At 31.6% G+C, this 230,686-nt stretch carries 233 protein-coding genes, 1 tRNA gene and 8 pseudogenes (2 of these 242 only partly in view); 128 read left to right on the plus strand and 114 right to left on the minus strand.

Annotated features, from left to right (window positions below):
• Positions 1 to 363 carry the 3' end of an MBL fold metallo-hydrolase gene (locus ACAM25_RS00270; protein WP_369610359.1) on the plus strand. 426 nt of this gene lie to the left of the window's left edge, so the window shows 363 of its 789 coding nt (coding positions 427–789); the start codon falls outside the window, past its left edge; it ends in the stop codon at positions 361 to 363.
• Positions 364 to 365: 2 nt separating this feature from the next.
• Here ACAM25_RS00270 and ACAM25_RS00275 read toward each other — a convergent pair whose 3' ends face one another.
• A complete protein-coding gene (locus ACAM25_RS00275) occupies positions 366 to 725 on the minus strand; it encodes a DUF1059 domain-containing protein (RefSeq protein ID WP_369610360.1) in 360 nt (119 codons plus the stop codon).
• An 85-nt stretch (positions 726 to 810) separates the two neighbouring features.
• Here ACAM25_RS00275 and ACAM25_RS00280 point away from each other — a divergent pair, with 85 nt between their 5' ends.
• The 5 genes from ACAM25_RS00280 (at position 811) to ACAM25_RS00300 (ending at position 4,416) form a co-directional block, all read left to right on the plus strand.
• Positions 811 to 1,014, plus strand: coding sequence for a DUF1059 domain-containing protein (locus ACAM25_RS00280; RefSeq protein ID WP_369610361.1), 204 nt, complete (start codon positions 811 to 813; stop codon positions 1,012 to 1,014).
• A 2-nt stretch (positions 1,015 to 1,016) separates the two neighbouring features.
• Complete coding sequence (locus ACAM25_RS00285; protein WP_369610362.1) at positions 1,017 to 1,787, plus strand: winged helix-turn-helix transcriptional regulator; 771 nt, start codon at positions 1,017 to 1,019, stop codon at positions 1,785 to 1,787.
• Positions 1,788 to 1,871: 84 nt separating this feature from the next.
• A complete protein-coding gene (locus ACAM25_RS00290; protein ID WP_369610363.1) occupies positions 1,872 to 2,393 on the plus strand; it encodes a hypothetical protein in 522 nt (173 codons plus the stop codon).
• A gap of 90 nt (positions 2,394 to 2,483) precedes the next feature.
• Positions 2,484 to 3,056 (plus strand): hypothetical protein, encoded by a 573-nt coding sequence (locus ACAM25_RS00295; protein WP_369610364.1) that lies wholly within the window; start codon positions 2,484 to 2,486, stop codon positions 3,054 to 3,056.
• 43 nt (positions 3,057 to 3,099) lie between these two features.
• Complete coding sequence (locus ACAM25_RS00300; RefSeq protein WP_369610365.1) at positions 3,100 to 4,416, plus strand: hypothetical protein; 1,317 nt, start codon at positions 3,100 to 3,102, stop codon at positions 4,414 to 4,416.
• A gap of 420 nt (positions 4,417 to 4,836) precedes the next feature.
• On the opposite strand, the gene pyk is transcribed toward ACAM25_RS00300, so the two are convergent.
• Both pyk and ACAM25_RS00310 read right to left on the minus strand, forming a co-directional pair.
• A complete protein-coding gene (gene pyk, locus ACAM25_RS00305) occupies positions 4,837 to 6,153 on the minus strand; it encodes a pyruvate kinase (RefSeq protein ID WP_369610366.1) in 1,317 nt (438 codons plus the stop codon).
• Positions 6,146 to 6,619: a DUF2299 domain-containing protein gene (locus tag ACAM25_RS00310; RefSeq protein ID WP_369610367.1), complete on the minus strand. Its 474-nt coding sequence runs from the start codon at positions 6,617 to 6,619 to the stop codon at positions 6,146 to 6,148. Before ACAM25_RS00310 ends, pyk begins: the two co-directional genes overlap by 8 nt.
• A gap of 470 nt (positions 6,620 to 7,089) precedes the next feature.
• Here ACAM25_RS00310 and ACAM25_RS00315 point away from each other — a divergent pair, with 470 nt between their 5' ends.
• From ACAM25_RS00315 to ACAM25_RS00325, 3 genes are read left to right on the plus strand one after another with little or no spacing between them, the layout of a single operon-like run.
• The gene (locus tag ACAM25_RS00315; protein WP_369610368.1) at positions 7,090 to 7,734 is read left to right on the plus strand and encodes a hypothetical protein; all 645 of its coding nucleotides are present in this window, start codon (positions 7,090 to 7,092) and stop codon (positions 7,732 to 7,734) included.
• Positions 7,735 to 7,767: 33 nt separating this feature from the next.
• On the plus strand, positions 7,768 to 7,965 hold the full coding sequence (locus ACAM25_RS00320; RefSeq protein WP_369610369.1) for a hypothetical protein: 198 nt from the start codon (positions 7,768 to 7,770) through the stop codon (positions 7,963 to 7,965).
• On the plus strand, positions 7,926 to 8,498 hold the full coding sequence (locus ACAM25_RS00325; RefSeq protein ID WP_369610370.1) for a hypothetical protein: 573 nt from the start codon (positions 7,926 to 7,928) through the stop codon (positions 8,496 to 8,498). The genes ACAM25_RS00320 and ACAM25_RS00325 overlap by 40 nt, the downstream gene beginning before the upstream one ends.
• Here the strand turns inward: ACAM25_RS00325 and ACAM25_RS00330 are convergent.
• Positions 8,482 to 9,084 carry a class I SAM-dependent methyltransferase gene (locus ACAM25_RS00330; protein ID WP_369610371.1) on the minus strand — a complete coding sequence of 201 codons (603 nt, stop codon included), beginning with the start codon at positions 9,082 to 9,084 and terminating at the stop codon, positions 8,482 to 8,484. The two genes, ACAM25_RS00325 and ACAM25_RS00330, sit on opposite strands and share 17 nt — an antisense overlap.
• A gap of 31 nt (positions 9,085 to 9,115) precedes the next feature.
• Here ACAM25_RS00330 and ACAM25_RS00335 point away from each other — a divergent pair, with 31 nt between their 5' ends.
• Genes ACAM25_RS00335 through ACAM25_RS00355 form a run of 5 tightly spaced genes read left to right on the plus strand, consistent with a single transcriptional unit; the run spans position 9,116 to position 12,696 of the window.
• Positions 9,116 to 10,144 carry an AIR synthase family protein gene (locus ACAM25_RS00335; protein ID WP_369610372.1) on the plus strand — a complete coding sequence of 343 codons (1,029 nt, stop codon included), beginning with the start codon at positions 9,116 to 9,118 and terminating at the stop codon, positions 10,142 to 10,144.
• A gap of 24 nt (positions 10,145 to 10,168) precedes the next feature.
• Positions 10,169 to 10,375 carry a MoaD/ThiS family protein gene (locus ACAM25_RS00340; RefSeq protein WP_369610373.1) on the plus strand — a complete coding sequence of 69 codons (207 nt, stop codon included), beginning with the start codon at positions 10,169 to 10,171 and terminating at the stop codon, positions 10,373 to 10,375.
• A gap of 2 nt (positions 10,376 to 10,377) precedes the next feature.
• Positions 10,378 to 11,043, plus strand: a complete 666-nt coding sequence (locus ACAM25_RS00345; protein ID WP_369610374.1) for a hypothetical protein — start codon at positions 10,378 to 10,380, stop codon at positions 11,041 to 11,043.
• Entirely contained in the window at positions 11,040 to 12,158 is a 1,119-nt protein-coding gene (locus ACAM25_RS00350; protein ID WP_369610375.1) for an FAD-dependent oxidoreductase, read from the plus strand. Before ACAM25_RS00345 ends, ACAM25_RS00350 begins: the two co-directional genes overlap by 4 nt.
• Positions 12,159 to 12,174: 16 nt before the next feature.
• Positions 12,175 to 12,696 carry a DUF1955 domain-containing protein gene (locus ACAM25_RS00355; RefSeq protein WP_369610376.1) on the plus strand — a complete coding sequence of 174 codons (522 nt, stop codon included), beginning with the start codon at positions 12,175 to 12,177 and terminating at the stop codon, positions 12,694 to 12,696.
• On the opposite strand, the gene ACAM25_RS00360 is transcribed toward ACAM25_RS00355, so the two are convergent.
• From ACAM25_RS00360 to ACAM25_RS00370, 3 genes are read right to left on the minus strand one after another with little or no spacing between them, the layout of a single operon-like run.
• On the minus strand, positions 12,689 to 13,042 hold the full coding sequence (locus ACAM25_RS00360) for a hypothetical protein (protein ID WP_369610377.1): 354 nt from the start codon (positions 13,040 to 13,042) through the stop codon (positions 12,689 to 12,691). The genes ACAM25_RS00355 and ACAM25_RS00360 overlap by 8 nt on opposite strands.
• On the minus strand, positions 13,039 to 13,305 hold the full coding sequence (locus tag ACAM25_RS00365) for a hypothetical protein (RefSeq protein ID WP_369610378.1): 267 nt from the start codon (positions 13,303 to 13,305) through the stop codon (positions 13,039 to 13,041). Before ACAM25_RS00365 ends, ACAM25_RS00360 begins: the two co-directional genes overlap by 4 nt.
• 3 nt (positions 13,306 to 13,308) lie before the next feature.
• Positions 13,309 to 14,754, minus strand: a complete 1,446-nt coding sequence (locus tag ACAM25_RS00370) for a DUF790 family protein (protein ID WP_369610379.1) — start codon at positions 14,752 to 14,754, stop codon at positions 13,309 to 13,311.
• A gap of 31 nt (positions 14,755 to 14,785) precedes the next feature.
• On the opposite strand from ACAM25_RS00370, the gene ACAM25_RS00375 reads away from it, so the two are divergent.
• The gene (locus ACAM25_RS00375) at positions 14,786 to 16,105 is read left to right on the plus strand and encodes a DEAD/DEAH box helicase (RefSeq protein ID WP_369610380.1); all 1,320 of its coding nucleotides are present in this window, start codon (positions 14,786 to 14,788) and stop codon (positions 16,103 to 16,105) included.
• A 41-nt stretch (positions 16,106 to 16,146) separates the two neighbouring features.
• Positions 16,147 to 16,335 carry a hypothetical protein gene (locus ACAM25_RS00380; RefSeq protein ID WP_369610381.1) on the plus strand — a complete coding sequence of 63 codons (189 nt, stop codon included), beginning with the start codon at positions 16,147 to 16,149 and terminating at the stop codon, positions 16,333 to 16,335.
• On the opposite strand, the gene ACAM25_RS00385 is transcribed toward ACAM25_RS00380, so the two are convergent.
• Positions 16,315 to 17,577 carry a hypothetical protein gene (locus tag ACAM25_RS00385; RefSeq protein ID WP_369610382.1) on the minus strand — a complete coding sequence of 421 codons (1,263 nt, stop codon included), beginning with the start codon at positions 17,575 to 17,577 and terminating at the stop codon, positions 16,315 to 16,317. The genes ACAM25_RS00380 and ACAM25_RS00385 overlap by 21 nt on opposite strands.
• Before the next feature lie 59 nt (positions 17,578 to 17,636).
• Here ACAM25_RS00385 and ACAM25_RS00390 point away from each other — a divergent pair, with 59 nt between their 5' ends.
• Positions 17,637 to 18,473, plus strand: a complete 837-nt coding sequence (locus ACAM25_RS00390) for a winged helix-turn-helix transcriptional regulator (RefSeq protein ID WP_369610383.1) — start codon at positions 17,637 to 17,639, stop codon at positions 18,471 to 18,473.
• Here the strand turns inward: ACAM25_RS00390 and ACAM25_RS00395 are convergent.
• Together ACAM25_RS00395 and ACAM25_RS00400 are read right to left on the minus strand one after the other, a co-directional pair.
• Entirely contained in the window at positions 18,470 to 18,991 is a 522-nt protein-coding gene (locus ACAM25_RS00395; protein WP_369610384.1) for a hypothetical protein, read from the minus strand. The genes ACAM25_RS00390 and ACAM25_RS00395 overlap by 4 nt on opposite strands.
• Positions 18,988 to 19,386 (minus strand): hypothetical protein, encoded by a 399-nt coding sequence (locus ACAM25_RS00400; RefSeq protein ID WP_369610385.1) that lies wholly within the window; start codon positions 19,384 to 19,386, stop codon positions 18,988 to 18,990. The genes ACAM25_RS00395 and ACAM25_RS00400 overlap by 4 nt, the downstream gene beginning before the upstream one ends.
• A gap of 39 nt (positions 19,387 to 19,425) precedes the next feature.
• On the opposite strand from ACAM25_RS00400, the gene ACAM25_RS00405 reads away from it, so the two are divergent.
• Positions 19,426 to 20,238 carry a DMT family transporter gene (locus ACAM25_RS00405; RefSeq protein ID WP_369610386.1) on the plus strand — a complete coding sequence of 271 codons (813 nt, stop codon included), beginning with the start codon at positions 19,426 to 19,428 and terminating at the stop codon, positions 20,236 to 20,238.
• Between the two features lie 28 nt (positions 20,239 to 20,266).
• Here ACAM25_RS00405 and ACAM25_RS00410 read toward each other — a convergent pair whose 3' ends face one another.
• Entirely contained in the window at positions 20,267 to 21,424 is a 1,158-nt protein-coding gene (locus tag ACAM25_RS00410) for an MFS transporter (protein ID WP_369610387.1), read from the minus strand.
• A 159-nt stretch (positions 21,425 to 21,583) separates the two neighbouring features.
• Here ACAM25_RS00410 and ACAM25_RS00415 point away from each other — a divergent pair, with 159 nt between their 5' ends.
• Positions 21,584 to 22,126: a hypothetical protein gene (locus ACAM25_RS00415; RefSeq protein WP_369610388.1), complete on the plus strand. Its 543-nt coding sequence runs from the start codon at positions 21,584 to 21,586 to the stop codon at positions 22,124 to 22,126.
• Positions 22,123 to 22,494 (plus strand): hypothetical protein, encoded by a 372-nt coding sequence (locus ACAM25_RS00420; RefSeq protein WP_369610389.1) that lies wholly within the window; start codon positions 22,123 to 22,125, stop codon positions 22,492 to 22,494. The genes ACAM25_RS00415 and ACAM25_RS00420 overlap by 4 nt, the downstream gene beginning before the upstream one ends.
• Here the strand turns inward: ACAM25_RS00420 and ACAM25_RS00425 are convergent.
• From ACAM25_RS00425 to ACAM25_RS00445, 5 genes are all read right to left on the minus strand, one after another.
• Entirely contained in the window at positions 22,474 to 23,271 is a 798-nt protein-coding gene (locus ACAM25_RS00425) for a hypothetical protein (protein WP_369610390.1), read from the minus strand. The two genes, ACAM25_RS00420 and ACAM25_RS00425, sit on opposite strands and share 21 nt — an antisense overlap.
• Positions 23,250 to 24,089, minus strand: a complete 840-nt coding sequence (locus ACAM25_RS00430; protein ID WP_369610391.1) for an ATP-binding cassette domain-containing protein — start codon at positions 24,087 to 24,089, stop codon at positions 23,250 to 23,252. Before ACAM25_RS00430 ends, ACAM25_RS00425 begins: the two co-directional genes overlap by 22 nt.
• Entirely contained in the window at positions 24,090 to 24,857 is a 768-nt protein-coding gene (locus ACAM25_RS00435) for a peptide ABC transporter permease (protein ID WP_369610392.1), read from the minus strand.
• Positions 24,857 to 26,089 (minus strand): ABC transporter permease subunit, encoded by a 1,233-nt coding sequence (locus ACAM25_RS00440; RefSeq protein WP_369610393.1) that lies wholly within the window; start codon positions 26,087 to 26,089, stop codon positions 24,857 to 24,859. Before ACAM25_RS00440 ends, ACAM25_RS00435 begins: the two co-directional genes overlap by 1 nt.
• 107 nt (positions 26,090 to 26,196) lie before the next feature.
• Positions 26,197 to 27,669: a carboxypeptidase M32 gene (locus ACAM25_RS00445; protein WP_369610394.1), complete on the minus strand. Its 1,473-nt coding sequence runs from the start codon at positions 27,667 to 27,669 to the stop codon at positions 26,197 to 26,199.
• A 66-nt stretch (positions 27,670 to 27,735) separates the two neighbouring features.
• Between ACAM25_RS00445 and ACAM25_RS00450 the strand changes: the two genes are divergently transcribed.
• The gene (locus ACAM25_RS00450) at positions 27,736 to 31,149 is read left to right on the plus strand and encodes an MMPL family transporter (protein ID WP_369610395.1); all 3,414 of its coding nucleotides are present in this window, start codon (positions 27,736 to 27,738) and stop codon (positions 31,147 to 31,149) included.
• A gap of 17 nt (positions 31,150 to 31,166) precedes the next feature.
• Positions 31,167 to 32,636, plus strand: coding sequence for an ABC1 kinase family protein (locus tag ACAM25_RS00455; protein WP_369610396.1), 1,470 nt, complete (start codon positions 31,167 to 31,169; stop codon positions 32,634 to 32,636).
• Positions 32,637 to 32,646: 10 nt separating this feature from the next.
• On the opposite strand, the gene hsp14 is transcribed toward ACAM25_RS00455, so the two are convergent.
• On the minus strand, positions 32,647 to 33,027 hold the full coding sequence (gene hsp14, locus ACAM25_RS00460) for an archaeal heat shock protein Hsp14 (protein WP_369610397.1): 381 nt from the start codon (positions 33,025 to 33,027) through the stop codon (positions 32,647 to 32,649).
• A 165-nt stretch (positions 33,028 to 33,192) separates the two neighbouring features.
• On the opposite strand from hsp14, the gene ACAM25_RS00465 reads away from it, so the two are divergent.
• From ACAM25_RS00465 to ACAM25_RS00480, 4 genes are all read left to right on the plus strand, one after another.
• Positions 33,193 to 33,579, plus strand: a complete 387-nt coding sequence (locus ACAM25_RS00465; protein WP_369610398.1) for a hypothetical protein — start codon at positions 33,193 to 33,195, stop codon at positions 33,577 to 33,579.
• A 371-nt stretch (positions 33,580 to 33,950) separates the two neighbouring features.
• Positions 33,951 to 34,814: a heterodisulfide reductase-related iron-sulfur binding cluster gene (locus ACAM25_RS00470; protein WP_369610399.1), complete on the plus strand. Its 864-nt coding sequence runs from the start codon at positions 33,951 to 33,953 to the stop codon at positions 34,812 to 34,814.
• Complete coding sequence (locus ACAM25_RS00475) at positions 34,811 to 35,956, plus strand: LUD domain-containing protein (protein ID WP_369610400.1); 1,146 nt, start codon at positions 34,811 to 34,813, stop codon at positions 35,954 to 35,956. Before ACAM25_RS00470 ends, ACAM25_RS00475 begins: the two co-directional genes overlap by 4 nt.
• A 34-nt stretch (positions 35,957 to 35,990) precedes the next feature.
• Positions 35,991 to 38,462, plus strand: a complete 2,472-nt coding sequence (locus ACAM25_RS00480) for a hypothetical protein (protein WP_369610401.1) — start codon at positions 35,991 to 35,993, stop codon at positions 38,460 to 38,462.
• 4 nt (positions 38,463 to 38,466) lie between these two features.
• Here ACAM25_RS00480 and ACAM25_RS00485 read toward each other — a convergent pair whose 3' ends face one another.
• Genes ACAM25_RS00485 through ACAM25_RS00495 form a run of 3 tightly spaced genes read right to left on the minus strand, consistent with a single transcriptional unit; the run spans position 38,467 to position 40,649 of the window.
• A complete protein-coding gene (locus tag ACAM25_RS00485; RefSeq protein ID WP_369610402.1) occupies positions 38,467 to 39,753 on the minus strand; it encodes a DUF973 family protein in 1,287 nt (428 codons plus the stop codon).
• Positions 39,754 to 39,789: 36 nt separating this feature from the next.
• Positions 39,790 to 40,512: a DUF973 family protein gene (locus ACAM25_RS00490; RefSeq protein ID WP_369610403.1), complete on the minus strand. Its 723-nt coding sequence runs from the start codon at positions 40,510 to 40,512 to the stop codon at positions 39,790 to 39,792.
• 14 nt (positions 40,513 to 40,526) lie between these two features.
• Entirely contained in the window at positions 40,527 to 40,649 is a 123-nt protein-coding gene (locus ACAM25_RS00495; RefSeq protein ID WP_369610404.1) for a hypothetical protein, read from the minus strand.
• Between the two features lie 524 nt (positions 40,650 to 41,173).
• On the opposite strand from ACAM25_RS00495, the gene ACAM25_RS00500 reads away from it, so the two are divergent.
• Complete coding sequence (locus tag ACAM25_RS00500; RefSeq protein WP_369610405.1) at positions 41,174 to 42,685, plus strand: 4-hydroxyphenylacetate 3-hydroxylase family protein; 1,512 nt, start codon at positions 41,174 to 41,176, stop codon at positions 42,683 to 42,685.
• Positions 42,686 to 42,729: 44 nt separating this feature from the next.
• A complete protein-coding gene (locus tag ACAM25_RS00505; protein WP_369610406.1) occupies positions 42,730 to 44,169 on the plus strand; it encodes a hypothetical protein in 1,440 nt (479 codons plus the stop codon).
• Here ACAM25_RS00505 and ACAM25_RS00510 read toward each other — a convergent pair.
• From ACAM25_RS00510 to ACAM25_RS00520, 3 genes are read right to left on the minus strand one after another with little or no spacing between them, the layout of a single operon-like run.
• Positions 44,147 to 44,635 carry a hypothetical protein gene (locus tag ACAM25_RS00510; protein ID WP_369610407.1) on the minus strand — a complete coding sequence of 163 codons (489 nt, stop codon included), beginning with the start codon at positions 44,633 to 44,635 and terminating at the stop codon, positions 44,147 to 44,149. The genes ACAM25_RS00505 and ACAM25_RS00510 overlap by 23 nt on opposite strands.
• A gap of 5 nt (positions 44,636 to 44,640) precedes the next feature.
• On the minus strand, positions 44,641 to 45,042 hold the full coding sequence (locus ACAM25_RS00515) for a hypothetical protein (RefSeq protein WP_369610408.1): 402 nt from the start codon (positions 45,040 to 45,042) through the stop codon (positions 44,641 to 44,643).
• On the minus strand, positions 45,020 to 45,598 hold the full coding sequence (locus ACAM25_RS00520) for a hypothetical protein (RefSeq protein ID WP_369610409.1): 579 nt from the start codon (positions 45,596 to 45,598) through the stop codon (positions 45,020 to 45,022). The genes ACAM25_RS00515 and ACAM25_RS00520 overlap by 23 nt, the downstream gene beginning before the upstream one ends.
• A 191-nt stretch (positions 45,599 to 45,789) precedes the next feature.
• Here ACAM25_RS00520 and cbsA point away from each other — a divergent pair, with 191 nt between their 5' ends.
• The 10 genes from cbsA (at position 45,790) to ACAM25_RS00570 (ending at position 55,827) form a co-directional block, all read left to right on the plus strand.
• Complete coding sequence (gene cbsA, locus ACAM25_RS00525; protein ID WP_369611702.1) at positions 45,790 to 47,187, plus strand: cytochrome b558/566 subunit A; 1,398 nt, start codon at positions 45,790 to 45,792, stop codon at positions 47,185 to 47,187.
• Positions 47,184 to 48,122, plus strand: a complete 939-nt coding sequence (gene cbsB / locus ACAM25_RS00530; protein WP_369610410.1) for a cytochrome b558/566 subunit B — start codon at positions 47,184 to 47,186, stop codon at positions 48,120 to 48,122. Before cbsA ends, cbsB begins: the two co-directional genes overlap by 4 nt.
• Positions 48,123 to 48,212: 90 nt before the next feature.
• Positions 48,213 to 49,193 (plus strand): Rieske iron-sulfur protein SoxL2, encoded by a 981-nt coding sequence (gene soxL2, locus ACAM25_RS00535; protein ID WP_369610411.1) that lies wholly within the window; start codon positions 48,213 to 48,215, stop codon positions 49,191 to 49,193.
• 133 nt (positions 49,194 to 49,326) lie between these two features.
• Positions 49,327 to 50,814, plus strand: coding sequence for a proton pump complex cytochrome B SoxC (gene soxC, locus ACAM25_RS00540; RefSeq protein WP_369610412.1), 1,488 nt, complete (start codon positions 49,327 to 49,329; stop codon positions 50,812 to 50,814).
• Entirely contained in the window at positions 50,811 to 51,101 is a 291-nt protein-coding gene (locus tag ACAM25_RS00545; protein ID WP_369610413.1) for an antibiotic biosynthesis monooxygenase, read from the plus strand. The genes soxC and ACAM25_RS00545 overlap by 4 nt, the downstream gene beginning before the upstream one ends.
• A gap of 75 nt (positions 51,102 to 51,176) precedes the next feature.
• Positions 51,177 to 51,620, plus strand: coding sequence for a hypothetical protein (locus ACAM25_RS00550; protein WP_369610414.1), 444 nt, complete (start codon positions 51,177 to 51,179; stop codon positions 51,618 to 51,620).
• Between the two features lie 30 nt (positions 51,621 to 51,650).
• Positions 51,651 to 52,709: a hypothetical protein gene (locus ACAM25_RS00555; RefSeq protein WP_369610415.1), complete on the plus strand. Its 1,059-nt coding sequence runs from the start codon at positions 51,651 to 51,653 to the stop codon at positions 52,707 to 52,709.
• 126 nt (positions 52,710 to 52,835) lie between these two features.
• Positions 52,836 to 54,248 carry an MFS transporter gene (locus tag ACAM25_RS00560; RefSeq protein WP_369610416.1) on the plus strand — a complete coding sequence of 471 codons (1,413 nt, stop codon included), beginning with the start codon at positions 52,836 to 52,838 and terminating at the stop codon, positions 54,246 to 54,248.
• Positions 54,249 to 54,288: 40 nt separating this feature from the next.
• Entirely contained in the window at positions 54,289 to 55,197 is a 909-nt protein-coding gene (locus ACAM25_RS00565; RefSeq protein WP_369610417.1) for an ABC transporter ATP-binding protein, read from the plus strand.
• Positions 55,198 to 55,227: 30 nt separating this feature from the next.
• Entirely contained in the window at positions 55,228 to 55,827 is a 600-nt protein-coding gene (locus ACAM25_RS00570; RefSeq protein WP_369610418.1) for a hypothetical protein, read from the plus strand.
• Here ACAM25_RS00570 and ACAM25_RS00575 read toward each other — a convergent pair.
• Positions 55,819 to 56,139, minus strand: a complete 321-nt coding sequence (locus ACAM25_RS00575) for a hypothetical protein (RefSeq protein WP_369610419.1) — start codon at positions 56,137 to 56,139, stop codon at positions 55,819 to 55,821. The two genes, ACAM25_RS00570 and ACAM25_RS00575, sit on opposite strands and share 9 nt — an antisense overlap.
• Positions 56,140 to 56,176: 37 nt before the next feature.
• Here ACAM25_RS00575 and ACAM25_RS00580 point away from each other — a divergent pair, with 37 nt between their 5' ends.
• Positions 56,177 to 56,557 (plus strand): hypothetical protein, encoded by a 381-nt coding sequence (locus ACAM25_RS00580; RefSeq protein ID WP_369610420.1) that lies wholly within the window; start codon positions 56,177 to 56,179, stop codon positions 56,555 to 56,557.
• Positions 56,554 to 57,267 (plus strand): zinc-ribbon domain-containing protein, encoded by a 714-nt coding sequence (locus ACAM25_RS00585; RefSeq protein ID WP_369610421.1) that lies wholly within the window; start codon positions 56,554 to 56,556, stop codon positions 57,265 to 57,267. Before ACAM25_RS00580 ends, ACAM25_RS00585 begins: the two co-directional genes overlap by 4 nt.
• On the opposite strand, the gene ACAM25_RS00590 is transcribed toward ACAM25_RS00585, so the two are convergent.
• Both ACAM25_RS00590 and ACAM25_RS00595 read right to left on the minus strand, forming a co-directional pair.
• The gene (locus ACAM25_RS00590) at positions 57,253 to 58,890 is read right to left on the minus strand and encodes a hypothetical protein (protein WP_369610422.1); all 1,638 of its coding nucleotides are present in this window, start codon (positions 58,888 to 58,890) and stop codon (positions 57,253 to 57,255) included. The two genes, ACAM25_RS00585 and ACAM25_RS00590, sit on opposite strands and share 15 nt — an antisense overlap.
• Positions 58,891 to 58,962: 72 nt before the next feature.
• On the minus strand, positions 58,963 to 61,485 hold the full coding sequence (locus ACAM25_RS00595) for an MMPL family transporter (RefSeq protein ID WP_369610423.1): 2,523 nt from the start codon (positions 61,483 to 61,485) through the stop codon (positions 58,963 to 58,965).
• A 538-nt stretch (positions 61,486 to 62,023) separates the two neighbouring features.
• Here ACAM25_RS00595 and ACAM25_RS00600 point away from each other — a divergent pair.
• Positions 62,024 to 62,099 (plus strand) — tRNA-Gly (locus tag ACAM25_RS00600).
• Here ACAM25_RS00600 and ACAM25_RS00605 read toward each other — a convergent pair.
• Complete coding sequence (locus ACAM25_RS00605) at positions 62,081 to 62,290, minus strand: putative integrase (RefSeq protein WP_369610424.1); 210 nt, start codon at positions 62,288 to 62,290, stop codon at positions 62,081 to 62,083. The genes ACAM25_RS00600 and ACAM25_RS00605 overlap by 19 nt on opposite strands.
• A 269-nt stretch (positions 62,291 to 62,559) precedes the next feature.
• Between ACAM25_RS00605 and ACAM25_RS00610 the strand changes: the two genes are divergently transcribed.
• Together ACAM25_RS00610 and ACAM25_RS00615 are read left to right on the plus strand one after the other, a co-directional pair.
• Positions 62,560 to 62,796, plus strand: coding sequence for a hypothetical protein (locus ACAM25_RS00610; protein ID WP_369610425.1), 237 nt, complete (start codon positions 62,560 to 62,562; stop codon positions 62,794 to 62,796).
• 102 nt (positions 62,797 to 62,898) lie between these two features.
• Positions 62,899 to 64,686, plus strand: a complete 1,788-nt coding sequence (locus ACAM25_RS00615) for a hypothetical protein (RefSeq protein ID WP_369610426.1) — start codon at positions 62,899 to 62,901, stop codon at positions 64,684 to 64,686.
• 412 nt (positions 64,687 to 65,098) lie between these two features.
• Here the strand turns inward: ACAM25_RS00615 and ACAM25_RS00620 are convergent, their stop codons facing one another.
• From ACAM25_RS00620 to ACAM25_RS00650, 7 genes are all read right to left on the minus strand, one after another.
• The gene (locus tag ACAM25_RS00620; protein ID WP_369610427.1) at positions 65,099 to 66,142 is read right to left on the minus strand and encodes a glycosyltransferase family 4 protein; all 1,044 of its coding nucleotides are present in this window, start codon (positions 66,140 to 66,142) and stop codon (positions 65,099 to 65,101) included.
• Positions 66,143 to 66,368: 226 nt separating this feature from the next.
• A complete protein-coding gene (locus ACAM25_RS00625; RefSeq protein ID WP_369610428.1) occupies positions 66,369 to 68,402 on the minus strand; it encodes a hypothetical protein in 2,034 nt (677 codons plus the stop codon).
• Positions 68,356 to 70,605, minus strand: a complete 2,250-nt coding sequence (locus tag ACAM25_RS00630; RefSeq protein ID WP_369610429.1) for a hypothetical protein — start codon at positions 70,603 to 70,605, stop codon at positions 68,356 to 68,358. The genes ACAM25_RS00625 and ACAM25_RS00630 overlap by 47 nt, the downstream gene beginning before the upstream one ends.
• Positions 70,606 to 70,769: 164 nt before the next feature.
• A complete protein-coding gene (locus ACAM25_RS00635) occupies positions 70,770 to 71,960 on the minus strand; it encodes an ATP-binding protein (protein WP_369610430.1) in 1,191 nt (396 codons plus the stop codon).
• A 393-nt stretch (positions 71,961 to 72,353) separates the two neighbouring features.
• The gene (locus ACAM25_RS00640; protein ID WP_369610431.1) at positions 72,354 to 72,494 is read right to left on the minus strand and encodes a hypothetical protein; all 141 of its coding nucleotides are present in this window, start codon (positions 72,492 to 72,494) and stop codon (positions 72,354 to 72,356) included.
• Positions 72,491 to 73,174, minus strand: a complete 684-nt coding sequence (locus ACAM25_RS00645) for a hypothetical protein (RefSeq protein ID WP_369610432.1) — start codon at positions 73,172 to 73,174, stop codon at positions 72,491 to 72,493. Before ACAM25_RS00645 ends, ACAM25_RS00640 begins: the two co-directional genes overlap by 4 nt.
• Before the next feature lie 132 nt (positions 73,175 to 73,306).
• A complete protein-coding gene (locus ACAM25_RS00650; protein ID WP_369610433.1) occupies positions 73,307 to 73,567 on the minus strand; it encodes a DUF6364 family protein in 261 nt (86 codons plus the stop codon).
• 114 nt (positions 73,568 to 73,681) lie between these two features.
• On the opposite strand from ACAM25_RS00650, the gene ACAM25_RS00655 reads away from it, so the two are divergent.
• From ACAM25_RS00655 to ACAM25_RS00670, 4 genes are all read left to right on the plus strand, one after another.
• Positions 73,682 to 74,056: a hypothetical protein gene (locus tag ACAM25_RS00655; RefSeq protein WP_369610434.1), complete on the plus strand. Its 375-nt coding sequence runs from the start codon at positions 73,682 to 73,684 to the stop codon at positions 74,054 to 74,056.
• Between the two features lie 1,167 nt (positions 74,057 to 75,223).
• The gene (locus tag ACAM25_RS00660) at positions 75,224 to 76,132 is read left to right on the plus strand and encodes an ATP/GTP-binding protein (RefSeq protein WP_369610435.1); all 909 of its coding nucleotides are present in this window, start codon (positions 75,224 to 75,226) and stop codon (positions 76,130 to 76,132) included.
• A gap of 226 nt (positions 76,133 to 76,358) precedes the next feature.
• Positions 76,359 to 77,078: an FkbM family methyltransferase gene (locus tag ACAM25_RS00665; RefSeq protein WP_369610436.1), complete on the plus strand. Its 720-nt coding sequence runs from the start codon at positions 76,359 to 76,361 to the stop codon at positions 77,076 to 77,078.
• Positions 77,079 to 77,253: 175 nt separating this feature from the next.
• Entirely contained in the window at positions 77,254 to 78,003 is a 750-nt protein-coding gene (locus tag ACAM25_RS00670; protein WP_369610437.1) for a glycosyltransferase family 2 protein, read from the plus strand.
• On the opposite strand, the gene ACAM25_RS00675 is transcribed toward ACAM25_RS00670, so the two are convergent.
• From ACAM25_RS00675 to ACAM25_RS00690, 4 genes and pseudogenes are all read right to left on the minus strand, one after another.
• Positions 78,000 to 79,610: a carbamoyltransferase C-terminal domain-containing protein gene (locus ACAM25_RS00675; RefSeq protein WP_369611703.1), complete on the minus strand. Its 1,611-nt coding sequence runs from the start codon at positions 79,608 to 79,610 to the stop codon at positions 78,000 to 78,002. The genes ACAM25_RS00670 and ACAM25_RS00675 overlap by 4 nt on opposite strands.
• Before the next feature lie 10 nt (positions 79,611 to 79,620).
• A complete protein-coding gene (locus ACAM25_RS00680; protein ID WP_369610438.1) occupies positions 79,621 to 79,785 on the minus strand; it encodes a carbamoyltransferase N-terminal domain-containing protein in 165 nt (54 codons plus the stop codon).
• A 71-nt stretch (positions 79,786 to 79,856) separates the two neighbouring features.
• Positions 79,857 to 80,054: pseudogene (locus ACAM25_RS00685) on the minus strand (IS1 family transposase); the annotation flags it as partial.
• Between the two features lie 131 nt (positions 80,055 to 80,185).
• Positions 80,186 to 81,171: pseudogene (locus ACAM25_RS00690) on the minus strand (ISNCY family transposase).
• 126 nt (positions 81,172 to 81,297) lie between these two features.
• Here ACAM25_RS00690 and ACAM25_RS00695 point away from each other — a divergent pair.
• Positions 81,298 to 82,356, plus strand: coding sequence for a glycosyltransferase family 4 protein (locus ACAM25_RS00695; protein ID WP_369610439.1), 1,059 nt, complete (start codon positions 81,298 to 81,300; stop codon positions 82,354 to 82,356).
• Here ACAM25_RS00695 and ACAM25_RS00700 read toward each other — a convergent pair.
• The 5 genes from ACAM25_RS00700 to ACAM25_RS00720 all read right to left on the minus strand — a co-directional run bounded on the left by ACAM25_RS00700 (position 82,328) and on the right by ACAM25_RS00720 (position 88,771).
• Positions 82,328 to 84,793 carry a hypothetical protein gene (locus ACAM25_RS00700; RefSeq protein ID WP_369610440.1) on the minus strand — a complete coding sequence of 822 codons (2,466 nt, stop codon included), beginning with the start codon at positions 84,791 to 84,793 and terminating at the stop codon, positions 82,328 to 82,330. The two genes, ACAM25_RS00695 and ACAM25_RS00700, sit on opposite strands and share 29 nt — an antisense overlap.
• Before the next feature lie 421 nt (positions 84,794 to 85,214).
• Positions 85,215 to 85,607, minus strand: a complete 393-nt coding sequence (locus ACAM25_RS00705; RefSeq protein WP_369610441.1) for a hypothetical protein — start codon at positions 85,605 to 85,607, stop codon at positions 85,215 to 85,217.
• Between the two features lie 217 nt (positions 85,608 to 85,824).
• Complete coding sequence (locus ACAM25_RS00710; protein ID WP_369610442.1) at positions 85,825 to 86,172, minus strand: glycosyltransferase; 348 nt, start codon at positions 86,170 to 86,172, stop codon at positions 85,825 to 85,827.
• 366 nt (positions 86,173 to 86,538) lie between these two features.
• The gene (locus tag ACAM25_RS00715; RefSeq protein ID WP_369610443.1) at positions 86,539 to 87,735 is read right to left on the minus strand and encodes a glycosyltransferase; all 1,197 of its coding nucleotides are present in this window, start codon (positions 87,733 to 87,735) and stop codon (positions 86,539 to 86,541) included.
• Between the two features lie 100 nt (positions 87,736 to 87,835).
• Positions 87,836 to 88,771 carry a glycosyltransferase family 4 protein gene (locus ACAM25_RS00720; protein ID WP_369610444.1) on the minus strand — a complete coding sequence of 312 codons (936 nt, stop codon included), beginning with the start codon at positions 88,769 to 88,771 and terminating at the stop codon, positions 87,836 to 87,838.
• 55 nt (positions 88,772 to 88,826) lie between these two features.
• On the opposite strand from ACAM25_RS00720, the gene ACAM25_RS00725 reads away from it, so the two are divergent.
• Together ACAM25_RS00725 and ACAM25_RS00730 are read left to right on the plus strand one after the other, a co-directional pair.
• A complete protein-coding gene (locus ACAM25_RS00725; RefSeq protein WP_369610445.1) occupies positions 88,827 to 90,236 on the plus strand; it encodes an oligosaccharide flippase family protein in 1,410 nt (469 codons plus the stop codon).
• Positions 90,237 to 90,394: 158 nt separating this feature from the next.
• Positions 90,395 to 91,441, plus strand: coding sequence for a glycosyltransferase family 2 protein (locus ACAM25_RS00730; RefSeq protein WP_369610446.1), 1,047 nt, complete (start codon positions 90,395 to 90,397; stop codon positions 91,439 to 91,441).
• Between the two features lie 172 nt (positions 91,442 to 91,613).
• Here ACAM25_RS00730 and ACAM25_RS00735 read toward each other — a convergent pair whose 3' ends face one another.
• Complete coding sequence (locus ACAM25_RS00735; RefSeq protein ID WP_369610447.1) at positions 91,614 to 92,246, minus strand: hypothetical protein; 633 nt, start codon at positions 92,244 to 92,246, stop codon at positions 91,614 to 91,616.
• Positions 92,247 to 92,269: 23 nt separating this feature from the next.
• A complete protein-coding gene (locus ACAM25_RS00740; RefSeq protein WP_369610448.1) occupies positions 92,270 to 92,443 on the minus strand; it encodes a hypothetical protein in 174 nt (57 codons plus the stop codon).
• Positions 92,444 to 93,054: 611 nt separating this feature from the next.
• Between ACAM25_RS00740 and ACAM25_RS00745 the strand changes: the two genes are divergently transcribed.
• Both ACAM25_RS00745 and ACAM25_RS00750 read left to right on the plus strand, forming a co-directional pair.
• The gene (locus ACAM25_RS00745) at positions 93,055 to 93,780 is read left to right on the plus strand and encodes a class I SAM-dependent methyltransferase (RefSeq protein WP_369610449.1); all 726 of its coding nucleotides are present in this window, start codon (positions 93,055 to 93,057) and stop codon (positions 93,778 to 93,780) included.
• Between the two features lie 76 nt (positions 93,781 to 93,856).
• Positions 93,857 to 94,411 (plus strand): annotated as a pseudogene (locus tag ACAM25_RS00750) (glycosyltransferase); the annotation flags it as partial.
• On the opposite strand, the pseudogene ACAM25_RS00755 reads toward ACAM25_RS00750, so the two are convergent.
• From ACAM25_RS00755 to ACAM25_RS00795, 9 genes and pseudogenes are all read right to left on the minus strand, one after another.
• A pseudogene (locus tag ACAM25_RS00755) lies at positions 94,408 to 95,086 on the minus strand (IS6 family transposase). The pseudogenes ACAM25_RS00750 and ACAM25_RS00755 overlap by 4 nt on opposite strands.
• A gap of 398 nt (positions 95,087 to 95,484) precedes the next feature.
• Positions 95,485 to 96,069, minus strand: coding sequence for a hypothetical protein (locus ACAM25_RS00760; protein ID WP_369610450.1), 585 nt, complete (start codon positions 96,067 to 96,069; stop codon positions 95,485 to 95,487).
• A gap of 23 nt (positions 96,070 to 96,092) precedes the next feature.
• The gene (locus ACAM25_RS00765) at positions 96,093 to 96,422 is read right to left on the minus strand and encodes a hypothetical protein (protein ID WP_369610451.1); all 330 of its coding nucleotides are present in this window, start codon (positions 96,420 to 96,422) and stop codon (positions 96,093 to 96,095) included.
• Between the two features lie 931 nt (positions 96,423 to 97,353).
• Positions 97,354 to 98,793, minus strand: coding sequence for a hypothetical protein (locus ACAM25_RS00770; RefSeq protein WP_369610452.1), 1,440 nt, complete (start codon positions 98,791 to 98,793; stop codon positions 97,354 to 97,356).
• Between the two features lie 542 nt (positions 98,794 to 99,335).
• Positions 99,336 to 99,608: a hypothetical protein gene (locus ACAM25_RS00775; RefSeq protein WP_369610453.1), complete on the minus strand. Its 273-nt coding sequence runs from the start codon at positions 99,606 to 99,608 to the stop codon at positions 99,336 to 99,338.
• Between the two features lie 2,052 nt (positions 99,609 to 101,660).
• The gene (locus ACAM25_RS00780) at positions 101,661 to 101,831 is read right to left on the minus strand and encodes a hypothetical protein (RefSeq protein ID WP_369610454.1); all 171 of its coding nucleotides are present in this window, start codon (positions 101,829 to 101,831) and stop codon (positions 101,661 to 101,663) included.
• Between the two features lie 73 nt (positions 101,832 to 101,904).
• The gene (locus tag ACAM25_RS00785; RefSeq protein ID WP_369610455.1) at positions 101,905 to 102,174 is read right to left on the minus strand and encodes a hypothetical protein; all 270 of its coding nucleotides are present in this window, start codon (positions 102,172 to 102,174) and stop codon (positions 101,905 to 101,907) included.
• A 481-nt stretch (positions 102,175 to 102,655) separates the two neighbouring features.
• Positions 102,656 to 104,152: a hypothetical protein gene (locus tag ACAM25_RS00790; RefSeq protein ID WP_369610456.1), complete on the minus strand. Its 1,497-nt coding sequence runs from the start codon at positions 104,150 to 104,152 to the stop codon at positions 102,656 to 102,658.
• A gap of 707 nt (positions 104,153 to 104,859) precedes the next feature.
• Positions 104,860 to 105,258 carry a hypothetical protein gene (locus ACAM25_RS00795; RefSeq protein ID WP_369610457.1) on the minus strand — a complete coding sequence of 133 codons (399 nt, stop codon included), beginning with the start codon at positions 105,256 to 105,258 and terminating at the stop codon, positions 104,860 to 104,862.
• A 239-nt stretch (positions 105,259 to 105,497) separates the two neighbouring features.
• Here ACAM25_RS00795 and ACAM25_RS00800 point away from each other — a divergent pair, with 239 nt between their 5' ends.
• The gene (locus tag ACAM25_RS00800) at positions 105,498 to 106,445 is read left to right on the plus strand and encodes an alpha/beta hydrolase-fold protein (protein ID WP_369610458.1); all 948 of its coding nucleotides are present in this window, start codon (positions 105,498 to 105,500) and stop codon (positions 106,443 to 106,445) included.
• 63 nt (positions 106,446 to 106,508) lie between these two features.
• Here ACAM25_RS00800 and ACAM25_RS00805 read toward each other — a convergent pair whose 3' ends face one another.
• Both ACAM25_RS00805 and ACAM25_RS00810 read right to left on the minus strand, forming a co-directional pair.
• A complete protein-coding gene (locus tag ACAM25_RS00805; protein ID WP_369610459.1) occupies positions 106,509 to 107,669 on the minus strand; it encodes an MFS transporter in 1,161 nt (386 codons plus the stop codon).
• Between the two features lie 864 nt (positions 107,670 to 108,533).
• Positions 108,534 to 109,544: an AAA family ATPase gene (locus ACAM25_RS00810; protein ID WP_369610460.1), complete on the minus strand. Its 1,011-nt coding sequence runs from the start codon at positions 109,542 to 109,544 to the stop codon at positions 108,534 to 108,536.
• 196 nt (positions 109,545 to 109,740) lie between these two features.
• On the opposite strand from ACAM25_RS00810, the gene ACAM25_RS00815 reads away from it, so the two are divergent.
• The 6 genes and pseudogenes from ACAM25_RS00815 (at position 109,741) to ACAM25_RS00840 (ending at position 112,864) form a co-directional block, all read left to right on the plus strand.
• Complete coding sequence (locus ACAM25_RS00815) at positions 109,741 to 110,175, plus strand: hypothetical protein (RefSeq protein WP_369610461.1); 435 nt, start codon at positions 109,741 to 109,743, stop codon at positions 110,173 to 110,175.
• A 283-nt stretch (positions 110,176 to 110,458) separates the two neighbouring features.
• Positions 110,459 to 110,899 (plus strand): hypothetical protein, encoded by a 441-nt coding sequence (locus ACAM25_RS00820; protein WP_369610462.1) that lies wholly within the window; start codon positions 110,459 to 110,461, stop codon positions 110,897 to 110,899.
• A 21-nt stretch (positions 110,900 to 110,920) separates the two neighbouring features.
• Complete coding sequence (locus ACAM25_RS00825) at positions 110,921 to 111,127, plus strand: hypothetical protein (protein WP_369610463.1); 207 nt, start codon at positions 110,921 to 110,923, stop codon at positions 111,125 to 111,127.
• A 7-nt stretch (positions 111,128 to 111,134) separates the two neighbouring features.
• Positions 111,135 to 111,296: a hypothetical protein gene (locus ACAM25_RS00830; protein WP_369610464.1), complete on the plus strand. Its 162-nt coding sequence runs from the start codon at positions 111,135 to 111,137 to the stop codon at positions 111,294 to 111,296.
• Positions 111,297 to 111,607: 311 nt separating this feature from the next.
• A pseudogene (locus tag ACAM25_RS00835) lies at positions 111,608 to 112,084 on the plus strand (AAA family ATPase); the annotation flags it as partial.
• A 255-nt stretch (positions 112,085 to 112,339) separates the two neighbouring features.
• Positions 112,340 to 112,864 carry a DUF4143 domain-containing protein gene (locus ACAM25_RS00840; protein WP_369611704.1) on the plus strand — a complete coding sequence of 175 codons (525 nt, stop codon included), beginning with the start codon at positions 112,340 to 112,342 and terminating at the stop codon, positions 112,862 to 112,864.
• A gap of 286 nt (positions 112,865 to 113,150) precedes the next feature.
• Here ACAM25_RS00840 and ACAM25_RS00845 read toward each other — a convergent pair whose 3' ends face one another.
• Complete coding sequence (locus ACAM25_RS00845; protein WP_369610465.1) at positions 113,151 to 113,855, minus strand: STK_08120 family protein; 705 nt, start codon at positions 113,853 to 113,855, stop codon at positions 113,151 to 113,153.
• 213 nt (positions 113,856 to 114,068) lie between these two features.
• On the opposite strand from ACAM25_RS00845, the gene ACAM25_RS00850 reads away from it, so the two are divergent.
• Positions 114,069 to 115,571 carry a cation:proton antiporter gene (locus ACAM25_RS00850; RefSeq protein WP_369610466.1) on the plus strand — a complete coding sequence of 501 codons (1,503 nt, stop codon included), beginning with the start codon at positions 114,069 to 114,071 and terminating at the stop codon, positions 115,569 to 115,571.
• Here ACAM25_RS00850 and ACAM25_RS00855 read toward each other — a convergent pair.
• From ACAM25_RS00855 to ACAM25_RS00890, 8 genes are all read right to left on the minus strand, one after another.
• Entirely contained in the window at positions 115,545 to 116,321 is a 777-nt protein-coding gene (locus ACAM25_RS00855) for a hypothetical protein (protein WP_369610467.1), read from the minus strand. The genes ACAM25_RS00850 and ACAM25_RS00855 overlap by 27 nt on opposite strands.
• On the minus strand, positions 116,308 to 118,200 hold the full coding sequence (locus ACAM25_RS00860; protein ID WP_369610468.1) for a 4Fe-4S binding protein: 1,893 nt from the start codon (positions 118,198 to 118,200) through the stop codon (positions 116,308 to 116,310). Before ACAM25_RS00860 ends, ACAM25_RS00855 begins: the two co-directional genes overlap by 14 nt.
• A 31-nt stretch (positions 118,201 to 118,231) precedes the next feature.
• Positions 118,232 to 119,824, minus strand: a complete 1,593-nt coding sequence (locus ACAM25_RS00865; protein WP_369610469.1) for an APC family permease — start codon at positions 119,822 to 119,824, stop codon at positions 118,232 to 118,234.
• Between the two features lie 178 nt (positions 119,825 to 120,002).
• The gene (locus ACAM25_RS00870; RefSeq protein ID WP_369610470.1) at positions 120,003 to 121,397 is read right to left on the minus strand and encodes a hypothetical protein; all 1,395 of its coding nucleotides are present in this window, start codon (positions 121,395 to 121,397) and stop codon (positions 120,003 to 120,005) included.
• A 36-nt stretch (positions 121,398 to 121,433) separates the two neighbouring features.
• Positions 121,434 to 121,940 (minus strand): thiosulfate:quinone oxidoreductase small subunit, encoded by a 507-nt coding sequence (doxA, locus tag ACAM25_RS00875; RefSeq protein WP_369610471.1) that lies wholly within the window; start codon positions 121,938 to 121,940, stop codon positions 121,434 to 121,436.
• A gap of 5 nt (positions 121,941 to 121,945) precedes the next feature.
• Positions 121,946 to 122,488, minus strand: a complete 543-nt coding sequence (doxD, locus tag ACAM25_RS00880) for a thiosulfate:quinone oxidoreductase large subunit (protein ID WP_369610472.1) — start codon at positions 122,486 to 122,488, stop codon at positions 121,946 to 121,948.
• 119 nt (positions 122,489 to 122,607) lie between these two features.
• Positions 122,608 to 123,141: a hypothetical protein gene (locus ACAM25_RS00885; RefSeq protein WP_369610473.1), complete on the minus strand. Its 534-nt coding sequence runs from the start codon at positions 123,139 to 123,141 to the stop codon at positions 122,608 to 122,610.
• Between the two features lie 16 nt (positions 123,142 to 123,157).
• Complete coding sequence (locus ACAM25_RS00890) at positions 123,158 to 123,286, minus strand: hypothetical protein (protein WP_369610474.1); 129 nt, start codon at positions 123,284 to 123,286, stop codon at positions 123,158 to 123,160.
• Between the two features lie 48 nt (positions 123,287 to 123,334).
• Here ACAM25_RS00890 and ACAM25_RS00895 point away from each other — a divergent pair, with 48 nt between their 5' ends.
• The 5 genes and pseudogenes from ACAM25_RS00895 to ACAM25_RS00915 form a co-directional block, all read left to right on the plus strand.
• The gene (locus tag ACAM25_RS00895) at positions 123,335 to 124,429 is read left to right on the plus strand and encodes an MFS transporter (RefSeq protein WP_369610475.1); all 1,095 of its coding nucleotides are present in this window, start codon (positions 123,335 to 123,337) and stop codon (positions 124,427 to 124,429) included.
• A 27-nt stretch (positions 124,430 to 124,456) separates the two neighbouring features.
• The gene (locus tag ACAM25_RS00900) at positions 124,457 to 125,026 is read left to right on the plus strand and encodes an IS607 family transposase (protein WP_369610476.1); all 570 of its coding nucleotides are present in this window, start codon (positions 124,457 to 124,459) and stop codon (positions 125,024 to 125,026) included.
• Between the two features lie 182 nt (positions 125,027 to 125,208).
• On the plus strand, positions 125,209 to 125,361 hold the full coding sequence (locus tag ACAM25_RS00905) for a hypothetical protein (RefSeq protein ID WP_369610477.1): 153 nt from the start codon (positions 125,209 to 125,211) through the stop codon (positions 125,359 to 125,361).
• Between the two features lie 37 nt (positions 125,362 to 125,398).
• Positions 125,399 to 126,367, plus strand: a complete 969-nt coding sequence (locus ACAM25_RS00910) for an RNA-guided endonuclease TnpB family protein (RefSeq protein ID WP_369610478.1) — start codon at positions 125,399 to 125,401, stop codon at positions 126,365 to 126,367.
• 35 nt (positions 126,368 to 126,402) lie between these two features.
• Positions 126,403 to 127,545: pseudogene (locus tag ACAM25_RS00915) on the plus strand (RNA-guided endonuclease InsQ/TnpB family protein); the annotation flags it as partial.
• Between the two features lie 95 nt (positions 127,546 to 127,640).
• On the opposite strand, the gene ACAM25_RS00920 reads toward ACAM25_RS00915, so the two are convergent.
• Positions 127,641 to 128,798: an MFS transporter gene (locus ACAM25_RS00920; RefSeq protein WP_369610479.1), complete on the minus strand. Its 1,158-nt coding sequence runs from the start codon at positions 128,796 to 128,798 to the stop codon at positions 127,641 to 127,643.
• Between the two features lie 90 nt (positions 128,799 to 128,888).
• On the opposite strand from ACAM25_RS00920, the gene ACAM25_RS00925 reads away from it, so the two are divergent.
• Both ACAM25_RS00925 and ACAM25_RS00930 read left to right on the plus strand, forming a co-directional pair.
• Entirely contained in the window at positions 128,889 to 129,566 is a 678-nt protein-coding gene (locus tag ACAM25_RS00925; RefSeq protein ID WP_369610480.1) for a DUF3834 domain-containing protein, read from the plus strand.
• 33 nt (positions 129,567 to 129,599) lie between these two features.
• Positions 129,600 to 130,130, plus strand: coding sequence for a DUF1286 domain-containing protein (locus ACAM25_RS00930; RefSeq protein WP_369610481.1), 531 nt, complete (start codon positions 129,600 to 129,602; stop codon positions 130,128 to 130,130).
• Between the two features lie 134 nt (positions 130,131 to 130,264).
• Here the strand turns inward: ACAM25_RS00930 and ACAM25_RS00935 are convergent, their stop codons facing one another.
• Together ACAM25_RS00935 and ACAM25_RS00940 are read right to left on the minus strand one after the other, a co-directional pair.
• A complete protein-coding gene (locus ACAM25_RS00935) occupies positions 130,265 to 132,412 on the minus strand; it encodes a hypothetical protein (RefSeq protein WP_369610482.1) in 2,148 nt (715 codons plus the stop codon).
• Entirely contained in the window at positions 132,409 to 132,963 is a 555-nt protein-coding gene (locus ACAM25_RS00940) for a hypothetical protein (protein WP_369610483.1), read from the minus strand. The genes ACAM25_RS00935 and ACAM25_RS00940 overlap by 4 nt, the downstream gene beginning before the upstream one ends.
• Before the next feature lie 447 nt (positions 132,964 to 133,410).
• On the opposite strand from ACAM25_RS00940, the gene ACAM25_RS00945 reads away from it, so the two are divergent.
• Positions 133,411 to 133,653 (plus strand): hypothetical protein, encoded by a 243-nt coding sequence (locus tag ACAM25_RS00945; RefSeq protein ID WP_369610484.1) that lies wholly within the window; start codon positions 133,411 to 133,413, stop codon positions 133,651 to 133,653.
• A 13-nt stretch (positions 133,654 to 133,666) separates the two neighbouring features.
• Here the strand turns inward: ACAM25_RS00945 and ACAM25_RS00950 are convergent, their stop codons facing one another.
• The 4 genes from ACAM25_RS00950 to ACAM25_RS00965 all read right to left on the minus strand — a co-directional run bounded on the left by ACAM25_RS00950 (position 133,667) and on the right by ACAM25_RS00965 (position 136,265).
• On the minus strand, positions 133,667 to 134,140 hold the full coding sequence (locus ACAM25_RS00950) for a PaREP1 family protein (RefSeq protein ID WP_369610485.1): 474 nt from the start codon (positions 134,138 to 134,140) through the stop codon (positions 133,667 to 133,669).
• 57 nt (positions 134,141 to 134,197) lie between these two features.
• Positions 134,198 to 135,289, minus strand: a complete 1,092-nt coding sequence (locus ACAM25_RS00955; protein ID WP_369610486.1) for an MFS transporter — start codon at positions 135,287 to 135,289, stop codon at positions 134,198 to 134,200.
• Positions 135,290 to 135,552: 263 nt separating this feature from the next.
• Complete coding sequence (locus ACAM25_RS00960) at positions 135,553 to 135,903, minus strand: nucleotidyltransferase domain-containing protein (protein ID WP_369610487.1); 351 nt, start codon at positions 135,901 to 135,903, stop codon at positions 135,553 to 135,555.
• Positions 135,888 to 136,265 (minus strand): HEPN domain-containing protein, encoded by a 378-nt coding sequence (locus ACAM25_RS00965; protein ID WP_369610488.1) that lies wholly within the window; start codon positions 136,263 to 136,265, stop codon positions 135,888 to 135,890. Before ACAM25_RS00965 ends, ACAM25_RS00960 begins: the two co-directional genes overlap by 16 nt.
• Before the next feature lie 135 nt (positions 136,266 to 136,400).
• Here ACAM25_RS00965 and ACAM25_RS00970 point away from each other — a divergent pair, with 135 nt between their 5' ends.
• Positions 136,401 to 136,643, plus strand: coding sequence for a hypothetical protein (locus ACAM25_RS00970; RefSeq protein WP_369610489.1), 243 nt, complete (start codon positions 136,401 to 136,403; stop codon positions 136,641 to 136,643).
• 817 nt (positions 136,644 to 137,460) lie between these two features.
• On the opposite strand, the gene ACAM25_RS00975 is transcribed toward ACAM25_RS00970, so the two are convergent.
• Positions 137,461 to 138,162, minus strand: a complete 702-nt coding sequence (locus ACAM25_RS00975) for a class II glutamine amidotransferase (protein ID WP_369610490.1) — start codon at positions 138,160 to 138,162, stop codon at positions 137,461 to 137,463.
• A 154-nt stretch (positions 138,163 to 138,316) separates the two neighbouring features.
• Here ACAM25_RS00975 and ACAM25_RS00980 point away from each other — a divergent pair, with 154 nt between their 5' ends.
• Positions 138,317 to 138,844, plus strand: a complete 528-nt coding sequence (locus tag ACAM25_RS00980; RefSeq protein ID WP_369610491.1) for an LOG family protein — start codon at positions 138,317 to 138,319, stop codon at positions 138,842 to 138,844.
• A 13-nt stretch (positions 138,845 to 138,857) separates the two neighbouring features.
• On the opposite strand, the gene ACAM25_RS00985 is transcribed toward ACAM25_RS00980, so the two are convergent.
• Together ACAM25_RS00985 and ACAM25_RS00990 are read right to left on the minus strand one after the other, a co-directional pair.
• Positions 138,858 to 139,673, minus strand: coding sequence for an SMP-30/gluconolactonase/LRE family protein (locus ACAM25_RS00985; RefSeq protein WP_369610492.1), 816 nt, complete (start codon positions 139,671 to 139,673; stop codon positions 138,858 to 138,860).
• Complete coding sequence (locus ACAM25_RS00990) at positions 139,670 to 139,960, minus strand: hypothetical protein (RefSeq protein WP_369610493.1); 291 nt, start codon at positions 139,958 to 139,960, stop codon at positions 139,670 to 139,672. The genes ACAM25_RS00985 and ACAM25_RS00990 overlap by 4 nt, the downstream gene beginning before the upstream one ends.
• A gap of 260 nt (positions 139,961 to 140,220) precedes the next feature.
• On the opposite strand from ACAM25_RS00990, the gene ACAM25_RS00995 reads away from it, so the two are divergent.
• The gene (locus tag ACAM25_RS00995; RefSeq protein ID WP_369610494.1) at positions 140,221 to 140,565 is read left to right on the plus strand and encodes a DUF2173 family protein; all 345 of its coding nucleotides are present in this window, start codon (positions 140,221 to 140,223) and stop codon (positions 140,563 to 140,565) included.
• A gap of 16 nt (positions 140,566 to 140,581) precedes the next feature.
• Here the strand turns inward: ACAM25_RS00995 and ACAM25_RS01000 are convergent, their stop codons facing one another.
• Together ACAM25_RS01000 and nrfD are read right to left on the minus strand one after the other, a co-directional pair.
• Positions 140,582 to 141,175: a MarR family transcriptional regulator gene (locus ACAM25_RS01000; protein ID WP_369610495.1), complete on the minus strand. Its 594-nt coding sequence runs from the start codon at positions 141,173 to 141,175 to the stop codon at positions 140,582 to 140,584.
• Positions 141,176 to 141,444: 269 nt separating this feature from the next.
• Positions 141,445 to 142,524 (minus strand): NrfD/PsrC family molybdoenzyme membrane anchor subunit, encoded by a 1,080-nt coding sequence (gene nrfD / locus ACAM25_RS01005; RefSeq protein WP_369610496.1) that lies wholly within the window; start codon positions 142,522 to 142,524, stop codon positions 141,445 to 141,447.
• A gap of 117 nt (positions 142,525 to 142,641) precedes the next feature.
• On the opposite strand from nrfD, the gene ACAM25_RS01010 reads away from it, so the two are divergent.
• The 7 genes from ACAM25_RS01010 (at position 142,642) to ACAM25_RS01040 (ending at position 151,914) form a co-directional block, all read left to right on the plus strand.
• Positions 142,642 to 143,532: a tetratricopeptide repeat protein gene (locus tag ACAM25_RS01010; protein ID WP_369610497.1), complete on the plus strand. Its 891-nt coding sequence runs from the start codon at positions 142,642 to 142,644 to the stop codon at positions 143,530 to 143,532.
• Between the two features lie 81 nt (positions 143,533 to 143,613).
• The gene (locus ACAM25_RS01015; RefSeq protein ID WP_369610498.1) at positions 143,614 to 147,924 is read left to right on the plus strand and encodes an oxidoreductase; all 4,311 of its coding nucleotides are present in this window, start codon (positions 143,614 to 143,616) and stop codon (positions 147,922 to 147,924) included.
• Between the two features lie 33 nt (positions 147,925 to 147,957).
• A complete protein-coding gene (locus ACAM25_RS01020; RefSeq protein ID WP_369610499.1) occupies positions 147,958 to 148,776 on the plus strand; it encodes a 4Fe-4S dicluster domain-containing protein in 819 nt (272 codons plus the stop codon).
• A gap of 10 nt (positions 148,777 to 148,786) precedes the next feature.
• Positions 148,787 to 149,437, plus strand: coding sequence for a molecular chaperone (locus ACAM25_RS01025; protein ID WP_369610500.1), 651 nt, complete (start codon positions 148,787 to 148,789; stop codon positions 149,435 to 149,437).
• A complete protein-coding gene (locus ACAM25_RS01030; RefSeq protein ID WP_369610501.1) occupies positions 149,434 to 150,900 on the plus strand; it encodes a 4Fe-4S ferredoxin in 1,467 nt (488 codons plus the stop codon). The genes ACAM25_RS01025 and ACAM25_RS01030 overlap by 4 nt, the downstream gene beginning before the upstream one ends.
• A gap of 1 nt (position 150,901) precedes the next feature.
• On the plus strand, positions 150,902 to 151,501 hold the full coding sequence (locus ACAM25_RS01035; RefSeq protein WP_369610502.1) for an HAD family hydrolase: 600 nt from the start codon (positions 150,902 to 150,904) through the stop codon (positions 151,499 to 151,501).
• Positions 151,501 to 151,914, plus strand: a complete 414-nt coding sequence (locus ACAM25_RS01040) for a DUF2299 domain-containing protein (RefSeq protein ID WP_369610503.1) — start codon at positions 151,501 to 151,503, stop codon at positions 151,912 to 151,914. Before ACAM25_RS01035 ends, ACAM25_RS01040 begins: the two co-directional genes overlap by 1 nt.
• On the opposite strand, the gene ACAM25_RS01045 is transcribed toward ACAM25_RS01040, so the two are convergent.
• A complete protein-coding gene (locus tag ACAM25_RS01045) occupies positions 151,903 to 152,244 on the minus strand; it encodes a DsrE family protein (RefSeq protein ID WP_369610504.1) in 342 nt (113 codons plus the stop codon). The genes ACAM25_RS01040 and ACAM25_RS01045 overlap by 12 nt on opposite strands.
• Before the next feature lie 124 nt (positions 152,245 to 152,368).
• Between ACAM25_RS01045 and ACAM25_RS01050 the strand changes: the two genes are divergently transcribed.
• Both ACAM25_RS01050 and ACAM25_RS01055 read left to right on the plus strand, forming a co-directional pair.
• Complete coding sequence (locus ACAM25_RS01050) at positions 152,369 to 152,896, plus strand: hypothetical protein (RefSeq protein WP_369610505.1); 528 nt, start codon at positions 152,369 to 152,371, stop codon at positions 152,894 to 152,896.
• A 42-nt stretch (positions 152,897 to 152,938) separates the two neighbouring features.
• Positions 152,939 to 154,276 (plus strand): APC family permease, encoded by a 1,338-nt coding sequence (locus ACAM25_RS01055; RefSeq protein WP_369610506.1) that lies wholly within the window; start codon positions 152,939 to 152,941, stop codon positions 154,274 to 154,276.
• A gap of 7 nt (positions 154,277 to 154,283) precedes the next feature.
• On the opposite strand, the gene ACAM25_RS01060 is transcribed toward ACAM25_RS01055, so the two are convergent.
• Positions 154,284 to 155,150 (minus strand): KaiC domain-containing protein, encoded by an 867-nt coding sequence (locus ACAM25_RS01060; RefSeq protein WP_369610507.1) that lies wholly within the window; start codon positions 155,148 to 155,150, stop codon positions 154,284 to 154,286.
• A gap of 37 nt (positions 155,151 to 155,187) precedes the next feature.
• On the opposite strand from ACAM25_RS01060, the gene ACAM25_RS01065 reads away from it, so the two are divergent.
• Complete coding sequence (locus ACAM25_RS01065; protein WP_369610508.1) at positions 155,188 to 156,420, plus strand: glycosyltransferase; 1,233 nt, start codon at positions 155,188 to 155,190, stop codon at positions 156,418 to 156,420.
• Here the strand turns inward: ACAM25_RS01065 and ACAM25_RS01070 are convergent.
• Entirely contained in the window at positions 156,417 to 156,980 is a 564-nt protein-coding gene (locus ACAM25_RS01070; protein WP_369610509.1) for a hypothetical protein, read from the minus strand. The two genes, ACAM25_RS01065 and ACAM25_RS01070, sit on opposite strands and share 4 nt — an antisense overlap.
• Before the next feature lie 84 nt (positions 156,981 to 157,064).
• On the opposite strand from ACAM25_RS01070, the gene ACAM25_RS01075 reads away from it, so the two are divergent.
• The 10 genes and pseudogenes from ACAM25_RS01075 to cobM form a co-directional block, all read left to right on the plus strand.
• Positions 157,065 to 158,267: an MFS transporter gene (locus ACAM25_RS01075; protein WP_369610510.1), complete on the plus strand. Its 1,203-nt coding sequence runs from the start codon at positions 157,065 to 157,067 to the stop codon at positions 158,265 to 158,267.
• Positions 158,268 to 158,297: 30 nt separating this feature from the next.
• Positions 158,298 to 159,116, plus strand: coding sequence for an isoaspartyl peptidase/L-asparaginase (locus ACAM25_RS01080; protein WP_369610511.1), 819 nt, complete (start codon positions 158,298 to 158,300; stop codon positions 159,114 to 159,116).
• A gap of 46 nt (positions 159,117 to 159,162) precedes the next feature.
• The gene (gene cbiG, locus ACAM25_RS01085; RefSeq protein ID WP_369610512.1) at positions 159,163 to 160,122 is read left to right on the plus strand and encodes a cobalt-precorrin 5A hydrolase; all 960 of its coding nucleotides are present in this window, start codon (positions 159,163 to 159,165) and stop codon (positions 160,120 to 160,122) included.
• Complete coding sequence (locus tag ACAM25_RS01090) at positions 160,122 to 160,784, plus strand: cobalt-precorrin-7 (C(5))-methyltransferase (RefSeq protein WP_369610513.1); 663 nt, start codon at positions 160,122 to 160,124, stop codon at positions 160,782 to 160,784. The genes cbiG and ACAM25_RS01090 overlap by 1 nt, the downstream gene beginning before the upstream one ends.
• A 35-nt stretch (positions 160,785 to 160,819) precedes the next feature.
• Positions 160,820 to 161,821 (plus strand): precorrin-8X methylmutase, encoded by a 1,002-nt coding sequence (locus tag ACAM25_RS01095; protein ID WP_369610514.1) that lies wholly within the window; start codon positions 160,820 to 160,822, stop codon positions 161,819 to 161,821.
• On the plus strand, positions 161,811 to 162,572 hold the full coding sequence (locus ACAM25_RS01100; RefSeq protein WP_369610515.1) for a precorrin-3B C(17)-methyltransferase: 762 nt from the start codon (positions 161,811 to 161,813) through the stop codon (positions 162,570 to 162,572). The genes ACAM25_RS01095 and ACAM25_RS01100 overlap by 11 nt, the downstream gene beginning before the upstream one ends.
• On the plus strand, positions 162,544 to 163,605 hold the full coding sequence (cbiD, locus tag ACAM25_RS01105; protein WP_369610516.1) for a cobalt-precorrin-5B (C(1))-methyltransferase CbiD: 1,062 nt from the start codon (positions 162,544 to 162,546) through the stop codon (positions 163,603 to 163,605). The genes ACAM25_RS01100 and cbiD overlap by 29 nt, the downstream gene beginning before the upstream one ends.
• Positions 163,602 to 164,180, plus strand: a complete 579-nt coding sequence (gene cbiT, locus ACAM25_RS01110; RefSeq protein WP_369610517.1) for a precorrin-6Y C5,15-methyltransferase (decarboxylating) subunit CbiT — start codon at positions 163,602 to 163,604, stop codon at positions 164,178 to 164,180. Before cbiD ends, cbiT begins: the two co-directional genes overlap by 4 nt.
• Positions 164,177 to 164,848 carry a cobalt-factor II C(20)-methyltransferase gene (locus ACAM25_RS01115; protein ID WP_369610518.1) on the plus strand — a complete coding sequence of 224 codons (672 nt, stop codon included), beginning with the start codon at positions 164,177 to 164,179 and terminating at the stop codon, positions 164,846 to 164,848. Before cbiT ends, ACAM25_RS01115 begins: the two co-directional genes overlap by 4 nt.
• Positions 164,838 to 165,605, plus strand: a pseudogene (gene cobM, locus ACAM25_RS01120) (precorrin-4 C(11)-methyltransferase); the annotation flags it as partial. The gene ACAM25_RS01115 and the pseudogene cobM, both read left to right, overlap by 11 nt.
• Before the next feature lie 193 nt (positions 165,606 to 165,798).
• On the opposite strand, the gene ACAM25_RS01125 reads toward cobM, so the two are convergent.
• Entirely contained in the window at positions 165,799 to 165,933 is a 135-nt protein-coding gene (locus tag ACAM25_RS01125; protein ID WP_369610519.1) for a hypothetical protein, read from the minus strand.
• Between the two features lie 109 nt (positions 165,934 to 166,042).
• Between ACAM25_RS01125 and ACAM25_RS01130 the strand changes: the two genes are divergently transcribed.
• On the plus strand, positions 166,043 to 166,420 hold the full coding sequence (locus tag ACAM25_RS01130; RefSeq protein WP_369610520.1) for a DUF302 domain-containing protein: 378 nt from the start codon (positions 166,043 to 166,045) through the stop codon (positions 166,418 to 166,420).
• On the opposite strand, the gene ACAM25_RS01135 is transcribed toward ACAM25_RS01130, so the two are convergent.
• The 4 genes from ACAM25_RS01135 to ACAM25_RS01150 all read right to left on the minus strand — a co-directional run bounded on the left by ACAM25_RS01135 (position 166,395) and on the right by ACAM25_RS01150 (position 168,958).
• The gene (locus ACAM25_RS01135; protein ID WP_369610521.1) at positions 166,395 to 167,192 is read right to left on the minus strand and encodes an undecaprenyl-diphosphate phosphatase; all 798 of its coding nucleotides are present in this window, start codon (positions 167,190 to 167,192) and stop codon (positions 166,395 to 166,397) included. The two genes, ACAM25_RS01130 and ACAM25_RS01135, sit on opposite strands and share 26 nt — an antisense overlap.
• 5 nt (positions 167,193 to 167,197) lie before the next feature.
• Positions 167,198 to 167,413, minus strand: coding sequence for a hypothetical protein (locus ACAM25_RS01140; RefSeq protein WP_369610522.1), 216 nt, complete (start codon positions 167,411 to 167,413; stop codon positions 167,198 to 167,200).
• 76 nt (positions 167,414 to 167,489) lie between these two features.
• Complete coding sequence (locus tag ACAM25_RS01145) at positions 167,490 to 167,999, minus strand: hypothetical protein (RefSeq protein ID WP_369610523.1); 510 nt, start codon at positions 167,997 to 167,999, stop codon at positions 167,490 to 167,492.
• Between the two features lie 32 nt (positions 168,000 to 168,031).
• Positions 168,032 to 168,958, minus strand: coding sequence for a lactate/malate dehydrogenase family protein (locus ACAM25_RS01150; protein ID WP_369611705.1), 927 nt, complete (start codon positions 168,956 to 168,958; stop codon positions 168,032 to 168,034).
• Between the two features lie 82 nt (positions 168,959 to 169,040).
• Here ACAM25_RS01150 and ACAM25_RS01155 point away from each other — a divergent pair, with 82 nt between their 5' ends.
• The 4 genes from ACAM25_RS01155 to gltA are packed head-to-tail and all read left to right on the plus strand — an operon-like array spanning position 169,041 to position 172,744.
• The gene (locus tag ACAM25_RS01155) at positions 169,041 to 170,336 is read left to right on the plus strand and encodes an MmgE/PrpD family protein (protein WP_369610524.1); all 1,296 of its coding nucleotides are present in this window, start codon (positions 169,041 to 169,043) and stop codon (positions 170,334 to 170,336) included.
• Positions 170,311 to 171,153 carry a methylisocitrate lyase gene (gene prpB / locus ACAM25_RS01160; RefSeq protein ID WP_369610525.1) on the plus strand — a complete coding sequence of 281 codons (843 nt, stop codon included), beginning with the start codon at positions 170,311 to 170,313 and terminating at the stop codon, positions 171,151 to 171,153. Before ACAM25_RS01155 ends, prpB begins: the two co-directional genes overlap by 26 nt.
• Before the next feature lie 23 nt (positions 171,154 to 171,176).
• Entirely contained in the window at positions 171,177 to 171,608 is a 432-nt protein-coding gene (locus ACAM25_RS01165) for a CBS domain-containing protein (RefSeq protein WP_369610526.1), read from the plus strand.
• Entirely contained in the window at positions 171,608 to 172,744 is a 1,137-nt protein-coding gene (gene gltA, locus ACAM25_RS01170) for a citrate synthase (protein WP_369610527.1), read from the plus strand. The genes ACAM25_RS01165 and gltA overlap by 1 nt, the downstream gene beginning before the upstream one ends.
• On the opposite strand, the gene ACAM25_RS01175 is transcribed toward gltA, so the two are convergent.
• Together ACAM25_RS01175 and ACAM25_RS01180 are read right to left on the minus strand one after the other, a co-directional pair.
• Positions 172,736 to 173,545, minus strand: a complete 810-nt coding sequence (locus ACAM25_RS01175; protein WP_369610528.1) for an amidohydrolase family protein — start codon at positions 173,543 to 173,545, stop codon at positions 172,736 to 172,738. The two genes, gltA and ACAM25_RS01175, sit on opposite strands and share 9 nt — an antisense overlap.
• On the minus strand, positions 173,542 to 175,410 hold the full coding sequence (locus tag ACAM25_RS01180) for an AMP-binding protein (protein WP_369610529.1): 1,869 nt from the start codon (positions 175,408 to 175,410) through the stop codon (positions 173,542 to 173,544). Before ACAM25_RS01180 ends, ACAM25_RS01175 begins: the two co-directional genes overlap by 4 nt.
• Before the next feature lie 72 nt (positions 175,411 to 175,482).
• Here ACAM25_RS01180 and ACAM25_RS01185 point away from each other — a divergent pair, with 72 nt between their 5' ends.
• Positions 175,483 to 176,607, plus strand: a complete 1,125-nt coding sequence (locus ACAM25_RS01185) for an acyl-CoA dehydrogenase family protein (protein WP_369610530.1) — start codon at positions 175,483 to 175,485, stop codon at positions 176,605 to 176,607.
• Here ACAM25_RS01185 and ACAM25_RS01190 read toward each other — a convergent pair.
• Both ACAM25_RS01190 and ACAM25_RS01195 read right to left on the minus strand, forming a co-directional pair.
• Positions 176,596 to 176,955: a PaREP1 family protein gene (locus tag ACAM25_RS01190; protein ID WP_369610531.1), complete on the minus strand. Its 360-nt coding sequence runs from the start codon at positions 176,953 to 176,955 to the stop codon at positions 176,596 to 176,598. The genes ACAM25_RS01185 and ACAM25_RS01190 overlap by 12 nt on opposite strands.
• Entirely contained in the window at positions 176,909 to 177,292 is a 384-nt protein-coding gene (locus ACAM25_RS01195; RefSeq protein ID WP_369610532.1) for a PaREP1 family protein, read from the minus strand. The genes ACAM25_RS01190 and ACAM25_RS01195 overlap by 47 nt, the downstream gene beginning before the upstream one ends.
• A gap of 148 nt (positions 177,293 to 177,440) precedes the next feature.
• Here ACAM25_RS01195 and ACAM25_RS01200 point away from each other — a divergent pair, with 148 nt between their 5' ends.
• Genes ACAM25_RS01200 through ACAM25_RS01220 form a run of 5 tightly spaced genes read left to right on the plus strand, consistent with a single transcriptional unit; the run spans position 177,441 to position 182,490 of the window.
• On the plus strand, positions 177,441 to 178,556 hold the full coding sequence (locus tag ACAM25_RS01200) for a thiolase domain-containing protein (RefSeq protein ID WP_369610533.1): 1,116 nt from the start codon (positions 177,441 to 177,443) through the stop codon (positions 178,554 to 178,556).
• On the plus strand, positions 178,556 to 179,731 hold the full coding sequence (locus ACAM25_RS01205; protein WP_369610534.1) for a thiolase domain-containing protein: 1,176 nt from the start codon (positions 178,556 to 178,558) through the stop codon (positions 179,729 to 179,731). Before ACAM25_RS01200 ends, ACAM25_RS01205 begins: the two co-directional genes overlap by 1 nt.
• A gap of 10 nt (positions 179,732 to 179,741) precedes the next feature.
• Positions 179,742 to 180,239 carry a Zn-ribbon domain-containing OB-fold protein gene (locus ACAM25_RS01210; RefSeq protein WP_369610535.1) on the plus strand — a complete coding sequence of 166 codons (498 nt, stop codon included), beginning with the start codon at positions 179,742 to 179,744 and terminating at the stop codon, positions 180,237 to 180,239.
• The gene (locus ACAM25_RS01215; RefSeq protein ID WP_369610536.1) at positions 180,236 to 180,664 is read left to right on the plus strand and encodes a Zn-ribbon domain-containing OB-fold protein; all 429 of its coding nucleotides are present in this window, start codon (positions 180,236 to 180,238) and stop codon (positions 180,662 to 180,664) included. Before ACAM25_RS01210 ends, ACAM25_RS01215 begins: the two co-directional genes overlap by 4 nt.
• The gene (locus ACAM25_RS01220; protein ID WP_369610537.1) at positions 180,661 to 182,490 is read left to right on the plus strand and encodes an AMP-binding protein; all 1,830 of its coding nucleotides are present in this window, start codon (positions 180,661 to 180,663) and stop codon (positions 182,488 to 182,490) included. Before ACAM25_RS01215 ends, ACAM25_RS01220 begins: the two co-directional genes overlap by 4 nt.
• Positions 182,491 to 182,507: 17 nt before the next feature.
• Here the strand turns inward: ACAM25_RS01220 and ACAM25_RS01225 are convergent.
• From ACAM25_RS01225 to ACAM25_RS01255, 7 genes and pseudogenes are all read right to left on the minus strand, one after another.
• Positions 182,508 to 182,894 (minus strand): annotated as a pseudogene (locus tag ACAM25_RS01225) (PIN domain-containing protein).
• Positions 182,895 to 182,912: 18 nt separating this feature from the next.
• Positions 182,913 to 183,128, minus strand: a complete 216-nt coding sequence (locus tag ACAM25_RS01230; protein ID WP_369610538.1) for a VapB-type antitoxin — start codon at positions 183,126 to 183,128, stop codon at positions 182,913 to 182,915.
• A gap of 249 nt (positions 183,129 to 183,377) precedes the next feature.
• On the minus strand, positions 183,378 to 183,905 hold the full coding sequence (locus ACAM25_RS01235) for a hypothetical protein (RefSeq protein ID WP_369610539.1): 528 nt from the start codon (positions 183,903 to 183,905) through the stop codon (positions 183,378 to 183,380).
• Positions 183,906 to 183,997: 92 nt separating this feature from the next.
• The gene (locus ACAM25_RS01240) at positions 183,998 to 184,267 is read right to left on the minus strand and encodes a ferredoxin family protein (protein ID WP_369610540.1); all 270 of its coding nucleotides are present in this window, start codon (positions 184,265 to 184,267) and stop codon (positions 183,998 to 184,000) included.
• Complete coding sequence (locus ACAM25_RS01245) at positions 184,264 to 185,487, minus strand: FAD-dependent oxidoreductase (protein WP_369610541.1); 1,224 nt, start codon at positions 185,485 to 185,487, stop codon at positions 184,264 to 184,266. Before ACAM25_RS01245 ends, ACAM25_RS01240 begins: the two co-directional genes overlap by 4 nt.
• On the minus strand, positions 185,484 to 186,329 hold the full coding sequence (locus ACAM25_RS01250; RefSeq protein ID WP_369610542.1) for an electron transfer flavoprotein subunit alpha/FixB family protein: 846 nt from the start codon (positions 186,327 to 186,329) through the stop codon (positions 185,484 to 185,486). Before ACAM25_RS01250 ends, ACAM25_RS01245 begins: the two co-directional genes overlap by 4 nt.
• Positions 186,326 to 187,051 (minus strand): electron transfer flavoprotein subunit alpha, encoded by a 726-nt coding sequence (locus ACAM25_RS01255; protein WP_369610543.1) that lies wholly within the window; start codon positions 187,049 to 187,051, stop codon positions 186,326 to 186,328. Before ACAM25_RS01255 ends, ACAM25_RS01250 begins: the two co-directional genes overlap by 4 nt.
• A gap of 74 nt (positions 187,052 to 187,125) precedes the next feature.
• Here ACAM25_RS01255 and ACAM25_RS01260 point away from each other — a divergent pair, with 74 nt between their 5' ends.
• A complete protein-coding gene (locus tag ACAM25_RS01260; RefSeq protein WP_369610544.1) occupies positions 187,126 to 188,325 on the plus strand; it encodes an acyl-CoA dehydrogenase family protein in 1,200 nt (399 codons plus the stop codon).
• Positions 188,322 to 188,723, plus strand: coding sequence for a PaaI family thioesterase (locus tag ACAM25_RS01265; RefSeq protein WP_369610545.1), 402 nt, complete (start codon positions 188,322 to 188,324; stop codon positions 188,721 to 188,723). The genes ACAM25_RS01260 and ACAM25_RS01265 overlap by 4 nt, the downstream gene beginning before the upstream one ends.
• Here the strand turns inward: ACAM25_RS01265 and ACAM25_RS01270 are convergent.
• On the minus strand, positions 188,709 to 188,951 hold the full coding sequence (locus ACAM25_RS01270; protein WP_369610546.1) for a hypothetical protein: 243 nt from the start codon (positions 188,949 to 188,951) through the stop codon (positions 188,709 to 188,711). The two genes, ACAM25_RS01265 and ACAM25_RS01270, sit on opposite strands and share 15 nt — an antisense overlap.
• Positions 188,952 to 189,061: 110 nt before the next feature.
• Here ACAM25_RS01270 and ACAM25_RS01275 point away from each other — a divergent pair, with 110 nt between their 5' ends.
• The 5 genes from ACAM25_RS01275 to porB all read left to right on the plus strand — a co-directional run bounded on the left by ACAM25_RS01275 (position 189,062) and on the right by porB (position 193,175).
• Positions 189,062 to 190,246, plus strand: coding sequence for a DmsC/YnfH family molybdoenzyme membrane anchor subunit (locus tag ACAM25_RS01275; RefSeq protein ID WP_369610547.1), 1,185 nt, complete (start codon positions 189,062 to 189,064; stop codon positions 190,244 to 190,246).
• A gap of 63 nt (positions 190,247 to 190,309) precedes the next feature.
• Positions 190,310 to 190,864 carry a 2-oxoacid:acceptor oxidoreductase family protein gene (locus ACAM25_RS01280; RefSeq protein WP_369610548.1) on the plus strand — a complete coding sequence of 185 codons (555 nt, stop codon included), beginning with the start codon at positions 190,310 to 190,312 and terminating at the stop codon, positions 190,862 to 190,864.
• Complete coding sequence (locus ACAM25_RS01285) at positions 190,854 to 191,114, plus strand: 4Fe-4S binding protein (protein ID WP_369610549.1); 261 nt, start codon at positions 190,854 to 190,856, stop codon at positions 191,112 to 191,114. The genes ACAM25_RS01280 and ACAM25_RS01285 overlap by 11 nt, the downstream gene beginning before the upstream one ends.
• Positions 191,111 to 192,301 carry a transketolase C-terminal domain-containing protein gene (locus ACAM25_RS01290; protein ID WP_369610550.1) on the plus strand — a complete coding sequence of 397 codons (1,191 nt, stop codon included), beginning with the start codon at positions 191,111 to 191,113 and terminating at the stop codon, positions 192,299 to 192,301. Before ACAM25_RS01285 ends, ACAM25_RS01290 begins: the two co-directional genes overlap by 4 nt.
• On the plus strand, positions 192,270 to 193,175 hold the full coding sequence (gene porB / locus ACAM25_RS01295; protein ID WP_369610551.1) for a pyruvate synthase subunit PorB: 906 nt from the start codon (positions 192,270 to 192,272) through the stop codon (positions 193,173 to 193,175). Before ACAM25_RS01290 ends, porB begins: the two co-directional genes overlap by 32 nt.
• On the opposite strand, the gene ACAM25_RS01300 is transcribed toward porB, so the two are convergent.
• Positions 193,170 to 193,979, minus strand: a complete 810-nt coding sequence (locus tag ACAM25_RS01300) for a CoA ester lyase (protein ID WP_369610552.1) — start codon at positions 193,977 to 193,979, stop codon at positions 193,170 to 193,172. The genes porB and ACAM25_RS01300 overlap by 6 nt on opposite strands.
• Before the next feature lie 10 nt (positions 193,980 to 193,989).
• Positions 193,990 to 194,457 carry a peroxiredoxin gene (locus tag ACAM25_RS01305; RefSeq protein ID WP_369611706.1) on the minus strand — a complete coding sequence of 156 codons (468 nt, stop codon included), beginning with the start codon at positions 194,455 to 194,457 and terminating at the stop codon, positions 193,990 to 193,992.
• 104 nt (positions 194,458 to 194,561) lie between these two features.
• Here ACAM25_RS01305 and ACAM25_RS01310 point away from each other — a divergent pair, with 104 nt between their 5' ends.
• The 12 genes from ACAM25_RS01310 to ACAM25_RS01365 all read left to right on the plus strand — a co-directional run bounded on the left by ACAM25_RS01310 (position 194,562) and on the right by ACAM25_RS01365 (position 207,530).
• Positions 194,562 to 195,362 carry a sulfurtransferase gene (locus ACAM25_RS01310; RefSeq protein ID WP_369610553.1) on the plus strand — a complete coding sequence of 267 codons (801 nt, stop codon included), beginning with the start codon at positions 194,562 to 194,564 and terminating at the stop codon, positions 195,360 to 195,362.
• A gap of 211 nt (positions 195,363 to 195,573) precedes the next feature.
• Positions 195,574 to 196,425 (plus strand): glyceraldehyde dehydrogenase subunit beta, encoded by an 852-nt coding sequence (gene cutB, locus ACAM25_RS01315; RefSeq protein ID WP_369610554.1) that lies wholly within the window; start codon positions 195,574 to 195,576, stop codon positions 196,423 to 196,425.
• Positions 196,412 to 196,903 (plus strand): glyceraldehyde dehydrogenase subunit gamma, encoded by a 492-nt coding sequence (gene cutC, locus ACAM25_RS01320; protein ID WP_369610555.1) that lies wholly within the window; start codon positions 196,412 to 196,414, stop codon positions 196,901 to 196,903. The genes cutB and cutC overlap by 14 nt, the downstream gene beginning before the upstream one ends.
• Positions 196,900 to 199,134, plus strand: coding sequence for a glyceraldehyde dehydrogenase subunit alpha (cutA, locus tag ACAM25_RS01325; RefSeq protein ID WP_369610556.1), 2,235 nt, complete (start codon positions 196,900 to 196,902; stop codon positions 199,132 to 199,134). Before cutC ends, cutA begins: the two co-directional genes overlap by 4 nt.
• Before the next feature lie 283 nt (positions 199,135 to 199,417).
• Positions 199,418 to 201,223: an FAD-binding protein gene (locus tag ACAM25_RS01330; protein ID WP_369610557.1), complete on the plus strand. Its 1,806-nt coding sequence runs from the start codon at positions 199,418 to 199,420 to the stop codon at positions 201,221 to 201,223.
• The gene (locus tag ACAM25_RS01335) at positions 201,220 to 202,380 is read left to right on the plus strand and encodes an FAD-dependent oxidoreductase (protein WP_369610558.1); all 1,161 of its coding nucleotides are present in this window, start codon (positions 201,220 to 201,222) and stop codon (positions 202,378 to 202,380) included. The genes ACAM25_RS01330 and ACAM25_RS01335 overlap by 4 nt, the downstream gene beginning before the upstream one ends.
• Positions 202,377 to 202,658, plus strand: coding sequence for a ferredoxin family protein (locus ACAM25_RS01340; protein ID WP_369610559.1), 282 nt, complete (start codon positions 202,377 to 202,379; stop codon positions 202,656 to 202,658). The genes ACAM25_RS01335 and ACAM25_RS01340 overlap by 4 nt, the downstream gene beginning before the upstream one ends.
• A gap of 87 nt (positions 202,659 to 202,745) precedes the next feature.
• Entirely contained in the window at positions 202,746 to 203,135 is a 390-nt protein-coding gene (locus tag ACAM25_RS01345; protein ID WP_369610560.1) for a CBS domain-containing protein, read from the plus strand.
• Between the two features lie 134 nt (positions 203,136 to 203,269).
• On the plus strand, positions 203,270 to 203,677 hold the full coding sequence (locus ACAM25_RS01350; RefSeq protein ID WP_369610561.1) for a PadR family transcriptional regulator: 408 nt from the start codon (positions 203,270 to 203,272) through the stop codon (positions 203,675 to 203,677).
• Positions 203,670 to 204,668: an ATP-binding cassette domain-containing protein gene (locus ACAM25_RS01355; protein WP_369610562.1), complete on the plus strand. Its 999-nt coding sequence runs from the start codon at positions 203,670 to 203,672 to the stop codon at positions 204,666 to 204,668. Before ACAM25_RS01350 ends, ACAM25_RS01355 begins: the two co-directional genes overlap by 8 nt.
• Complete coding sequence (locus ACAM25_RS01360; RefSeq protein WP_369610563.1) at positions 204,665 to 205,537, plus strand: ABC transporter permease; 873 nt, start codon at positions 204,665 to 204,667, stop codon at positions 205,535 to 205,537. Before ACAM25_RS01355 ends, ACAM25_RS01360 begins: the two co-directional genes overlap by 4 nt.
• Positions 205,538 to 205,919: 382 nt before the next feature.
• On the plus strand, positions 205,920 to 207,530 hold the full coding sequence (locus ACAM25_RS01365) for an alpha/beta fold hydrolase (protein ID WP_369610564.1): 1,611 nt from the start codon (positions 205,920 to 205,922) through the stop codon (positions 207,528 to 207,530).
• Positions 207,531 to 207,575: 45 nt separating this feature from the next.
• Here the strand turns inward: ACAM25_RS01365 and ACAM25_RS01370 are convergent, their stop codons facing one another.
• From ACAM25_RS01370 to ACAM25_RS01385, 4 genes are all read right to left on the minus strand, one after another.
• Positions 207,576 to 208,598: a metallopeptidase TldD-related protein gene (locus tag ACAM25_RS01370; RefSeq protein WP_369610565.1), complete on the minus strand. Its 1,023-nt coding sequence runs from the start codon at positions 208,596 to 208,598 to the stop codon at positions 207,576 to 207,578.
• Between the two features lie 25 nt (positions 208,599 to 208,623).
• Positions 208,624 to 208,761 (minus strand): hypothetical protein, encoded by a 138-nt coding sequence (locus ACAM25_RS01375; protein ID WP_369610566.1) that lies wholly within the window; start codon positions 208,759 to 208,761, stop codon positions 208,624 to 208,626.
• A gap of 73 nt (positions 208,762 to 208,834) precedes the next feature.
• Positions 208,835 to 209,812 (minus strand): hypothetical protein, encoded by a 978-nt coding sequence (locus ACAM25_RS01380; RefSeq protein ID WP_369610567.1) that lies wholly within the window; start codon positions 209,810 to 209,812, stop codon positions 208,835 to 208,837.
• Between the two features lie 8 nt (positions 209,813 to 209,820).
• A complete protein-coding gene (locus ACAM25_RS01385; RefSeq protein WP_369610568.1) occupies positions 209,821 to 210,705 on the minus strand; it encodes a hypothetical protein in 885 nt (294 codons plus the stop codon).
• A gap of 55 nt (positions 210,706 to 210,760) precedes the next feature.
• Here ACAM25_RS01385 and ACAM25_RS01390 point away from each other — a divergent pair, with 55 nt between their 5' ends.
• Together ACAM25_RS01390 and ACAM25_RS01395 are read left to right on the plus strand one after the other, a co-directional pair.
• Positions 210,761 to 211,309, plus strand: a complete 549-nt coding sequence (locus tag ACAM25_RS01390; protein WP_369610569.1) for a DUF5591 domain-containing protein — start codon at positions 210,761 to 210,763, stop codon at positions 211,307 to 211,309.
• Between the two features lie 97 nt (positions 211,310 to 211,406).
• Positions 211,407 to 211,703, plus strand: a complete 297-nt coding sequence (locus ACAM25_RS01395) for a hypothetical protein (RefSeq protein ID WP_369610570.1) — start codon at positions 211,407 to 211,409, stop codon at positions 211,701 to 211,703.
• Here the strand turns inward: ACAM25_RS01395 and ACAM25_RS01400 are convergent.
• Positions 211,692 to 213,206: a hydantoinase B/oxoprolinase family protein gene (locus ACAM25_RS01400; RefSeq protein ID WP_369610571.1), complete on the minus strand. Its 1,515-nt coding sequence runs from the start codon at positions 213,204 to 213,206 to the stop codon at positions 211,692 to 211,694. The two genes, ACAM25_RS01395 and ACAM25_RS01400, sit on opposite strands and share 12 nt — an antisense overlap.
• Position 213,207: 1 nt before the next feature.
• Entirely contained in the window at positions 213,208 to 215,133 is a 1,926-nt protein-coding gene (locus tag ACAM25_RS01405; RefSeq protein WP_369610572.1) for a hydantoinase/oxoprolinase family protein, read from the minus strand.
• A 146-nt stretch (positions 215,134 to 215,279) separates the two neighbouring features.
• Here ACAM25_RS01405 and ACAM25_RS01410 point away from each other — a divergent pair, with 146 nt between their 5' ends.
• Positions 215,280 to 215,801, plus strand: coding sequence for a hypothetical protein (locus ACAM25_RS01410; protein ID WP_369610573.1), 522 nt, complete (start codon positions 215,280 to 215,282; stop codon positions 215,799 to 215,801).
• Here the strand turns inward: ACAM25_RS01410 and ACAM25_RS01415 are convergent.
• Both ACAM25_RS01415 and ACAM25_RS01420 read right to left on the minus strand, forming a co-directional pair.
• Positions 215,767 to 219,297: a protease pro-enzyme activation domain-containing protein gene (locus ACAM25_RS01415; protein WP_369610574.1), complete on the minus strand. Its 3,531-nt coding sequence runs from the start codon at positions 219,295 to 219,297 to the stop codon at positions 215,767 to 215,769. The two genes, ACAM25_RS01410 and ACAM25_RS01415, sit on opposite strands and share 35 nt — an antisense overlap.
• Before the next feature lie 38 nt (positions 219,298 to 219,335).
• Positions 219,336 to 219,767, minus strand: a complete 432-nt coding sequence (locus ACAM25_RS01420) for a phosphate-starvation-inducible PsiE family protein (protein WP_369610575.1) — start codon at positions 219,765 to 219,767, stop codon at positions 219,336 to 219,338.
• A 928-nt stretch (positions 219,768 to 220,695) separates the two neighbouring features.
• Here ACAM25_RS01420 and ACAM25_RS01425 point away from each other — a divergent pair.
• Positions 220,696 to 221,223: a class I SAM-dependent methyltransferase gene (locus ACAM25_RS01425; protein ID WP_369610576.1), complete on the plus strand. Its 528-nt coding sequence runs from the start codon at positions 220,696 to 220,698 to the stop codon at positions 221,221 to 221,223.
• Here the strand turns inward: ACAM25_RS01425 and ACAM25_RS01430 are convergent.
• The 3 genes from ACAM25_RS01430 to ACAM25_RS01440 all read right to left on the minus strand — a co-directional run bounded on the left by ACAM25_RS01430 (position 221,218) and on the right by ACAM25_RS01440 (position 222,678).
• The gene (locus ACAM25_RS01430) at positions 221,218 to 221,688 is read right to left on the minus strand and encodes a hypothetical protein (protein ID WP_369610577.1); all 471 of its coding nucleotides are present in this window, start codon (positions 221,686 to 221,688) and stop codon (positions 221,218 to 221,220) included. The genes ACAM25_RS01425 and ACAM25_RS01430 overlap by 6 nt on opposite strands.
• On the minus strand, positions 221,675 to 222,001 hold the full coding sequence (locus ACAM25_RS01435; protein WP_369610578.1) for a hypothetical protein: 327 nt from the start codon (positions 221,999 to 222,001) through the stop codon (positions 221,675 to 221,677). The genes ACAM25_RS01430 and ACAM25_RS01435 overlap by 14 nt, the downstream gene beginning before the upstream one ends.
• Positions 222,002 to 222,069: 68 nt before the next feature.
• The gene (locus ACAM25_RS01440; RefSeq protein ID WP_369610579.1) at positions 222,070 to 222,678 is read right to left on the minus strand and encodes a hypothetical protein; all 609 of its coding nucleotides are present in this window, start codon (positions 222,676 to 222,678) and stop codon (positions 222,070 to 222,072) included.
• 233 nt (positions 222,679 to 222,911) lie between these two features.
• Between ACAM25_RS01440 and ACAM25_RS01445 the strand changes: the two genes are divergently transcribed.
• On the plus strand, positions 222,912 to 223,817 hold the full coding sequence (locus ACAM25_RS01445) for a DUF929 domain-containing protein (RefSeq protein WP_369610580.1): 906 nt from the start codon (positions 222,912 to 222,914) through the stop codon (positions 223,815 to 223,817).
• Positions 223,818 to 223,826: 9 nt separating this feature from the next.
• On the opposite strand, the gene ACAM25_RS01450 is transcribed toward ACAM25_RS01445, so the two are convergent.
• The 3 genes from ACAM25_RS01450 to ACAM25_RS01460 all read right to left on the minus strand — a co-directional run bounded on the left by ACAM25_RS01450 (position 223,827) and on the right by ACAM25_RS01460 (position 227,656).
• Positions 223,827 to 225,767, minus strand: a complete 1,941-nt coding sequence (locus tag ACAM25_RS01450) for a 4Fe-4S binding protein (RefSeq protein WP_369610581.1) — start codon at positions 225,765 to 225,767, stop codon at positions 223,827 to 223,829.
• 79 nt (positions 225,768 to 225,846) lie between these two features.
• The gene (locus tag ACAM25_RS01455) at positions 225,847 to 227,064 is read right to left on the minus strand and encodes a hypothetical protein (RefSeq protein WP_369610582.1); all 1,218 of its coding nucleotides are present in this window, start codon (positions 227,062 to 227,064) and stop codon (positions 225,847 to 225,849) included.
• Between the two features lie 34 nt (positions 227,065 to 227,098).
• On the minus strand, positions 227,099 to 227,656 hold the full coding sequence (locus tag ACAM25_RS01460) for a DUF1404 domain-containing protein (protein WP_369610583.1): 558 nt from the start codon (positions 227,654 to 227,656) through the stop codon (positions 227,099 to 227,101).
• A gap of 59 nt (positions 227,657 to 227,715) precedes the next feature.
• Here ACAM25_RS01460 and ACAM25_RS01465 point away from each other — a divergent pair, with 59 nt between their 5' ends.
• On the plus strand, positions 227,716 to 228,798 hold the full coding sequence (locus ACAM25_RS01465) for a glucose 1-dehydrogenase (protein WP_369610584.1): 1,083 nt from the start codon (positions 227,716 to 227,718) through the stop codon (positions 228,796 to 228,798).
• Positions 228,799 to 228,811: 13 nt separating this feature from the next.
• Here ACAM25_RS01465 and ACAM25_RS01470 read toward each other — a convergent pair whose 3' ends face one another.
• Positions 228,812 to 229,660 (minus strand): fumarylacetoacetate hydrolase family protein, encoded by an 849-nt coding sequence (locus tag ACAM25_RS01470; RefSeq protein ID WP_369610585.1) that lies wholly within the window; start codon positions 229,658 to 229,660, stop codon positions 228,812 to 228,814.
• Positions 229,661 to 229,681: 21 nt separating this feature from the next.
• On the opposite strand from ACAM25_RS01470, the gene ACAM25_RS01475 reads away from it, so the two are divergent.
• Positions 229,682 to 230,686 carry the 5' portion of an ATP-binding cassette domain-containing protein gene (locus tag ACAM25_RS01475; protein ID WP_369610586.1) on the plus strand. Its footprint extends 96 nt past the window's final position, so 1,005 of the gene's 1,101 nt are visible here — the first part of the coding sequence; it begins with the start codon at positions 229,682 to 229,684; its stop codon lies beyond the right edge, outside the window.

Genomic DNA, 230,686 nt, shown 5'->3' on the forward strand with positions numbered 1-230,686 from the left:
TATACTCCTGGTCATGCAAAGCATCATGTATCTGTTCTAGTTGACGATTTCTTATTTACCGGTGATAGTGCTGGTGCATACTTTAACGGATCAGTAATTCCAACTACTCCTCCAGTTATTAACTATGAAGAGTACATAAAAAGTTTGAAGATGCAAATTTCATTAAAGCCACGCATTGTAGGTTTAGCTCACGGAGGTTTGGTTTCACCAAGTGTAATGGAAGATCACTTAAAGCAAATGCTAAGTGGAGAAGTTAATATTAACATTGATTTAGGTGGAATAGCCGGAGAAATACTTAAAAAGCAAGTTGAGGTTAACTTGAGAGGTTTAATGGAAGCTATTAAAAATAAGGATAAAAAATAGCTTTACGTTACTTTTATATTTTGCTTTATTTTATTTAATGTATCTTGAGGTATAGATGTAAGATTATGAGACATTTTCGCATGAACCATTAACTCATTTAATAATTCTTCTTCAGAAGAAGCGTTAGTTATTTCAAATCCACAATTCATGCCAACACTAGCGCAACTGAATGAATATTTTCCAGACATTTTTATATTACTTTTTATTTTATTTAACAAATCTGGTGGAATTGAGGTTATTCCATGACTATTTTTAGCATGAATCTTTAACATCTCTAATAATTCTTCCTCACTACCAGCATTCTTTATTTCAAACCCACAATCCATTCCTACACTTGCACAACTAAATGTATACTTAGGCATATGTTGTAATTGTCTGTCACCTATTTAAGGAAGCGTTAAAAGATTTTTAACTAATTCATAAATATCATATTTTTTTCTTATTCCTATGGTATTCGGATTAGGAAAGAAGAAAAAGTTCGAATTTAGTTGTTCTAGTTTAGGGATGGACTGCGGATTTATGGTTAAAAACGCCACGTCAGAGGAAGAATTACTGGAAATTCTAAAAATCCATGCAGAAAAGGCTCATGGAATAAAAGAAATTTCGACAAGTTTATTAGAAAATATTAAGAAAAATATTAAGAGAGTGTGAAAATGGATCTTATTGATAAGAGAATTCTTTTTTATTTTTTAAAAGATGGGAGAATTTCACAACGGAGAATTGCATCAAATTTAAATCTAACTCCGGCGAGCTTAAATTATAGATTTAAAAAACTTATTGATGACAGCATACTAAAAGGGTTTAAGCTTTATGTGAACCCAAACTTTTTCAGTAAGCAACAGATTTTTATTGCATTTAAGAATTATAATGATATAGATTCTGATTGGATATCCTTTAAATTAAAGTGCGTAGAATGGTTAAACGTATATGGTATTCAAGTGAAAGATACAACAGAACTTAAAGATAGAATAGATTACATGACTAAACAATTAGGCGAGCCGGTACTTACTTATTATCCCGTTCAGTCCTTACTTAAACCATCGAATTTAGACCAAAAAATAGTTGAAATATTAAAGCAAGACCCTAGAGCACCTCCTTCTGAAATATCTAAGAAACTAGGAATAAATAGTAAGACTATAGAGAAACATATAAAATATTTGAAACACAGAGGACTTATATTAGTAGTTCCAGTTATAGATTTAGGAAAAACTGACATTGTAATTTTTTCAATATTTTCAAAGAATATTGAGGATATATCCGTAGTCTTACAAGATTGTAAAATATGGCAATTTACTGATGGTTATGCAGGAATTACTGTATGCTATGCTGATAATATGGAAAGAGCAAGAAAATTTATTCAAGCTGCCAGAGAAGTAGATAAGAATGCGGATGTTATGATAATATATGACTATATTTTCAAATAATTTTTTATTCCAGAGATTAATTGTTATCATCTTGTTAAAAAATTTTTAACTAAATGATTTAATTGAAGTGATAAACATGGACTTATGGTTTATGAATGCTGTGATCAAAAGTTTGAAAGTGAAAAGGAATTTAAAAAACACATAAAAAGTAAATGTTGGCATAGAATTTCGTATTCAATCACTTTAAAAGTAAATGTTAATAGAGATGAATTATTTAACATCATAAAAAATCCTAAGTTAATTTTTGGATTATGCAATATAATTACACCAATTGGAGATAATGCAATACTTTATTTGCCTCTCAAAAAAATAAAATATGGTACTACGCTTAAAAGAAGTATTATTGGAAAAATAGAGGGACCGAAGTTAAATGTAGATATGTTAGAATACAAATTTATATCAAATAAGCTGATTTATGATTTTTCATTCAGAATTAAAAGAATAAATGAAAATCAAAGCGAATTAACAATACTATCAAGTATGAGTATCAATATAGGACTACTAGGTAGACTTTTACCTAGCGAAGTTATAAAAGCTCTAAAAAATATAGTTACACCTCAAATTATATTAAATGATTATATTACAAATAATTTAAAATCTTTATAGGTATTTTAGAAATCGAATTTTTATTAAAGAGTAATATTCCTAATCTGTTATTTGGGAAAAGTTTATAATTTTTTAATGATATACCATTTTATGAAATCACTAAGTATTCTGTTTCTATTAATTGGAATTTTAGGAATAGTAGCGTTTAGTCAAACTTATTCAATTTCTGCCAAACCTCTTTATCTCTCTTTGTATTCCACTTTTACAGTTTTCAACGTAGTAAATACCACCTATGTAGGGATTAAAGGTTATATTAATTATACAATAGATTATGTTGTTGCAAATACATGGATAGAGATAGAAATAGTGAATTTCACAACGCATAATCAAATAGCTTCTTTAACTGCTTACTTTACATCTTCTGATAGTAATTATATTTATTACGATCCATCATTAAATTCCGTTATATTCTTTATAAACATTAGTTCAGACAAACCAGTTACAATCCCAATATCTACTCTTAGGATACCCGGACCGCTCTATAACGTTAATGGTGAGCCAGTTTCTAATGTCACAATTATACCATTAGGTTATTTAGTCAATGTTGACGGAACTCCTATTAATGAGACACAAGTATTTCAACAATATCTTAACGGGACAAGTATAATAAAATCTATGATTAATGGTCTAGCTGGATATTACGTATTATATTTTTATGGATAAGTTTCAGTAAAGTCACTCCCTCATTTTTTAATTTTTTGTTATTATGAAAGGAATCTCGAGTATACTGGGAGCCTTAATATTTCTTCAAATATTATTAGTATCTCTCCTACTCGTTATACATATTCAAAATAGCGAAACTAATACAACAATTAAGACAATCCAAAAGCTTCAACAACTCTCCGAAGATTCACCTGTTGTAGAAATTGATCAAAATAATGTAACATATATTTATTCTATGACACCACAGATGATAACTCATATAATTTACCCTAATGAAGAAGTTCAAAATGTTTCAATAACTTTAGGTAAAATACCCGTTAGTAAAATCCTTGGAAATTATCCTTGGGCAATTATAGTAACTTCGAGTGGAAATTGGTATAATGTATCCTATATTTCATATTTTGATTCTAATGCCATACTATTCCCTAACTATCATAATTATGGAACACCGGATGGAGGAATAGTAGAAAATATTAGTAAAGATCCTAATTGGAATTATTTGGGTGGAGTTTATGGCCCTAGCGCTTATTCTTTAGTCCCACTGAATGTAACAGTAGGAAATACAACTTTCACCTATGGTGTAACTGGGGCTGAAGTAGTGGTTTATCCGGTCTCCTCGGATGGCTGGATAAATATTACCTACTATTCACCTCTAATATGGCAATATTATTTTGTTACTCCGCCTGGCCCTCCATCCCCTATATCTCCCGTGCTGTGGCAAGGTTATAAGCCATCCGATACTGCAAGTATTGGAGTTTATATGCCAATAAATGTATCATATTCTGGTTGCTCTGTAGCAACTAATCTAAAGTGGATAAATGGAATATCTTATGAATACATATACATGTACGTTGGTACATCAAATTCCTACGAAGTTTATAGTATTAATAGTAGCCACGGCATTTACTTAAGTAAATGCATTGAATACCACGTAACACTGGGCACTTTCACGGTAGAACATATAGGTAATATTGAGATTCCGTTATGGAACCTATTTCTATCTTATCCTATATATGGACTTAATATGACTATACCATTAGCATGGTTACCTAACTATGTTTACCCTGATTATGGACTTAATGGTACTGGCACTCTACCACCAACAAATCCACCTACAGCTATAAGCGTATATCAAATAGATATTAATATTCATAAGGGAGAATGGTTAACTTATGGGTATTTAACAAACAAGTGGATATTATTATATAATTATACTTACGATTATAATAAATACGAAGGATCTAATACTCCAAACGAACAATGGCATGTTAAAATATTCAACCTTCAATATTTAACTCAATATCCTTTGTATATAGTAGTACCAGAAGGTGTATATTTATTGGAAGTAAGTCTAAGTTAATTATTTTTTACTCATATTTGTGGAAACATTAGTAGGTACGATAAGTTTTTAATCCATTCCTACATTGGCAGATAACAAAAGTTAGACAAGCCTTTTTAAGGGGTGAAGTTTTTAAATCGTAATGAAGTCTTTATAAACTCCGGAAAGTCTATGTACAATAGGATCAATGTGAATAACAATATCTTTAATATAACATTGGTCTAAACTCTTTCCGGAATTACTAGCGTGTCCTCCTAGAAAGAGAGGAAACTAAAAACGTATATTCCAAGGGGATAGGGATAATGGGCTGAAGACCTAGCCCGTAATAAACCACTAGATGAAATAGAGCGGAGTTCATTCCCTAAGGTGGTAAACCACAAACTTATGAACTGCCTTGATGAACCCTCGACCTTTAGGGTAAGGTCTGTACTGGTAACTAATTTAAATCTCTTCAACTTTTAAAAACCTGGTAGTTCCTTCTGCTGGACCTCCAGCTGTAACAATTATTGTTCCTTTTAAGCTAAGTTGTTTACTTATTTTTTTACTTTCCTCAACTATTTCATCTAAACTACTTAGCTCGTTCGATTTAAAAGAATATACTCCATAGCATAACTTTAACCTTTCATAAGCTTCATTATTTGGTGTTAAAGTAATTATAGGTACTAATGGCCTTAGCCTAGATATTCTTATTGCTGTAGCTCCAGTTCTAGTATAAACTATTATTGCTGAAGCAGAGGCCAAATTTGATGCTGAAACAGCAGAATATGCTATAGCATCATCAACGTTCTTTAAAGGTGGAGAAGGCTTAGACTTAAAGGTTTTTTCAACATTAATTATAAGGTCGCGTAGAGTCTTTACAGCTTCAATAGGATATTGTCCCATAGCAGTTTCATCACTTAACATTATTGCATCCACCCCTTGTATTATTGAATTTGCGACATCAATAACTTCTGCTCTCGTAGGAATTGGAGAGGTGACCATAGATTCTAAAACTTGAGTAGCTAAAATAACTGGTTTACCATATACTCTAGCAAGCCTAACTATTTTCCTTTGAGTTTGAGGTAAATTAGCTAATCCAACTTCAACTCCTAAATCTCCTCTAGCAACCATAACGGCATCAGACTCCTTGATTATCCCTTTCAAATTCTTTAAAGCAGCTTTCTTTTCTATTTTAGCTATTAACCATGCTTTGTCTTTTACTATTTCCTTGACTTTCTTTACTTCATCTGGAGATGTAACAAATGATAATCCAATAAATGTTGCTCCCAGTTTTAAGGCTTCTTGAAGCAGTTGATAATCTCTGTTTGTTAATCCAACTGGAATGTCAGCATCAGGAATGTTTATTCCCTTCCTTGAAGTTAATATTCCCCCTTCTTCAACAATCCCTTTTGCAAAATTGTCTTTTAATTCAGTTATTTTTACTCTAATCCTTCCATCAGCAATTAAAACTTCAGAACCTTGTTTTACAAGTTTAAAAAATAAAGGATCTTCAACTGGAATTGAAGTTCCAAACTCTATTATATCTCCTCTTTTTAATACGATCTTATCCGTTCCTATATCCCCAATTCTTAACTTAGGTCCAGGAAGATCTACTAGAATTGGAACTTTATCCTTGACAAGATTAAAGTATTTTTCATGCTGTTGTTCATCTCCATGGGCAAAGTTAAGTCTAACTATATCAGCGTACTTTACTATTTCATCTACATAAGGTTCACTACTAGGACCTAACGTTGCAACTATTTTTGTTTTTCTAAACATATGCCGATGAACCTCTCTTTTGAACGCTTCCAAACTTCCTGTTAATCCTATTTATAACTAGAATACCAGCGTTTCTTACCATATAATAAGCGTTAAGGAATTCGTTTGGAGTTAAACCTTCAGAGTAAACTATTTTAGATATTTGTACTACTTCTGGGACATCAGAGTTAGGAGGAAGAACTGCAATATCTACACCCATTTTTAGTAACTCTTCAACTAAGTCAGCTAAAAAATCTCTCCTTTCTTCTTCCTTCATATTGCTTATTGCTGATTTATGTGAAGGATGAATAAGTATTCCCATAGTAATAAGGTAAAAGGGAGAATCTTTATTTATCCTAACTATATCAACAACTGGAAAACCTTGAGGAGAAGAAGTTGAAATATGGTAATACTCCTTAGCCTCCGGTGGTTTCCTAATAATTAATCCTAGATCCTTAACAATTTTTTCTATCTCTTCATCTTCCATAAAGTAAAATAAACCTTCGAGTAAAAAATGTTTTTGCTAAAAGAACGTATGAATGACGTGAACAAATATAAAATTAAAATAAAGGAGCAAGGCTAAAAGAAAACCGAGAGACAAAGTAAAAGAGTCAGACCAACTTAATGAAATTGTTATTCTATATATTAGAATAGAAATTAAAATCGATAATAGTAAAGACGGAAAAGGAGCTCCAATAGAATATAAGAAAAGGTAGAAAAAGAAGATATTAAACAATGATGCAACGAAAATTCTAGTCATATAAAACGAGTTAGATATTAATCTAGTTATAATTGAAGTCACGACAGATAAAAATAAAAATAAAAGAATGAAATGTATTAAGATAAATACTGCTATATCCACATTATGTTATTGAGTAACAAATTTTAATTATTAACTACTGCTTTTTAAACTTTTTTAAGATAAAGTTAATTAAGTTAATCTCTTTAACAAAAAATATGGATAAAAATTGGTTCTCCACACCTCAAGAAATTAGAGAAGGCATAAAGTATCTCTCAGCACATTTTTATCCAGTTAATTTAATGGAAAGATGGAAGATTCTGAAAAAGTTCTCATTTGAAAAAGCAAAAATAATAACAAATTACTCTCTTCAACAAGTTATTGAGGAAATAGAACATTTTGATTTCTTTAAAGAATATTTTAAGGAAGATCCTTTAACTACTGTTAGGCTTCCCGATTCATATATAAAGCTATTTGATGGATTAGTTGAAGATTTCCAAAATGAGAAATGGAAAGATAACGTTGCTACTAGATTTCATATGATAACTGAAGGAGTATTAGCAACTGTAGGTTTAAAAATACTCAATGAGACTTCAAAGAAATATAACTTAATTGAATTTAATGAAGGAATAAAAAGGATAATTGAAGATGAAGCAAGGCATGTTAACTTTGGTTTTTCGCTTATAGAAGACAAAGAATATGCTGTGAGAAGAATAGAGGAACTTTTCCCATTAGCTATTCAGATAATTAAGGATGGCAAAGATAAAATTGAGTTACTAGGTTATAAGATAGACGATTTAATATCATTAATGAATGAACTAAAAAACGCAAGAATAAACAAAATACTTAGTAGAACTAACTAAATCTTTTTTATTTCTATTACTAAAAAATTTATTGTGGAATCAGTTTTAATAAAACTCTTGGAAGAGAGACCAAAAAGTAGAGGTAGTAAAATAAGTGATAATGACTTAAAAAGATTAGCGAAGTTAGCTGAGGAAAACATAAAAATTATGGAAATCGTAGGTTGCTTTAACATTAAAGGGGAAGAAGTATATTGGAAGACCAACTGTATGGGTGGATCATATCAAAGTTAGATGAATTGAAAGGAAGCGAGACTGATAGATTTTTAAAATTTCTAGCTATTTTGAATACTTTTATGGAAGAAAAGAATCAAGGTAGAATTATAATAGTAGGTGGTTTTGCTGCAGAAATTTACTCTGGAAGAGGTTATAGGACTGGTGATGTAGACATAATAGTTGAAGGTAATGTTGAATTAATAAAGAAAGTACTTTCCAAAATTTCTGATGTAGGATTAAGGATAATGCTACCTAAAATAAGAGAAATATCTGAAAAAGGAATTGATATAGTTTCTAATGTGTATAACAGAAAGAAAAGTCCATTAAAACTTATAATAGATGAAAGATATTGGATCTACATTATCCCCCCAGAAGAAGTAGTACTAACTTACTTAGAATCATGGAAGTTTTGGAATAGCACCGAAGATAAAATTAAAGCTGTCTTAGTTTATTGTGCACAAAAAGATAAGTTAGATATAAAATACCTAGTAGAAGAATCAAAAAGTAAAAATGTTTATGATTACTTTCTTAAACTTAATGATTATTGTTAACTTCTTTTATTCCATAATAAAGAGCATTATTAGGCAAAAATGAATTTACAGAATATAAAAAATATTTTTGAGTTTTAAATCCACTAAATTCCATAAACTTTTTCAATTCCCACGGAAGATAGAGTCTGTAGTTTCTCCTAACTATTTTATTATTAATTTTGCTTTCTAATTTCACAAATCTTCTAAAGAAATATTTCGGTTGAACTAACCAAACAGTAACTAAAATATCTCCTCCTTGCTTTAAGCATCTATAACTTTCCTTAATTGCATTTAAAGGATCTTTTAGATGATGAATTGAGGCAATGTAAAGTAAAGACTCAAAAGAATTGTCTCTAAAGGGCATAAATTCCATGTCAGCTTGAACTAGATCTTCACAACCTTTCTTTCTTGCTTCGATAAGTTGTCTCAATGCAATATCTAGGCATACTGTAAATAATTTCCTATTCTTTAATGTCAAACAGTTCTGACCAGATCCACAACCAATGTCTCCAACAATTTTACCTTTAACGAAATTTAAATAAAGAAGAGGCTTTCTTCTATGAACAATATACTCATAAGCCTCTTTAGTCTCCTCTTTCTCATTCACACTTTTAACTTTGTATTAAATCCTTAAATTCATGAGGCTAGGAAAAATTGATGAAAAAATCTTCACTGAAATTATTTATCCTAATTTAGGCAAAAAACATAAAGAAGTAATCATTGAACCACAAAATGGAGTGGACACTGGTGCTATTGATTTAGGGGATGGGAGAGTTTTAGTTGTAAAATCTGATCCAGTATTTATAGTTCCTCAGTTTGGATTTAGAAAAGCAGCCTGGTTCGCTGTACACATTTTAGCTAGTGATGTTATGACATCGGGAATACCCCCTAGGTACGCTCTAATTGATTTAAACTTACCTCCAAAAATAACTGATGAAGATTTCAAGGAGATGTGGTTAGGCATTCATCAAGCTTTAGAAGAAATAAACGTTATGGTGGTTGGTGGTCATACTGGAGTTTATGAAGGAACTGATTATCCTATGGTTGGAGGATTTGCAATGATGGGTATTGGTGAAAAAGAAAAACTTGGAATGCCATCAAGAGTTAAAGTTGGGGATTATATAATTATGACCAAAGGACCAGCAATAGAAGCTACAGGCTTATTAACTAATCTTTATCCAGACTACTTTAAACAAAGACTTTCGCCAGAAGTATTTAAAGAAGCTTATGAAATGTATTGGAAGATGAGCTGTTGGAAGGATGGGTTAATTGCGTCAAATATAGGAATTCACTTAATGCATGATGCAACGGAGGGAGGAGTATGGAATGCCTTAGCAGAAATTGCTAGAGTTACTAAAAAAGAATTAAGAATTTATGAGGATAAACTTTTTATAAATAGAGCTGTTAAAGAAGTAACTTCGTTAGTTAATATAGATCCTTGGATATCGATAAGTGAGGGAACAATGATAATAATTAGTGATAAGGGAGAAGAAATAGTTAAGGCATTAAATAGAGAAGGAATTGAAGCTGGTATAATTGGAGAAGTTAAAGAAGGAGAAGGAGTAACTTTAGTTAAAAAAGATGGAAGTAAAAGTAAAATTGAACAGCCTAAAGAAGATCCATTCTGGAGAGCTTTCTTCGATTTAGCAAAAAAAGCTCAAAGTTAAATTTTTTGCCACTATTTATATACTGTGAAAGTTACTGTACAATTAGTTAGAGAAGGAAAAGAGATGATTGTTGAGTTACCAGATAAGGCTACAGTTAAAGATTTGTTAAAGAAGATAGGTTATAGAGTCCAAGGAAGTGTGGTAGTTAAAGATGGTTTACCAGTAGTGGAGAATGAGAGACTAAATGATGGTGATACACTACAAGTCTTCTTAGCTGCTTCTGGTGGATAATAATGGAAAAAATTGAAGATTTGTTAAAGAGAAAAAATGAAATACTTAGAAATCTTAAAAGCCCTAATAAGGCTATAAGGGAAGAGGCTTGGAAACAAATAAGTTATATTGTTGATACTGGAAATGGAAATTATCTTTCAAACTCACTAGGTTATTTAAGGTCTTTACTTTGGAATAGACTTCAAGGGGTAAGAGATGATGCTTGGGCCCATTTACCAGTTTATAAGGCTCTTTTGGTTCAAGGGATAGAAAGAGCATTGACAGCAAATTCAGATAGAATAAAATGGTCTGCTTGGTCACATGTTTTAGACTTAATCCAGTTGGGAATTGTTGATAAGGCAAAGGTTATTGAAGAAAGAAATTCTTATTGGAGATTGTTAAGGAGTAGATGGGTAACAATAAGGAAAAAAGCTTGGCATTTATTTGTAGAATTAGTTAAGAATGGAATATTTTTGCATAAAGACAAGGAAAGATTTATGGATTTTCTTAAGCATAGGAAAGCTAGCGTTAGAATCTATGCATGGGAAGTAATACCACAACTGTTAGAAATAGGCTTCATAACTAAAGATGAAGTACTTCAGAATATACAATTTCTACAAGAATTAACACAAAAAGAAAGTAATGTTAAAAAACGAGCATTGAAAGTAATTAAAAGGTTAGGAATTTGAAAGTTGCGATAGTTGGAGGAGGAATTGTAGGCTTATTTACTGCATATTATCTTTTGAGAGAAGGTGCAGAAGTAACAGTATTTGAAAAGGACTTTTTAGGAAGTGGTTCAATTCATGCTGCTGGGCTAATAGAACCATATAGGTTTGATAAAATTAACACTACTGGAATGATAATAAAGATGTTAAAATATATGACTAAGAGAGTTACAGTAGTTAAAAGCTTAAACAAAGCTTGGGTAATAGAACTACTAAAGAATATTAATAAAGAACCACCAGAAGAAGCTTGGAATATAATGAGAGAAATGGCTCAATTCTCTTTGAAGGAATACAAGAGACTTGCAGAAGAGAAAAATGACTTTGATTATGAAGAGTCTGGTTTACTTGAGATTTATTCTGACAAAAACGAATTAGAAAAAGCATTAGTAGAAGAAAGACGAAGTCCTTTTAAGCCAAAAATTGAAGTTGCAGAAATTGAAGGCTTTGCTGGGGCTATATATTTCCCAGAGCTTTCAAAAGTTGATACTCATAAATTTATAGATAGGATGAGTAAAGAAATTGAAAAGGCAAAAGTAGTTAATGCTGAAGTAACAAAAGTAACTAAAGACGGAAAAGTGTTTTATTCTTCTAATGAAGAGAAATTTGACAAGGTAGTTTTATCAGCTGGGATTTGGTTAAAAGAAATTGGCTTACCAATTACTGCATTTAAAGGTTATGGATATAGAGTAAAGGGGGAAGTAAAAGTAAAATATCCATCAGTTTTAGCTGAATTAGGAGTTGCAATTGTGAAAAATTCTGATTTCATAAAAATTACTGGAGGATTTGATGGTGATTTTTCAAACGACTCTTCAAGGGCTGAACTTTTCCTTTCTTTCTCTAAGTCCATTGTAAACATTAATTACGTTTATGATCTTTACATGGGTTATAGACCATGCTCTCCAGATGGTTTTCCAGTAATTGGTAAAGTAGAAAACGTTGTTATTTCTACCGGAGCTTGTAGATTAGGTTGGAGTTATGGTCCAGCAATGGGTAAAACTACTTCTGACCTAGTTTTAGATAGAATTAATAGTGTTGGTTATCTTTCTCGATTTATAAATGGAAGAAATTTAAGCCTTTGAGTAATATCTAATTCATATGACTATAGTTAAATCCGAAGTAATTCGTAAGCTAATGGATGCTAAGAAATTTCTTTTAGATGGTTATATAGATGAAGGAGTTAAAATCGTCCTTCAAATCGTAAACTCATCACCAAAGAGTGACTACAACTGGTTCATATGCAACATCATAGAGAGTATTGATTGTAAGTATATGTTTCAAATATTAGATAAAATTGGAAGTTATTTTGACCTTGACAAGTGCCAAAACTTAAAGAGCGTTGTTCAGTGTGGCATTGAAAACAACACTTTGAATGATCACGTAAGTAAGGCTTTAGACCTACTAGTATCTCAAGGAAAGAGAGATAAATTAGAAGAAATAAGTAAAGAGATATTAAATAAAGATCAAGTAAGCCCAGCGTTATTAATAGCTTTAGCAAATGCTTTAAGGAAAGTGGGTGATGAAAGAGATGCCACAAATCTATTGTTAGAAGCTTGCAAGAAAGGAGATAAGGAAGCTTGTAATTCAGTTAATGCAATAACTGTTAGAAGCGTTATGTGAGATATTCAACGTTTAACTTTATCCCCACTCTCTTTTCTATCTCATATATCTTTACGCTTATTTCCTCATACACTTCTGGTCTTAACGTTTCAACCTTTATCTTTACATTATTTCCATTAATTTCAAAATATATTCCAGATATTGAAGAAAGCTCCTCTTTTATTAGCTCTGCAACAGAAAAAACTCTCACATCCTTTATTTCCACTTTATTATATACAAAAACATTTATCTCTTTTCTTATTCTATCACCTTCAAGTTTTATTAAATTATCTTTTAATTTCTCTTTTAATTCTAAAAATTTTCTAGCTACTTCCTCATCAAATGGATTATTATAAAGTTCTATCATACAACTCTTTTCAATGAACCCTTATATTTTTCCATGTATGATTTATATGCATTCTTTTCCATCAAAAGAATTGTTACATTTATAGAATCAGTATGTTTATATATCTCATCAAGAACTTGAGTAACAATTCTCGCATTAGTTCTACAATCAGTGTCAGTAATTCCAATTAGATAGTAGCTACCATCATCGTCAACGTAAGCTTCAACTTCTCCTTTAATTAATTCTGATAATTTCTTAGCTCCAGCTATAATTGCATCATTCATAATTTAATTTATTTTTTCGTCCTTTATAACTATTGCGTCTGATATTCCAATCCATTTTAACTTATAACCTAAGTACTCTAACACCTCCACAATGTAATCCCCATATTTAAACCTTAACTCGTTTAGGCTCTTATTGTTAAAATCTTCTTTTTTCAGTTTTTCCAAGATCTCATTTTTTACGTAATAATTCTTAAGGAAAATATAGCCTGGAAATGTTTTCAAATTTCTTCGTATTATTTCAACTGGAAGAGAAAGCTCTTTTGCAATGTCATTTAGACTTATTATTTCACCAGAAATTGTATAATCAACTTTAACGTTTTCCAGATACTTTTCCTCTAATTGTTTTAGCCACTTGTAAACTTGCGATATGTCAACTTTCCTCTTGTAAGTTATCACATTCATTCCACTAAATTTCTCTTTACCTAGTTCTTCGTTGAGTAAAACGAGAATTGGATCCTTAACCTTTTTCAATTTTTCTAATTTTTCTTTTATATACTCTTTAGTCCAAAAGCCTACAATTTCTATATATACTCTCAAATTTCCTTTTTCTACTAAAAAATCTGGTATAAACACTTTATTATCTACTATCAAAGGTTCAGGTTCCCTAACTATCTTCCAACCCTTTGCCACATTAACAAAGTCCTTGTAAAATTTCTCCTCAACATTACTATCAAATCTTTTCTCGTCTATTATTAACTCTTTCATTTCTTTAAAGTTAGAAAGACTTAACTTGTAAATCCTCTTAACTTTCTTTCCTAGAACTAACTCTGCCTCAATCTTCCAATTTTGTGAGGAAACAATAAAAGGTAAAAGGACAGCTAAATTCCTTCCATATTTTTCAGTAAGTTTAACAAGCGTAGCTGGACCTAAGAACTCAAATCTTAAAGGTTTATCATAAGCAAAATACATTAAGCCTAACCATTTAGCCCTCCTTATAATTTCTTTCCAGTTCGAAGATACATAAACTGTCATTTTGTAAGCTTTAAAAAGTAAAGTCTGTAAAAGAGAAAGGTTATACCATTTAATTAAATCCTCTGGAGTGATAATTGGAGCTTTAATAATTTTCTTTTCCTCATCTAGATCTGAAAAGACATACCTCATTACGTCAACTCCTAACTCCTTACTTACCTTCTGAACTATTTCCTCCCTTTCTTTTTCATCTATAATTGGCCCATATTTGAATAACTCTCTTCTTATTTCTATTGGTGGAATATGAGAGTCTGCCTCAAATTCACATAATCTAGTTAACAATTTCACAAATCCACGAACTAACTTGTGATCATAAATTTTCTCTAAATAATCTGTTTCCTCCTCAATTTCTCCTAATTTCTTTCCAGTCTTAAAAAGGGAGATTATTTCATTTGCTAAGTCTAAATCTTCTTTAGTAGCAAAGCTTGGTATTACCTCATTCTTAATTATCGTAAATCTGGCTAATTCCCAAGGTAACACATAAATTATATGTAAATGAAATATTAAAAGTATGGTATATTTAAGATACTTCAAAGGATTAATATTATCTGATGCTTTTGCACCTGGAATGAAGTGGAGTGATGAATTAAAAGCTTACACTTCTTTAGCTTATAAATATAGAGAAATAAGGAAATATTTTTTAGATAAAGGAGTTCAATTAGAGGAGAACGTTATAGATGCTTTACCATTTCCTTTGATAAAAGATAAAATTCAACTTAGGGATTACCAAGAAGAAGCGATAAAAGCTTGGATGAAGGAAAAAAGAGGCATAATAGTTTTACCAACTGGTGCTGGAAAGACTCAAGTTGCTTTAAAGATAATTTCGTTATTGAGAGTTTCAACACTCATTATAGTACCTACGATTGACTTGATTAACCAATGGAGAGAAAGAATTGAAAAATACCTTGGTATTTCCCCCGGAGTAATAGGAGGGGGAGAGGATTCCTTGAAAGGAATTACTGTGATAACTTATGACTCAGCATATATTAGGGCTGAAGAATTAGGTAACAAATTTATTCTGTTAATCTTTGATGAGGTTCACCACTTACCTTCAGAAGGGTATTCAACTATGGCACAACTTTTTGCATCTCCTTATAGACTAGGATTAACCGCTACGCCAGAAAGAGATGATGGCAAACATGAACTTTACCCAATACTCGTAGGTCCAGTAGTTTATAGGAAAAACTTTGAGGAATTGGCTGGAAAGTATATAGCTAAATTTAGGATACAAAAAATTTACGTATCTTTAACAGATGAGGAGAAACAAAAATATAAAGAACTTAGGAAAAAATTAAAAGATTATCTTGATTCTAGAGGATTAAAGTTACAAAGCTTAGATGACTTCCATAAATTAGTTAAACTAGCTGCTAAAGATAAAGAGGCAAGAGAGGCATTATTAGCGTGGCACGAATCATTAAATATAGCAGTAAACTCCGTCTCTAAGATTGAAAAATTAAGAGAAATTTTAAACGAATTCAAGGATGAAAAGATCATAATATTTACGAGAGATACACAAATGGCTTATGAAATATCTAGAAGATTTTTAATACCAGTAGTTACCTACAAGACAAATAAGGATGAAAGAGAAGAAATCTTACAAAAGTTTAGAGATAATATATATAGAGTTATTGTAGCTTCTACGGTTTTCGACGAAGGAGTAGATGTTCCAGATGCATCATTAGCCGTAGTTTTGGGTGGATATGGAACTAAAAGACAATTTCTACAAAGATTAGGAAGAATATTAAGAAAAAAGGAGAAAGAAGCTTTAATGATAGAAATAGTAACTAAAGGTACAGCTGATTATCGATTAAGTAAGAAAAGAAGAGAATAATAGTTTCAAAAGTTTTTATTCTCAAAATCATAATTATTCTTATGGATGACATTCTAAAAACTATGGCTAAATACGGGCCAATGCAGCTAGCAATTGCAATGATTATGGTAGGAGTAGCAATAAACCTAGAACCTTTAACCATTATAGGAGGAATACTATTAGCCATAATGATAGGATTTTTGATAAAGGATTATAAAAGTAAAAGAAATTTAACCAAAAAAAGCATCTAAGCCACTCCTTTTACCTTTTATAACTTTTTCAATAAATTGATCCCTAACTGGCAAGTATACTTGTTCATAAAATTTCCTTTGGTTCATTAGAACGTCTTTTGAAAATGAAGAAACGTATTTTACTGCAGCATCCCAAGCTTTATCATAAGGAATTATTGGGTCTATTTTTCTTGCTATTTCTTTATCATAATCCTCTGGAGTTTGAGGCTTATCACCAATAATAAAATACCCAGTCTCTCTGTCAACATAAACTTGCTCACCCCCTATATCTTTTAGCTCTTTATTACTCTCTATTACTTCCCTAGGAACCTTAAGTCCATGTTTTGGAGTGTAGTTTTTTCCATAAAACTTTGCCCAAGCGTAAAATATAGCCCTATTCAAACCAAATGATTTTGCTTTATTTAAGTCTCCATAAAGAAGATAATATCTTACAGCTTGAAGTAAACCCATAACTTGAAATCTTCCTATTTTTCCTTCTATTTTCTCTTCTTTTTCAGCTTTAACTCCAATGTGAGAAGGTTCAGTATACTCAGCCAAAGCTTTTATTGCTAAATCTTCAGCTTCATTTTCTTCAAAGTTCTTCCATACACTTTCATGCTTATAAGAATCGGGATTTGCCCAATCTAGATTGAACTCATGAAGCTTATTAGGAGAAAAGCACACAGCAACATAATTTAATTCTTTATGTAAGGATAAAGGAGATGTGAAGACTCTCTTATCATCTATTAAGTCATCTATTTTCAATACTCCTCCAGATTCTTCAGATAGTTTTTCAATTTGATCTTTTACTCTCCTCAATACATATTTTACAATTGCATGGGAAATCCTAACTGGGTCTTCACTTTTTGGTAAAGCGTTTTCATTAATTCTTACATGAACTCCTTCACCACTCCATAATAAATATACTGATTTGGTGACTTTCTCCTTATCAAGAAAAGAAATAATTATCTCAGCAGCCTTTATGGCATATTCCCATTTGTCAATTTTTGTGTCTATATCAAAGAAGGGAGTATACTTTTCTATTTCTAGTTTATCCAAGTCCCTATATGTTGCTGCTGTAGCATAAAATGTTCTTGCATTATAAATTTTTGCTAATCTAGCTACATCATCTGGTTTATTTATTTTTAAAGGTCTTTTTGTAATATCATACCTAACGAAAGTTTTACCATAAATTGCAACCCATCTGTTTTTACTAAACTCAAAGATCTCTTGTTTAACTTCAGGTTTATCATAATGATTCATTTTAACCGTAAAATAATTTCTACCAAAAAAATATAAATAAGATTAACAACTCTTATTTGATGGACAGCGTAGACAAAAAGATTATTTTATCACTCTTCAAAGACGGTAGAATTTCTCAAAGAAAAATAGCAGAGGAAGTTGGTTTATCAGCTACTTCTCTCAACTATCGTTTTAATAAACTTCTTGAGGATAAGATTATTAAATCGTTTTCCCTTTACGTTAATCCTAACTTTTATGGTAAGTTCGTTGCAAGAGCAAGCTTTAAAAATTCGAAAGATTTTGACTCTAAGTTTGTGAATGTTAAAGTTAAATGCCTAGAAGAAGAAAACGTGTATGAAATAGAAGGAACTTCGGTAAATGATCTACAAGATAAGATATCTTATATGTCAAAGGAATTAGGAGAATATAGTATGATTTACATTCCGGAACAAAATCCTCAAAAACCCTCAGGAGTTGATATTGAAATTGTAAAGACGCTTATAAAAAATCCAAGAATGGATATTGGTGAAATCGCTAAAGAGATTAACATTCCTTCAAAAACAATTTTACGCAGATTAAATGCTTTAATTAATAAGAATTTCATTAGAATAATTCCTATTATTGATATAAGTAAAAGTGATATTATCGTATTTGGTGTTTTTTCACGAATAGTTAATAAAATGGAATATTTAAATCAATGTGAGTTTCTAAGGTTTACTGACGGTGAAAGAGGTATTGTAGTATGTGCAGTAGATAGTTTAAAGACTGCTGAAAGTTATGTGAATCAAATAAGAAAACAGGATGATAATGCAAAAATTATGATTGCTACGGAATATGAAATAAGAAATGATAATGCAAAAGAAGAATTAGAGAAAATAGAAAAACAAGCAATTTTAAATAACATGGAAGACAGCTAATTCTTCTTCCTTTCTGTTATTAAGAACATTATATAAAGAATAACTGGAATTAAAGATAACCAAAATAGAATTGTAGGATAGGATTGTATTAACATCGATACAGTAGCCCCTTGATATTGAGTAGTTAATGTCTCCTGTCCAATTATTAAAAAAGGATAATTAATAGACATTCCTATACCTTTACTTACAAGGTAATCAACCACAAAATAAATTATCACGGGATCTAGCAAGTAAAATATTGGTAACCAGAACATTGTAGAGTAACTGTATTTCTCTCCCTTAAAAATCAATATAATACCATATATAAGATTCATTAAAACATAAATTCTAAGAGCGTTTAAGAGAATATTTAGCACTTGAGCAATTACTAAATTTTCTCCAAGCATTATAAGGTTTATTTGGAATGGAGAGTCGTATATTTGAAATATTCCACCCACACTATAATACCACCATGGTAAAGGAATAATATCTATTAAGATAGAAACAATGAAATAACTTAATAAAATTGGATACTTCATAGAGTTGTCGCCTCAATAACTGTTGTTTCGAGTATTCTTAACTTTATAGTAATAGTTTCATTTTTATTGTTAATATTATTAACTAAATTTGAAAAATTAGTTATAATTAATGTCACATTTTCAGACATATGAGGAGGGACAACCGCAATTTTATTCAAATAAATATATTCTCCAGATACATTACATATTATTATTGAAACGTTTAAAGGATTTTTAACATTTATAATCAGTTCACTTTTATTAAAAGAAATTATAGAAACCTTTAAATTGTTGGTAATATTACTTAGAGAATTTATCTGACTAACACCATTCTGAAAACTACTTTGTAATGTAGGAAAATAAAGAATAATAAATAATATCGCTAATACAATTCCAATAATTTTTCCCCAATTCACGGTAATTTTAATACCACAATAACATAATAAATTTATTAGATGATTAAAAGGGGATTTTATGACCTTGTCATTGCTTCTGCACTGTGGGGAACAATAGGAATAGCAACGCAAATAGGATATGAACATGGTGCCAATGTATTTCAGATAATTCTCTTTAGAAGCTTGTCTTCTTCTTTTCTCATTTTTACAATCTTTAATAACTTTAAAAGAATTCTTAATAGAATTTCATTTATTATGGGAATAGTTACTATAATTTTTTATGAAACATATGTTTATAGTGTTAATGTTTTAGGTGCTTCTCTTTCGGCTGTTTTTTTATATACAGCACCACTTTGGGTTTTACTTGCCTCTAAATTTTTCCTAAAAGATAAAATCACTATCAGAAAAATTCTCTCTTCCTTACTAGTTATAATAGGAGTTTATTTTATTTATTTTTCTAAAATATCTATAGTTGATATTGGATGGGGTTTAGCCTCTGGCTTTACTTACGGATTATTAATAATTTATTCAAGATTTATGCAAAATAAAGATTTTAGTGATAAAGAGATATTAGCCTCACAAGCTATATGGAGCTTACCATTTTCATTTTTCTTTTATTTACTCTCACCCAATCTAACATTTTCGTCAATCTATACTGGAATCTACTTAGGAATAGTAGCTACATTCTTAGCTTATATTTTCTTTTATAGAGGAATGAGGAGAACTGACTCTATAACAGCTTCAGTAGTTTCTTCACTGGAGCCAGTTTTTACGATCATTTTCGCAATGATTATTCTTCATCAATTTTTAACAACGTTACAACTTTTTGGTTCAATAATTATAATATTTAGTTCTATATTAATATCTTTTTAAAAAAGAGTATTGATTTACTTTTTAAAAGTTAACTTAAAATTATTTTATCATTCCAGAACATTTTAAAGAACAATACTGTAGAGATCATTACTGGTATTACTAAAAGAGTTATAGCTAACGTTAATCCAATAAAAATCGCTGCAAAACCTACAATTGCTGGAACAAGAAGGAATAAGATATTGTTGTATGCCAAAAAGTAAGAGTTGACGGCGTTTCTCTCTTCTATTCTGGTAGCCCTACTTATCATTATAGTTGACATAGGAAATATTGAACCATGGGGTATTCCTAACAAAGCGATAACAACTAAAAACAATTCATATGATGGAGCATAAAGTATTCCTAATAATCCTACAATTGTTATAAGTATTGAGATAAGCAAAGGCATTCTCAAGTTAGTAAATGGTCTGATTGTCATTGAAAGTCTTGTTAAGAAAGACAAAATGTAAAATGGTAAAAAGACAGAGTAAGCAACAAAGTTAGATAAATCGAATCTCTCTTTAGCTAGAATTGCTAAGAAGGTTGTAAAGGCAGCAAAGGGAACATTATAAGTAGTTATTGATAGAATAGAAGCAATTAGTCCTTTATTTTTTATTGCTGTAACACCAGATTCTTCCCTTTTGACTTCTGGGAATTTGATATTAAAAGATACTATAGTCCCTAGAATTGCTAATGGTAAGAACCATAGAAATATTTGCCTATAATTGAACATAGTAAGTAAATAGGATTCTAATGCAGGACCAATAATTAAACTTAAACTTAAGCTCGTTGAATATAAGGATAATAATCTTTCAGCTGATCTTTTATCCTTAGCTAAACTTGCTGCAGTAATTAAATTAGGCATTATAAAACCAAAGATTAACCCAGCAACAGCTGAGATTATCCAAATAGTAAGTACGGTTGAATAGGCGAACAATATTAATGAGATAGCAATGATCATATTTGAAGCTATGAAGATCTTTCTTCTAAATTGAGCATTTAATCTAGGATTTAGAAAAGATGTCGAAATAAAAGTAAATGCAAACATTACAGTAGACAATAATCCTACTATCGAATCCGGTAAAGAGAGCACATATTTTCCGAGTAAAGGCACTGTAGTTGTTACCATATTGTTTACAGATCTTGCTGATACTGTCATTAAGACGAGTATAATTGAAGCTAGAATTAAATTATTCCTACTCTCAGTCATTGCAAAACTTAATAGTTAGGTGTCAAATTTAAGCTTTAATTATTACTTTTTAAAATTTTTTAAAATAGATGTTATTTTTGTCATTAAAGATTCGTGGTAGTAGCATTAAAAGTACTTTTTCTCACTCAGAAATTTAATGGTTTAATCAACAAGATGCATATGCCAGTAATAATATTTCTTATAATAATCGCGTTAGCCCTCTCTCATGCTCTTGAGCCAGATCATATAGTCACTATGAGATTAATGAAAAGTAAAAAGGAATATGCTATGTTTGGATTATCTCATGGTATAGGTTTCGCTATTATAGCCATTCCATTAGTCTTAATTCTCTCTTTTTTTCCTTTCTTGGAAATTGTAGGAGATCTAATAGGACTAGCTTTTGCATTAATCCTTCTTTACTCAGAAATCATTGGTAAAGAGATCGAACTTAATGTATCTAAGAGTTTTGGTTCTGGGATATTGCAAGGTGCTTTTGCAATTACTCCATCAAAAATCGTGGTTGCTATATTAGCTTCTGAGGTAGGCTTACTATTAGGCTCTCTTTATGTCTTTACCTTTGTAGTAATTTCTTCATTAGCAATCTTTCTAGTTGGTTTTTCACTTTCCTATTTAAACTTAAAGAAGGATATAAGTAGAATAGTCAATATCTGCATTGCGTTAGTTGCAACTATTTATATCCTTTTTAGTATACTAAAATTATGAGCTCAATAGAAATAGTTTACGAGCCTTATAAAAAAATTATAGTCCATGAGATAATCGAATTTTCTTTTGAAGATCTAATATCTGAAGTTCTAATGCAAACTAGAGCATTAGGAGGAACTTCGATACCAACAATAAATTGGTGCGAAGGAATAGCATTTATAGCAACTCCTTTCCCACCAACTGAAGATATAGTAAGAGAAATGTTAGCTGGAAATATACATTATGCTGGAGTTATATTTGCAAGAAAAGATTCTTTTGAACCAGAGATAAGAGGAAGTTTCGGAGTTATAAGATTAGTTAATAGGTGTAACAATCCTAATTATAAAAAACTAGCTGAATATTTAAAATCATTTTCTAGGCGAATATAACCAGCAAAAAACCTCATTTTGATTTATAATTGCCCTTGGAGGAAACAAAGAAACGCATATCCTAAATAGTTTCCTATCTTTTTTTACAAATTCACAATAGTCATGAAAAGGACAGCCTCTTAATGAAGGTTCTCCAACATAACTTACCTCAACTCTTTCATTATTTTTCCCAATAGAAAGAATTGATTTTTTCAAAGTCATAGAGTATGGATGATAAAATTCTTTACTTTTAATTGAATATTCTAATAACTTCCCTCCATAAATGACATAAACCCTCTCACATACATCAATAAATTCCATATTACTAAAGAAGAAAAGTACTGCAAAATCTAACAAATTAGCTGTTTTAATTATTAATTTTATAGCTTGACTTTTAAGCTGTTCCTCAAACGTTTCCATGAAATTTTCAACTAGAAGTAACTTTGTCTTACCAAATGCAACTTGTGATAATTCAAGCTTAAATTTTTCAAATTCAGTTAAATCAGTAACTTTTCTTTTTTTATCTAAACCAAGAAAATTCAAGATAAACTCATTTCTTTTGCCAAACTTTTTCTCATATAAACTTAGAACCTCTGATACTGAGAGAGGAACGTTTATTCTATATTTAGGGATAATCCTAATATATCTACAGTTTATTTTCCTTAATATAAGTTCCTCTATTTCATCCTTATCCTTCCCAGAATTTCCTACTATGCAACTTATCTTGTTTATCTCTAAGTCTATATTAGAAATATAATTACCATGAAGATTAGAAATTACCAAGGGTAACCTAGACATTTTACATACCTCTCTCCAAGATTAACCATTTTTGGTTTTGTGAGTCTGCACTTATAAGTAGAATATTTACAATTTTTACTATAAATGCAACCTTCTCCTACAAGGTTCTCCTCCTTTAAATTTCCCTCAATTAAGTCAATAGTATAAGGATGATAAGGATATTCTATTACATGATAACCTTCTTCTACAACTTCTCCACGATATAACACTGCAATATAATCTGCTAATCTTGAAATAACTGCAGGATCATTATCAAAAACAATTAGATTTATATCAAAAGTTTCTTTCAAATCTATTATACTATTAACAAGGAGTCCTATCTCTATCTCATTCAAGTTATATTCAATATCGTCTATAAATAAGTATTCTGGCTCTAGGAATGAGGCTAAAGCCAAAGCAACTTTCTTTAATTCCAATGACCTTAGTTGATGAGGATAACTGTAAAGGATTTCTTCCCTTATATTTAATACTTTAAATACTTCCTTTGCTGTTTCAAGTATTAATTCCTCATTTTCCATATCATGACTGATTCCGATTTCAATAAAGTGAGAAGCTATATCGTAAATTGGATTAAATAATTTCATTGGATCATAAAATACTACTGACAATTTTTCCCAATACAATTTGTCACCCTTACTCATTATATCTACATCATCGAGCAGGATTTTGCCAGAAGCTTTTGTTAACTTAAAAGTAGCGTTGATTACTTCTTCTTTACCACTATCTCTTTGTCCTAATATTCCAGTATCTTCCTTTATCTCTAGTGTGAAACAATTTAATTTACCTTCTACGGTAAGGCATTCGTATTTTAGAGTCATTTAAATTCTCCTCATTTCATCTGCTAATAATTGAAGAAGAATAAGCAAAATTCCTCTAAATATTGCAGGAATTAAAAACAACCACCAATCTGGAATTAGATGTGATGCTGTATTTAATAAAGTAGTTAAAGTAGGATAATTTGGATCTCCAACACCTCCAATAACTCCCATAGCTGTATAAGTTGATATTCCGTCAATAGCTGAAGGAATAACTAACTGAAAAACTTGCTTCTTACCTAAAACAATAAAGCCCAATTTTAAAGGAACTTTTCTAATCATTACTCTTAAAGAGGAACCTATAGACCTTGTGTAAATCGTTTCAGCTATTTGCCTAGCATAAAGTGGCCAACCAGTTAAAGCAACAATTATTGCAGTTATAAAGAAATTGGCTTTTAACGAAACTCCAGTTGGAATACCATAAAATAAAGCAATAGAAAGGAGAAATGGTAATCTTGGAATTGAGTTTATTGAATCGGAAATTCTAACCATTAATGTTCTAATTTTCCCTCCTAATATTCCTGCAGTTATACCATAGGTAACTGAAATTAAAGTTTCTATTAACCCTACTATGCTTCCGAACAGTAGAGTATTAATTATTGCTACCGCATTAACGTTTATCATATTTCTCCCATCAATGTAAGTTCCTAGAGGATAAGCTAAGTTTGGAGGAGTTAAAGGTTTTCCTTTTGGTAATTGATAAAATTCCAAGAAAATACTCGTAAAAATTAGAAAGAAAAATAAACTTAAAATAATATAAAGTCTTATCATCATCTTGTCACCCTAGGATCTAAGATGCCATATATTATATCTGTGAGAAGATTTGAAAGTAAAGCTATTGTAGAATAAAGTATCATAATTCCTTCTATTACCTTATAATCACCATGTTGAACAGCTATTTTAGCTAGTTCACCTAATCCAGGCCATAAGAAAATGCCTTCAACGAGCATTTCAGCTAAAAGCATTTCAATAAACGCTGAGGAAATAGAAGTCAACATTACAACGGTAACATTCCCCAATAAATGCCTATAGATAAGGATATTCTCCTTTAATCCCTTATAATTTGGAGGTAAATTCTTAACGTTAATTAGTAGTCTATTTGTAAAAATCCCTATATAAGGAAAGAATAACGATATAAGTGGCATAAAGAGATAAGAGAATAAGTTACTTTTTGGAACACCATATGGAAATATGTTAAAGAAGAAATGAAAGAGATAAATTATAATAATTGATAAAACCCATGAAGCTAAGGCTGTCCCTATATATTTCCATTTATCTATTATAGATCTTAATGTCTTATTAGTAATTCCATATATTGATAGAAAAGCACTTAGGTAAACTGTTAACGCAAATGAAATACCTAGCAATAAAGAAGTATAAGAAAGGGCTGTTAAGACTAAACTAGTAACTGAAATACCAAAATAAGAGCTAATACCTAGATTAAATGTTAATATTCCCTCAATAGTTTTGAATAAACCTCTGCCATGAAGATACTCAAGAACAATTATTACAGCTATAATAAGACTCATTGAAATAATGAAGCTTGAAAATCTTTTTAATGAGTATCTATATAGAGATCCACCTACAGCATATCCTTTAGTCAACTCTTCTCCAAGTATGCGTGATTGAAAGAAAAGAGTAGTACCTTTAAATCCAATGAATGTTCCGGTTAAAATCAAAAATAGTGAAAAAGGAGAAAGGTAAGCATAAGGTTGCACATAACCAGAAATTATATATACGTAGTTTGTAGTTTGATTGAAATAATAAGTAGATACATTATGTAGATGTATTGGTTCGTTGTTAAACGTTATAATTGTAGCGTTTGGTGGGCCATAAACTAAAACTGACCAGTAATAATTTTGCCAATCGGAAGGAGGAGTTGCAATTTTGCTTACATTATAAGATATAAGATCAATTCTTTCTGATTCAATCGAAATGTATGCAATTATTAAACCTAATAAAAGAAGTACTATAGAAATGTAAAGTAATTGTAAACTTCTCACATGTTAAGCTATTTTATATGCCTTATAAGCTTGAGCATAAGTAAGAATCGTTATTATTAATTTTTCAAAAAACATGATTTTTATAAATCTTACTCTATTTTTGAAAATTAAACATTTAAGTATTTTTCTTTTAAGTATTTTATAAGATCATATGGATCATAACTCTTCCCAAATGCTTTCCTAAGCAAATCCTTTGGAGAATATATAGCACCATATTTACATAGTTTCTCCTTAAGCCATGTTTTCACGTTATCGAAGTCAGCATTTCTAACATTCTCCTTTAAGTCTTTATAACTTGAGTATATCATCCCAGCAACGACATTACCTAAAGTGTAAGTGGGGAAGTAACCAATAGACCCTTGCGACCAATGAATATCTTGTAAAACTCCTTCACTGTCATTTTTGGGTCTTATTCCCAAATATTTATCCATAAACTCATTCCATATTTCAGGTAATTCTCCAACTTTTATTTCATCAGACAATAATTTCTTCTCTATTTCATACCTTAAAGCAATATGAAAGTTATAGGTAACTTCATCAGCGTCAACCCTTATTAGACTTGGCTTAATAGTATTAACATATTTGTAGATTTCCTCTTCATTATATCTTTTCACGAAATCTAAATATTTTATAAGTATAGGATAAATGACATGTATGAATTCCTTACTTCTTCCTATTATATTTTCCCAAAATCTTGATTGAGATTCATGAATTCCAGTGGATGCTCCCTGAGCTAATGGTGTCATTTCCAAATTTTTATCTATTAGTAACTCATATGTAGCGTGACCGCTTTCATGAATAACTGAGTATATAGTTTCCTTGAAGTCTTTCCCCTCATATCTTGTGGTTATTCTAACATCGTTTCCAGAAATTCTAATAGTGAATGGATGTGCTGAAATATCTAATCTAAAGGAATCCTCTGGCATCCTTAAAATTCGAATAATCTCGTTGTTTATTTTTTCCATGTCCTTAACATCATATTCAACTTCTTCAAGTGGGTGAGTTTCTGGAAAATAATTCTTTTCTCTCACCTTTGTGTATATATCCTTTAAGTTTGGTAATAATACATTAAAGATAGAATCTCCATCATCAACAGTAAAACCTTCTTCATATAAATCTAAAAGTGCATTATAAGGATGTTTCTCGTAACCTAAATACTCTGCAACCTTTCTCTCTAAATCAACAATTCTCTCTAAATATGGTTTAAACTTAGAAAAATCAGAGGATTTTTTAGCCTGCCTCCACACGATCAAAGCTTCTGAAGTAACTTTATCTAGTTCCTTTATGATTTCTATAGGTACTTTTACATAATATTTTATTTCTCGATTTAATACACGTATAAATCCTTTTTCCTCATCAGAAAGATTTTCCTTACCTTCATATTTTTGAACTAGATTGTAAAGCTTTAAGTATTGATCCTTGATTAATTCACTAAACGTTCCAATAACCTCACCTCTTATACTAGCATCAGCAGGAGGCATATACGTTTCTCTATCCCAACCCATTAGACTTAAAGCATAGTTTAAGCTCCAGATCTTTTTATATTCTTCATAAAGATCCTTTATATTTTCGAATGGCATAATAAAGTTCTTGCTTACTAGTTTAAATGAATTAGCCTTATAAACAATAGATATATCTTTTTAATTATGTTTAATGGTCTCGCTAATTTTATTGTGAAAAGATGGTACGTAGTTATAGCAATATGGATTGTTTTGATAATCCTATCTGCACCTCTTTCATCTCTTTTCTTGAAATCAGTTAGTTATCAAGTTACAATATCTGTACCAGGAAGTACATCAGCAAAAGCAGAACATATAGTTGGAAGCTATTTTAAACTTCTTGGAGCTTCAGGGTCAAATGGAGTTCTTGTTATAGAGGGAAACGTAAGTAAATATTCGACTTTTTTAGCTAACTTAACCTCTTATGGAAATATTTCTTTATATAACTTTTATACTATAGAGAAAAGTATATTAAATCAGACCTTAGTAAATATTGGGCCAAAAGTAGAGAACTTAACATCAGCTTTACTTAATATCAGCAAAAATGAAGAAAATACAAGTCTAAAATTACAAAATGAATACCAGAATCTAACATCAGAAATAGCTAAACTTGAACAACTACATAATGGGACAATTAAAGTAGAGAATGAGTTCATAAATATAAGTAATACTTTAAACTCTACTGCACTTAAAATCCATGAACTACATAACAGTCTAGTAGAGAATTATTCGACATTCATAAAGATTCATGAAGGGGAAATTCAAACAAATGAAACCATATATAATCTATCCAGATTCTTATTCATCCCAGTATCAGCATTCTTACAAGTATGGAAAGTAGCATATAATCAAACTCACAATGTTTTATTATCTAATGAAATTGCTTATGAGAAAATATATTCACAATTGCCGAATCAAGAAGAAAAAGATTACTTTACTTTATTCTACCATTATTGGAACAATAGTGAAATAACACCCCTTAATATTTATGAAGTTGCAGATGAGTCAATTTATAATGCATCTGAGCATTTCTTTAACGTTACTCAATTCGAATTTGTTGCATTTACTTTACATTATATAAATATAACAAACTTCAACAACGTAACAGTCATAGAAGAGACTACAGTAAAATACTTTAATATAACCTATGATGTTCCTATTGAATTAGGAGAAGAGTTACTTACACAAAAGCCATTTTCTGTGTTAATTTCATTATACTCAGAAAAAACTGGCTTACCTTCAGCGTTCTTAGAAGAAGTATACAATTCAACGAACTTTAAGGAATTAGCTCTTAATGAAATTCTTAATAAAACAAACTCTACGGTAGAGAAAGAATTTGTTCAATGTGTTTATTCGAACCTAACGTTAAACCCAGAGGTTTTTGCAATAAATTACATAGCCTCACATTATAACGTAAGTAAGGAACTAGTTTCAAATATTCTAAGTTTTAATACTACAGAAAATTACATCAATTATCTCTCTAGCGTAGCTTCCAATAAAACAAACCTACCTTCTTGGTTGTTTATAAACCTTTTAAAATATGATAACGTAAGCAACTTAACTGCATATCTATTCTCATCACATCTAACTAAATTATCTCAACTATTGCAGAAAAGTAACTTAACTACTACCAAACTTGCATTTATGTTACAAACTAATATCAGCATTAGGAATTTAGCCATAGAATTGATAGTAAATTATGCTAATTTCTCTCCTATACTCACTGTAAATAAAACTGATTTAATAAACGTTTTAGCGAATAATTTTACAATCTATGATCTTTTAAAAGACAATAATTTCCCGATTGAACCAATACAAAATATTACTGATAACTTGTATACCTCTAACATGTTCCTTATCTTTATGAAAGGTAATTTTACATATAAAGAGGCAGAGAATTTCCAAAATTATATTCAACAAAAATTAAATGTAAAGACTTATTTAACTGGAGGAGAGCCTATTAACTATCAATTAAAGAAAATCGCATCAGAGGCCTATTCAATAGCAATTCCAGTTGGTATAATTCTTGCAATAATATTAGCTGGAATTTACTTCAGATCCTTCGTAACAGCATTTATACCATTAACAATCTATATATCAGCCTATTTAGTAGCTTCAGTATTTCTCTGGTTAATTGTTATTAAAATTTTGAATATAACCGTAAACTTCTTAACACCAAGCGAAGTTCTTCTGTTAGCTTTAGGTTTAGGTACGGATTATGTAGTTTTTATTGCAAGCAGATATATTGAAGAGAGAAGAAAAGGCAAAAACAAGGAAGAGGCTGTACATGAAGCTGTAAAATGGGGTGGAAGGGCTGTAACTATTACTGCATTAATTGTTATGCTATCTTTCTTGTTTATTTACATCTATAGAATTCCGTTCTTTTCTGATACTGCAATCTCAGATATGCTTGCAGTAGTGATAGTTTGGTTATCAGCAATTACGTTATTCCCAGCAATATTAAGAGGAGCTGGAGACAAATTATTCTTCCCAAGAAAGTTTAACAAATCTGAAGTAAAGAAAGTTAAAATCAAAAGACCAGCTTTATATGTTGGAGTTATCTCTGCAATAGTTATTATTTCAGTTTTCATTGCATCATTTACTCCATTAACTTTAAACGTCTTAGCGTTATTACCTCCATCTCAAGCTACTCAGGGAGTTACTATTCTAAGTACTCAATTTAAGTCAGCAAACATTTTCCCAATATATGTGGTAATTCCATACAATGGAACATTTAACCAAACAGCCTATAATTATGCCGTACAAATTTACAAGGAACTATCAGCTATACCAGGTGTGACAGCTGTTGATTCTCCAGTATCACCTTATGGAGGACTTATAAATTCCAGCCAGTTATCAGCTTACAATTATACTCAATATTTCTCTCATGGCTATATGTTATTCGTAGTTAATCAAAAGTATCAGCCGTTTTCAAATCAAGCATTCCAAATTGTACAACAGATAGAGAAAGAAATTAAGAATGGCTATGTAGGGGGAGGACCAGTTGATGCATTCAATATATATAATTTTGTAAGAACTAATTTCTTTATAATTGTTGCAGAAATTTCAATAACTATGTTTATTTTATTGTATATAATGACAAGATCATTAGCAGTATCTGGAGTAATTATATACATAATATTATCTGCTGTTGCTATAACATTAGCTTTAGAGAGATTAATATTCACGTCAACCTTAGGTTACTCAATATTTGCTGTAGTACCAATATTTCTAGTCTCGATAATTATTGGCATAGGAATGGATTACAACATATTTCTCGTTGCTAGGGTTCACGAAGAGTTAGAAAAAGGATCTAATATGGAGGAGGCCGTAGAAACTGCTGTCAGTAATTTAAGAGTTACTATCGCATTCTTAGGCTTAATATTTGCTGGAACTTTAGGTTCCTTAATGCTTGTTAAAGCTTCAATACTACAAGAATTAGGATTTGCATTTGCTGTTGCCGCCATATTGGAAACAACTGTATTATGGGGATACTTAGCTCCTTCATTATTGATCTTACTTTATAGAAAATTCAAGATAAGACCTAAACTTATAGTATAAAAGGCAATATTTCTTTTATGCTTAGGGAAATTCAAGTTATAATTAAACTTGCACCTAGAGTTCTTAAACTTAGAGAATTTAGGCAAAGAGAGCTTAAGGGAGAAAAAGTCGATGAAGAGGAGATGAGAAAAGAGGCTAAAAAACTATTGAATGCAATACTTTCTTTAGGACCGGCATTCATAAAATTAGGACAAGTATTATCTGTTCATTCCGATGTTTTGCCAGAACCATACTTAAAAGAGTTGTCTAAATTGCAAGATGAGGTTCCTCCTGCACCATGGGAGGAAGTAGAACCTATACTGAGGGAGGATTTAAAAGAGAAATTTGATGAATATGAAGTTAACACAACTCCAATATCGTCAGCGAGTATAGGTCAAGTATATTTAGCTAAAGAGAAGAAAACTGGAAAAACAGTAGTAATAAAAGTAAATAGGCCTAGAATAAGAGAAATAGCTGAAAGAGATATTAAAGTTATACAATCGTTACTACCTCTAACGAGATACCTTTTTGATGAATCATTTTATGAGAGCCTAAAAGCGATTGTAAATGACTTTAGTAAAAGAATATTTGAAGAAATGGACTTCACAAAGGAAGAGTTTTACATGAGAAAACTAAGGGAAGAATTAGAGGAGTTTCCGGACGTTAGGCTTCCTGAACCATATTATGCAACTAAAAGAGTCTTAATTATGGAATACTTAAAGGGATATAAGATAACTTCAGAAGAGGCAAAAAAGATAGTCCCACCAAACTATTTAGCTTATAAAGTGTTCAGAACGTTTATGATACTCCTTTTAACAAAAGAATATTTTCATGCTGATCCCCATCCAGGGAATTTAGCTGTTGATGAGAAAGGTAATTTAATTCTTTATGATTTTGGAATGATAGGAAGAATGGATAAGGAGACAAGAAATAGATTACTAAGGGCTTATGCAGCTTTAATTAGGCTTGATGCAATAGGTTTGGTTAAGGTTCTAGAAGAGTTAGGAGCTATTCAGCCTGAAGCAGACAGAGAAATTTTGGCAAAAGGAATAGAACTTTTCTTGAAGACTTTTGAGGGAGTTAGTGCAGAAACGCTAGAAGTTGAAACTTTCCTTAATGCGGCAAATGAAGTATTTTATCGATTCCCGTTAAAAATACCAGAAAAGTTAGCAATATACATAAGAATGACTTCTGTACTTGGAGGTACTTGTACTCAAATTGATCCAGAATTTAATTTCTTTGTAAATCTTCAAAAACTGATTGAGGAAGAAGGCTTACAATGGAGCGCTATGTTTGATGATATGAGAAATACTTTGCAATCAGCAATAAAAAAATTTAGATTATCTTTATTAGAGAAACCAATAGTTCCTAATAAGAAAAGTGAAAATAGAGGAAGTATTATTGGCTCTCTTATTGTAATCCTTGCAATTATATATTACTTATTTTCACATGACGCTATAGTATCAATCCTAATAGGAATGTTTGCCTTAACAATAAGTAGAATATAACAAAAAGAACTTATTCAATCTTTATTGCTGTAGTCCCAGCTATAGGAATTCTAATTGTCAAAATTCCATTCTCATATTTTCCAGTAATCTCAACATCTTTAGCTACATTGTAAGGTAATCTAATGACTTTTCTAACGTATTTAGGTCTTTGAGTTAAGTACTTTACACCAGGCTCAGAAATTTCCCTCTCAGCTTCAATAATCAATTCGTTTTGCCCACTTATTCTAGCCTTAATTTTCTCTTTTGGAAAACCTGCAAGATCAGCAATAACAACTAAATATCCTCCTTCTTCATACATATCCACTGGAGGATAAACTAACTCATAAAATCCTCTGCTTAATTCTTCACTTCTTTTCTGAATTTCTTTTCCTAAATAATACATAAAGGACATTTATCTCACCTCTTCCTCCTCTTTAAGAACCATACTAGAATTTTATATATTGCGTACCATTTAAGTAGTCTTTTCATAGATATATCTACTTATCCCAGATTAATATATTTTTACACTAATGGCTTAGTAGTTAAAATTTAATTTTTTCTTATAGTTAGAAATCTTATGAGCGAAAAGATTAATACATCAAAAAAGATTCTTTCACTACTCTTAGACACTTTTAGCAAAAAGGAAAAAGAAAGATTTTACCGGTGCGTTATTAACAAATTATATGGTTCATTTGACGTTTATGCTGAAAAGTTTTCTATGTTCTTAGCAGATAAAATAGAGGCAAAAGGAAATCTCATTAAAGGAAGAAATGGAAATCTATACATTGAAGGAAATAGGATTATATACGAAATAGGGAAAGTTAGAGTGTTAATTAATGCCAATGAGAATTTGCAGAGTTTGGATCCAGTTACTCTCGAAACTTGGATATTAATACAAGTATTAAACTTAGGTGAGGGTCCTATTAACGTTAAAAACATAAAAGTTAGCTTACAGAGTGATTAGAAGTAGCTCTTTACAATTTCTTAAGCTAATTTCATCAACTTATTAGAAGCTAAAACTTCATCTGCATTTATTCTAAACTTATTAATTAGCCTATAGTACCCCTTGCACTTCTTATCCTTTCAATAGCTCTATTTTTTCACTTCTACAAATCTAACCTTTCTTAACTTCATATTTTTGGTTTTTCCAAAATTACTATTTCAATCGGAGAATAAGCTAAGATAATTCCCTTCTTAGCTAACATTTCTCTAATAGTATATTTATTTTTTCCTTAATATTTTCACTGAAAGTATAAATCTTCAAACTTAAATCTCTTTCTAATTACTTAACGATTTTAAATAAAACTATTTTATCTTGCAACTGGTAATTAACGTATGTTAGGAAAATTAATTTACGAGAACCTCCAAAAATACGGTTTCCCTTATCCTATTGACAAACATATTTGTTCTTCATGGGCAAAGGATATTCCTAAACAAAGTTCAACAATTTTATATACTTCTTGCATGTATCAGACAGCATCTTTAAGTGAAATTTACTCAAAATTCATTCCTTATGCTGAAAAACTATCAGCTTTCTCGTTTTTAGGAAAATACATAAAACCTAAGAAGGAGGAACTAGATAGAGCGTATAAAATACTAAATAGAATAGTACAACTTTTAAAAAGAAATGGAATAGAATTTGGTTATCTTTATGAAGAAGAACCTTATAGTGGAGCTATTCTTCTAGAATTAGGTTTTTTAGATGAGTTTTCTGCTTATGCGAAATCCGTATACAAATTCTTTAAAGAGAAAGGAATAAAAAGAATTATTACCGTGGATCCTCATACTCATAATGCTCTTACAAGGTACCAAGAATTTATTGATAAGATGGATATTGAGGTAGTAAATTATCTTGAATTAATCAAAGATGCCAAAGCAATAAGTGATATTACTTTTGTTGTTCATGACTCTTGCTTATACTCAAGGTTCTTAAATCTGAGAGATAAATATAGAGAGATCATCGAAAAAAGCGGAATAAAGACAATAGAAGATGAGTTGGTTACTGGAAATGATACAGCATTCTGTTGCGGTTCTCCGATTAAGCCAATTAATCCAGAGTTAAGTGATAAGATTGCAAAAGCTAGAGTACAACAGCTAACTAAATTGAGTAACAACATTTTAGTAGTTTGTCCAATGTGCTATGCTAATCTTTCTAAACATCATGAAAACATAAAGGATTTGACTGAGGTGATTGAATGAACCAAGAGTGGGATATTGCAATTCAGAGAACAATAAATAATAATGTTCCCAGAGTATCTAAGATACTAAAAGAGCATCAATATATTCTAGAATTAGCTAAAAAATTAAGAGAAGCGAAATTGAAGATACTTTCTAATTTAGAGGAATATATTGAACAGACACTAGAGTCAGTAAAAAGAACTGGTGGAAATGCTTATTTTGTAAAGGATCCTAGTGAGGCAAGGGAATTGGTAGGAAAAATTGTAGGTAAAGGGAAAATTGTAGTTTTTGGTAAATCAATGGTTGCTTATGAACTAGGAATTAGAAAGTATTTAGCCCAATTAGGTAATGAAGTTTGGGAAACTGACTTAGGAGAGTTTTTAATACAATTAGCTGATGAACCTCCTTCACATATAATTGCCCCAGCAATTCATATGACGAAGGAAAGAGTTGCTAAACTTTTAAAGGAAAAATTGGGTTTTGACGTTTCTGAAAACTCAACTCATGAAGAATTAGTCCAAAAAGTAAGGGAATTTCTAAGAAATAAATTTCTTTCAGCTAATGTAGGAATAACTGGAGCAAATGCCGTTGCTGCTGATGTAGGTTCAATTGTCTTAGTTGAAAATGAGGGAAACATTAGGATGAGTACTGTTGTACCTCCCGTACATATTGCAATTGTGGGAGTTGAAAAGATCGTTCCAACATTAGAAGATGCACTAAATGAGGCTTTAGTTCAAGCAGCTTATGCTGGTTTATATCCTCCAACCTACATTAACGTAACTTCTGGTCCTTCGTCTACCGGAGATATTGAAATGAAAAGAGTTTCTCCAGCTCATGGTCCTAAAGAATTTCACCTGATTTTAGTTGATAATGGAAGAATAAAAGCTAGTAAAGATGAAATACTTAGGGAAGCACTTCTCTGTATTAGATGTGGGAGATGCCATCTTCATTGCCCAGTTTATAGGGTTTTAGATGGAATGTGGGGAGATGCTCCTTATACTGGACCTATGGGGGCTATGTGGTCTTATATTATTTATGGCGATGGGAAACCAGCTACTTACTGCACTCATTCTGGTAATTGCAAAGAAGTATGTCCAATGAAGATAAATATTCCTAAAGTCCTTGAGTATATAAAATATTTGGAAAATAAGAAACAATCCTAGAAAATTTTTTAATTACTCCTCTCAATCTATTATGATGAAAAGGCAAATAATACTTTTAACCCTTCTATTACTTTCATTTCTACCTAATTTCTCTTCAATGTTTGTAACTCACACTATTTCACAACCTCAAAAAGCAATAACTGTAGAACCACTGGGAATAACAGCTAATGGAAATTTCTTATATGTAACTACTTCTAATGGAATTCTTACTTTAACACTAAATCTCACAATAGTTAATTTTACTCAAATTAATGACCCAGTAATACCTCTAGTTGTAGGAAACACAATATACGTTACAAACTCAGAAAATAACATAGTGTCTTTAATACAGAATGGGAAAGTAATTAGTAACATTACTATAGGCAGTAACTTTGAGGCAATTAATTCTGGTCCTTCTCTTCCGAGGATGTATTACGGATATGGCATGGCATATGATCCAAATGATAATTTACTTTATATTGCAGATAGCAATTTAGGGTATGTAGTTACAATAAATACTATCAATGGAAAAATTAATTACATCTATGGATTTTATGAACCAACAGATGTTATATACGATCCAAATAACGGGAACTTATACGTTTTGGATTTTTATAATTTCGAAATTTCCATAGTTAAAGGTACAAATGTTGTTGGCCAAATTAACGTTAAATTACCACCTGCTATGGGAATAATAGTTAATAATACGCTTTACTATACGTCGTTTGACTATAGTTACGTAGTTGCATATAACTTAACTTCTGGAAGCCAAACGTGTATACCAGTTGGAAATAATCCGTATTTCTTAACTTATGATCCACAAAATGGTAACGTTTACGTTAGTGAATTTGGCTCAGGAGGAATAGCTGTTATACATGGAACTAAATTAATAGAAAATTACTCAATAGGATCACAGCCTGCTGGTATTTTGTATTATGATGGATTGCTGTATGTAGTACTTTATGGAAATAATGAAATTGAGGCCTTAAATCCTAATAATATGACTGTTGTATATTCATTACCTTTAACAATAACCTATACGGATGTTATAAGTTATAATGGAAACCTTTACATAACTGAATATTATAACGACAAAATAATTGAAGTAAATTCTAGTGGAAAGATTATAAACCAACTACTTTTGAATTCAAATCCATATAGCATTACTGAAGTAAATAATATATTATACGTAACTTGTCCAAATTCAAATAGAATACTAGAAGTTTCACCATCACTTTCCATTATCGGATATATTAAAGTGCCAGATCCCACATGGATTACCAGTTATCAAGGAAACCTGTATGTTACAAGTTTCAGTAAAAATCTCTTATATGTTATCTGCCCAAATGGTTTTAACTTAACGATAAGAACTGGAAATGGTCCTTCTTTTGTTACTGTTTATGAAGGTAAAGTAATTATTGCTGATGAGTTATCAAAACAACTTACAATATATTATGATGGTCAAACAAAAGATATTAACTTAACATTTTCGCCTTTAGGTATAATTGGTTATAAAGGTTATATTTATGTTATTGGAAATAATGAGATAGAAATTTTCAATAATAACTTTAATGTTGTAAATAAAATATTCATTACAGAACAAATAATACCATTTTCTTTCCCTCTATTTTATGACGGAGTAATTTATAACAATTCAGTGTATATAACTTATGGAAAGACTATCGGAGTATTTAACGGATCACAAGAAATAAACGCTTATAACTTTAACAACATTGTTACGGGGATTGCCGTTTTAAAAAATAACATATATGCTATCTCTCCACTATCATCATTATACATTCTATCTCCACCACCATCTTACTTACTCACTATTAAAGAGTCTGGCTTACCTAATGGAACAAAATGGGGAATACAAATAAACGGAACAAGCATCTATTCATCAGATTCAGTAATTACACTTAATCTTACTGAAGGAATATATAATCTAAAAGTTTTAAATGTGACGTATTATTACTCTAATTTCAGCTTTAAAGAAATAAATGTTAGCAATAATCTCACAATTTATATAACCTTCTATCCAATAAAGTATAACATTACATTTCATGAGGTTGGTTTACCTAATGGAACAAAATGGGGAATACAAATAAACGGAACAAATATAACTACAAATCTCTCTACAATTAGTTTGAAATTACCTTATGGAAAATATTCATATAAAGTATTATTACCTAAAGGTTATAACACTTCTACTTTGGCCGGGAGTTTTACAGCGAACAATACCTTAGTAATATCCATAATATTTTATCAAATAACGACAAAAAGCAATATAACGACTACAACATCTACAACAACAAGTTCTACTACTAGTACCGAAACTACAACATCTACAACAACATCAAAGACGACAACAACTCAAACTTCAACATCTCAGAAAAGCATATCTATTCAAACAAAAATACCAACTATAACATCTACTCATAATAGTTCGTTTATAAAGTATATAGGTATAGGCATTATAATAGTATTAGCGATAATAATTGCATTATTAGTAATTAGAAAAAGTTAAGAAATTAATCTGGTTTATATATTATTTTTATTTCTTGATCTGGCAAGTACTGGTTTTGAGTTTTTAGCACAAGAAACACGGAATATTCTTTACCTGGCTGCAAACCCATTGTTACTATTTGATCAAACTTTACGAATACTTGATTATATCCAGGCTGTAACATTTGTGGTTGCATATTAGTTACTGGATATGGTAAACTGTCAAATCTAACTGAGATTATATATAATTGCTTTTTAGAAAAAATATTAAGAAAAATAGAACCATCTGCCTTCATTACACCAGAACCAGAAATCTGTGAAGGTTCTGCGGATAAATTTGATGAGGGAGATGCATAATTGTACTGTTGAGTAGGCAAGTTTTGTTGAGGCGTTACTTGCGTAGTATTAACATATTGAGACTGTTGAGGACTACTTGGATATTGCTGTTTAGGTTGCTTATAAGACGATTGTGTATAAGGTTGTTGAGTTGCCATTTGATTTTGTGTAAATTGGGAAGGTTGTTGAGTAATATTTTGTTGATAACCTTGGATGTATTGGCTTCTTTGATATGACATAGATTCTTTTGGTGGTTGAGATAAAGGATACTGTGGCTGAGTTTGTGGATTAATTGTTACACGCTGTTGATTAGGTAAATTACTCATAGGTAGATTAGGATTATACTGAACTCCATACTGAGGTACAGTGTACTGTGGTTGATAGTAATATGATTGAACATTGTATGATTGGTTATAAGTCTTTAAAGCCCTTGACACTCCTATAAATAAAAGTATATAGCCAAAATAAGACAAAATAACTGATAAAATAAGAATACCTCCGTTTTTTATTGCATTATTATTGAAAGATTCTCCAAACTTCTTTATTGTAATGCCTAACATCACACTTCCCACAATACCAAATATTAATGCTAATCCTTCAAAGGCTAACCAAGTCAAAACTGTTATAGTGTTTAAAGCTGATACAAATGCTGATAACAATACGGCAACATTTCCCATTAGCAAAAATACGGAAGCAATAGCATTCATGGAAGCTCCTAAAACCGACGCTATGTTTAATTGTCTCAATCCTATTTTCATTCTATAAAATGCTGCAAAATTTAAAATTCCTATAAATATTCCACTTAAAACAAAAGGTGAAAATATTGATAGTGGAATCCCGTTTACTGTTATATTAATTGAGGGATATATCTTGAAAAGTAAGGAGATATACCATACAACAACTCCTAGAATCAGAGAAATAGTAATTGTTAACGAAGATATATTTAAACTTCTTAATCCTGTATTTAAATTATTCATAAACTTCTATACGCATACAGATAAAAAACTTTTATGCTATGTGAAGGTCAAATATACTTTTATCATCTGTCCATTACTTAATACCAACGTTACTGTATATATATTTCCCTTTATAAAACCAGATAAGGGAGGAAATTGAATAGTAACATTATTATTTCCTTGATTAAGATTCTGTGGAGTTATACTAGATCCTCCGACTGAAATTGTAGTATTATCTATAGAAGCACTGACTATTTGTAAAGGCATAGAAGCATAGAGAGTAAAATTAGCTTTTCCATCAGCTGTTAAAGTTCCTGTACCTACTTGATAAACTTGGATAATTTGTTGGTACGGAGTCGGTTGAGGACTTGGAGGATAAAATTGCTGAGGAAAGGCTCCTAGTTTTCTGAGCACTTCATCAATGCTTATGTAAGTCAATATCCATCCTATGAAGTTAATTCCAGGTATCATAATAAGTATACCGCCTACCCACATTAAATCTGCCTGATAAAACCTACCTAAATTATAAATTGATAAACCTATTAGAAGGCCAGCTATAAACTCTAAAATTGCGCCTATTGCTATAATTATGCCAGCAAAAAGACCAAGAGCAAATCGTAAAGTAAAAATTGATATTATTGCTAAAATACCGCCAATAAATAGAATAAGATAAGCCCAAGGTAGTAAATTAGCTCCAGTAATACCGTTTCTAACATCTTTTCCAGTCTGTAAAAAATCATTAAATGCATCACGTAATTTAGGTATAGCAAATGCTAACAATAATACAAAAGTTACTATTGTGATTCAGCTGCAATGGTCGACACTATACCAACGAATCCAATAACCTCAGCAATTATAAACCATAAGGAAGCATCTTTTAACTTATTAAGGGCAACTGAATCTGGATTTACTGCCATGTATTGCTATTCATTTTACCTTATAATAAAATTTCTTGAAAGTAGAATGACACACTTATTGCATAGCTTAATTTAGTGAGGTTTGGATCTCATCTCGAATTTAATTCTCAAAACCCTTGGATTTCATAGGAGTCGTGATTACTCAATTATTCTTCTCCATCCCTTTCGCGGAAAACACCGTAAAGAAAACCCGCACATCTTACGCTTTCCCCCACTATTCGAGAATCTACATCTAGGGTGAGATCTTAAAAATGTTGATATAGAGTATTTAAACTTTAACGGAAATAGTTTTCAACGGCGTTAAGTCTTATTGCTTCTAGTAATGATGAGGTGATAATTGTGTCCCTTTATAGAGACTAAAAGATAAAATTTATATGAGCTTAAGGGTTAAAAATTGTAAAAAGATAAAATTTATGACTTTATAACAACAAAAAAAGTCATGGTTTTGATTTACCTAAAATTGTTAAATTCGTAAACTAGAAACATATACTAAAGTTTAAAAACTTTAAATCACATATACTCCTATGGGACTTAGAACTGGAGAACAATACCTCGATTCCATTAAGGTTAGAAATAAAGCGGAAATTTATGTAATGGGAAAAGAAGTCAAAGATGTAACTACTCATCCTTTCTTAAAACCTTCTATTATGGCATTTAAGGCAACTTTTGATGCAGCTTGGGAAGAAGATACTAAAGATTTAGGAAGAGCTTGGAGCCCATTCATAAATGAGGAAATAAATAGGTTTAATCATATCCATAGATCTCCGGAAGACTTAGCTGCTAAAGTTAGATTATTAAGAAAATTGAGCCATAAAACTGGTGCTTGCTTCCAGAGATGTGTAGGTTGGGATGCATTAAATACGTTATGGATTATGACAAATATAATGGCACAAAAAGGTAAAAAAGAATATAAGGATAGATTTGTTGAATATCTCAGTTACGTTCAAAAGAAAGATTTAGCACTTGCTGGAGCGATGACAGATGCAAAAGGAGTAAGAACATTAAAACCTCATCAACAACCTAACAAAAACGCTTATGTTAGAATTGAAGAAGTTACTAAGGATGGAATTTACGTTTCTGGTGCTAAAGCTAACATTACTGGTGTTGCTGCAACAGAAGAAATTGTAGTCTTACCAACTAGAGCGATGGGACCAGAAGATAAAGATTATGCTGTTGCATTTTCAATTCCAACTGATACTGAAGGAATAAAGATCATTGTAGGAAGACAACTGAATGATGCTAGAAGGCTTGAGGGAGGAGATATTGATGCATTACCTTATTTCTATAATCATGAAGGTTTAATAATTTTCGATCACGTATTTGTGCCTATGGAGAGAGTATTCTTAATGGGCGAATATGAGTACACTTCACAATTAGTTGAAGTGTTTTCAGCCTATCATAGACAAGGATATGGTGGATGTAAAGCTGGTTTAGGAGATGTTATAATCGGTGCTTCAATGAATTTGGCTAAGCAATTAGGAGTCGAAAAAGCCTCTCACGTCCAAGAGAAATTGACTGAAATGATATTCTTAACTGAGACAATGTACTCAGCTGGCATCGCTGCTAGCTTAAATGCTGTAAAAGTTTGTGATAATTGTTGGTGGGTAAATCCAATGCACGCTAACGTAACTAAACACTTAGTTGCTAGATTTCCAGCACAAATCTCACAATTATCTATAGACATAGCTGGAGGAATAATAGGAACAGCGCCAAGTGAATGGGATCTAAAGAATCCGAAATTAAAGGAATATATAGCAAAGTATTTACAAGGAGTTGAAGGCTATACTGCTGAAGATAGATTGAGAATGGTTAGACTGCTAGAGAACGTGAGCCTTGGTGTAGCTTTCCAGATAGAGTCAGTTCACGGTGCTGGAAGTCCTGCAGCACAACGTATAATGTTCAGTAGATTATACGACTTAAATTATGCTGAGGAAATAGCTAAAAGGTTAGCTGGTAAGAAGACTGACTTGAAATTTAAGCCTAATGCAGAACCTTGGAGAGACAGCGAAACTGAAAAATTAGCTAAAAGCAAATAGGAATAGTAGTTAATTTTTTTATTTTTCCCATTTTTGTTCTTTTCGTGTTCGTTAGGAAAACTAGTGGGCTATTAAAGGAGTTAAATTCTCTTGATGTTACTTTACTTAATTTATCTTTCATGGGTGCAATTGCTGGCCTTAATTATCCACTTTATGTGGCAATGTCTATTCCTAATGCAAGTTGGATTATAGGAGTATTGTTAGGAGCATTAATGACATTACCCCTCGTAATAAACTATTATCTTATTTCTACAGAATATAGCAGAGCTTCGGCAGATTACGTTTTCGTTTCAAGGAATCTAAATGGCTTTTCTGGAGTTTTAATGGCAATATCGCTTTTTGTGAGCTTTGTTATGGGATTTCCAGTTTTAAGTATGTTAGAGGTTATTTACGTTATAATTCCCGGACTGCAAAGTATAGGATTTGTAATAAATAATCAAAGCCTAATAAATTTTGGATATGCAATACTTAATAGTCCGACATTATTATTTTTGCTCACTATCTTCTTTTCCTCTTTAACATTTTTACTATCTCTCTCAGTAAAAATTTACTTTAAGACAATTAGATACTTAACCTTTGCTGAAATTATCAGTACTGGCTTAATCATATATTCATTGTTCCATTACCACTCAAGTTCAGATCCTTTATATCATATAAATTTTACACAAACTGTAGCATTAAGTCAAATTATGATACTTAGTTACTTTGCCTTTGTAAATGCTCCTGCATATTTTGCTGGAGAAGTTAAAAAACCAAGAAAAGCAATGTTTTATGGTTACATTATAAGCTGGCTACTTAACCTAATTATAAGTATTATAATAGTTTTATCAATAGAGTTCTCTATAGGTAAAATTAATTATCTTAGTATTGAAAGTAAGGGATGGAGTTTTCCAATAATACCAAATAGTTTAATTTCTTTTGCTTCAGTGTCTTTCCCTTACGCTCCTATAGTTTATGTTATTTTTATAACCTCATTAAGTTGGTATATGCTTTATGCATTGCAAAATTTCGTTATGTCTTCAAGGCTTCTCTTTTCTCTTTCATTTGATAGAATATTACCCGCATTCTTTTCTGATGTTTGGAAAGGAACTCCTATTAAGGCCTTAATCTTTTCTTTTGGCCTTTCTTTAATATTTTCGTGGATAGAAGTTTATCAAGGATATTCAATTAGCTTTGCGATTGATGGCGTTTGGTTTATATTATGGAGTTATCTTTTAGTAAGCATAGCATCAATAAAGAAGTATAAGATAATTGGCATATTATCAACAATCTCAATGTTCTTTACAGTCTTCTTTACCTTATATTATGGATTTATAAACAGCTCTTTTGGAAATTTAATATTTCAAGGTAATACAACATTTGACATATTTACAATTATTTTACCACCAATTACAGCAATTATAATCTATTCAATAGTTAAAAAATACAGAGAAAGAGAAGGTATTGATATTTCGAAAATATTTAAAGAAATACCACCAGAATAAGCAATGAACCTAACACATAAAGAATATCAGCAACAATTTCTAAGTAAAAACTGCTTATAACTCCAACAAGAAATATTATAGCAACAATTTTTAGTATATCTCTCTTAAATGTTGAGGATAATCTATAATTTCCCAAAACTAATGCAGTTAAAATCCCAATGTCCACAAATAGTGCACCAACAAGTACCAGAGTTAATCCTAATAGGTGAACTACTAAAATATACGATACCGGAATCCCCACAATTATGCCTAAATATCCTAAGATCATCAAATATGCACCAGCATAAGGTATTCTAAACTCTTGCCTTGAGATTAAAGCCTTAAATTCCTTTCGTAAAAAGAAAGATGCTGTAAACCCAAATACAAATGCTATTATTGATATAATAATTTCATTAAAGTAAAAATCAAGAAGAGAAAGAATTCCATAAATAGTGTAAAAAACTGAAAAATATTTAAGAGACCGCATAAAAATTACCTGGAACAAACTCTCATAAAGCAATAAAGGTATCCAACTAACATCGAAGTCAATGCTAAAGATACCTCAAATCCATAAAGCATAACTCTCGTAAAATCATCGTTAGTTGTTAGTAAATATCCTAAACCAGACAAACCAGCTATTACAATTGAAGTTAAATTACTTAAAGCAATGAATTTTGGAAATAGTAATCCAGTCCTATAAGCTAATATATATAGATAAAGTGCAAGCCCACCAGTAACGACTGCAAAAATTAAATGCATGATAAGTACTTCTTCTGACATATTAGTCTTTAAGTCACCATTATCTATTAATGCTCTTGTTAAACCAAGAGAGAATGTGATAAATAGTATTACAATGCTAAATATTGAGTATTTATAAACTTGTTGAGGATTCATTTTCTTTAACCACCTCTTCTTCGCAACATATTTTATCTCCAAAAGGTATTTCTCCAAGCTTTAATCTTAATGCTAATGAGGATTCTAAAAGTGCAGATTGTATATTTTCTAATAATTTATACCATGCTAGATTAGGACTATCATCCCTAATCTTAATTCCTAGTTCATAGGCAATCTGCTTTAATGAAGGAATGCAATTATTCAAAACAGAACAATTTCCACAAGTATAAGTTGAATTATAATAATCAAAGTATATGATTTGTTTCTTATTTGTTATATACATAATTCCTTCTTTAAGAGATACTGATTTTCCATTTATAGAATAAGGAATCACTGCTTTAAAGGAAATAGCATTATCTAAAAGCAATCCCATTTTTCTTAATTTATCTACTATAAAATAAAAATAACTTTTACTAATTTCTTCTCCTCTTTTATCACTACTTAAAACTCTTATATACACTTCATCCCTTAACTTTGCAAAGTTGTCTTCTCTGAGTAATATTATATCGTTAGAAATTATAGGCCTAGTAACATTAACAACTCTAAGCAAACACATATAATGAATTATCCTTTTACATGTTTATATTCCTAAAATTAATAAAAAACCACCTTAACGATTAACAATGTTAAACATTTTTGGAATAAAGTTAAATATTTAAATCACTTTGAGAATAAAAGTAAATTAAGATAATGAGTCCAACGCTTAATGTTTATCAGTTGAATAGTAAAACTAATTATTGTGATAAAATGAGTATAAAGCCTTCTCCTAAGTTAACATTAGGTGTAATTTTAGCTATTTTACTATTAGGAGTATTGTTAGCAGTAACAAATACACCAATGGCACAAACATCACCACAAATACCAGTCTATAAAGTAGTAGGAACAGCAGACATTTCTAATCCTGGCTCAGCATCTTATTGGCAAAAAATACCATGGATAAACATATCATTAACAGCTAACATTCCTCAAGCTCCAACTTCTGGTTTAACTCACTACATTCTAGTAAAAGCTGCTTGGAACGGAAGCTGGATATTTGTCCTTGTTAGATGGTATGCTCCTAACCCAGCATTTGGTGCATGGTCTGCTGCTGCTGGAGCATTATACCCACCAGCCTCTGGTCCCGGGCTATTTAGACAAATAATTCTAACACCCGGTACAACATACACTATTGAAAAGAATTATACTAACTATGTCTCAATTATTAATGGTAAGACTGTACAAGGAAGACTTGTACTTAATTATTCTGGAATATTACTTCCTACTCCTAATGGAACACAAATAACTGTCTTATCTAACGGTTCAATTATACTATGGCACTCATTAAGACCAATGGAAGATTTACTTTATAGTGATGGTATGTTTTATGGATATTATACTAACTCAACTTGGTACTATCCAGATAGAGTAGCAATGATGTGGTATATGGGTAGTGTTGTTCCACCAAGTAAAGATGGAATGAATATAGGTGGTAAATACCCTGGACAAGTTTTTGATGGAGTCACTTTTAAAGATGCTGGTGGTTCATTAGCTCAACCAGGCGGTGCAGCTAATATTTGGATGTGGGTATCTGGTGCTACTTGGAATAACTCTACATATGATCCCGCATTCAAAGTAAACTTATGGCAAAACAAATCATTAACCGGATTACCTTATGTAGACCCCGGAAATCATGGATTTGCTGTACCACTATACACAAATAACACTAACATGTATGAGGTAGACTGTGCTGGAATATGGTATACCCCAGTTGCTTCTAGTGGATTAAATGGCTCATTATTCTTCATATGGACTGGGGCTACATATAGCAATGGTTATTGGACAGTGGAATATGCAAGACCTTTAGCTGTTCCACCTAACTATGCAAAATGGATGCCTAACATAAGTGTAGGAAACACTTATTATGTAGCCTTTGCAGTATGGCAAGGAAAATTAGGTGAAACTCTATTTGATAAATCAATAACATCTTCATTCTTAACATTGCAATTAGTCACTTCACCACCACCTACTACTACAACAACAACTACCAGCGTTTCTACAAGCACATCTTCTCCCTCTATTCCTTCGACAACAGTTGATGTTACTGTAGCTGGAGCAGTTATAGCTGTATTAGCACTTGTTATACTATATGTGGTGTATAGAAGATGAGCATATTTTCGTCCTTAGAAAAAGACATTAAATATTTTTTTATAATTTTAGGTGTTTCCTCATTCTTTCAATTTATGTTTTCTGAAGCCTTTATATTTCCTTCAGCCTTACCAATAAAAATACCAGCTGAATCAATCTTATTAAGAATAGGAGATATCTCATTTTACATATTTTTTATTTCTCTAATAGTTATTTCGCTAATCCTATCTAGCAAGATAAGGGCTCTTCTTCCACTATCTCTAATCCTTATAATTTCACCATTTTTAGCTATATTTGAGGTTAATTATCAAATATATTATGGTATTGAAATTTTCATTATAGTTATCTCATTTGCTGTAATCATAGAAACTATTCTTAAAAGTAGCTTAAGATCAATATTATTAATTCCTTCAGCCATCCTAGTTATTATTGGCCTTATTGCGTCATTCCTTATTGATTTCTTGCATACTTCTTTATTCATTAGCTACTTAAACATTTTCATTATTTCATCTATATTTTTCCTAATTTACGCAATCTTATGGGGGAAAATAATCAGCAAAAGAAGTATTATTGCATATATAGTTGGAATAATAAGTATGTATCCCTTTATAATGTTCGCTCATGAGATTAGTACTAATCGTTATGTTGAGATGCTAATGGAAATGATACTTCCATCTGCTTTAGGAATAACAATTTACAACCCTACTCACATTTTGTATTTAACTTATACTCTATCAATTATTGCCCTTTCAATAATTTCAATTATTATTAAGGGAAATGGTGCAGCTGGGATAGGATATTTTCTTATAATAACTACTGTATTTTTTGGGACATATGGATATCTTTTACTATTTTATATGATGGTACCCACTATAGGATATGTTATAATGAACTATAATGAAATGAAAGAGAAAAGAATAATTGACTATTTCTCAAAAGTTATTCAAAAATCTTAAATTGATGTAAAAATTTAGATTTTTTAAGATTAATTAGTCCAACGGGCAAAGATTATATGCTTCATAACATAAATTATTCTTTGTGATATCATGATAAAAATAAGGCTTGGTGACAAAGAAGAGAAAAGTATACTAAGTTATTCTGACTTAGTCTTTATTAAGAGACTTTTAGCAAAGATGAGAGATCCAAAAACTAAGTTTGATTCTAGAGAGTTTGTAAATAAAGGAGAAGACTACTTATTTAATTATGTAAATAAAAATGTCGGAAGTGTTGATGAGAAAAGAAGGAAGTTTCTAAAAGGATTAATTTTTGGAATAGCAGCTGCAACAATCGCTGGCATCATACCAGGGGTTGAAGTAATTGTCCCGCCTACTATTACAGCAGTATCTGGTTTTCCAAAATCTCTTTTAGTTGATTCTTCCGGAAATCCAATAAAAGCATCCGAATTACCAGTTAATAGTCCTTATATACTAATCTTTGAATACCCAATGACTGGAGAACCAAACTTCCTTCTTAACCTTGGAGATTCTTCTGGCAAGCCAGTTGAAATCCCTCCAACCAAAGTTACAGTACCCCAAACTGGAGATACATATGATTTTCCAGGAGGGGTTGGTCCAAATAAGTCAATAGTTGCTTATAGTGCAATTTGCCAACACTTAGGTTGTACTCCACCATATATTCACTTTTATCCACCACAATATGTTAGTCCTTCACAATTAACGGCCCCAGAACCTGACCAATTAACAGCCCAGGCATTATTAGCTGCTAAGCAAGCAAAAGCTCCAGCTATAATTCACTGTGATTGCCATGGTTCAACCTACGATCCTTATCGTGGTGCTGCTGTATTAACTGGACCAACACAAAGACCTCTACCCACTGTAGTTTTAGAATGGGACTCTAGTACTGATTACTTATATGCTATTGGCTCAGTAGGTGTGGCAGTATATCCTAATGGAGCTAATGGTGTTCCTTCTCAGAATCCAAAAGACGATTTAGATAGTAGTTTTGGATCCCCTGTAGGAGACAAAACTACAGTTAAGCAAACTGAAAATCCGTTCAGTGGAAGCTAATCTTCTTTTTTCCTAATTATAACATATTTTTCCTAATTTATTATAATTATTGACTAAAATTCTTTATGTCATATTGTTCTTAAAAATCAGTCCAACGTTAAATCCTTTTTTAATATCTAACTAATTTTATTATATGAGTGATAGAGTATCAAATTGGTTCAAAGAGAGATTAGGATTAGATGATTTACCATTTTTCAGAACACCAGACTATATGTATAAAGTGAATTTCTGGCTAGGAGCATTAGTAGCGTCAGCATTTATTTATACAGTAATATCTGGATTAATACTACTTCTTTACTATAACCCAGACGAAGGATATCAATCTACGCAATTTATTATCCAACATGTCCCTTATGGTTCAGTAGTACTTTATAGCCATTTATATGGAGCATATGCAATGATCATATTAGCTTATGTGCATATGTTTAGGAATTATTTTGCTGGAGCCTATAAGAGACCTAGAGAATTATTATGGATAATTGGAGTTCTTATGTTAGTATTAACTTTAGGTACTGCATTTTTAGGTTACAGCTTAATTGGCGATGCTTTAGCGACTAGCGCAGTAGATGTAGGAGCTGGTATAGTATCTTCAGTTCCCGGATTATCTAGTTTTGTCCCTATACTGTTTGGAAACTATGATGCTGGCCAATATGAAAGAGTATTAGCATTACATATAATATTTGCAGCATTAATTGGAGTATTATTCGTATTTCATTTCTTCTTAGCTGAACATTACGGAATGATGCCATCAAGAAAAGAAAAGTCAAAAGCTCCAGCTGTCTATACAAAAGAAGAATGGATGAAATTTAACCCATGGTGGCCGAGAAACTTTGTTTACATGATATCTTTAGTTTTCTTAACATGGGGTTTCATATTAGTGATTCCAAACGCACTTGCATATTTAAGTGGATTACCTCAACAACTTAATCCATTTTTAAATCCAAAACCAGCACCACCACCAAATTCACCAGCCGCAGCCCATATAACAACCTATCCTCCATGGTTCTTCTTATTCCTATACAAAATGGCTGACTTTACTTCTAATGTAACAGTATTTTTACTGTTTAGTAGCATTATACCATTAGTTTATCTAATCTTAGTTCCATTCTTAGACAGAAGCCCAGAACTTCACCCACTTAAGAGAAAAGTATTTACTGGTATTGGAATACTAATGATTACGTATTTAATACAAAATACTATATGGGGAGATCTAACTCCTGGCGTACCAATACCATTTAAACAGCAAGTTATTGCATTTTTACCACCAGCTGTGATAGTAGCTATAGGAATGTACTTACTCCCATCTCCTAAAGAAGGATCAAACAACAACACATCTACTCAAGTAACACAGCAAACAAATATTACCAAGATGATTAATAACTTTCCAAGCTTGCCTATAAAGGCTCTAGGAAAAGTAGAAGTTTCTATGGAGAGAAAGAAGACTCTTGCCGAAATCCTCATATCTATATTATTCATAATGGCTGTTATATTAACTGCACAGATATGGACAATTCCATCAACTGGTCCAGCATCTAATTTATTCGGTATTGATTTAGGATTAATATTTATTATGCTGGGAGAAGCAATATCATTATATCACTACGTGGTGTATAAGAAATGATAAGCGTAGGGTTTTACTATAAAATTAAAAAAGGACATGAAGAAGAATTTGAGAAAAAATTTAATGAGGTAGCTCAATATCTATCCAAATTCCCTGGATTTAAAGGAGCAAGGCTATATAAAAGCGTAGATGATCCATCAGAATATTTAGTATATAGTGAATGGGAGGATTTAGACTCTTATAGAAAATTCATAACCAGCATGGCTTACAAAGAAACTGTAGAATATGGTAAGACAATAATTGAAGGTAGACCCACTCATAAGGTATTTCAACAAGTTAATTCATAATTTTTTAAAATATTATTTTTTTGTTAATATTGGCAAAGTTTTTAAGTTCATAATACAATGTATTTTTGAAGATATATGAAAATAACCATTGGGGAAATAATAGGCATATTGTTAATTTTAGCAGGACTATCACTAGGATTCCTGTCAGCAACACCAGTGACATCAAGTCACTTAACATTAATTTCACCTTCAACAATCTCAAAATACTTGGGAAACTCATGGAGTGTAAACTATGAATACGTAGGATCTGGATATTATTCTAAGATACCTTTATTACAACAGTATAAGAACTCTCAAGTTGTTTATGAGAACTTAACTGATTCATTAGGAGATCAATTAATTATATTATATGTTTATCCTTATCATGGTTCAAGTACCATTTACACTAATGGTTTTACTGTATTATATACGATAAATAAAGGCAACGCTTATGTTATGATAAGTTATATTGGTAACTCCACTGAAGTTTCGTTATCTCAAATAGAAAGTTTAGGCAATTATATTCTAAGTACTGAATAATTTTTTATTAGCAAAAGTAGAAAGAATAATATGGTAAATTATTTTCCTTATCTTTTAAATTATTTGTCAACCCAAGAAAATTTCCCATTAGATGCCGTAATACCAGAACTGAAACCATTATACTCTTTTGCGAATGCATATAAATATGCTTGCTTAGGAAACTTACAACAATCAGCATTCTTTCTTCAAGGAGCTAAAGATTCACCATTCATTAATCCATATTCATTAAAACAACATAAACTTACAAATCCATCTTGTTATGATAATCTTTTCTTATCAGTAAACAACTATTTCTTTCCTTCGGATATAGCAAAACACGCTTTAAATGCTATTATCTTAGAAACTAAAAACTACATTAATCCAGACTCCAATTTTGTCGAAAATGGAAATAAATTAGCTAGGGAAGAAATAGATAAGGCATTGTCTTTCAACCCTAACCCCGTCTACAAATTTTATAAGGCTTTCATCTCAAGAGATTTTGATAATAATCATTATCAACTTATAAAAGAATATTATAAACATATAGAAAACAATTTCCTTAGTTATTATCAACCACTTTTTGATTTAACGTTTTATCATTTATCATTTCTAAACATTAGTGATGTTTCCTCAACAATGGTAGCACTCGTATCAAATTTCATAGCTTATAACGAGATAGATTTACTATCTGAAGGAGTAAGTAAGATTTCTTCTCATTTACCTCTGAATCCCTTAGCTTTTACTGACTTATACTTCGCTTCAAGAGATTTAGCTAAACTTATTGAGATAATTTCAACTTCCTACTCATTTACGTTAGAGCAAAGCGATCATGCAACTTCAAAATCTATTCCCTCAATTTTAAAAGCTGAAAAGGAATTAGAAAAACATGGAAGACAAAGACAAACAATTGCATTAAGAATTATGCTGAAATATATTAAAGATAGAAATACGGAAGAATTTTACAAAGAGTATTATATTATGAGACAAATACATGATGTAGCATTTAAGGACTATCTTTATTATTTATACAAGGGTAGTAGAAGAGAAATACAGAAAGAATTATGCAAATTAGAAAAAGAAGAACTTGCTGAACTTTGCAACTTTACTTGATAATCAATTATTAATCCGTGGAATTATTAAAATCTTTTAACATACTTAATCCTCTAAATTATCATTACAAATTCTAAAACTATTATAAGGTAAATTTTTTAGGTTCCGAACTAACTACACTCCGCAATGAATACTAAATTAGTATTACTTGTTTTATCTTTAGGTACTTTGATGGCAGCAGTCGACACAACAATAGTACTTTTAGCGTTACCAACTATTACAATTGATTTAAACACAAACTTACTTACTTCCATATGGGTACTATTAGCTTACTTACTTGTTCTAGCAATATTAACAACACAAACTGGAAGAATAGGAGATATATTTGGAAGAAGTAAAATTTACAACCTTGGTTTCATAATTTTTACCGTAGCTTCAGCTTTAGCTGGAGCCTCTACGAACATTTATGAATTAGAAGGATTTAGAGTATTGCAAGCTATTGGTGGTGCAATGCTTACAGCAAATAGTAATGCAATAATTGCTGATGTTTTTCCTCCTCAAGAGAGAGGCAGAGCTTATGGTATAACCTCATTAGGCTGGAATATAGGAGCACTTTTAGGAATAGTTTTAGGAGGAATTTTAACTACATTCTTTGGATGGAGATTTATATTTTACATTAACGTCCCCATAGGAATAGTTGCAGTAATAATTGGGTTAAAGAACATTAAAGATGTAAACAAAGTGAAATCTTCTTTAGATATCTCTGGAGCAGTCATTCTAGGTATATCATTAACCCTCATTTCCCTATCCGTAATGTTTATAGCAGCAAATGGGTATTCTATGGAATATCTAATAGAACTTATTATCGGCTTACTTCTAATTCCCGTCTTTATATTTAATGAAATGAAAGTGAAAATGCCAATGATAAACGTGTCAGTATTTAAAATAAGACTCCTTTCATTTTCATTAATTTCTAGCTTCCTCCAAGGAGTAGGTGCATTAGCTTTAACTTTTTTACTAATAATGTATTTACAAGGCGTAAGAGGACTATCACCTTTAGATTCTTCCCTTTTACTAACTCCAAGTTACATAATTGCAAGCATTTTAGCACCAATAATGGGAAAAAGAGCTGACAGAACTTCTCCAAGTTTAGTAGCTGGAATAGGATTAATCTTTATCTTTATCTCACTCTTACTCTATTATTTCCTTTTAACGCCAAATATGCCCTTATATGATATTCTTTGGATATCAGCAATTACTGGCATAGGTTCAGCAATGTTCTGGCCTTCTAATGCTGCTGCAATTATGTATTATGCTCCTAAACAATATTACGGTGCCGTATCTGGTGTTTCTAGAACTTTGGGAAGTATTGGTACTGTATTGAGTTATGTAATGAGTATTTCCGTATCCACCTTAGTTATTCCTAGATATGTAGCGTTTGAAATACTTTTAGGTACTAATGCTTTAGATCCTAAGACTGGTGCAGACTTTGTTAATGGATTACACTTTGCTTTCTTAATTTCAGCAGTCATAATAATAATAGCTTCTGTATTCTCTCTTGCTAGTGGAATAAGTAAGACAAAAACAAAAACAAACTAATTTCGAAAAAACTTTTATACTTACTCTTGTATTTACTATTATGATTACAGTTAATAATCTTTATAAAAACTATGGAAAATTTCCGGCACTAAAAGGAATATCCTTTGAGGTTAACAATGGTGAAATTGTAGGTTTTGTCGGATTAAATGGGGCTGGGAAAAGCACTACTATTAAGATCTCTGCTGGTGTAATTTTACCTACTAAGGGTGATGTTGAAATTGATGGTTATAGTGTTACTAAAGATAAGAAAAAAGCAGTAAGAAATGTGGGATGGGTACCAGAATTACCAATTTTCGAACCTAACGTTAAAGCATTAGATTATTTTGTTTACCTCTCAGGATATTACGGAATCTCAACATCCGAAGCAAGAAGTATTGGTAAGAAACTATTTGCTGAACTTGGTTTATCCGGATGGGAAAATACAAAACTAGATAATTTTTCTCAAGGAATGAAGAAAAGATTCGCATTAGCTGTTTCCTTAGTGTCAAACCCTAATAACTTTTTATTTGATGAAGTATTAAATGGACTAGATCCCCAAGGAATACAATTTTTCAAGGAATTAGCATTAAGACTTAAAAAAGATGGAAGAGCCATTCTATTTTCCTCTCATATACTTTCTGAGGTAGAAAATTTGGCTGATAAAGTTGTTTTTATTCATAAAGGTAAAATAATAGGCATTAAGAAAATAGAAGATTTAAGGAAACTAGTTACAAGAAAAGTTATTAAAGTTGTTGTTAACGACCCTAATAGTGCATTAAAAGTTTGTGAAAAATACGGAAAACCTACCCTGATAAACGGTGAAATATTCATAAATGACTTTGAGGGAGACATACCTTCGTTAGCAGTTGACTTAAAACCTTATGGGGTCGTGGAGATAGGTTATCTTAGAGAGAACCTTGAAAACGTATTCTTTCAACTTATTTCTGAATATGAAAAGACTTATCAATAATTTAATTAGTATTGGTACATTATTACATATATGAACGCTGTTAGTGCTATTGAAGAACTATTCTCCAACTATAAACTAATTATTTTAACTTTAATAGTTGCTATAATAGGGGGAGTAATTACTGGGATAATTTCGCTAATTTTTGGTTTTAGCTTATCGGTTTCTTCTATACTTGGACTATATTCACCTTTTAGTTTTATTGAAAGACTTATAATCCTACTAATAGTTGGTATATTTTATATGTTAGCATTAGCTATTTCAGTATATGCTTATAAAAGGAGATGGGATATATCCATGGCTTTTTCAAACTTATCAATCTATTTATCAGATGTTATAATCGCAGGCATAGCAATTGGCTTAGTAATGTTCATTTTCTCTTTCATACCAATAATAGGTACACTGATTGAAGCATTTGTTTTCATGGGCTTATCATTAAGCTTTTCTATTTCAGAAAGAGGAAGAAAAATTGTTGATTCGATGGAAGACGGATTTTCATCAGTATCAAGAATTCTATCTAAAGATCCTTTATCCCTTCTGATTTTATATATTGCCTCAATACTTTCTCTTATACCTATACTTAATATTATTACAATACCATATGTTGCTATTTTATCTACAATGTTAACTTGATCCTATTATTTTTAAGATTCTTTCATAAAGATCCTTATTTTTACTCTTTACAATCTCTTCATTAATTTTCCTTATAGCATTAATTATTTCGGTTGGATTTGAAAGCTCATGTTTGCCTAAGGGAGATTCAACATAAGCTTTACCGTTCTTTATTACAATCTGAATCTTACCTAGTTGGCTTCCTATTGCAACCTCATAACTTATCTCTTCTGCAATTCTTAACTCATCTTGATTAACATTAACAACAATCCAGCTACCTTGGTAACAAAAACCTACTCCGTCTTTCCTAACCTCAACTCTTCCGAATGACATAGTTTAATATATTTTCCCAAAGTTTAAATATTTATCAATGACAAAATCAATAATCAAAACTAATGATAAAATTCTAATAGAGGTTAATAAAAGAGGTATAAATGCCATTTTGGTTAATGGAGAAATTAAGATTGGTGAATATGATGGAGTAGATTTTAAAGAAAAAGAAATGAAACATGAGGAATTTGTAAAAGAGATCGTAATGAAAGTTAAAGATCTTATGCAATCTTGTAACTTCGTTCTTTCAATAGTTATGTCAGACATGTTTTATGTGAAGTTTCTTTATGACAACAAGGAAATTATTGCATTTATCTCAGAAGATGGAGAAGTTACATACAATACAGAGATTAACATACCAGATGAGATTAAAGTTAAATTATATGATTGTGTAAAGGGATTTAAGGATATATTTCTATGAAAGTATGTCCTAGATGCGGATACGAAAACCCAGATAATACAGAGTTTTGTCTTAAATGTTATTATCCTTTATTTGTTCAATCTGTTCCTTCTAATAAAACTAATACAAATAATAAAAAGATATGTCCTAGATGCGGACACGAAAACCCACCAGATGCTCTGTTCTGTGAAAAGTGCCATTATCCACTATTCCAAATCAGAGAAACAAGTATAGAAGAGCCCGTAATGGAAAAGTTAAAGAAGGAAGAGTTAAAAATAACAGTCTTTAATTATCTTTTGATTTCTTCAATATTTTATATAATTAGCATGTTAGGTTTTTCATTTTTCCCTCATTATATGAGTATAGTTAATTTAATTTCAACAATATTCTTATCTTTATCAATACATGATAGTAAAGTAAAATGGTACTATTACCTTGTAAACTTATCCCCCTTAGGAATATTTTTACTTAGTATAAATCCTATGGTAGGTTATTTTATTTTCTCGTTAGGAGGAGTTATAATAAGCGATTATATAAGAGTTCTTTACGTCCTAGAAAAAGATGAAATCTTTAGAATTGCTGGATTAATTTTAATTATTGGTTATATTGGAGGCTTACTCTTCATTATTCTATATGATATGATAATACCAGGATTCTTAGTTTTAATAATGGAAAGCATAAGAAGAATTAGAGAAGGTAAGAAGAAAAAAGAAATCTCACTTCCTTCTTAATACCAAAACTAATCCTACTATTATTAAGACTATAGCGATTCCTACACCTATGTATAATATATTATTGGATGAGGGAGATGATGTAGGTGTTGGAGATACTAATGGTGATGGCGTAGCGGTTGATGTAGATACTGAAGAAGATGAGGAAGTTGAAGTCTGAGTTGTTGAAGTAGATTGAACTTGTGCATTATTATAAACTACATAGTAAGTAGTTGAAGGGTCATCGAATACTTCAATTTTACCGTTACTCACGAAGTAGTTAGAGGAATTTAATTGAATAAATTGCCCATTAACTACTTTATACACTGTAACTGCTGAAGTGTTAATCATTAGGCTTACGTTAAAGAGAATATATTGTGATGATGTATTAATAATTACTTCTTGAGCTTTATAGACTTTTCCACTTATGCTAGCTGTAGTGTTAATTACTGCACTAGGTTTAACTAAAGTAACATTTGCAGTTTCATTTGAATGCGTTACTACTATAAATTTAGAAGTAGTATTTAGAGAGACTAAAACTAATACAGCAGTTTCATGATGTACACTAACTATATGAGTAAAGTTCACATAGGCAGTTGAAGATACGTTTCCCTCACTATTAGCTGTTATTATTACTTCATTTCCGTTTAAGTATGTTTCTCCTACAAATTCTGCATGAACAGGTTTAACTCCTTGAACCTCAACAATTTTTATTTCTGAAAACTCAACATTTCTTTCATGATGAATAGCTAAAAATCCGAAAGACCCTGATCCATTAACGTTTACAAGATGTACATATCCTAAGACTGTACCATTAGTACCATAAAATTCAATAGTTTCCTCACTTATGCTTAATTTTCCTCCACCCATTATACCTTGATTTACTCCTACTCCTAGACCTTTCCAAACCAATGCTGGAGTTAATGTGCCATTAAAATATGCTACTGTAACTATGTATCCAGATTCATTATTCCATGAAGTTCCATTATAATTTACACTCATAAACAGTGGCGAATATCTCTTTGGAATTTGAGTTTGGATTGAAATTTGGCCACTTGATGTTGAAGATATTGATGCAGTATAACTCATTAAACTTAAAGTAATATCCTTTGTTATACTAGAATTCTCTTTTATGCTCAGTGTCACATTTGAAATTGATGTACCATTAGCAAATTGTAAAGTTACAATTCCAGTTCCGTTAATATAAGCTAAAGCATTTATTGTAGAGTTTGCTTCAGCAAGTCCAGCCCATACTAACTGAGCTTGACCAGCACTATATACTATAACTCTTATTAAGTTTGGAATTGTAGTCATTACACTTATTGTATTATTTGTATTTGCAGTAACCTTTACTTCTCCGGAATATGTCTTTAGGCTTCCGAAAGTTAATAGGTACGTAGTTCTATTATATGTTGCATGTAAAGCTTGATTATTTCCAATAATAGTATTATTATATACTAGCGATGAAACCGTATAATATACTACACTAGAGTTAAATAACATCCCTTTAATTCCGCCAGTTGCATAAACACTATCATACCTTGAATAGTAAATATGAATCGTTGGAGTACTTGCTGTTGCTAAAGATATGAATGAAAAAATTGGTAAAATTATTGCTATTAAGAGAAATATTCCCTTTTTCATCAAACTTATCAACTCGTTTCAACTATATAAGTTTGTTACGTAGAATAATCAAACGATTTAGAAAAATTCTTTTTATTTAGTCTGTTCCACTTTTTTTACTAGAGAGAATTTCAGAATTGCAGGATAAATTATAGTTCTAACTATAAATGTATCTAGAAGAGCAGCAATTGCTATCGCTAATCCCAATTCTTGTATTGATTTCACTGGATTTATAGCTAAAGCACCAAATGAGAAAGCTAAAATAACCCCTAAAGCTGTCACAGTCCCTGCAGACATTGATAATCCCTTTACCACTGGATCCTTTTCACCCTTCTCAATCTCTTCTCTTACTCTAGAAAGAATAAAGATACTATAGTCATTTCCTAAACCCATCATTAGCACATAGACAGCAATTGGAATTAAGAAAAGAATGCCAACATCCCTTGAAACTCCGAAACCTAAGTAAATTAAAGTTAAAGATGACACTATAGTTAGTATTATACTTAAAGCAACTCCAACTCCTATCTTTACCGAACGCATAAATATAGAAACAATTATAGCTAAAACAATTGGCAATAGTATCATTAAAGTATTATAATAAGGAAACAAATAATTCATAAAAGCCAAGTAATCAGCTGTAGTCCCTCCAACGTAAGCATTATTATATGAATTAGCAATATTCTCAATTTCCTTAACTAAATTATAAGCTTGCATACTATCATATTTATATGAAGGAATTATAGTAACTAACAGAGTTTTGTTATTATTACCAACATTAGCCTTATACATACTCAGAATTGAAGGAGTAATAGTACCATTAAAGTTAGGTGGAACAGGACCAAAGACCTCAGATATTCCTTGAAGCTTTTCAACTTGTGCTTCAAACTTTCCTACCTCAATTAAATCTTTCACAGTTATCGGATGAGAGTAGTTAAACACTACTAAAATTGGATTTAAATAATTATCACCAAATGCATTATTAATTACATTAAGACCTTGAACTGCTGGTGTGTTTGGTAAATATGATTGGAAATTTAAATTGAGTGGAGTAGTAAAAACGTAAAGACCAGCAATTATACCTATAATTAGAGCTAACATAAAGACTATCCAAGGCTTAGAAGTAGAAGCTTTTGCAACTTTTTCAAACCTAGGTTTAACCTTAAACTCTTTAGATGGCCAGAAGGTCCATTTTCCCAATCCACCATAAATCAATGGAAGAAGAGTCACTGCTATTGCAACAGCAAAAGGTACTGATAAGCCAATAGTTAACCCCCATTGACCAGCAAATGGTATAAAAGTCATTGAAAGGAAAACTAAAGTTACTGTAATACCACTAATAAGTATTGCTTTACCCGAAGTTTTCACCGATATTTCTACAGCCTTCCATTTATCTATTCCATGACTTAATTCTTCTCTAAAACGTGATAACAAGAATACACTATAATCCGTACCTACACCCATTATTACGGCAATCATTGGCTCAACTACTTGGAAGTCAATCTGTTGTTTAGTTATTATACTAACAAGAGTAACCATTCCTAAACCAGAAAGAATTGAAAGGCTTATAGTTATTAATGTAACTAAAGGTGCTAAAATACTTCTGAAATATATTGCAGTAACTACTAACAGAAAAGCGAAAATCAAGATAAACGTTATAGCATCATAAGTATTTTGTATGTTAGAAAGATCTACGAAGACTGGAGTTTCCCCAGTAATATAATAAGTTCCGTGAAATACATTACTAATATCACTCTTTATTTGAGGAATAATAATCTCATCAGCATATGTTCCGTTAGGATAAACATATGTTGCCGAATACTTAGTATAAATTAAGAGAACATCAACATTATTCTTTGAATAAACTGCTAAAAGAGAAGAAGGAGGCTTTAATAATTTAAAGAACTTTTGTAGTTCAGTACTTAACACGTTATTAATACTTTTAAAAAGTAACATAGAGACAATAGAAGAAGATATGTTGAGAGCTTTAGATGTAGCATTAGGTAATTGCTGAGTTATATTACCAGGCTTCATGAAAGCTAAGGCTATGAGTTGTGTTTTATTTAAAGTTGAAATGCCAGAATCAAAAGCTAAAGTAAAATTATGCGTAGATACAAATGTTTTAGCAAATGTAGAATAAAAGGATGAATAAGAACTCGGCATTCCTTTCTCTGCCTCACTTAAAGCCAAAGTTTCATTATGAGTTAAATTAAGATAAAACACAAACTTCTGAGGAAATACATATAATGCATATGCACTTTCATTAAGTAATTCCCCAGTTTCATTAATAACTTTCCCTAAAAAAGTAGCATAGCTTATATACACATTAGGAACACCACTTACATTAGTTACCAGTGGGATTTGCAATATTTTCTCTTCTATTAGATAATCCTCATAAGGAGTAGAATTAACTAAAACTATATCAATAGAGTTATTCCCACTCCCCGAAGGAAAATATTTACTTAGTAATTCAGTCGCTACATAAGCTTTACTATTAGAAGGTAAAGTAACATTTTCATTATAAGAAAGGTGAGTAAAAGATTGTGAGGCTAAATACATTGAAAATAAGAGAATAAGAATCCAAATAGCAACTGTTAAAACTATTCTTTTTCTATTCATACATTTAACTTTGAAAAAGGCTTACTTAAAACTTTATCACAAAACCACGATAGTAGCATAATAAAAAGAAAGTGTCCTACCCATTCCAATGAGTTTTAAGCTAATTTTAGGACTTTTATAACTCAATGATGATAAAAAACTTACCTAACTTAGTAACGTTTCAACCGAATATGAGGTCCAAACCCCCCTTTCGTTTTTAACAGAAGTGAAGCAGAAAGAATAGGGCTAGAACTCCAAAAGCTTGATAATGAAGTTTATGGTCCAGGTGAGTTAAGTGAAACTACAAAGGAATCTGGTAATTTTTACTTCATTTTGTATATATCTTCCCAACATAGTCTAAAAATAGCTGAAATACTGCGAATTTATGTTGTTAGGTTTCACTTAATCTTATGCTTTTCAAGTCAAGGAAATCGTTTTATAGGAATTAAGAACGAGAATCCTTACACATTAACTTGTCTAAGAACATTACATATTATCTATGATGTGAAACTATGAAAGAAAAACATAAATACATAAATTCATTTTTATATGTTGCAGTGCGGCCGTAGTCTAGCCTGGATTAGGACGCCGGCCTGCCACGCCGGAGGTCCCGGGTTCAAATCCCGGCGGTCGCACTGAAGGGGGACATCCCCTTTACTTTCATTTTCAATTTTTCATAAGCTTCTACGACCTTATCTAAAGGACCAACGTAAGTTTCCCTTATCTCACCATTCACGTTCTCTAATTTGTAAACATAATACCGGCCTTTTCTTTCCCTTATAATCATGTCACCATATTTATATCTCGTTTTTTCTTTAGGGGACACCCCTAAAACCCCACTCCTAATTTTACGTTTGCCAATTTTAATTTATAAGCTATTGGCAACCCGTAAAAGTTGCCATTCAAATACGTTAAATTGAAAGAAATCGGCAAAAAATCCTTACTAGTAAGAAAAAATGTCTTTTTATCACGCTTATAACATAAAATCAGGCCTCCATCTTTATCAGAAATAATAGTATATATGTAATATTTAGTATAGGAGTAGGAATACATGTTGATAATAAATACTATGTAGCTTATGCCACTTTTCCAGGATTGTATCTTGCAAGTGTAGTGTACGTTACTCCTACAACAACTACGACAACGTCAACAACACCACCTACTTCTACAACTACCACAACGACACACACTGCAACAACACAATCTACTACAAAAAGTCCAACAACCTCAGCCCCATCTACTACAACCTCTCCATCCACATTACCAATAGTAGCAGTTATAATAATTCTTGTAATAGTAGTTTTAATGATAGTATTCTTAAAGAAAAAATGAAATAAGCATTTTCTTTTTTGTAATTTCAAACTTAGAAATTGAAAAATGGCAATTTTTTCTCCCTTTCAAAAACTTTATAATATTCTCCCCCTACTCTACCCTATGAAAAAAAGTCTAATCATATTAGCAATCTTACTTTTACCATTCCTAATTATTCCAACAACTTCATCTCAAGCACCTTCAAGTGAAACCTTTGTTTTTTCAAACTTTAACACTACTTATGTTGGTTTATATCTAAATATGACTCATCACGGATTTTTAACTTCACAATCTCAAAGTTTTATTTTAGGAATACTTAATGTGAGTAACTACACTGTGGAGTACTCAAACTATTTACCAACTACAATAACATACAGTGAGGGTATAAACACTTGGCTAATAACATTCTCTTCCCTCAATACATTCAGCGGAAATATTGAAGTTGATGTTACAAACGGTGTTGAAATTCAAGTTACATCACAAATTCCAAATTTAGTAAGAGTGATAAGCGTTAGTGGAAAATTTGCTACAGTAATTTGGGCAGGAATTTACACACCAGGTGAAACTATAAAGGGTTATGGGTTTATTAACGGAACCGGAGATTTAATCTTACAATTTGCTAACGGTTCAGCTTTATATAACTTAACAATTCCAGTAGAAGAGAACTACAGTAATGTCATTTACGAGTCAATAAATCTCTACGAGATAGAGAATGTAATAAACATATATTCATCATCTTCATCTTCACTATCATATTCTTTAGCTTTACCTCACAGATACATGGGTTTCAAGACGTCATTACACGTAAGTAATGAAACAGCAAAGATGATAGAAAAATATAATAACACAGTACTTGATATATACTCAACTCAAACTCCTGCAATAATGTGGGGCGGTAGTGTTGAATCGTTATTCTTCACCAGCGTTCTAGTAAACCTAACTTTCCTTAATGAGATGTATCAATTTTATCACATGTTTAAGGCTAACGTTAACGTTTCTGGTTATATAGCTGTAGGTTATGGGATTAACGGAAGTAAAGTAGGTGGTATTATAGATTTATATGCAAATGGCTATGCTAACGTGACAGTAAGAAATTCATTTATGACATCTGAAATGAGCGGTTATGCTACAATATCTCCATTTTACTCACTATTTGCATTAGAAATTTACACTAAGCCCTCTCAATTAGTTACAGTCAAACAAGTTTTCATTCACGGATTAGAAGTTTTTGTTGGAGTAACACAAAATGGAAGTATAGTAAGTACTGAGCATATAATGTTTACTCACGAGGTTTACCAAGGAAAACTTATGTTAATAGGAAATTCAACACTTAACTCTTACCTAGTTTTATTTAACAACAATAGCATATACAACGTTTCAGTAGGACAAGTTGTTGAGGAAAACAATGTAACTGTAAATTACAATTCAACACTGCATTATGCTGAGGTAATTTACGTTTTATATGTTGGTAATTACACAGTCTTCAATGTAAGTGTACATGGAGTAGTTATTGCTGTATTAAATGCAAATATGCAACCAATAAATTCTGAAGATTACTTCATGGTAGGGAGTAACTTGACAATTTTTGCTGACCCAACATCAACTTACTATGTGGTTTATCAACAAACCGTACCAACGACAACAACTAGCACAACAACAATAAGCTCTACAACCACTACATCTAGTACTACATCATCTACAACAACCACCTCGACCACTACTTCTACAACCACTACAAGTTCAACATCTTCTGTAATACCTAGCACCTCCTCAACTATACCAACATCTCCTCCTACCTCGTCAACACCTCCTTCCTCTACTTCGACATCGACTTCATATCTAACACCAATAATAGCTATTGTTATCGTAGTAGTAATAATTATAGCTGCTGTTGTAATATTGAAAAGATAAAGTGATGAAAACCTCTGGTCTCTGAAAAAGTAACTAGAAAGCATAATAATGCTAAAATAATTGAAGGTGATGCATTCAAATCAGGTAATTATTGGAAAAGAATCAGAGAACGTTTATTACAAACACTTAAATAAACTCAAATTTTTTAGTTTTGTTCAAAAGATTTTTGACCTTTCCTTCAACACTTCTTTAGGATAGGGAATTGAGAACAGATGTTTTTAAACGCGATTTAATTGAGTCCTATCGACCAGGCTATGTTTACTCCTAAATGCTGTTGATCACGTTGCATATAATCCAAAATAACAACCATAAATGTCCATCTCTATAAAATTTTCATAAGTGTACATTCTGTCGCTATAAAAAAGGGACTGTCTACTCTTGTAATTTAAATTAGATCGAACGCGGAATATGTTTATTCCAATTTACTCATTAACTCCTTAACCTTTTCTGCATGATTTTTCCAATGAAGAGACTTAGCTATTTCCCAAGAGTTTTTACTAAACTCCCTCCTTAAGTTATCGTCATTAAGGATCTCATTTATTTTGTCAACCGCTTCAGTCCAATCTTTAACAACAAAACCATTATCCTTAATTAACTCCTTACTCCCTAAGCCATCATTAACAATAACAGGCATTCCACTTGCCATTGCTTCCAAAACTCCTAAGCCAGGACCCTTTTCATGATAACCAAACCTTATAAAAACAGAAGCCCTATCGTAAAGCTTTTGCAAATCCCCCTCTGGCAAAGGACCAGTAACCATGACTTCTGGATATTTTCTCTTGAACTCATTCATCAGAGTATCATCAACCCATGAACCAGCCATAATTATTTTACCTTTAATCCTTTTCGCAATCTCACCATAAATTTCTGGCTTCCTTCCCTTATCCCAAAGAGAAACTGTTAAAACAATGTTTTCCCTTTCAACGTTTATTTTATCTTTAGGATAACATCCTGGATAAACAACCTCAGATGAAAAACCATGTTCTTCCATAATTTTCTTGTTCCAGTAACTATTTGTTATGATTATTTTACTCTCTTTTAAAATCTTTTTCTCTAGCATCTTGGGAAAAGTCCACTTTACTCCTTGATTATCTAAAGAAGTCTCATGAATGTAAACAGCATAATCCTCTCCATAAGACTTTTTCCTCAAATACCCAGTTAATCCGGCAAATTGATCATGAAAAAGAGAAGGTCCTTTAATCAAATCCTTAGCATTAATTATCCTATCAAGATCTACAGTTGCCTCACTCCCTCTTTGTTTAGCATAGATAGAAGTTAGAAAAGTATAAATCCATTTAGGCTTACCTTCAAATAGTACTTGAAGATCCACGTTAGAAAGGTCATAATTTGTCTTTTCCCTTCTATAAACAATAAGCTTTGCTGGAATAAGTTTAGCCTCTTCCAAAGCAACTCTAGTAACCCCACCTTTCCAAAGAATCCTTAAAACAATATTCACTTGATAAACTTAGAACAAGAGATATATTTATTTTAGTTTAGTGTAGTTGATTAGAATACGTTAATAATGTCGTCAATTAGTATTTATGAAGATTGAAAGAAAAAGATTTTAACTAGGTTGCAAAAATATTCTAAAAATAATTTATATCTTAATGATACTTATATAAGTACGCAAAATTTTTGGCAGAAAGATTTATTACTGAACGTTATGGATGCATTCGTGATTACTACTTTTTAATCCATTGTAGCTTCCTCAGTTTTATTCCTATCAAAGCTAATCTTCTCTGAACCTTATCTAAAACAAATCCTATTCCTATTGGCATTAAAATTGAAACTAAAGCATATGCATCATCCACCATTAATTTGCCTTGCAATGTATCATAAATAACAATTCCTTTTCCTCCAGTATAATAAAGGTTAAAGTTCGATACGTTTTTTGGTTCGCCAAAATTAGATCTCCAAAATGGAGAATAAGCAAAAGTTAAGAATACATATTTATAACTTGAAGGTGAAACTTGAATTTCAGTGTTTGAAATCCACTTATATTCAGCAGGCTTTAACACTTGAGTTAAATTCATAGAAGTTATTGAGATATTATCAACGTTTGTATAAAAAACATAAGAGGAGTTTAAGTTAACCTTATATAAATACAAAGGACCAAAAGCCTTAACGAATTGGAATAAATGATACTTTTCTCCTAACAGATTTAGATTTGTTATGTAAGGTTTTATAGGCAAATAAAGTATTCTAATGAAAGAGATATTAGTCCCTGCATCACCTTCTATTACAATATATTTTACGTTTAATAAATAAAGTATATTTGTTATAACCACAATTGAGCCTTTAAATGCTGGATCAGATAAGTTAATAAAGTAAAGTAAATAATTTAATTTATAGTAATCAGAATAGAAATAATAACCAGAATAAATACCTCCAACTATTACTGGATGTTTTGAATAGTAAAGATAAATGTTATTTCCATAATACCAAGATGTGGAATACCACCCATAACAAACTGTAGGGAAAACAGCAATAGTGAAATCTCCTTGTTGAGAATTCAAATACTGAATCAATTCAAGGTAATAATTAGGAACAGATATTCTTTCAGAAAGCGAACCGCTAGCCACGGGGAAATTAAAGATGATAAAAATTAACAAAAGCAAAGCAAATACTTCCCTTCTATATTTGTTTGGAATAACAGATGGTATTAGGAGAGAGAGAAATAAGCCAGCAAAAGTCTCAGTTGCGAATTGTGTAGTCCTTAACACTGCAAAGAAACCGTTAGTTAAAACAGCTTCCTTTACAAGAGGATAAAATGGCGTATAAATTACAGAATCAAATCCAACAATTATGATTAGTAGAAGGGAAAAGAATTTCAAATCTTTGTTTTTAGCAAAGATAAAAGAAAGTAAGACGATAAAAGAAACTAAGACGATAAACAACAAATTGTAAGAAATAGGAGTAACACTAGGCATAAGGGAAGAAAAAGATTCTATTAATGGAGTTGAGGATTCATGAATTATTTCAGCTAATGATGAATTTGTAATATTAGAAAAGTGAGGAATTTGAACAGATGCATATGGTAAAACCCAGTAAAGTTGCGAAACTGTGTAAAACAGAATTATTAAGATAGCGTGAAATATCCTTTTCCTTAGAAAGTAAATAGTAAGTAATGTAAAACCTAACCAAGCAATGGGGAAAATCTCTCCAGATGAGGCTAATAAATAAGTAATGATTACAGTAACTATTGGAAAACCTACCTTATTTGATATCTCATTCTCACCGTATAACATTAAATAATAGGTTAGTAACGGTAAGAGAAAATAAATAATAGTTTGACTCCAAAATATGTAAGGTGCTTCAATAAATCCCTCATAAATATACCAGTTAGTTAAGTAAATTATTAAAGATAGAAGAGAGGAAAGATAAGAATAATATCTTAAAGCTAATTTAAATAAAAAGACAGAACCTATAATTGTCAGTATGGTAGATAACACTTCTTCTCCCAAATTACCTAGAAAGGAAAAAGGAACAAAGATTAAGTTCACCCATGCAGTAGATGGAACCACTGGAACAAAACCATATGGATAATTTGTGTAAGCCGTTAAAACCCCTTGAATAAGATAATTTACGTTAACACCATTAGCCAATAAAATACCTTGATCACCAGCGTAAATAGGCAAACCCCTATACCACATGAAATTTACCAATATACTAAGAATGACCGGTGGAAGAATGTATCTTAATGATAAGCTTCTCATATACCCTCACCAATTTCTCTTTAAATATAACATAAATTAAAAAGATAAAGAAAAATATAACAGAAAGATATATTCCGACGTTATATTTCACTGAAATCGTCGGCTTTACGTAAATTTCGTAGTACCCTGGTTTAAGAATAGAATAAGTTACGAACTTAGATGAGTTAATAGAAAATTCATACCCTTTAATTGTAGTAACATTAATTACATCATTAGCTTTTAAATATACTAAGAAAGAGTTACTCCCTCTCTGATACTCTTTATATTCAAATGGGATTAATTTCTTTAACATTGGTATAAACTTACCACTCTCGTTAATTATAGGGGTAAGGTTAATTATCAAAGGTTTAGTTGCGTAATAGTATAAATCAATATATTCCACTGTAGCATGTATTGGTATTACAGAAGTTTGCTTATATTCTTTTACACCAGAAGTAGTATAAACAACAACATAAAAGAACTCTAGATTTGTCAAATTATTATTTAAATCTAAATAACCAATTTTTTCTGGTACATGAAGAAATATTTCAATTTCAGAATTTGACATTGGAGTAGGAATTTTCCAATATATACTATTATTCCTTACTTCAACAATAGAATTCGTAAAGTTGATTACCTTTGGTGGTTCAATTATACTCTCGTTAACTTTTAAAATGATAGGATAAGGTTGAGTTTCAAACTCTGGATTTAACGTTACGATAAACTTACTACTTACTTCATACTTTGCGAACGCTGTACTGTTAGTTATAGGATAAGGGGATAATAATGAATAACTACCTTTCCAATAAACCAAACCAAAACCATCTTTCTCTAGTGTAGTTACAACATTACTGACATTTTTCGGAATACCAGAGAAGGTCAAAGTTGGGGCTAAGACTAAACCTTCAGCAACTATAAGAGTTATTAAGAGAACTGGCAAAACATACTTTCTTTCCACACTTAATAAACCAATAATCAGAAACGGATAGAGAATAAAGGAATAAGGTAATTGAAGAGCCACATAAATAAGCCCTAAAATTACTCCAATAGATAAATAGTTTCTGTTTGCAAAAAATGAGAAAACACCAGCCACTACTAGAAGAACATAAATCACAATCTGAGGGAAATACAACGAGTAATTAGGAAAATGAATAAGAGCATAAGGAATTAACCAAAATAATGAAAGAAAAAATGAGAAAATGATATATTCTCTTCTCTTTTTAAGAAAAACGGAAGTAATTGTAAAAGCAAAAGGAAAAACTAAAGTTGAGAGAAAAGTAATAACTGAAAAAGCCAAGTATCTTTTCCAGTCAAGTTTTGAAGCTATTACTAACGCAAGTGGAAAAAGAGAATAAGTTATTGCTATTTCTGGCAATTGTATTGGAGTTAACAAGGAATAAACAAAAGAAAGCAAAAGCTTATTTTTCTCAAAAAAGAGATAAGCAGACAAACCAGAGATATAATAAAGGAGAAAGATCAAAATATGCAAACCTAAAATTTGACCAAATTTATCTATAAGCATGCTTGAAATAAAATATAACCCAGCTTGATCTAATCTAAGATTATAACCATAACCTATAATATAAAGATAAAGAAAATCTTTATAGAGAAATGATGATGGATTCCACCAATAATATGAAGAGGGTAATGGTAAGGCAAAGGTGAGTAATGGATATAAAGCTAAAGCTACAGGTACATAAACTTTTCTCGGAATTCTCAAAGAAGAGCTTTGAATTAAAGTAGATATAACACCAAATACTAAATCAAAATAAGCAATATTGCCTAACTGAACTCTAATACTGTCAAGAAAGGCTGAGAAAACTAAGAGAATTATACCAGATGCAATAATACCCCTTGAATCATACTTCAAATAAGCATAAACAATAATCAAGCCTAAGAAGATAAAAGCGTCAACCAAATAAGATATGTTAAACGTGAGAAGATCAAGACCAAGAGGTAAAAGAACATAAGAAAACTCCTTGAAATAATAAGAAATGACAGATGAGACTACAATACTGTAAAGAATATAAGAAGGAAAAATACCGTAAGACACAAAAGGGAAAACAAGCAAGATGTATAAGAAGTTAAATCTTTGATCACCATATAAAGTTGAAAGAGCAATTCCAATCAAAAATGCCGAAAGAATGACTAATGGTGATTCTCTACTGAATGAAAACGCTAATAAGGCAATGGCAATCCCAATGTTAACGATAAATTTCTGCACACGGTAAAATCGAAGTAACTGAATATAAGTTTTATCATAAAACCTTGTAAAACAATGTAAATCTCTTATCTAAACCGGTCTTGATCAACAAGATGAATTTAAGTTTAATATAATGATTTAAGCAAAATTTTGAATGTAAAAAATCTTCTTTTTTCACTTGATACTCACTTTTCAATTTCTAAGAGAAGTCTTGGTATTTCTTCCTCACTTATTATTCTAACTCCTTTAGGATAACCTCTTCTACTCCTACTTTTCTTTATTTCGATTTTATACTCACCAGCAATCACATCAATCTCACTATTATTCTTAAAATAATAAACTTCACCAAATTTTCTAAATAAATGTTCTTGCACAATATTTTCAAGCAATGCACTCTCATCAAATTTTTTATTTACCCACAAAGAGAGAGAATGCAAAATAAATGGGTCTCTAAAAAATACTTTTTTCTCCTTTTTCTTATCAACCTTTCCTTCACTATACCAATAAGCAATTCCTATCAAAAAAAGATCTGAGAGAAAATCTAAGTACTCACTCACAGTATTATGTGAAACTCCAATATCATTAGCTATTGAATTATAAGATAAAGCTGAAGGTATCTTTTCCATTAAAGATGAGATAATATCTTGAATTATCCTTAGATCTCTTGAATGCTTATATATTTCTGAAATTATCCCATCAATTAAGGATTTATTTGCATCTGGATTATCATTTATTGATTTAGGAAACCCTCCCTTTTCCTTATATTCAGTAAAAAGTTTTTGAGCAAGAAATTCGTCGTAAAGAACGTCCTCCCTCTTGTACCCCTTTACTTTTATAAACTCTTGAAATGAAAGAGGAAGAACTAAAACTTCTTTTCCGAAACCCTTTCTCCCGGGAAATCTTTCTGGAGCTTTAGTAATTCCAATTGACGAAGAGCCAGTAACAACAATAACATCATTTTTGAATTCCCCATGATCTATGAAAAACTTTAACACCCTACACCAATCCTTAACAGATGTAACCTCATCAAGGAAAACATAGAAAGTTTCACTCCTCCCTCTCTTTCTAGATATAATTCCCTCAAGGATCCTTCTGAACTCTTGCAATGAAGCTACAATATCTAAATCAAAATATACTACACTTTCTGGGTTAACACCCTGTTGAAGAAGTGATTTTATGAGTATTTTTAATCCAGTAGTCTTACCAACTTGCCTTGGACCATAAACGAAATTTAGGCTGTAAGGCTTTAACGAAATAAAGGAAATCCAACTAGGATACCACTTATACTTTTGCGATTCCCATTTACTTAAATCTTCATCTTTATCCTCCCAAGAACTGTAAAACCACCATGGATTCATTTTATTTAAAAATTTCATCTTGATTTTCTACTATCAACTTTTTTATAAGCTTTTGTCAGTTCACTATCAACATAGTATAGGAAAAATATTACTAAAAGAAAGTTAATGGAAAATGAGTGTTATAGTATGTAGTAATTGAACAACATTCTTATGCTACAGATATAATAACATCCTACAATTGTAAAATTTGAATACTTAGAACAAGATACACTTACCCGCTTACAACGTCTTCTTCCTCGTCCTTAATCACATCACCATTTTATTCCATATCTATTTGATGCTTCTAAAGCCCCTTTAGTAACTGTAGTAGCAAGAAAGAGCCTAACAATATCTCCTTGTAGTTTCAAAGCGTCTATTATCACACGAGTCTTTAAGTCAAACCACTCTATATCATCTGCTTCTGCAGAAGATTTAAATCTCGATTAAATAGATTTTGTGATCTCTTGCAAATATATCAACTTCATATTTCTTACCCTTATAACCATAAACGCCATTATCATCCTTGTAAGTAAACTTATTTATATACTTATAGTCAATCCCCTCTTGCTTCAAAACCTCTTCGAAGAAGAACAACACAACTTTTTCATATTCACGACCCATCTTCTACCGATAGTACCAAGTGCTTTATCATGTTCTCTTACAGTCTCAGTTAATTTTGCAATTTGTTCTGCTGTATCTTTCAAAATTTTCTCAATTTCTAAGAATTTTTCATTAGTTCTCTTTTCTAACTCCTCAAATCTCTTTTCAGTAGCCTCTTGAAATGCTGCCAATCTTTCTTCAGTCTTTTTCTGAGCCTCAGTCAACTCTCTAATTCTCTCCTCAGTCTTCTTTTGAGCTTCTGAAAGACTTTGTATCGCCTCTTCAAGTCTTGCTAGTCTTTCTTCAGTCTTCTTCTGAGCCTCGATTAGCTCATTAATTCTCTCCTCGTTCCTCTTCTGTGCCTCAATCAACTCTCTAATACGTTTTTCATTCTCGTTATGTAATTCCTCTAGTTTTGCCAACCTTTTCTCATGATCAGACGCAATTTCCTCTAATTTCGCCAGTCTTTCCTCACTCTTCTTCTGAGCCTCAACTAACTGATTAACTGAATCCCTTAGCTTATCAATTGATTCAATAACCTTTTTTAACATATCCTTAATGTCATCGAGAGTACTAATGCCAAGGATTTCTTCAACTTGCCTTCTGAAATCAGCATCCTCCTTTAGTAATTTAAGAAACTCTTCCTTAAGCATATGAGTAAATTGACCTTAAGAAATTTAAACTTTGCCTCGAAAGTTTCAGTTAAGATGAAAAAGAGATTATATATACACTCTCGATGAATACATGTCTAATCTGAAAAATACATCGCCAACAACATCGCTTTTTCAAGGTAATAGACTCTTCTCTCTTTCATACCTCATTTCCTTAACTAAATCACTTACAAGCTTGATAGATTTAATTGGTTGGAAATTAATCTCATTATCCTCTGTAGGTTCAAATTCTGACAGAATAATGTCGTCATTTAAAGCTTCTGACAAAATTTCTTCAAGGAGTCTACTTGCACTAGTACCTTTACTTGAAGCATATTTCTTAAACCTTTCCCAAACGTCTTTATCAATGTAAATGCTTATTTTAACTTTAACCATTAGTATTCTATACACCATATAAGTAAAAAACTTATGCTGAAGAAATGAGCTTGACATAATGTTTCCATTTGCATAACGTTAGTGTTATTAATACATTCATTTAATATATTACATATGAGTTTGGAAATGTTTTACACAAAACAGCTTGCGTCAATTATATCTGACGTCGACGTACTTAACATAATGACTTGGGTTAATGATCTCTCTCCAGAAAAGGAAAAAGAAATTGAGAAAATTAGTGGAATAAGTAGAAAAACAATATATAACTGGAAAACTCAAAGAGTTAGCGGTTTGTCAATAGAGAGTAAGGAAAAGTTCTTGAATGCATTATTTCAAGTAATGGGGATCAAGGAAGGAATCTCATTGATAGCAAAGGCTAAGAGATTTCAATACGTTGCCTTACTAAATATATTAATTTCTCTTGGTAAAGATGTTAGTGATTTACAAGTAATAGTAAAAGATGGTATTATAACAAATAAGACCGAATAAATTCAATATCTCTCTAATCAAGACAACTTATATTCGTGAGTAGTACTAAGCTTTAATAAGATAGCTGAATAGTTGCAACAACTCAATATTGAAAGAGAATTTGATTACGAATTGCTTGAAATTAAGCCAAGCGTTTATGAAATTGACGATAAAGATATTACAAACTGTTTGTATACACTATAGTAACAAACGTTTACGAGGTTAACAATGATAAGATAAACAGAATTCAACGCTGTATTAGCATTTAGAAATTTAGGGAAAAGATATGAAAGGTCAAATAAACATGAAGAAATTACAAACAAAGTAAAGACATTATCAGAAGAATGGTCTACTTACAGACTGTTAGATACAAACTATTACTTGAAGACAAAATATGTTGTAAAACATATAAGCGATATGATTGGTGACCCTGTCCTAAAAGTTAATGGAGTCTTAGTTTACGCTTTAGTAAAATAAGTATACCACCCACTTACAGCCTAACCTTTATCGCCAAGAAATAGGTCTTGAAATTTAGAGTTTTATGACAGCAAGCTATAAGCTATTCTCTCAGTAAATCACGCGTGAGTGTATACATTAGCTTGAAATGTGTAGTTACTTCGTGTTCCATCTTTTTCAAAGCTTAGTGTACCAAATAGCATCCTTAAGTGGTTTTCATTTTTTATCTTATTATTCTCCCATTTTCATTAAATGCTATAATTTCTACTTGGTCTCAATCCCCTTTTGTAACTTTAACAGTAGCATTTGAAATCAGATTAATAATATGATTTGCAATAAAGAGAAAAGTTCTCAAGGCCTGGAATGAAGAAAGCTAGAGAATTCGCGTATGCTCATGTTCTTGGATAAACAAAGAGTTATTGTTACTATCCTTCTTCAGAATTACAAGCTTTGAATATCATGAGAAAAATCCGTTTTAGAAGCGATGGCTAGTGGAGTGCCAACAATTGTTTAGGAAGTAAAGAGCTTATAATGGAGTTGTAGTTAAAGACTGCAAAGATATGAGGTGAAAGACTCGTTATAGTTCAGTAAAAACTTGGAAATTGCTAAAAATAATACTGAAAAAGAGCTAACGCAAAAAGTAATTGATTATATCTCAAGAAAAAATCTAGGTAAAGTAAGTGTGTGAATAAAACGACTAAGGTTTAAATAAAACGAAAGTAAGACTATCTTGTGATTCACAGTATCAAAATAGATGGATTTAGAGGATTAAAGTTTGAAGATAATGACGTAAGAAGAGTTAACTTGATCATAGGAGAGAATAATACTGGGAAAACCTCATTTCTTGAAGCTATCTTCTTTTCAACACTTCTTCTATCTAACAAAATTACGTTTTCTGAGGCTAATTCTCAACTTTTATACATGCTTAGTAGCAGAGGAGAATCTCTTTCAGCTTTTTCAACAATTAACGATTCAACAATTACTGTTAATGACGATAAGATCATTATAAAAAGAAAAGATCCCTTTAGAATGTCTGTATATTTGAATGATGTAGATGAAAGTAAGTTGATAGCAAAGATAGAAGTAGAGAAAGTTCCAATATCTTGGGGTAAACTGACTGGATTTTTACAAATTCCAAGTCTAGTTCAAAGAAATACTATTAAGGAACTAGATTATTTCCCAGTTTACATTTCTGTACACTTCGATAGTTATGACAACCCAGAGAGAATAATAAGCTATTCAAAGAAGAGAGGAGGAAAGAGCGAATTCGAAATCCTTAAAGACGATTATGATCAATTTTACCAATTATTGCCCGTATATTCTATAGGTAGAGGATTCCTCAAAAAAGAGTTAATTAAAGCAAGTTTATCTTATGCTAACATACTACTTGTTGATGAAATAGAAGACTCTCTTCACCCTAATTATGTTAAAGAAGTGCTGAAAAACATTGTTGATGCTAAAAATGTTCAATCTTTCATAACAACTCATAGTAATGAAGTTGTAAAGATGTTGGCTAAGCTTACTCAAGAGGAAAATGAACTGGCAATATATTACTTCAGTCCTAAGAAAGCGTATAGAAAGTATTCGCTATCTGAACTAGCAAATTTTGATTCTCCTTTAAGTTGGGCTGGATATGTGTGACAGAATATCAACGTATATTCATTGAGTGACGAGTAAATCCTTTAAGATATGATGTTAATACTCAACCTTTAGGTAAGAAAGAGTATACGATATGAATGCACATTCATATAGAAAATAAAAATAAGGAGAAAAATCATCTAAACGTTTATTCTATTCGCTGTAAATTCATAGGTGAATATCTTAAAGAGTAAGAAAAGTATTTAATTGCTTTCTTCATTTTACTAATGTGATATTTAAATACGGTAATGTTAAGATTGAAATACCACAAGGATACGAATTCGTTTACTATGCTACTTTTATCGTTGGTGAATACGATCACATTCACGTAAAGAAGGATGATATTGTATTAGATGCTGGAGCGTTTGTTGGGGATTTTACTCTTAAGATAGCTAGAAAAGTTAAAGAAGTAGTTGCTGTTGAACCTTTGCCTTGGGCATTTGAATTACTAAAAAAGAATGTGGAAGCAAATGAACTTAAAAACGTGATACTTATCAATAAGGCTTTATATGATGAGGATACAACACTTACTCTCTCTGATGAAGGTGTAGGTAGTAAACTTGGTGAAGGAAATCTGACTGTTAACACAATCACAATCGATGAATTAGGCAGAAATTTTACCGTTGTAAAAATGGATATTGAAGGTGCTGAGGGAAAAGTTATGAAAGGAGAATGGATAAACTCTGTTAGAGAAATAGCTATAGAATTACATGGAAAGGAAAACATAGAAAGAGTTACCTCTTACTTAGTTTCTCACGGATTTAAATTAACTGAAATGAAGATGAACCATTTATTAATTAACACTTTCAAAAACGTTCTCCTTCACTTTCCATCATTTGTAGATGCAGAAAGAAAATCTAAAGTTTTGTATTCAGCTATTTTTAAAAAGAAATATTATGTGCCAGCTTTGCAAAGAGAAGAAATAAAGATTGTATATGGAAGAAAGTAACTTTAAATGTGCTTGTGAGGTTACATTGGATAAGTTAAAAACATACTAGTTAATTCATGAAATCTCATGATTTGAAAAACCAGTAGTTTATCATAATACAAAAGTGTCTGACTGAAACAGACTTGTTAAGTCTCGCTATGTAAAAATTTTTATTCTTACTTTTTCCTTTATATCCGTGAAATTTTCAGTAGTAATACCTACACTTAATTCAGCAAAACATGTAGAATTACCAATAAAATCTGCATTATCCCAAGGTGCAGAAGTAATTGTAGTTGACTCATTCTCTACTGACGGTACTGATAAAATTGCAAAAGAATTAGGAGCAATAGTATTACAAGTTAAGGGGAGTAGACTTAAAGCAAGAATTGAAGGGGCAAAAATCTCTTCTGGAGAATACATCATAAACCTAGATTCAGACATGTACCTTGTGAATGGCATATTACAAAAATTACCAGATGCTGAGGCAATTGCATTAGGAGAAATAACTGTGGGTGAGGGAATAGTTGCTAAACTAATGAAAGTCGATAGAGAAATTTCTCAAAGAAAATACAGAGAAAATCTGTCAATAGAGGGTGGAGTGATACCTCGTGTATATAGAAGAGATGTGTTATTAGAGGCATATAAAAAAATACCAGAAAAACTGTTAAGTTTACAAGCCTTTGAGGACTCCCTAGTGTATTACTTGTCTGGAGTAAAAGACGTTAAGTTTATTCCAAATGCAGTCTATCATGTAGAAGATGACTCATTCTTTCAGTTTGTCAAAAAATGGTATAAGTATGGGAAAAATGCAAAATTACTTAAAGGAACAGAATTTGAGTTCCTTATAAGGAGAAGAAGACCCGGAGTCAGTTGGAAAGAGAAAATAGAGTTATTACCAGTGTTTTTAACAAAAGGAATTCCATTTGCTCTTGGTTATTATCTTTAACGTTTTGTTATTAGCCAGCCTTGTAAGTACATTGCATCGAATCCGCCTAAAGCAAAACTTCTAATTGCGTCAGCTGGAGTCTCAACTAAAGGCTCACCAGCAAGGTTGAAAGATGTATTCATTATTAACCCTTCACCCTTCAAATCCTTAAAGGCTTTAATCACATTATACCAATTCTTGTCTTCCTTACCAGTCACTGTCTGTGGCCTAGCAGTTAAATCAACATGACAAGTAACTGGTACTCTTTTACATGCTTCTTCATCCTTATAACGAAACATTAAAATCATAAACTCATGAGCAGTAGGATCCTTGAAATACGTGCCAACATCCTCTAGCAGAAGAGAAGGAGCTAATGGTCTCCACCACTCCCTACCCTTTATATCATTAACTAACCTCCAATAATCCTTCCTAGTCGGATCAGCCAAAATTGACCTATGCCCTAAAGCTCTTGGTCCTAACTCAGCCCTACCTTGATACCAAGTAACAATTTGACCTTTTGCAACTAAATCAGCAATAACGTTAACGTCGTCTCCTATATACTCAGCCTTGAATTTGCTTTTCTGAACTACCTTCTTTATTTCATCATCTGAATACTCTGGTCCTAGGTAAACGTGTTGAAGTCTCTCATTCTTCATCTTTCCTCCTAGTTCATGTTCATAAACGTAAGCTGCAGCACCTATAGGACCACCAGCATCATTAGCAGCTGGGAAGATAAACATATCATTGAAAATCCTCGAATAATATAATTCCATGTTTGCCTTTGCATTCAAAGCAACACCACCAGCTAATGCAACCTTATCCTCACCAGTATGATCCTTAGCCCATTTAGCAGTAGCCAAAACAGCCTCTTCTGTCACTCTTTGTATAGCCCAGGCAATATTAACAGCATCCTCATTCAAATCACCATGAGGATCCCAATCCAACGTCTTAGAACCAATAATTCTTTCAGAAATATCATAATAAACGGAAAGAATCTTGATAAGATCCTTCTCCTTAACTTCTTTTCCATCAAGTAAAATTGTATAGGGTTTGTCTCCTTCTGGTATTATCTTAACAAATTCTTTTAGCCTGTCATAATACGGTGAAGCTTTACCATAAGGAGCCAAACCCATACCTTTTCCAGGTCCTTCAAGTCTACCAAGTTTAATACCTTGCATTAGCTTTTCATAGAGAAAACCTAAACTACCGTAGGAAGCGTACATAGAAAGAACTTGTTCAAAATTACCATCCTTAACTTTCCAAATAACTGTTGATTCATATTCACCAGCACCATCAATAGTTAAAACTGTAGCTGAGCTAAAACCAGAAAAGTGATAAGCTAAAGCATCATGAGCTAAATGATGCCTAACTTGATAAATCTTAAAGTCAGAAGGAGCTTCTTCTCCTATATCATGGATAGCCTTTCTAATAAGCTGCTTAGCTAAAGAAATATAATTACCCTTAAGAAAGCTAAAAGCGTAAGAAGTAAGTCCTTCATCAAAATCTAAAATACCGTGAGAAAAACTACCGATAACACTTCCTAAATATCCACGTAATCTTTTATCTTTAGCAGAGAAAAGTGAGGAGTCCCAGTTAATTGCATAAGCGTCAACATCCTTTGGCTTTATTCCTTCTTTTTTAAAATTTAAATGCTGCTTCTAAGGAAAGTAAAGGAGGTTCACCATCTGAGTGCTTATGCCTAGTAAATCTTTCTTCTTCAGCAGCAAATATTAGCTTACCATCCTGAATAACTGCTACTGCATGATCATGCTCGACCGGCCATTGAAATCCAATAACTATCATAAAAGAACTGTCAGTGCACGTAATTATAAGATTTGTGGTATATTATAAACTCGAGTGAGTTCATAGTGTCGTCATGAAGGTATAAATTCTGGTATAAGCATTCTCTCCCATAGTACTAACGCTATCGAGTACTTCATCATTTCAATACTCCTATTAACAGCCTTTGTAGCCCTCTTGAATCTAACTAGCCTATCCCGTAGAGATGAGTGGAGAGACTCATTAGGGTTGACTGGTGAAATAACAGTATGTTGTGGTAGAAGGAAATACACAAAGTATCGTCAAATAAGCAAAAATTTTAGCATTTATTATCTCTATCTAAAGATGAAAGACAAAGATTATATAAATAGTTAGCATTTTCCTGAACTTACCTTATACTGAACAGTTTCTTAATATCATCCACCTAAAAGTAAAAAGATTTAAACAGACGAGTAAGCCTCACAACACCCAAAACCCTCACCAAGCCTCAAAGACAACAACAAATTCAACACGAGTGAAACCAACTTAACATAACCCAAATTTCTACTCCACAACTTAAACGATCCCCTCTCCAAACCAAGAGCCTTCAACTCCCTAATCACATCCCACCTATTCTCCCAAGCAATAAGAATCTCCTCAGAAGACATAGAAAGGTCAGTAGAGGAAAAATACCTCCTACCATAACCCTTATAATCCTCAACTACAACTAGACTCCGAGGTACGTGACGTAGTACTCTCCTCCCTCCCAACAAGCACGGAATTGCCACCCCCGACAACCCGTGCATTGGACTTCAAGGAAGACACAACATTACAACTATAAGTCTCACTATAACCGGGAGTCCTACCATTCACATACCACGAATCAAAAGTAACAACCACAACATTAAACTCACTCCTCAACCTCTCTAAAACTTGAAGAGTCATATCTATCTTCGTGGAAAAACTCAAATCCTGCCCCATAACCTTAGCTATTTCAGCAACCTTCCTAGCAACATAAGCATCAATATAAACTAGATACACCTCATTCGTTACCAAGTCTCTAACCGTAACTATGAGAAGCTGAATCACTGGAATGTAAGCCTTCTTGGCCAAGTTCCTAGACACGGGCATAGCATAAGCCTTCTCATCAAAAGTATCATCAACAACTTGCACTGGATGATCCTTAACTAAAAGCTTCACAAGTGGGATCAAGTCAACATTAGCTAGATCATCAAGTTTGTTTAGCACGTTCTCGTAGTCGAAACCCATGGTCTCAGCTATACTAGCTAGACTTCCCATCTTCATGATCAAGCCTAGGATTAATTTTCTTGCAACATCAGCCCTAATCTTATTAAGTGCATCCATTATAGCGTTAACGAAGTCTTTTATCCACCTTAAAGCCTCCTTCAGCTTCCTCATCCACTTTGTCATATTAATTGTTTAAATTAGGTATTACCAAAGTTAAAAACCTTTCAAGGGCTAAGGGAATTGACGTTAAGTTCAAGGAAATGCTATACTTATAAAGGGCTTATAACATAATATCTCAAGGAAATTAATATGGTATGTTTCTTACTAAAGGCTGATCCTTTTAATTCTACTACTGGTACAGCCAAATGGACTGTAGAAGTAGCTAAAAGCATTCCTAACTCTGAAATAATTTATTTTAAAGATTGGAAAACAAAAAATCCTAAGAAGCTTTCTAGCATTGCGCTGTATTCCATAGATACTATTACTGTAAAGATAGGTAAATCATATGTTTATCTTCCTATAATGACAAAAAATAGCATAAAAGGAATATTAAAAATTATTAGATGTAAGAAAATTTATCTAGTTGATGTACCTAACATAGTCTTTTTTATTTTAATTTATCCTTTATTTCTCCATAAGAATGTGATAGTTGGTCTTCATGGATTTATACAAAGAAGAAATAATTTTTCATCTTTATTATTTTATTTCTTAACTAAAAATTTTTATTTTCATGCATTAAATCCTTATGATAAAGAGATTCTTATAAAAAGAGGAATACCAGAAAACAAAATCTATCTTATACCTAACTTTGTATATTATGATAATGTAAATATAACAGTTGATAATGTTTTTTCCGTGCTTTTTATTGGTAGACTAGAAAAATATCAAAAAGGTATAGATTTTATTCCAGAAATCATAAGAAGAGTTAAGGAATATGCAAAGGATATAGAGTTTGTCATTATTGGAGACGGTCCAGATAAGGAAATAATAGAAAAATTAGATGTTAAATATCTAGGAAAAGTTAGTGAAGAAAGGAAAATTCAAGAATTACAAAAAGCTGACCTACTCATTTTCCCTTCTAGATTTGAAACCTTTGGATTAGTTTTACTTGAAGCTCAAGCATTTGGTTTACCAGTAATTGCATGGAATATTCCAACCAACTCTTTCATCATTAGAGATCCTATACAAGGAAAATTAATTGAGCCATGGAAAATATGTGATTTTTCAAATGCCATTCTTTCCTATTACGAAATTTTTAAAAAATCAAAAGAGGAATATATTGAGCTAAAAAAGAAAATACATTCAAAAATAATAGAATTTTTTGGAAAAGAAAAAATAATTAACGAACTTTCAAAAATTTTAGAATAACACTCTTTATCTGATTTTTGGAACTTTTATATATGCTTAGGTAAATAAAAAATAAATAAAAGAATAAATCTACTAAAATCATTAAAATGTCTGTGAAAAACCCTAATTTTATATTAATATTTAAGGAATTCGAGGTAGTGTAGATAATTGTTTGATTAAAAGTATTTACTCCTAGATAAATACCTCCATTAACATTTAATCCTTGATAAGGTAATGGTAGAGAAGTTTCTACAAATACATTAGATGGAGGTTTTACAATAAATGAAGCTAAAATTTGATGAAATGTGAAGTTAATAGGATATGAGACAAGCTTATGTAATGATACATTAGATGGAATTATTAATGTATTAGGAGTTACATTCATTGAAGAATCTATATATTCTGTTTTCATTGAGGTATCATTAATTATTATATAACTACCGGGATTAACATGAATATTCATCTTACTTTCATTAAAATATGAGATTACACTTTCGTTGACGCTATTTGGATTCAAAACAACTTCAACCGTATTTTTGAAAGGTTTATTCACAATTATAGCTGGCGTATAGTTAATATGAGGATACAATAACCATTCTATATTAAAAGCATTTTCTTCACTTCCATTAAAGTATAATGCTTCATAAGCATATCTAAAAACAGAAGCATTAGGCTGTTCAAGTAAGTATACACAATTTCCTTCATATGCTATTTTTAAACCAGAATAATTAAGATATTCATAAATGAAGGAATTTGATAATGGTATATAAGAAGTATTATCTATGAAAAGATACTTAGTTCCAGAAATATCATAAGCTAAAGGCGTTTGATTTACATATTTAGTTGAAGGAGAACCTATTGTCGCATATCCAGGCATAAGGAAAGGAGTATGTGAAATAAATTGATAATGAGTCCATTTTTCACTAAAACCAATTTCTCCTACATAGGCTACACCCGCATCTGAAGTTGATAATATATTCATTACATGAACCCATTGTTTTGGAGGATATAATGGTGCATAGTACCCTTGAAGTGAAATACTATTCCCTGGATAAGCTCCAGTTACTTGCGAAGGAAATAACGTACCATTAAAATATTGCCAGCTAGCAAATACTGCAAAAAAGATTAATATTCCACTTATTAAAATTCTTATCTTATTTCTGTTAATTTTTTTATTTAATAAATAATTTAAACTAATAGGTAATAAAATAGGTACAAAAAGAGGTGCTATATCTTCAACATAATAAGGAATTGCCCACGTAGTTCCAAAAATACCTCTTATAATAGGTAAATGACTTGGATCTATTTCAAACCAATACACAAATTGAGTTATTGGAGAATTAGAACCAGCAGATAATAGCAAAATAAAAAGTAAAGATAGTAGAATAGGAGCAGATATTCTTATTTTATCTTTATCTAATAAACTTAAAGCCATAGCTAAAAAGAACACGAAAAGTGATGCTAACCATATATCAGTTATTATACTAGGTGGTAAGAGCATCATAGCATTATTTCCATAGGTTGGAAGATACCACCATTCCTCTCTAGGATAAAACAAGATTGATATTGGTGCATAAGGAATTGGAGTCCATCCAGTATTAATAAACATAAATACATTAAACAAGAGAGAATTATGTGACCATGATGCTATATAAGAGTAAGTATCTGGCCTATAAGCTGAAACCGAAATTGCTTTTGATATAGATACTGTTATTAATGAAGGATATATAAATATGTAATACGTGAATGCTACTACTGGTAATGAGGATACATAAGTTCCTGCAAGCAGTTTAAATGATTTCCATACTTTTTGATTTAAAATTATAATTCCTATTAAATAAGCTGAAAATATGTATAGTGACCATACATAATCTCTTGGATCCATTAATCCGGCTAAACCTAACATTAATCCAGATTTAATTATATCAAACTTTGAAATATTATGTCCTCTCTGTATTTTAATGAGCTGATATAAAATATAAGCTAAAGCTAGTCCTCCAATCATAAAATCAAAGAAGTTATAGGCTATATTAACAACATTTATCGGAACAAGATAGTAAAATATAATAGTTATAATTTTTATTAAATTTTTATTTTTTTCTATTCCTAAAACATTAATGATATTTCCAGTTAGTTTGTAAAGTGAAATATATATTGCTGTAAATACAATTATTAACCAGATTTTATCTAAAATTATAATATTTTGTGTTAAGTAAAAAAATGGAAGTAAGAAGAAATAAAAGAAATTTAGGTTTACAGCAAATCCTACTTCTGGCGCATATACTGAAGGAGTAAATAAATATTTAAGTTCTAGACCAGAAAAAAATGGAGTATTATAATTATAGGAATTAAAATATCCATTTCCAAATAAGAATACATAAATAGGAGCCAGTGAAATTAAATAGCCTATTAAAAATGTTAGTAAATCAGTATTGATTTTACGTATATTTATACTCACAAGACTTTTTAGCTTGAGCAGTGTATTAAGTTTTACCATAAGTTTGACTTTCCTAATTTTTATATAGTAACATATTATATGTTATAATTTTATTAAACTTCTTGCTCTACTAATAAAGAAGAATTTTTAGAATAAAAATTTAAAACTATTGAGTTTTAATTGGTAATTAAGATTATCCTGATTGTTAAGGACTTAAAATAATTCAAATTACAAAATAACTAATGACATTCTTTAAATTATAGGATATTATTTGATCTTAAGCTTAAGAATTTATGATAAAATAACAGTTCTTTAAAAACTTTATAAAATTTTTTATATATTTTTGATATTTATCTACGTTTTATATGCTGTAAATAAAACCCAGAAATACATTTATTAATTATAATCGCGTATAATGAATACTAAACCTATTGTTCTTAAGTTATATCGAACTATACCATTCATTAATATATTCTTCAGAAATTGCAAAGAAAATTAAATTTCCCATAACGAATGTTTTCAATAGTAATTTGCTTTGAATGAACTCTAATACATTAATTCTAATCTTCTTCTCTATTAGTTTGATAAAATTTTTATCATATACAAACTCTACATATTTATTTTCTGCATTATAATAATTTCTAATATCAGATAGCGTTTCCAATGCTTTTTTATGCATCAACATAAAATTATCAATTTCACCATTTTTCTCTTTACCTAATATTGTAGCTATCGTATAAGGAAAGATTACCAGTACTTTTTTTATAGTAGATAAATGTGAATTAACTTGTACGAAATCAAAATAGGAATAATTTCTAGCTCTTATGTAATCCACTAAATTTTTAAACATCCTAATGTAAAAATCAATTTTAGAGTTAGAATACCGTTTTTCCCTAGCTAATGAATATTCTTTTTTTCTATTTTCTAGATGCTGATTTTTGCAATTATTATGGGAAAAGTGTATCTAATAGGAACTCTACTTAAAAATTCGATATCTTCAGATGCATTATAATTTTTCCATCCTCCTAATTCTATTATTTTTTCCTTCTGTCCTATATATGACAATTGGGGTCCGTATATGAATATTTCAGAGATTTGTAAGTCGAGTATTTTGTGAAAATTTTCTTATATACACAGTCAAGATCTATGTATGCTGCTAATGAGTTATTCTGGCAGTGCTTGAGCGAATAGTCTCTACCTTTACCTCTAGTCGACTTAAGTCTATATAAGACTATGTTGTACTCTTTCTTCATCTCTTGTAACTTTTCCCAAGTACCATCTGTAGAATAATTATCAGTAATTATGATAGTATAATTAGGCTTCCAAACACTTTTAATAGAAGCCTCAACAGTATTAACATTATTAAAAACAGTACCATAAACACAAATAGAAGAGCTCATTTGGTTGATATAGTGAGATCTTTGTTTTAAAATTTTACTTTAAGAAATATCTAATGTTCTAAATATGATTTAAATTCACGTTAGATTTTCATCGGGAAAATAAGTCGGCTCTATGACTTAGTTAATTTTGAATATTTGAATATAACTTTTTACAATTGTTATTAATTATTTACTAAAATAATTTATTTTTTTAACATTTAGAGTTATAATGTGATTTTCATTACTTTTTATTCACTATCGTTGGAAATATCAAATTTTTATTAAGAGTACGTGTTTATAAACTATTTGGTCTTTGCCGATATAGTCTCGTTTCGCAAAAATTTCAGCGATTACAAGCATTATTATAAATCGAGATACACAAGAAAACTACTCTTCATTACTGCTTTCAATAACTTCTCTTATTGCATTAGCTACATTATCCCATGAAGAATGAAGCCTTACGAATTCTTCGACATTTTCATCAAAAAGATTGTATACGTTATTCATTTCTATTATCTCTTTTACTTTTTTATAAAGTGATGAAACATCAAATTCTTTAACAAATTTTACTGCTTGAAACTCATAGATTGATGCTAAAGATGGTAAATCATAAGTTACTACTGGCGTCCTAACCGCTAAAGCCTCTAGAATGGTTACGGAAAAACTTTCTTGGTGTGAAGGGGAAACCAGAACTTTAGCCCTTGATAATGTTTCAAATTTAGTCCTTTCATCTGGAGAACATATAACTTCTATTCCGTTTTTTCTAGCTAGCTCAATAGCACGTTTATCTTCTGGGTAACCCATAATCTTCATCTTTATCCTTTTCCCAATTTCAATTGCTTCGTAAATTCCTTTAGCATTATTAATTCTACCTAAAAATACAGCATAATCCTCTTTTCCTACATCTCTATATTTTAAAGCCTCTGTATTAAAAGCGTGAGGAGGAGAAATTACTTTAACGTTAAAATATTTACTAAGATTAGAATATTTTAGTACTCCTTTATTCATGACTCCTATAAAACTAGGCTTTAATCTCCTAGTTTTTTGAAGGAAAACATAATTTTGTAATCTTTGTGCTAAACAAAACTCTATAGCCGATTTCTTACTAAACCATATTTTTTCCCAAACAGAAACACACTTAAAGAAACTCTCTTTCTCTAAAAGAGTATTATGAGGATCAGTCATTAACAACATTCCAAATTTTCCGTTCGAAAGCTCACTCATTAATATAGATGACATTAATTGAAGCCTATAGTTGTGAGGAATGTATAGGAAATCAACAGAATCTACTTCTTTTTTGTACTCTGAAAGTAATTCTTTAGCTAAAGGAGAAAAAGAAAATAATTCTCTAGTTAAAGAGAATTTCTTCTTTTCCCTTTTATCCCATAAGGAGAAAAAAGAGGAAGGAATTTTCACATACTTATTAATTTCTGTATTAATTTCGTTATATGTAAAAGAAATAGTTGTAGGAAAATAATAGATCTTATAGTGAACTGAAAGTCTTTTAATTACTTCATGAACATGTTTTTCCGTACCAAATTTCTTAGAAAGTAGAGCATTACTATCAGCAATTCCTAGAATCATATTAGCTCACTCAAAGCTTTCTTTTCAATTTCAGATGCTTTCTCCCAATTTAAAGTTTTAGCAAATTCTCTACCTTCAATTCCTATATTTTTTCTTTTTTCTAGTCAACAAGTAGTTCAATAATTACTTGAACAAATTGATTTACATCATCAAACTTTACTTTAATGACTCCCTTTTTAAACCTTTCACTCCATGGCAAATCCCACGTAACTACTGGTAGGTATGAAGCTAAAGCTTCAGCTACAACCAAAGAATATCCTTCATAAAGAGAAGGAAAAACAAAAACCTTAGACTTAGCTAAAATCTCCCTTTTCTTCCTCTCTGATACAAAACCTAAATAAATAGAATTCTTTGGCAATTCTTTTCCCTCCCACTTTCTACCTAAAATACACAACTTATAATTTCCTTTTTTATTCACTAAATTCCAGATTGCAGAAAGATATTTTACTCCTTTCCTCTCACCATAATCTCCAATAAAAAGGCCATCACAAATTTTCTCTTCAGAAGTATAGTATTGATCCACATTAACTCCATTAGTTGATGTAACAATTTTTTTACCTGGGAAAAGCTTTTCTAACTCTTCTTTAACTTCTGGGTTATCTAAGCAAATAATCCCTTTACTTCTTGAAAACGCTAACTTCAATAAAAAGTAATAATTAGTATCTCCCCTAATTTCTTCCGTAACGTGATGCACAAATATTATTAGTGGTTTTCTAGCAAAAAGGGAAAGAAAATAAGAGTAAATAATACTTAAAGAGCACTCGGAATAACTTAGAATAACATCAACCTTTTTAGCTTGCTTCAAACACTGTACAAATCCCTTTAAATAATTAAAACGAGAAGTATTATAACTATTAACTAAGTGAAAATTAGACAGTAATACTTTAATCTCATCGTCAGCATAAGGTAAGGTATTACTATCTACACAAAGATAAACTTCGTCCTCTTTAAACCTACTATAAACCTCTAAAGTTCTCCTAGCAGCTCCAGTAAAATCTTTGCCAAATCTCATTGGAGGAGAAATGAGAATCTTCACAATATAAACAGTTCAAGAAAGATTTTAAAGTCTTTAAGAAAGAATAGAAAAATGAATGAATCCAATAATAAACGCATTGAAGAAATTAAGCGTTACAACAGTTAACATAATTGTAGTCCTCATATTCTTTATTATAACAGCAAAAATAACTAATCCTACATTCTTCGGTGAAGTATCTATTATTCAACTCTTAGAAGTTATATCAACGTCATTCTTTGCATTGCTTAGTAGTCAAATAATCGTTAGAGAAGTAAGTTACATGTATGCTAAAAAAGAGATAGATAAAAAATTCATAAGTACAGTTCTTCTTACTCCTTTATTTATATCTCCAGTATTTTTGGTTCTCTTATTTTTTCCGAATTACGTTAAGTTAGCAATACCTTATCTTGTTCTTTATCTTTATTCAAGTTACGCTGTAGGAATAATGCAAGGTTTGAATAGATATACAGAAGAAGCAATTTCCGGTATTATCTTTCTTATAGTAAGGTGGATAATCTCTATTATTGCAGTTTTAAATCAAAATATTTACCTTTTCATAGCTATATGGACTGCTGGAGGAATATTTTCATCAGTTTTTGACTCTTTTGTAATAGTAAGGGCAATAGGAGGTTTTCAATTTTCTTTCGATTTTTCTATTTTCAAAAAAATTTTCAGAGAAGGAATTAATTTGTATCTCTCTAGAATATCAGGCTTTTTAAGCGGACAAGGCGATAGGGTTACTACGTCTTATCTTTTGGGTTCATATTATTTAGGAATATATCAATTTGCTGCTTTAATAGCTAACGCACCAAACATGATTATAAGCGGATTAACCGGAGTTTTACTTCCCTCAGCTTCATACTATAAAGCATTAAATAAGGACGAATTGATTATATCACGACTTTCATTTAAAGTAACAGCCTTTCTAACTTTTATCCTGGTAATACTCTCACTACCAATTGCTTATTATATTATACCTAGGCTTTTTCCTGCATATCAAAGTGGAATTGAAGCAATGGTAATTTTACTATTGGCTATTACGCTTCCTCAGCCAATAATTATACTAACGAATTTTTTAATAGCATTTAAGAAAAGCTTAAGACCATTTCTTATTCTTTCCATAATTAATGCCTCTACTGTTCTTATTACTTCTTTTATACTTATTCCTAGAATAGGAATAATGGGAGGTGCAATATCTCAGCTAATTACCTCAGTTATTTCTTCTGCCTTTACACTATATTACGTCTTGAGCAATAGAGTATTTCATCCTACTCTAAAAGAAATTGGAGTTCTTTCATTTATACCTTTAATTTTCATTTATGAACTATTTGTTGATCCACCATTCTTTGATATAATTCTATTATTCATAGTAATTCTATTCTTTAAATTTACGAAAATATTTAGTGAACAAGAAAAAGACGTTATTTATCGTTTTCTTCCTTCACGTATCTCTTTTATAGGAAAAATCATGAAAATTCTTTTATAACCTTTGTAATATTTTCTCCGTAGAGTTCCAATTATGATTTTCAATGAACTTTAGAGCCTTGTATAATAAATTTAGATTTCTCACTTAATATTGTAAAATTATGGGAATTGAAAATAACTTGAAGATAATTTTAATAATTACTAGTTATAGGGTAGTGTGTGACCAGTCCTCCATTTATCACTGTACTTATTACTGCTCACGATAGAAGAGATTTTATATTTGATGCTATTAAATCTGTGATATCTCAAGATTTCCCCAGAGACAAATACGAGATCATCTTGGTAAAATATCAAATAGATAATGAGGAGGAAATAGATAGAAAATTAGAAAGCATGAAGATTAGAGTAATAAATACTAATGAAAAAAGCTTAGGTGCTAAAATTGCTCTGGGTGCAGAAGAAGCTAAAGGAGAAATCATAGCATTTTTAGAGGATGATGATTTATTTTTAGATGGAAAATTAAATAGAATATATGAAGTATTCAAAGATAATGAAATAGGGTTTTATCATAATGAAATGAGATTTGTAAATATTAATAATGAAGAAATAAAGGGAGAAACTAATTTTAGGAAAAGAATGATTTCTAGATTTAATATATATTTTAAAAATGACTTAATGATAAAAGATGTAAGTTTTTGGGAAAAAATACCTCAATTATCTACATCTATTTTTGCATTTAATAATAGTTCTATAAGTATAAGGAGAAATGTAATATGCAATTTTAGAAAAGTTTACAAATTAAGCAAATATAATTATTCCATAGATCATATCCATTTTCTGCTAAGTTTAGAGTACGGATATAAAAATGCTGTAGATAAGAAAACTTTTACCAATTATAGGGTTCATAGCTCCTCTACCATGAATAAAAAAGCTCAAAGCATTAATGAATATTTTGAGTATGCATTACATATAACAGAAAATCAGCTATATAATTTAGAATTAATAGAAAAATTTTATAAAGTAGAAAAAATTAATAAGTTATTAAATCTAATTAAAGAATGTATATATTTATCCATGCTGAATGAGGAGGATTTTTTAGGAGTGAAAACAGATATTAGAAAGAAGATATCTATTATACTTAATCTTATTTCAAAAAGTATGGACTATTTTTATTCTCCTGGCCAATTTCTTTCTTACTTATATATTCTTGCACCATTTTCAATCAGAAAATATATTTTTGAAAAATATATCATAAAAAAAATTTGATACTATTGCTTCCAATTCTTGATATCTATACGAAAATTAATTAATATAAATTAAAATATATTATTCAGAGAAGTTATTAGGTTTTAAGGAGGCTGAAAAGCTTTCTATAATAACCCTAACACCAACATTAATCCACAAAGAAAACCATAAGTATTACTTCAGTTAATACTTTTTACTTGTAGAATTTTTCATCGAATTTTTCTCGTTCGGACACTCTCATGTGATATTCTGGAAAAGATATGTTTATAGTAGTAGGTCTAAATACTCTAAGAGTTATTGAGTTTATGCTTCCATACCCAGATTTGTATAATTTACCATTAACGTAAACAGTATAATTAGCTGGAATTGAGGCAATAACTTGAAAAGATAAAGGTAAGACTATACCATTATCGGGTCTTACTCCAACATACCCAATACTATCCCAAGGAATTCCGGTATTATACTTGATTAAGTATGTTGATGAATTAATTGTAATAGAGTAAATACATACGGTAGAATTGACATTACGAAACACTACAGTATAATTACCAGAATTAAAAGTAGGTAATGTACTCAAAACTGGATTCCATCCATTTAGTTTATCTAGCCATAAAATTCCGCTCCACGCGACTAGTATCTCATAAGTACCTGGTTGACCATCAGGATCGGTTAGGCTAAAATTATTGCCATAAAGAACGATACCAGGATTTGCACCACCTATCCTTTCTCCGTAAAATGATACAATTATTTGCGTGGTATTACTAGCATTAATCTTATCTATCATCCAATATAATCCAAATCCTTGATAGGCTGTTTTCCCAGACATGTTTACAATTTTTGTTCCTGGAGTTATGTATTGAAAGTGTGTTGAGTTAAGTACTGATGATAAGAGTCCGAAGTTATTGTAAAGTTTTGTCCTATCATTACGGTCTTTGGATATGAGATGTATATTGTGTAACTAAAGGTTAATGGGGAAATAATTGTTATCATAAGGATAAGGATTAGCAATATTTTCATTAGCATAGGAGTTCTAGTTTCTTGTATTTTATAAAATTTATGAATAGTCTAAGGGGGAAATTTGTAGCCATGATATTCTCTTCATAATTTAACCATAATACAAAAAAGGAACTCATAAATAGAGATTTTTAACTACATGAATAAATATTTCTATTTATACTATTTTTTTCCTATAATTATAAAATTACCATATATTCAAAATAATTAAAAGTGAAAAACAATAAGTTAAGAGTTATTTACAGTATAATATTTTTCTAAGATTAATTTAAAATCTATTAGTTATTCTCTATTACGAATTTAATCAGACCTCTTTATTTCTTATTATTCAATTTTTAGGTTAATCTAGAAAAAATCATCTGAGTCATAAACATAATGATAAATTGGATATTGTTCCGTCTACATAAAAATTATCTAAAATTTTGTAGTTATAGGTGTACTGTAATCGTGAAGATATAAATTATTTCTAGAATATTTTTGCAAACTAATTAAAATCTTTTCTTTCAATCTTCATATAGAGAGCATAAATATATTAATTTTATACCTAAGTGACGACGTTATGAGCACACTCCATTCAGATTTCGTTAACTTTATATTCTAGCCTTAAGGCTTTTTAAGTAATGGAACGAGACCCAATAAAAGATTTTTACAAAACTCATTATGCAAAAATTATGCTTACTAATCACATGAGACATAGAATTAGTTTAACACTCGATAGTATCAAAAAATTTTCTTCATCTTTCGATAATATCCTAGAAATAGGTTGCGGAACTGGTGAGAACTTAGCCTTTTATAAAGATCAGTTTAAATTTAAAAATGCATATTGTATAGAAATTTCTGAAGAAGCTTATAATTCAATCAAAGAGAAAGGAATTATGCCTTTTATAAAAGATGTAAACAAAGATGATATACCGCTTGATAATAATATAATAGACGTAGTTATATTTCAAGAAGTAATAGAACACTTATACAACTCAGATTTAGTAATGAAAGAGATATATAGGGTTCTTAGGAAAAACGGAATTTTAATACTTAGCACTCCAAATCTTTCATCATGGATAAATAGGCTAGTGTTACTGTTTGGTTATCAACCCTTCTCTCATGATGTATCTTTTATTGCTGGTTTTGGTAGAATAAAATTTAAAGAACAAACCAATGGTCATATTAAATCTTTCACTTTGAAAGCTATGAAAGAGTACCTAACCTACTTTGGATATAATATACTTGAAGTTAAAGGGGTAGAAGCTGATGGAGCAGGTAATAAACTTATAGAGACATTAGATAAATTTTTCTCTCACTTCCCTTCATTAGCTCCACATATGTTTATCGTAGCTAGAAAACAGTAATTTTAACTTAACAAATTTAGCTTATAGTAATGGTAATGCTTTTGACAAAAAGTTATTAGAATATAGGACAAAATCAAAAGAAGACTATGTAGTCTTTTATGCTAGGTTATATAAAATTAAAGGACTTCTGGAAATACCTTATATTTTAAGGAAAATTAAAGATAAGGTAAAAGACGTTAAACTTTATATTTTTGGAAAGTTTTGGGACGAGGAGGATAAAAATAAATTTTTTAAGTTACTTAAAGTTTTTAACCTAGAAGATAACATAGAATATTTAGGATTTATATCTAAAGAGGAAAAATATAAGTTAGTTAGTAGAGCTAGAGCTTTAATATATCCTACTCATATTGATTCTTTCTCCCTAGTCATTTTAGAGTCTTTAGCTCTTGGAACACCAGTAATCTCTTATAATTTACCCGGACCTTATAGTGTATATAAAGATTTACCGACTGTAAAGTTTGTAAAAGAATTTGACATTAAAGGAATGGCTGAAGAAACCATAAAAATTCTAAAAATGAAAGACGAAGAGTACTTTAACTTAATATACAATGATAAAGTAAACGAGTTTCTGGAATTACATAAGGGATGGGATAAGGTAGGAGCAGAAATATATCATTATCTAAATTCTTAAAATTTTATGCTACCGAGTGTGTAAGACAATTTCTTTATATTATATGTAAGATTGTATATTAAGAAGTATGTATTGAACCACGATGTTATACATTGCTTACTTGAATTCCATGGGAAGTGATAATCCATAATTGAAAGCCTATGTTTAACACTCCTAAACATTTGCTCAATCAAATTCCGTAACCCGAAAATTACATGATCGTGGTTTATACCAAGCCTTTATAAGAAATTGTATGCTGGTAAACCATCGTATAATCATCAAGTTCCTTACCTAAAGTCTTAATTTCAATGTTTCTAACATAGATAAACATAATTATTACATCTAAACCACTCCTAACCTCAGTCAACATAAAATAAACAATAATACCAGTTTTAACATCCTTGACGGCCTACTAAATATACATCCTTCCCCTAACAAGAAGAATCTTAGTCTCATCAACAGCATAAAACCAGACAACTGAAGAGAAGAGAAAGAAAAGCTACCACCCAACCTACTCTAATAATAATGTAACGTACTCTTAGGAATCCTAAACCTCCTCAAGGATAATATCAAGTAGTATGAAGCTTAAACCCTTAGCAATAATCCTCAAATCCAAAAACCTAGGAGGAAAAACCCTATTAAAAACCAAAAAATAACTTGAGGCAAGAGGGGAACAGTCAACTTAAAACTAGTCATTTATGTTCCCCAGAAATACCCTTCTTGTCCCACTATAAAGTATTACCACAAAAAATTTCTAACAATTTATCAAAATTATTGGACACACTCGTTTGTGAAAGTTATTTCAGATAATATTATGCGCCGATACTAAACTATAACTTAAAATTTCTAAGTTATTTTGGTGATTACTTTGAGAATCTAGAATTTTAAGAATTAATAGATATTAAATACATTTCAAAAATTGTATTTATTTTACTTAAAAATTATCTATCTCAAACGAAAAAATTTAGAGGACCTAAATACTTAGTAACTGTTATAGTAAATATTTGAACATAATCTACTAAATGTAAATACAATCTCTGATTTGATATTATCACCTTAATAAGTAGAGAATACCAAATGAAAGCAATACATGATTATGTTTTCTTTTTTACTTTTGTCGATTCTCTCCAAATGGATAATCCTATAACTATTATAGTAATAACTATTAAAGCCACTTGAGTAATAGGGAATTTCATTTGGATATTAGCATTATCACTAGGAGATATTGTAACTATCTTATATACATGATATTGTGGGAACGTTATATTTACTGTAGTGGTAGAGTAAACTCTTAATGTAATATTTGACATACCATTAGTAAAGCCAGACGTGTAATATTTACCATTAATATATATGACATATTTACTAGAGATAGCTCCTTTTTCAATAAAAGACAATGGTAATATAGTATCTGTATCTGTACGAATTCCCACGTAACCTATACTATTCCAAGGTATTCCAGTATTATATTTGATAAGGTATTCAGTTGAATTAACATAAATTGAGTAAACACAAACCGAAGAATTCACTTTTTTAAACAAAACAGTATAATTTCCAGAGTAAAAACTCGGTAATGTTGATATTACTGAATACCAACCATTTAGTTTAACTAACCATAATATACCACGCCATGAAGTTAGAATTTCATAAGTACCAGGTTGGCCATCTGGTTGAGTCAAACTAAAATTATAACTATAAAGTACTATGCCGGGGCACCAGTAAGGGTTCCTACTACTGTGCCTATGAATGTTACAATTAATTCACTAGAATTACTTACGTTTACCTTGTCAGCTAGCCAATATTCTAGAAATCCTTCATATGCTGTCTTTCCCGAGACGTTAACTATCTTCGTTCCGGGTGTCATAAATTGAAAGTTTGTTGAATTTATTACTGTAGAAAGAAGACCGAAAGTTATTGTAAAATTTTGACCAATATAAACACTTTTTGGATATGAAACGTAAATTGCATAAGCTGATGTTATTGGAGTAATCGCAATAATAATAAGCAAGAGAATTAGAACAATTTTTTCCATGAATAGTAAAGTAACTCTCAACTTTTAAAATTTATCAGAAAATTGGATTTACTCTCATTGTTAAATTTATCGGCTACTTGGTGTTATTGATGATCCAGTAATTAGTAAGTTCAAAAAGAAGGTAAGAATAGAATCACCTTTTATAGTAAATACGAAAAGGAAGTAGAAATTTTAGTTAATAAACTGAAAAGTTACGGTTTTAAAAGCATAAGAATTTATAAGTATAATTGTGGAGTTTATGATTCACATTACCATGGAATATTAGAGGGGTTTGAGTCTCATCGAATTTCTATTTATTCTCTACTTCTGGATTTCATCGAAGTCGCGGATTAAACAGTTTCTAGCAAGACTAAGGCTGAAATATACAAGAAAACAGCAAAGAAAACTTTGAAAGAGTTAGGAGAAGGAGAGTTATAAGGTTTTGTGATGATTTGTGCTTCCAATTCTTGTTCATAAGGTTAAATAGCTAGCAGATTATTATTTCATATAGATTTCTATATGTAGTCAAAAATTTATCCAGAGGCATTTCACATAAAGATTGAGTGTAAATAAATTTGGTTAAAAAGGGAAGATGAAAGAGACGCTTACTATAAATATGAATTTTAACAAAATAATATTAATTAAGCAATTAGAGTAAGATATAAAAAGTAATCAAGAAATAAAAGGTAGATAAGAATTAGAGAGAAGGAAAAACTGAGGAAGAATGCACTATAAATACGTATATTCTTTGACAATTTACTAAAAAGATTAAGGAACAAGGGGAAACGTTACATATTGAGTGAACTGATTAGTTTATGATTTTCTAAGCTAGACTAAGGTCACGAGCTAGTTTTTTCTTAAAAAGAACTGAGTTTTAAAATAATGTTGATGTTAAACTGTTTATGGTAACAAATTTTCGTCTTTATATATCTAACTGCTAAAATAGAAAAGTCTAAGGAATATTATTTAAAATTCTACTTAAACCATTACCGCCTGGATAAACATTATCAATGAAAATTATTCCATTCATGTTAAGAGTATGGGAAATTTGATATAGAGATGCAACTATCATTTTCCTAGGCCTAAATATACACTGATAAGGTTTTATTTGTGTATCTATTTGGCTTTGCCAGTACTGGAATTCCCAATTTTTACATTCAATAATTGTCTCAACATTTAGTGAAGAGTTCATTAGGTCATTACAGTCTTTTACTCCCTTTAAGATCACAATATCTGGCCTTAATGGTGTTCTTTGACTTATATTAATACATTGAGATGCCCGTTGACGAAAGCTATCAAGCCATGATGGTCTATGACGATACCATAAAATCCCTCCACACATAGTACTTTCTTCCATGTCAAATTCGTACCAGAGTGAATAAATTTCATTCTCGTATTCAAATACTCCAATTGGAATATAAGGACTTTGAGAAAAATTTAAGGAATATTGCCTTAACATTCCTTGGTTTGCTAAATAACGTAATATTTCTAAAGTTATCCAAACTTGGTGGATTTCTTTTGTCAGTACTTCTAATGAATTCTGCCTAGTATTAGAACTATCTGGAATTAAGTATGAAAGAGGAAAATTAGTATTATAATTAATTTGTCTTTCTGACAATGGAGGTAATTTATAAAACATATTGGAATTAGATAAAGATAAAAAGAAATTTAGTAAGTTTACTATATTTCTAATCATGGGTAAGTAATAAGTGTTCCACTCGTTTTTTACAAACAATTTCTCTCGTGTAGTTAGCCATGTGAAATTAAAATTGTTAAGATAAGAAATTGGGACTTGTTGATAATTTCTATATAAAGGGCTAACCAAGAGTTCCTCAGCGGGGTATACGTATATATCTCTAAACAATCCACTATTTGAAGCATTAACTTCAATTACTCTTTTTCCATAAATCCTCTTCAAGTCTACGATGTAAGTAATATTGGTACCATTTCTAGTTGAGGAAATTGCAAAACGTGATATATGATACAATGAATTGCCATCAATAACAAAGTGGTAATTACTTGATTTTGAAATTCCTTGATGAGATTCAAATACCTCGACCTTTAATACTGGCAGTATTTGTAATAATTGTTTGAAACTAGATATTACTCCTATCACACTATTTTTGGAGTCATACAAATTATACAATATCCATTTAATAATTTCAAATAATCTTATTAACTGATTTTTATTATCATCATAAATATTATAAATGTGCAAAGCTATTTGTTGAGGTAAGTATTGAGATATAATTTGGTATATAGGAACTAAACTAAATGGTTGCTCAATTTGCTTCAATAAAGATTCTATTTGATTTAAGGAAATATTATTATTGTAAAGTTGTATTGCAAATTGAGTTGCTAAATCAAATTCATTAGGTATTCCGAAAGACACAATACATATTTATTAAATACAATATATATTTTTTTATTACTTGTTTAAGTTTCTGAGTACGTGAAAGAATAGTATATAAAAATAATTTTCTCATGTTTTCATCTTCATTTTTTAAATTGTTTCCAATACATTGCAAAATGTTATTATTTTCCTTAGAGAAACAATTTTCCATTATATCTAAGGGGAGAGTCTTTTTAGCTATTTCAAGAATTAAAGAAAGTGATTTGCAATTGCCTTGAAGAAATGCTGTTACTATAAGTTATCTTTGGATTTGAAGTACCAAAATACAACTCCTTTAGATACATTATTATTGATAGAATAAAAATGAATTAAAATCGATAGTCTACAAATACTACACACAGCATAGAGATATCAATTTTATCCTTTATTATTAAAATAATCAGTATTCCTACAAAAAAATTAGACTATCTTTCTCCTTTTTTAATTAACATACGATATTTAGAAGTTTTTAATGAAAAGTTTTCAGAAATAAAAAAGAAAGAATATAAGAATTTACAATTAAAATAAAATAAAAAAGAAATTTATAATAGCTTATGTTCATATAATACTTTTGGTATCATTGGAGTTACTTTCCAAGTTATGTTAAATTGCTTTGCCGTATTCATTAATGTGTCAATACTATCTACATCCCATTCACAAATTGCAGTCTTAGCTTCTTCTGATACGCTTACTTTATCTAACTTCATTCCTTTCGGCAATTTTTTCTCTTTTGCTAAAGACACTACTTGATTTATTAATTTTATTGCATCATCTTTTTGATTATCTTCCCATTGATGTACGATTATTACTTTCATAATAATAAATATGAAGAACACCTATTAATTCTTATCGTCAACAGATATTTACTGTTATACAATTAAGAAATAGTCATTTAAAAATCTACAAAAATATAAGTATCTTTAACACGTCATTTTATTTCATTATTACGACCTAGTCTTTAGTAAAACTCTTTTTGACACTGAAAAAATTTAGGTCTAATTCTTAATCTGACTTCGCTTCAAGCGAGGTTTCTCTCATTGATTCGTGGTTACATCTGAGGAGCAATCGAGAGGCTCAGAGAACTCTTCCCATCTTAGCTATTTAATTTGTCCATATTTAAACTCTGGAGAATTCATCCCGCCTAAAGGCTTTCTGCACACACTTTTGATAATTCGATTTTTTATCAGTTTACTAGGGGAGTAAACCGTGAAAAGAAGTATAATAAGTAAAGGGATGACAAACTGTGACATTATAATATTATTACAAATGTGATATTAATAAAGCAAAAATAAAAAGGTTTAAATACTTCAAAATTCAGAATTAGAAAACGGGGGTGGGGGAATGATGAACTACCAGGAAGCCGACCCTATGAGGGTCCGATCTGACCCCACCCCTTAGTTATCTCTCTCCTTATACTAAAATAAGCTTAACTTGTTGTTTTCCATACTATTTGTTTCGGTTTACTGGGGAGTAAACTGATTGTAAAATAGTAATATTATTACTATTTCGTTATTAAAGATAATAACGCGAGAAACGAAAGATTTAAATACCCCTTTTCAAAATCAGAAATCGGGGGATGAAGGGGATGATGAACGCCCACACATCTGAGCATGATGAATGGCTGACACACTGACCTGGACCCCTTCATCCCCCTATCATATTATACTCCTCCTTTCTAATTAAGCTTATCCTCTTAGAAAAGTACCTACAACTGTGGTATCTTTCTATCTGAAGATTATGAAATTAGAAATTGGGGCGGGCGATGATTGAGGCCTTGTGAGCTGACCGTGATGAGACAGGCTAGAGCTGAGCCCGCCCCAAATATATTTTCTCATTTTATCTAATTAAGCTTAAACTACTTTACCCTCCTTTCTCGGTTTGCTCCCCAGTAAACCGAATAGAAACAGGAAAACTAAAGCATGAAGAGAAGTAGCGTTAAACTTATTTTGGTAGAAGAAAATAAACAATCAACGGGGGCCTCAGCGCGTAACAAGCTCATCATGGTCAGCACACCACCTGTTCATCATTGGGCCCCCGTTTTCTAATTCTGAATTTTGAAGTATTTAAACCTTTTTATTTTTGCTTTATTAATATCACATTTGTAATAATATTATAAATAATTGCAATACTACGCCAGCCGACCCGCGCTTTTCTTCATCAGACCCCCAGCTTTAAGGTTTTGTAGGTTTTAGATAGAGAGAAGGATTAAAGTTAAGGGGGTGTGCCCCTTATAGATCTGACTTCCTCCGGCTGACGACTTATTGTTCTCCCCATTAATTCGGATTTACATCTCTCATCTTAGGGGCAGTCGAGAGGGTCAGAGACCCCCTCCCATAAAGATTATACACAGCTATATAATCACAATGATCCTCATTTAGGATATTTTAACATACGATAATCAGATTCTCGAACCACACTTAGGATAAATTTGAGATGAATAATTAGGGTGAACTTTCAGACTATGTTTCTTTGCTTCCCACTCTATCCAGTATTGAACATGGTTATATCAAGTATAGTCTACTCTAAACTCTTTCTCTAATTGCTTAGCACGAGAAATTATTTTGTCCAACTTTTCGACCACAAGTTGGTACTAAATTTAACAGCTTCCTCAAACATTTATAACAAACTATCAACACTAGGAAGAACTCTTGCAATAACTGGGTCTACAATAGAATAAACTCCTCTTTCCTCTCTCCTTATATAACCTTCATCAATTAACGTTTTTATTCCTTCATATAAGCTCGATTTTTTAACCCAATAAAAGATCCTTTACCACCCTTATTTGCCAAAAACTTTAGTACTTCCCTTTCATTTTTGCTAAGTTTATAATATTCTTGCTTTACAATTCCCTTTATAACTGGATCTTCCTACATTTTATTTAAACTGCATTTTGCACACTTAATGTCGATTTTCTTACAAGAAAGGCTAATTAATCCGTAATAGTTTAACCATGCTGGAATCCCATTTAACTCTTTGGCAACAAGAGTTAACGCTTCTTCCTCATACTCTTTCCCTTCTTCTTCATAGCCTTGTTTCAAAAATTCAACAGAGGTTTTCTCATCAGATTCTTTAACATAGATGGGGAAAAAGAATTGGTAAAATGGTTCCTTTTTATTCGGAAAAAGTCTTTTCTAATAATCCTACTGACGAGCCGGAAATTACATAAGAAACTCTCTTATGAAATTGCCATTTACTTCTCATAACGTGAAATAATCCTGGAAAAGATTGAGAAGCTAACCTTAAGTACTGGAACTCATCAATTACTATAACAAAATTTATGTTATAATCTTCTGCTAATTTCTCTGGCAAATCAAGGATTTGAGGAATGCTTTCTTTCATTTTTCCTCCTTCAATAAGCATTTCTATTTCAGTTAATGGCAAATTGAATGAAATTTTTATATAACCAATTAAGTTTCTTAGCTTTTTGACTATTTCACTCCCTTTTATACTAATTGTTTCTATTATCTTTCTCTTCTTTTCTACTGTGCTAAGAAATTCAGTGAGGATTAAAGTTGAATAATAAGTGAGAAAGGAGGTTAGATCAAAAGCTTTTTTTCTGAAGTGAAGTCTTCAGCAGAAATACATCGACAGTATGTTAATGTTTTTCAAGGTCTTTAAAATTATTGAAGTTTTTCCTATTCTTCTTACTCCTATTAATGCAGTAGGCTGTTTTCTTTTTATCATATTGGAGAGAGTATTAATTTCAACTTCTCTATCAAAAGGATCTTCAGTAGGTTTTCCTGGGTACCCATAATTTCTGGGTACCCAGACTTTGATTTTTTAGTATATCCTAGAGTGGAATGTGTAAAAGTTAAAGAAATTCACACATAGTTTCTCTAACTACTTTAATGTCTTGCAATAACTAAATTGGAAGAGAAATTATAATATAAGATAAATACTCAACTTTAATAAGGAAAAGTATTATCACTCCTTCGAGTAACAATGCTACATAAGGATTTACTTTTTTACCAATGTATATAAATAAAGGTGATAAGAAAGGAAATGGATAAGAAAGAGCTAAAAAGCTTATCATATCTCTTACATTTATTTTATCTTCATTTTTCATTAAGTTAAAAAGAATTACAAAGAAGAGGGAAATTGGTAAATAAAACTCAGTAATTATTATTTCTCCTATTACTATAAGGTAAAGGGAGTAGGTAAGATACAAGACGCTAAGAATAAGTAAAATCCATTTCTCTCTAAATTCCCTAGAAGTTAGAAATAAAGAAATTATAACACCAGCTAGAGAAAAGAAATAACTGTATAAGGGGTAATGAAAGAAAATGAAAGCAATAAGAGGAATGAGAAGAAAAACACCAGAATACCTTTTACTTGCTAACCCTAAACCATAAACTGGGTTTGCTAAAGAAAGTACAGCAATTGGTAATCCCTTAATTTCAGCTTTTAATGGAAATGAAATTGCTAAGGCTGTAAGCATAAAGAGTGTAAAGAAAGGCAAGTTGAGGAAGTAAAAGTAAACTCCAAGGAAGACTAGCATAACGCTAGTCATGTACACGTAATAATCCTTTAATATTCTTGCAACGCGAAAATAAGGAAAATACCTAGTAACTAAAACTAACAGGATAAGGTATTCTATCTGATTTAAAAGAGTGTAATTGAAAGTCAAAAAAAGGTAAATTGCTGAGGCTAAAGGAATTAAAAGAAAGTAAGAAGGGGTTTTTCTTATTAACGTAAGGGATAACGGTGGGTAAAGGAATGAGAAGAAAGAAGGTATTATATCAGCATATTTTAATTTCCTTTTAAGCTCAGCTAAAGCTATTAAACCTAAGTAGGGATTAAAATAAGCAAAAAGAAGTGAAACCCATGGAGAGAAAATTAACAAGGCTGGTAATAAAAAGTAAAGGTGAAAATAAACTAAAACTGCTGAGGAAACAGCTACTATTGAAGTTTTTTGACTTATCCTTCCTTCAATAAGAGATGAGATTATACCAGCTAAAATTAACATGAAAGCAGTATTACCGAAAGTGACTATGTAATTACCTTGAAGAAATGCTGTTACTACAAGAAGAGAAATACCGGCTGATAGAAGACCTTTTCTATCAAGGAAAGAAAGAAACAACATAAGAATGTAGTTTTGGGTGAACAGAGAGAAGGCTAATGAAACGTAATAAGAGATTCCAGCTTTTCTATCTAAGAAAAGAAAAGGATAAGGAAGAATTGAGAGGAGTGCATGAATAGGGGAAAATGGAATAAGAAGTGCTGAAATAAAGGGTGAGAAGTATTTGAGTCTAAAATAGGAAGCATAAGCGTAAATTAAAAGAAGTGAAATTTCGAAGTGAGGGAAGAATGAAGAAAGGAAAAGTAATGAACCAGCGAATATTTCCTCTTTATACTTCACTCGTGTAATAACTAAAGGATAATATAAAAAGTTGATGCTAGTCGTTACTGTTTCCGGAAAGTCTTTGTACTTTTTTAGTCTATGTTCATAGTTACCTGGCATAAGTATTAATCTAAAGACTTTCTTTACTTACTATCTGTTAGTTTAAATCATTATCGTTAGATGTTATAAGCGGATCCATTAAAGATTATTTTTAACTCTAAATGACAGTGACAAAAATGGTATAAGTCTTTATGGCGTGGGGTCATTTGATTGCTTACATGTATATAATCACACTATTTTGTTGCAGTCAAAACTGTTTAGATCATTAATTTCTAAATATTTAGTATTTCTATGACCTTTTCAGCTTCATTCTGGGATCATGTTTTCCATTTATAATACTTTGGGATATTGGTGTCTACGAAAACTGCCTTAACCATTAAAAACAGCCAAAAATAACTTATGACCCAAAGAGTTTGGATTTGGTATTTTTTTCTTACCTTCAGCTAGCAAATATAGCATAATACCTTGTAACATTGTTATATTCTCTACAATTTCGCCCTTTTTCCAAATATATAATTATTGGAATAGCAAAAAGGGATACCATAAGATATATTACGTTTATACTATTCTTTTCGTTAGGTGAGTCTATAGTCCTTCTATTTGGGTTTGTAATCTTTAAGTCTTTTAGTTTGAGATATAAATGTGTTATAAAACTGAGGTAAAGCTTATAATAAGAAATAATGAAGTCTCCCAAATAGTCCTTTGATGCCTTCCTCTATGAATTTATCTTTATTTATTCTTAACGCATCTATTAAATTTCCTAGTTTATTCTCAGCTATTTCTTTATATTCTCCAATTACAGTATTATGTTCAATTATGGAATAATAAAGTTCGAAGTCTTCTTTTAGCTTCTTATACTTTTCAGATATTGCTTTCAGTATCTCGTCATTTAATGAATTAGTTAAGGTAATTGCAAATAATTCTCCTATCTCAACAATATCATCAGCATATTTGTCTATTAAGTAATCCTCCATGTTTCTAATTAGTCTTCTGGGAAGATTATGGGAGGCCTTAATATTTCTCCATTCCATATAATCAGAAAATGATTGTAATAATTGTGACATTTTTTCTCACGTTATTTGTTTAAGCATGTATATAAATATGCATCACGAATAGAAATAGCATTTCCGTCGGTACTTAAAAGAATTTGTGAAAACGCAAAGTAAACTTAGCATACTGTGAAAGCGGTTTAGATTGAAGATTATCTTAACTCAGCTAATATTCTCTCATGCTTTTTAATGACATGTAGTCAGTCAATCTTCTTCCTTTATAACTTTTTAAAGTAAGTAGGAAAAAACAGTTTATGAAATATGAGATCATTAAGATCGAAAGTGATGCTTTAAAAGACAATTACTTAGGAGATCCTTACAATAGGGAAGTTTTAGTATATACTCCAGATGAAATTGGTGAACCAATGCCTCTATTTATTGAATTAGCAGGAATCAACTGGTCGGGAAATGTAAATAATAGGTTTCATCAAATAATGAAAAACATATTAGATAAAAAGGGAATAAAAGCTATTTTTGCTAATCCAAATTTCAGAACAAAATACAATCTTAACCAATATATTAATTCTCCTGCTGTAGGTAATTATGAGGACTTTATAATAAAGGAGTTAATTCCAACATTAAAAGAAAAGTATAATGCGGATAAAGTAGTTTTGTTTGGTAAATCTTCTGGGGGATTTGGGGCTTATACTTTAGCTGTAAGACATCCAGATGTTATACAAGCTTTTGCTGATCACTTTGGAGATAGTTGCTTTTATTTTATGTATTCGCAAGATTTTATTTTCACAATAAAGAGATTGCATGGAAAGTCTGTTGAAGAAATGTTAAATGAGTTATTTAGCAAAGACAGTCTGACTGATGATGATATGAGAATATTCAATGTATTTGGTAGTGCTGCATTTTATTCTTATAATTTGAATTCTAAGACTGGTTTTGATTTACCTTTTGATGTTGAAACTGGAGAACTTATAGATGATATTTGGAATAAGTGGTTATCTTATGACCCAGTTAGGAATGTTGAGAAGTTTAAAGATAGTTTGAAGAAGCTTAAGGCAATTTATCTTGACGTAGGAAATGAGGATGAGTTTAATCTTTTCATTGGAATGAGAAGTTTGCATAAAAAGTTAAGTAAACTTGGAATAGATCATTATTATGAAGAATTTAAAGGTGGACATTTCGGAAATTCAAATAGGTATTGTAAATCAATACCATATATTTACAGTAAGTTACGTGAAGAGAAATAGGAAAAATTAAACAGTGCGTAAACTCTTTTCAAACATAGGCGTTCTTTATAAAGGCAACCTCTATTATTGGTTGATTACAGATATTTTATTATATTCTCTTAGCATGATGAAAAAGAGTATTAGGCTTACAATTGCAAGTAAAGTAAAAGATTCTCTCAATCCAATTTCTTCTATAGAATACCCCATAATTATTGGTATGACTCCACCTAATCCTATAAGAATTCCGGAAAAATAACTATTAGCTATACTTCTTTCTCTTTCATCCTTAAAATTTCTAGATAGTAAAATCAGTGATGAAGGATAAGTTAATCCATGTGGTATTCCTAAAATTAACAGAGAGAGAATGTACATATAAAGGTTGTAAGATATAGATGCTAAAAACAAACCTACTATTGTACTTCCTACGTTAAGTAAAATGATTCTTAATATGTTTTTTGCGGGTCTAACAGTAAATAGTCCTCTACTTATAAAAGAAGTTAAGAAATATAAGGTGAATAACAAGGTAGATAAAGAGTAGTTAGCGTGAAATAAAGTTATAGCATAAATTGCTCCAAAAGTTTCAATCATTCCAAATGGAATATCATACATCAAGTTGTTAAATAAGGAAGCTAAGAAAGCTGGAGATTTTAAGATTGTGAGGTTACTATTCTTCTCTTTAACTCTGTCATCTTCAAATTTTATTTTAAAAGAAATAATTGGAACTAAAAAGCTAAATGCTGAAAAGAATATGAAGGCTTGAGTTAAAGAATATTTGGATAAAATAAGTGATTCTAAACCCGGGCTAACAATTAAGGAAAGGCTTAAAGATGCAGTATATAAAGAGATCATTCTTTCCCTACTTCTTTGATCTCCAATAGAACCAGCAAATGTGATTATGTTTGGAAATATTATTCCCATAGAAAATCCTGCTATAGCTGTAAATATCCAAATTAGAAAAGGGTTAACGAAGTAGAATAATAGAAAAGTTATGGCGTAAAGGATTGACGAAGTCTTCATGAGCTTACTTCTAAGAGAAGCAGAAAGCTTAGAGTTTATGAAAAAACTAGATATGAATGAGAATATTGACGCGATAGAGGAAACTAAACCTACAGAAAAGGCAGAAAAGTGGAAATAGTATTTAGCTATTAATGGTACTGTGGTAATTAGCATATTGTTTGAAGCCCTTATTGAGAAAGTGATTGTGAATATGATAATAGCCAATATTGTAAGTTCTCTAATCTTCATACGATAATAGAAGACTATATTTTATTTAAATTTCCCTATTTTGTCCTTTTTTATGACTGATAGAACGGAATTTGTTTACATCCTATCTATGATAGCTACAAGATAAGTTTTCAATAGAAAGAGTTCATTTATGACTATCTGTTTGGAATAAGATTTTAGTTATTTGTACTTGGGTAAAATAGAGTTGTTAGAATAAGTAGTTAGGCTATTGATAACCTAATTTTAATTAAGGAAATTACACTCTTGACTAAAGTAAATACTAATGCTTAACATCATCTCACCACATTCCCTAATTATGACTGAAAAAGAAGTGCTAATTCTCAGCTTTTAAGTTACCATAACTACAAAGGAAATTTAGGTTGAAAAATTAAATTGGGATAAATCTCTTTAGCAAACTTACTTAACGGATCACGAAAATCTTATTTAGATAAAATGAGAATAGTTTATTAGGGATGAAGGGGTCGGGAGTCTCAGATCTCAAGCCCATTCATCATTATCAGTATAGTCCGGTATTATAACCGACCCCTTCATCACCTGTTTTCTGTTTTGTTTTAAGTTCAAAAATCTTTTGTTTATATTGTTATTATCTTTAATAACGTAATAGTAATATTATTGCGTTATCATGTTGAATTATACCACTTCAACCTTATTTATCTAAAATTATGGAGAATGAGGATATCTGAAGCATACAAATTAACGCAACTTTTGCTTTAACATTACCGTCAGTTAATCTCCTTTGAACACTTTCAACTATAATGTTCAATTAGCATTAAGCAAACAATTATCCACGCATGTTAATAACATATTTTTAGTTCTACCATCTCTTTATATCTCTGCTGTCTGTCATACCTAAGTTCATCCTTCTCAACCTCTGAGGTCAATTTTTAACGTGTTAAGCACATCGTCAACTTCCTCTCCTTTATAAACATCTACTACTACCCCTTCTTTATCCTTTCTAAATCTCCATACTTGCAGATCTTGTGTAAAAGAGGTTAGATATTCTATGAATTCTAATGAGTAAGTAATGAGGAACCATTGTGAGTTTGATTTTTGAATAACGTCAATAAGTTTAAACATTAGTTGAGGATGCAAATAATTCTCTACATTATCATAAATTACAATGTCGTGAACGGTTGCCAGAATTAAAAATACTAACGATGAAATTCCACTTCCCAATGATTGAATACTCCTTATATCGCCTTTTTTATCTGTTAAGATAATGGAATTTCTTCCTAGATCGTCTTGGTAAAATCCTAAAAACTTGTAGTCCAGTTCTTCCTCAAGTAATTTAATTACAGATGTTGTATTAAAGTTGGAAACAGTAAGAAAACTATTAATAAATTGTGGAGTTATAGGATTTGGCAAGGAAAATGCGATAAAATCTCTATAAGTCTTTAGATTGCCCACTCTAAACACAGCTTTTCCGGCTACATCAAACAGTATTAGCGATTTATACCCAGAACTTTCTTCCTTTACTATTACACCTGGAGTTTTCGTTGAAGAAAACTGTATAGTAGGTAAATTAAAGTTTCTTATATCATCTTCGCTTGCATTACTAACTTTTAAGTCATCAACTGATAAATCCAGTTTATCTTTAGCAAGAAAATAAAACCATCCTTCATCCATTCTTAAAGTTGACATAAGGCTAAAGAGGAAATTTGGTTGAAACTTGCTAACTCCAAGAAGGGCTATTGATAATGCCTCTAAGAATGAAGTTTTATAACTACCGTTGGGACCAACAATAATATTTATTTTAGATGGATGTAAAGTTAACGATTTTTTATCCTCATCAAAGAAGGGAGTATTTCTAATCTTGTTAATTTTAATCTCTCTAATAACACTCTGATTGTAATCTTGCTTCTTAATGCTTTCCATAAAATAAATATGGATACACATCTTTTTAACTTCTCAAACAGACTGACCTAAGAAAAATTTGAAAGAACATAAGAAAACCTTAGAAGTGGTATGAGAAATGTTGAAGAAAATATTTCGATGTGTATAGGATACTAAAATAAATACTATGGAGGTAAATTTTCCATTGACTAGCTGTAGGTAAAGAAGGGAAAATGTCATGACTTCATTTATCGTAAGTACTAATGAAGAAGTGTGTAATAGTGTAACTTATTCTGTAACTACTATATCGTGTGATGTTATAATGTCTGTATCAGTAAAGGATATTTATAATTCATACACTATTGAAAAAGCTGAGAGCGAGTTAAAATACTATCTTCAAGAAGATGAAATAAAATACTTAGAAAGGGTAATAGATATAAGAAAATTAATTTCTTTAATAAGATTGTTAGAGAGTCTTGGCTTACACGTTGAAGACGTTGAAATAGTTGCCGAAGAGCAAGAGATTGTTTTCATAGAAATTATGATAGACATAAAATGTGATATGAAATCTTGGACTACGTTTACTAAAAACATTAAGAAGTATTTAAAAGAAAGTGGTTTCTCAGACATAACCAAGATAGTAGCAATTTTATGCCATTTCGACAAATCTTGATAAGAAGAAATAAACAAGATAAGGCCTTTAAGAGAAAAACTTAAACACTGTTTATTTACGTTTGTGAGCCAAATACATTAAATGCATGAATTATCACGTTCAACGAGATAATTTTAACAATGAAATATTTAACTGAACTATTTATTAATAGGAAGTAATTTTAAACTCAGTAGTCTCACTTCTAATTAATTTTCAAGATAATATCACATAATAAAGAAATTCGTTTTACTAAACATGTTCATTATGTCAAAAAGAATTTTAATACTATAAATAAGTTTACTTTATGGACTTTACTTTTTGGGCCACCGAATATGAAAAATATAAGAACGCCTTCGATAATATAGTGTACGCTTTTAAACGTTTTCAAAATACGTTGCAGGAACAAGGATTTAATTATATTCAGCTTGAAGTGTTTCCATTTGACGAGAAAGTAGTTTCAATAACCTTTGGAGAATACAAGGAAAAGTACGAGGATTATTATGCAATAAATTTTGAGGATATAACACCATCTTTAGAAACGATAAAGTTTTTCATAAGGATAGTTAGCTGGAAAGATGTAGGTAACGAAAGAATTCTTACGCTTAATTATATTTGTGATAAAATAAATAGAAGCATCTCATCTGCAGAGTCTCCGTACTATTACAACTTGCTAGTTAAATGCTACGATAAGCTAACAGATCTACTAAAGGAAAAAGGAATATCATACTTACCTACCATAGTATGATGCTCTTTTTAGGGATATTTCATGAGCATAAAAGTAGTTGAGTTAGATTCTAATTACCTTTATAGATATATTGGTGATGATGAGCTTGAATTTATACGAAGAAACGGAGTGATATATTCAAAAAATCCTATGGGTACTTATTTTACAACTTTATTTACGAACGATTCGCAAAAAGCCATGATGTATTTATCTTTATCTTCGCCACCTAGATATAGGATTTCCTATTAATGATACTTTGATAGCACAAAACATTATATATGTAGGAAGAGTAGCACCAAAATACGGACAACCAGGAGGTGCTAAAGAATATATAATTAAAGGACCAATTCCTATAGCTTGTACAAAATATGTTTATGCATACGACTTTTCAAATGATATTTTGATAAAATTATTTTAGAAGTATTCTTCTTTTGAAACAAACGTATAGCATGAAATAAGAGCTTTTTATACATATAAAACTTAACAAGCGCCACTAGAATGAAAGACTAGCACATTTACATCTAAGTTTGATTTCTCATGTAATACGTCAAAATAAGACGAGAAGAATAATTTTTTGCTTATTATTTAAAATACTTAAGTTCACTCATATTTTTCATCTATTTTAAAAATATTGTAATGAAAATTAAGGAAAAGTGGTAAAGTTTGACTACCAGTTTTAACATAAAAGTGGTCAGATAAGAATAATAGTTTTCCAGTTACTTTACTATTGTGAGAGTTGAGGATTTTAAATCAGTTATTGCAGAATTTCTTAACAACGATCTACCTCCAACTGTAGGCAGAGAAATTAGCTTACCAACTGATGTAAATTATATTGTTACTTTAACTGGAGGAAGAAGAGCCGGTAAAACTTACCTTTTATTTCACACTATAAGAAAATTGTTAGAAGAAAAGAAGGCAAGCAAGGACGAAATAATTTACGTAGATTTTGAACATCCTTGACTGAAAAATGTGACTGTGCAAGAATTAGATAATATGCTTGTAGCATTTTACGAATTAACTGGTAAAAAACCAAAATATATTTTCCTTGATGAAATTCAAAACGTTAAAGATTATGGTAGTTGGTTTAGGAAAAGGATAGATGCAAAAGTTTATTTAACTGGCTCAACCTCATCTTTGACTCCTAAAAGAATAGCTGAGGAATTAAGAGGAAGAAGTATAAATTTTGAAGTTTTCCCTCTCTCGTTCAAAGAATTCCTTTCTTTTCTTAACGTGAAGGTTAATCCTAAGCTTGCTTTATATACTGAAGAAAAAGGTAAGATTCTTTCCCTACTGAGAGAGTACTTACAGTACGGTAGTTATCCAGCTGTAGTTTTAGAGAAAGACACAAATTTGAAGAAGATGTTACTTCGTTCTTATTTTGATTCAGTAGTAGTAAGGGATCTTGGAGAGAAATATGGGGAGAATTTCGCAACTTATATTGTTTCTAATTATGCTTCGCCCATGACGTATAATAGGGTTTACAAATACTTAAAGAGTCTGGGTTATTCCATTAGTAAAGAAAAAGTAATTGAAATGTTTAAAAGAGGTGAAGAAACGTATTTTCTTTTTCAAGTTGAAATATACGATAAAAGTGAGACAAAAAGGAAGGTTAATCCAAAAAAGGTTTACATTATAGATACTGGATATAGAATAGCCTTAGGTTATGAGTTTTCTATTTCAAAAGCTATGGAGAATGCTGTATTTTTACAATTAAGGAGAGAAGGAAAAGATGTTTATTATTGGAAAGAAAGGGGAGAACAGAGTGGTGCAGAAGTTGATTTTGTAGTTAGTAAAGATTTTGAAGCTAAAGAGATAATTCAAGTAACCTATTCTGAAGATAGAGTAGATGAGAGGAAAATAAAAGCTATAAGAAAAGCTGAGAAAGAACTTAAGCCAGAAAAAGTCACTTTAATAACATGGAATTATTACGGAAAAATTAATGGTTATGATGCTGTACCCCTTTGGTATTGGTTATTAAGTATGTGATTAAAAATCTCGTTCTTGTGTGACAATGGTTTTAGAACTTTTACAATCTAAGGATAATTAAAACTTACTAATGTTTAAAATATATTTACAAATTAGGAAATTATAATTTCTCACGAAAGAAGAGAAGTTATTAACTTGATCCCTAAAGTATAGATACTCTGAAATTCTTAATAGATAGAGTATAAAGAGTTTCTTATGATAGAGTTAATTGGACTATCCGTAAGATTCTGTTAATCTTTACTTACAATTGAAAATTTAATTAAGAAGAATAATTATGTTTTGTAGTTTAATGTGAATGATTTTTTATTTCTTGGCTTTGGTCTCTTTTTAGGATCACTTTAATTTTGTTCTTTAGGGAATTAATATCTCCTTTACTTTCTACTAAAGATCCGTTTTCAAACGTTATTTCAACTAATTGATTTTCATCACTGAGCAATGCTATAACTTTAGAATTTACGCTTTCTACCATAGCCTTTGTCAGAATGTCTTCTATCTCATTTTTATAAATTTCTTTAGCTAATATAGTTTGCATATTTATTACATTTATATTAATTTTTGGTATTTCTGCAGTATAATTTGTTTCTCCTCTTATTCTTTGTAAATCTTTTTCAAACATCTCTTTTCCTTTCTTATAATATTCTTCTGTTTGCTTCTTTACTATACTTTCAAACGGTCCTTCATAATAAAATAAAATTCTTAAAGTTGTTTGACCCACTTTTGGGGATAAGATTATGTATCTTAAGTAGGATTTGATTTTTATTAATCCTTCACTTTTTTCTATTGTATAAGTGATTTCATCTACTCCAATAATTCTTTTTACAGTAAGCTTTATAGTAAATAACCATTTAACTTCTAACTCCCATGTATTTTCGTTTATCTGTTTAAGGTCTTTAAAAGCAGGTACGTATTTCAGTAAATTCTGTGGATCTAAAATGTATTTTAAAATGAGCTCTTTAGGAGCATTAGTGGTAAAATCGTATTGTAATTCCATAATAGAATATTTTATATGTAGTAAATAAAGAGTATTATAATTACTAATTATACTTTAAATTAAACCTTGTTAATTAAAAATAATTAACTAAGGATATCATTTATATTATATTAAAAGTAGCTTTTATTAGAACAAAACATTTTCCTTTATCTATACATCATTCATTTTATCCTTATAGTTAACGTTTTAATTCTTCCGTTAATATAAGTTGCCATGAGTCTACTTGTTGTTAGTTTACTCTATTTAGGAATTATGTTAATTCTTGCTAAATTAGCTGAAGAGCTATTTGGAAGGTTAAATTTAGTTAGATTCGTTGGCCCAATCCTAGTTGGTATAATATTAGGTAATGGTGTGTTAAATATTGTTAAAATAAATGTGATTATCTCATTTATCACTTCTTTAGGTATAGTATTTCTTCTATTTATTGCCGGTGCGGAAGAATTAGGGGAGAATTTGAGAGTCGAAGCTAATGATTACTTTTCATCTATCATTGAGTTAGCCATACCTTTTACTTTAATAAGTCTTGTGTTGCTTTATCTTAATGAATTTACACCATTATTAGTTATCCCCTTAGCAATGACAAGTGCAGGGCCTTTAACTAGATTATTAATAGATTTGGGTTTATCCAAAGAAAAATTAGGTTTATCTCTTTTTTATCAATCTGTTTTGAATGAAATTATAGCTGTTATTCTCTTTGCAATATTTTCTAAGTTTCAGTTAATTAATATAATTAGTATCATACTTATTGTAATATTTATATTCTTAGGAGGAAGTAAAATTGCTAAAATTCTTGAATTAATTGAAGGTTATATAAAAGTTAGGGAAATTGAGTTTGCTACTATAATATCAGTAATTTTCATAGTAGGTTATATTGCTGAGTCATTTAGTTTCAATTCAGCTATTACAGCTTTATTCTTAGGATTTCTTTTAAGGGATTATTTAAGAGATAGACCTCATTTGTTAGAAAGATTAAGAGGTTTTACATATGGTTTCTTTGAACCTTTATTTTTCGTTAGTATTGGCTTATATTTTGTAAGAATATCTTTGCAATTACTTTTCATATCTCTATTTCTTTTTTCCATAGTAGTTGCTTCAAAATTTGCTTCTGGCGTAATTGCTTCTTATATTCAAAGGAATGATCCTTTAATCAATGGTTTAGGTACTTCTGTTAAAGGGGGAGTTGATGTTTCCTTATTAATTTCAGCATTGACTTTGAATTTGATAAATTCTTATCAATACTCTTTTACCTCTTTAGCTATAACTTTCTCAAGTTTATTTTTCCCTCTTTTATTTAGGTTAAAGTATGGTAAACCAAAGGTTCAAGAAGTAAAGGTAAATCTTCAGCAACCTGTGATTAATATTATAAAAAATCAAACTGTAGCCTACTGTACTCAAACTTTAAGGCAAGTCATTAACGTAATTAATGAGAAGGGATATAGGGCTATTGTTGTAGTCGATGATAACTATAGGCCATTTGGATATATTTCTATAACTCAATTACTTGAGATAGATCCTTCTTATTATGAGATTTTAAAAGTGTGTGACATTCCTAAAAATGAAATAAAAATATTGGATAAGAAGACAAAAGTAATAGATGTACTTAAGTTTTTTAGAGAGACAGAGGAACCTGTAGTTGTAATAGTAGATGAAAAGGAGAAATTGATGACTGTTGTTTATGAAAGAGAACTGCTAAGACACCTTACTTTTATGTCTTAATAAGTAAAAATAATACAGAACCATATCTATTACTATTACAATATCAAAAATTATGGGCAATAATAGAGTGGTTAAAATACTTATAGCTGTTATTAGATAAACGTACCTCCATACATTCTTAGAATTAATTATTCCTAAAAGGGAAAGAACAAAACTTATTACTATACTTGAATAGATCCATTGTGAAAAGTTAAATACTGTTGGAGGAAAAGTTGTTATTCCTATTAGTGGGAAAAGTTCCTTTTTTGCATTTCTTTTTAAATAATCTACAAGATAAAGGGATAGCATTTCAATCATCATAGGGTAAAAGAACCAGTAACTATTAAGAGTGGTTAGTACTGAAGTGTAAAGAGAAGAGAAGAATTTTATTCCAAAATCAGCCAAACTAAATGTAGCACCCATTAATATCTCGTTTAAAACCGTTAAGACTGATAAAGTTATTATATGAGATGAGGAAAAACTACTGCTTTTTGCTAACTTTTTACCATTTAGGAAAAGATATACAAGAAGAATTAACATTGATGCATTGTTTATTATGATAGCTTCCGCAAGTGATATATTAGTAGGTGAAAAAAGGTAAATTAATGCTCCTAAGAACATTGTAATCATCATTATTAAAACAAAAAAGGAGAAAAATAATCCTACATAGGTTTTTATTTTATACGAAACTGAATATAGAGTATAAACTATAACAGCTATCATAACTGTTGCAATTAATGATAGAAGGAAAAACTCATTAATTCTTTTCACCCTTAAATTTCTCTTTTAACCAATTTCTCACATCGTATATAAATATATTATCATATGGACATGCATCAACACATTCTCCAATGCCTATACATTTTATTGACTTAAATTCTCCCTTTCTTATGAATTCTCCTCTCATATCAGTTAATCCAACTGGGCATGCATTAGCACAATCAACAGTTTTACACTCTACACACTGTTGTGGATTTCTCACTTTTAATTTAAATAAACCAACTCTACTTACTGCTTGATTAAAAACTCCCCAGTAGCAATAACCAGTTGTTACACAAGCAAAGGTTCCTAAGAAGGGTATTGATATGAAAAGTAAATACCACATGATGTCAAACCATATAAAATAAATTAGCATTGTAATATCAGTCCCAAATATTTGGAAAGAAATAATCCCCTCACTGTTTAAATAAGATATTATTGCAGAAACTAATACAAAAATAGAAACAGACAGGGCTAACGTTCTGTATATTTGAGTGTTTTTAGAACTAAGTAATTTTCTACCAGCTTTTGATTCCCTATTATATACTTTTAATGAATCGTAGAAATTACCTTGATACATTAGTGGTGCTGTACAACTCACTGCACATAAGTTTCTAGAGCCAAATAATAAGGAAAGTATTGCATAAACTATGTATGTTCCGATTAATCCTACTAATAAAGAATTAGTTACTGGACCCATTGTGCCAATTCCCATGCTCCACATATAAGGTATATAAGGTAATACTGATGAAACTGGTGAGAATGAAGGTAAATAGATACTATATATCGCGTAAGCTAAAATCATTAATATCATTCTAACTCTAACTTCTCTAACTTTTATCTCAAGCATTTTCTTAAATGCTAAGAAACCCATCTCAATACCCATCATTATTAAGAACCAAACACTACCTAACACTGTACCTATAATATCTATTCCGTCCCATAAAACGTTTAAAGGAGTATTTGGATTTAACCATGGTAAAGTTAGGCTTGAAATAAATCCAGATACTCCAGAAGAGAAAACGCCTTCAACAAAATCTAAAACCCCACCCATGAAGAACTCCATGATAAAAGTAACAAATATTATTCCAAAAGCTATCTTAGCATCTCTCAAATAATTCCCTTTCTTATGGTTTGGTCCAGCAACTGCCCTATAAATAAACCAGATCATAGCTATTATCATAGAAAAATCATAAATTTCGAGATTTGAATACAGGAAATAGACAAAAGCTCCGGCCATCATTAAGGCAAATATAGACATTAATTCTAATGTAGTGAAAACCTCTTGAGTAGCTCTTAATCTTTGATTGTAAAGAGTTTCATAAACTAGAATGGTTTCTCCAATCATTATTGCTGAAGATGCCCAAAATGGTATAACATATGAATGAAATATCTCAGGGAACCATGGCATTAGTAAAAGAAGACCAATAAGATAATTCCTTAAAGTTTTATCAATACCCTTTATGGAGAGAATTAAAGTAAAAGCCATTTCAGCTATCATTACTGAAACAAACCAAGGATTTTCAACGGATGAATCAAATGTTGCTGGTAAACCAGTCTGAAGAGAATAAAATAATGAGCCCATAAATACTTCTCCTAATACCATTAAAAATGCAAAAATCGGATAAATTACTTCCTTTTTAATGTTTTCAAAATTTAAGATTGCATATAATCCAAATACCATATAAGCTCCGTTAATTATTAAAAAGAGGAAAAGGTCATGGTATGCTACATATAGATAAGCTCCTAAGTTCATTGTTGTCATCATTCCTTCTATGTATATAGCAAGAAGAACTCTTCTATCACTTTTCCATTTTTCAATTTCATAAATCACATAAAACATTACAGCTAACATAGAGAAAGCTATAACGAAAAATAGAGGATAATTCATAGTTATAAATAATAAAAAAGAGATTAATAAATTATTCTGGTGGAATTTCATTAAATATCATATTTAAGTCAATTCCGTTATTTCTATTATAATAGTAAGCTACTAAATATATTGCTATGCCAGAAGCATAAATAATTCCTAAAGATAATAGTGTTGGAAGATTAACTGGAAGTAATACTGGATTATTCCACGTAAATACTAAAACTCCTACTAAGAACGCAAATACTGCACCACCTATTATACTAATTAATGGTATACTACCTAAGCTCCATTTGTGTGGTACAGTACGCCTATAGATATCTTTTCTTATAAAAGGCATAATTGCAGTAGATATTGCAAATATAGCATAACCTATTTCAAAAACAACAGTAGTATCAACAATAGCAACTGGCGTGTTAAATGCATAAAGTAATACACCAACTTCTCCTAAGATTCCAACTAATAATGTCGCTTTTAGTGGAGATTTGAACTTATCATTCACATCAGCTAACCATGATGGCATAACCCTATCAAAAGACCATGCAAATAGATATCTAACTAAAGCAACTACTAATGGTGGGTTACTGTAGAAGTTCGGTAACCATAAAGCTATAAACATTATTATAAACAATGGTAAACTATGGTTTACAATAAACGCAAAATATGGGGTGAAATCACCAATATTACTTAATGAATTATACACAGTATCATTTATTTGATTATTTGAAATATAACTCCAAGATGTGAGAAATGTTCCTCCGAAAGCTCTTTCATTAAAGTATGCTATTAGCATGTAATATACTGCAATGATCAAAATAGAAACTATTATTGAGTAGAGTACGTTAGTCTTTGGCCTCTTCATTTCACCAGACCATGATGCTGGTAAGTTATACCATGTATAATAATACCAAACTACTGGCAAGGCTAAGAATGAAGCAAACAATGTGGGGTAAAATGAGAGACCGTTCTTCTCTGCATCAGATATTACCTCATTATATGCATTTGGTATACCAACATTTTTACTTAATGCAATTGCAAACTGTGATGGAGTTATTTGTGCTAATGCAATAAACATTATAATACTTGTTATTATTGTTATTATTCCTCCCCATAATACAAACTTCCATTGAAATCTTGGTATCATTGCTAATACTGTGGAAATAATTACAACAATTGTTCCTAATACTATCTCTGCTTCAGTAGTTCCTAAGAAGTTCCCTATATTTAAGAAGTAAGAATTGTTATAAGCTAAACCTATTCCAGAGAATAAATAAGCAAACCATTGTGCAGCTAAATAACTATAATAACCTAAGGAGAGTGCAAAACCTATGAATAAACCCCAATAGTTTACGAAACCAATTAAAGGATGAATAGCTCTACTATTAAATACATAATCTCCTCCAGATCTAGGCATAGAAATTCCGGCTATATAAAAAAGATATGCCATTCCTAATGTAGCAGGAAGAGCTAATAAAAATGATAATATCCAATTTGCTCCGGGAGCAGTAAATAACCATGACATTATTAATATTGGTACTCCTCCAGTTACTAATCCAAAAGTTGCTGACATTGATGCCCAGGGGCTTACTTCCCTTACTAACCCGGAGCTTTCTCTTAAAAATAGAGACTTTTTCTCTTGGGCCATTTCCTCAATAGTAGGGCCATAGTTAGAAAAATAAACTTAACTATTGAAAACACCTAATTGAAGTCCCTAAAAAAAATCTATAATCTTAAATTGTTTAAAACATTCTCTTTCCTAATGTTGTTCATTTTAAAAATAGCGAGTCCATTTTAGATAAAGTTATGTAATACAAAAAGGGGTATTATGTCAAGTGTTTATTTATTAATTCGTAAAACTGTTTCCTCTTTTTATACTTTTCTTTTAATTGGCTTATGAAATTCTCATACTCATCTGGTTTCATATATTTTTTTGCTATTTTTAGCATTTGTATAATATCTTCGTACTTTTTGTCTTCAACCATTTGTTCTACTAGGAATTGCAAGATATTTATTAGCTTATCTTTTCTTTGCTCTCCTGTAATCTTAACTATATCAATATAATAATCTTTTAAAGAAGTGAACTTGTTAATAATTGAGGCTGCTATATCATATCTTAATGAACCAGTGGCTATCTCATATAATTTAATAAGTAATGGATAAAGTATAACATTGTTATCAGCTAATTCATAAAGTTGCTTAATTATCTCATTATTTCCTTTTATTAAAGAAACTATTTTGTCAGAGTCCTTTAAAATACCCCCTAAATCCTTTAATTCTATCATTTTTTTAAGATATTCTAAAGCCTCAGAGAATTCTTCATTATCATAATAATACTCAAACAATTTTGAGTATAACATATTAAACTTAGCAAATTCAACTGCTTCTTTTTCATCTATCTGAAGTAATATGTCAAACTTTTCTTCTTTCGAGAAGTAATCTGTATCAATTAATTGCAAAATCTTATCTTTTTCTCCTCTCTTGAGCAAGACTCTTAAGTAAGCTCTTACATTTAATTTATTCTTAATTCTTTCATTACTAAAGAGAAATAAAATCAGATTATCTAAATTTCCATACTTATCTTTTTCTATTATACTTTCTAATCTTGCTATATCTTTATCTTCAATTTCTTTCTCTAAAAAAATACTTCCTAATGTTTTCATCAAGTTTTCATCGTATTCTTTTTCCGTTATGAAATTGTAAAAACATCTAGTATTACATGATACAATTGCTTCAAGTATCTCAAATATATCTTCCTTAGTTATTTTATTCTTATTATTATTAAGAAAATCTGTGAAATTATTTACTATATTCTCAGTAGGATTCTGTTTAATAATATTTTTATATCTAGCTAAAGCTCCTCTAATATCCTCTAATGGACTAAGATAGTTAGCTATAATCGGGAACTTCTCTAGTAATGTAAGTAAGATCCATGAAATCTCTCTCTTGTTATAATTTCTGATTTTTTCATCTATTTCATCTAAATTAACATACTCTCCTTTTTCATATGCTATCTGAATAGCTAGAATATGCTCACATTTTTCTCCTAATCTGCACTCGCATTTTCCTTTTTTACTATCTAGATCATATTGTGCTCTGTACATATCAACATCTTTAACAATTCCAATAAGGAGTCTTCCTTTCTTTATCAAGCCTAAGACATTTCCCTCTAAATATAATTGTGAAGCCCTATCACGTACCTCTTTAGAATAATTTTCCATAAAAGAAAATACAAAAAGAAAAATTTAAACTATCTTTTAGCTTATGACGAATGTAGCTGTAGCTTGTCTACTTCCACTTATTGCTGGAGTAAACAATTTCACATAATATTTACCGGGTGATAGATGTAATCCCTTTATTATTAAGTGAAATTGACCCTCACTTCCTAATACTACTATGAATCCAGAGTACCAATTAACAGAATCCTTTTTATTTGCATTCCATGGTGCTTGTATTATCTTTACTGTGTCATTTGAGATTTCAGACGAGTTTAAGAACATATGCCATGTAGAATTATAAATTTCCATTAAAGGTGCAGAGGCTGGATAAGCATCTGGTCCGTCTATATCAGTTATATTCATGATTAAACATACTCCTTTTGGTGTGTTATATGCCTCAATATAAGTGATATTAAGTTTTGGTAGTTTTGAATTATTAAATAAAGGTCCTACAACATTGCCATATGCCCATTGGCCTGTACCTAATATCCATCCAATAGTAAATATTGCAAAAATTAAACCTACAATAGTTACTTTATTAACCATTTTCCTCACCATAATTTAATCCACTTAAGTATAGGAACATTAGCTATTGGTCTATCTCCAAATTTTTTGTAAAGGAAGTAGTCTAATCCCCAGACTCTTCCGGCACCAGTTAACATTATCACTATAGAACCTGCCGTTAATAATGCTCCTATTTGCCATTCGTCTTCACAAGTTGATCCTAACCAATATGCCGGAGCCATACCAATTGCCATTACAGCAGTACCAAATGCAGCCAATCTAGTTAGTAATCCTATTACGACAAATAAGCCGGCAATAACTTCAATATAACTAAATATAGTTAGGAAAGTAACGTTAAGAGCGTGATTTTCTAGAGTCATTAATAAGAATGGTTTAAATGGTCCAGCATGTGGTAAAAAGTTTACTAGTTTTCCACCAACGAATGATGGAGAGTTAGGATCTAATTTCGCTGGTTTTAATACTGCCTTTCTTAACCCTCCATCTAAAAACATCCATCCTACGGCAAACCTTATTGGCCATACGTATTCTAATCTTGTAGCATTTCCTTCGTTGTAGTTCATCTTGGACATTTCATTTCACAATAAGATAATTCAACTTTGTTAATAAAAAGTTTTTCTTCTTAAAAGTTTAATCTGATAAGATACTTTCTATTTTTTATATTCACAAAAATAAATATACATAAATATAGTCATTTAATATCTTTTGCCAAAAATTTGCGTGCTAATGTTATAGCAACCTCTTCTTGCATTTTTATTATAGAATAATAAAGCTGGAATGCCTTAATTAAATTGTTGAGAGCTTCATCAAACTTTTCAATATTTAAAAGAGGTGTAACGATCTTTACACAGCACTCTTCCCTAACATATTGAAATTCCTTAATGAGACCATTTACAATATCTATTCCAGGAAATTCATCTAAGCAATCTTCTTCTGTAGTACTTAGTTTCTCTGGCAAAATTTCTAATGTCATATAATATTTTACTCTTCCAGGTTGATCTAAAATTTCTCTTAACTTATCAACTTTAAGCCTTTCAAAGATATGACCTTTATCTATGGGAAAGTCCTTAGAAACTAAAACAGCATAACCACTAAATTCCTTATAAAAGTACTCCCCTTCAACTCCTCTTATTTCATTCCAGCCATTATCTAAATTTTCTACAAATATATAATTCGAAATTGAGTTTCTAAACTCTAAAAGGTTTAAATGTATTTCAACTTTCACAAGGTTATATTAAACTTCAGAAATATCTTTCTTTCCATCTCTTTCTAGCAAGCTTTAACGCAAACTTTTTGCTTATCATTAAATTGTACCTATATTTCATTAAGTTCCATCTTCCAAGATGATATAGTCTTGACTTATAACCCATACTTTTTAGTTAGAAAAAAGATATAAATAATTATTTCAAAATTGAAGTGTGCCAAAAGGTAAAATGATTCTAGCAATAGGATTCATCATAATGTCATTCAATTCTCTTTATCAGTACGCATGGAACGCTTTTCTTCCTCACCTAAAAATTGGATTAAGAGCTACTTTGCCAGAAATTGAAGTAGCTTTCACTCTTTTTACTATTTTCTCAACAACTTTTCAAATAATCGGTGGAAATATTGCAGATTCAAAAGGCCCTAGAAAGATTGGAATAATATCCTCTATTCTTTCAGCTACTGGATTCTTAGGTTCCTCTTTTTCCTCATCACTTTATCAATTTTACTTCTTTTGGTCAATAGGAAGCATTGGTGAAGGGATTCTATATGGTATTGCAGCAAATTTAGCTGTAAAATGGTTTAAGAAAACTAGAGGCTTTGCAACCGGTTTTGTATCCCTCGGTTTTGGTCTAGGATCTGTTTTGGTAAATCCCTTTATATATTCTTTCTATAACTATAGAATGGTAATGTTTCTAATAGGGTTATTAGAAATTATAATACTTCCAGTAATGTTAAGTTTTGTCGATTATCCTAAGGAAGTGAAAGGAGAAAAGCCAAAAGACGTTTTAAAAACTGGAAAATGGTGGCTAATTTATTTCTCTTTTGCTTTAAGTGCAGTACCTTTAACGATTTACTCCTCTTCTCTTTCAGTTGTTGCAAATGGTAATGTGATTCTGCTAATAACTATATTTCCCTTATTAAGTGGAATTAGTAGACCAATTTTAGGTTATATTTCAGATATTTTAGGTAGGTTAACGACTCTCTTAGTTACACTTACAATGATGATAATAGGTAGTATATTATTCCTTGTTAACCTTATACTTCCTTCAGTTCTAGTTATAGGATTCTTTGGTGGTTCCTTAATTACACTTTATTTTTCAATTGTAGGAGATATATTTGGAGAAAAATTCTCTACTTCTAATAATGCTATTCTTTACACTGGTAAAGCAGTTGCTGGGGTTTTAGGTGGTTTTACATTTTCCCTTTTATATGATTTTTCTCCTACTATAGCTAAAGAATTTGGTTTAATTTCAGCAATTGCAGGCTTATTGTTATTGCTGTCGAAAACAGTTCCCATGAAAGCGTGAAGTTTAAATACTTTGTCTACAAATCTGATGCTAAGACCCAAAGAAGTATGCCAAAAACTAGGAATCTCATACAGAACATTACAAGAATACGTGAAAAAAGGATACATAAAACCAGAAAGACTACCATCAGGAAAAATGAGATTCCGTGAAGAAGACGTCGAAAGACTAGCAGGAATAATACGAAAGAAGAAAATAGTACTCTACGCTAGAGTATCATCACAAAAAGATGACTTAGTAAACCAAGTAAACTACTTAAAGGAAAAAGTACCAGAACACGACATAATAATAACAGACATAAGATCTGGACTGAATATGAAGAGAAAAGGATTCCAAAGACTCTTGAAGATGATACTAAACAATGAGGTCAACAAAATAGTGATAGCTTACCCAGACAGACTAGTAAGATTCGGATTCGAAATAATAGAGGAAATATGTAAAACACACGGTTGTGAAATAATAGTACTAGAAAAAGAAGACAAAACACCAGAACAAGAACTAATTGAAGACCTAATTAGCATCTTAGTCTCATTCTCTGGAAAGTTATACGGAATGAAAAGTCATAAGGTGAAAAAATGTGTTGAAGAACTTAAGAATTAAAACATTCTATCCAGAAAAAGAATACATACATTTAACGTATGCAATAAAAAATGATAAAGAAAGAAGCAAAGAACTAATCCACTCTTACATGAAATTACAAAAATTAGGGCATAAAGCCCCGCCCTTAAGGACGGGGATGAATGTCCTCAAAATTTAAATAATTATTCCAATTAAAATCCATTATGGCTAAGGCTCCAGAGCGAGCTGTCCGCGAGGACAGTTCCATCGAGGAGGAAATCGTGACTGTAAGAATGAAGATTTCCTCCTCGGCTCTGGAGCCCTTAGCCGGAAAAATATACACAAGCAAAACGCTTTGTCCTTCGTTGGTTATATGAGAATAAAACAACTTCTATTAAAGAAGTACACAATGCATTGTATAAGGTACTAAGAGAGGAATACGGCCTACCTTCCAAGTTGGCACAAGATTGTTATCGTGATGCTATAGCAACATACAAAGGCTGGTTAAAGAATCCAAAAAGAGGAAGATTTCCAGTACTGAAAAACATATCAGTTTGGCTAACAGCAAAAGCTAGCTACACTCTCGATTTGGAAAACAAGAAAGCAAAGATATTAGGGCAGGAAGTTCAAATTATAGGATATCCTCACAACCTGGATTTCTATAAGGATTGGGAGATAAAAGAAGCTAGGCTTGTTATGAGGGCTGATGAGTGGTATCTTCACGTGACAATGAAGAAGAAAGTTAAAGTTGAGAAGGAAGTTAAAGGTCTTATTGCTGTTGATATAAACATGGATTTTATTACATTAGGTAATGATAAGCAGGTGATTGAGATACCAACCAAGTTATCAGATGTTTATCATTATAAGAAGTTGGCTGAGGGACTACAGAGGAAATACCCTAAAAGATGGAAAGAGAACAAGAGGATTTTGAATAGGATTAGACACTTTCACACGAGAGCTAGGAATATTCTTATAGACTTTGCTAGGAAAGTTGGTAAGTGGGTTATTGATGAGGCTATTAAATTTAGTGTCAACTACATAGTACTTGAGAGACTAAACAGAATGATTTCTCGTGTTAAGGAGTTAAAGAAGGACTTTAGGGATAGGTTGTATCTTATGGAGTACTCTCGTATTCAATATTGGATTGGGTGGGAAGCAAAGAAGCATGGTCTTAACGTGATTTATGTTGATGCAAAATATTCGTCTCAAACTTGTCCTAAGTGTGGCTCAAGAATGGTTGAGAGTAGTTATCGTATGCTTAAATGTGAAAAGTGTGGTTATGAGGATCATCGTGATTATATAGCTGTTAAAAATCTATATGGGAGGGGGTCTCTGACCCTCTCGACTGCCCCTCAAATGAGAGATGTAACCACGAATCGATGAGGGGAACCCTCACCCTTTAGGGTGGGGAGAAGTCAGTAAACAAAGGAATAAAGTATGTTTTTAGTAAAACTAAGGTAAAGAATAGAAGAGTCGAATTACCAAAAAAGAAGAAAATATATAAGGAGTTGAGAGAGTATCTAATTACTCATGGATTAGCAAAACACTACATAGACCAAGCAATTCACGACGTGTATTCTATCCTTGAATCTTGGAGAAGAAGATTTGAAAAAGGGAAAATTGAATTCAAACCACCATTAGTTAAGAAGGGTTATGTAAGAGTAAAAACAACATTAAGAAAAGTCGTTAGGAAGAGTGTTAGAATAACTGTAAAACCACATGAATATATCACATACTCATGGGATAAAAGCTGGTTTTCAAAAAGGGTTGAAGGAATGGAGTTAACAGAACCAGTCATAAAGGAGGATAAAGTGTACTTAGTGTTTAGAAAAGAATTACCGAGTACAACTCCACTCGATGTAGTAGCATTTGACTCAAATCTCTTCTCACTTGACGGTTATGATGGTGAGAAGTTTGTCACAATCTCTCTAAAACAACTTTATTCCTTGAAGTACATCATGCAAATGAAGAGGGCTAAAGTACAGTCTATTGCATCTAAGAAGTTGAAGAGTGGTAAAAGGTTGATGGAAAAATACTCTCATCGCGAGAGGAATAGGGTTAACGATTTGATTAACAAGTTGGCTAACTTCATTCTTGAGTTATACAATAATCACATGTTAGTTTTTGAGAGACTGAATAAACAGAGTATGTTTGATGATGCTAGTGAGTCTTTGTCACGTAAGCTTTCAAGGACTGTCTGGAGGAAGTTGGTTAGCGTGTTGAAATACAAGGCTCCTCTATACGGTTGTAAAGTAGTGGAAGTTAATCCAACTCTCACATCTAGGTCTTGTCCCAGATGTGGATGGGTTAATTCCCGAATGGTTGGCAAGACCTTTAGGTGTGAGAGGTGTGGGTTCACTCTTGACAGACAATATAATGCATCATTAAACATCATGAAAAAGTTCTTATCTAAGTTTAATCTCAGGATGTGGGGGTTTCCTCACCGTAAGGTGAGTGGGGTTATCCCCCTAATGGGGGTGAGAAGGATGAACGGTTTAATCCGCGACTTCGGTGAACTCCAAGGGTCGAGAATAGAATACAAAATATATGAAATTCGATGAGACCCAAACCCCTAAAAGCCGTACTCAAAGAGCAGTAAAAAGGTTCTAAAAATGAGGGAAGAAAGCCTTCTCCATTAGGGCTGAAATTCTATCTTTTACTCCACTTTATCCACATATTTTACATATCTTCCAAGTAATGCGAGTAATATTATGATTATAGGGATAATAAAAGCTAAAGTTAGTCTAAATCCTATATGTTGAATAACAAATCCTGCAACTGTAGGTGTTATAATACCTATTAGCATCATAACAGCAAAGAAAGTACTATTTGCGGCATTTCTTTCTTCTGGTTTAAACGTTCTGCTTATTGAAATTACTGAAAGTGGGTAAGTTAGGCCATGAGGGATTCCTAAAAGTAAAAGTGCAATTGTAAAGAAAGTTAAAAGAGGAGGAAGAACAGAGATCAAAATTAATCCTACAGTAGTTACAGAAATGGCAAAGACAATGTGATAATATAATTTCTCAGCTGGTCTTATGGAAAGATATAGCCTTGAGAGAAAGGAAGTTAAGAAAAAGGATGAAAATAGTAGGGTTACGGTAGAGTAAGATACATTAAACGTTGATTTTGCATAAATCCCTCCAAAAGCTAAAAGAATCGAGAACACAATATTATATGTTAAAATGTTTATTACAGCTGTAATAAAGCCAGGATTTGAGAGAACCTTAACTTTTGTACCATTTCCATTCTCATTTGGAAATTCAACAAAAAAAGCCATTATACCAGTAAGAATAGAAAAAGGTGCGAAAAACAGAAAGACAAAAAGTAAATTGAAATAATCAAGTATCCAAGATTCAATTGCTGGTCCTATTACTAAACTCGCACTTAAAGCTAAAGTATATATAGACAAAACTCTTTCCCTTTGCTTTCTATCTTTTAATAACCCAGCATAAGTTATTATATTAGGCATTAGAATTCCTAAGACTACCCCAGCAATTCCAGACAAAATCCAAACTGTAATTGGAGAAACTAAATAAAAAAGAGGCAAGAGAAATGCATAAATTAAAGCAGAAATTCTGAAAACAATTTTTCTAATATCTCCTCTTAACCTAGAATTTATTATCCCACTACCTATAAATGTTGATAACGAAGTTAACGCAGAAATTATTCCTACCTCTTCTTCATTAAAATTAAATAAATACTTTACAACAAGGGGTAATGTTGTCATTAACATATTGTTTGAGGCTCTTACAGCTATAGTCAATGGAATAATAACAAGTAATGCTTCAATAAATGTTATTTCTTTTCTTTGCATAAAAATGTGATTTTCTTATTGCTATTTAAGTTTATTTGACGTAAAATTTTCTAATAAAAACATTTAAGGAATTGAGTTTCTATGAAACTCATGAGTTCCCAAAATAAAATTAGAATATTAGCCGCTCCAGGCCCAGTATCTTATCCATTAATAGCATATCAAATTAAAAATAAAGACATAGAAATAACATTCGGAAAAGAAGGAACTTCAGCAGACGCAATAGTTGATTCAACAGTATCATTAGTAAAAAGGGGATTAAGGTTAGACTATATTACCGTAAAGAGGTTAATGGTTATATCTCCCGGTGTTAGAGAAGGAAAAATAGGTATTTGGAGAAAAGGAAGTGCTGCTGATGTCCTAACAAGAGCTGTTATAGATAAAAGAAAATTAAACGCTGAAATTATATATAGTGAAGACTTTTTACAACTACTTAACATGCTAAAAAGTAATCAAGTTTCATCAGCTACTCTTAGTTCAGCTATTGCAAAAGGAGAAGCTTTTGAGGATTTATTAGAAGTTCCGGGCAGTTGCGGTATTCATATTAATAATTCTTCAGCTGAGGAAAGTATCATAAATGCTTATAAAGAGGGTATTGAAATAGCAAAGCAAGATTTAGATAGAGTAGCAGATTATATTGTTAAAAACTTGCCAATTAAAGTAAATAAAGAATTTGTTGTAGGAGTATTTAAGAACGCTGAATTTGATATATGGAAAGGAGGAGAATTTAAAGAATTTTATGAACTAGTAAAGAAGTATTCTTCGCAGTAAAATTAAATACTCTTCCTTTTGCCTTTTTAATATATGAAGTTAAAGACCCATTATGTTTTTTCTACTGGCTTAATATCTTTACTATTAAGTCTCTTATTTAGTCTTAATTTTTATTATAATTTGTTTATTGCTTTCTATTCATCTTTTCTTGGTAATACTCTCATAGATAGGATTGGACATAAGGAAATGTTAACTAGAAGAGGATATATTCCCGTTAGGACACCATTAACGCATACATTGCCAAGGAGTATTGGTTGGGGGTTAGTTGTGATCTTACCCTTACTATATTTAATTTATGAGACTCATTATGGTTATTCTTACTATTATGACGATGGTTATTATTATTCCTTTCTTCCAGTTATAATATCTGGAATATTAGTTGGACCATCCCATATGCTTCTAGATGTTTTTACTGAGAATGGGATTTACATAAAGAAGAATGGAAAATGGAGAAGATATGCTTTAGCACACTTCAAATACGATAATATAGGAATAAATGGATTAGCAATTTTCTTAGGTTTTCTTATGTTATTAGCATCTTATTATTTTTCTTATCATTACTAGCTAGAATGAGTTTTATTATATCTCGTACGGTTTGTATTCAAATTTTAACCATTATATAATTGGGTTATAGGAGAAATTAACAAATAAGAAGTATTATTTTAAAAAAAAAAATAAAACTTGACTAAAATAAAAAATTAACTAGCTTGACCTTGTACTGGTATACTATATGGTGGAATTATTGTTGTTATAGTTATCCCGTATCCATTAGGCTCTAGCAATGTTAGATATAGCTCAATATAATCTACACTATTGCTTTCTAATGCTTGATATTGATTTTGAATACTCGTTGAGGGAGGGAATAGATTTGGAGCAAAAATAGAGTTTACTGGTATAGTGAGAGTCAATGTAAAATTACTTACGTTTAAAGGAGTAACTATTATTGGCTTTGAAAAATTATCTAATGCACTACCATATAAAGTTGCTGAGAATGGTTGCACTCCGGAAGAGCCAAGAAATTGAATTATCTCATCCGTTTTCATTGTAATTTGTGCAGAAGTAAATACTAAAGTTTCATTGCTAGGATTACCTATAGCAACACTTATCCTTACTACTAAGGGTGTGACTATCCAATAGTAGTTACTAAGAAGTCCTGAATATGCTGCTTCAACTACAGCATTCTTAGTACCTGGAAGAACTGTTAATGTAACTGGTGGAACCCAAGCTCCTAATAAATAACGATAATCATTTTCAAATTCTCCGTTTATTTTTCCACTAAAATCAGAAATTCCTACTTGATATATTTCTAATGAACCAATAGGTGGGAAAGTAATTAGCCCATTAAATGTCCCTGAGCCGTGATTATTTGATAGTACTAAGATTCCACTAAATTCATTTATAGTAACATTAAAGGGTAATGGAAAAGCGAGTACATTAGGTAATACTGAGTTTGCTATGACATTATTGAATTCTGCGTTATTAAGTTTAGCAGATATAATTGGTGCAGCTATTAAATAACCTAGTAAATCATAAACGCCATTGGCTGTAATTTTTACTTTGTTAAGAATACCATTTATATAACCGTCTAGGTAACCTTGAGTATTATATGATGGAGTTAGAGTAGCTGATAAAATAGTTCCTTCTATTATTCCCGTTATATTATTCCCAGTTATAGTTATTTGATTTCCATTTTCACTCTTTTTAATCTCTTTTATTCCGTTTACATATCCGTTGAAAGATCCGTTTATGGTAATACTACCACTAACATTATAGACTTGTATGGTCCCTGAGCCAGAGATAGTAATATTTAAATAGTCTGGATTAACGAAGTAGTTATTTAATATTGAGCCTGGTAATAGAATTTCACCACTGAAACTTTCACCACTTACACTACCTAATAAGAAGGAATAGGTAAATGTTATTGACTCTGCATTTCCACTAACGAAATATATAGGATACCCAGAATTACTTCCTAAACTACCGCTAAATGTACCTTCTAACGTCATATTTGCTCCTACGAACACTCCACTTAAAGTTCCTTTAAATTGTGGTGGTGGTGGTGACGATAATGATAATGAAGAAGATGAATTATATTCGTAAGCTATCGGTCCATTCCAGTATCCGTTAAAGGTAAAAATACCGTTAGATTGCTTACTTAGTAAATAAGCCCATACAAATGTCATAGTATTTGAATTAGGTCCATTCACGTCATGGATAAACTGTTGTATAGGAATGCCATTTTGAGAAATTTTTAATATTTCAAATTGTGGTTGCTCTAGTACAGTAAAGTTATAAGGATCTACTGCTGGAATTCCAATGCTTTTCTTTAAAGAGGGCATAGGCAGGACGTATGGTGGAGAGGCATAAATTATGTTACCATATTGTGTTACTGCTGCTACGTAAGAGGCTTGATTCTTATAAGGTTGCTTAGATAGTGGTATTTGAATAGCTGGGTAGCCAGCTAATTTTGTATTTGCGTATTTAATTTCTACGTTTATATTTACTGATTTTGTTACCCATGTTGTTCCATTGAATACTTCTATTGAAGTTATTGTAAGCGGTTCTGGTGGATTTTGGTTTTCTACGAATACAAAATATGCGCTACCATCTTGGTAAATAAAGTACACTGGAGCTACTGAAAATCCCCCAGAATTAAAATCGATTGGTTGAAAATCTCTATACTGTTCTAATGCAAGGTTTTTATAAGCTTGTGCATTTTGGATTTGTTGTGCTTGGACTGTTGGTTGAGAGAATAAGTATATTCCTAATGGGATTAGAACTGCTAGTAGTATAATTAAGATTATGAAGAATCCGACTACTTCAGATAAACCTTTTTTCTTTCTCATAACCATTCATAACCCACCTCCACAAACTTGCCCTGGATTTGAACAAAAAACATAACTATAGGAGTATACCCATTTGGGGGTGAAAGGGTAAGAACTTGGGGTGCTCCAGTAACTGTTTTCCAAAGCGTGATTTCTCCTTCATACATTTCCTTCAAGCTTGTGGAGTATAGTATGGTATTGTATGTTTTACCAGTTGTTGTGCCATTTACTAAACCATAAAGTATTTTCCCAGAAGAAGTGTAGGCTAACTGTGGTGTTATCTCATCAGAACTTTGTTTAAAATAACTAGGAACGTAAAAAACTGTTAGGTAAATTATACCATGATAATTGAAATCTTGTGGTACAATAAATAATGTTATATTATTTGAATTTGAAATAGATTCATTATTAGATATTGTAACGTAAAGTCCGTTTGCAATGTTTTCGGCTTGAGTTTGTATTGATATTGTATTATATTGATAGCTCGCAAAAACACTTGATAAGCTAAATACTACTAAGCCTATAAGAATGGTAGCAATAATAAGTATAAATGCAACAACAGAACTTTCCATATTTATTATCCCTATAGATTATTTAATATAATTACCTCTATTTAAATTTTAAGTTATGACTCTGTGTTTAACTATGTTTATATAGTCTTTTTCATTTAATTCTACTATTCAAAGATTTATTATAATCTTTAAATAACCTCGAATTATACTTACTAATAATTACTTAAAGATAATAAGGAATTGTATTATAAATCCTTAAAAATTTATAATATAAGGGTATTTAACTATATGTATATAAAGATATATATATATTTATATAAATTAGTATTTTATATTATCTATTATAATTATTCTTATAGGAAATATATGAATATATTAATTTATAATATTAATTATTAATTTATTAAAATATAAACTAGATACTGAGACAATATATGAATACTCAATCGGTTATGTAAGAATTGAGTTTTCAATAAACTTATTATAAAGTGATTTAACAGAATTTTAATGATAAGAAAAGTAAACAGAGCTACATCAACTGCATTACTTTTTATAATTTTTATCTCAATGAGACTTTTATCAATGGAAAAGCTAATGATTATTTTCTTACCTTTTTTGTTAGTTTCAGATTCTACGTTATTTCTATTTACATTAGCCTTATTTCCTTTAGCTATATTTCTATTAATTGTTTCGGCTATAGTGAGGTTTTATCAGATAGTAAAAAGCTCTATGCTTAGTCGGTCAGAATAAATTTAACGATTATTCAATTTTTCTGTGTTAATTTTCTAGTGTTTTCTAACATTATTTCAATATCCCTTATTACCTCCTTTATATAATCTATGCTCAATTTTCCTTCATGAAAACCCCAAACGTCTAGGATATACCCAGTATCCCAACCTCTTCTTACCCAATCTCCTAGCTTTTTAGAAAGAAATAGAGAGGTAGACTGAAGCTTGTAAGTATACCATCTTCCTTCTTTCTTAAATTCTTCATACTCCGGTGTATCATACAATTCTGCCAAAAGTTTGATTAATTCTTCTGCAACTTTATATAGTTTCTCTGAAGCTTGAATAGGATCTCCTTTATCAATAAACTCTCTAGCTTCTTTAAAGTATTTTTCAGCTAAATTTAATCTAAGTCTAATGCTTTCTTCTGGATCAATTTTGTCTAACTCTTTAAGAATGACATCTATTACATTAATCCCTTTTTCTTCAGCTTTCTTAAGTATCTCTTCCACAAACATACATTTGCAAGAAATAATTTAAGTCAGACGGGTAAGTTGTCTTCATCTATCTTAGAGGTCCCTACTCATCATACTACTAATAATTGCTAATATACTGCAGATTATAAGCATTACACTCATATTCATTCCTAGGGTAAAAGGAAGTAAAGTAACTAATGTTACTCCGAATCCTCCACCAATAATCCTTCCAACAAGGAAAGATAAATTTGTTCCAGTTCCTCTCATTTTTGGTGGGTAAAGTTCACTTATCCAGACTCCTAAGTAAGAGAAGAATGATGAACCTAAAAATACTGTAAATGTACTCACTACAAGAAGATTTTTATCGTAAAGAGAAAACAAAAATATCAATGAGGCTATTAATGCCACTACAGAAAGTATTATTGAAGTCCTTTTCCTTCCTATAATATCAGATATATAACCAGAAAGTGCGTAAAAGAATATTCCTAAGGCAGAGGCTATGAGTAGTAAATCATAGTTTATTTTGTCAATTTCAAAAAGCGTAGGAATTAATGAAACAAAGGGAACTGTATACAAAAATGCTGAGATAGCTAAGATAGAAGTAATTATCGCAATTTTTATGTCTAATTCTGAGAAATTAGAAAACGGCGAAACTCCTCTCCTACCTCTTGTTTCTTGTATTGTAAAAGAAAGTGGGGATAGAACAAGAGAGAGTAATCCTATTAATAAGAGAGAATAATGTGTTAAAGCAAATAAAAGGGATAAAAGATAACCAGCAAAATATAATCCTTGCATGAAACCTCCTATACTTCCCCTCCCAGATTTTAAAGATTCAGCAACTATAGCATAACTAATTCCGTTTTCACCATTAACTCCAAAACCAACAATAAACCAGGTTACAAATAAGAAATAAACGTTAGAAATAAAATAGGAGATCAAAGTTCCAATTCCAAATAAAAGTACAGAAACGAAAAGTGATATTCTCCTTCCGTAAGAATCTGATAAGGCACCCATTATTAATCCTCCAATTGCTCCTCCAATCCATCCTAATGAAACAACTAAGGCTAAAGTTGTAATTGATGTATGAAGTTCTTTACTTAATGACGGTATTAAAGGGACTATGGAGTAAACTGCAATAGCTGAAATTAAGAAAAGTAATAAAGTTGAAAAAATTGATAATCTCATAAGGAATTGTTTTACTCCGAACTTTTAAGTTTTATCAGTTCTCTAAATAGAATTGAGAATAAGTTACGTGAGACTCAAAGATTTATTCTATTAGTTTAACACTAGTTATTTTTAACGTAAAGAAAAGTGTTTCTTAAGACTTAAGCATTACACTCATATCATTATTTGTAACTCTCATTTGGTGTTTATCCTAAAATTCTTTTTGAAGGATTACGATGCTATTGTACTAATGAGACAAATTTATGACGGTTCTGAACAAATTATTAGATCTCTTTATATACATCGATAAATCTCTTGTACCACTCTTCATATATCTTTCTTGAAACTACGTGAATTTCGAAAATTCCAAATACATTTAATTTCATCAAAATGTGAGCATTCATCTTAGCTTGCAAATCAGCATTTTCACCATATTTATCAGATATGACTAAAACGTCGATATCACTATCTGGTCTAAAATTTCCTCTAACATAACTTCCGAATAGCAGTATCTTAGCATCTGGATCAAGTTCTTTAACAGCTTGTTTTATGATAGATAAATACTTATCTAGATGAGAAAGTACTTCCTCTCTTTCCTTCATATCCTGGAGAAGTAAGTCTATGAAGTCAGGCATTGTTGAACCATCTCTTTAAACTCTTCGACTAACCTTAAAACTTTTTCAGCTTGATCCCTTGTGTACTCAATTGGCATATAACAAGATGAGATATATGCTTGCTGAAGAACAGAAAGCAAGTCTATGTTCTCTTTAATGAAATCATCTACACATTTCTTCTCGTAAATTGTTTTTAAGTAATTGAAGAGTTTAATTAAATCATGAGATTTAGGATAGTCTCCGCTTTTCAAATAAATGAAATACTTTACATAAAGCTGAATGTATTGTTCAACGTTAAAAAGAACCATATCATAAAATCCTTTATCAAAGCTAACTTGTGCAATTACGAGGAATTTTTCAGCTCTTTCCTTAAGAAAGCTCACATAAGATAGTTTAATTTTAAGTTTATAGGATTTTACCACTAGTGATGATGATCTCTAACTTCATAGACTCTTAAAACAGCTAAAGAGAACATGTGAGGAAATAAAGCTTTTTAGACTAAAAGAAAATATTGAGATATGATAAATGAATTATATGGACTTTACACTTCTGATAACTCTAATATTTCTTGTCAATCATTCAATTGCCCCGTAAAAATAGTAGAAGATAATGAATATGGAATAATAGTAAAACTCTCAAACAATCCACCGTATAAAGTTGATTCGCATGAAGCTTTTGTCATGATTTTCCGTGATATAGAGGGAAATATTGTAAGTATTGATATTGAATACAAGGGTATGAATGATGATTCAGATAATTAGAGCAAAATATGAGGTTAAAAAGATAAATCCCACTAAAATTTTAATAAGAACTAAAGAAGAAAATTTAATTATTCAAATTTTTTATTCCTATTGCTATTTTTGCGACTTCTGATTACAAGAGTATCTCTCCCATAGTTAATGCAGTTATTGCAATAGATACTGACAATCCGAAATATGGTGAATTATGTAATCCTCTTAAGTACTCTTCTCACATTCCAGAAAAAATAGTAGAACAGAAAACTTTAGATGAAGGAGAGACCATAATATATCTCAATGAGAAGGAGTATGTAATTAAAGGTAAAATCACTAACCTTAATGTATATACAGATTTAAGGGATCAACTAGGTAACCCGTGTGTGAACATTTCATGGACAGTCTTAACGATTACAAAATAGATTGTAGATTCGTATTTAGTGAAAAGAAGAGAAGACTTTTAGAGAAAAGACTTATTCAAGAAATAATACCTCTTTTAGAATATAGGAACATTTCCTTTATAAAATTCTGTGATATTTTAAATTATGTTTGTCGTAATCCAGACAAATATTCATGCTTACAATGTTATGATAGTAATTTAATGGAATATATTACTAACGTTTGTGCAACAAACTGTGAAAATAAAAGTAGGAAGAGTTTTTTGTTTTAAAATTCAAGATATTCATTTTAATATAATAGCGGAAAGTGATAGAGAACCAATTATAGTTACTTTTTATATAATTTCTGATCCAAAAGATTTTAGAAATAAGTGCAACATAGAATTCTAACTTCTATCTGAAAAAAGAAAACGTGCGTTTAGAGCTAGAATTAACACAAATTGTTCTCATAGCAGTTCACTTATTTCTCCAAATTCTACTTCATTTCCCTTTTCGCAACCAGAATATGCTAATGAGGAAGAGAAAACATAATCCTCGCCCTTGTAAAGTTTATAATATTCTTCCGGTATATTCTTAGCCTTTATGTACTCCACGTTATAGTAATTAAAATAGTAAAGAGAGGATTTCCTACTTTCTCTATCTATGTAAAGAATGAAAAGGTTTAAGGCTGACCTTGTGAATTTTTTAAGATCTTTTACACCCTCTATTCCTTTTGCAGATATATATTTGGCAACAAGCTCAGAATCCACCATCATTTTGGGATTTATGTTAAGATATTTGCCTAATTCTTGCTTATCAACACTACCATTATGGGCTAAAAAGAAAATTTCTTTTTCATTACTCTCTAAATAAGGGTGAGAAAGAAATGAAGCAACTAACGATTTATCACTTGCCAATCTTGCGTGAATTATAACTTTAAATTCTCCATAAAGGGGATCTAACAAGTTGAATAAAATTTCACTTTCATTAAATATTGGATTTCCACTACGATAATGAATTAGCTTTTCCCCATTATAAGCTACTAATCCCCATCCATCTTTATGAACGTCATGAGTTATTGGATCATCTTTTGCAGAGTTTATTAAACAAGAAGCTAGTTTTTTCAGTTTTTCTTTATCCTTCCCAACGTAAGCTAACATTCTGCACATATTTTTATATTAGCTTTTTAGATTAAAATAATATGAGTAACGAAAATGACAAGGAGGATTGGAGTATAACAATTCTTTTAGCTGAAATAGGATTATTAATTGGTATAATTCTAGTACTGTTAAAAATATTACCAGCATTAGCCCACACATAATTATGCAAATCGGAATAGCTGCACATAGCGGGAATGTTTCTCAAGATCTTGTTAAGAAAGCAGAAAGGTTTATTGAAAAAATTTCTGAATGTAAAGATGTAAGACTTCTTTTAGGAGGATATTGGGGCTTAATGAAAGTTATTGTAGATAAAGCGCTTGAATTAAATTTGCCAGTTATTCTTTTACTTCCAATAGAAAGGGAGGAGGTTGAAATCCCTGAAAAAGTAGTAAAAGTTTACACGGGTTGTGAATTTAGATGTAGATCGGTAATGTTGGTAAGATCTTCAGATGTTTTAGTTAGTTTAGGTGGTGGGGTTGGTACAGAAATTGAAATGTTTATGGCTTACGCAATGGGTAGGCCTGTTTATTCTCTAATAAATACTGGGTTATCAACTGATTTATTAAGGTCTTCATTCCCAGAATATTTTGATGATAGGAAAGTTATTAAGATAAAATATTTTGATGACCCAGAAAAATTAGCTATTGCAGTCTGTGAGGAAAGAGAAAAAATAAAAACTGAATTTGGATGAACTTTCAAAGAAGTTAAAATTCACAGTAATACGTTTCAACACCTTTAACATCTACTCTTTCGGAGTAAACATAACCGCCATCTTTTTCTTCATTTGCAGTAGTAATGTATAAAGTCTTTAAATCTGAATCTCCAAAAGTAACTGAAGTCACATGTGATGCTGGTAATCTTATTTCTTGTAGTATTTTTCCTTCAGTAACTCTTAATACTCTTCCTCCACCATATAATGCTACCCATAGCATTCCTTCAGAATCAATTGTCATTCCATCTGGTACTCCAGGATAGGATGAAAGATCTATTACTGTTCTTCTATTACTTATCTCTCCTTTCTCTAAATCAAAATCAAAAACGAAAATTTTCTTTGTTGGTGAATCGATATAGTAAAACTTCTTATTATCTAAACTCCAGGCTAATCCGTTAGAGATTGTAACGTTATCTAAGACTTTTCTGAACTTTAAGTTTAAATCAAGGACGAAAAGACCACCAGTGGGATATTTTTCTTCTAAATTCATTGTTCCTACCCAATATCTTCCTAAGGCGTCACATTTTCCGTCATTAAATCTATTTCTATCATCCCATTCTTTCACTTCATAGAGAAGTTCTACCTTTCCTTCATTTACTATATAAAATCCTTTTCCTGCAGTTGCAATTAGTCCTCCTTTCTTTCTCGGTTGTATTGAGCTTACATAAGTATCAAATTTTATCACATTATGTTCATTTTCCTTAAGACTATGTATTTCTCCATTTAAAATGTCAACAAAATAAAGAGTATCTTTTACCCAAATAGGCCCTTCAAAAAGTCTACCCTTAAATTCTGTAACTCTTTTCATGTGTTAATATCTCCAATCTCAATTATATTTCCTTCTTCATCTTCAAAAACAATCTTTCCTTCCTCAGTGATTACGATATAACCTATTTTATTATTGCATTTGTAAGGAAGTGCGAGTAAAGCCTTACTCTTAACTTGATTAGTAGCAAAAACGGGTGTAAGAGAATCGTTGAATTCTAAAGCTAAGCAATTTGGTGCTTTTTGAAATATTAGGTTTAATAATTCATCAAGGAGTTTCTCGTATTCCTCTCCTATCTGTCTCATTCTTCTTAGATCCTCAAGGTTCATAAGAGTAAGTAAAGGTTTGCCAATAAATTTCTTATTCTAATCTACTGTGAAAATATTTTATTTAATAAATTATCAATAAAATAATTAACTATAAAAATTTTACTCTTTACATATTTTATCTTCTTTAAAATTCCTTTAACAAGGTTTAACATATTTATTATGATAGTTTAAACATCTTGTAAATCAAGTTAAATATGTTAATAAAATGTTTTTCACAAAAATCTTATATATAACATAGATATAATAATAAGTAGATAAATATGTCAGTTTCTGAAAAGCTCGATAGGTTAATGAAACTAAAAGGAGCAATAGCAGCGGGAAGTTTTACTGCAGATGGTAAAGTAGTTGACTATAAAGGTCCATTAAGTAAAGAAATGGCAGAAATGGTAGCAATGATGTGTGCAGCAAATACACTAATGGCAAAAATGCAAGCAGAAGGTTTTACTAAATTTAGTGGGATGAAATGGAGTCCATTACATGGATGGGCCGTAGCTGCTGGAGATTATGCTGTCTGTGTTATGGGATATTATGGAGTTTTCGTAAAGCTATCAGAAGCAGACTTTAACGAAATATTTAAAGTATTGGGAGAAGTAGCTCAATCTTAAAGAAAATTTTTCTTTTTTATTCAATTTTATTTTTAACATATAATTTCTGCAAAATTTCACAATAATGATTTAGTTTTATACCTTCAACTTTGCAGTTTACAGCTATTGCATACGGTATTCCTTTATCATTAAAAGAGATGATTCCTCTACAGTATGGGGTTATATTTACTGATGGAAATGTTTTTAACAAATAGTGTGCTATCAATCTTTTCGTCTCTTCCGATAACTCATTTATAAATGGATATAAAAAACCAGCTAAAGAAACAGGATAATTTAGGCATACGTTTTTAATATCTATTTTGTTATTTTCTATTAAATTACTTACATCTTTTAATAATGAATATACCTCACTAACATCTCCTTCATAATTCCATATTTCTTTTAGCCTCTTTGCAATAATTTTCCTTACTCTTTCATCTTTATAATTCTTGAAGAGTACAGCTAAACCTTTTGGTGTTATGCTAAAATTCTTTTCACCTTTGCTTACATATCCTTCTTTACATAATTTCTTTAAAACTCTCCATGCTGTTGCTGAGGGTATTCCAAGTTCTTGAGAAAGTCTGTATGATGATAGTGGACCTATTAGTGTTAATTTTGTTAATATTTTCATTTCTTTGATAGAACTTTTTGCGGAAAGTAAAAATAAAAAATGTAGTTTAAAACGAGATATAATCTCGATCGCAGAGGGATCTATTTGTCTAACAGAGGAAAGTACGAGACTCTCCTTTATAAAAAATACTATAAAATCTGTGAATATGAAATAACCTAATACCATTTATTATCATATTATATTTACTATATAGGTTTAAAAATTTTATTTATAATAACCCTTTCTTAATAATTATTAATATAATAGAAAAAATGAAAATAACTTAACTTTTAGCCTCTCCATCCGAAACTTCCTATTGGGATAGGCTGGTTACTAACAATCTGGAATGGCGTCATAGGGGCTACTTGGTATGCATATTGACCAGCAAATAATATGTCTGCTCTAGTTAAATAAGCCGCAATTATTGCGAATATCGCTGCAACTAATACTGCATATTTAACTGCTGTAGGAAGGTCAGTAGGTTTAATTTCACCAATAGCCTTACTTGCCTCATTAGGAGGCTGTCTAAACATTATCCTTAACATTGGAGAAGCCACTAAGCTTCCTCCTCCAGCTATTAGAACTGATAAAACAGAGAGCGTTAAATCTAAGTAGAATGTAGTTTGAGATAATAAGTAATCATAAGCTACTTCATCAAATACGTAAATGAAGTTTACAGTTGCGAGAAATAAGAACCATGACGCTAGTTCAGCAATTCCGGAATAAGCTATTAATTTTGCCATTAATCTTCTAGCCACGATTCCTTCATCACCCTTAGTTACAAAAGCTAGTACATATCCAATGCCTGCACCAACAAAAACTCCGCCTGCTAAGAATAGTAGAGGTAGGGCACCATTATTCCAAAAAGGAATTCCAGTAGTTGCAGCAAACTCGAAACCACTATAAGTTGTTGTAAATATTCCAAAAAGCATTCCTAAAACTGCAAATATTATTCTAGCTTTTCTAGCTATTCCTTGAGGTAATTTTAAGAATACAGAAAAAGTATAAAGTAAGGAGAATAACAGAAGTCCGGATACAAATATTATACCCCTAGCCATCCACGAATGAGAGAAGTTTATCAAAGCCTCAATAGGGGACGAAGTTGCAGCTAAAGGTCTTCCTAAATCATAAGCGAAGAAAGCAAATGCTAATATTGTTGCAACAAACACTGTAGGAGCGCCTTTTTTAGCCATACTTGGGTATTTTCCAGTAAGCTCTAATGCACCTATTATAGCCATTAACATACCTGCAACTTCTGTAAAGTACAATGCTAGTGCAACTTCTGTACCCCATAATGGATATTCATTAATTTGTTGAATAGGTGCTTGAATACCATACGGAGGTGGCGCTGGTGCTGTAAAGAGTCCCATTTCTATTCATTTGCACATTAATTAATTATTTAAATAAACATTCACTTCAGTTTTGTAATATGAATAGTTATACATATTTAGCTATCTTTTTAACCTTTCATTAGAAAAATAAAATATGTGAATATTGACGAATTAATAGATCAAGGAAAATATGAAGAAGCACTAAAACAATTGAAAGGAGATGATGAAGATACTAAGCTCTTTAGAGGGTATTTGCTCTATAAACTTAATAAATGTGATGAGGCTATAAAAGAAATACAGAACGTAGATAAATTAGAATCTTATTACATTAGGTTTGAATGTTATAATTTATTAGGCAAAGAGGATGAAGCAGTAAAGTCATTAGAAGAAGGAATAACCAAGTTTCCCTATAGTCATATTCTTTATTTTATGTTGGCTAAACATTATTTTGATAAAAATCAATTAAATAAAGCTTTAGAGTCTATAGATAAAGCTCTTGATATCCTTCCTATAAGTTATGATTACAAATTTCTAAAGGCTAAAATACTTTTCCAAATGGGTAATTATGATGATGCTATAACTTATCTTAATGATGTTATTTCATTAAATCCGAAAAACTTGGAGGCAAGGGTAATGAAAGCTATGTGTTATTATAATGTTGGTTTAAAAATGGATGCTCTCTCAGAGATAAATAAGGCTTTAGATATAGATAAAAATAATGCAAATCTACATTTTCTTAAGGGTAAAATTTATTTCGAAACTGGATTTTATAAATTAGCCTTAGCTGAGTTTAAGATAGCTTTAAGATTAAATCCTTCGCCAGATATGTATTACCACGTTGCCTTATCATATTATATGCTAGGACTTCATAGAGATGCTGATATGTTTATAGATAAGGCTATAGGCATAGAAGAAAGAGGAAGATATTATTCTCTTAAAGCTAGAATAATTAAGGAATTAGGAGATATAGCAAGAGCAAAAGAGTTTGCCAATAAAGCAATAAGCTTAGATCCAGATACGAGAAAAGAACTAGAAGATTTATTATAGTTTTTTATTTCTAGTTATACATATTACTAAACTGAAGTGAAGGTATAAATAATTAATTAATTTAACAACATTTCGATAGGAATGAGTAATTTAAAACTAACGAGGAGAGATTTTCTAAAGCTTTCTGGAATAACAGCGTTAACTACTGCTATCTTATTTGAAGGAGGATCTGTCATAGATAAAGTGTTTAAATCCCAAGAAGATTTCACATATACACTAAATTATACTAATGACGAGATTGTGTATGGTAATTGTTTTCAATGTTTAGGAAGATGTGCATTAGAAATAGTTAGGACTCCACAAGGATTTCCTAGATTCATAACTGGAACAATAGGATGGCATATAAATGATGGTGGAGTTTGTCCTAGAGGTGCCTCTGATGTTTATTACTACTTTGCACCAGCTAGGTTAAGGTTTCCTCTATTAAGGGCTGGCGATAGAGGATCAGGGAAATGGATAGCAATTGATTATGATACTGCTTATGATATAATAATAAATGGTGCTAATGCTTCTAGTTGGAGCAAACTAGGAATATCACCACAACAATTAGGAGTTTCTAACTTTGCTGGTTTACTCAAGATAAGAGAAGAGAACCCACATTCGCTTGCATTCTTCCAAGGACGAGATCAGCTTATTCCGGGTATTACGGCAGGATTCTTTGCTGGTAATTTTGGTACTGCTAATGCTGGAGCTCACGGTGGATTCTGTTCAATGAACGTTTACACTGCTGGAGTTTATGTAACTGGAGCACCAGTTTGGGAATATGCTGGGCCAGATGAGGAAAGAGCACAATATTTTATATTAGCTGGATTAGCTGGAGATCACTTCCCTAATTGGATGAGAAGGATAATAGCAAGAATAAGAGAAAATGGAGGGAAAGTTGTAACTATAGCACCAGAACGTTTTGGATTTTACTCTGTCTCGGATGAACACTTATTCATTAACCCAGCAACTGACGGAGCCTTAGCTATGGGATGGATTAGAGTACTTGTAGACTTTCATTATTATGTTTATAAAGCGTATCTAGCCTCAACTGGTCAAAGTAGTCAAGTGCTCAATCCACAAACACTACAACCAGTATCGCCAGCTTATGATCCTTCAACTGGTCAACTAATAATGCAAACAGTTACTCCTTCTGGAGAAGTTATTCAATTACCACAATTTGGTGACGTACCAACTACTGCAGTATTTCCTCACATAGATGAAGAGTTCTTAAGATACTATACTAATTTATCATGGTTAGTAATCGTTAATCCTAATCCACAGAATGGTGATTGTTTAGATCCAACTGATCCGACTGCTGGAAATAATGTTGGTCTTCATTTAAGAATGCCAGTTAATAACCCAGAATATTCATCTTCTCATCCATGGTTAGAAGCAATAATGGGAAGTGATGGAAATATATATTCTTATGTTGACACACCATGGCAAAAAGGAGTGTTTCCTATTCTCACTCTAGATGAATTACCATCTTCGACGCAGAGTCAGATAGTTCAAGTTCCATATAAATTAAAGAATGGACAAACTGTGAAAGTTCCAGCAATACAAGTTACAGTACCTAAAGCTTTAGGAAGTAATGAAACAATAACTTTAACCGTAACAACAGCTTTTGAATTATTTAGAGCTGAATTACTAAATTATGATCCTTATACACCTTATACACAATCTCCTCAGTATGGTGCACTTAATGTAGCTTATGTAGCTGGAATACCACATGATACTATAGTAAGGATTGCAAATGAAATTGCTACTACGGCTTTCCAGAAGTCAATTTACGAACCTGCAAAGTGGGTTGATTATTTAGGCAGATACCATGATCATGTAGTTGGAAGACCAGTATCAATTTACTTTATGAGAGGATTAGCTGCTCATGCAAATGGTTTCCATAGTGCTGCTGCATATTATTATCTAGTCCTTGTTATTGGAGCTTGGGATAATCCAGGAGCTGATTTGTACAAGTATCCATATCCTCACTATTTCCCTGGTCATGCTGTCCCACCACATCCATTAGCAAATACACCAACATTAGATCAAGATATTGCTAATGCCATACAAGGGCAAAACTTAACATTCCCTAAGACAAGATCTGGTTTCCTAAAGACAGAGTATATTTATAATGATGGTACAGTTGATATTAAGAATGTAGCTATAGTTGGTGCCGGTCCTTATGGTTTTCCAGATGGGCCAGATGACCTAGTAATTTACAAGAATGGAAGACCATTATTAGTTGATAGAGGATATAGCTGGGAAATACCATTAACAACACAAAGGTCAATTAGTGCTGTTGCCTATACAGCATATTATATGAATAAGTATCCTAACCAAGTAGTGCCTTATACAGTTCAAGCTATGATGTGGTACATTACTGCCCCATATTGGAATAACGCTTATACATTGACTGATCTGTTACAAAAGGTAACAGAGAAAGATAATAGTGGAAATTATATAATACCATTCACAATAAGTATAGATTTATTTATGCAAGAGACAAATAATGTGGTAGATTTAATAATTCCGGACTTGTCATTCCTAGAAATTTATGGTTTTCATTCTACTTTCGATAGACCTACCAGTTTGCCACAAGGTCCCTCAGATTCTCTAAATTGGCCAGTACTACCAGCTATGTATCCAGTGTTAGCTGCTGGTGATTTCTTATTAACTTTAGCTTGGTTATTGAGAATATATCCTAATCAAGGTAATAATATAGATCCAACTAAGAATCCTCATTATACAACTCAAGATCCGGTAACTGGTTTGCCTTTAATAAGTCCAGTTACTGTTCATGATCCTCTAACTGGGACTGTAATATTACAACAAGGTCAGCCTGGCTTAATATCTACTGGCATGTTTATATTAAAGAGCGGAACATTATTAGCTGGATATGGCAATGAATTCCAGTATATATTGACTGATGAAAATGGACATCAAACTCCTAATCCTCAACAGCTAAAACTTTATGCATCATTTGTTCCCAATGGTTCTAGCCAACAAGACGTTATAAACCAAATATTAAGTAGTGTGCCTCAAGGACAAACATTCTCTACTGCTACAACTTATAAGATAGCTGCTAATCAAAGATCTAGTGGAATAGAGCATTACTTTAGAATTCCGGTACAATTCCAGCCTAAGCTACAACAAATGCTAGAAAGTATAATTAGCAAATACGCCTCTGGCCAAATGAGCATAGATGACATTAATCCAGGTTATGTAAAAGTAGGAAAAGGCGGAGCCGTATATGTATTACCACCTTCAATTAGATACATGAGAAACGTTAACATGTTCTACTTCAAAGGATGGGGTGCTTATATGCCGGGTGCTTATGGGCCTATTGGATTGCCTTATATACACAGAATATATTTAGAATATCTACAAAAGTTTAGACTAGCAGCCGCTGGTAAATGGCAAGGCTATAACGCTGCCTATTATTACTTCTATCTAAAGACTGGTAATACACAATTCTTAGTCAGAAGTATAGTTCCAAATGATTCTTATGGGAAAGCTCTAGCAAAGAACATATTAGATTATCATAAACCATTTGGTGGATATTATCCACCACCAGCGTGGAATTCTGAGTTAACTTCTGACGGAATAGATTTAAATGAATATCCATTAACGTTCTTCGTGAGAAGGCATGATAGAACATATCATTCTTGGAGTTTTAATGTTCCATGGTTAACTGCTATAATGCCATATAGCGCTGTTATGTTAAGTGCATCAGATCCCTATGTACAAAGTATGGGCATTCAAAGTGGTGACTTTGTTCAATTCGAGGCAGTCAATGAACCTTGGTCTGGAGGATTAAGAACTACATTAACAGCTATAGCATTTCTAGATAATGCAACTAGACCAGGTGCAGCGTGGGTAGTCGTTTCAGCACAAGCTCTACCAAACTTTAGAGGTATGACACCAGATTCTCCACAAGTAAAGTACAGTGTACTAAATAATTGGGCTAATATACTCTATATGCCACCATCAAGAGGAGGTCAATTATCTCCTCAAACAGATAATGCGTTCCCAATAATGTATTTAGATCCTATAACTGGTCAAACATCGTGGCATGATAGTAGGATAAAAATAATTGGTAAAGTATCAGCTTCACACACCTCAGTAACAGCTAATAGATTTGTTTATATGGGTCAAGACTTCTCTGGCCAAGATATAATGTCAGTTATAGTGAATCAAATGGGAGGCTCAATAAGTGTAAGTGGGGTTAGTAACGGAGCACCTTTTGCTCAAGCAGTAAATATACCTCACTTAAGGTTCAATGCAAACAATATGCAATCAACCTCGTTATGGAGTTATGTGGCTCCATATTCATTAGCAGCTAACAATTATCAACTAGGTAATTATAAGATAAGATATGGTTTTGCGGGTGAGTCAACATCAAGTTAAGTTTTTTCTCTTTATAAAGGAGGTGTTAGGTAAATGTCCTCCATAACCCTAAATCCTAAAGAAGGTGGAATTCAAAAGTCTCTTCCCTTTACTCCAAAGAAAAACTATGCAATAATAACCGATTTAAACAAGTGCTTCGGCTGTGCTGGGTGTCAAATGTCATGCAAAGAATGGAATACCTCAGGAATGTTTGGACCACTACCAGATCTAAATCCTTACGGAGAACTTGATGTTATGTTCTGGCTAAGGGTTCTATATGTAGAGGTCGGTAATTATCCCCAAACGAAAGTTTACAATATTCCTATAAACTGTTTCCACTGTATGAATGCTCCATGCGTCCCTGTATGTCCAGTAGGTGCGACGTTTAAGAGAGAAGAGGATGGGATAGTTTTAGTGGACTATAATGAATGCATAGGAACTAAATATTGTATCTATGCATGTCCTTATGGTAATAGGTTCTTCGATTATGTTGAAGGTGTTACCAAAAAGTGTACTCACTGTTTCGATAGAATATACGATCCAACATTGCCTCCTGAAGAAAGAATTCCTGCATGTATTCATGGATGTATGGTTCAAGCTAGGATATGGGCTGACAGATTAGATCCTACTGATCCGGGTAACATATTATTTATAGATAAAGGAGGTTTTGTATTAGGACCAGAAACTGGTGCTAATCCAGCTAGTGGATATTTACCATGGCACAGTGATTATGCTGCAGATAATGATGTTGAGTTACTAAGTCAAGCTGAGTATTATAATGTTTGGACATCAAACGGAGTTGTTATACTAGGTAGCCAAGGTAATAATTCTACTTATACTGAGCAAAATCAAGGTGGATCTTCTTCAAGTTAAGGTGTTTTTTATGTCTTCTCTTCTTGAAATTGCATCTATGAGATTTTTAGTTTATGATTCTTTTAGTCAATTATTCCTTTATAATTATTATGATGAGGATTACAGTCAATTAATCAAAAAGCTAGGGAAATTGAAGGATATAGGCGAAATAAACTCAATAGTAGATTTTCAATCAATATGGGAAAAATTAACCTCATCTAAAAAATCTGATTACTTAATTGAATATTCTACTCTTTTCCTAACTGGTCTTGGAGTTAAACCTTTAACACCAGTTGAAAGTAAGCGTTTCTTCTCTTTAATGGGAGAGAAGGTGGCAAAGTTCAGAAAAGATGACATTTTGCGTTTTTACCGTTCTAGAGGGCTTAAGCTAAATTATTTAGGACAATTTATATTCGAAGAGGATCATATTTCAACTATTTTTGCCTTTATGGCTTATCTTATAAATGAGGAATTAAAGTTAAGACAAGAAAGAAAAGACGTTTACAAGAATTTAATGGATCAAAAGAATTTCTTTTTAACTCATATATATGGCTGGATACCAGATTGGATAAACGATGTAATTAGTGATAAGAGATCGGATATTTTCAAAGTAGTTTGTAAGGAGTTAAGAAAATGGATTGACTTCGAGAACAATTACTTATTGAGGGGGAGTAAAAATTGAATATAGGACTTGTGGTAACTAGAAAAGTAAGAGAAGAATTAACGGATGATTTTCTGGTTAAAATATATAAAGAAAGCGGTATTCCTTATGTCGCTGAATTTGGTGATTATTTGACTACTGATGTAAGAGATAATGAACTTCAAGGACTTTTAATAATCTCTGAAAATGACATGTCAAAATTTGTATCTGAGGCTGACGAGAAATTAGGAATAAATCCATTAGCTATCGAAGTATTACCACTTCAATGGTTTATTAAAAAGTCTGAAAATTACAAATTTACTTTGCTTATGGCATATATAAGAAAATTAATGAAACAAGATTTAGTATATAGACTTCAGCCAATAAAGAATGTTACAATAACAAGAAGATCTTTAATAAGATTTAAGCTCTATGATTATAAACCTTATCCAGTACTCTTTGACTCGATATTTGCTGAAAGGGAAATAAATACACTGATTTCATCTTGCCCTAAAAACTTAATAGCAAAAAGCATTGAGGGAGTTGCTGTAACTTCTCCAGAAAATTGTTCTTATTGTGGTTATTGTACTGCGAAAGGCTATTTAGGATATTTAGAAATGCCTAATTTTACGACTGATCAGTTAGTTTATTTTCTTAATGCAATAAATTATTATGACGAGAAAGCTAGAGCTTTATTATTCACAAAATCTCAAGATTTAAGCATAAGTGAAGGTCAGTATCCTCTTTTAGTTCCATCTATTGCTTCAATTCCAGATGTATTCGTTTATGTTGTATACGCTTCTGGTCTTATTCCAGTAATCGTGACAGGAGAGGACTTAACAGAGTTAGAAAAGAAAAGATTGGAAGAAATTCCAGATTATTTTCCAGCTTCTAAATTACCTATATATAAGATTAATAAGAAAGAAATAGATAAACTGAATTTTCAGATCAGTCTTAAGAAGTCTCTAATTCCAGAGGATTTACCATTAAAGAAATATAGAAGGAGAACTCTTTATTTATGGGCTATAGAGGAAATGAAAAATAAGGTTAAACTTGATGAAGAGGCTGTAATTCCTGATGTTTATTTCGTAGATGTTGATCCTAATAAATGTGTTTTATGTGGTGTCTGTGTAAGAGCATGTCAAATGATAGTCCCAGATATGAAAAACTTGAATGGATCCCTCTCATTAGAGTATAATATACCGATGTGTATTGGTTCGCAAAGATGTGTAAAGAATTGCCCAGAAAACGCTATAAAAGTTGAGAGGTTTGCAAAGTTGAAAGAGTTAAAGAAGGTTACTGTTAATCAAGCCGAAATTGCTAAGTGTAGGTATTGTGGTAAGCCAATAGGTTCAGTTAAGGTAAAATCAAGAGTTGATACTCTTTTAATAAATATGGGCTTCAGTGGAACGGCACAGTATACTGATGTTTGTAATGAGTGTAAGCAAAAGATGTTAACTAAAATGTGGCTAGAAAACTATTTAAAAATAAAAGGAGGAAAATAAAATGTATATATTCGCTTTTAATTTCTTAAATACAATAGCTAAAGTAAAAGAAGATATTATAAAACAAATATATGATTTACAGTGCGTTCTCAACACTTATACTTTAGCTAGAGTCTATATTCCTTTTACAGCTTTATTACAATCAAAGGGAATAAAGCTTGACCTTGAGTTATTTCAAGATGCACTTATGTTAGAAGAGTTAAGCTATAGGGCACGGATATTTATCATAACGAACTTAGAAAAAATGTTTGTCAAACAATTTTTAATAAAGCACAATATTGATGTTTTTATTCAAGATGTTATATCAGCTGAGGAGATTAAAAGATATAAGCCCTCTACGGAATTTTTTGAATATGTCACTAAGAGAACAAATACTGTAAAAGGTGCAATAACTGTAGTTTCCTCAAATCCGCAAGATATAATTGTAGCAAAATCATTAGGCTTTAAAGCATATTGGTTAAATCGTTCATCTATACAATTTCCGTTTCCAGTTAATTTACAACCTGATAATGTGATAAAGACGATAACTTATTTAGCAGAGTCAACTGCTCGACATAAAGTAGACTCAACTATGGGTGATTCAGCTCTGAGGTGTAGTTAATGGCCACAGATACAGAAATATATAATTGGTTTGTAGAGTTAGGAATGAAAGTTGAAAAGGTCACTTCTGGTAATGCTTATTTTCATATAACTGTTTCTCCACCTATAGAAAACAGTGTTAAAGTTTCAATACTTAGGTCGCATCCTAACGCAACATACTATATAATTACTGTTATAGTTGATCTTGATCATGAAAAGATAAAAAGAAATCCTTCTATACTAAAGAACATAAAATTAGAACTAATTAGGATGAACTTAGAATTTTTCTTTATGCCTCCAGATGCTGAAATACCAAAGAGTGTCCAAATAGGCAAAATTGTGTTTGCTGAAGGGTTAACAAAAAATGAAATATTAAATACTGTAACTTTAGTCAAAAATGGGGCTTATATGATTTTAACTCTTTTAGAAGGTTAGTATTTGGTATCCCTCGTTTGCAAATTTAACTATCACGTCTGCTCCTTTAGATATCTCGTTAAAGTATATCAAATCTTCTTTGTTCACATTATAGTTCTTCATTGCCATTTCACATGCATAAACAGTGATATTCATTTTCTTTAAGTTTTCTTGAGCTTTATTAACTATTTGTGACACGTCATTTTTCTTATTTAGTGCTGTTATCCCGGGTCCTAGGAAAACCATTTTAACGTCATCTGCCCCCATCATTTTTAATCCTTGAGCTACATTAACTGCTGTATTTACATTTAGTTGATCTTGGGATTTTACAACAAGAAGGAACTTTGCCATTTTTTATCATTTTAAAACCTACTTTATTTGATTTAAGTTTAACTGATAAAAATTATTTTTAGTTTTTTAATAGGTTTGACGGTAGAGAGTAATGCTTAAAAAGAATCATAGCGTAAGTAGTAGAGTGAAACTCAAATATCTAATACCTTTGGCTTTAGCCATATGGTGGCTTCCCATACTAAGTGGATTAATATTAGGTTTTGTTACCTCCTTTTTAGAAAGAGAACATAAGAAAGGTGTCTTAACAATAATTTTATCTTCATTAATAGCCTCAGCATTTTACATTTCTCTAGCAATTTATGTACTTAAAGTTCCATTTCTAGGAAATCTCTTGCCGACTTTTTCAGTCATTTTTTCAATTATTGATACTGTAATAGCTACACTTACGTTTAATTTTATTTTTTATAAGTCTTCATATTCTACAATAACTACCGATGGAATGTATACTGAATTTTACGTCTCATCAAGAGAGGAAATAGAAGATAGATTAAAGGATTTATTAGTTAATTGTAGGGATCCACAATTAACACTTTCAGAAGATAAAATTTCAGTTCATAGAGAATGTTCTGGGTATATCGTAGATTATGAAATGATAGAAGCTGGCAAAAATAAATATAAAGTAAGATTACAAGTAAAGAAAAAAGAGGATTAAATAAACAAATTTTAAAAATGTCAAATCATAAGCATATAATGGATGTCAAGATCATCTGAAAAGGAGGAACAACAAGAACCTAAAAGAGAAATAGGTCTTAGGGATCTTGTTTTTCTTTCACTAGGTGGTCAATCACCTTTTCTTAGTGTTTTAATATATGGGGTTGAGGCTTTCATTATAGCTGGAGAATTTGCCCCTTTAGCAATTATCTTAGGTACTTTACTAGTTTTAGGCAATGGATTAGTAGTTTATAAACTCTCAACAAAATTTACAAAAGAAGGAGGCTACTACACATATGCATATTACTCATTAACAAAGAGGCTTGGCTTTGAAACTGGATGGACTTATTTATTATATTCCTCGTTTTATGGAGTAGCATATGCTCTAGGTTCTGCTTACGTTTTAAGTACAGTTTTCAACGTAAATCCTCTCATAATTATGGGAATTATTCTAGGAATATCTTCAATTCTAGCTATATCTGGGAAAAAACCCTCATTTAAGTATGCTATTTTTGCCAGTATATTAGAAATAGTAATGTTGACAGCTGTCGCTGGATCTTTTTTATATTCTACTCATTTTACGTTTTATAACCCTATAGCTAAACTTCCACCAATAAGTCAGATCGCATTAGCAGTTATATTTGGTTCAAGCATTCCAACTGGTTATGGTTCAATTACACCTTTATCCGGTGAGGTTAAAGATCCTAAGAAGACTGTACCTAGAGCAATAATAACAGTTATATTACTGGGGGGTTTACTTGCTGCATTAGATATCTATGCAATAACCGATCATATTGTTTTCTTTCATTTACCTACATCAAATTTAGATGTTCTGCATTTAATTGAGGATAGGTTTGGGATAATTACTCTAGCTTTTGTGCTCTTAGCAGCTGTTAATGACGGTATATTAGCTACTTTAACTTTTATGTTTGCTACTTCTAGAACTATATATGCAATGGCTTATCATGATTTTTTCCCTAAAATATTATCTAAATTAATTAATGGTAGTGAGCCGATTTATGCTGTAGCTCTTGCTGTAGGAGCTTATTGGCTTATATCATTCGTATCAACTTTTCTTATGGGATTTAATGTTGAAAATGCATTTGTTGCTGTAGGTTTAATATCGTTATTTGCCAACATCTACGTTCACCTAGCTTCAGATTTTTCCTTATTTAGAATATCTTTAAAGAGAATAAGAAAAAGAATAATGGAAGTTACATTATCTATAATGTCTATAATCTTCACATCATATATTATGATAACCTCTGTAGAATCTTCCCCTGCTATAGCTTTAGATATTTTCCTATTGTGGTTAATAATAGGTTTCTTTATCGCTGAAATAATAGATATGAGCAAAGAAAAAGAAGAAGAGGAAGAATAGGAATATCTTATTCCTCTTCCTCAATCTCTTTCACTTTGATTTCCTTTCCAGATTCTTCCTCAATTTTTTCAGTCTCCTCTATAGCTTTCTTCATTTCCTCAATTTCCTCTTTAGGTAATGGCTCAGCTTCAGCTTTAAGGTTAGTTATTCTTAAATATTTATCCCATTGAACTATGATACCTTCATCAGTTATATCCATTGGATGTCTAACCATTGAGATCTTACTATCCCTCATTTTCCAAACTATAATAGATCGGTAAAGTTGACCTTCAAACTCATCTAAGTCAAGCCTAATTATACCATCAACTGCATGTTCTACTCCGGGTCCACCAAAACCTCTTTCTCCAGCTGAAACCTGACTTACGAAAATCGCTGTACATCCTAATCCAGCGATTATTCTTTTTAATTGCATCACAATCGATCTAGCCATTGCAGGTTTATTAAGATACAGCGTACTAACGGAATCAACTGCTATCCTTTTAGCTCCAGTATTTTTTATTGCCTCCCTTAAAACACTGCTTAATTCACCTACATTATCAGGATCTTTTACCAAGTACTTTTCTTTCTGTGCTGTTGAACCAATTCCAGCAGTAAAAGCGTCTACAATTGCAAACTTTCCTTCTTTTTCATATTTTGTTATATCCCAGCCAAAGTGCTTAAAGCTTCTAACTACCGAAACGGGATGTTCCTCGAGTGCAACAAATACTCCGGGTTCATCTTTCTTAACTATACCGTTATATAAGAACTGTTTAGCCATTATTGATTTTCCAGTACCAGGTCCACCAGAAACTAATACAATATTTCTTTCTGGTATTCCTCCGTAAAGGATTTCATCCAAACCGGGAACATATGTTCTAACTCTCGGAACTTTCATCGATAATGTTATTATATCTTAAATAATAAAACTAGTTGTGATTAAGTTAGGCATTGTTTATGATAATCTTCTATCTCCTACATTTGCCGGTGGTGGTTTTGTTCACTCTTTTGAAGTTGTTACTAGATTAAAGAAAGATTTTGATATAATTTATTTCCCTTCAAGCAAGGTTTTAAGATGGGATAAAGATAAAGTAAAAGAAAAAGTAAAAGAACTTGAAAGGCAAGGTATAAAAGTTAGCCAAGATTTTTACTCGCTCTTGGATAAAGTAAAAGAAAAGCCTAGTTTATTTAATTCTGAAAAGTTATCTAAGACTTTTGCTTCTGCTTACGATGTTTCAAATATTGATTTCCTTTATGAACCAGACCATACTTCATTTGACATATTTTATTTAGGTGGTAAACTAAAAAAGTTTGGATTAGCAATTCATGAGCCTCTCTTTTACAATAACTCTTTTGAGTATTTAAAGAGGCTTATGAAGTTTTATGGAATTAACCCTTACACTGGTAAAGGATTTTATACTAGATTTCTTTATAACTTACTCTTTTCAAAAAGGATCCATTTACGTCTTTTAAAGAAATATAAGCCTACTTTTATTGCTTCAGTGAGTAAAGGTAGTTTGGAGATATCTGGTATAAATGGTGAAGTAATATATCCGGGTAATGCATTTGATCCAGAGCTTTTAAAATACAGAGGTAAAGGTAAGGAGGATTATGTTGTATTTTGGAGTAGGTTAAATCAAGATAAAGGAATAAGAGAATTACCAGATATTTTAAAAATTATAAACTCTACTAAAAGAACAAAATTAGTATTAATGGGAAAATTTTTTGATAAATATAATGAAAAAAAATTTTGGAAAAAAGTTAAAAAATATAATTTAGACGTAGAATATTTAGGTTTTGTGGAAAGAAAAAAGCTTTATGAAATAGTCTCAAAAGCTAAGCTCTTTATTTATCCTACACATGTAGACGGATTTTCATTAGTAGTACTTGAGGCTTTAGCTTTAGGAACTCCGGTCGTCGCTTATGATATTCCTGCAATTAGAACAGTTTATTCTGATTTAAGCGCAGTAAAAATTGTGAAAGAGTTTGATATAGAAGGAATAGCAAAAGAGTCACTAAAAATTCTTGGAATGAAAGAGTCAGAAATAATAGATTTAATGAATGAGGAAAAACTTCTTTATTTTTTAAAAATTCATTCTAGTTGGAATAATGTTGCTGAGAGTGTAAAAAAGATATTGTTAAAATATATTCAACAAACTAACTATTAGTAATATCTTCTATAATTGATTACTCTCTCACTTTTCACACCTTCTTTAAAAGCAACATATGTTATTACAAATCCTATTCCAATAGCTAAAGCTATGACAGCAATAACATCTAGTATCGAGAAGTCACTCGAGTCAATTGCTCTTCTTATTGATTTCCATGCAGATAAAAAGCCAGTGATATAATCGTAAGCATCCCAAATTGTTGCGAAAGCATTCCAGACAGTAATTAATCCAGCCTTCCAATCTCTACCTTTTACTGTTGCTATTGCTGAGAATGTAGTTGCTATTACACCCCACATAACTATTGCTAATCCAAAGAAGAGAAAACTAAAGCTTAATAGAAATACAGTATCTGAAAAAGATAGATAACCAAGTTCAGCAAGAATGATAGTCAGTATTAAAGCTATAATGTAAGACATTGGTAGAAAACCACCAAGCACATAAGTCAGTTCTCCTATTCCTTTTCTATATGCAAAAATTTTGCCAGAATTATAGCTGTTCCATATTGAAATTACCACGTCTATTACAATAAATAGAATTGCTAATATTAGTCCAAGCATGAATTATACTTCTACTGAAAATATATAAAACTAATTCAAGACTGTAAAATCAACTTTTTTAAATTTTAAATTAGTTTGAATCTTATGAACTGGAAAATAAACTATTTCGGTGCATTTCTCTCATGGGTTATGGATTCATATGACCTAGGAGCAGTAGTAATAACAGCAACAATACTAGGAAAATTATTTTATCCAACTTTAGGTCTTTTAGGTGCAGTACTTCCTATAGTATTTACAGTAGTTTTTAGACCGTTAGGATCATTCATTTTCGGAGTTATAGCAGATTGGAGAGGAAGAAAATCTTCACTTATGTTAACAGTTTTAGGTTATTCACTATCAATTGGCCTCACTGGATTTTTACCAACATATTACCAAATTGGCTTGCTAGCCCCAGTTTTTCTCTCTTTGTTAAGGGCGTTTCAAGGCTTCTTTATTGGCGGTGATGTATCATCAAGCTTTACATTAGCAATGGAGAGTGTTTATTCTCACAGAGGTTTATTTTCCGGCACTTTACAATCTGGTACTCTTGTTGGATTTGTTATAGTTGATGCTCTCTTCACATATTTAGCATCTCAACCAGGTTTTATTACAACAGGTTGGAGATATATTTTCATAATAGGCATTATCCCAGCTATTCTTGCATTGCTTATCAGATACAAAATTACTGAGCCAGAAATTTACTTAAAGTCTGAGAAAAAACCTATAAGAACTGGATTAAAACCAATTTTCCAGACAATAATTGTCATGATTGGATTTTGGTTAATGATTTATTCTGGTCCACAATTTGTACCAGTATTTCTTGGGGAAATACTTAAACTTGCTCAGCAAGAAGTTGGTTTTCTTGCTCTACTAATGAATCTAATAGGAATACCTTCAATGATTATCTCTGGCTTTGTCTCTGATTATATAGGGAGAAAAGGTATGGCTATTATTGGGTCAGTATTATCAATTTTAGCTGGTTCACTCCTTTATTTATTTTCTACTACTGGCAACATTTTAGACATTATTTTAGCTTTCGGATTTTTAATAAATTTGCCATCTGCAATAACTCCAGCTTATTTGTCTGAAAGATTTAAGACCTTTAGCAGAGCTACTGGAGTTGGATTTTCATATAATGGAGCATTTATTATTGCTGGTTTATCTCAAATATATATATCCTTACTTAGTAACATAATGCCAGTAAAAGTGGCATCATTAACTGTTCTAACAATAGGTGGGATATTAGCAATAATAGGATTATTACTAGGCCCGGAGACACTTAAGGTAAATGAGTTAAAAATTAGTTAATTCTTTTTTCTTTTCTTCTCCTTTTATTATGTGAAGTATACTCCACCTATACTTCTTATTCACGGAGGAGCTGGAGATTGGAGTAAAAGAGACAGTGAAAAAGGATTAAGGGAAATAAAAAATGCGTTAAACAGAGGTTATGAGGAGTTTAAAAGAGGAAGTGCAATTGAAGCAGTAGTTGAGGCAATAGCTTATATGGAGGATTCTGGAGCCTTTGATGCTGGAATTGGAAGTGTGAAAAATGCTAAAGGCGAAATAGAGATGGACGCTGGAATAATGCACGGCAATACTTGGAGAGTTGGTGCTGTAGCATCAGTGAGGGTTAAAAATCCTATTAAAGAAGCTTTGAGGGTTATGCTAGACGGTAAGCATGTTCTTCTAGTAGGAAATAGAGGTGAAGAATCTCTTAAAGAATTTCTCGGAAATTCTCAAGGAGGAGACACAGTTGGTGCTGTTGCTTTAGATGAGCAAGGAAACTTGGTTGCTGGCACAAGCACTGGAGGAATTTCTGGTAAATATCCTGGAAGAGTTGGTGACTCTCCAATCCCTGGTGCTGGTTATTACGCAACACCTAGAGTTGCTGTTTCCTCAACTGGCATTGGAGAAATAATTCTTAGAGTTTTGCCTGCAAAAGAAGTTGATATTTTAGTTTCTATGGGTTTTTCGATAGAAGATTCTATTAGAAGTGTGATAAATAAAGTTACTGAAATGTTTGGAAAAGGAAATATTGGAATGATAGGAATTGACTCAAAAGGTTATGCTTATGCTTATTACAATACTGTGGGAATGGCAAGAGGTGTAAAAGACAAAAATAATGAAAAATCATTTGTTTTTGAAGGAGAAATATGAGTTTATAAAATAAAGTTAAATAGGAGGTTAGTTTTTCTTAATATCTATGTATTGGAGAGGGATTGCAATTATATATGCCTCTAAATCAGAAATTGCGGAAAAAATACGCGATATCCTAAAAGGTAATTACCCTGTAAGTTTATATAAATATTCTGAGGCAGACTTTGAAAAAATTTGGAAATGTTATGACGCAATTATTTTCACTATGGCATTGAGTGGTGCTGTTAGAACTATATGTAATTATGCAAAAAGTAAGGATATTGATCCAGCAGTAATAGTAATTGATGATACTGGTAAATACGTAATTCCAATTTTAGGTGCACATTGGGGGGCAAATGACTTAGCTAAAGAAATAGCTGGATTAATAAATGGAGAGGCTGTAATTACTACAGCAAGTGAAAATTTAGGAGTAACTAGCGTGGAGGAATTAGCTAGATTATTATTTTGTAAAATACAAAACGTTAAAGCAATAGTTAAGGTAACTTCAGCCTTGGTCAGAGGTGAAAAAGTATGTGTTAAAGGAGTTTCATCATTACCTCGTGGAGTAAATGGTTATGTTATAGGAGAAGATTGCCAGTATAAAGTAGTCATAGGTGATAATATAGACAAGGATGAAAACACAGTGTATCTAAAACCTTATAAACTTGCAATAGGAATAGGAAGTAAATTAGAGACTTCTCCATTGACAATAAAAGAAGCAATACTTACAACACTTAACAAATTAAACATTAACTTAGATAGAGTTAAAGTTATTGCATCTCTAAGAGAAAGTGTTAAAAGCGTTGCCGAAGAGCTTGGGATTCCTTTTAGGCTTATCACTAAAGAGGAAATTAATTCCTTTGAGGATGAATGTTTATCACCCCAATCTGAAAAACTTAAAGAAGTTGGTTTAAAAGGTGTAGCTGAAGTTTCAGCTTTAATATCTGCTGGTAAAAATTCAAAATTACTTTTAAGAAAAATGGTTTATAATGGAGAAGTTACGATAGCTATAGCGGGATTTGAATAATGCTTTACATTATCGGAGTTGGTCCAGGGGATCCGGATTTGATTACAGTTAAGGGGCTTGAGATAATTAAAAAATGTGACATTATTTCTGGTTGGGGAAGTGTTATAGAACGTTTTTCAACTTATCTTGAAGGGAAAAAAGTAATTAAGTTAAATTATAGAGAAGAAAGCAAACAATTAGAAGAAATTATGAGATTAGCTAAGGAAACTAACGTGGCTTTTCTTAATCACGGAGACCCTTCTGTCTCAGATTTTCAATTGATTGAAAAGATTAAGAAACTGGCTGAAAAAGAGGGAGTTAATCTAGTTCTCATACCTGGAGTCTCATCGATAATTAGAGCTTTACATATTATTGATAAGGATCTGTCACAAGTTGTATTTATTACATTTCATGTAAGAGGACCAATTGATTATGATGAAATAAAGAGGTTTTTATTAGCTGGAAGAGGTATTTTAGTTAACCCAGAACCCTATCCTGATGGTGTTAAAAAGATTGCTTTGAAACTTAAGGAAATCAACTATAATTGTAAAATAACTGTAATGGAAAAGTTAACATATCCAGACGAGAAAGTGTATAATCTTTTCCCAGAGGATATAATATTAAAGGACATGAAGTTTAGTGATTTAACAATTGTTTATATTCCTCAATGCTCCTTTTCTTAAAAAGGTTTTTATATTTGGATAAGCTATCCACAAGTGTGCCGGATAAAGCTGTTATAATCATAACGCATGGATCAAGAAGGAATACCTTTGTAGAAGATATGATTAACGTTGCAAGGTACTTGGAGGAAAAATTAGAAGTTCCAGTGTTTCTTTCTCATAATGAGTATACAGAGCCTAATTGGAGAAATATAGTTACAGATCTTTTAAATCAAGGAATTAATAAAATAATTTTCGCTTTAGCATTTTTAGGGAGAGGAAATCATGTTGCAAGAGACATTATGGGAAGCTTTAACGTAACTGAATTTCAAACTTGGACTAAAAGTACATATAATGGAAAAGAGATAGAAGTTTATTTTACAAAACCATTGGCCGATTCTGAATTAGTAAAGTTGGCTTTATTTTACAGAATTTTTAAGGCATTCTCTTATGGGACATTTAATTATGTGGAAGATCCCGAAGAAATTGAAGAAAAAACAATGAATTATATTAGAGATAAAGTTTCTGAAAAACTTCCCAATTTAAGTTACGCAGAAAGAGAGGTAATAGCTAGAGGAGTATATGCTTCTGGTAACCTTGATCTAATTGATAAAATTTACATTTCTCCAGATGCAATTAATGTAGGTTTAGAGAGTCTAAAAGTAAGTTTACCTATTTTAACTGATGTAAAGATGGTTATGGCTGGGATAAGATGGAACAAAGTAGAAAATTATCTTGATCAAGCCGGAGAATTAGCTAAAAAACTAGGAATAACTAGAACTGCTGCCTCAATAAGAATAGGTTTAAAATCACCTAAAATTGTAGTTATTGGAAACTCTCCAACAGCTTTGGCTGAGGTAATTAAAATAAATAAAGAAGGAGTCGAAGTACCTCTAGTAATTGCAACTCCTCCCGGCTTTACTAATGCAATAGAAGCTAAGGAGGAATTAATTAAGTCTGGTATCCCTTCTATAGTGCTCAGGGGAACATATGGTGGGAGTAGCATAGCAGTTTCAATAATTAATGAATTAATAAGGATGGTGAGTAAAAATGGCTGGTAAAATTTACATAATTGGTGCTGGTCCCGGAGATCCTAAAAATAGGACATTAAGAATGTTAGAGGCAATGAAGGAAAGTGATGTAGTTGTAGCTTATACTACTTATGCCGAACTGGTTAAGGATTTACTTGACGGTAAAGAAGTTATAACCGCAAGGATGAAGGAAGAGTTATTAAGGGCTAAAGTAGCTATAAAGAAAGCGTTAGAAGGCCATACAGTAGCTGTGATTTCTAGTGGAGATCCTCAGGTTTACGGAATGGCAAGTCCTACTTTAGAGATGATGTGTGCAAATAATATAAACGTTGACGTTGAAATAATACCGGGTGTAACTGCTGCTTTAGCTGCAGCTGCAAAACTTGGGTCACCATTATCAATGGATTTTGCAGTTATAAGCCTAAGCGATCTATTAGTTCCAGCGGACGAAATACTTTATAGAGTAAGAAAGGCTGCAGAAGGGGATTTTGTTATTGCATTATACAACCCTATAAATAAGCCTTTGTTAATTAAGGCTATGGAAATTATTAGTGAATACAGAAAAGCTGAAACTCCAGTTGGTATTATTAAAAGTGCTTATAGAGATAATGAAGAGGTTATAGTAACTAACTTAAAGGAATGGAATAACTTCATGGATAAAATAAATATGATTACTATAATGATTGTCGGAAATTCCAAAACTTACGTTTGCAATGGCAAAATGATAACCCCTAGAGGTTATACGTCGAGGTATGATTATGTCAATGCTTTTAACTCTTAAAAGGTTTGGAATCACTACTGGATCTACAGCAGCCGCCGCAGCTAAAGCCTCAGTTATTTATCTTATTAAAAAACAAAAACCTCAAAGTGTTACTATTCCAACACCTATAGGTTTACGTTTAGAAATATTTGTAGATAAGTATTTCGAGAAAGACAATGAATATTGCGCTACAGTATCAAAATTCTCTGGAGATAACCCAGATGTTTTGGATGGAATTAAAATTAGTGCTTGTTCTAGTAAGCTAGATAATGGAATAGTCTTAGAAGGAGGAAAAGGTATAGGTATTGTTACTAAACCTGGTCTAAAAGTAGAAATTGGGAGTAAGGCAATAAGTCCTATTGCTAGAGAAATGATATTGAGTGCTATAAAAGAGGTTATTGAAGATGGAGTTAAAGTAAGAGTCGAGGTTCCAGATGGAGAGAAAGTTTCTGAATTAACAATGAACAAAGATGTAGGCATTATAAACGGTATTTCAATTTTAGGTACTACTGGAATTGAGTATCCGGTAAGTGATGAGGATTATTTAGATCATATAAAGACTGAAATGTGTGTAATAAAAACCCTTGGAAATTCTAAATTGGTTTTAGCCCCAGGAAATACTAGCTTTGAGTATGCAAAGAAAATGTACGGTGACTTTGTTGTAAAGATAGGGGATAGAGTAGGAGATTCTTTAAAGCTAGCTGTTGAACAAGGATTTACTCACATAATTTTGGTAAGTTTACCGGGTAAGATAACTAAAGTAGCCTCTGGTCTTTTGAATACTCATAGTAAGTATGGTGATGCAAGAATAGAGACTTTAACTCACGCTTCAGTTTTAGCTAAGTTACCAATTGATAAGATCGAGAAAATTGCTAATTCTTTAACCATCTCAGAAGCTTTGACTTATTTGTCAGAAGAAGAAAAAAGAAAAGTCTTTGAGGTTATTGCTAAAAGAGTGTTAGAAAGGTTAAGGAAGATTTCGAAAAACGCAAAGTTAGGTGTTATAATTCTATCTGATGAAGGAAAGGTTTTAGCTAAGGAGGGAGAAACATGAGAATGCCAGGTATTCCAGATGAGGAATTTATTAGAGAAGAGAAAATTCCAATGACCAAGGAAGAAATAAGAGTTTTGGCATTATCTAAAGCTAAATTATTTGAAGGGGCGAAATTTATTGATGTTGGAAGTGGTACTGGAAGCGTTACAGTTGAGGCTAGTTTATTCGTGGGTGAAAAAGGCAAGGTTTGGGCTATTGAAAAGGAGAAAGAGGCAGTACAGCTTACAAGGAAAAACGTTGAAAAATTTGGTTTAAAGAATGTTATAATTATTGAAGGAGAAGCCCCAGAAGCATTAGATCATATTAATGAAACTGTAGATGCAATATTTATAGGTGGGACTGAAAGGCTTGAAGAAATAATTGTAACAGCTGATAAGAAATTGAAAAAAGGAGGAAGAATTGTAATTGATGCTATTCTTTTAGAAACGGTAACGAAAGCATTATCCGTATTAAATCAACTTAACTATAAAACTGAGGTCGTTGAAGTAATAGTTGCAAAAGGAATGAAAACTAGCAAAGGGTATGCTATGATTTCACGCAATCCAATATTTATTGTATATGGTGAAAAACAATGAAAGAACTTTATGTCGTTGGATTAGGCCCAGGCGATCCAGAATTAATAACTGTAAAAGGAATGAGAATTATTTCAATTGCTGACGTGATTTTTGTTCCTTATTCCACTGGCACTAATAGAAGTTTATCGTACTCTATTATTGGAAAATATGCTAAAAAAAAGGCTAAAGTAATTACTTTAGGATTTCCAATGGCTAAAAAAGTTAATGAGAAAGAATTAGAGAAATTAGGTAAAGAAATGTGTGAGAAAAGTGAAAAAGTGTCAGTTTTTGTAACTCTTGGTGACCCAACACTTTATAGTACTTACTTTAGGATAGACAAATATGTCTCTAAATGCTTTGATAAGATTGAACTTGTACCAGGTGTTAGTTCTGTTACCGCATGTGCATCAAGAATTAAACTACCTTTAGCTTTAGGTGAAGACTCAATTCTAATAGTTCCTTCCAGTAGAATCTCACTTATTGAAGAGGTTAAAGATAAGGTTGAAAGCATTATAGTTATGAAAGGTAATGAGAACTTAGATAAAATATCGGAATTACTAAGAAAAGAATACACTCTTTTTTATGCTAAGAGATGTTATTTAGAGGGAGAAAAAGTAATTCCATGGGATGGTACTTTTGATAAAGATTATTTTTCCATGCTCATAGGGGTGAAGAAAATTGAAAGGTAAGGTAGTTTTCATTGGAGCAGGCCCAGGAGATCCAGAATTAATAACGGTTAAGGCAAAGAATTACATTGAAGACGCTGATGTAGTTCTTTATGCTGGTTCGTTAATAAATCCAGAAATATTAAAGTGGGCAAGAAAAGATGCTGAAATAGTAAATACTGCTGAACTTACCCTAGAACAAATAGTAGATATTATGATAAAAAGAGTAAAAGAAGGAAAGCTTGTGGTTAGATTAAAGTCTGGAGACTTTTCAATTTATGGTGCATTAATGGAAGAATTATGGGCTTTACAAGATGCTGGAGTAAATTATGAACTTATACCCGGAATAACGGCTGCAATAGCGGCTGCATCAGTTTTAGGAATAGAACTAACCTTGCCAAAAGTTTCACAGACAGTTATAATAACTAGGGCATCAGCTTCTGTGCCAATGGAAGGTTCTATAAAAGACTTTGCACCACTCCTAAATAAGGGCGCGTCTTTAGTTATTTATACTGGTGTTCATGTGATTAACAAAGTAGTTGAGGAAATAAAGGAATCTGGAATATCAGATGATATGCCAGTAGCTGTTGTTTATAAAGCGACTTGGTGGAATGAACAAAAGGTGATTTTAGGAGAATTAAAAGATATAGCTGAAAAAGTTAAGAAAGAGAAGATCACTAGGGATGCTGTTATAATAGTAGGTAAGATAGTTAGGCCAGAGAAATACAAGGGTTTAGTTAGATCTAGCACTTATGATCCGAACCATTATACTAGCTTTAGGACTGCTGAAGGTATTGATAAATTAAAGTATTTTGAGCTTAGATACATGACTGATAAGATTTTCGGAGAGGAGTACCTTAAAGCGTTAATTGAGGCATACAAAGAGGCAAATGAAGAGGATAAGAAAGTGTTGGCTGAAAAAATAAGAAAAGTATTAAATGAAGCTAGGGTTAATCCTAAATTAAGAGAAGAAGCTATGAAGATCCTTTAGTATACAACATTGCAATAATAATCATCAGTAAAAGCCCCCCAATACCTAAAGCTATTGAGATTCCTCCTTGTGTTTTAAACCCTAAATATACCATTCCAATTCCTAAAATTTCAAGCAAAATAAAAACTATTTTACTTAACATAAAATAGTGTTGAAATTCATCGTATTTATTTTTCTTCCTAAGAGTTGGGTAAAAACTTATTTTTATGTAACCTCTTTTTTCTCATATGCAAATTATAAAATGTAAATTTAATTTTGATGAATGTGAACAAAAGATAAAAAATGAAATAAAACGATTAAATGCTATTCTATTTTTTGAAGTAGATCACAAAAAGAATGCTGAAGAAGTTGGACTTCAGTTAAATAAATGCAAAGTGCTCTATTTTGGAAACCCAAGGGTTGGTACTTTATTAATGCAGAAAAAAATAGAAATATCTTTGGATTTGCCGTTAAGGCTCGCCTTATGGGAAAAAGACGGAGAATGTTTTGTTGAATATAAATTACCTAGTGAGATTGCAAAGGAGTATGATGTAGAAAGTGATGTTCTAAAGAAAATGGATGAATTTATGTTAACTATACTTAGCCAAATAAGGCGAGAAGGCTAATCAATATAGCTATTCCCCCTAATGTAAAATCAATAATATAAATGTTTCTCTTTTTCGCAAATCTCAAGAGTACATCTATAGTTACTAAACCTATAACTAGCGCTGAAATCACTGCTATAGGTATTCCAGTTAATCCAACTAAAGAAATAACGTAAGAGATATTACTCTTGGAGAAGAGAATTGTAGTTCCAACAGCCCCTAAAGCTGCTGGAATATAAGCTAAGTAAGAATATCTAAATGCATCTTCGGGTTTAACTCCTAAGAACAACATTGTCGAGACGGTCATTCCGGATCTACTTACTCCTGGCAAAGCTGCTAATCCTTGTGCTATTCCTAATAATATTAGATCTTTTGTTCTTAGATCTCTGAACTCTCTTATTTTAATCCTTGAAAACCTTATATAAATTCCGTCAAAAATTAATGCTATACCTAGGAAAATCATAGGAATCGCTGGATTGTATGCATTTTGCAATAATTTATCCGAGACTATATAAAGAGGTACTCCTACTATTCCAGTAATAATTGTGACGATAACTAGGTAAAATAACAATTTTCTATCTTTAAACACGTTAGCTATATCTTTTCTGAAGTAAATAACTGCTGAACCTATTGAGCCCATTTCCATGAATAAGCCAAAAGAATACGCAATAGCAACATCTAATCCTAATAGAAAATGAGAAGTCAGTAATACTTGAGTTTTACTACTAATTGGTAACCATTCTGAAATACCTTGTACTATTCCAATGATTATCAGTTTCATTAACAAGTCCATTTACATCACCACGAAATTAATGCTATTTCTAATACTGTACCATAAACTATTGGATTATCTAGAGGGATAGATAAGATTAATAAAGTTGCAGTTATGAAAGATTTTACTTTAATTTCACTTAAGTAGAGTAATAATGGTATTAAAGGTAAGATTGTGTATTGAGGATATATAAATAAAGATAGCAAGCTAAGGAGGAGGGAAGATGCTAATAAGAACTTCATATGTACTGATAAATTATAAAAATTTTAAGACTTATCTAAGTAGACAAAATAGAACTATGTAGATGTATTTAGTTCTTTATACACTATAAGGAATTATTTCGTTATCTTTCACTAGAAAATATTTGACATCTTTGAAATACTTACTAAAATATCTTAAGTTTTCTTCCTTATCATCATACACTTCAATTTCTCCGTCAAAAAGAGAAATTATCTTAGCTTTCCATTCTTCATCTTTCATTTTCATCTCTTCATCATTTCTACATATTATTCCGCTAACTATTATACCGTGCGATAGAAGAGAAAAATCAGCATATGGCCTTACGGAGCAATGCCTAGCAGTCAATACAAAAACAATGTCTCCTTCAGAGATTCTTTTCTTTATATAATCAATCATTTTAACGTTTGGCTTAGCTAAATGGCTATACTTCGTATAAGCTAAGGAATAGACTGCACTTTTCCCTTCTCTCTTTATTTTTCTTAATTCTTCGCCGTCTATTTCAATTCCCCATAATTCCTTTGCTGAAGCTTTTACACAATCATTAGTATTAAAAAGCGTATTGTCATAATCAACAAGAAGTATTTTCACGATAAAAAATAGTAAAAGGGTGGTAAAAGTTTTTACTGTGCTTGTATTGATGCTTCTAACTGCTTTAAGTTCTCCTTATATACGTTGTAAAAGTCTTTCATCGAAGCCATTAAGTTCCATCTATCTTTTTCATCAAGTAAACTCTCTAAGGTTGGACCAATTGAACTGCCAACAACAGTAGGTACACTTACATGGATTATTTCATCTTCAAATTGTCTTGGTATGGCAATTGACATAACTTTGTTTTCATTTAAAGCAATAGCTCTAATTAACTCTGCAATTATAGTACCTGGACCCCACGTAGTTCCACCCATAACTCTTATTATTTCACCTGGTATTTTCTTCACGTAATCCTCAACTTCAGCCTTCGTAACTCCCAAATTCTCAGAGAAAGGTTTACCATTTACAGTTACAGTACTCCATAAAACCACTGCATCTTCACCATGTTCTCCAGCAACAAAGCCGTTAACTTTGTAAACTGGCAACTTTAACTTTTTTGCAATATAAGCTCTTAATCTCATTGTTTCTACTTGATCACCAGTACTTACAACGAACTCTTTAGAGTATTTTGCAAATACAGAAGCCATCATATCTACTGGGTTTGCAACCATTATGTAAGTTGCTCCAGCATTCTTTTTAGGTAATTTACTAGCTAGATCGATCATAATCTTTGCGTTATCTACAAATAGATCCCTTCTGCTCATTCCAGGCTTTCTTGGTTTACCAGCAGTTATAACTACGATATCCGCACCAGATATGTCGTCTAAGTTGTTAGTAGAAAGTATTTCTACTTTAAGCCTTTTTGACGCAAGAGCGTGTCTAAGTTCGTGTTCAAATTTCTCTGGTAACTCTGGGATAATATCATAAAGCATTACCTCATCAGCGTAACCATCAATTACTGTATTAAAAACTATTGTTTGACCTATTTTCCCTACTCCTATAAAGGCAATTTTTGTCATGTTTATCATGTTTAAAATTCTCTATTTGATTATTTAAATTTATCTCAAAAAGTTTATATTGCTAGTTTCAAAAAGAAAGATTATGGAATTAGCTGATAAAATAGCTGAATACGTGGTTTTTTCTGACGATTTTACGGAAGAAATGCTTCATGAAGCTAAAAGAAGACTCTTAGATAGCCTTGCAGTAGCATTAGCTTCAACATCTTCTCCACCAGCAAAAATATTAAGAGAAATGTCTTCGCTGTTCCTCGGTAATTCTCCACTTTTAGGAGGAGGAGAAGCAACAATAGACTTTGCTTCTTTTTACAATACTCTCTTAATTCGTTATTTGGACTTTAATGATACATATTTAAGTAAAGAGCCATTGCATCCAAGCGACATGATAGGCGGGTTATTGACTGTAGGAAGCAGTTTTGATGTAAAGGGTGAAGATTTACTTAAGAGTATAATAGTAGGATATGAGATTGGAGTTAGGCTATGTGATAGTACAAGTCTAAGGAAAAAAGGATATGATCATGTTAATTTCCTTCAAGTTGCTTCAGCTTCTGCCTTATCAAAACTTTTAGGGTTAGATAAAGAAAAAACTAAGAATGCTATTTCTTTGACTTTAGTTCCCCATATTGCGCTTAGAGAATCTAGATCTGGAAAGTTATCAATGTGGAAAGCTGGAGCTACTGCAGAAGCTGTAAGGAATTCCGTTTTTGCAACTTTGTTAGCTAAAAATGGTTTTACTGCACCAGACAAACCGTTTTCTGGGGTTTTTGGTTTTTTAAATGTTATAGCTAAGGATATGGATCTCTCACAATTTGAGAAGATTAAGAGTGGTTCTATATTAAGGACTTTTATAAAGAAATATCCAGTAGAATATCATGCTGAAGCCACTGTAGAAGCTCTATTAAATCTAAGTTATGAAGGAGAAATAAGGAAAGTTATTGTAGAAACTTATGAGGCTGGGAAAACAATTTTAGCTGATACTGAAGATAAATGGAATCCTACAAATAAAGAAACAGCGGATCATAGTCTTCCCTTCATTACTGCTGTAACATTACTTACAAAACGTTTCTGGTTAGATTCTTACAATTTAATAGGTGATTCAAAGGTTGTTGAATTGATGAAGAAAATTGAGGTTATAGAAAGGGAGGATTATACCTCAATATATCCTAAGGAGTTACCTACTAGGGTTATAATAATAACCGATAAAGGCACGTTTGAGAAAGAAGTTAGAGTGCCTAGAGGTCACTCAGCTAATCCTATGAGCGATGAAGAGTTAGAAGAGAAAGCTAAATTACTAGGCTTGTCTGAAAAACAAATTAAACTAGTTTGGGAAATTGATGAGATGGGGGTGAAGGACTTTGTCAGAAGTTTTACGAAAAGCTGATTTCCTAATTATTCCGGGCGTTTTTAATCCTTTCACAGCGTTGTTAGCTGAGAAAGTAGGGTTTAAAGCTGTTTACTTATCTGGTGGTGCATTAACTTCATCTTTAGGCTTACCAGATCTTGGAATAATTACTCTTGATGAAGTTGCTGAAATGGTGAGAAGAATAAGGGAAGTTACTGATATACCGATTATAGTGGATGCAGATACTGGATTTGGAGAGGCAATAAATGTGTATAGGGCTGTAAAGATCCTAGAAAAAGCTGGAGCTAATGCAATACAGATTGAAGATCAAGTATTACCTAAGAAATGTGGCCATCTTGAAGGTAAGGAAGTTGTAACACCAAAAGATATGGTAGTTAAGATTAAGGCTGCTTTAAAAGCAAGAAAAGATATGTTAATTATTGCAAGGACTGATGCTAGGGCAATAAATGGTCTTCAAGATGCAATTGAAAGAGCTAAGATGTATTTAGAAGCTGGAGCTGATATAATATTTCCAGAAGCACTTGAGAGTAAAGAAGAGTTTGCTACTTTTGCAAAAGAAGTTAAAGCTCCATTATTAGCTAACATGACAGAATTCGGAAAGACTCCTTATATAACTGCTAATGAATTTAAGGAAATGGGCTATAAGTACGTTATATTTCCAGTAACAATATTTAGAGTAGCTGCTAAAGCGATGAAGGATGCTTTAGAGGTTCTATTGAAAGAAGGCACTCAAAAACCTCTTTTAGATAAGATGATGACTAGGAAAGAGCAATATGAAATTATCAATTATTATTATTATGAGAATTTAGATAAGCAACTTGCGAAAGATTTATAGTTTACGAAAGAGATATAAAAATTATGATGCCGAACAAAATCAAATTACTAATAAATAAACCAATAGTTAAGGTCCAAAAAGGTACTAGTACTAAGGAAGCTGTTAAAATAATGGCTAAGGAAAATGTTGGTTCTATACTAATTTTCGATGGTGATAAACTTATCGGCATATTTACAGAAAGAGATTTACTTAAGGCTGTAGCCAAAGATGAAGATCTAAATAAGCCAGTAGAGGAATTAGGGACTACTGAAAATTTAATAACTATTGATGAAGATGCACCATTAAATGTTGCAGCAGAATTAATGAGTAAACATTGTATTAGGCATTTAATCGTTATTGATAAATCTGGCAAACCTATAGGTGTTATTTCTATTAGAGATATTGTAGGAGAAAAACATATTTTGTCTATACTTTCCAACGTAGATAAAGTAGAAGAATGGATAGGTGGTGACTAATGAGTGTTGAGGTAAGTAGAGGATTAGAAAATGTAATTATAAAGACTACTGGTTTAACGTTTATTGATGGAATTAATGGCATTTTAAGATATAGAGGTTACGACATAAATGACCTAGTAAATTTTGCATCTTATGAAGAGTTAATATATCTAATGTTGTATGGTGAATTACCTAGTAAGCAACAATTAATGCAAGTAAAAGGAAAACTAAATGAAAGCTTTGAAGTCCCAGAACAAGTTATATCATCAATATTTTCGATGCCAAGAAATTGTGATGCAATAGGTATGATGGAGACAGCATTTAGTATATTGGCTTCAATATATGATCCAAAATGGAATAAGGCAAGTAACAGAGAAGTCGCGATTGACATAATAGCAAAAACAGCAACAATTACAGCTAATATTTATAGGGCTAAAGAAGGGTTAAAGCCAAGAATACCAGAACCCTCAGATAGTTACGCTGAGAGCTTCTTAACTGCAACATTCGGTAAAAAGCCTTCAACAGAAGAAATTAAGGCAATGGATTCAGCTTTAATACTTTACACTGATCATGAAGTGCCAGCATCAACAACAGCAGCTTTAGTTGCCTCATCAACACTTTCGGATATGTATTCATGTATAGTAGCAGCATTAGCAGCATTAAAAGGCCCATTACATGGTGGAGCAGCAGAAGAGGCATTCAAACAGTTTGTAGAAATTGGTTCCGTAGATAATGTGGATAAATGGTTTGAAGAAAAGATAATAAAAGGCAAGAATAGGTTAATGGGATTTGGACATCGTGTATATAGGACTTATGATCCTAGGGCTAAAATCTTTAAAAACATAGCTAAATCTTTTGCTGAAAAGAATGAAAAGGTAAGGAAGTATTATGAAATAGCTGAAAGATTAGAGAAGCTTGGAATAGATACTTTTGGCTCTAAGCATATTTATCCTAACACAGACTTTTACAGCGGTATAGTATTTTATGCTTTAGGATTCCCAGTGTATATGTTTACTTCACTCTTTGCTCTTTCAAGAGTCCTAGGTTGGCTGGCTCACATAATTGAATATGTAGAAGAACAGCATAGGCTAATAAGACCAAGAGCCTTATATGTAGGACCAGAAAAAAGAGAGTTTAAACCTATTGATTTAAGATAAAATTTTTTCTGCGTTTCTTTTCAATATTTTTTCTTTTATTTCTTCCTGTATTTTTATCTCTTTAAACTCTTTAAGCCATCTCTCTTGTGAAATTAAAGGATAATCACTACCAAAAATGAGTTTATCTTGGAGTCGGACTGCATATTTCCAAATAACGTCTGGTATATATTTAGGTGCCCAACCAGATAAATCTAAATAAACGTTTGGTTTATGTAATGCAATAGCAATGGCCTCTTCAGTCCATGGCCATCCGAAGTGAGCTAAAATTATTTTAATGTTTGGGAATTTTATTGCTATTTCATCGAAATATATTGGTCTCCCATAATCTAATCTAATATTTGACCTTACACTACTTCCAACCCCCGAGGTACCCGTATGGAAGACTACTGGTAAAGAATATGAGTCTATAATAGAATATAACTTTAGAGCTCTTTCATCTAAAGGATGAAACCCTTGAAGTTGAGGATGGAATTTTACACCTTGAGGTTCACATTCCTTAATAATTTTTTTAAGTTCTTCTTCGGCATTTGGTTTTAGAGGGTCTACTGAAATAAATTTTACAATTCTGTCATCTTTACTATTGCAAGTAACTTCATTAGGAATTTTTCTACCTAAGAACGTCGTGGAATCTATTGGTAATAATACAACCCTCTTTATTCCTAAACTTTCAGCATAATCTAAACTTTCCTTTAGACTTTTTATATCAAATTTAGCATTAAAATACCTCATAGTTGATTCTCTATATTCTCCTAAAAAATTAAGGAATTCCTTAACTGGAGCATGGAAATGAAAATCTATCACAATTTATCACTTAATATAATGCTTTTTAGTTCCTCAAGAATTGATGTGTCATCTAACGTTGAAATATCACCCGGATCTTCATTCCTAACTATTGCCCTTATTAACCTTCTCATTATTTTTCCGCTTTTTGTTTTAGGCAATCTTCTTACTAAGAACACTTTATCAACAATGTACCCACTATTTCTTAAGTACATCTTAATGTCATTAGCTAACTCTTCACTCATAGGATATCCTTTCTTAACGACTGCTAAAACTAATATACCCTCTCCCTCTTCCTTTGGATAACCTATCGCAGCAGCCTCAGCAACTGCAGGATGAGTAACTACAACACTTTCTACTTCTAAAGTTCCAATTCTTTCACCAGCCTTAATTACATCATCAGCCCTACCTAGAACATATAAATAACCATCCTCATCAATGTAACCATAATCACCAGTATAGAAATATCCGGGAAATCTTGACCAGTAAGTCTTTAAAATTCTTTCACCACTAATGTCATTGTGCATTTTTGCTAAGGCGGGACTTATTGGTTTAAGAACGATATATCCCTTTTTACCCGGTGACAATTCTTTTCCATCATCATCAACTACTCTAAAGTCACTGCCCGGAAATCTTATACCAGCAGAACCAGGTTTGTAAGGAATTTCACCTAACCCCATTGGGGTACCAGCTACTGGGAATAAATGTTCTGTCATCCAATACGCGTCTGCAATTGTAACATGTGGTAAATTATCTCTTAACCATTTCCATGCTCCAGGATTTAAAGGCTCTCCAGTGTTTAAGATTAAACGAAGAGTTGATGTATCCCCAGATTTAACAGATTCTTCTCCTAAACTTTTCAGAGTATATAATATAGTTGTAGAACTCCATACTAAGCTTACTCCTAGTCTCTCTATTATTCTTGAAAATATGTCTGGTTTATATCCTACATACCCCTCATATAGTACTCCTGTTAATCCCATTACTGGAATTACGTAAAGATTTGCCATAGGCCAAACAGGCCAACCTAATTCTGAGATTGTCCACCAAATATCATCATCTTTAGGTCCCATTAAAGCCTTAAAGGCATAATTTAAAGCTAAAATATAACCACCGGTAGAATGATAAAGTCCTTTTGGTCTTCCCGTAGTTCCTGAAGTATAATATATTGTGCTTGGTTCATTAGCTTCTACTTTTTCTGGCTCTATGTAAACTCTTCCTCTTGGTCTTACTTCCTCATATATTACATCTCTCTTAGTTACATTAAAGTCATCAAATCCTCTCTTGATTACTAAAACCTTTTCTACTGGTGTTTTCCTAGTTTCAAGAAGTTTATCTATAAAATCTTTTATTCTTATTTCATTCCCGTTTCTAAATCCTTTACTGGCTACTACAAAAACTTTCGAATTACAATCATTTAACCTATATGCAAGTGTATCCTCACTAAGACCTATATAATGGATTACTAAGATCGCTCCTAATCTGTGAACTGCTAAAGACATGTATAAGGCTTCAGGAATACTAGGCATCATTAATGAAACAGTGTCACCTTTTTTAACACCTAATTCTTTCAAAACATAAGCAGCTCTATTTACTTCACAGAATAAATCACGATAAGTAATGCTTCGTGTTTCTAACTTTTCATTAATCCAATAAAATGCAACTTTTTCAGATTTATTCATGTTTCGATCTACTGCATTATAAGATATGTTAGTATAACCATTAACAAACCACTTCTCAAAAGGAGGATCTCCTTCTCTTATTTTTTCTGGTAACTTGTACCAACTTATTAGATGAAGTTTATCTTTCCAAAAATTCTCAGGGTCTTTTACTGCTTCTTCACTCATTTTTCTTATTTTTTGCAAACTATAAAATTCTGCTTCCATAAGATATTATCGCATAGATTGTTTTTATACTTTATGATAACTATTTATAATTATTCAGTAATAACTTAACTTATGAGTGAATTAATATTATCTTCAATTAAGGAGTTTGTTAAAAGAGAAGTAGAGCCTTTAGCAGAAAAGATCGATAGAGAAGATTACTACCCAAGAGAATTAGTTAGAAAAATGGGTAAGTTAGGGTTTTTGTCCCCACTTTATGAAGGACTTTCACTCTTTGATACTTGTACGATAATTCAAGAGATAGCAAAAGTTAGTGGTTCAGTAGCCTTAATTCAAGATGCTCAGGGAGAGCTTGTAATTGAACCTATAAGAGTTTTTGGAACAAATAATCAAAAAGAAGAATACCTAGAGAAATTGGCTAGAGGTGAAATAATAGGTGGCTTTGGTCTTAGTGAACCTTGTTGTGGGAGTGATGCTGGGAGTATTAATACTAAAGCTGAAAAAATTCATGGAAATTGGGTGATAAATGGTAAGAAGATGTGGACAACTCAAGGTCTTTACGCTGATTTATACATTGTAATGGCAAGAACTGGTGACCCAAAGTTAAAAGAAAAAACTATTACAGCTTTTATAATAAAGAGAAATAATTGTGTAAAACCCAGGAAGATCGAAGTTATGGGAAATAGAGGTACTGGAACTGCTGAAGTAGAATTTAATGAATGTGAAGTTAATGAAGATGATATATTAGGAGGGCTAAATGAAGGTTGGAAAGTGGCTAAATATGCATTACTTATAGGTAGAATAGCAATATCTTCTATAGCGTTAGGGTTATCTATAGGTGCTTTGGAAGAGGCTTTAGAATGGAGCAAACAAAGAGAAGTATTTGGTTCCAAACTGATAGAAAAGCAAGGAATACAATGGTACATTTCAAAATCAGTTGCCAAGTTATATGCAATAAAAAGTATGATAAAAGACGTATGCAATTATCCTTTAGAGAGGTTGGAAGATATAGAAGGAAAAATATCTTCTCTTAAATATTTAGCTTCAAATTTAGCTGAAGAAGTTATAGATACGTTATTACAAATTATGGGAGGCTTAGGATATGCCAAAGGAAGTAAAACAGAGAGGGCTTATAGGGATGTTAGACTAACAAGAATTGGAGAAGGAGCTGATGAAGTGCAATTTATGATTATAGATAAGGTAATAAGAAGAAAAGGGATTGATTATTTACTTCAGTAGACTAATTAATTTTTTAACATCCTCTTTCAATCTTTTTATTTCTTCATAATTTAAAGCAACTTCATGAAAACCATCTACATGTAACTTCCATGCAGATAACCAATATTTCTCAACATCTTTATAAATTATTCTTAGCTCATCAACAGCCTTGAAAAGCAATTCGGAACTCCAACGTTTTCTTTCATTAATTTTGTACAATACTTTAAGATTATGCTTAATTGTTAGTATTTTTATTGCTTCTTCTGCTGCTTTGTAGTACTTTTCGCTTGCTTGTATTAGATCCCCCTTCTCAAGTAACTCATCAGCCTCTTGAATAAATTTTCGAATTGAATCTAATGTTAGCTTCATCTACTAATTTTTTTATCTCCTCTTTATATCTTTTAATTATCTCTTTATCAAGATTCACAGTTATTAAAGCTGTAGCACTTTTCCAAGCTTCAAGAACGAAATCTCCTAAAATGTTAGTAAGCTCAAATGAAGCCTCGTTTAACACTTCTAAGCTCCATTCTTTTTCATTCTTTACTTTTTCTATTATACTTTGAAGTTCTAAAGTTATTGTTAGTATTTTTATTGCTTCTTCTGCTGCTTTGTAGTACTTTTCGCTTGCTTGTATTAGATCCCCCTTCTCAAGTAACTCATCAGCCTCCTCAAAGTAAATTTCTGCTGGAGACTTTAATAGAAGCATTAATTATATTATTGCCACCTTAACTAAAAACTTTAATCTCAAGAAATAATAAAATGTTTAAATGAAAAATTAAGTTGTTGAAAAAACTTATTCCCTATATATGAGAAAACTTATTATTTATTAAAACTAACATTATTTGTGGTTTTTTATGCGAATAGGAATTGTTGGAGTAGGATGGTATGGGTTTAAGCCTAATACTAGGGAGGTCTCATTTAGAGAAATGATGTTTGAGGCAGCTACCAGGGCGTATTATGATGCTGGAAATCTAAATCCAAGGACTGATGTAGATACATTTATCTCTTGTCAAGAGGACTTTTGGGAAGGAATAGCAATAGCTGATGAATTCGCACCAGATCCTATTGGAGGAGCTATGAGACCAACTATGACAGTTACTGGGGATGGCCTTCAAGGTATTTTACATGGTGTTATGCATATTCTTTCGGGTCTATCAAATGTAACTGTTGTTGAATCTCATGCAAAGCCTAGTGATATAAAAACTTTACGGGATGTTATTGAGTTTGCATATGATCCGATTTATGGAAGAATAGGAGCTAAAAATATTCATTTTCTTGCTGGATTAGAAGCAACTAAATATATGAAAATTCGGAATGCAACAAGAGAAGATTATGCTTCAGTTGTGGTTAAAAATAAGAGGAATGGTCTAAGAAACACTAGAGCCCCATTTTCATCGAATTTAAACATTGACGATGTAACTAAGCGTGATTTCGTTGTATATCCGCTTACAGACTTAGATATTTCTAGGTTTGTTGATGGAGCAGTAGTAATGGTTTTAGCTAGTGAAGAAGTTGCGAGGAAGTTTAATGATACGCCTATTTGGATAGAGGGAATTTACTCAGCTACTGAGACTACGTTAGAACTTTCTAATTTGGGGGAGGCTACTTACATGAAAATAGCATCACGTGAAGCTTATAAGATGGCTAAAATTGATTCAATAAGGAAAATTAAGTCTGCATTCGTAGATGATACTTATAGCTATAAAGAATTACAACACATCGAAGGATTAGAATTAAGTCAAAATGCAGTGGAAGATTTGAGAGAAGGAGAATTTGAGATTGGTGGTAAAGTTGAAGTAAATCCTTTAGGTGGACATTTAGCTGGCGGAAGGGCTTTAGAGGCTAGTGGGCTTGCATTATTACTTGATGCTATTGATTATCTTAGAGAGGGAAAAGTAGATAATGCTGTAGTAGCTAGTTGGAGGGGTATTCCTACTTTTACTGGAGCTGTAGGGGTGGTGAGTAGGTAATGAAGAGTAATCTTTATTTTAGAAGAGTAGCTGTCATTGGTGCTGGTCTCACTCTATTCAGAAGAAGACTATTAGAGACGCCACAAGAATTAGCATGGGAAGCTTCAAGGAAAGCATTAGATGAGGCTGGTTTAGATCTAAAAGATATTGATTGTGTAGTGATTGGTAGTGCTCCAGATGCTTTTGATGGAGTTCATATGAAAGGGGAATACTTAGCTCATGGTTCTGGTGGAATAAGAAGGATGGTTACTAGAGTGTTTGTAGGAGGTGCTACTGGTGTAATGGTACCTATAACTGCATGGTATCATGTAGCTAGTGGATTATGTCAAAAAGTACTAGCTGTAGCTGAAGAGAAAATGAGCCCTGCTAGACCTCATCCTCAGTCAGTATTTAGGTATATATGGGATCCGATAACTGAGAAACCGTTAAACCCTAATTTAATTTGGATATTCGCAATGGAGATGCATAGATATATGTATGTAAATAAAATAAGTAAAGAAGAAATTGCATTAGTTTCTGTAAAAAATAAAAGAAATGCATTAAACAATCCATATGCACAAGCTGCTGGTAATATTACAGTTGACGATGTATTAAAGAGTGAGATACTAGTATGGCCAGTTCAATTATTAGATACTAGTCCAGTTAGTGATGGAGCCGCAGCCATGGTAATCGTAAGTGAGGATATAGCGAGACGTTATACTGATACTCCAGTGTGGATTGAAGGAGTAGGATGGGCATTAGATAACACAGAGTGGACTGGGAGAGAGTTAACTTACCCTAGATATCTCGAATATGCAGCAAGAATGGCTTATAAAATGGCTGCTATAGAAAGGCCAAGTAAGGAAATAGATGTAATTGAGCCTTATGACCCCTTTGATTATAAAGAGCTTCATCATATAGAAGGTTTAATGATTGCTAAGAGAGGAGAAGCACCAAAATTGCTAAAGGAGGGGGTATTTGACATTGATGGAGATATTCCAAGTAGTCCATCTGGTGGTCTTTTGGGTGTAGGTAATCCTATTGCTGCGGCTGGTCTCATGAAAACAATTAGCATTTATTGGCAGCTAAAAGGAACTGCTGGGAAAATGCAAGTAAAGAAACCTGTTCATACTGGATTAGCACAAGCCTGGGGGGATTTGATGCAAGCCTCAACTGTTATAGTTATGAGAAATTAAGGTGAGAAAAATGGATGGAACTCCTCTTAAGGAAGAAGACTTAAAGAAAGTAAGCACAATAGTTTATAAGCCGAATGCTAAGTATGCCTATTCTGCTGGACAAGCATATAGTAAATTCCTTCTAGGGTTAAAGGATAAAAAGATAATTGGAAGGAAATGCAATAAATGTGGAAGAGTTTATGTTCCACCTAGAATGTATTGTGATGATTGTTTTAGACCAACAGATGAATGGGTTGAAGTAAGGGATGAAGGTATAATAGAGACTGTTGTTGCTAGTTTCATCTCGTGGACAAGAGAGAGAATAGAAAAACCTGAGATTGTGGGTGTAATTAGATTATTTCCGTCTAATGATAAGGATTGGGTGTTTCCAGGGTTATTTCATAGAATTTGTGCAGAGTTTGAAGAAGTGAAAAATATGAGTTTATTTGGTAAAAAAGTAAAGGCTGTTTGGAAAGATAATAGAGAAGGAAGTATAAATGATATTGAATGTTTTAAGGTGATAGAATGAGTTGGGATAAGATTGGTTATGAAGATAAACTTTTGGTATGGAACGAAATAATGGAAGCCGAAGAGTATGTTTATACTGTCGGGGTTGCTGGAGAAGAGTTCTTTAAAGGGCTTAAAGAGAAAAGAATTGTAGGAAGTAAATGTCCTAAGTGTGGTAAAGTTTACGTTCCAGCAAGATTATACTGTGAGGATTGCTTCATAAAAACTGAATTTATAAACATAACTTCTAAGCCTTATATTTACACATATACAATAATCTACGCTGACGAAAACGGAAACAAGTTAGAAAAACCACAAGTAGTAGCTCTCGTTAGGTTTGAAAATACTAATGGTGGATTATTAGCTTTTGTAGAGGGTGAAGTTGAAATAGGGAAAGAAGTTGAAATACTTGAATACAAAATACCACTTATAGTGAGAGTGAAATGAGCTGGTTTCCCACTAAGGAATGGGTTGAGGAAAGTAATGTATATTCATTTATGATTGAAAATAACTTAGAGAAGTTAAGAGATTTTATTTCTTATACTTATGAAAAACCGGAGGAATTTTGGGACAAATTCGTTAAACTTATTCGTTTAAAATTTTACTCAATGTATGATAGAGTACTTGACTTGTCTCAAGGTAAACAATGGCCTAAATGGTTTATAAATGGAAAACTTAACATAGGCGATCAAATACCAGATTCTTCAGAAGTATTTATAAAGTGGATGGACGAAAAAGGCAATACAAGGACATTAACTTACAACGAAGTGTATCAAGATGCAAAAGCGGTCTCTTCATGGCTTAAGAAACTTGGTTTAAAGAAAGGTGATACAGTAGGAATTTATATGCCAATGATACCAGAAATTGTACCTATCTTTTTAGGAATAGCAAGGGCTGGAATGATTGTAGTTCCATTATTTTCAGGATTTGGAAAAGAACCTATAAAAGTAAGAGCTGAAGACAGTGAAATGAAAGTGATTTTCACAGTAGATATGACTATAAGGAAAGGAAAGGAGATAAATCCTTTAGAAAACTTAGAAGGAATAAAAGTAACAAAAGTGGTAATTGAAAGAGGTGGAAACAGAGAAAAAGACTCAGTTAGTTTTTCAGAAGTATTAAGAACTGCTGGAGACGGTCTAGAGATAACAGATTCTGAAGATCCTTTTATGATAATTTACACTAGTGGTACAACTGGAAAACCTAAAGGTTGCGTACATACTCATGATGGGTTTCCAATTAAAGCTTCTGCTGACGTTTATTTTCAATTTGATATGAAAAAAGGGGAAACGTTAATGTGGGTCACTGATTTAGGCTGGATGATGGGTCCATGGGCTATTTTATCTTCTCTTTTACTCAAAGGTAAAATTGGTATGATTGAAGGTTATGCTAACTACTCTCTTGTTACAAAGTTTATTGAAGATATGAAGGTTGATATTCTTGGCCTCTCTGCAAGTTTAATTAGAGCATTTAAAAGTGAGATAGAAAAAGGTAAACTAGACGTTAGAATTGTTGGAAATACTGGTGAACCTATTGATTATGAAAGTTGGAAATGGTTATACGAAGCCGTAAAAGGACCTATTATTAATTATTCTGGAGGAACTGAAATATCTGGAGGTATATTAGGAAACTATGTAATAAATGAGATAAAACCTACTGCCTTCAATGGCTTTTCACCTGGTATTCAAGCTGATATATTTGACGAGAATGGTAGACATGCTCCAGCCAATGTAGAAGGAGAATTAGTTATATTGAGCGTTTGGCCAGGGATGACAAGGGGATTCTGGAAGGATAAAGAAAGATATATTAACACCTATTGGAGTAAATGGGAGAACGTTTGGGTCCATGGAGACTTAGCATATTATGATGAAATGGGATTCTATTATATCGTAGGAAGGAGCGATGATACTATAAAAGTTTCTGGAAAGAGAATAGGACCAGCTGAGGTGGAACAAGTTATTAACTCTTATCAAGGAGTAATCGAGAGCGCATGTGTTGGCATACCAGATCCGATGAAAGGTGAAGTAATAATGTGCTTTGCTGTAACAAATACGAAAGTTGATAAGGCTGAGTTAATGCGTTATGCTGAAAAGATGCTTGGTAAAGCAATAGCACCAAAGGATATAGTGTTTGTGAAGGAATTACCAAAAACTAGAAATGCTAAAATAATGAGGAGATTAATTAGGGCTTTAATTTTAGGTAAACCAATAGGAGATGTATCAGCATTAGATAATCCTACTTCATTAGAAGAAATTAAAAAAGCAATATCACAATAATTATTTCGTTACTCAAATTAAGATAAATTAATAAAGTTAAGAATCTGATCTTCCTTTATGTAGGTTAAAGTCTGCTCTGTGAGAATTAAATTACTGAATTCCTTCTTGTCATTAATTGAGATTTGTAAAACATCAAGAGTCTTAAGTTGTAGCTTAGTAGATAAATCAATAGATTTTCTAATAAGCTCATTATCTAACTCAACAACTTTAACCTTCGTGATTTGGATTGTATATAACGTAGAAGCTTTAGCTTTTATATTATCCTTGAAAAGAAGGAATTAAGTTCAACTAAAGTAATTTCTTCCGTTATTAAATTACCTAAGCTCTATAATCTTTTTAGCTTTATCATAATTACTATCTTTTTCAACGAATGAAAGAATAAAATTCGTATCAGCTAAATTCATGTTCTCTCTTCTCTCAAATCAGAAGTATCTAATTTCATAGGGAAAACATTCTTTTAACCACTTATTGACTAAATTTCTAACCTCCTCCTCTTCTTTTATTCTTCTCTCAATTTCAGTTCTACCATATTCTATTAAGAGATTAACAGCCTCATTCTTACTTTTAGCAATATTTAATTCTACAAGCCTATCAATCAGCTTAGCAATTTCCTTCTTTACTTTAATTGTAACTGACATAGATAATTTATTTAGGTATACCATAAAAAAAGTTAATTTGATTAACCATGAAACTGATTATTAATCCAATAGTTTTTACGTGATTACTACTATTCTAGGCCAAATTCTGCAGATATGCTGAAAACTTTTTATTTAAGAAATAAAATCGATGGTTTTCAAATTTTTGTAAACGAACCTTAGTTTAGGAATCCATGAATTTACTTCTTTATTCTCGTATGTGTTCTAATTATATTCCAGTGTTTAGCGTATTTAATATGGTTGGATTTCATTTGGAGGTTCTAAATAGCATAAAACAGCTATGTAATGGTTAGTTTCAAACACTGGTAAAACTAGATTAATCCACTGCTTTCCATCATAAATGCTAACATTAACTTCTTTCAACCCCTGGATTTCATTATATAATGTTGTATTTATAATTCCATAAGCTTGAATTCCTATTGATACTGGAGAAGCTGACATTCCAATTGGTCTTATATACGTTTGATTCATTATTTTTATAGAATTAACTGTAATGTTCAAAACTATGTAGATAGTACCATCATATAGATAAATACCTTGCTTCATTGAATTATTATAAACCGGAACTATTGGTAGTGGACTAATAATAATTGATCTAATATTGCTTTTAGGTGAGGTCGAGTTATATGAGACATTAGATGGACTATTAACTTCAGAGTACTGTTGTGTTTTATTAAACTGTGAGTGAATTGTGAATGCAACAAAACTAATTACAGAGGCTAAAAGTAGTATAATCGAAATTAGCAACACTGATTTCATATGTTAATTTTATGAAGGCTAATATAAAAAGTTTTTAGAAATATCTATTTATTTATAAAAAGGTTTAGAAATATCTTAATACATTATCTTTTCTATCCATAATTGTAAGATACTCCACCTTCTGGGAATCTGAACTTTATAGCATTGAAAGGACAAATAACTAATGCTCCTCCACATTCTAAGCATCTTTCATAGTGTACAGCTATTCTACCATCTGGTAAAGCCTCATAAGTTCCAGCAGGGCAAGAGACAGTACAAGGTTTATCTTTACATGTTAGACAAATATCAGTATTAACTTCAATATGTGGTTTTTGATCTACTGTGTATTTATTTAATCCTAATCTTTTCAGTAAGGGGATCATTTTGCAACACTTAAAATATCTCTTAATGCTTGGCTTAAACTTATCCCTTTTTCTTTCAATCTTAAAAGAGCATCATCAATTAATGTCTTTCTCTCTTCTGTAACTGTAAACATATCAGATAACAAATTGCATAATACTTCTGGGTAAGTATTCAAAACATAGGCCTTATTTAATAATTCAAATCTACTGTAAGCTAACTCTAAGTGCTTAAGGACAAAGCTTTCTTTCAACATGTCATAATATATGTTAGTTTTAGTAAAATCCTTCATTTCAATTATTTTCTTAGCTGCCAAACCAGCTATAATTCCAGAACCAATAGCTAAGTCCATTCCTCTAATTGTAAAACCGTCGTTTATAAGAAATCCAGCTGAGTCACCAACAGCAATCAAGTTCTCAGCGTAAAGTTGTTGTAGATTCTTATAACCGAAGTAAGGAATGGCATGAGCTGAGTATTCAAGAATTTCTCCTTCTATACCTAGTCTTTCCCTAAATCCTTCGACGAGGTCTTTTGCTGGAAATTCAGATTTAGGTAAAGAGTCAAAAGTAACTGCCATGCCAACTGATAAAGTATCTTTATTCGTATAAACGAATCCTCCACCTTTAACACCTTTAATTAAACCTACAATAGTTCTAACCTCTCCTTCATCTTCTGGTAAATTAAGATCGGTCTTCACAATTTCTTTTACACCTAACATCCATTTATCTGGAGTAAATCTTCTCAAACCTAAACTTCTGAAGACAATTGAAGTAACTCCAGAGGCATCAATGACTAGGGGTGTCTTTAATACACCTCTATTAGTCTCTAAAGTTATTCCTCCGTTCTCTCTATAAACATTTAAAACAAGGGTTGAATAAGAAATTAATAAACCTAAACTTTCTGCTTCACTAGCTAGCCATCTGTCAAACTTTGCCCTTAAAACTGTGTAACTATTTTTCTTTTCTTTTTCTTCAAAAGAAATCGTTAACTTCTTTTTATTATCGCAGTAAAATTCAAAAGTTTCTTTAGTTATAGGTCTTTCTAAAGGGGCCCTCTCTAATGCATCTGGTATTAGCTTAAGAAGAGCGTGTACATACATTCTACCTCCAGATACGTTCTTAGCTCCACTATATTCTCCTCTTTCTAAAAGAATAACGTTAAGTCCTTCTTTTACGGCAGTTATCCCAGCTGAGAGTCCAGAAAGACCACCACCAACAATAATCAGATCAGCGTCAAAACTCATTTTTTCTTCACCTTATCAGCCATTACCTTGCAAAATTCTATAGCATCTCCAACAATAATGTAATCAGCGTTATCTACTATAGGAGCAGATTTATCCTTATTTACAGCGACAATTATTTTCGCATCTTTAATTCCAGCTAAATGCTGAGGTTGACCAGATATTCCTAGGGCTATATATAACTTCGGTTTCACTTTATTTCCAGACAATCCAATTTGTCTATCTTCTGGCAACCAACCTAACTCCGCTGTTACTGGTCTGCTTCCTCCTAAAGCTGCACCTAATGCATTAGCTAACTCTTCAGCGTATTTAATATTTTCCTTACTCCCAATTCCTCTTCCTACTGATACAATTATCTGAGCTGATGTTAAATCTACTCCTCCTCCGCCTTTTTCTTTTATCTCGACTCTCTTCACTCTTAAATCCTTCGTCTGTACTTTCAATATTTTACTTTCCTTTTCTTTGACCTCTACACTCTTTTTAGTTACTGTAATTACTACTGGATAAGAAAATTCAATTTCAGCAATTCCCATCCCACTATAAACAACTCTTTTTGCTTTATTTCCAGAGATTTCAGTTACATCAGTTATTATAGGATATCTAAGTAGTCCAGCCACAGCACCAGCAATGCTCTTATCTCTCTTTGAACTACCAGTTATAACTAAATCTGGTTTTAATGATGCAATATAGTTAGCAATGAATTCCTCTTTTATGTCATCTAAAATGTGTAACTCATCAGAAACTTTCACCTCTTTGTTACTCACAACAATGGTGTAATCGTTAGGGAAATACATTACGCCGGTTTTTATTGAATCGACGTCTTCTGAATATATTACGACTTTCATAATACTCCCTCCTGAGATAAATAGTTTAGAAGTTTATCTACAGCCTCTTCCATTTTTCCTTCAATAATTATTTTCTTCCTTGTTATAACGTAAGGAGAGACATTTGAAATTTTTATTTTAGGTTCTTTATCAAAATCTACATTTTTAACTGGTTTTTTTGAAGACTCTAATATTTGTTTAACACTTGGGATCCTTGGTGTGTTTATTTCCCCAACGACTGAAATAACGACTGGTAATTCAGCTTCGACTACTTCTTGGAAAGTAGTCAAATTTCTTTCCACTTTAACTTTGTTTCCTTCAATCGAAATAGACTTAGCATATGTTATGAAGGGATAACTTAAGAGAGAAGCTAAATATGATGGAAAAACTGAAGTACTACTATCTGTTGTAGCTTCACCAGTAAGGATAATGTCTGGCTTTATGCTAGATAGGGTTTCTGCTAGTGCCTCTGCAGTAGTCATTACATCTTGCATTTTCATGTTTATTGCTATTACTTCATCTAACCCCATAGCTAAGGCTTCTCTAATGCTTTTCCTATCAGTATTTCCAGCAGTTACACCAATTGCTTTTCCTCCAAACTTCTCTTTTATTCTTACAGCTTCTTCTATTGCATTTTTATCATATGTACTTATCTTTGAAGGTACATTCAAATCTAATTTATCTCCTACTATTTTGATTAAAGTATCATCAGGGACTATTTTAAAACAAGTTACTATATTCATCAAAAAATACAAGATTTTAACTCATTAATATTATTTGCTTAACATTTTTTAGTTATTAAACTCATTTATATGTGATGGTGTTTCCTTTAAAGTCAATAGAGGATTTTACTATAGATTTGACTGATGATCATGAATTATTAAGGAATGCAGTAAGAGAGTTTGCTGAAAATGAGATAAGCAAATATGTTGAAAAGGGTGAGAGTGAGAGAGACTTTCCTAGAGAATTAAGGGAAAGAGCTAAAGAGTTAGGCCTTTATGGTTTAGATGTTCCTACCGAATATAATGGCCAGGGGGGCGATTATCTTTCTCTTCTTGTTACTGCAGAAGAGATAAGTAGAATTTGGACATCTTTTTCAACGTTCTTTCTCATACAATGGATGTTTAACCAAGCATTACTTAAATGGGGTAACGAAACGTTAAAGAAGAAGTATCTAAGGGAGACTGTTAAAGGAGAAAAAATTGCGGCTTTTTGTAATACGGAGCCAGAAGCTGGCTCAGATGTAGCTAATATGAAATCTACAGCAAAGATAATAAATGGCCACTATGTGTTAAATGCAAGAAAAATATTCATAACTAATGGGGACATAGCGGATTATTATCTTATTACGGCAAGAACTTCTCCTCCTGATCAAAAAGCGAGATGGAAAGGAATAACGGTTTTCATTGTTGAAAAGGATTGGGGAGTAAAAACAGTAAGTAGAATTGAAACAACTGGGTTAAAGGCCTCTCATACTGCTGAAATAATACTTGAGGATGTAAAAGTCCCAGAAGAGAATGTATTAGGAGAAGTTGGTAATGGGTTTAAATACGCTGTCGAATCTTTTGATTACGCTAGGACAATAGTTTCATCCCAGGCAATAGGTATAGCACAATCAGCTTTCGAAAAGATGACTAATTATTCTCTTCAAAGAACAGCTTTTGATAAAAAGTTAGCGGAATTTGAATTAGTACAACAAAAAATTAGTGAATCTTTAGCTGACCTAGAAACTGCAAGACTGTTGACTTATTGGGCTGGAACATTATACAAGAGAGGTAGAATGAATGAATACATTATAGCAGCTTCACTTGCAAAGTTTCACTCTACAGAAGCTGCAGAGAGAATAGTAACAAGAGCAATGACAATACATGGAGGATACGGTGTTTCAGTTTCAACTGGATTAGAAAGGCTTTTGAGGGATTTACAGATTTTAAAGACATATGAAGGAACAAATGATATTCAAAGAATTAGCGCAGCAAGGCAATTTTATTATAGATTTATGGGTGTAAAAGTTTGATAACTGAAGAAGAGGTAAATAAACTTTTAAGTCAACATGAAGCACTTTTTAGGTTTATAGGTGCTAAATTTGAAAAAATTGACAGAGGAATAGCTAAATTAACTTTTGAATATAAGGAAGACCTTACTAGAATAGGAGGAATTCTTCATGGTGCAATAATATTTGCCGCTATGGATTATGCAGGCAGTTATGCAGTAAGAACTTTAGATGTGCAAGAAGCATATACGTTAGAGTTCAACATAATCTTTTTAAAAGCCATGAAAACTCCTCCATTTTCATTTCTTGCTAAAGTTATCAGAGAGACTAAGAGATATGCTTATGTGGAAGTCGAAGGTTTTGATGGTGATAATGAGCTATGTGCTAAAGGAAACGGAATCTGGCATTTAATTAGGAATTAATTTTTGACACATATCTTTAATTTTTTGTAATATTTCCATTTTATCTTTTTTCTCGTTTGAAATGAACTCTCTAGTTTCATCAATTAACGTTATTAACTCCTCGTCCTTTAGTGAACAAACGTCTTCCTTTATTTTGCTAGGGACATTATTTATTTCTTCATCAGTGGGATTATCTTCAATTAAGAAACGAATGAAATTTCTAATTAACGCGTAAGAGTAAAAGTCCATATACTTAATTTGTCATAATAATATATAAAGTAATATTTTTGTTTAAACAATTAAGAAAGTTTTAGAATCATAAATGGAAAGTTTATAAAGTTACAATACGAATTAAACTTATGGAAAGGAGTTTAGGATTCCTATTTGATCCAAATAAATGCATTATCTGTAACGCTTGTGTAAACTCATGTAACGAACATTATGGAAATTTGAATTGGAGATCCTTATTAGTTTTTGAAAATGGAGTTAGAATAGGAGTATCTATTGCTTGTAATCACTGTGATAATCCGCTCTGTATGAAAGTTTGTCCTGCAAATGCAATTCATAAAGATGATATGGGTATTGTTTATATTGATCCTAATGAATGTATAGGTTGTGGATATTGTCAATGGGCTTGTCCCTACGAAGAACCAAAATTTAATAAAGAAGGAGTTATGACTAAATGTGATTTATGCAGAAATAGACTATTAAACAGAGAAGGGTTACCATACTGTGTAGAATCTTGTCCTACTGGAGCTTTATCATTTGGTTGGCTAGACAAACCTAAATATGAAGCACCTTATTTGGCTCCTTATGAGATAACAAAACCTAAATATGAAATAAAGAGTCCTAAAGAAGGGGAAATAAAAGCTTCTCCATTAAAGATAAGAAAAGAAAACAAATACATAGAATTATTACTTTTCACAATACTTTCCGAACTATCTTTAGGCTTACTGCTCACTAGGATACCTTTTTATTCTCTTTTATCATTCCTCCTTTTAGCTATTGGTCTTATTCCTTCAATATTCCATGTAAATAAGAGAAATAGAGCGTTTAGAGTAATAATGAACTTAAAATCATCTTGGTTAAGCCGCGAAGTACTATTTGGTGGTCTAGCATTACTTTCTCTTTTCATCGAAGATCTTTTACCTATGTTTACTTTAGTGTACTACATCTCAGTAGTTCTTCTCTCTTTGTCAGTAATCTCATCAATCATGATTTATATGTTAAAAACTACTCCGTCATGGTATAATGCAAACACTCCTTTGTCATTTATAGGTACAATAACCACTATATTCCCACTAGGATTTTACTTTAATCATAATATTATGTTTATAATAATACCTTTAATTCTTGCTTTCATAGAATTAGTAATGTTAAGAACACAGAAAATACTTCATATTCCTTACTTGCTTTTATTATTGATTTCTATCTTTATTCCGTTAACAAGTATTTTGGCATCAGTAACAGGTATTTCATCAGAAATCATAGCTAGGAGGAATTTCTTTGAAAAGATTAAATATTATGGTCTTCCAACTCCATAAACTTTTTTAATACTTAACTTTATAAAGTATGGAAAATAAATTACATTTTGAGAGTGGTTTTTATTGCTCGAAATAAGATTTCACGGAAGAGGTGGACAAGGTGTTGTTACTGCAGCGAACTTATTAGCTATAGCTGCAGATATTGAAGGTTTTTGGAGTTCTGCATTCCCTTTTTATGGTGCAGAAAGAAGGGGTGCAGAAATTGAAGCTTATTGTAGAATTGATTCACAACCTATTAGGATAACTTCTCCAATTGAGCAACCAGATTATGTTGTAATTTTAGACCCTACATTGTTAAAAATCTCAAATCCCCTTAAAGGTTTAAAAGAAGAAGGATATGTTATAATTAATTCGTCCTCAAATCCTAATTTAAATCATACTACATTTTACGTTAATGCTACTCAAATTGCAAAAGATTTAGGTTTAGTCAAATCTGGTTGGCCCCTAGTTAATATCATTCTTTTAGGTTCATTAATTAAGGCATTAGAGCATATCTCCTTGTCCTCTCTTGAGAAGGCTATAGAGGAAGAATTTGATGAAAAGTTAGCTGAACTAAATAAGAAAGCAGTTAGGATAGCTTATGAAAACACAAAGGTGGTGAGCCCAATTGTCGCTTAATTATCAATATTTTCCCGTTAGTAGACCATCAGAAGGTGGTGGTGGTAAAACAGGTAATTGGAGAATAGTAAGACCATTAGTTGATTTAAATAAATGTATTGGTTGTAAAGCTTGTTATTTATGGTGCCCAGAAAATACCATAATCCCATCTGATGGGAAAGTAACAATAAATTATGAATATTGTAAAGGATGTGGAGTTTGCTCTAATGTATGTCCAGTAAAAGCTATTTCTATGGTGAATGAGTTATGATGAGTAAGGTAATTTCTGGGAACGAGGCTGTAGCTTTAGGTGTAAAGTTATCAAGAGTTAAAGTTATTGCAATATATCCAATAACCCCTCAAACTTATATAATTGAAGAACTTGCTGCAATGAGAGATAAAGGAGAATTAGACGCTGAAGTAATAAGAGTTGAAAGTGAACATTCAGCTATGGCTGCAATTTATGGTGCAGCATCTACAGGGGTAAGAGTTTACACAGCTACTGCATCTCAAGGATTACTTTACATGCATGAAATGGTCTGGTGGGTTGCAGGGAGCAGAATACCAATTGTTATGACCGTAGGAACCAGAGCTGTAGGTGCACCATGGAATATATGGAATGAGCATACTGATTTCATGAGTGAAAGAGATAGTGGATGGATTATGACTTTTGCCTCTACACCTCAAGAAGCTTTAGATTTAACATTACAAGCATTCAGAATTTCAGAGGACGAGAGGGTCTTCTTACCAATGATGGTAGGAATGGATGGTTTTATATTATCTCATACTAAAACTAGAGTTTATATTCCTAGCCAAGAGGATGTAGATGAATTTTTACCTCCAAGAAAACAACCATACACTCTTGATCCTGAGGATCCAGTAGACATTGGAAATATGTTTCAACCAATTGATTACATGAAATTTAGACACTCTATTCATTTAGCAATGCTTCATTCAATTGATGTTATAAAAGAGGTAGGTAAAGAATATGAAAAGAAAGTAATTCCTATAGGTTCTTACTCTACACTTAATGATTCATATAAGCTTGATGATGCAGAATACGCTATAGTATCCATGGGAGCATGGTCGCTGGATGTTATGCAAGTTGTAGATGAATTAAGAAAAGAAGGAATAAAGATTGGTCTTTATAGGATAAGATATGTAAGACCTTGGGATGAAGAAGACATTAAAAAGAAACTAGGAGATAAACAAGGAATTTTAGTTCTTGATAGGTCTGTGAGCTTTGGAAGAGGAGGGCATCTTTACTTAGAGTTAAAATCCACATTACCAGAAGCTAACATAAAGGGTGTAGTTACTGGCCTAGGAGGGGTTTCAATAGGAAAAGACATGATTCTTCCTCTTACGAGGAAGTTTATTGAAGGTAATACAAACAATGAATGGTTCTATCCATCCGAGGTGGAAAAGGTTGAGCTTAGGAATCCGAGATATATCAAATAAACCTAGATTGTTACCCGGTACATCAGCATGTCCAGGGTGTCCAGAGAATATAGCATTAAAGGCTATAAGCATGGCTTTAGGTGAAAATGCTGTATTTATTGTAGTTGCTGGTTGTTCATCAATAATTCAAGGAATGGGTCCAAAATCAACTTACAATTATCCAGTACTTAATATTGCTTTTGCTGCTGGTCCTGCGGCTGCTGCTGGAATGGCAAAAGCGTTTAAGCTAAGAAATAAGGATATTAAGCCAGTAGTATGGGCTGGGGATGGCGGGACAGCAGATATAGGGTTTGCGTCATTAAGCGGTGCTGCTGAGAGAAATGATAATATTTTATACATTTGCGTCGATAACGAAGCTTATATGAATACTGGTGGGCATAGAAGTGGTTCAACTCCTTTTGGAGCAAAAACCGCCTCAACTCCTGGAGGAAAAAAAGAAAATAAGAAAGATTTACCATTTATTATGATAGCTCATCATGTTCCTTATGTTGCAACAGCAAGCGTTGGTTATTTGCATGACCTTATGGATAAAATAAAAAAAGCTAGAAGCATAGAGGGATTTTCTTATGTTCAAGTCCTAACTCCAGACCCTTATGGATGGATGTTTGATCCTTCAAAAACAGCTGAATTGGGTAAACTTGCAGTTCAAACTTGTTACTGGCCTTTAATAGAATATGAAAATGGAAAGTTGTTTATATCTCAAGAAAGTATGCATTGTTTAGATAAAAGGACTAGGAAACCTATCAAAGAGTTCCTTAAATTACAAGGCAGATATAAGGGAGTTTCAGAAGAAGTGATAAGAGGATTAGAGGATTATATTGACAGAATGTGGGAAAGAATTAAAAGCATCTACGAAGGTAAAGTGATTTTATAATGACGATAATATTCTTTTAGCTATACGATAATGAACTGCATCAACTAATTTACCATCAACAGTAATTGCACCCCTTCCTGCAGAAGAAGATTTTTCGTATTCTTCAACTACTTTTTTTGCCCATTCAATTTCCTCCTTACTTGGAGAAAAAACTTCATTTGCTATACTAACTTGGTTAGGATGAATTGCCTGTTTTCCATCAAAACCAAAAGATTTAGCCAGCTCACACTCCTTTCTAAAACCTTCAAGATCTTTTACATCAAAAAACACTTTATCAATAGGTGAGATTCCATAAGTTCTTGCTATACTAACTAATTTTAGTCTTATATATTCGCTTCCCTCTATGCTTTTTACGTTTGCCTTTAAGCTATCTGCTAAATCTGCTGCTCCCCAAGTAATACCTATTATTCCTTCACTTCTTGCAATGTCTTCAATCTTCACTAATCCCCTTGCAGTTTCTATTATGGGAATAAGTTTTTTTCCAGTCATTTTATATAAAAAAGATATATCACTTTCAGTTTTTGGAATAACTAAGCAATCCACGTTACTATTTATTACAAAGTCTAAATCTTTGATAACCTCTTTAGTAGAAAGAGAATTAATTCTTGTGCAAATTACACTTTCTTTTATATTTAATTGAGGAAGAATTGAGGAAAGCAATTCTCTAGCCTTTTCTTTTTCTTGTTGTGGAACAGCATCTTCTAAATCAAAAATAAAGGAGTCAGCCTTAATTGTTTCAGTCTTTCTGATCATTTTTTCATTATTAGCTGGGACATATAATTGTGATCTGAACAAGGGTCTCACGGAAAAAATGTTAACTTAAAGATTTAACAACTTTTTCAATTTCATCATAAGGAGGTTCTTTCGTCGGGTCATCTGATACCCATTTATACCTTATTTTCCCTTCCTTATCTATTACGAAAACTGCTCTTTTTGCTAAAACATATCCTGGAAGAGCTGGAAATTCCCATGAAATACCATATTTTTTAATTACTTCTCTATTATAATCACTTAGTACAGTGAAATTTAATTTATTTTGTTCTTTAAATGCTTTGTTACTAAAGGGTGGATCAACACTAATACCAAGTACAACAGCATTAACTTCATTAAATTTTGCCATCGAATCTCTAAAAGTACACATTTCTTTAGTACAAACACTTGTAAAGGCTGCAGGATAAAACGCTAATACTACTACCTTTCCACGATAGTCAGAAAGTTTTACCTTTTTTAATTCTGTATCTGGAAGTTCAAAATCTGGTGCAAATTCTCCTACTTCTGGCATCATATATTTGTTGTAACTCATGAATATAAATATGGTTTCAAATCGTGCTTAAACATCATAAATGCATATTAAAAGTTTATTATCTTTAATTTCGTCTTCAACTCATGCTTGTCAGTACTACATGGTTGCATGAAAATTTAAGTGATGTAAAAATTATTGAAGTAGATTTTGACCCAGAGTTTAACTACTTTGAAGGACATATACCTAATGCAATTTTACTACGCTGGAAAGACTTGCTTCATGACACAATTAGAGATTTTGCACCCCCAGAGAAATTTAGTAAAGTTCTGGGAAGTTTAGGAATCAAAGAAGACGATTTTATCATTTTATATAGTGATATGGGAAATAGGTACGCGTTTTATACTTATTGGCTAATGAAAGCTTATGGACATAAAGACATTGCAATTCTTGATGGAGGAATATTTAAATGGCTAAAGGATGGTTATGAGGTTAGTCATGAAATTCCATCCTTAACAAAATGTAATTATCAAGTGAAGAAAATCGATTGGAGTTCTAGGATATTAATTTGGGAGTTACTTCCTAAATTGAACGTTGTTGAATTAATTGATGCAAGGAATAGAGAAGAATATGAAGGAATAACTACAGCACCTCCAGAACATAAATGTGAGCAAACTCAAGTTGCTGGTCACATTCCTAGAGCTAGAAACATTCCTTGGACAGTTCTTTTTAACGATAATGGAACTATGAAGTCGAGAGAAGAGTTAGAAAAAATATTTTCTAGTATAAGCAGAGAAAAAGAGATTGTGGTTTATTGTAGAACTGGAGCTAGAGCTTCAGCAGTCTGGTATGCTCTCAAGGAAGTTTTAAATTATGAAAGAGTTAGACTTTATGACGGTTCATGGGTTGAGTACGGTAATTTAGTAGGTGTTCCAATAGAACGTTAAACAAATGAAAAGCTAGTATATTTTTAATTTCGAACTTATTGTCCCAGAATCTCTTACTATCTTTCTCTCAATATAGTAGGTTAAGTAATATTAGCTAATACCAAAAACAGTATAAAAATAAAATATGAATAACTATACATATTTTGCATTAATTACTTTTTATTTGAAATGAAGGAGAAGATTTTTATATTGTGTCAAATACAATATAATAATGTTTCCTCCTCAGTTCGGATATTATAGACCTTCTTCGCTTGCCGATGCGTTAGATTTCATGAGTGGTGGAGGAGTAAAGCCGTTAGCTGGAGGACAAAGCTTAATACCGATGTTAAAATTTAGGCTAGTTCAGCCAAAATTTCTTGTTGATTTGAATCCACTTAGAGAGTTATATTTTGTTAGGGATGAAGGGAAAACAATATCAATTGGTTCGATGACAAAACATTCTGATATAGTAAAAGATCTTACAATAAAGAATAAACTTCCTTTACTTTCCCAAACTGCTTCAAAAGTAGGGGATATGCAAGTAAGAAATATGGGTACAATTGGTGGAAGTCTAAGTAATGCTGATCCTTCTGCAGATTATCCAGCTGTAGCTTTAGCTTATGATGCAACAATGATATTAGTATCTTCATCTGGTGAAAGAAATGTCTCAGCAAAAGACTTCTTTAAAGGTCCATTTACGACAGAATTAAAGGAAGATGAAATATTAAGAGAGATAAAGTTTCCAGTTCTTGAAGGGTACAAATTCAAATATGAGAAGATAGTTAGAAGAGCTGGAGACTTTGCTTTAGTAGGAATGGCAGTTCTAGCTAAGGTTGAAAATAACAAGGTTGATGATATTAGAGTTGCTTATACTGGTGTGTCAGACAAGCCTTATAGGCCTTATGAGTTAGAAAAAATGCTGATTGGTAGTGTCACGCTAGATAAAATTAAGGAGTTTGCCGAAAAAGTTTCTAATTCAGTAAATCCTCCCTCTGATTCTAGAGGGAGTTCTTCTTATAGAAGGAAAGTCATGCAATTAGTTACGATAAACGTCTTGAAAGAGGTGTTAGGTGTTGTTAGTTAGACCAGGTGAAAAGGTAAAAATAAGAGTTAAAGTAAATGGAATATGGTATGAAAGGGACATAGAACCAAGAATGTTGTTAGTTCATTTTTTAAGAGATGAGTTAGGTTTAACTGGAACTAAAATTGGATGTGATACATCTACATGCGGATCATGCACAGTATTAATGAATGGTAAAAGTGTTAAATCATGTACAGTACTAGCTGTTCAAGCTGACGGAGCAGAAATCACAACTATAGAAGGCCTTTCATCAGATAGTAAATTACATCCAATTCAAGAAGCTTTTAAAGACAATTTTGCATTACAGTGTGGTTATTGTACTCCCGGTATGATAATGCAATCATACTATTTACTAAAAGAGAATCCAAACCCTACAGAAGATGAAATAAGGGATGGACTTCATGGCAACATCTGTAGGTGTACTGGATATCAAAATATTATAAAAGCTGTACAAGACGCTTCTAGGAGGATGAGAGCATGAAATATGTTGGTCAACCAATAAAAAGACTTTATGATGATAAGTTTGTTACTGGTAAAAGTACATATGTTGATGATATACAGATTTCAGCGTTATATGCAGGATTTGTAAGGAGTCCCTATTCTCATGCTAAAATAAAGAGTATTGATGTTTCTGATGCATTAAAAGTGCCAGGGATTGTAGCCGTATATACATACAAAGATTTAGAACCTCTCATAAAAGATGGAATAAGAATATGGAATACTTATGAAGACCCAAGACAATGGAAATTCATTCCTAGAAAGCCATTAGCAGATGGAAAAGTAAGATTTGCTGGTGAACCAGTAGCAATTGTCATTGGTGTCAATAAATATGTAGTTAGAGATGCAATAGATAAAGTTAACGTAGATTATGAGAAATTACCACCAGTTGTAAAAATGGAAGATGCTTTAGAAGATAAGATTTTAGTACATGAAGAACTAAAGACTAATGTAGCCTTTGATCAGACCTTTAACGGTGGAGACGTAGAAGGTGCATTTAAGCAAGCTGACAAGATAATTCCAGTTGAAATCACTAACAATAGACTAATCCCATCTCCTATGGAACCTAGAGGAATAGTATCACGTTATGAAGGTGGAAGTTTAACCATATGGTATTCCACACAAGTACCTCATTTAGCTAGAAGTGAGTTCTCTAGAATCTTTGGTATTCCAGCAAGTAAAATAAGAGTTATAATGCCAGATGTTGGAGGAGCTTTTGGTAGCAAAGTTAACTTCTTGCCAGAAGAAATCAGTGTTATAGCTTCATCAATAAAATTAGGAAGGGCAGTAAGATGGACAGCAACCAGAAGTGAAGAAATGATAGCTTCAGAGGCTAGACACAATACTTTCAAAGGAGAGGTGGCAGTTAAGAATGATGGAACTGTATTAGGAATTAAAGGTGATTTGTTTATTGATCTAGGAGCTTATCTAACATTAACTGCTCCATTACAACCAGCAATCATTCCCTTGATGGTTCCCGGTCCTTATAAGATTAAGGGTGTTAGTATAAGGAGTAGGGCAGTATACACGACAACTCCTCCAATTACAATGTATAGAGGAGCAAGTAGGCCTGAAGCTACGTTCATTATTGAGAGAATAATGAGCATTGTTGCTGACGAGTTAAAATTAGATGATATTACTGTCAGAGAAAGAAACTTAGTAAGAGCAAACGAAATGCCCTATACTAATCCATTTGGACTGAAGTACGATTCTGGTGATTATCTCTCACTTTTAAGAGATGGATTACAGAAATTACAGTATTATGAATTAAAGAAGTGGGCAGAGGAAGAGAGAAAGAAAGGAAGAAAAGTAGGAGTAGGAATGGCTTTCTATCTAGAAATATCTGGATTTGGTCCTTGGGAATTCGGCGAAGTTAGAGTTGACGAGAATGGAGATGTTCTAGTAATAACAGGAGGAACTCCACATGGTCAAGGAACTGAAACAGCTATTGCTCAAGTAGTTGCAGATACTTTACAAATAGACATTAATCGTGTAAAAGTAATTTGGGGAGATACTGAGATAGTTGTTGCAAGTATGGGTACTTATGGTTCCAGAACTGCAGCTACAGCTGCAAGTGCAGCAATGTTAGCCTCTAAGGAGGTATTAGAAAAGATGAGAAAGATAGCAGCTAGATTATTAAATGCTGACGTAGAAGAGGTTGAATATGAGAATGGCGAATTTTATCATAAAAAAGATAAAAGCAAAAAAGTAAGCTGGAACGAAGTAGCTAAAAGCGGTTATTATGGGAAAGAACTAGGAATATCAGCTCAAATTATATTACCTGGGGACGTAACATTCCCCTACGGTGTTCATGTTGCAGTAATTGAAGTTAATGATTACGGCATACCTAAAGTCTTAACATATAAGGCTTATGATGATATTGGAAATGTAATTAATCCAGCATTAGCAGAAGGACAAATCCATGGTGGTGCTGTACAAGGAGTAGGTCAAGCATTGTACGAAGAAGCAATAATAAATGACGATGGTCAGTTAACTGTTACATATGCTGATTACTTTATACCAACTGCAGTAGAAGCACCAAAGTTTGAATCACACTTTGTTGACAAGCCACACGTATCAGCATGGCCTACTGGAGCTAAAGGGGTTGGAGAGGCTGCATTAATTGTAGGTCCAGCGGTCATAATTAGAGCATTAGAGGATGCTACTGGTAAAAGATTTACAAAAACTCCCGTTAGGCCAGAAGATATCTTGTAATACTTTTTATTTCGAAAATTTATAAGATAATTTTTTACACTTTGTAAAAATATAGAATTGTTCCTTTTTATTTTCTACTACGAATTTACAATGTGAATTAGCTAAGTTGTTAAATGGAATAGTACATAATGTCCTTGTTTTTAATACTCTTTTTTATTTATTCATTTCTACTTTCAACTTTAAAATCTATATTTCTTATCAATTTTTGTAGTTTATAAAATTCAATATGATTTTAAAAATACCAAATGTAAACTTAAATACATATGATTAGATATTATAGTTGATGAGAATATTTGTTTCAATTAAGCAAGTTCCAGATGCTGATGATTTAAGAATTGACCCAGTAACTAATAATTTAGTTAGAGAGGGCGTTCCAGCGGTTATAAATCCCCCAGATCTTCACGCTATAGAAGAAGGAATAAGACTTAGGGAGAGATATGGTGGAAAAGTTATTGTAATAACTATGGGTCCGCCTCAAGCTGAATCTGCCTTAAGGGATGCTATAGCAATGGGAGCTGACGAGGCTTATTTAATAACAGATAGAGCCATGGCTGGGGCAGACACGTGGGCAACCTCATATACATTATTTAAAGCTATTCAAAAGATTGGTCCAGGTGACATCTATCTTTTTGGAAGGAGAGCTGTTGACGGTGAAACTGAACAAGTTGGTCCTCAAACTGGGAAATGGTTAGGGATTCCATCAGTAGGTTATGTATCTAAATTTATTGACATTAGCAATGGTAAAGCTAGGGTAATAAGAACTACTGAGGTCGAGGAAGAGGAAGTTGAAGTACCATTACCAGCTGTATTCACAGTTTTAGAGACTATTAACAAGCCAAGAGAACCCGATATTCTTAGTTTAATTAAAGCTAAGACTGTAAAAATACCGAGACTCTCAAAAGAGGACATAGGAGCAGAGCCAAATAAAATAGGATTAGCTGGTTCTCCCACAAAGGTAATAAAGGTTCATCCTCCACCAAAAACAAGAAACCCAGAAATTTACAAGGGAAACGATGCTAGTTCCTGGGTTTATGACAAAATCGTTAAATCGTTAAAAGAGGTGAATGAGATAAAGGAGACTTATATAAAGCCTCAACCTAAAGTTAAAGCTAATGGTGAAATTTGGGTTTACATTGATCATTATGGTGAGGAGGTAAACAGAGTATCATGGGAAATAATGTCTGAAGGTAGAAGGATAGCAGATTTGTTAGACACTAAACTCGCTGGAGTGATAGTTGGTGATAACGTTGAAGGCATAATTAAAGAAGCATTTAATTATGGCGCTGATAAAGTTTATTTTGCAAGGACAAAGGGATTTCCATTTTACGTAAATGACGTTTATACAAGGGGTTTATCACTTTTAATTAAGAAATATAGGCCAGAGGCAGTCTTCTTCCCTGGAACAAGGAATTCAAGGGAATTAGCTTCAACAACAGCAATAGAAGTAAATACTGGATTAATTGCTGATTGCGTTAGTTTCGACGTAGATGAAAAAGGAATAATATACTCTACTAGGCCGGATTTTGGAGGGAAGGAAATGAGTACAATTATTTGTCCTAATCATAAGCCAGTAATGATAACTGTAAGGGGAGGAGTATTTTATCCTATAAGGATACCTAAAGAAGGAGAAGTAATTACTGAAGAAGTTGATGATTTATCCACGAAATTCAGAGTTTTGAACTACACTAAGTTACAGAAAAAGAATATTTTAGCAGAAGCTGATGTTGTTATAGGAGTAGGAAGAGGAATAAAATCGCCGGAGAATATAAAAATAGCTGAAGAATTAGCCTCATTGCTTCATGGTGTAGTTGGGGTAAGTAAGCCTTTAGCGGATATGGGTTGGTATCCCAAAGAAAGACAAGTAGGTCAAACTGGTACAACTATAAGACCTAAGCTTTACATAGCTTTAGGCATATCTGGAGCAGTACAGCACTTAGTAGGAATTACTGGAGCAAGAAGAATTATCGCAGTAAACATTGATCCAGATGCACCAATTTTCCAAAATTGTGATTATGGGGTTATAGGGGACTTGTTTGAAGTCGTACCAGATTTAATAAAAATTATTAAAGAAAGAGGTGTCCCAGAATGAAATTTGATGCAGTTGTAATAGGTGCAGGACCAGCAGGTAGTGCTTCAGCATACACAATGGCAAAGGCCGGTTATAAAGTATTAATGATAGAAAAAGGATCCGAGCCTGGAGCTAAGAACGTTTCTGGGGCAATGATAAGGGAAGCAGTAATATCTAAAGTTTTTGAAACTAAGGATTTACCTTTTGAGAGAATAGTAAAAAGAGTGAGGCTTATTTTCAAAACTAGAGAAAATGAGACAGAGATAAGTGTTAAGCCAAAAGATAAATTGTATACTATTGCAAGACTTAAGTTCGATAAATGGTTAGCTCAAAAAGCTGAAGGCGCTGGTGCTGTCTTGATTACTAAGACTACCGTAACTGGGATAGAAGGACAAAAAGTTATAACCGAAAGAGGAGAAATTGAGGCTGGTAAAATAGTTATAGCTGAAGGTGCAAATGCACTTCTTTCAATGTCTTTGGGTTTAAGAAGAGAACTGAGGAGTGAGGAGACGGTTCTTGGGATAAAAGAAGTTTATGCATCTACAAGAGATGAAGTGGCAAAAAGATTTGGGTTACAAGGCGATGAGGGTGAAAGTTGGAGAATAATAACAGATTATCCTCTTCCTTCAGCTGGCTTTATTTATACATATAAAGATGCTGTAGCAATAGGTATAGGGGCTAAAGTTGATGAAATAACTCAAAGAGATATTAGACCTTTTGAACTTTTAGATACTTTCAAAGAACCATACTCTGAACTAATAAAAGGATTTTCCCTTAGAGAATATTCAGCTAAAATTATCCCAGAGAATGGTTTTCCCTCGTTTAAACCATGTGAAGGCTCAATATATGTGGTTGGTGATGCTTTAGGTTTGGTAGATCCGTTAACTTTCGATGGTATTGGACCAGCTGTAATTTCTGGACATCTTGCTGGAAAGGCTGAAAGTTGTAATGCTTATTCTAATTCCCTCTATGAAGCTAGTGAAATACTTAAGGTTATGAGATCAAGACCATTAACAAGAGAGCTATTAAAGGGCGATAACCTATCCCTTTACATTCATTTAGTGACTGACTTTTCTCTTAGCTGGGCTGAAGGAGATTTGTCCAAATTAAAGTACTACAAGAACAGTTTGGGAACTATATTAAAACATCTATTGTTAGGTTTAGAGGTGGTTCAATGAGAGTAGAGGAGAGACTTTATACTTTGAGATATAAGAGGGATGAGAAACCCCATTTAGAAATTAAAGATCAGGCTAACTGTGCGAAATGTTATGATACTTATAAATCGCCATGTATAACAGTCTGCCCAGCTAATGTATATTCTTTCACTGAAGGAAAGATTGTAATATCTTATGAGAATTGCTTAGAATGTGGAGCGTGTAAAATTGTTTGTCCATTTAATAATATTATTTGGAGATATCCTAGATATGGTTTAGGAATATCTTTAAGATACGGCTAATATAAGAGAAATAAAAATACTTTTATTAAACATAATGATTTTTTATCTATAGAAAGGCTAAAATACTTTTATTGCGTATATATATTTATGATAATAGGTCAATTAATTACCAAAAATTTAGTAAATCTTCCAATAAATTCTACTATAAAGGATGTAGCTGATGTCATGATGAGGGAAGGTGTAGGATCAGTAGTTCTTAAAGATGGTGAAAAAATAGTTGGAATTGTAACGGAAAGGGATATAGTTAAAGCAGTTCATAAGGGTCTTTCTCTTGACTCTTCGGCAATCGAAATAGCTTCAACAGACTTAGTGAGAATAGATTATAACAAGAGTATTTATGATGCTTTCTATTTGATGGCTAAAAATAATATAAGGCACTTGATAGTGGAAAAGGATGGTAAGTGCGTAGGAGTAGTTTCTATTAGAGATGTTGCGAGAGCTTTCTCCCTTATGGTAGCTGAAGGGATGACTTATTGATAGTAAATATTGCTTATACTAAGTTAGTTTACTTTTATTTTTTACTAACTATAAATTTTGAATAACCTTTTACGCTTATCTATCGGTTTCGATATATCGAAAAATTTAAATTTATTACTATCGATATCGATAGTATGAGTGAATTAATAGCGAAACAAAAAGGAAGGCTTAGGAATATAATACTTTGGCTACTATGGCAGTCTCCAAAGAGAGGCATAGATATTATTGATGATATATATAAAATGACCTGGGGCTGGTGGAAACCATCGCCAGGGTCAGTTTATCCTTTGTTAAATAAGATGGAGGAAGAAGGAGTAATAGAGAGAGTTTCAGATGGAAAATATAGGATAACACAGAAGGGGATAGAAGAAATAAAGGAATTATTGCCTAGCAGATATTCTGGAAGTATTGAAGATGCAGTCGAAGAATTAGAAGGATTAGTCCAATATTTTAAGGAAACTGATAAAGATAAACTTTCTCTATATAAAGATAGAATTTTAGAAGCCCTAAAGAGCATGGAGGAGGTGATAAAGAATGTCTAACATTGCAATAAAAGCAATAAACCTAACAAAAATGTATGGTAAATTCATAGCTGTCGATCATATAAACTTTGAGGTGTATGAAGGAGAAATTTTCGGCTTCTTAGGCCCAAATGGTGCTGGTAAATCTACTACAATAAAAATGTTAACTACTGTATTGAAACCTACAGAAGGTACAGCAATAGTAAACGGTTATGATATTATAAAACAACCTGCATTAGTAAGACAATCTATTGGTGTAGTACCTCAAGAATATACAGCAGATGAAGATCTCACTGGATGGGAAAATATGATGATGATGGCAGGCCTTTATGGCATACCAAAGGATATAGCAAAAGAAAGAGCGAAGGAATTGTTAGAAATGGTTGAATTAACACATGCTGCAAATAGGAAAGTTGAAACATATTCTGGAGGAATGAGGAGAAGACTAGAAATTGCGATGTCCTTAATTAGTAGGCCAAAAATCCTTTTCCTTGATGAACCAACATTAGGATTAGATGCACAAACTAGAGCAGCTATATGGCAATACATACTGAAATTAAAAGAAGAATACAAGATGACCATATTCGTTACTACTCATTATTTAGAAGAAGCCGATATGTATGGGGATAGAATTGCAATAATTGATAAAGGTAAAATATTAGCAATAGGTAGCCCAAAGGAATTAAAGGAAAAAGTTGGAGGAGATGTAATATCTTTACAAACTTCAAATGATGAAGAAGCATTAAAGATTATTTCTTCTGTAGAAGGTGTCATTGACGTTAAAAAGATGAATGATGGAATAAGGATCAAGGTAAAGGACGGAGAAGAAAAAGCTCCAGAAATTCTTGAGTCTCTAATGAAAAATGGTATAAAAGTATCTAGGATGTCCATAACAGAACCTACTATGGATGAAGTATATATGGAGTTTACTGGAAAAAGACTAAGGGATGAAGAGGCAAGTGCACAAGAGATGTTCGCATTTAGAAGAACTGTTAGGAGGGCGAGAACATGATTGAAGAGGAAAAAAGGAACTTAAGTGTAACACACGGTTTATGGACTTTAACAGTCAGAGAATTGAAGAAGTGGTATAAGGCACCAGTAATATTATTACTTTCAATTATTCAACCAATATTCTGGATCGGACTGTTTGGAAAAGCTATGAACTTAGGTAACATATTTACTGGTACTTCATTTAATATACCAGGCGTAAATATTCCTAAGCAAGTAATTGATCAGATAGGATTGGCAATATTAAAGCAAACTTTCGGAACCACTGATTATTTCTCGTATTTAGCAGCAGGCATGTTATCTTTCATAGTATTATTCACATCAATGCAAAGCGGAATGTCAATAGTTTGGGATAGAAGACTTGGAGTATTAGATAGATTATTAACCACTCCAGTACCAAGGGGAAATATCATCTTAGGTAAAGTACTTAACTCAGTGATTAGATCTTTAGTACAAGCTACAATAGTTCTTGCTGTCGCAACAGTATTAGGAATGACATTTGCACCAAACATTAATGCTTTAGATTTCTTAGGAGTATATGCTGCATTGTTCTTAATGTCATTTGGGTTATCTTCGTTGTTCTTAATGTTAGCATTAAGAGCTACAAGTTGGGAATCACAAATGGCAATCATGAATTTGCTAAACTTACCATTACTCTTTACTAGCAATGCGTTTTATCCGATTAAATCAATGCCGAGTTGGCTAAAACCAGTAGCCTATGTAAATCCACTAACATATTCAAATGGCGTTGCTAGAGGGTTATTATTAGGGATACCTACTAACTTAACTGTTGACTTCCTGTATCTAGGGTTATTTGCTTTAATTTTATCTTCAATAGGGATTATATTATCTTGGAAATATCTATCCTCATGATGAGCTTGACCGGAAATGAAAGGTGATGTAAAGGCCAGCAAGCTGATTATTTTTTATTTAGTGGTAAAACAAGAAATATTTAGTAAGGAAACCTTAATCTATAATATAACCAATGCTAATAGATTTCTTTTTTAGAAAAGATATTAAAGAGTAAAAATAAAACTTTATTTGCATATTCTTTTTGAAGGATACTATTTTTATTTTATTTTGATTACATTATACTTTATATCATTTTGGTTTTTACCCAAGAGAAACGACTTTCTGCCCACAGTTTTTGTAAATTATACTACTAATCAAATAACTAACTAATGTGTTATTTAACTAATAACGCATCTAGATTTGACTAAGCTATTTTTTAACTTCAAATTCCTTATAGTTATTTATGGACTATGAGGATCTTTTTAAGATAAAACCAGTGCTAGATTTCGACGTATTAGGTGGAAAAACCCTATTAATTATAAGGGATAAGAAACCTATAGTATACTCTCCTTTTGGAGTTATTGATATAAAGGGTTATGCTGAAGAAGTAAGTTGGATAGGTAATGATTCATTCTTTATAACTATTGACCCTAATGGAAGTGAATTAAGGCAAATATTTATCTGGGATAAAGGAAAACTCGAGAGAATAATTTCTGACCAATATGATAATTTTTCTCCATTATATACTAAAAATGGTATACTTTTTCTTTCCAATAGAGATGGAAAAACTATACATCTTTACTTATATGATAAGGAAATAAAGAAGCTAAGTAAAGGAGACTTACCAGTATTCAGCTATTGCGCAAATGATAAATATATAGTTTACTCTCAAGGAATTTACGATAACGATATTCATGTAATAGATTATGAAGGAAACGAGATAGCTGAAATAGACTTTCCAGAATCTGAGCAAGAATTGCCATCTGACCAATGTTTTCTTGATGAAAAAACTTTTCTCTTTATTTCAAATCACGAGGATCTTTTCAAATTATTTGCTTATGATATTAAAGAGGAAAAAATTGAAAAAATTAGAGAAAGTAAATATGAAATCGTAGAGGCAGTCCCTTACAAAGGTTCAATAGCTTATGTCGAAGATAGGCATGGTGATTTTGCCCTAGTTCATGAAAAGGAGATTCTGAATGAGGGATTTATAGTAGGATTAAAGAGCGATGAAGAATCCCTTTATTTTATTTATTCAAATCATGAGTCTTCATATAATTTATATAAGTATGACGGCAAATTATCCAGGTTAACTAATTCCATGAACGGCGTAAAAGGAGAGTTCGTCAAACCTTCTCATGTTGAATATAATTCTGATGGGATAAAAATTCATGCTCTTCTTTATTCCAAAGGAAATGAAGATAAAGGCGTTATTTATATTCATGGAGGTCCAGATTGGGAATGTGTTAATTCGTTTAATCCAGAAATACAATTCCTTGTAAATAAAGGTTTCAAAGTAATATGCCCAAATTATAGAGGTTCTATAGGATATGGAAGGAAGTTTAATCACCTAAACGACAAGGATTTAGGTGGGGGTGATTTAAGAGATGTTATTAATGCTATTAAAGTCTTAAACGTTAAAAAGGTTGCAATTACTGGAGCAAGTTACGGTGGTTATCTTACAATGATGGCTGTTACGAAGTATCCAGATTTATGGTGTTCTGCTGTAGCAGTTGTCCCTTTTGTAAATTGGTTCACTGAGAAGAAATTCGAAAGGGAATATTTGCAACAGTATGATGAGATGAAGATGGGAAATGATGAGGTATTATTAAAGGATAGATCTCCTATATTCTTTATAGATAGAATTAAAACACCATTGATGCTATTAGCTGGTGAGAATGATCCTAGATGTCCAGCAGAAGAGACTTTGCAAGTTGTTAATGAACTTAAAAAATTAGGAAGAGAAGTTAAGTACAAAATATATAAGGATGAAGGTCATGGATTTGCTAAAGTTGAAAATTATATAGATTCAATAAAAGAAACTGTAGAGTTTATATCTACTCACTGTCAGTAAGGCCGGAGAATTTTCGTCACCACTCTTATTCTGGCGGTCTCATCATTAGAATAATATTACTCTTACTGGCATTAAAACATATGGTGCATAAACTCCATGGTACTCATCGATAGCAAAAGGCTTAGATGTTTTCGAAATAGCATTAATAAATAAAAGTTCTTGGAATGGAATAGCGATCTCCCTAATCTTTAAACCAATCCCACCTTTCTCTACGATTTTAGGAGTAATTCTTATGCTATTTTCAACTATTTGTACTGACTCAACTCCATAAATTACTACTCCATCTTTATTTTCATTCATCATTTCTTCTAAATTCCAATCTCCAGACTTAATTTCAAGAGTGAAAAAGTCTGGCTCTGGTGGTATTCCTCTTGCATTCCCTGAAGAACCATATTTTGTATAAAGCGTACCTAAGTAATCTTGAACAATACCATCTCCAATAAGTTCTTTGCGTTTCGTTAAAACTCCTTCATCATCAAAGGTGCTAAATGCAGGGGAAATCTCATTAAGTGGGTTATCTACAATAGTCAATGTTGAAAACTTTTCGTAAAGTTTTAACCTCGGTAAAATACCATTCAGTAACGCTTTAACTGTATAAGCTATTATAGTCCCAAAAACTTCAGGTGAAAGTAAGGCATTAATTCTTCCACCTATTTGATAATCTCTTGTTATTCTTTTTACGCTCTTAATCTCATTTTGTAAATAACTGATTATACCGTCTAGATATTGAATTCTTCCTCCAACTTTTAAATACTCTTTTTCAACAATAACCAAATGCTTTACTTCTTTGCATTCATCTATTTCTCTTTCAATTTTCTTTATTATTATTTTATCTACATAAGGGGCAAGATTCTCAGCCTTAGTTATAAAGTTCTCAAGATCAACTTTCTCCTCGAAAGATTTACAAGTTGAGTACTCCTTTTCCGGTTTATAATCTATTTTATCTCTTTTCAGTAACCATCCTTCTGGTGTTAATGCCATTTCTGCTTTAGTATGTTTAGTTTCAAAATATTTTCCAGACTTAGTAATAATGATTAAATCCTCCTTAAAAATGAGGTTCTTTATCATATAATATAATAAAAAATTTCCTAACTTATAATGGTGAAGCTAGGGAATCTTTTACTACACAAGCTACTAATTTACATACCTCTTTACCATTTTCTATTCTACATTCATATAAGCCGTAATTTGTTGGACAGTAGTATGTCTGTTTTACTGTATAATATCTCATATATAATTTTCTGTTTATCCAAATATATAAATATTTGTTAATCTGTGTGCATCTATATACACAGATTAATTTTTTAAAAAACTATAATATCAATAAAATTCGACAATGTAATATTTACAAAATTATCAAGAGTTCCGAATTCTACTATAGAGGGAACTGAGATTTTGAACGTAGAAATTCCATGTTCTTTATGAGTAACTACAAGGTCTTGTTCTCTAAGTATAATCACTTGATTGCCAACTAATATTCCAGAGACTTGAACTAAATGGGGAGAAGTATAATGGCCATATCTTAATTTTAACTTTTCCTCTTTTGTAATTATAAATTCTTTGAATTTATCTCTCATAGATAATATTTTCATGAAATATACTCTATTCCTATCTACAAGTCTTTTAGTTTTCATGATACTCTTTATCTTCTCTTTAACTTCTTCTTCAATCATAGAAAGTTCTTTAACTCTTTTACCTAACATCGTATTTATTCTTCTTATTCTTCTTATTTCCTCAAGTACATTATAAAGTTTTTCAATCTCTTCTAATTCTTCATCTGTAGACAAATATTTTCTTATAAATTCTTCCCATAAAGTACTTCTTACGTCATTGAGTCCTAAACCTGGAAAATAAGATAAATAGTTTAAGATTTTATCTAGCGAGGAGAAAGTCTTTATTACTCTCATTGCAAAATCTCCTTGTATCCTTATTATTTGTCCTTTTTTCAATGAAGTGACTTCCCACTTATTATGAGTAAAACCCATAAAGCTTTTCAGTCTCTGAAGCCTTTTGTCTTCTCTCTTATTTCCGTCTAAAATAAGTCTAGGATCACCATTTATTAATCTAGCGAATATTTTTCCAGTGGTATCATCAATTCCCAAAACATAAAAACTCCTAGAAAGAGACATAGGAAAGATAACATAATCTCCAATTTTTTGTGCCTTATCAGAGTAAATTAAAGCAGTTCTTCCTCGGAAATAATGATCTTCAGACAGAAAGCAATCTTTCCTACTTTCTAATTTAGAAGGATCGTGATAGAGTAGTTCTTTGCAATCTTCCATAAGTAATACTATGTATTATCCTTTATAAATTGTTTTTTACAATAAGTATCAATTTGATCCTCTATCTCGTTTTTCGAAAGTTTATCTATTTCCTTTGAAATCTTAATTTCCCAAGTTTCTCCCTCATACTCAGAATTAATCATAACCCATGCGTTAATTAAAGCCCTATTTACCCAATCTGTAAGTATTACTGGATAAGGATATTTAGTCTTTTCAAGAAATGAATATAAAAATTCAATTTCCTCATCAGAGGCTCTTCTTGCATTCCAAACAATTTTTCTATTTCCAACATATCTTTCTCCCTTTCCCGGAATAATTACAAGACCATTAGCACCTTTTATTCTATAAGTTGCAGTATCAACGCTATCTGCATTAAAAAATATTTTTCTCATATAAGGTGAGCCAGCGCCTAAAACATGTATTATCTTTATTGATTTTCTTATATAATGGTAAAGAAAGATAACAAATTTCCTTCCCCCTCTGAGAGAAGGGGGAACAATGCCTCCAAATGCTATTAGGTCAGTATATTGTTTATAAAAGTCAATTGCTCTGTTTATATCTTCTATGTTATACCCATGAATTACTGGAATTACTTTAATTTCTTTTTCATAGAAGTATTCAAAATGCTTGAAATTTCTCTCGTCCATTCTTTGACAAGGCATTGATGGAATATCTAAATTTATGTAAGCCTCGGCATTCAGTATCTTGTATTTCTTTTCTATTTCTTCTGGGTTTAATGGAATTCCTTTTTTCATAATTTGATATCCACCAGAGTCAACCCAAGTTCTATTCTTCCAAGGTATGGAATCCCATCTTAATTGGTTAATCATAATTGGAGATCCAAATTCCCAAACTGGAATCTTCAAATCTTGTACTCCAAGAAAAACATCCATAGAGAATTATGGGTAACACCAGGTTTAAAGGTATTACTAATATAATATTTTTGCCATGCAATGTCCTCCACTTCATGGTGAACCAATTGTAAAGAAAGATGGGGAGGATCCTTTCAAACATCCTGTTGTGAGAAAGTGGCATGAAATACTTCTAAATGAATGGAAATCTGAAAAAGAGTACGCTATTCTTCTTCCATGTACGTCAGTAAAGCCTTATTATCTTTCTGCTACGCATAAGTTAGCTTATTCAATTATGAAAGGCTTTGAAGATAAGATTCAGTTTTATTCTGTATCAGAACCAATGTTGTTAGTACCTAGGGAATATGAGGATTGTTACCCTTTCAATTCTTATGATTATCCCCCATCTAAAATGACTATGGAAGAGAAGGAAGAGTTTGTTGAATTATTAAGCAAAGCCCTTTTAAAAGTTTCAAAAATGCACTCACATATTGTAGCAATTTTACCAAAACATCATTATCAGATAGTGAAAAGAGCATCTGAGTTAGTTAATGTTAATGTGGAATTGCATCCTTACGGTAGGTTAGCATTTAAAACTATAGGAGAAGTATTGAATAATGTGATGATGAGAGCCCGCCACACTTAGTGATGAAGAGAAAATGATTAAAAACTGATTTAAAGTAAACGTGTAGTAATACGCTTACCAAAAATAATATATACAACTAAGAGAAATACCATTCGATATGAAAAAAAGATACGTTATCCTATTGGGCTTATTAAGTGGATTAGCAAGCATATTTCTATTCACTAGTCTGGATTTTTACTTCTTCTTAGATGGTCCAGCAAGGTTATGGTTTACGCCAATAAATATATTCGTAATGCCAATAATCGTAGCTCTTGTGATTGTCAATATAGTTTCTCATAAATTCTCTTTTAGCGAAAAAATATATAGTAACCTTATTTCTGGGATAACTGCCTATATTGGCTCATTAATTCTTATTTCAATAATCGAAAATTTAGTTTTATATCTAAGACCTTAAACCATATCCTCCACCTCCAGGTGTTTCTATTATAACCTCGTCTCCTTCGTCTAAATCTATAGTGAATTTGCTGGGTATTTCTATTATTCTGTCCTTTTTCCTTATATATACTCTTGCAGGTTTACCGTTTTCACCACCTTTTAATCCCCATGGAGAAGTCTTAAATCTGTCTGCAAGAATTGAAAGTCTAGTAGATGAAAGGACTTTAAAACTTCTTATAATTCCATCCCCTCCCTTATATTTTCCTTCTCCTCCACTTTTCTCCCTAATTTTATAAGAGGTAAAAAGAATTGGATAAGTCATTTCGGCAATCTCTATTGGGGTATTTAATGTATTAGTCATATTTGTATGAACAGCAGATACGCCATCAGATGTAGGTCTAGCCCCGCTACCTCCTGCTATAGTTTCATAGTAAGACCAGAATTTTCCATTATATAAACCACCCATCATAACATTCATCATAGTTCCAGAACTTGCCGCAGGTATATAAGGTAAGAACTTTGATAGAGCTAGAAAAGTGACATCAGCTATTCTTTGCGAAGTCTCTACATTTCCCCCTCCTACAGCTGCTGGTTTTTTGGGATTTACTAAAGACCCCTCTTCAGCCTTAACTTCAATAAATGAGTAAAAGCCATCATTAGTTGGAATATCCTTATTTAAGGCAGAACGTATAGCAAAAGATACTGCTGAGTATGTTACTCCGATAACGGCATTTAACGGTCCATCTATCTGTTTATGACTCCCAGAGAAATCAGCAACTATCTTATCTTTTTTAATATAAAGATGTAATGTAATATTCAACAGTTTGTCATTCCACTCAAGATAATCTTCCGCCTCATAAACTCCTTCTTTCCAGCCATGACTAAGGGTTAGTTTCTTAGCATACTCTATGCTTTTATTCCAACTTTCTAACACTTCCTTTTTACCATATTTGTCAATTAATTGTTTTACTCTCTCTATCCCAATTTTATTTGCAGAAATTTGTGCATTTAAATCCCCTAAAGAAACTTCCGGTACCTTGAAGTTTTCCTTAATTATCTTAATAACTTCATCATTCAATTTAACTGGCGGTATGACGAATCCTTCTTCATAAAGAGTCTTTGCATTGGGATTAATACTTCCTGGTATAGGTCCTCCTACGTCAACATGATGGGCTTTATTAATTACATAACCTATCAATTCGGATTGATAATAGATTGGTGAAATAATTCCAACATCATTTAAATGAGTCCCAGAAATATAAGGATCGTTGAAAATTATACTTTCTCCTTCTTTTAATTCTTCTATATAATTTAATAGATTTCTTACGGCAATTTTAAATGAGCCTAAATGTACTGGAATATGCTCGGCTTGAGCAATAATTCTTCCTTCAGTATCAACTATAGCACAGCTATGATCCATTCTTTCTCTTATGTTAGGTGAGAATGCAGATTTCTTTAACATTACTCCCATTTCTTCTGCTATAAATATCATTGCTTTATTAATAACTTCCCAACTTATCAATTTAATCCCTCCTTATATCTATAAAATAATTCGGTAAAATTTCAAAACTCCAGCCATCTGGAATGACTGTTGTAGCACTATACTCCTCAATAATAGCTGGTCCTTTTCCCTTGAATCCAATTGGTAAGGTTTCCCTAATATAAACTTTAGAATTTACCCAATCATCAAAGTACACTTTCCTTTCTTTTATCTTCAACTCCCCAGAATTTGAAAATGTAAGTTTTGGTTTCTTCATTTTCTTTATAGCAAAAACTCTTATGTTAGTAATTTCTATGTCGTAAGGTAAAGTAAAGCCATAAATTGCCTTATGTCTTTCTTCAAAGTTTTTCCTTATATCACCGTCAGCAGGAACCGTTAATTCCCATCCCTGTCCTTTATATCTAACATCAGCATATCTTAAGAAGTAATCAATATCTTTAACCTTTTCTCTTAAAGTATTTTCTAGTTCTCTGAAATCATTTTCAACATCTTTAGGAAACGCTTTTCTTAATTCAAACTTTTGATCAGCTAACAGCATTGATAATGCACTAAAAAGCCCAGGGTAGATGGGTATTAACACTCTCTTTACTCCTAGTTCCTCAGCTATGTCTATTGCAAATTGTGGCCCAGCACCACCAAAGGCAAATAAGGTAAATGAAGAGGGATCAAGCCCTCTCTCAACTGTTACTAAACGTATTGCTCTAGCCATCTCTAAAGTAGCTAATTTAATTGCTTCTTTAGATATCTGAATAGGATCTCCTAGTTTTTCTAAGCCTTTTAAGGCAAGATCTTTATTTAACTTTAAATTACCACCAATTAACTCTTCTCCTATCCTTCCCAATATTAAATTTGCATCAGTTAATGTAGGTTTATCTCCACCTTTATTATAACAAATCGGTCCAGGTTCAGCACCAGCGCTTATTGGTCCAACGTTTAAGGCTCCAGCTTCATCCATCCAAATTATAGTACCTCCACCTGCTGAAACTTCAGCTAAGTCAATAAATGGGAATCTTACCGGATATCCTGAACCTTTTACGATCCTACCGTGATGAGTTCTTCCGCCGACCTCATATTCATTAACAATTTCAATCTCTCCATTAACTATTGAACCAGCCTTAGCTGTCGTTCCTCCCATATCAAAACTTATAGCATCTTTAATTCCCATTTCTTCAGAAAAATATTTAACTCCAATAACCCCTGCTGCAGGACCAGACTCAATAATTTGTACTGGTCTTCTTATTGCTTCTTCTGAATCTATTAATCCTCCGGAACTAGCCATAATGAAAAATTCTTTCGGTTTTATCTCATTAACTAATGATTCTATATATTTACTGACTAATGGCATAAGCATTGCATTAATTACTGTAGTAGTTGTTCTTTCGTATTCTCTCTGTTCTGGCGAAACTTCAAAAGAAGCTGAAACATACTTAATGTATTTAGATACAATTTCTTTTGCTATTTTTTCGTGGATAGGATTAAGATAGGAATGGAGGAAGACAATTGCAACAGCCTCAGCGTTTAAACTTTGGGCAACATTTTCAACTTCTTCTTTATTTATTGCTTTTATTATTTCTCCTCTTGCGTTAATTCTCTCATTTATTTCAAATCTGAGTTCTCTAGGGATTAATGGTTTTGGTTTTGTAAAAAATAAGTTATAAAGTTCAGGTCTATTTTGTCTCCCTATTTCAATTATATCTGAAAAACCTTTTGTAGTAAGCAAAGCAGTTTTAGGCAATTCAAGGTTAACTTGTCCTAATAGTGCGTTAGTTGCAATTGTAGTTGCATGGATTAAAGTATCAACTTTAATTCCTAAGTTTTCTAATCCTTTTTTAACTCCAATCTCTGGATTTTTAGGAGTAGTAAGACCCTTATAGTAAATTATATTTCCTTCATCATCAACTGAAATTATATCAGTAAATGTTCCCCCTATGTCTACTGCAGTAATCATGGTTATATTTTATGTAAAACTCATTTTTTAGTGTTAATCATTTTGTAGAGAAAAATACCAACAAAAGATGAAAAATAAAAATAACTAAAGTGAGTATTTTGTATATAAACTAAATTTATATATTACAAAAGCAGATTACATATTCAATGGAAAATAATATCGTTGTCAAAAAAAGTAGAGAAGAAGTTATGAGAGTTATTGTTGATCCTTTCAGACTTTTTGGAATTATATCACATATCAATATTCTTCAAGTATATGATGAAGAGAAGAACATCTATACTACATTAGACAAAGTAAATGTATTTCCAAGAAAGTTTAGAGTAATGTATATTTTCGGTACTCCAGATACTAAAATAACCACGTTTTTAGGCTATATGGAGGGTCCAAAAATTGTTCCGGGAGGAGTTAGGTATCAAGGGAGAGATAACGAGGAGACTTTCTATTGGGATTTAGAAATATACGTGAAAGAAAGACAAGAAGGTTCTTCTTTATCCTTTCATATGAATACTATATATAAGCCTAAAATAACTCATAAGCTTTTAGGGAAAGAAGTTAAAGAATTAAAAGAAGAGTTTAACTTTCCGGATCATATATTGAAAGCTCATCTAATTCCATATTTTAAATTTTATGGCTTTATCGACGATACTTTATTATCACAAGAGCAATAGCTACTATTGAAATGGCTATAGAAACAATAGCTAGAATTAAGAGACTATTATTAGAAACAGTAGTGATATAGACATTAAACTCCTCTGTCTCTTCTTCACCATCTGTTTGATATACTATAATTTTTATCCCATTATATCCCGTTTGTAAACTTATTGGAATAGATGTTTTTGTTCCATTATAAATCAATTTACCGTTATCATAGATATTAATTTCTTTAATTGAAATTCCTTCAATCTTTATTTCATTACCATTAAATAAAATTTTTGGCAGGGCCGGATATAAGTAAGTTATTTCACTTGTTCTATTACTTAAGACCGAGTTGATTAAAGTTAGATTTAATACCTTTGAGTCAAAGATTGCAAGAGTAGAGTTTATTGCTATGATTTTTTCTGCCTCTATATTGTTTAATGTAATATTAGAATCTTTGATAATTATGATTCCATTAAATTGAGTATTTGAAATAGTTAAATTACTTCTATAAATTGTATCATTAATTAGAATATCACTGAATAATTTACCATTTAATTGAATTGTATCATTTTGGAATATTGCATAAAATGTTTGAGTTAAATCAACTATCTCATTCTTTATAAGAGTATAAGGTTGCACAATGAACTCTCTTTCTGAGTTTAAATTATTTGTAGTTGGATAACCATCTGCTGATATTCCAGAGATGAATATTGCAAATGGCCCAAAGTAGTTGCCAGATAAGTAAGTTAAATTACCTAAAGTGTAAGTAGATGGTAATGTAAAGTTGCCTATCCATAAGCTTCCGTTAAACCATAATGGTATTTCTAAGGTTTGAGTTAAGTCCTCATATTCACTTTGCAATTGTAATGGATAAACGGTGGCTGAGAACATACCAAATTTAACTTCAGTACCGTTAGGATATGTTATATTAGCTAATATTTTTACGTTGCTTCCTTCAGTTAGCAATCCATTAAGTTTAACATTTATTGATAAGTTTTGAGGAACTATGTAGATTTGAGAGTAATATTTTCCTTCAAGGATTGTTCCATTTCCTAGGGGAACATATTCATTCAAAATAATTGTATACAAACCTTGACTGACTTTAGGTGGAATTGGTAAATATCCAATGTATACGTATGCTAATAATCCATCTATTGGAACTAAAACCCACGAAAGATTTCCGTAAGATATAGGTTTCCCTTCATTGTTATAAAGGACTGCTGATATATTGATATTACCATAAGGTATGTTAGAAGGCTCTATAAACAGTGATTCGCCTGGAGTTGCAACTCCAGGCTCTACAACAACTGGGGGAATAATTAAAGTGTTTAGTAAAAGTGAACTTCCAGCAAAGGTAGAAATATATCCATAAACATTGTTTCCGACAATAAGTATTGGTCCTGCAGTTAAGTTTATTGGTAAAGTAGCAAAGTAACTACCATATCCTTTTTGTTTTAATATAATGTTTGTGATTTTTATAAAACTATTATCTATTGGATTATATTCATATAATGTAATATTTAGAAATGAAATATTAACCTCATTTTGATAAATGTTGTATACTTTAGCTTTAATTGTAGGATAAATAACGTTAAGATCACCCTTAATACTCATAATATACCCTATAAAAGCGTTAGTAAATCCCTCAGAGTTATTTCCCTTTACTAATATTTCAATAGGGCCTACAACATTAGGAGATATTAAGTATACTCCAATCCATCTGCTTCCATTAAAGTGAAGTTCTATGCTATCAACCCTACCTTGTAATGTGTAAATGTAAGCTTTATAATTCCCAGAAGTTATTTCTTCTCCTTTATATGTAATATTTGCAATTATTTCCATGGATTGATTAGGTAAGAAATAAAATGAATAATTAGTTCCATTGTATAGATTTACTGTTATTATGGGGACTTTTAAAGTATTAATGTCTTTTACGAGATAAGCTATTTCTCCTATATTCGGAGATCCAAGACCAGTAACCAAATTATATCCATAATGAGCAACCCAAGGTATGTTATAGCCAAAGGTTATTGGATAGTAAGCCTCATTATAATAATGTTCCCCTAAGTAGTAAAGCAAAGGATTAATTAGCCCAAAGGTAGTATTATCTTTTTGCATAATTAATGTGAGAAAACCAGCAAATAATGGTGAAGCTTCGCTAGTGCCTCCAGTTACATAGGTAATGTTACCGGGGAATACTACTTGTATTCCAGGGAATACATTAGCATTTAATGAAATATCTGGAACCATTCTACCATCTGGATACGTTGAGGGAGTTTGAATATATGCTTGATACCATGGCTCAACGAAAAGTACACTAACTCCTCCGGTAGAACCACCATAATTTATGAAATAAGGAATAAAACCATAGTTTGACCATGCAGTTTGATAAGCACTTCCGTTTAACTCAATGTATGTAGTTGTACCTCCTACTGCAGTAACAAATGGAGAAGTTGAAGGAAATGATACAGAGCCTATAGGTGAAGTACTGTAACCACTACCTCCAACATCGCCAGTGGAAGCTAAGAATGTAATTCCTTCAAGAGAACCCAAGGCATAATAGAAGTTCATTTCATAAACCATTTCTAAGTTTGCTGGATTATCTACTATTTCAGACTCTGGAATACCCCAGCTTTGTGACAAAACGTTCACTTTATCTTCTTGAACTATTTTAGCTAAAACAGCTGGCAATGGGATGTTCGGATTTGCTACATAAAGGATTATATTAGCTTTTGGTGCAACAGCGTGAGAAACTTCAACGTCAAGGCTAATCTCTAAATTCCAACCTGACAAAATACCTCCAAATGGACATGGTGGTCCAATATACTCTATTTTAAATGAGGGTGGAGGTGAAATATTATAAAGCTTATCAAAGTAAGCTAATTGTTGAACAATAGATGGATCTCCATAAAAGTCTAAGATACCTATAGTATAACCTTCACCAGTTGCATTTAGAACAGTTGCGTTATAAGCTTTAGATAACCATGTAACTGGATAAGACTCATCTGCATATGTAAAGTTAAGCGTTATCGCTTTCTTTTCCATTTGAGATATGAGAGTAGGTGTAACTAAATCTGTTGGTTTACTTAAAAGACTTGAAGTGAGATTAGAAGCGATTACTATATCTCCTCTAAAGAATCCCATGCCTTGATAGTAAGTAGAATTATTTAGTTGATAAAATTCTATGCTAGTATTTAAATAATTCTCTATTTGGGAAGGTGTAGCATTGATAACTATTATATTTAATGAGCTCATGATAATTTTTATTCCATGATTAGTAAGATAATGTAGAAGGTTTATATATTCTTGATTATATATTAATTTTTCTATTTGTGAAGAGTTCATGAAATGGTGGAAAAGTGGAGATGAAGGATTAGAAACTTGATACGCCATTGAGTAAATTTGACTAATATCGTTAGGAGGAACGAATATGCTTGCAATTATATATTCTTGTTTAGTTTGGGAAAAGAATATTGGTAAAATTGAAATTGAAAGAAGTAATAAAAATAGTAATGCTTTTTTCATTTGAAAAAGATTGAAAAATCCAAGATATAAATCTATTCCTATCTTCTCCTTTTAATATATATTCTTCTATAAGAAATTAGAAATCTACCTAATGCAATAACAATAACTAATCCTGCATATGTGAGTAAATCTTGATAAGTATAACTACCGTTGAAAATTTCTATGATTATTTCCCTAAGAATAAATGAGATTGTTGCATCCATTACGTAAATAACACTTCTTCCTTTCCCTTTACCAAAATCAACAATACTTTGATAAATTTCTAGCAAAACAACTAATAAGAAAGCATTACCAACTAAACCAATGACTTCAGTAATGAAACCTTGAAAGATAGAAACTATTAGATCGTAAACAGTGTAAACAATGATAGTTGCTATAGCAACTAAGATAATTATTTCTATTATTCTAGTTACATAATGAACTACAACCTCTTCTTTTGTTAGTTTTTTCAAAATATCGGATATTTTCATCAACATATTATGATATGTGTAGGTAAAAAGAGAGTTGGTTATAAAACTAAAAATAAATTCAAATATTTTCGCAGAGACTAATTTTACTTTTTTGGTATTTTTGTCTATGATAAATGTACCATATTGTAAAATCAATTTGGCATTATTTTTCCATTTCTTTGCACCATTCAAACATTTTTCATATGTGTCAATTTTATCATATATAAAATGAAATAGAAAAACATTGTAATACTTCCTTTTTCTCAAGTACTTCTTCTCTCACGACAATTGTATTCAATCTGAGCCTAGTTTCTTTCAAAAATGTTAATCTAAAGTTTCTCAAATCGCATCTTTCTTTGCAACTAAACAATCTAGACTAGATCAGAGTTTTCCTATTCCAAAAATTTGATAGCTAGAGTTTTTTCTTTAGTTCTCTTAGTATTAACTTATAGCTTTCTTAAATAATCCCATTTTTTAAGATATTTATCTGCAATTTTTATCACTTCTTCAATATATTGTAAGCATATTTCTTCTGATACATATTCTTCTAGTTCTATAGCTTCATCTCCGCTTAAGAAAAAGTGTCTAGATGTGTTCCAAGTATCACTTAAACAGTCTAATGCTTCAAGTACAGTGTCTAAATTCCTGCCTAACTTAGTTTGCCAGCTCCGTAATTATCTCATACTTTTTCTTGTATATCAGTTTTATCTATAACATTGCTTTTGAGGATTTTCTACGCTTTGCTAAAAATAAAAGAAACCTTTTGGGCAGTCTTTATCCTTAAGAACTCTTTTAGCTCTTCCTAAGCCTTTTAAAGAGACTTAATAATTAACCAATTGCTTTAACTTGTTAGGTCTCACAAGATATATTAACATGACAAATATAGATTATTCCTTCACTTTTTGTTATAATAAAATAATTTAAATAACTTCTTTATTAGTTGTAAATTATGATTGATCCAAACGATTTTGCTCCAATACTAAGAATGGGAATAACTATTGATGAGGAAATTTTTATTGCAAAGAAGATAGCAAACCTATTAAAAGGCGAAAGGGGAAAGATATTGGATTATGCTTGTGGAAATTGTTTAATTCCAATTTTCCTCTCCTTATCATTAAATAATGAAATATATGCTACTGATGATTGGAAACAATTTGATAAAAAGAAAGCTGAAGAGTTAATTTCAAAATATAGAAGCAATGTGAGATTATTTTATGGATTAGAAAAAACTCCATTTCCAGATAGCTATTTTGATTTAATCTATTCAGTCCTTTATTTTTACAATTTAAAAAGAGATAGGGTAAAAAATCATGTACAAGAGATAAATAGAATTTTAAAAAGTAAGGGTAAATTCCTTGTAGTTGATATAATTTCAGTCAGGGGAAAAGTTAAAAAAGAGCTAGAAGAAATTCAATATTCTCTTTCAAATTACGAGGAGGCAAATGGTCTCTTTTTCTCCCTTTGGCAAAAATCATAGTCGATATGCCATTGATGATTTAGATGCTACTAATAGCATAATACCAACTATTACTAGAATCGACGGTAAATAGAACCTAGGCTCGGGAGCTAGCCAAGACATATACGGTGTGAAGGCTAATCCGAAAAGTATTATTGATAACGCAGTTATAATGATTCCAGTTATTAATATGCTCCACGAATAGGTGTAATATGTAAATAACTCTTGCCAATCAGCCTTTTTAGTATCAACAACAACTCCTAATCCTTTCATAAATGTCAGAGTATAGTCTCTACCTATCATTGCGAAACCGTTCATTTTATTAAATCCTAGTTCTTTTGCCTCTTCATTACCCTTTTTTACATTAAATGAGACTACTTTTGCCCATTCCTCTGGATTATCAATATTTTTAGAATTTGTTACATTTCCATTTTCATCTACGGCTATATGACCATAATATCCTTTTATTTCATCAGCTCTTTTCATAAATACCCACCTCTCTTAGTACACTTTTAATCAGAAAATCCCAATTAGTTTTCTTCGCTTCACTTACAATTAGAAGATTGTTTAGGTAAGTTATTCCTATATCATCAACTATCATTGCAAAACCTAAAAAGGGATCAATTAACTTTAGTTTTTTAGCCTCTTCTTCTCCAATTCTCATATTTTCGGTTAAAATATTTTTTAATTTATTTAGATCAATTTTAATATCTCTTCCATATAATTTTATAACTGTGTCATTATCAATTTTGTATACAGCAATTAAACCAGGTATTCTATCAAAATTAATTTGTGACATCAAATTAACTATTGTTTTACTAATTAATAAATCTTTCTTAGTTAAAATTAGAATAATTATAAGTTAATTTATAATTGTACTAAAATATCTAACAAATCTTTTATAATATTTCTAACTATTGATGAATTTTCAAATTCTGAAAAAGAAGAATAATAAGGAATAGTATAAACCTTTAGAAAAAGTCCTTCTCCATACACATAATCAAGTAGGTTTTCCTCTATGGTTTTTCTCTCATTATCTTCTAAAAAATTCACAATTAACACCTTAGGATCCATCCACTTTCTAGCATAATTCATAGTTTCTTTTATTGTAAATTTATCAGTAATAAAGACATTAAGATTTTTATCAGTTATTTTATTCTGGAATTTTACAATTTCGCTTTCAGGGTCGACATTAGTAAACATATCAGCAATACTTATTTTCCATTGATATCTACTATATTCTTTATTTAATCTTTTTTCATCTATCTTAAGTCTATTATAAAGAAAATCATTGATAGAAAAGTATTTTATAGTTGGATAAGCACATGAAGTAATAACACATATCGTTTCTAATGGATCTAACTCTTCAATTACAAAAGGAACTTCAACCTCATGTAGATAATTAGCTATTTGTATTGCTAATGTAGATTTTCCTACACCGCCTTTCAAACTTAACAATCTTATTCGTTTATTCATTAATAACCCTCAAGCGTTTGGTATACTTTAAACTTTTGAAAAGTAATAATATCTGTGATTTAAGTCTAACTGTATATAAGTAAAGTGTCTACAGGCTCAAATTATATAAAGAAATAAAGTGATAAAAAGAATCCCTTTTCTTTCAGAGAGCAAATTAATAAAACATCCATTAACAGTTTAATATAGTCTTAGTTGGAAAAAGATTAATTACCTTAATTATCATTTATATCCTAATGGCAAAGAGAAAAAGCAAAAAACAAGAAAGTAAAGAAAGCAAACTACTTTACATTCCATTTATTGCATTATTTATTGTCTTAGTTATTTTCTTTACTTTACCAATGATTCATAGTTCTTCAACTTCTAATAATAACTCTTTATCTACTTCATCTCAGAATTCTCAGGGACCATTCTTTCAATTTGTAAAAGTGTCAAACAAAGATTATGCTCCCAATAATACTGTCGAAGTGTATTTTATTAGCTGGTACGGATGTCCTTTTGGTGCATCAGATTCTTGGGGATTATATATTGCTTTAAGTCATTTCGGAATACTGAATGTTACTCCTACATATTCTGATTTGGAGCAACTACCTATTTCACCACAACAAAACCCAATTAGCGGCAAAGTCCCAGGTTTAATATTTAACTCATTCAAATCTAATAGTAGTGTAGAGTTTTACCCAATATATTTACTAGGAAGAATCTACAATAATAACAATACAGCTTCTCTTCCTAATGGCACAATAATTTCATATTCTGGCAGTAGCTTAGTAAATTTTGAATTGAATGAACTCAATAAGACAGCTCCTTCATGGGTTTATAACCTAGTATATCAGTATCAAATCCAAACACCTTTCCCTGGAAGAACGCAAGCTATAGCTTACTTAGGAAATCCACCACATATAGTTTCTACAATTATTATAACTGGTCCTAATGGTACATGGATGATAATGGGCTATGACCAAACAATTAACTATGGTATGCCTGGATTGTTAGCGCAATATGCAGCCTCTAATGGTTATAGTCCAACATTACCGTCCCAAATATTACAATATGTTAAAAATAATAATGTTCCAGCACAATTATCTTTCATAGAAGCCGAAGGACAACAAATATACAATATAATTGAGCAAGAATTATAAATAAAAAATTTATATATTTACCTTTTTTCTATGTAGATAACTTGTTATATCAATTATTTCAAGGTTATCATAAGGGCATGCCTCCACACAATCCCCACAGCCCACACAAGATATTCTGTTAGTATAACCTTTTTCAATAACGTCCCTAGATATTGGTATTTTAATTGGACATACGCTTTCACAGGCTTTAGTTTGGCACACTTTACAAGTTTCCACATCTTTAGCCTTTACCCTAAATAGTACTTTATTAAAAATTCCCGTAAAAGTTCCGAAGCCACACCATCCTTGTCTGGCACAACTATAAGTTCCAAAGACTGGAGTTAAAAAGTAAAATATCCACCAAATGTAATTTAAAGTGAACATTCCGTAAAAGTTTAGAGGATCTAAAGTTGTCATTCCAATTTTTGGTGGGATCCACAGTTTAAGTTCCATAGCTATATATGCTGAAAAAGCTATTACCATTATTACAACAAATATCCATCTGGTATAGTCCCATATTTTACTAGTCTTTTTAGGCTTAAATTGGTCATAAAATATGTTTGTCCACATATGAGCAGACATACATACAGTATTGCAATATGCTCTTCTTCCAAACAGTGTTGAAGCTATCATAACAGCTAATAATGAGATTATGAAGGGCAACAAAGTAACTGGGAATATCATGCCACTCATTCCGAAGATATAAAAGTTAGTGTAATATGGTATTAATATCACAAAAATTGGTATTCCTAAAAGGATAACTAATGCCCATCTCTTTACTCCTAAGTTCTTAGCATGTTTATATCTCTCATAAACTAAATAACTCATTTCTGCCCCCATCATTATTACGTAAAAAGGAGACATTGTTGTAGCCATTACAAACATGTAAGATGTTAAAATTGAATTGATTAAAACGTTATGAGTAGCATGAATAAACATTAATCCCATTGCTAGTGGGTTTATGGGGAATAGCCACCAGAATGGATTAGAAAATGGACTTCTCATCATCATGTGCATATTACTCATCATCATTTTCTTCATTGAAGTGACGAACAAACTATTAGTTATGTTAAATCCTAGAACACTCTCTCCAAATCCCATAGTTAATTCTGCTAAGTTTACTAAGACCAAAAAGACGAAAGGATATCTTAATTTCGTCTCAATTCTTCTATTTGGAAATTCATGAAGAACTAACAAGAAATACCAAACCATTGAAGAAGCTATAGAGATAGTTATAGTCCACATGTCATTAAGGGAGGCAAAAGTCGATAATCCTAACATCATAAAGAAATCGAAGAAAGCTAATGATAAGGATATTAACTGTCCTTGAAATGTCACTCTTCTTATTTCAATAAGGTATAAAGTCACAATATTTATTATCATTATTACAGTTGAAATTAAGGAAGCGATAAACTCAGCGATTTTTGGAAGTTCAATAAAAATTGATGGTAAGAAAGCCATTGAAATAGCAAAAGTAGCTAATGAGAATTCAATTATATCCTTAACTCTAGATATTAATAAGAAGTAAATTCCATCTGCAACCATCATAATTCCAAATGCTATATTACTTACAGCGTCAATAAATGGATTAAACATGTGAGGGCCAAAAGCTGATGCATATAAGTAACCCATTGCAATTTCATCGAAAACTACAGAGAACGATAAAAGAAGCGATAATGAATTTGAAGTTTTAACTCTAACTACTTCACTCTTTACTAACGCTGAAAAGATTAAGGGTATTGATGCAAGGAATAAGACTAATGGTTCTATAAATAAACTGCCATGGTAAAAGATAATGTAACCTAGAGATATACTCTCAACTCCCATGTAGAGGATAATAGAGGTAAAGAATAATACTGCTCTTCTATTAATGTATTCTTTTCTTAGAATATATCCTAAGATTGCGAAGTTAATTGCCATCATTAATACTATATACGTTATAACAACATAGGACAGAAGATTTAACTCCATATTTATTAGTTTAACGTTTAGTTTATAAACTTTGTAATTATAATTAACAATAAAGTAAAAAATACGGTTTAGTTTATTTTTATAATAAAAATTCTCTGTAAAAATTCTTTATAATTCGGTTCCATAAATCTACTTTATCTTTTAATTCGCAAGAATCACAGACTTTTGCTTCTTCTCCTTTATTTTTATAATACCAGAAGGAAATGGGATCAATTATTGATATCGAATTCCCAGAAACTGCTCTTACTAATTGGATATCATATAATATAGTTTCTAACTCAAATACATCCTTAACGTACTTTGCTCCAATTCCCTTTGATAAAATTGAATTAACAAAATTGCTTAACAATTTATCAAAATTCTGATAATCAATGGTAAAGTCTTTTTGGCTAACTATGAATGAGGAAAATAAATAAGCGTTAATGGTGAAAATGTTCTTTTCATGATAATCTAATAGGTCAAATGAATTAAGTTTTATGAATTTCTCTCCATCATGAACAAAATAACCTACTTGCAAAGTGTTTTTCTTCTCTTTTGATATATCCAAATATTCTAGAGGAATTGGCCTTAGATTTCCTCTGGTGGTTACTGAGAAGAATTTACCTTGTTTTTTTATCATTTTTCTTCCGTGGAATTCACCTTCACCGATATCTCCCATATCCTGGTATAAGGCTGAAAAGAAAGAGTACTTATCTAATTGAGAGAAAGGTGTCCCTTTCTGTAAATCAAATTTTAATGTAGAAATTACATAAATTAAAGTTACTGGATCAATCTTAACTTGGGAGAGATTACCATCACTGACTTTAGATACTGTTTTAACTATCTTGTCAGTTAAAATTAGAGACAGATTTTCTGGCACAAAAGCTATTAATTTCCCGTTTTCAGTAAATAAGGGAACTATATTATATTCTGCTGGTAATTTTTTCATCTCCTCTATGAGACTTTTCGTATCTATTACATTTTTCCTTTGTGGTTTGTGTTCTTTTCTAGGCAATGGTTGTCTAGAAGGCACGCAGTCCTCAAATTTAACAGTATTTGTAATGTTAAGTTCCTCTATGTCTTTTCCTATATAGTTAGAAAGTTCTTCTAAAAGTTCAATTACAGCCCTATGAATTGTTGGTTTATCATAAACTTTATGAAATTTCTTCACGTTTTCGTCTTTGCAAACGTATATTGTAACGTCATATTCACTATCCTTTGATAGCATTAAAGGTATACCTTCAGTTGTGACTAAAGCTGTAACTGAGTTTGGTTCTAGATGTTCTAATAGATATGCTAGTAGGTCGTAAGCTTTCATCTTACTCTTTCATATACTTAGTGGTTTATACGTTTTAGCCAAAAATGTGAAGGTTCTTAAACGCCTTAAATACCAGATACCCAAGAATAGCTGTCATCGCAATTATCATTACATATCCAGTGATGGGCTCTTCATAAGCTGGATAAGGCGAATAAGATAAGGGAGGAGAAGTATAGAATGGATATTGAATTACTAAAACTACAGCTAATGTTGTATCTCCTAACATCCATAAGACAAAAAGCAAAATTTTCTCTATTAATTTCATTTGTCTAACTGCTATTCCAATAAGGAAACCACCAGCCAGAATAGATATCTCGTCCAAAATCCTAAACAATAAAACTCCCCCGCCTAATACAAAAAGAGGGGGTAAATGCCATAAAACTATTAAGAGAGAACCCAAATATGCAAAATAATTTTTTCCTGAAAAGTAATAATAACCTAAAAGCCCACCAGCAATGGCTAATGCATAATGAGAAGCCATAAACACTCCTTCTTGATTAAACATTATTTCCTCTACTAAGGGATTTACAAATGCTAAGATTAACACTATTGGTGGTATTAGATAAACTTTTGAATTAGATAGCCTTCTCATATTCACCATTTTAGAATTTTTACATAAAAAATTTTTACTCCAAAAACTAAAAGAAAGGTATGAAAGCAGTTATAGTAAACCCTAAAAAACAAGGAGTAGAAGTAAAGGACGTTGACATTAAGGAACCTTTAGGAAAAAGACAAGTCAGAGTGAAATCAATTTTTACTGGTATTTGTGGTACTGACAGAGGAATTGTTAATGCTAAAATCACCTTTACTTATCCTCCTAATGGTTACAATTTTCTAATTTTAGGTCATGAAGAATTAGGAATTGTTGAAGAAGTTGGAGAAGATGTTACAACTTTAAAGAAAGGGGATTACGTAGTCCCAGTAGTAAGAAGAGGTTGTGGAGTTTGCTTAAACTGTAAAATAGGTAGGCAAGATTTTTGTGAGACTGGAAACTTTGTTGAAGCGGGAATAAGAGGAAAACATGGTTTCATGAGAGAAGAGTTTGTAGATGATGAATTGTGGTTAGTGAAAGTGCCAGACGAATTAAAAGAGATTGCAGTCCTTACTGAACCTCTCTCTAACGTTGTGAAAGCAATTGATGAATTACTTTTTGTTCAAAGGAGAATGGTATGGACATGTGAGGATTCTACTTTCGAGTGTAGGAACGCTTTTGTTGTAGGGAGTGGTCCTATCGGTACTTTCTTTTCTTTAATTTTGACAACGCTGGGATTTAACGTTTATATAATAAATAAGAGGGATCCCTCACCAATTGAGGAATATATTGCTAAAAGGCTAGGGGCTGAGTTTATTAATTCCAAGACAGAGACAGAGGAAAAATTGCCTAACGCAGATTTAATAGTAGACACTAGTGGAGTTCCTTCAGCCTTTATACCTTTAATGAATAAGATGAAGCCAAATTCAGCGTTGATCCTTTTTGGCACGGTTGAAGGAGAGAAATATGAAATAACTTCTGATTTAATTACAGCAATTGTTGAAAAGAACATTATAGTAATGGGTAGCGTTAATGCGAGTAAAAAAGACTTTCAAGGAGCTTTAAATTACTTAAGTATTTGGAGAAGTAGATATTTAGACATCTTAGAAAAAATGATAACGTCAAAAGTTCCTGTAGATAAGGCTCCAGAAGTTCTTATAAGTAAACCTAAGGGAGAAATAAAGACTGTTATTCAATGGTAAGAGGAGGAAGTTTTTATTTTAAATCATTTTTCACAAAATTCTTTAGCACTCCAATCTTTTCAACTTCAATTTCTATTATATCTCCTTCCTCAAGATATTTTTTACCGGAAAACTCAGCAACTCCAGCTGGTGTACCAGTAGTAATTATGTCTCCCGGTTCAAGAGTTATTCCTTGACTTAAATAAGATATCATATCTTCAACTGAAAATATCATGTCTTCAGTATTTCCATCTTGAACAACTTTGCCATTTAATCTAGTTACAATTCTTAGAGTAAATTCCTTAATTTCATCTTTAGTAACTATCCAAGGACCTATTGGCATGGCTGTATCTAAAGCCTTGCCCATAACCCAGTTTAAACCATAAGGATGCATTTCTGGAAATTGATAATCTCTAAAACTAACGTCATTAACTATTGTATATCCAAAGACATAATCTAAGGCTTCTTCTTTCTTTATATATTTTCCTTTTTTCCCAATAACTATTCCTATTTCACCTTCGTAGTCAACTCTTTTAACTCCTTTAGGTATTAAAATTGGATCTTCAGGTCCTATGATTGAATTACTAGAAAACTTAGTAAAGAAATAAGGAGATGAAGGAGGTTTCATTGAGGTTTCAGAAGAATGTGATTTAAAATTAACTGCTGGTAAAAATATCTTGTTAGGTATAACTGGAGGTAAGAGCTTTATAACTTTTGTCTCTCTTTTTGGTAGTTGAGATAAAAGGTCAAAAGCTTTAATGAATGAAATAGGGTTTGACATTACACAATCAAGTCCATCCTTCTCTATTTCTAGGTATTTTCCATCTTGATAAATTAAAACTCTCCTTTCTCCTCCTTCAACTAAACCGTAAGCTATTTTCATTTCCCTTCACTTATAATTCTTGTGTTAGTTATAAATGATAAGCTGACCATAAACGATGATGAGATTATAGGATTAGTGGGTAAAAATGGGAGCGGTAAAACTACACTTATAAAGAATGCTCTATGTCTTTATGGTAATGCAAAAGTGGTTATTGATGGAGAGGATTTCTGTAAATCAAAAGATTATTCAAAATTATCTGCGGTATTTCAAGATCCTTCAACTCAAATTTTAGCCTTAACTTGTGAAGACGAGTTAAAGCTACAATCGCTCTTTCATTCAGTTGATTTCAAAATTGCTAAAGAAATTATGGGAGAATACTTCGATAAAGATTTCTATACTCTATCTGATGGTTATAAAAAGAGATTTGTTATATCTACGGTAGTATCTTCTAAACCCAAACATATTCTTTTCGATGAGCCCTTTGCGAATCTAGATAAATATGCAGTAAATTTAGTTAAAAGTGCTATTCCTAAAGGAAGTTTAATAGCTGAACACAGAATTAAGGAGATAAGAGATCTTATTTCTAGAGCTTATTTAATTAAGAATGGAGATATAAGAGAGATAGATAAAGAAAAATTATATGATGAAAATTTCCTAAAAAGTGAAGGACTTAGAGGATTTTCTCTACCGAAAATAGAGATGGACGTAGGTAAAGAATTACTTAACTATGAAGGAATAAGAGTTAGGGAAAGTGAAGTTGTATGTTTAGTTGGAAGGAATGGAATAGGGAAAACTACAAGGTTAAAGAAGTTAGTAGGAAAAATTTACCTTGTCTTACAAAACCCTGATCTTCAGTTCTTTGAGGAAACCGTAAAAGTTGAAGTAAAAGATGACTACGCTCTATCACTCTTCAACTTAAAAGATAAGGCTGATAAAAGTCCTTTCACACTCAGTTATGGTGAAAAAATGAGAGTACTAATTGCTTCCGCATTTGCTTCAAAATATAAAGTAATTGGATTAGATGAACCCTCAGTAGGAATGGATGGTGATGCACTCATTTCTTTTTATGATGCTATAAAAATTTTG

Origin of the sequence: Sulfurisphaera javensis, assembly GCF_041154675.1 — an archaeon.
In the GTDB taxonomy this organism is placed as follows: Archaea; Thermoproteota; Thermoprotei_A; order Sulfolobales; family Sulfolobaceae; genus Sulfurisphaera; species Sulfurisphaera javensis.

Coding starts and splice junctions, on each gene's coding strand:
- ACAM25_RS00275 (WP_369610360.1), bottom strand. CDS start 725: ATGCCTAAGTATACATTTAGTTGTGCAAGTGTAGGAATGGATTGTGGG.
- ACAM25_RS00280 (WP_369610361.1), top strand. CDS start 811: ATGGTATTCGGATTAGGAAAGAAGAAAAAGTTCGAATTTAGTTGTTCT.
- ACAM25_RS00285 (WP_369610362.1), top strand. CDS start 1,017: ATGGATCTTATTGATAAGAGAATTCTTTTTTATTTTTTAAAAGATGGG.
- ACAM25_RS00290 (WP_369610363.1), top strand. CDS start 1,872: ATGGTTTATGAATGCTGTGATCAAAAGTTTGAAAGTGAAAAGGAATTT.
- ACAM25_RS00295 (WP_369610364.1), top strand. CDS start 2,484: ATGAAATCACTAAGTATTCTGTTTCTATTAATTGGAATTTTAGGAATA.
- ACAM25_RS00300 (WP_369610365.1), top strand. CDS start 3,100: ATGAAAGGAATCTCGAGTATACTGGGAGCCTTAATATTTCTTCAAATA.
- pyk (WP_369610366.1), bottom strand. CDS start 6,153: ATGTTTAGAAAAACAAAAATAGTTGCAACGTTAGGTCCTAGTAGTGAA.
- ACAM25_RS00310 (WP_369610367.1), bottom strand. CDS start 6,619: ATGGAAGATGAAGAGATAGAAAAAATTGTTAAGGATCTAGGATTAATT.
- ACAM25_RS00315 (WP_369610368.1), top strand. CDS start 7,090: ATGGATAAAAATTGGTTCTCCACACCTCAAGAAATTAGAGAAGGCATA.
- ACAM25_RS00335 (WP_369610372.1), top strand. CDS start 9,116: ATGAGGCTAGGAAAAATTGATGAAAAAATCTTCACTGAAATTATTTAT.
- ACAM25_RS00345 (WP_369610374.1), top strand. CDS start 10,378: ATGGAAAAAATTGAAGATTTGTTAAAGAGAAAAAATGAAATACTTAGA.
- ACAM25_RS00355 (WP_369610376.1), top strand. CDS start 12,175: ATGACTATAGTTAAATCCGAAGTAATTCGTAAGCTAATGGATGCTAAG.
- ACAM25_RS00360 (WP_369610377.1), bottom strand. CDS start 13,042: ATGATAGAACTTTATAATAATCCATTTGATGAGGAAGTAGCTAGAAAA.
- ACAM25_RS00365 (WP_369610378.1), bottom strand. CDS start 13,305: ATGAATGATGCAATTATAGCTGGAGCTAAGAAATTATCAGAATTAATT.
- ACAM25_RS00375 (WP_369610380.1), top strand. CDS start 14,786: ATGGTATATTTAAGATACTTCAAAGGATTAATATTATCTGATGCTTTT.
- ACAM25_RS00380 (WP_369610381.1), top strand. CDS start 16,147: ATGGATGACATTCTAAAAACTATGGCTAAATACGGGCCAATGCAGCTA.
- ACAM25_RS00385 (WP_369610382.1), bottom strand. CDS start 17,577: ATGAATCATTATGATAAACCTGAAGTTAAACAAGAGATCTTTGAGTTT.
- ACAM25_RS00390 (WP_369610383.1), top strand. CDS start 17,637: ATGGACAGCGTAGACAAAAAGATTATTTTATCACTCTTCAAAGACGGT.
- ACAM25_RS00395 (WP_369610384.1), bottom strand. CDS start 18,991: ATGAAGTATCCAATTTTATTAAGTTATTTCATTGTTTCTATCTTAATA.
- ACAM25_RS00405 (WP_369610386.1), top strand. CDS start 19,426: ATGATTAAAAGGGGATTTTATGACCTTGTCATTGCTTCTGCACTGTGG.
- ACAM25_RS00410 (WP_369610387.1), bottom strand. CDS start 21,424: ATGACTGAGAGTAGGAATAATTTAATTCTAGCTTCAATTATACTCGTC.
- ACAM25_RS00415 (WP_369610388.1), top strand. CDS start 21,584: ATGCCAGTAATAATATTTCTTATAATAATCGCGTTAGCCCTCTCTCAT.
- ACAM25_RS00420 (WP_369610389.1), top strand. CDS start 22,123: ATGAGCTCAATAGAAATAGTTTACGAGCCTTATAAAAAAATTATAGTC.
- ACAM25_RS00425 (WP_369610390.1), bottom strand. CDS start 23,271: ATGTCTAGGTTACCCTTGGTAATTTCTAATCTTCATGGTAATTATATT.
- ACAM25_RS00430 (WP_369610391.1), bottom strand. CDS start 24,089: ATGACTCTAAAATACGAATGCCTTACCGTAGAAGGTAAATTAAATTGT.
- ACAM25_RS00435 (WP_369610392.1), bottom strand. CDS start 24,857: ATGATAAGACTTTATATTATTTTAAGTTTATTTTTCTTTCTAATTTTT.
- ACAM25_RS00445 (WP_369610394.1), bottom strand. CDS start 27,669: ATGCCATTCGAAAATATAAAGGATCTTTATGAAGAATATAAAAAGATC.
- ACAM25_RS00450 (WP_369610395.1), top strand. CDS start 27,736: ATGTTTAATGGTCTCGCTAATTTTATTGTGAAAAGATGGTACGTAGTT.
- ACAM25_RS00455 (WP_369610396.1), top strand. CDS start 31,167: ATGCTTAGGGAAATTCAAGTTATAATTAAACTTGCACCTAGAGTTCTT.
- hsp14 (WP_369610397.1), bottom strand. CDS start 33,027: ATGTCCTTTATGTATTATTTAGGAAAAGAAATTCAGAAAAGAAGTGAA.
- ACAM25_RS00465 (WP_369610398.1), top strand. CDS start 33,193: ATGAGCGAAAAGATTAATACATCAAAAAAGATTCTTTCACTACTCTTA.
- ACAM25_RS00470 (WP_369610399.1), top strand. CDS start 33,951: ATGTTAGGAAAATTAATTTACGAGAACCTCCAAAAATACGGTTTCCCT.
- ACAM25_RS00475 (WP_369610400.1), top strand. CDS start 34,811: ATGAACCAAGAGTGGGATATTGCAATTCAGAGAACAATAAATAATAAT.
- ACAM25_RS00480 (WP_369610401.1), top strand. CDS start 35,991: ATGAAAAGGCAAATAATACTTTTAACCCTTCTATTACTTTCATTTCTA.
- ACAM25_RS00485 (WP_369610402.1), bottom strand. CDS start 39,753: ATGAATAATTTAAATACAGGATTAAGAAGTTTAAATATATCTTCGTTA.
- ACAM25_RS00495 (WP_369610404.1), bottom strand. CDS start 40,649: ATGGCAGTAAATCCAGATTCAGTTGCCCTTAATAAGTTAAAAGATGCT.
- ACAM25_RS00500 (WP_369610405.1), top strand. CDS start 41,174: ATGGGACTTAGAACTGGAGAACAATACCTCGATTCCATTAAGGTTAGA.
- ACAM25_RS00510 (WP_369610407.1), bottom strand. CDS start 44,635: ATGCGGTCTCTTAAATATTTTTCAGTTTTTTACACTATTTATGGAATT.
- ACAM25_RS00515 (WP_369610408.1), bottom strand. CDS start 45,042: ATGAATCCTCAACAAGTTTATAAATACTCAATATTTAGCATTGTAATA.
- ACAM25_RS00520 (WP_369610409.1), bottom strand. CDS start 45,598: ATGTGTTTGCTTAGAGTTGTTAATGTTACTAGGCCTATAATTTCTAAC.
- cbsA (WP_369611702.1), top strand. CDS start 45,790: ATGAGTATAAAGCCTTCTCCTAAGTTAACATTAGGTGTAATTTTAGCT.
- cbsB (WP_369610410.1), top strand. CDS start 47,184: ATGAGCATATTTTCGTCCTTAGAAAAAGACATTAAATATTTTTTTATA.
- soxL2 (WP_369610411.1), top strand. CDS start 48,213: ATGATAAAAATAAGGCTTGGTGACAAAGAAGAGAAAAGTATACTAAGT.
- soxC (WP_369610412.1), top strand. CDS start 49,327: ATGAGTGATAGAGTATCAAATTGGTTCAAAGAGAGATTAGGATTAGAT.
- ACAM25_RS00545 (WP_369610413.1), top strand. CDS start 50,811: ATGATAAGCGTAGGGTTTTACTATAAAATTAAAAAAGGACATGAAGAA.
- ACAM25_RS00550 (WP_369610414.1), top strand. CDS start 51,177: ATGAAAATAACCATTGGGGAAATAATAGGCATATTGTTAATTTTAGCA.
- ACAM25_RS00555 (WP_369610415.1), top strand. CDS start 51,651: ATGGTAAATTATTTTCCTTATCTTTTAAATTATTTGTCAACCCAAGAA.
- ACAM25_RS00560 (WP_369610416.1), top strand. CDS start 52,836: ATGAATACTAAATTAGTATTACTTGTTTTATCTTTAGGTACTTTGATG.
- ACAM25_RS00565 (WP_369610417.1), top strand. CDS start 54,289: ATGATTACAGTTAATAATCTTTATAAAAACTATGGAAAATTTCCGGCA.
- ACAM25_RS00570 (WP_369610418.1), top strand. CDS start 55,228: ATGAACGCTGTTAGTGCTATTGAAGAACTATTCTCCAACTATAAACTA.
- ACAM25_RS00575 (WP_369610419.1), bottom strand. CDS start 56,139: ATGTCATTCGGAAGAGTTGAGGTTAGGAAAGACGGAGTAGGTTTTTGT.
- ACAM25_RS00580 (WP_369610420.1), top strand. CDS start 56,177: ATGACAAAATCAATAATCAAAACTAATGATAAAATTCTAATAGAGGTT.
- ACAM25_RS00585 (WP_369610421.1), top strand. CDS start 56,554: ATGAAAGTATGTCCTAGATGCGGATACGAAAACCCAGATAATACAGAG.
- ACAM25_RS00590 (WP_369610422.1), bottom strand. CDS start 58,890: ATGAAAAAGGGAATATTTCTCTTAATAGCAATAATTTTACCAATTTTT.
- ACAM25_RS00595 (WP_369610423.1), bottom strand. CDS start 61,485: ATGAATAGAAAAAGAATAGTTTTAACAGTTGCTATTTGGATTCTTATT.
- ACAM25_RS00615 (WP_369610426.1), top strand. CDS start 62,899: ATGAAAAAAAGTCTAATCATATTAGCAATCTTACTTTTACCATTCCTA.
- ACAM25_RS00625 (WP_369610428.1), bottom strand. CDS start 68,402: ATGAGAAGCTTATCATTAAGATACATTCTTCCACCGGTCATTCTTAGT.
- ACAM25_RS00635 (WP_369610430.1), bottom strand. CDS start 71,960: ATGAAATTTTTAAATAAAATGAATCCATGGTGGTTTTACAGTTCTTGG.
- ACAM25_RS00645 (WP_369610432.1), bottom strand. CDS start 73,174: ATGCTTAAGGAAGAGTTTCTTAAATTACTAAAGGAGGATGCTGATTTC.
- ACAM25_RS00650 (WP_369610433.1), bottom strand. CDS start 73,567: ATGGTTAAAGTTAAAATAAGCATTTACATTGATAAAGACGTTTGGGAA.
- ACAM25_RS00655 (WP_369610434.1), top strand. CDS start 73,682: ATGAGTTTGGAAATGTTTTACACAAAACAGCTTGCGTCAATTATATCT.
- ACAM25_RS00680 (WP_369610438.1), bottom strand. CDS start 79,785: ATGATAGTTATTGGATTTCAATGGCCGGTCGAGCATGATCATGCAGTA.
- ACAM25_RS00695 (WP_369610439.1), top strand. CDS start 81,298: ATGGTATGTTTCTTACTAAAGGCTGATCCTTTTAATTCTACTACTGGT.
- ACAM25_RS00710 (WP_369610442.1), bottom strand. CDS start 86,172: ATGAGCTCTTCTATTTGTGTTTATGGTACTGTTTTTAATAATGTTAAT.
- ACAM25_RS00715 (WP_369610443.1), bottom strand. CDS start 87,735: ATGATTCTAGGAATTGCTGATAGTAATGCTCTACTTTCTAAGAAATTT.
- ACAM25_RS00725 (WP_369610445.1), top strand. CDS start 88,827: ATGAATCCAATAATAAACGCATTGAAGAAATTAAGCGTTACAACAGTT.
- ACAM25_RS00735 (WP_369610447.1), bottom strand. CDS start 92,246: ATGTCTGGGAAAACAGCCTATCAAGGATTTGGATTATATTGGATGATA.
- ACAM25_RS00740 (WP_369610448.1), bottom strand. CDS start 92,443: ATGCTAATGAAAATATTGCTAATCCTTATCCTTATGATAACAATTATT.
- ACAM25_RS00745 (WP_369610449.1), top strand. CDS start 93,055: ATGGAACGAGACCCAATAAAAGATTTTTACAAAACTCATTATGCAAAA.
- ACAM25_RS00765 (WP_369610451.1), bottom strand. CDS start 96,422: ATGGAAAAAATTGTTCTAATTCTCTTGCTTATTATTATTGCGATTACT.
- ACAM25_RS00775 (WP_369610453.1), bottom strand. CDS start 99,608: ATGAAAGTAATAATCGTACATCAATGGGAAGATAATCAAAAAGATGAT.
- ACAM25_RS00795 (WP_369610457.1), bottom strand. CDS start 105,258: ATGTCACAATTATTACAATCATTTTCTGATTATATGGAATGGAGAAAT.
- ACAM25_RS00800 (WP_369610458.1), top strand. CDS start 105,498: ATGAAATATGAGATCATTAAGATCGAAAGTGATGCTTTAAAAGACAAT.
- ACAM25_RS00805 (WP_369610459.1), bottom strand. CDS start 107,669: ATGAAGATTAGAGAACTTACAATATTGGCTATTATCATATTCACAATC.
- ACAM25_RS00810 (WP_369610460.1), bottom strand. CDS start 109,544: ATGGAAAGCATTAAGAAGCAAGATTACAATCAGAGTGTTATTAGAGAG.
- ACAM25_RS00815 (WP_369610461.1), top strand. CDS start 109,741: ATGACTTCATTTATCGTAAGTACTAATGAAGAAGTGTGTAATAGTGTA.
- ACAM25_RS00820 (WP_369610462.1), top strand. CDS start 110,459: ATGGACTTTACTTTTTGGGCCACCGAATATGAAAAATATAAGAACGCC.
- ACAM25_RS00825 (WP_369610463.1), top strand. CDS start 110,921: ATGAGCATAAAAGTAGTTGAGTTAGATTCTAATTACCTTTATAGATAT.
- ACAM25_RS00840 (WP_369611704.1), top strand. CDS start 112,340: ATGACGTATAATAGGGTTTACAAATACTTAAAGAGTCTGGGTTATTCC.
- ACAM25_RS00845 (WP_369610465.1), bottom strand. CDS start 113,855: ATGGAATTACAATACGATTTTACCACTAATGCTCCTAAAGAGCTCATT.
- ACAM25_RS00850 (WP_369610466.1), top strand. CDS start 114,069: ATGAGTCTACTTGTTGTTAGTTTACTCTATTTAGGAATTATGTTAATT.
- ACAM25_RS00860 (WP_369610468.1), bottom strand. CDS start 118,200: ATGAATTATCCTCTATTTTTCGTTATAGCTTTCTCTATGTTAGCTGTA.
- ACAM25_RS00865 (WP_369610469.1), bottom strand. CDS start 119,824: ATGGCCCAAGAGAAAAAGTCTCTATTTTTAAGAGAAAGCTCCGGGTTA.
- ACAM25_RS00870 (WP_369610470.1), bottom strand. CDS start 121,397: ATGGAAAATTATTCTAAAGAGGTACGTGATAGGGCTTCACAATTATAT.
- doxA (WP_369610471.1), bottom strand. CDS start 121,940: ATGGTTAATAAAGTAACTATTGTAGGTTTAATTTTTGCAATATTTACT.
- doxD (WP_369610472.1), bottom strand. CDS start 122,488: ATGTCCAAGATGAACTACAACGAAGGAAATGCTACAAGATTAGAATAC.
- ACAM25_RS00890 (WP_369610474.1), bottom strand. CDS start 123,286: ATGGGTTATAAGTCAAGACTATATCATCTTGGAAGATGGAACTTAATG.
- ACAM25_RS00900 (WP_369610476.1), top strand. CDS start 124,457: ATGCTAAGACCCAAAGAAGTATGCCAAAAACTAGGAATCTCATACAGA.
- ACAM25_RS00905 (WP_369610477.1), top strand. CDS start 125,209: ATGGCTAAGGCTCCAGAGCGAGCTGTCCGCGAGGACAGTTCCATCGAG.
- ACAM25_RS00920 (WP_369610479.1), bottom strand. CDS start 128,798: ATGCAAAGAAAAGAAATAACATTTATTGAAGCATTACTTGTTATTATT.
- ACAM25_RS00925 (WP_369610480.1), top strand. CDS start 128,889: ATGAGTTCCCAAAATAAAATTAGAATATTAGCCGCTCCAGGCCCAGTA.
- ACAM25_RS00930 (WP_369610481.1), top strand. CDS start 129,600: ATGAAGTTAAAGACCCATTATGTTTTTTCTACTGGCTTAATATCTTTA.
- ACAM25_RS00935 (WP_369610482.1), bottom strand. CDS start 132,412: ATGAGAAAGAAAAAAGGTTTATCTGAAGTAGTCGGATTCTTCATAATC.
- ACAM25_RS00940 (WP_369610483.1), bottom strand. CDS start 132,963: ATGGAAAGTTCTGTTGTTGCATTTATACTTATTATTGCTACCATTCTT.
- ACAM25_RS00945 (WP_369610484.1), top strand. CDS start 133,411: ATGATAAGAAAAGTAAACAGAGCTACATCAACTGCATTACTTTTTATA.
- ACAM25_RS00955 (WP_369610486.1), bottom strand. CDS start 135,289: ATGAGATTATCAATTTTTTCAACTTTATTACTTTTCTTAATTTCAGCT.
- ACAM25_RS00960 (WP_369610487.1), bottom strand. CDS start 135,903: ATGCCTGACTTCATAGACTTACTTCTCCAGGATATGAAGGAAAGAGAG.
- ACAM25_RS00970 (WP_369610489.1), top strand. CDS start 136,401: ATGATAAATGAATTATATGGACTTTACACTTCTGATAACTCTAATATT.
- ACAM25_RS00975 (WP_369610490.1), bottom strand. CDS start 138,162: ATGTGCAGAATGTTAGCTTACGTTGGGAAGGATAAAGAAAAACTGAAA.
- ACAM25_RS00980 (WP_369610491.1), top strand. CDS start 138,317: ATGCAAATCGGAATAGCTGCACATAGCGGGAATGTTTCTCAAGATCTT.
- ACAM25_RS00985 (WP_369610492.1), bottom strand. CDS start 139,673: ATGAAAAGAGTTACAGAATTTAAGGGTAGACTTTTTGAAGGGCCTATT.
- ACAM25_RS00990 (WP_369610493.1), bottom strand. CDS start 139,960: ATGAACCTTGAGGATCTAAGAAGAATGAGACAGATAGGAGAGGAATAC.
- ACAM25_RS00995 (WP_369610494.1), top strand. CDS start 140,221: ATGTCAGTTTCTGAAAAGCTCGATAGGTTAATGAAACTAAAAGGAGCA.
- ACAM25_RS01000 (WP_369610495.1), bottom strand. CDS start 141,175: ATGAAAATATTAACAAAATTAACACTAATAGGTCCACTATCATCATAC.
- nrfD (WP_369610496.1), bottom strand. CDS start 142,524: ATGGGACTCTTTACAGCACCAGCGCCACCTCCGTATGGTATTCAAGCA.
- ACAM25_RS01015 (WP_369610498.1), top strand. CDS start 143,614: ATGAGTAATTTAAAACTAACGAGGAGAGATTTTCTAAAGCTTTCTGGA.
- ACAM25_RS01020 (WP_369610499.1), top strand. CDS start 147,958: ATGTCCTCCATAACCCTAAATCCTAAAGAAGGTGGAATTCAAAAGTCT.
- ACAM25_RS01025 (WP_369610500.1), top strand. CDS start 148,787: ATGTCTTCTCTTCTTGAAATTGCATCTATGAGATTTTTAGTTTATGAT.
- ACAM25_RS01035 (WP_369610502.1), top strand. CDS start 150,902: ATGTATATATTCGCTTTTAATTTCTTAAATACAATAGCTAAAGTAAAA.
- ACAM25_RS01040 (WP_369610503.1), top strand. CDS start 151,501: ATGGCCACAGATACAGAAATATATAATTGGTTTGTAGAGTTAGGAATG.
- ACAM25_RS01045 (WP_369610504.1), bottom strand. CDS start 152,244: ATGGCAAAGTTCCTTCTTGTTGTAAAATCCCAAGATCAACTAAATGTA.
- ACAM25_RS01055 (WP_369610506.1), top strand. CDS start 152,939: ATGTCAAGATCATCTGAAAAGGAGGAACAACAAGAACCTAAAAGAGAA.
- ACAM25_RS01060 (WP_369610507.1), bottom strand. CDS start 155,150: ATGAAAGTTCCGAGAGTTAGAACATATGTTCCCGGTTTGGATGAAATC.
- ACAM25_RS01070 (WP_369610509.1), bottom strand. CDS start 156,980: ATGCTTGGACTAATATTAGCAATTCTATTTATTGTAATAGACGTGGTA.
- ACAM25_RS01075 (WP_369610510.1), top strand. CDS start 157,065: ATGAACTGGAAAATAAACTATTTCGGTGCATTTCTCTCATGGGTTATG.
- cbiG (WP_369610512.1), top strand. CDS start 159,163: ATGTATTGGAGAGGGATTGCAATTATATATGCCTCTAAATCAGAAATT.
- ACAM25_RS01090 (WP_369610513.1), top strand. CDS start 160,122: ATGCTTTACATTATCGGAGTTGGTCCAGGGGATCCGGATTTGATTACA.
- ACAM25_RS01100 (WP_369610515.1), top strand. CDS start 161,811: ATGGCTGGTAAAATTTACATAATTGGTGCTGGTCCCGGAGATCCTAAA.
- cbiD (WP_369610516.1), top strand. CDS start 162,544: ATGATTATGTCAATGCTTTTAACTCTTAAAAGGTTTGGAATCACTACT.
- cbiT (WP_369610517.1), top strand. CDS start 163,602: ATGAGAATGCCAGGTATTCCAGATGAGGAATTTATTAGAGAAGAGAAA.
- ACAM25_RS01115 (WP_369610518.1), top strand. CDS start 164,177: ATGAAAGAACTTTATGTCGTTGGATTAGGCCCAGGCGATCCAGAATTA.
- ACAM25_RS01130 (WP_369610520.1), top strand. CDS start 166,043: ATGCAAATTATAAAATGTAAATTTAATTTTGATGAATGTGAACAAAAG.
- ACAM25_RS01135 (WP_369610521.1), bottom strand. CDS start 167,192: ATGGACTTGTTAATGAAACTGATAATCATTGGAATAGTACAAGGTATT.
- ACAM25_RS01140 (WP_369610522.1), bottom strand. CDS start 167,413: ATGAAGTTCTTATTAGCATCTTCCCTCCTCCTTAGCTTGCTATCTTTA.
- ACAM25_RS01150 (WP_369611705.1), bottom strand. CDS start 168,958: ATGACAAAAATTGCCTTTATAGGAGTAGGGAAAATAGGTCAAACAATA.
- ACAM25_RS01155 (WP_369610524.1), top strand. CDS start 169,041: ATGGAATTAGCTGATAAAATAGCTGAATACGTGGTTTTTTCTGACGAT.
- ACAM25_RS01165 (WP_369610526.1), top strand. CDS start 171,177: ATGATGCCGAACAAAATCAAATTACTAATAAATAAACCAATAGTTAAG.
- gltA (WP_369610527.1), top strand. CDS start 171,608: ATGAGTGTTGAGGTAAGTAGAGGATTAGAAAATGTAATTATAAAGACT.
- ACAM25_RS01180 (WP_369610529.1), bottom strand. CDS start 175,410: ATGGAAGCAGAATTTTATAGTTTGCAAAAAATAAGAAAAATGAGTGAA.
- ACAM25_RS01185 (WP_369610530.1), top strand. CDS start 175,483: ATGAGTGAATTAATATTATCTTCAATTAAGGAGTTTGTTAAAAGAGAA.
- ACAM25_RS01190 (WP_369610531.1), bottom strand. CDS start 176,955: ATGAAGCTAACATTAGATTCAATTCGAAAATTTATTCAAGAGGCTGAT.
- ACAM25_RS01195 (WP_369610532.1), bottom strand. CDS start 177,292: ATGCTTCTATTAAAGTCTCCAGCAGAAATTTACTTTGAGGAGGCTGAT.
- ACAM25_RS01200 (WP_369610533.1), top strand. CDS start 177,441: ATGCGAATAGGAATTGTTGGAGTAGGATGGTATGGGTTTAAGCCTAAT.
- ACAM25_RS01205 (WP_369610534.1), top strand. CDS start 178,556: ATGAAGAGTAATCTTTATTTTAGAAGAGTAGCTGTCATTGGTGCTGGT.
- ACAM25_RS01210 (WP_369610535.1), top strand. CDS start 179,742: ATGGATGGAACTCCTCTTAAGGAAGAAGACTTAAAGAAAGTAAGCACA.
- ACAM25_RS01215 (WP_369610536.1), top strand. CDS start 180,236: ATGAGTTGGGATAAGATTGGTTATGAAGATAAACTTTTGGTATGGAAC.
- ACAM25_RS01220 (WP_369610537.1), top strand. CDS start 180,661: ATGAGCTGGTTTCCCACTAAGGAATGGGTTGAGGAAAGTAATGTATAT.
- ACAM25_RS01230 (WP_369610538.1), bottom strand. CDS start 183,128: ATGTCAGTTACAATTAAAGTAAAGAAGGAAATTGCTAAGCTGATTGAT.
- ACAM25_RS01235 (WP_369610539.1), bottom strand. CDS start 183,905: ATGAAATCAGTGTTGCTAATTTCGATTATACTACTTTTAGCCTCTGTA.
- ACAM25_RS01240 (WP_369610540.1), bottom strand. CDS start 184,267: ATGATCCCCTTACTGAAAAGATTAGGATTAAATAAATACACAGTAGAT.
- ACAM25_RS01245 (WP_369610541.1), bottom strand. CDS start 185,487: ATGAGTTTTGACGCTGATCTGATTATTGTTGGTGGTGGTCTTTCTGGA.
- ACAM25_RS01250 (WP_369610542.1), bottom strand. CDS start 186,329: ATGAAAGTCGTAATATATTCAGAAGACGTCGATTCAATAAAAACCGGC.
- ACAM25_RS01255 (WP_369610543.1), bottom strand. CDS start 187,051: ATGAATATAGTAACTTGTTTTAAAATAGTCCCTGATGATACTTTAATC.
- ACAM25_RS01260 (WP_369610544.1), top strand. CDS start 187,126: ATGGTGTTTCCTTTAAAGTCAATAGAGGATTTTACTATAGATTTGACT.
- ACAM25_RS01270 (WP_369610546.1), bottom strand. CDS start 188,951: ATGGACTTTTACTCTTACGCGTTAATTAGAAATTTCATTCGTTTCTTA.
- ACAM25_RS01275 (WP_369610547.1), top strand. CDS start 189,062: ATGGAAAGGAGTTTAGGATTCCTATTTGATCCAAATAAATGCATTATC.
- ACAM25_RS01290 (WP_369610550.1), top strand. CDS start 191,111: ATGATGAGTAAGGTAATTTCTGGGAACGAGGCTGTAGCTTTAGGTGTA.
- ACAM25_RS01305 (WP_369611706.1), bottom strand. CDS start 194,457: ATGCCAGAAGTAGGAGAATTTGCACCAGATTTTGAACTTCCAGATACA.
- ACAM25_RS01310 (WP_369610553.1), top strand. CDS start 194,562: ATGCTTGTCAGTACTACATGGTTGCATGAAAATTTAAGTGATGTAAAA.
- cutB (WP_369610554.1), top strand. CDS start 195,574: ATGTTTCCTCCTCAGTTCGGATATTATAGACCTTCTTCGCTTGCCGAT.
- cutA (WP_369610556.1), top strand. CDS start 196,900: ATGAAATATGTTGGTCAACCAATAAAAAGACTTTATGATGATAAGTTT.
- ACAM25_RS01330 (WP_369610557.1), top strand. CDS start 199,418: ATGAGAATATTTGTTTCAATTAAGCAAGTTCCAGATGCTGATGATTTA.
- ACAM25_RS01335 (WP_369610558.1), top strand. CDS start 201,220: ATGAAATTTGATGCAGTTGTAATAGGTGCAGGACCAGCAGGTAGTGCT.
- ACAM25_RS01340 (WP_369610559.1), top strand. CDS start 202,377: ATGAGAGTAGAGGAGAGACTTTATACTTTGAGATATAAGAGGGATGAG.
- ACAM25_RS01345 (WP_369610560.1), top strand. CDS start 202,746: ATGATAATAGGTCAATTAATTACCAAAAATTTAGTAAATCTTCCAATA.
- ACAM25_RS01350 (WP_369610561.1), top strand. CDS start 203,270: ATGAGTGAATTAATAGCGAAACAAAAAGGAAGGCTTAGGAATATAATA.
- ACAM25_RS01355 (WP_369610562.1), top strand. CDS start 203,670: ATGTCTAACATTGCAATAAAAGCAATAAACCTAACAAAAATGTATGGT.
- ACAM25_RS01360 (WP_369610563.1), top strand. CDS start 204,665: ATGATTGAAGAGGAAAAAAGGAACTTAAGTGTAACACACGGTTTATGG.
- ACAM25_RS01365 (WP_369610564.1), top strand. CDS start 205,920: ATGGACTATGAGGATCTTTTTAAGATAAAACCAGTGCTAGATTTCGAC.
- ACAM25_RS01370 (WP_369610565.1), bottom strand. CDS start 208,598: ATGATAAAGAACCTCATTTTTAAGGAGGATTTAATCATTATTACTAAG.
- ACAM25_RS01375 (WP_369610566.1), bottom strand. CDS start 208,761: ATGAGATATTATACAGTAAAACAGACATACTACTGTCCAACAAATTAC.
- ACAM25_RS01380 (WP_369610567.1), bottom strand. CDS start 209,812: ATGGAAGATTGCAAAGAACTACTCTATCACGATCCTTCTAAATTAGAA.
- ACAM25_RS01385 (WP_369610568.1), bottom strand. CDS start 210,705: ATGGATGTTTTTCTTGGAGTACAAGATTTGAAGATTCCAGTTTGGGAA.
- ACAM25_RS01390 (WP_369610569.1), top strand. CDS start 210,761: ATGCAATGTCCTCCACTTCATGGTGAACCAATTGTAAAGAAAGATGGG.
- ACAM25_RS01395 (WP_369610570.1), top strand. CDS start 211,407: ATGAAAAAAAGATACGTTATCCTATTGGGCTTATTAAGTGGATTAGCA.
- ACAM25_RS01405 (WP_369610572.1), bottom strand. CDS start 215,133: ATGATTACTGCAGTAGACATAGGGGGAACATTTACTGATATAATTTCA.
- ACAM25_RS01410 (WP_369610573.1), top strand. CDS start 215,280: ATGGAAAATAATATCGTTGTCAAAAAAAGTAGAGAAGAAGTTATGAGA.
- ACAM25_RS01415 (WP_369610574.1), bottom strand. CDS start 219,297: ATGAAAAAAGCATTACTATTTTTATTACTTCTTTCAATTTCAATTTTA.
- ACAM25_RS01420 (WP_369610575.1), bottom strand. CDS start 219,767: ATGAAAATATCCGATATTTTGAAAAAACTAACAAAAGAAGAGGTTGTA.
- ACAM25_RS01425 (WP_369610576.1), top strand. CDS start 220,696: ATGATTGATCCAAACGATTTTGCTCCAATACTAAGAATGGGAATAACT.
- ACAM25_RS01430 (WP_369610577.1), bottom strand. CDS start 221,688: ATGAAAAGAGCTGATGAAATAAAAGGATATTATGGTCATATAGCCGTA.
- ACAM25_RS01435 (WP_369610578.1), bottom strand. CDS start 222,001: ATGTCACAAATTAATTTTGATAGAATACCTGGTTTAATTGCTGTATAC.
- ACAM25_RS01440 (WP_369610579.1), bottom strand. CDS start 222,678: ATGAATAAACGAATAAGATTGTTAAGTTTGAAAGGCGGTGTAGGAAAA.
- ACAM25_RS01445 (WP_369610580.1), top strand. CDS start 222,912: ATGGCAAAGAGAAAAAGCAAAAAACAAGAAAGTAAAGAAAGCAAACTA.
- ACAM25_RS01450 (WP_369610581.1), bottom strand. CDS start 225,767: ATGGAGTTAAATCTTCTGTCCTATGTTGTTATAACGTATATAGTATTA.
- ACAM25_RS01455 (WP_369610582.1), bottom strand. CDS start 227,064: ATGAAAGCTTACGACCTACTAGCATATCTATTAGAACATCTAGAACCA.
- ACAM25_RS01460 (WP_369610583.1), bottom strand. CDS start 227,656: ATGAGAAGGCTATCTAATTCAAAAGTTTATCTAATACCACCAATAGTG.
- ACAM25_RS01465 (WP_369610584.1), top strand. CDS start 227,716: ATGAAAGCAGTTATAGTAAACCCTAAAAAACAAGGAGTAGAAGTAAAG.
- ACAM25_RS01470 (WP_369610585.1), bottom strand. CDS start 229,660: ATGAAAATAGCTTACGGTTTAGTTGAAGGAGGAGAAAGGAGAGTTTTA.